The sequence below is a fragment of the Hymenobacter sedentarius genome (genome assembly GCF_001507645.1).
GTDB lineage: Bacteria > Bacteroidota > Bacteroidia > Cytophagales > Hymenobacteraceae > Hymenobacter > Hymenobacter sedentarius.
In genome coordinates this window covers 1,491,795-1,721,035 of the sequence record NZ_CP013909.1, presented here as the reverse complement: position 1 = coordinate 1,721,035, position 229,241 = coordinate 1,491,795, and the positions used below count along the sequence as shown (strand labels likewise).

The 229,241-nt window shown below is 62.0% G+C and carries 200 protein-coding genes, 2 pseudogenes and 2 riboswitches (2 of these 204 cut by a window edge); of the genes and pseudogenes, 118 read left to right on the top strand and 84 right to left on the bottom strand.

The window, feature by feature from the left end; genetic code table 11:
• Window positions 1–277 carry the beginning of a peptide chain release factor N(5)-glutamine methyltransferase gene (gene prmC / locus AUC43_RS07100; RefSeq protein ID WP_068191407.1) on the bottom strand. The gene continues 581 nt to the left of window position 1, outside the view, so only the first 277 of its 858 coding nucleotides appear in the window; it begins with the start codon at window positions 275–277; its stop codon lies beyond the left edge, outside the window.
• 55 nt (window positions 278–332) lie between these two features.
• Here prmC and ribD point away from each other — a divergent pair, with 55 nt between their 5' ends.
• From ribD to AUC43_RS07080, 4 genes are all read left to right on the top strand, one after another.
• Entirely contained in the window at window positions 333–1,370 is a 1,038-nt protein-coding gene (gene ribD / locus AUC43_RS07095) for a bifunctional diaminohydroxyphosphoribosylaminopyrimidine deaminase/5-amino-6-(5-phosphoribosylamino)uracil reductase RibD (RefSeq protein ID WP_068191405.1), read from the top strand.
• A gap of 111 nt (window positions 1,371–1,481) precedes the next feature.
• The gene (locus tag AUC43_RS07090) at window positions 1,482–1,964 is read left to right on the top strand and encodes a GAF domain-containing protein (RefSeq protein ID WP_068191404.1); all 483 of its coding nucleotides are present in this window, start codon (window positions 1,482–1,484) and stop codon (window positions 1,962–1,964) included.
• Window positions 1,965–2,008: 44 nt separating this feature from the next.
• Complete coding sequence (locus AUC43_RS07085) at window positions 2,009–2,689, top strand: Cj0371 family chemotaxis-regulating polar lipoprotein (protein ID WP_068191402.1); 681 nt, start codon at window positions 2,009–2,011, stop codon at window positions 2,687–2,689.
• A gap of 129 nt (window positions 2,690–2,818) precedes the next feature.
• Window positions 2,819–3,997 (top strand): glutathionylspermidine synthase family protein, encoded by a 1,179-nt coding sequence (locus AUC43_RS07080; protein ID WP_068191400.1) that lies wholly within the window; start codon window positions 2,819–2,821, stop codon window positions 3,995–3,997.
• Between the two features lie 116 nt (window positions 3,998–4,113).
• Here the strand turns inward: AUC43_RS07080 and AUC43_RS07075 are convergent, their stop codons facing one another.
• From AUC43_RS07075 to AUC43_RS07060, 4 genes are all read right to left on the bottom strand, one after another.
• Window positions 4,114–4,779, bottom strand: coding sequence for a phosphatidylserine decarboxylase family protein (locus AUC43_RS07075; RefSeq protein ID WP_068191397.1), 666 nt, complete (start codon window positions 4,777–4,779; stop codon window positions 4,114–4,116).
• A gap of 177 nt (window positions 4,780–4,956) precedes the next feature.
• Window positions 4,957–6,243: a Glu/Leu/Phe/Val family dehydrogenase gene (locus tag AUC43_RS07070; protein WP_068191395.1), complete on the bottom strand. Its 1,287-nt coding sequence runs from the start codon at window positions 6,241–6,243 to the stop codon at window positions 4,957–4,959.
• A gap of 372 nt (window positions 6,244–6,615) precedes the next feature.
• Entirely contained in the window at window positions 6,616–7,557 is a 942-nt protein-coding gene (locus AUC43_RS07065) for a phosphatidate cytidylyltransferase (protein WP_068191394.1), read from the bottom strand.
• Between the two features lie 43 nt (window positions 7,558–7,600).
• A complete protein-coding gene (locus AUC43_RS07060) occupies window positions 7,601–8,587 on the bottom strand; it encodes a CPBP family intramembrane glutamic endopeptidase (RefSeq protein WP_082684962.1) in 987 nt (328 codons plus the stop codon).
• 196 nt (window positions 8,588–8,783) lie between these two features.
• Between AUC43_RS07060 and dusB the strand changes: the two genes are divergently transcribed.
• Together dusB and AUC43_RS07050 are read left to right on the top strand one after the other, a co-directional pair.
• Window positions 8,784–9,773 carry a tRNA dihydrouridine synthase DusB gene (gene dusB / locus AUC43_RS07055; RefSeq protein ID WP_068191389.1) on the top strand — a complete coding sequence of 330 codons (990 nt, stop codon included), beginning with the start codon at window positions 8,784–8,786 and terminating at the stop codon, window positions 9,771–9,773.
• 229 nt (window positions 9,774–10,002) lie between these two features.
• Window positions 10,003–11,217 (top strand): ATP-binding protein, encoded by a 1,215-nt coding sequence (locus AUC43_RS07050; protein WP_068191388.1) that lies wholly within the window; start codon window positions 10,003–10,005, stop codon window positions 11,215–11,217.
• Between the two features lie 103 nt (window positions 11,218–11,320).
• Here AUC43_RS07050 and AUC43_RS07045 read toward each other — a convergent pair whose 3' ends face one another.
• From AUC43_RS07045 to AUC43_RS07035, 3 genes are read right to left on the bottom strand one after another with little or no spacing between them, the layout of a single operon-like run.
• A complete protein-coding gene (locus AUC43_RS07045; RefSeq protein WP_068191386.1) occupies window positions 11,321–12,376 on the bottom strand; it encodes a lipocalin family protein in 1,056 nt (351 codons plus the stop codon).
• Window positions 12,377–12,422: 46 nt separating this feature from the next.
• Window positions 12,423–13,190 (bottom strand): hypothetical protein, encoded by a 768-nt coding sequence (locus tag AUC43_RS20860; protein WP_157780972.1) that lies wholly within the window; start codon window positions 13,188–13,190, stop codon window positions 12,423–12,425.
• 48 nt (window positions 13,191–13,238) lie between these two features.
• The gene (locus tag AUC43_RS07035) at window positions 13,239–14,048 is read right to left on the bottom strand and encodes a carboxypeptidase-like regulatory domain-containing protein (protein WP_068191383.1); all 810 of its coding nucleotides are present in this window, start codon (window positions 14,046–14,048) and stop codon (window positions 13,239–13,241) included.
• Between the two features lie 170 nt (window positions 14,049–14,218).
• Here AUC43_RS07035 and AUC43_RS07030 point away from each other — a divergent pair, with 170 nt between their 5' ends.
• The 3 genes from AUC43_RS07030 (at window position 14,219) to AUC43_RS07020 (ending at window position 17,916) form a co-directional block, all read left to right on the top strand.
• Window positions 14,219–14,722: a hypothetical protein gene (locus AUC43_RS07030; RefSeq protein WP_068191381.1), complete on the top strand. Its 504-nt coding sequence runs from the start codon at window positions 14,219–14,221 to the stop codon at window positions 14,720–14,722.
• An 81-nt stretch (window positions 14,723–14,803) separates the two neighbouring features.
• On the top strand, window positions 14,804–16,579 hold the full coding sequence (locus AUC43_RS07025) for an amino acid permease (protein ID WP_068191379.1): 1,776 nt from the start codon (window positions 14,804–14,806) through the stop codon (window positions 16,577–16,579).
• A gap of 251 nt (window positions 16,580–16,830) precedes the next feature.
• Complete coding sequence (locus tag AUC43_RS07020; RefSeq protein ID WP_068191376.1) at window positions 16,831–17,916, top strand: sensor histidine kinase; 1,086 nt, start codon at window positions 16,831–16,833, stop codon at window positions 17,914–17,916.
• Window position 17,917: 1 nt separating this feature from the next.
• Here the strand turns inward: AUC43_RS07020 and AUC43_RS07015 are convergent, their stop codons facing one another.
• The 3 genes from AUC43_RS07015 to AUC43_RS07005 all read right to left on the bottom strand — a co-directional run bounded on the left by AUC43_RS07015 (window position 17,918) and on the right by AUC43_RS07005 (window position 20,727).
• Window positions 17,918–18,352 carry a response regulator gene (locus AUC43_RS07015; protein ID WP_068191375.1) on the bottom strand — a complete coding sequence of 145 codons (435 nt, stop codon included), beginning with the start codon at window positions 18,350–18,352 and terminating at the stop codon, window positions 17,918–17,920.
• Between the two features lie 7 nt (window positions 18,353–18,359).
• A complete protein-coding gene (locus AUC43_RS07010; protein WP_068191373.1) occupies window positions 18,360–19,787 on the bottom strand; it encodes a PAS domain-containing protein in 1,428 nt (475 codons plus the stop codon).
• Between the two features lie 286 nt (window positions 19,788–20,073).
• Window positions 20,074–20,727 carry a VOC family protein gene (locus AUC43_RS07005; RefSeq protein WP_068191371.1) on the bottom strand — a complete coding sequence of 218 codons (654 nt, stop codon included), beginning with the start codon at window positions 20,725–20,727 and terminating at the stop codon, window positions 20,074–20,076.
• A gap of 100 nt (window positions 20,728–20,827) precedes the next feature.
• Here AUC43_RS07005 and AUC43_RS07000 point away from each other — a divergent pair, with 100 nt between their 5' ends.
• The gene (locus tag AUC43_RS07000; RefSeq protein WP_068191369.1) at window positions 20,828–21,394 is read left to right on the top strand and encodes a transposase; all 567 of its coding nucleotides are present in this window, start codon (window positions 20,828–20,830) and stop codon (window positions 21,392–21,394) included.
• Window positions 21,395–21,449: 55 nt separating this feature from the next.
• On the opposite strand, the gene AUC43_RS06995 is transcribed toward AUC43_RS07000, so the two are convergent.
• Window positions 21,450–22,487 carry a DMT family transporter gene (locus AUC43_RS06995; RefSeq protein WP_082684960.1) on the bottom strand — a complete coding sequence of 346 codons (1,038 nt, stop codon included), beginning with the start codon at window positions 22,485–22,487 and terminating at the stop codon, window positions 21,450–21,452.
• A gap of 137 nt (window positions 22,488–22,624) precedes the next feature.
• Between AUC43_RS06995 and hemA the strand changes: the two genes are divergently transcribed.
• Window positions 22,625–23,896, top strand: coding sequence for a glutamyl-tRNA reductase (gene hemA / locus AUC43_RS06990; RefSeq protein ID WP_068191367.1), 1,272 nt, complete (start codon window positions 22,625–22,627; stop codon window positions 23,894–23,896).
• Between the two features lie 156 nt (window positions 23,897–24,052).
• Here hemA and AUC43_RS06985 read toward each other — a convergent pair whose 3' ends face one another.
• The 3 genes from AUC43_RS06985 to fdhD all read right to left on the bottom strand — a co-directional run bounded on the left by AUC43_RS06985 (window position 24,053) and on the right by fdhD (window position 28,312).
• The gene (locus AUC43_RS06985) at window positions 24,053–26,605 is read right to left on the bottom strand and encodes an FdhF/YdeP family oxidoreductase (protein WP_068191366.1); all 2,553 of its coding nucleotides are present in this window, start codon (window positions 26,603–26,605) and stop codon (window positions 24,053–24,055) included.
• Between the two features lie 411 nt (window positions 26,606–27,016).
• A complete protein-coding gene (locus AUC43_RS06980) occupies window positions 27,017–27,340 on the bottom strand; it encodes a DUF7009 family protein (protein ID WP_068191364.1) in 324 nt (107 codons plus the stop codon).
• A gap of 78 nt (window positions 27,341–27,418) precedes the next feature.
• Window positions 27,419–28,312, bottom strand: coding sequence for a formate dehydrogenase accessory sulfurtransferase FdhD (gene fdhD / locus AUC43_RS06975; protein ID WP_068191361.1), 894 nt, complete (start codon window positions 28,310–28,312; stop codon window positions 27,419–27,421).
• Between the two features lie 255 nt (window positions 28,313–28,567).
• Between fdhD and AUC43_RS06970 the strand changes: the two genes are divergently transcribed.
• From AUC43_RS06970 to AUC43_RS06925, 10 genes are all read left to right on the top strand, one after another.
• Entirely contained in the window at window positions 28,568–29,209 is a 642-nt protein-coding gene (locus tag AUC43_RS06970) for an RNA polymerase sigma factor (protein WP_068191359.1), read from the top strand.
• Between the two features lie 278 nt (window positions 29,210–29,487).
• Complete coding sequence (locus tag AUC43_RS06965; protein WP_068191357.1) at window positions 29,488–30,519, top strand: FecR family protein; 1,032 nt, start codon at window positions 29,488–29,490, stop codon at window positions 30,517–30,519.
• 60 nt (window positions 30,520–30,579) lie between these two features.
• Complete coding sequence (locus tag AUC43_RS06960; protein WP_068191355.1) at window positions 30,580–33,639, top strand: TonB-dependent receptor domain-containing protein; 3,060 nt, start codon at window positions 30,580–30,582, stop codon at window positions 33,637–33,639.
• Window positions 33,640–33,697: 58 nt separating this feature from the next.
• On the top strand, window positions 33,698–34,603 hold the full coding sequence (locus tag AUC43_RS06955) for an AEC family transporter (RefSeq protein WP_068191353.1): 906 nt from the start codon (window positions 33,698–33,700) through the stop codon (window positions 34,601–34,603).
• 192 nt (window positions 34,604–34,795) lie between these two features.
• On the top strand, window positions 34,796–36,109 hold the full coding sequence (locus tag AUC43_RS06950; RefSeq protein WP_082684959.1) for a cation:dicarboxylate symporter family transporter: 1,314 nt from the start codon (window positions 34,796–34,798) through the stop codon (window positions 36,107–36,109).
• A gap of 67 nt (window positions 36,110–36,176) precedes the next feature.
• Window positions 36,177–37,355, top strand: a complete 1,179-nt coding sequence (locus AUC43_RS06945; protein ID WP_068191351.1) for a glycerate kinase — start codon at window positions 36,177–36,179, stop codon at window positions 37,353–37,355.
• A gap of 71 nt (window positions 37,356–37,426) precedes the next feature.
• Window positions 37,427–38,524 carry a tartrate dehydrogenase gene (locus tag AUC43_RS06940; RefSeq protein ID WP_068191349.1) on the top strand — a complete coding sequence of 366 codons (1,098 nt, stop codon included), beginning with the start codon at window positions 37,427–37,429 and terminating at the stop codon, window positions 38,522–38,524.
• 216 nt (window positions 38,525–38,740) lie between these two features.
• On the top strand, window positions 38,741–39,727 hold the full coding sequence (locus AUC43_RS06935) for an alpha/beta fold hydrolase (RefSeq protein WP_199243509.1): 987 nt from the start codon (window positions 38,741–38,743) through the stop codon (window positions 39,725–39,727).
• Between the two features lie 82 nt (window positions 39,728–39,809).
• Window positions 39,810–40,994 (top strand): putative sulfate/molybdate transporter, encoded by a 1,185-nt coding sequence (locus AUC43_RS06930; protein ID WP_068191347.1) that lies wholly within the window; start codon window positions 39,810–39,812, stop codon window positions 40,992–40,994.
• 194 nt (window positions 40,995–41,188) lie between these two features.
• Window positions 41,189–42,181, top strand: coding sequence for a MutS-related protein (locus AUC43_RS06925; RefSeq protein WP_157780971.1), 993 nt, complete (start codon window positions 41,189–41,191; stop codon window positions 42,179–42,181).
• Window positions 42,182–42,514: 333 nt separating this feature from the next.
• Here AUC43_RS06925 and AUC43_RS06920 read toward each other — a convergent pair whose 3' ends face one another.
• The 3 genes from AUC43_RS06920 to AUC43_RS06910 form a co-directional block, all read right to left on the bottom strand.
• Window positions 42,515–43,306, bottom strand: coding sequence for an SDR family oxidoreductase (locus AUC43_RS06920; protein WP_068191343.1), 792 nt, complete (start codon window positions 43,304–43,306; stop codon window positions 42,515–42,517).
• A 4-nt stretch (window positions 43,307–43,310) separates the two neighbouring features.
• Complete coding sequence (locus AUC43_RS06915; RefSeq protein WP_068191341.1) at window positions 43,311–43,688, bottom strand: cupin domain-containing protein; 378 nt, start codon at window positions 43,686–43,688, stop codon at window positions 43,311–43,313.
• A 224-nt stretch (window positions 43,689–43,912) separates the two neighbouring features.
• Window positions 43,913–45,073 (bottom strand): MFS transporter, encoded by a 1,161-nt coding sequence (locus AUC43_RS06910; protein ID WP_068191339.1) that lies wholly within the window; start codon window positions 45,071–45,073, stop codon window positions 43,913–43,915.
• A 153-nt stretch (window positions 45,074–45,226) separates the two neighbouring features.
• On the opposite strand from AUC43_RS06910, the gene AUC43_RS06905 reads away from it, so the two are divergent.
• Window positions 45,227–45,610 (top strand): nuclear transport factor 2 family protein, encoded by a 384-nt coding sequence (locus tag AUC43_RS06905; RefSeq protein ID WP_068191337.1) that lies wholly within the window; start codon window positions 45,227–45,229, stop codon window positions 45,608–45,610.
• Between the two features lie 13 nt (window positions 45,611–45,623).
• On the opposite strand, the gene AUC43_RS06900 is transcribed toward AUC43_RS06905, so the two are convergent.
• Both AUC43_RS06900 and moaA read right to left on the bottom strand, forming a co-directional pair.
• On the bottom strand, window positions 45,624–46,415 hold the full coding sequence (locus AUC43_RS06900) for an alpha/beta hydrolase (RefSeq protein ID WP_068191335.1): 792 nt from the start codon (window positions 46,413–46,415) through the stop codon (window positions 45,624–45,626).
• 61 nt (window positions 46,416–46,476) lie between these two features.
• On the bottom strand, window positions 46,477–47,481 hold the full coding sequence (gene moaA, locus AUC43_RS06895; RefSeq protein ID WP_068191333.1) for a GTP 3',8-cyclase MoaA: 1,005 nt from the start codon (window positions 47,479–47,481) through the stop codon (window positions 46,477–46,479).
• Between the two features lie 178 nt (window positions 47,482–47,659).
• Between moaA and AUC43_RS06890 the strand changes: the two genes are divergently transcribed.
• Both AUC43_RS06890 and AUC43_RS06885 read left to right on the top strand, forming a co-directional pair.
• Window positions 47,660–47,902: a MoaD/ThiS family protein gene (locus AUC43_RS06890; protein ID WP_068191330.1), complete on the top strand. Its 243-nt coding sequence runs from the start codon at window positions 47,660–47,662 to the stop codon at window positions 47,900–47,902.
• A gap of 86 nt (window positions 47,903–47,988) precedes the next feature.
• The gene (locus AUC43_RS06885) at window positions 47,989–48,411 is read left to right on the top strand and encodes a molybdenum cofactor biosynthesis protein MoaE (protein ID WP_068191328.1); all 423 of its coding nucleotides are present in this window, start codon (window positions 47,989–47,991) and stop codon (window positions 48,409–48,411) included.
• Window positions 48,412–48,614: 203 nt separating this feature from the next.
• Here the strand turns inward: AUC43_RS06885 and AUC43_RS06880 are convergent, their stop codons facing one another.
• From AUC43_RS06880 to moaC, 3 genes are all read right to left on the bottom strand, one after another.
• Window positions 48,615–49,316: a porin family protein gene (locus tag AUC43_RS06880; protein WP_068191326.1), complete on the bottom strand. Its 702-nt coding sequence runs from the start codon at window positions 49,314–49,316 to the stop codon at window positions 48,615–48,617.
• A gap of 228 nt (window positions 49,317–49,544) precedes the next feature.
• Entirely contained in the window at window positions 49,545–50,741 is a 1,197-nt protein-coding gene (locus AUC43_RS21230; protein ID WP_199243508.1) for an NTP transferase domain-containing protein, read from the bottom strand.
• Between the two features lie 8 nt (window positions 50,742–50,749).
• Window positions 50,750–51,241, bottom strand: coding sequence for a cyclic pyranopterin monophosphate synthase MoaC (moaC, locus tag AUC43_RS06870; RefSeq protein WP_068191324.1), 492 nt, complete (start codon window positions 51,239–51,241; stop codon window positions 50,750–50,752).
• 199 nt (window positions 51,242–51,440) lie between these two features.
• On the opposite strand from moaC, the gene AUC43_RS06865 reads away from it, so the two are divergent.
• Window positions 51,441–52,664: a molybdopterin molybdotransferase MoeA gene (locus AUC43_RS06865; protein WP_068191321.1), complete on the top strand. Its 1,224-nt coding sequence runs from the start codon at window positions 51,441–51,443 to the stop codon at window positions 52,662–52,664.
• 325 nt (window positions 52,665–52,989) lie between these two features.
• Here AUC43_RS06865 and AUC43_RS06860 read toward each other — a convergent pair whose 3' ends face one another.
• Window positions 52,990–53,940: an NADP-dependent oxidoreductase gene (locus tag AUC43_RS06860; RefSeq protein ID WP_068191319.1), complete on the bottom strand. Its 951-nt coding sequence runs from the start codon at window positions 53,938–53,940 to the stop codon at window positions 52,990–52,992.
• Between the two features lie 106 nt (window positions 53,941–54,046).
• Window positions 54,047–54,155: riboswitch (SAM riboswitch) on the top strand.
• Window positions 54,156–54,227: 72 nt separating this feature from the next.
• Here AUC43_RS06860 and metH point away from each other — a divergent pair.
• The 19 genes from metH (at window position 54,228) to AUC43_RS06770 (ending at window position 85,699) form a co-directional block, all read left to right on the top strand.
• Entirely contained in the window at window positions 54,228–57,923 is a 3,696-nt protein-coding gene (metH, locus tag AUC43_RS06855; RefSeq protein ID WP_068191317.1) for a methionine synthase, read from the top strand.
• An 87-nt stretch (window positions 57,924–58,010) separates the two neighbouring features.
• Window positions 58,011–58,967: a methylenetetrahydrofolate reductase [NAD(P)H] gene (gene metF, locus AUC43_RS06850; RefSeq protein ID WP_068191315.1), complete on the top strand. Its 957-nt coding sequence runs from the start codon at window positions 58,011–58,013 to the stop codon at window positions 58,965–58,967.
• A gap of 126 nt (window positions 58,968–59,093) precedes the next feature.
• Window positions 59,094–59,576: a tetratricopeptide repeat protein gene (locus AUC43_RS06845; protein ID WP_068191313.1), complete on the top strand. Its 483-nt coding sequence runs from the start codon at window positions 59,094–59,096 to the stop codon at window positions 59,574–59,576.
• A gap of 137 nt (window positions 59,577–59,713) precedes the next feature.
• Window positions 59,714–60,283 (top strand): hypothetical protein, encoded by a 570-nt coding sequence (locus AUC43_RS06840; RefSeq protein ID WP_199243507.1) that lies wholly within the window; start codon window positions 59,714–59,716, stop codon window positions 60,281–60,283.
• Between the two features lie 32 nt (window positions 60,284–60,315).
• Window positions 60,316–60,756, top strand: coding sequence for a putative signal transducing protein (locus tag AUC43_RS06835; RefSeq protein WP_068191309.1), 441 nt, complete (start codon window positions 60,316–60,318; stop codon window positions 60,754–60,756).
• A gap of 61 nt (window positions 60,757–60,817) precedes the next feature.
• On the top strand, window positions 60,818–61,981 hold the full coding sequence (locus AUC43_RS06830) for a PA14 domain-containing protein (protein WP_082684957.1): 1,164 nt from the start codon (window positions 60,818–60,820) through the stop codon (window positions 61,979–61,981).
• Window positions 61,982–62,322: 341 nt separating this feature from the next.
• The gene (locus AUC43_RS06825) at window positions 62,323–63,732 is read left to right on the top strand and encodes an L-lactate MFS transporter (RefSeq protein WP_068191305.1); all 1,410 of its coding nucleotides are present in this window, start codon (window positions 62,323–62,325) and stop codon (window positions 63,730–63,732) included.
• 34 nt (window positions 63,733–63,766) lie between these two features.
• Window positions 63,767–63,910, top strand: coding sequence for an MFS transporter small subunit (locus AUC43_RS21225; RefSeq protein WP_199243506.1), 144 nt, complete (start codon window positions 63,767–63,769; stop codon window positions 63,908–63,910).
• A 143-nt stretch (window positions 63,911–64,053) separates the two neighbouring features.
• Complete coding sequence (locus AUC43_RS06820) at window positions 64,054–65,577, top strand: M20/M25/M40 family metallo-hydrolase (protein ID WP_068191303.1); 1,524 nt, start codon at window positions 64,054–64,056, stop codon at window positions 65,575–65,577.
• 152 nt (window positions 65,578–65,729) lie between these two features.
• Window positions 65,730–66,080, top strand: coding sequence for a hypothetical protein (locus AUC43_RS06815; RefSeq protein ID WP_068191301.1), 351 nt, complete (start codon window positions 65,730–65,732; stop codon window positions 66,078–66,080).
• Between the two features lie 188 nt (window positions 66,081–66,268).
• Entirely contained in the window at window positions 66,269–68,842 is a 2,574-nt protein-coding gene (locus tag AUC43_RS06810; protein WP_068191299.1) for a DUF5686 and carboxypeptidase-like regulatory domain-containing protein, read from the top strand.
• Window positions 68,843–68,915: 73 nt separating this feature from the next.
• Complete coding sequence (locus tag AUC43_RS06805) at window positions 68,916–70,961, top strand: 7TM diverse intracellular signaling domain-containing protein (protein WP_082684956.1); 2,046 nt, start codon at window positions 68,916–68,918, stop codon at window positions 70,959–70,961.
• Between the two features lie 1,037 nt (window positions 70,962–71,998).
• Window positions 71,999–75,148, top strand: a complete 3,150-nt coding sequence (locus AUC43_RS06800; RefSeq protein WP_068191295.1) for a SusC/RagA family TonB-linked outer membrane protein — start codon at window positions 71,999–72,001, stop codon at window positions 75,146–75,148.
• A 27-nt stretch (window positions 75,149–75,175) separates the two neighbouring features.
• Complete coding sequence (locus tag AUC43_RS06795; RefSeq protein WP_068191293.1) at window positions 75,176–76,669, top strand: RagB/SusD family nutrient uptake outer membrane protein; 1,494 nt, start codon at window positions 75,176–75,178, stop codon at window positions 76,667–76,669.
• 81 nt (window positions 76,670–76,750) lie between these two features.
• Window positions 76,751–77,560, top strand: a complete 810-nt coding sequence (locus AUC43_RS06790) for a PKD domain-containing protein (RefSeq protein WP_068191290.1) — start codon at window positions 76,751–76,753, stop codon at window positions 77,558–77,560.
• A gap of 37 nt (window positions 77,561–77,597) precedes the next feature.
• A complete protein-coding gene (locus AUC43_RS06785) occupies window positions 77,598–78,473 on the top strand; it encodes a glycoside hydrolase family 16 protein (protein ID WP_068191289.1) in 876 nt (291 codons plus the stop codon).
• A 342-nt stretch (window positions 78,474–78,815) separates the two neighbouring features.
• Window positions 78,816–79,400, top strand: coding sequence for a glycoside hydrolase family 16 protein (locus AUC43_RS21490; RefSeq protein ID WP_335340918.1), 585 nt, complete (start codon window positions 78,816–78,818; stop codon window positions 79,398–79,400).
• Window positions 79,401–79,685: 285 nt separating this feature from the next.
• Window positions 79,686–82,136, top strand: a complete 2,451-nt coding sequence (locus tag AUC43_RS06775) for a glycoside hydrolase family 3 C-terminal domain-containing protein (RefSeq protein WP_068191284.1) — start codon at window positions 79,686–79,688, stop codon at window positions 82,134–82,136.
• Between the two features lie 272 nt (window positions 82,137–82,408).
• Window positions 82,409–85,699 (top strand): cyclic nucleotide-binding domain-containing protein, encoded by a 3,291-nt coding sequence (locus AUC43_RS06770; protein ID WP_068191282.1) that lies wholly within the window; start codon window positions 82,409–82,411, stop codon window positions 85,697–85,699.
• 117 nt (window positions 85,700–85,816) lie between these two features.
• Here AUC43_RS06770 and AUC43_RS06765 read toward each other — a convergent pair whose 3' ends face one another.
• From AUC43_RS06765 to AUC43_RS21480, 6 genes are all read right to left on the bottom strand, one after another.
• Entirely contained in the window at window positions 85,817–86,863 is a 1,047-nt protein-coding gene (locus AUC43_RS06765) for an adenylate/guanylate cyclase domain-containing protein (protein ID WP_068191280.1), read from the bottom strand.
• A 108-nt stretch (window positions 86,864–86,971) separates the two neighbouring features.
• Window positions 86,972–87,349, bottom strand: coding sequence for a response regulator (locus AUC43_RS06760; protein WP_068191278.1), 378 nt, complete (start codon window positions 87,347–87,349; stop codon window positions 86,972–86,974).
• A 51-nt stretch (window positions 87,350–87,400) separates the two neighbouring features.
• Window positions 87,401–89,422, bottom strand: coding sequence for a tetratricopeptide repeat-containing sensor histidine kinase (locus tag AUC43_RS21485; RefSeq protein ID WP_157780969.1), 2,022 nt, complete (start codon window positions 89,420–89,422; stop codon window positions 87,401–87,403).
• 281 nt (window positions 89,423–89,703) lie between these two features.
• Entirely contained in the window at window positions 89,704–91,098 is a 1,395-nt protein-coding gene (locus AUC43_RS06750) for an ATP-binding protein (RefSeq protein WP_068191274.1), read from the bottom strand.
• A gap of 193 nt (window positions 91,099–91,291) precedes the next feature.
• The gene (locus tag AUC43_RS06745; protein ID WP_082684955.1) at window positions 91,292–93,439 is read right to left on the bottom strand and encodes an ATP-binding protein; all 2,148 of its coding nucleotides are present in this window, start codon (window positions 93,437–93,439) and stop codon (window positions 91,292–91,294) included.
• 110 nt (window positions 93,440–93,549) lie between these two features.
• Window positions 93,550–95,796 carry a sensor histidine kinase gene (locus AUC43_RS21480; protein ID WP_233254125.1) on the bottom strand — a complete coding sequence of 749 codons (2,247 nt, stop codon included), beginning with the start codon at window positions 95,794–95,796 and terminating at the stop codon, window positions 93,550–93,552.
• Window positions 95,797–96,513: 717 nt separating this feature from the next.
• On the opposite strand from AUC43_RS21480, the gene AUC43_RS06735 reads away from it, so the two are divergent.
• Window positions 96,514–97,122, top strand: a complete 609-nt coding sequence (locus tag AUC43_RS06735) for an HD domain-containing protein (RefSeq protein ID WP_068191268.1) — start codon at window positions 96,514–96,516, stop codon at window positions 97,120–97,122.
• Between the two features lie 8 nt (window positions 97,123–97,130).
• The gene (locus AUC43_RS06730) at window positions 97,131–97,751 is read left to right on the top strand and encodes a thiamine phosphate synthase (protein ID WP_068191267.1); all 621 of its coding nucleotides are present in this window, start codon (window positions 97,131–97,133) and stop codon (window positions 97,749–97,751) included.
• On the opposite strand, the gene moeB is transcribed toward AUC43_RS06730, so the two are convergent.
• The 7 genes from moeB to thiS form a co-directional block, all read right to left on the bottom strand.
• On the bottom strand, window positions 97,725–98,828 hold the full coding sequence (gene moeB / locus AUC43_RS06725; protein WP_199243505.1) for a molybdopterin-synthase adenylyltransferase MoeB: 1,104 nt from the start codon (window positions 98,826–98,828) through the stop codon (window positions 97,725–97,727). The two genes, AUC43_RS06730 and moeB, sit on opposite strands and share 27 nt — an antisense overlap.
• A gap of 118 nt (window positions 98,829–98,946) precedes the next feature.
• Window positions 98,947–100,068, bottom strand: coding sequence for a 2-iminoacetate synthase ThiH (gene thiH, locus AUC43_RS06720; RefSeq protein ID WP_068191263.1), 1,122 nt, complete (start codon window positions 100,066–100,068; stop codon window positions 98,947–98,949).
• A 150-nt stretch (window positions 100,069–100,218) separates the two neighbouring features.
• Window positions 100,219–100,998, bottom strand: coding sequence for a thiazole synthase (locus AUC43_RS06715; RefSeq protein ID WP_068191261.1), 780 nt, complete (start codon window positions 100,996–100,998; stop codon window positions 100,219–100,221).
• Window positions 100,999–101,003: 5 nt separating this feature from the next.
• On the bottom strand, window positions 101,004–101,627 hold the full coding sequence (locus AUC43_RS06710; RefSeq protein WP_068191260.1) for a thiamine phosphate synthase: 624 nt from the start codon (window positions 101,625–101,627) through the stop codon (window positions 101,004–101,006).
• 54 nt (window positions 101,628–101,681) lie between these two features.
• Window positions 101,682–102,446: a bifunctional hydroxymethylpyrimidine kinase/phosphomethylpyrimidine kinase gene (gene thiD, locus AUC43_RS06705; RefSeq protein WP_068191258.1), complete on the bottom strand. Its 765-nt coding sequence runs from the start codon at window positions 102,444–102,446 to the stop codon at window positions 101,682–101,684.
• A 145-nt stretch (window positions 102,447–102,591) separates the two neighbouring features.
• Window positions 102,592–104,469 carry a phosphomethylpyrimidine synthase ThiC gene (thiC, locus tag AUC43_RS06700; protein WP_068191256.1) on the bottom strand — a complete coding sequence of 626 codons (1,878 nt, stop codon included), beginning with the start codon at window positions 104,467–104,469 and terminating at the stop codon, window positions 102,592–102,594.
• A gap of 156 nt (window positions 104,470–104,625) precedes the next feature.
• Window positions 104,626–104,829 (bottom strand): sulfur carrier protein ThiS, encoded by a 204-nt coding sequence (gene thiS / locus AUC43_RS06695; RefSeq protein ID WP_068191254.1) that lies wholly within the window; start codon window positions 104,827–104,829, stop codon window positions 104,626–104,628.
• Window positions 104,830–104,898: 69 nt separating this feature from the next.
• Window positions 104,899–104,995, bottom strand: a riboswitch (TPP riboswitch).
• A gap of 95 nt (window positions 104,996–105,090) precedes the next feature.
• On the opposite strand from thiS, the gene AUC43_RS06690 reads away from it, so the two are divergent.
• The 5 genes from AUC43_RS06690 to AUC43_RS06670 all read left to right on the top strand — a co-directional run bounded on the left by AUC43_RS06690 (window position 105,091) and on the right by AUC43_RS06670 (window position 114,328).
• Window positions 105,091–106,149, top strand: a complete 1,059-nt coding sequence (locus tag AUC43_RS06690; protein WP_199243504.1) for an acetamidase/formamidase family protein — start codon at window positions 105,091–105,093, stop codon at window positions 106,147–106,149.
• 324 nt (window positions 106,150–106,473) lie between these two features.
• Window positions 106,474–107,544, top strand: coding sequence for a tetratricopeptide repeat protein (locus AUC43_RS06685; protein ID WP_082684954.1), 1,071 nt, complete (start codon window positions 106,474–106,476; stop codon window positions 107,542–107,544).
• A gap of 148 nt (window positions 107,545–107,692) precedes the next feature.
• The gene (locus AUC43_RS06680; RefSeq protein ID WP_068191251.1) at window positions 107,693–109,756 is read left to right on the top strand and encodes an OmpA family protein; all 2,064 of its coding nucleotides are present in this window, start codon (window positions 107,693–107,695) and stop codon (window positions 109,754–109,756) included.
• A 135-nt stretch (window positions 109,757–109,891) separates the two neighbouring features.
• A complete protein-coding gene (locus tag AUC43_RS06675; RefSeq protein WP_199243503.1) occupies window positions 109,892–113,509 on the top strand; it encodes a hybrid sensor histidine kinase/response regulator in 3,618 nt (1,205 codons plus the stop codon).
• A gap of 63 nt (window positions 113,510–113,572) precedes the next feature.
• Window positions 113,573–114,328 (top strand): LytR/AlgR family response regulator transcription factor, encoded by a 756-nt coding sequence (locus tag AUC43_RS06670; RefSeq protein ID WP_068191249.1) that lies wholly within the window; start codon window positions 113,573–113,575, stop codon window positions 114,326–114,328.
• A gap of 31 nt (window positions 114,329–114,359) precedes the next feature.
• Here AUC43_RS06670 and AUC43_RS06665 read toward each other — a convergent pair whose 3' ends face one another.
• Window positions 114,360–115,466 carry a hypothetical protein gene (locus tag AUC43_RS06665; RefSeq protein WP_157780968.1) on the bottom strand — a complete coding sequence of 369 codons (1,107 nt, stop codon included), beginning with the start codon at window positions 115,464–115,466 and terminating at the stop codon, window positions 114,360–114,362.
• A 785-nt stretch (window positions 115,467–116,251) separates the two neighbouring features.
• Between AUC43_RS06665 and AUC43_RS20855 the strand changes: the two genes are divergently transcribed.
• The 5 genes from AUC43_RS20855 to AUC43_RS20850 all read left to right on the top strand — a co-directional run bounded on the left by AUC43_RS20855 (window position 116,252) and on the right by AUC43_RS20850 (window position 120,992).
• On the top strand, window positions 116,252–116,554 hold the full coding sequence (locus tag AUC43_RS20855; protein WP_157780967.1) for a hypothetical protein: 303 nt from the start codon (window positions 116,252–116,254) through the stop codon (window positions 116,552–116,554).
• Window positions 116,555–116,757: 203 nt separating this feature from the next.
• On the top strand, window positions 116,758–118,380 hold the full coding sequence (locus AUC43_RS06655; RefSeq protein ID WP_068191245.1) for an ABC transporter substrate-binding protein: 1,623 nt from the start codon (window positions 116,758–116,760) through the stop codon (window positions 118,378–118,380).
• A 3-nt stretch (window positions 118,381–118,383) separates the two neighbouring features.
• Entirely contained in the window at window positions 118,384–119,448 is a 1,065-nt protein-coding gene (locus AUC43_RS06650; RefSeq protein ID WP_068191243.1) for an ABC transporter permease, read from the top strand.
• The gene (locus AUC43_RS06645; RefSeq protein ID WP_157780966.1) at window positions 119,436–120,419 is read left to right on the top strand and encodes an ABC transporter permease; all 984 of its coding nucleotides are present in this window, start codon (window positions 119,436–119,438) and stop codon (window positions 120,417–120,419) included. Before AUC43_RS06650 ends, AUC43_RS06645 begins: the two co-directional genes overlap by 13 nt.
• Before the next feature lie 369 nt (window positions 120,420–120,788).
• Complete coding sequence (locus AUC43_RS20850) at window positions 120,789–120,992, top strand: hypothetical protein (RefSeq protein ID WP_157780965.1); 204 nt, start codon at window positions 120,789–120,791, stop codon at window positions 120,990–120,992.
• A gap of 169 nt (window positions 120,993–121,161) precedes the next feature.
• On the opposite strand, the gene AUC43_RS06640 is transcribed toward AUC43_RS20850, so the two are convergent.
• The 7 genes from AUC43_RS06640 to AUC43_RS06610 all read right to left on the bottom strand — a co-directional run bounded on the left by AUC43_RS06640 (window position 121,162) and on the right by AUC43_RS06610 (window position 126,858).
• Window positions 121,162–122,070, bottom strand: a complete 909-nt coding sequence (locus tag AUC43_RS06640; protein WP_068198318.1) for an SDR family oxidoreductase — start codon at window positions 122,068–122,070, stop codon at window positions 121,162–121,164.
• A 44-nt stretch (window positions 122,071–122,114) separates the two neighbouring features.
• Window positions 122,115–122,771, bottom strand: a complete 657-nt coding sequence (locus AUC43_RS06635; RefSeq protein WP_068191239.1) for a peptidylprolyl isomerase — start codon at window positions 122,769–122,771, stop codon at window positions 122,115–122,117.
• 47 nt (window positions 122,772–122,818) lie between these two features.
• Window positions 122,819–123,751: a hydroxymethylbilane synthase gene (gene hemC / locus AUC43_RS06630; protein WP_068191237.1), complete on the bottom strand. Its 933-nt coding sequence runs from the start codon at window positions 123,749–123,751 to the stop codon at window positions 122,819–122,821.
• A gap of 37 nt (window positions 123,752–123,788) precedes the next feature.
• On the bottom strand, window positions 123,789–124,934 hold the full coding sequence (locus tag AUC43_RS06625) for a DNA polymerase III subunit (protein ID WP_068191235.1): 1,146 nt from the start codon (window positions 124,932–124,934) through the stop codon (window positions 123,789–123,791).
• 18 nt (window positions 124,935–124,952) lie between these two features.
• Window positions 124,953–125,150: a hypothetical protein gene (locus AUC43_RS06620; protein WP_157780964.1), complete on the bottom strand. Its 198-nt coding sequence runs from the start codon at window positions 125,148–125,150 to the stop codon at window positions 124,953–124,955.
• Window positions 125,151–125,194: 44 nt separating this feature from the next.
• Window positions 125,195–126,403, bottom strand: a complete 1,209-nt coding sequence (locus AUC43_RS06615) for a GlmU family protein (protein ID WP_068191232.1) — start codon at window positions 126,401–126,403, stop codon at window positions 125,195–125,197.
• A 185-nt stretch (window positions 126,404–126,588) separates the two neighbouring features.
• Window positions 126,589–126,858, bottom strand: coding sequence for a type B 50S ribosomal protein L31 (locus AUC43_RS06610; RefSeq protein WP_068191230.1), 270 nt, complete (start codon window positions 126,856–126,858; stop codon window positions 126,589–126,591).
• Between the two features lie 165 nt (window positions 126,859–127,023).
• Here AUC43_RS06610 and AUC43_RS06605 point away from each other — a divergent pair, with 165 nt between their 5' ends.
• From AUC43_RS06605 to AUC43_RS06550, 12 genes are all read left to right on the top strand, one after another.
• On the top strand, window positions 127,024–127,506 hold the full coding sequence (locus AUC43_RS06605; RefSeq protein WP_157780963.1) for a hypothetical protein: 483 nt from the start codon (window positions 127,024–127,026) through the stop codon (window positions 127,504–127,506).
• 145 nt (window positions 127,507–127,651) lie between these two features.
• Window positions 127,652–128,245 carry an RdgB/HAM1 family non-canonical purine NTP pyrophosphatase gene (gene rdgB, locus AUC43_RS06600; protein ID WP_068191226.1) on the top strand — a complete coding sequence of 198 codons (594 nt, stop codon included), beginning with the start codon at window positions 127,652–127,654 and terminating at the stop codon, window positions 128,243–128,245.
• 84 nt (window positions 128,246–128,329) lie between these two features.
• A complete protein-coding gene (locus AUC43_RS06595) occupies window positions 128,330–128,956 on the top strand; it encodes a uridine kinase family protein (RefSeq protein WP_068191225.1) in 627 nt (208 codons plus the stop codon).
• 271 nt (window positions 128,957–129,227) lie between these two features.
• Window positions 129,228–129,569, top strand: coding sequence for a hypothetical protein (locus AUC43_RS06590; protein ID WP_068191223.1), 342 nt, complete (start codon window positions 129,228–129,230; stop codon window positions 129,567–129,569).
• Between the two features lie 138 nt (window positions 129,570–129,707).
• Complete coding sequence (locus tag AUC43_RS06585; RefSeq protein WP_068191221.1) at window positions 129,708–130,169, top strand: DUF4268 domain-containing protein; 462 nt, start codon at window positions 129,708–129,710, stop codon at window positions 130,167–130,169.
• Between the two features lie 88 nt (window positions 130,170–130,257).
• Window positions 130,258–130,629 carry a hypothetical protein gene (locus AUC43_RS06580; protein ID WP_068191219.1) on the top strand — a complete coding sequence of 124 codons (372 nt, stop codon included), beginning with the start codon at window positions 130,258–130,260 and terminating at the stop codon, window positions 130,627–130,629.
• A 128-nt stretch (window positions 130,630–130,757) separates the two neighbouring features.
• Window positions 130,758–133,754 carry a protein translocase subunit SecDF gene (gene secDF / locus AUC43_RS06575; protein ID WP_071885831.1) on the top strand — a complete coding sequence of 999 codons (2,997 nt, stop codon included), beginning with the start codon at window positions 130,758–130,760 and terminating at the stop codon, window positions 133,752–133,754.
• 252 nt (window positions 133,755–134,006) lie between these two features.
• The gene (locus tag AUC43_RS06570) at window positions 134,007–134,621 is read left to right on the top strand and encodes an RNA polymerase sigma factor (protein ID WP_068191218.1); all 615 of its coding nucleotides are present in this window, start codon (window positions 134,007–134,009) and stop codon (window positions 134,619–134,621) included.
• Window positions 134,608–136,248 carry a porin family protein gene (locus tag AUC43_RS20845; RefSeq protein WP_157780962.1) on the top strand — a complete coding sequence of 547 codons (1,641 nt, stop codon included), beginning with the start codon at window positions 134,608–134,610 and terminating at the stop codon, window positions 136,246–136,248. Before AUC43_RS06570 ends, AUC43_RS20845 begins: the two co-directional genes overlap by 14 nt.
• Before the next feature lie 90 nt (window positions 136,249–136,338).
• Entirely contained in the window at window positions 136,339–136,716 is a 378-nt protein-coding gene (locus AUC43_RS06560; RefSeq protein ID WP_068191215.1) for a c-type cytochrome, read from the top strand.
• Between the two features lie 11 nt (window positions 136,717–136,727).
• The gene (locus tag AUC43_RS06555) at window positions 136,728–137,303 is read left to right on the top strand and encodes a YceI family protein (protein WP_071885830.1); all 576 of its coding nucleotides are present in this window, start codon (window positions 136,728–136,730) and stop codon (window positions 137,301–137,303) included.
• 29 nt (window positions 137,304–137,332) lie between these two features.
• Window positions 137,333–138,247: a DUF5777 family beta-barrel protein gene (locus AUC43_RS06550; protein ID WP_068191212.1), complete on the top strand. Its 915-nt coding sequence runs from the start codon at window positions 137,333–137,335 to the stop codon at window positions 138,245–138,247.
• 193 nt (window positions 138,248–138,440) lie between these two features.
• On the opposite strand, the gene AUC43_RS06545 is transcribed toward AUC43_RS06550, so the two are convergent.
• From AUC43_RS06545 to AUC43_RS06535, 3 genes are all read right to left on the bottom strand, one after another.
• Window positions 138,441–139,043, bottom strand: coding sequence for a NifU family protein (locus AUC43_RS06545; protein WP_068191210.1), 603 nt, complete (start codon window positions 139,041–139,043; stop codon window positions 138,441–138,443).
• 183 nt (window positions 139,044–139,226) lie between these two features.
• Entirely contained in the window at window positions 139,227–140,306 is a 1,080-nt protein-coding gene (aroC, locus tag AUC43_RS06540; RefSeq protein ID WP_068191208.1) for a chorismate synthase, read from the bottom strand.
• Between the two features lie 95 nt (window positions 140,307–140,401).
• Complete coding sequence (locus AUC43_RS06535) at window positions 140,402–142,126, bottom strand: BatD family protein (RefSeq protein ID WP_099092882.1); 1,725 nt, start codon at window positions 142,124–142,126, stop codon at window positions 140,402–140,404.
• Between the two features lie 274 nt (window positions 142,127–142,400).
• Here AUC43_RS06535 and AUC43_RS06530 point away from each other — a divergent pair, with 274 nt between their 5' ends.
• The 5 genes from AUC43_RS06530 (at window position 142,401) to AUC43_RS06510 (ending at window position 146,225) form a co-directional block, all read left to right on the top strand.
• On the top strand, window positions 142,401–143,123 hold the full coding sequence (locus AUC43_RS06530) for a ferritin-like domain-containing protein (protein WP_068191204.1): 723 nt from the start codon (window positions 142,401–142,403) through the stop codon (window positions 143,121–143,123).
• Window positions 143,124–143,152: 29 nt separating this feature from the next.
• On the top strand, window positions 143,153–143,971 hold the full coding sequence (locus tag AUC43_RS06525; RefSeq protein WP_068191202.1) for a ferritin-like domain-containing protein: 819 nt from the start codon (window positions 143,153–143,155) through the stop codon (window positions 143,969–143,971).
• Between the two features lie 188 nt (window positions 143,972–144,159).
• A complete protein-coding gene (locus AUC43_RS06520; protein ID WP_068191200.1) occupies window positions 144,160–144,876 on the top strand; it encodes a ferritin-like domain-containing protein in 717 nt (238 codons plus the stop codon).
• A 29-nt stretch (window positions 144,877–144,905) separates the two neighbouring features.
• Entirely contained in the window at window positions 144,906–145,799 is an 894-nt protein-coding gene (locus AUC43_RS06515) for a ferritin-like domain-containing protein (protein ID WP_068191198.1), read from the top strand.
• A gap of 210 nt (window positions 145,800–146,009) precedes the next feature.
• The gene (locus AUC43_RS06510) at window positions 146,010–146,225 is read left to right on the top strand and encodes a hypothetical protein (RefSeq protein ID WP_068191194.1); all 216 of its coding nucleotides are present in this window, start codon (window positions 146,010–146,012) and stop codon (window positions 146,223–146,225) included.
• 69 nt (window positions 146,226–146,294) lie between these two features.
• On the opposite strand, the gene queG is transcribed toward AUC43_RS06510, so the two are convergent.
• The 6 genes from queG to AUC43_RS06480 form a co-directional block, all read right to left on the bottom strand.
• Window positions 146,295–147,230, bottom strand: a complete 936-nt coding sequence (gene queG / locus AUC43_RS06505) for a tRNA epoxyqueuosine(34) reductase QueG (RefSeq protein ID WP_068191192.1) — start codon at window positions 147,228–147,230, stop codon at window positions 146,295–146,297.
• 131 nt (window positions 147,231–147,361) lie between these two features.
• Window positions 147,362–148,417 (bottom strand): Holliday junction branch migration DNA helicase RuvB, encoded by a 1,056-nt coding sequence (gene ruvB / locus AUC43_RS06500; protein WP_068191190.1) that lies wholly within the window; start codon window positions 148,415–148,417, stop codon window positions 147,362–147,364.
• 292 nt (window positions 148,418–148,709) lie between these two features.
• Window positions 148,710–149,060 (bottom strand): HIRAN domain-containing protein, encoded by a 351-nt coding sequence (locus AUC43_RS06495; protein WP_068191188.1) that lies wholly within the window; start codon window positions 149,058–149,060, stop codon window positions 148,710–148,712.
• Window positions 149,061–149,107: 47 nt separating this feature from the next.
• Entirely contained in the window at window positions 149,108–150,070 is a 963-nt protein-coding gene (locus AUC43_RS06490; RefSeq protein WP_068191186.1) for a hypothetical protein, read from the bottom strand.
• A gap of 289 nt (window positions 150,071–150,359) precedes the next feature.
• Window positions 150,360–151,004, bottom strand: coding sequence for a hypothetical protein (locus AUC43_RS06485; protein ID WP_068191184.1), 645 nt, complete (start codon window positions 151,002–151,004; stop codon window positions 150,360–150,362).
• Between the two features lie 64 nt (window positions 151,005–151,068).
• The gene (locus tag AUC43_RS06480; protein WP_068198310.1) at window positions 151,069–152,304 is read right to left on the bottom strand and encodes an acyl-CoA dehydrogenase family protein; all 1,236 of its coding nucleotides are present in this window, start codon (window positions 152,302–152,304) and stop codon (window positions 151,069–151,071) included.
• Window positions 152,305–152,506: 202 nt separating this feature from the next.
• On the opposite strand from AUC43_RS06480, the gene AUC43_RS06475 reads away from it, so the two are divergent.
• Both AUC43_RS06475 and AUC43_RS06470 read left to right on the top strand, forming a co-directional pair.
• Entirely contained in the window at window positions 152,507–154,246 is a 1,740-nt protein-coding gene (locus AUC43_RS06475) for an APC family permease (RefSeq protein ID WP_068191182.1), read from the top strand.
• Window positions 154,247–154,501: 255 nt separating this feature from the next.
• Complete coding sequence (locus AUC43_RS06470) at window positions 154,502–154,726, top strand: hypothetical protein (protein WP_099092881.1); 225 nt, start codon at window positions 154,502–154,504, stop codon at window positions 154,724–154,726.
• Window positions 154,727–154,844: 118 nt separating this feature from the next.
• Here the strand turns inward: AUC43_RS06470 and AUC43_RS06465 are convergent, their stop codons facing one another.
• The 3 genes from AUC43_RS06465 to pnuC form a co-directional block, all read right to left on the bottom strand.
• Window positions 154,845–155,735 (bottom strand): aldose 1-epimerase family protein, encoded by an 891-nt coding sequence (locus tag AUC43_RS06465; RefSeq protein ID WP_068191180.1) that lies wholly within the window; start codon window positions 155,733–155,735, stop codon window positions 154,845–154,847.
• Window positions 155,728–156,282 (bottom strand): AAA family ATPase, encoded by a 555-nt coding sequence (locus AUC43_RS06460; RefSeq protein ID WP_068191178.1) that lies wholly within the window; start codon window positions 156,280–156,282, stop codon window positions 155,728–155,730. Before AUC43_RS06460 ends, AUC43_RS06465 begins: the two co-directional genes overlap by 8 nt.
• A gap of 242 nt (window positions 156,283–156,524) precedes the next feature.
• Window positions 156,525–157,196, bottom strand: a complete 672-nt coding sequence (gene pnuC / locus AUC43_RS06455; RefSeq protein ID WP_157780961.1) for a nicotinamide riboside transporter PnuC — start codon at window positions 157,194–157,196, stop codon at window positions 156,525–156,527.
• A gap of 67 nt (window positions 157,197–157,263) precedes the next feature.
• Between pnuC and AUC43_RS06450 the strand changes: the two genes are divergently transcribed.
• The 3 genes from AUC43_RS06450 to hrpB all read left to right on the top strand — a co-directional run bounded on the left by AUC43_RS06450 (window position 157,264) and on the right by hrpB (window position 161,400).
• The gene (locus tag AUC43_RS06450) at window positions 157,264–157,596 is read left to right on the top strand and encodes a rhodanese-like domain-containing protein (protein ID WP_068191175.1); all 333 of its coding nucleotides are present in this window, start codon (window positions 157,264–157,266) and stop codon (window positions 157,594–157,596) included.
• Window positions 157,597–157,893: 297 nt separating this feature from the next.
• Window positions 157,894–158,682 (top strand): YqjF family protein, encoded by a 789-nt coding sequence (locus AUC43_RS06445; protein WP_157780960.1) that lies wholly within the window; start codon window positions 157,894–157,896, stop codon window positions 158,680–158,682.
• Window positions 158,683–158,691: 9 nt separating this feature from the next.
• On the top strand, window positions 158,692–161,400 hold the full coding sequence (hrpB, locus tag AUC43_RS06440; protein ID WP_233254124.1) for an ATP-dependent helicase HrpB: 2,709 nt from the start codon (window positions 158,692–158,694) through the stop codon (window positions 161,398–161,400).
• A gap of 151 nt (window positions 161,401–161,551) precedes the next feature.
• On the opposite strand, the gene AUC43_RS06435 is transcribed toward hrpB, so the two are convergent.
• Window positions 161,552–162,394, bottom strand: a complete 843-nt coding sequence (locus AUC43_RS06435; RefSeq protein ID WP_068191170.1) for an FRG domain-containing protein — start codon at window positions 162,392–162,394, stop codon at window positions 161,552–161,554.
• Window positions 162,395–162,628: 234 nt separating this feature from the next.
• Entirely contained in the window at window positions 162,629–163,480 is an 852-nt protein-coding gene (locus AUC43_RS06430) for an oxidoreductase (RefSeq protein WP_068191168.1), read from the bottom strand.
• A gap of 238 nt (window positions 163,481–163,718) precedes the next feature.
• On the opposite strand from AUC43_RS06430, the gene guaB reads away from it, so the two are divergent.
• The 10 genes and pseudogenes from guaB to AUC43_RS20015 all read left to right on the top strand — a co-directional run.
• Window positions 163,719–165,197 (top strand): IMP dehydrogenase, encoded by a 1,479-nt coding sequence (gene guaB / locus AUC43_RS06425; protein ID WP_068191167.1) that lies wholly within the window; start codon window positions 163,719–163,721, stop codon window positions 165,195–165,197.
• A gap of 179 nt (window positions 165,198–165,376) precedes the next feature.
• Complete coding sequence (locus AUC43_RS06420; protein ID WP_157780959.1) at window positions 165,377–167,476, top strand: PP2C family protein-serine/threonine phosphatase; 2,100 nt, start codon at window positions 165,377–165,379, stop codon at window positions 167,474–167,476.
• A gap of 15 nt (window positions 167,477–167,491) precedes the next feature.
• On the top strand, window positions 167,492–167,821 hold the full coding sequence (locus AUC43_RS06415; RefSeq protein ID WP_082684950.1) for an STAS domain-containing protein: 330 nt from the start codon (window positions 167,492–167,494) through the stop codon (window positions 167,819–167,821).
• A gap of 110 nt (window positions 167,822–167,931) precedes the next feature.
• Window positions 167,932–168,345, top strand: a complete 414-nt coding sequence (locus AUC43_RS06410; protein WP_068191160.1) for an ATP-binding protein — start codon at window positions 167,932–167,934, stop codon at window positions 168,343–168,345.
• Window positions 168,346–168,655: 310 nt separating this feature from the next.
• Window positions 168,656–171,049 (top strand): peptidylprolyl isomerase, encoded by a 2,394-nt coding sequence (locus AUC43_RS06405; protein WP_068191158.1) that lies wholly within the window; start codon window positions 168,656–168,658, stop codon window positions 171,047–171,049.
• A 240-nt stretch (window positions 171,050–171,289) separates the two neighbouring features.
• Window positions 171,290–172,669 carry a peptidylprolyl isomerase gene (locus AUC43_RS06400; RefSeq protein WP_233254123.1) on the top strand — a complete coding sequence of 460 codons (1,380 nt, stop codon included), beginning with the start codon at window positions 171,290–171,292 and terminating at the stop codon, window positions 172,667–172,669.
• A gap of 105 nt (window positions 172,670–172,774) precedes the next feature.
• Window positions 172,775–173,731, top strand: coding sequence for an AAA family ATPase (locus AUC43_RS06395; RefSeq protein WP_068191154.1), 957 nt, complete (start codon window positions 172,775–172,777; stop codon window positions 173,729–173,731).
• A 139-nt stretch (window positions 173,732–173,870) separates the two neighbouring features.
• On the top strand, window positions 173,871–174,296 hold the full coding sequence (locus AUC43_RS06390) for a hypothetical protein (RefSeq protein ID WP_068191152.1): 426 nt from the start codon (window positions 173,871–173,873) through the stop codon (window positions 174,294–174,296).
• A gap of 174 nt (window positions 174,297–174,470) precedes the next feature.
• Entirely contained in the window at window positions 174,471–175,031 is a 561-nt protein-coding gene (locus AUC43_RS06385) for a GNAT family N-acetyltransferase (protein WP_068191149.1), read from the top strand.
• Window positions 175,032–175,112: 81 nt separating this feature from the next.
• A pseudogene (locus AUC43_RS20015) lies at window positions 175,113–175,877 on the top strand (IS5 family transposase); the annotation flags it as partial.
• A gap of 22 nt (window positions 175,878–175,899) precedes the next feature.
• On the opposite strand, the gene AUC43_RS06370 reads toward AUC43_RS20015, so the two are convergent.
• Window positions 175,900–176,964, bottom strand: a complete 1,065-nt coding sequence (locus tag AUC43_RS06370) for a hypothetical protein (RefSeq protein ID WP_068191147.1) — start codon at window positions 176,962–176,964, stop codon at window positions 175,900–175,902.
• 346 nt (window positions 176,965–177,310) lie between these two features.
• Here AUC43_RS06370 and recA point away from each other — a divergent pair, with 346 nt between their 5' ends.
• From recA to AUC43_RS06350, 4 genes are all read left to right on the top strand, one after another.
• Window positions 177,311–178,408: a recombinase RecA gene (gene recA / locus AUC43_RS06365; protein WP_068191145.1), complete on the top strand. Its 1,098-nt coding sequence runs from the start codon at window positions 177,311–177,313 to the stop codon at window positions 178,406–178,408.
• A gap of 186 nt (window positions 178,409–178,594) precedes the next feature.
• On the top strand, window positions 178,595–179,359 hold the full coding sequence (locus AUC43_RS06360) for a DUF3108 domain-containing protein (protein WP_233254122.1): 765 nt from the start codon (window positions 178,595–178,597) through the stop codon (window positions 179,357–179,359).
• A 302-nt stretch (window positions 179,360–179,661) separates the two neighbouring features.
• Window positions 179,662–180,357: a response regulator transcription factor gene (locus tag AUC43_RS06355; protein WP_233254121.1), complete on the top strand. Its 696-nt coding sequence runs from the start codon at window positions 179,662–179,664 to the stop codon at window positions 180,355–180,357.
• 148 nt (window positions 180,358–180,505) lie between these two features.
• Window positions 180,506–181,579 carry a sensor histidine kinase gene (locus AUC43_RS06350; RefSeq protein ID WP_068191140.1) on the top strand — a complete coding sequence of 358 codons (1,074 nt, stop codon included), beginning with the start codon at window positions 180,506–180,508 and terminating at the stop codon, window positions 181,577–181,579.
• 57 nt (window positions 181,580–181,636) lie between these two features.
• Here the strand turns inward: AUC43_RS06350 and AUC43_RS21475 are convergent.
• Window positions 181,637–182,406: pseudogene (locus tag AUC43_RS21475) on the bottom strand (IS5 family transposase).
• Window positions 182,407–182,517: 111 nt separating this feature from the next.
• Between AUC43_RS21475 and AUC43_RS06335 the strand changes: the two are divergent.
• The gene (locus AUC43_RS06335; RefSeq protein ID WP_068191137.1) at window positions 182,518–183,231 is read left to right on the top strand and encodes an RluA family pseudouridine synthase; all 714 of its coding nucleotides are present in this window, start codon (window positions 182,518–182,520) and stop codon (window positions 183,229–183,231) included.
• 7 nt (window positions 183,232–183,238) lie between these two features.
• On the opposite strand, the gene AUC43_RS06330 is transcribed toward AUC43_RS06335, so the two are convergent.
• Window positions 183,239–184,702, bottom strand: a complete 1,464-nt coding sequence (locus AUC43_RS06330) for a hypothetical protein (protein WP_068191135.1) — start codon at window positions 184,700–184,702, stop codon at window positions 183,239–183,241.
• 210 nt (window positions 184,703–184,912) lie between these two features.
• Between AUC43_RS06330 and rplM the strand changes: the two genes are divergently transcribed.
• The 4 genes from rplM to tsf all read left to right on the top strand — a co-directional run bounded on the left by rplM (window position 184,913) and on the right by tsf (window position 187,512).
• Window positions 184,913–185,365, top strand: coding sequence for a 50S ribosomal protein L13 (rplM, locus tag AUC43_RS06325; protein ID WP_068191134.1), 453 nt, complete (start codon window positions 184,913–184,915; stop codon window positions 185,363–185,365).
• 35 nt (window positions 185,366–185,400) lie between these two features.
• Window positions 185,401–185,787, top strand: coding sequence for a 30S ribosomal protein S9 (gene rpsI, locus AUC43_RS06320; RefSeq protein WP_046246877.1), 387 nt, complete (start codon window positions 185,401–185,403; stop codon window positions 185,785–185,787).
• A gap of 18 nt (window positions 185,788–185,805) precedes the next feature.
• Window positions 185,806–186,573: a 30S ribosomal protein S2 gene (gene rpsB, locus AUC43_RS06315; RefSeq protein WP_068191131.1), complete on the top strand. Its 768-nt coding sequence runs from the start codon at window positions 185,806–185,808 to the stop codon at window positions 186,571–186,573.
• 102 nt (window positions 186,574–186,675) lie between these two features.
• On the top strand, window positions 186,676–187,512 hold the full coding sequence (gene tsf, locus AUC43_RS06310) for a translation elongation factor Ts (protein WP_068191130.1): 837 nt from the start codon (window positions 186,676–186,678) through the stop codon (window positions 187,510–187,512).
• 80 nt (window positions 187,513–187,592) lie between these two features.
• Here the strand turns inward: tsf and AUC43_RS06305 are convergent, their stop codons facing one another.
• The 3 genes from AUC43_RS06305 to AUC43_RS06295 all read right to left on the bottom strand — a co-directional run bounded on the left by AUC43_RS06305 (window position 187,593) and on the right by AUC43_RS06295 (window position 190,243).
• Window positions 187,593–188,636 carry a DUF3089 domain-containing protein gene (locus tag AUC43_RS06305; protein ID WP_068191128.1) on the bottom strand — a complete coding sequence of 348 codons (1,044 nt, stop codon included), beginning with the start codon at window positions 188,634–188,636 and terminating at the stop codon, window positions 187,593–187,595.
• 76 nt (window positions 188,637–188,712) lie between these two features.
• The gene (locus tag AUC43_RS06300; RefSeq protein ID WP_068191126.1) at window positions 188,713–189,720 is read right to left on the bottom strand and encodes a hypothetical protein; all 1,008 of its coding nucleotides are present in this window, start codon (window positions 189,718–189,720) and stop codon (window positions 188,713–188,715) included.
• 121 nt (window positions 189,721–189,841) lie between these two features.
• Complete coding sequence (locus tag AUC43_RS06295; RefSeq protein ID WP_068191124.1) at window positions 189,842–190,243, bottom strand: hypothetical protein; 402 nt, start codon at window positions 190,241–190,243, stop codon at window positions 189,842–189,844.
• A gap of 170 nt (window positions 190,244–190,413) precedes the next feature.
• Between AUC43_RS06295 and AUC43_RS06290 the strand changes: the two genes are divergently transcribed.
• Window positions 190,414–190,758: a hypothetical protein gene (locus tag AUC43_RS06290; protein WP_068191122.1), complete on the top strand. Its 345-nt coding sequence runs from the start codon at window positions 190,414–190,416 to the stop codon at window positions 190,756–190,758.
• A gap of 129 nt (window positions 190,759–190,887) precedes the next feature.
• On the opposite strand, the gene AUC43_RS06285 is transcribed toward AUC43_RS06290, so the two are convergent.
• On the bottom strand, window positions 190,888–192,471 hold the full coding sequence (locus AUC43_RS06285; RefSeq protein WP_068191120.1) for a hypothetical protein: 1,584 nt from the start codon (window positions 192,469–192,471) through the stop codon (window positions 190,888–190,890).
• Between the two features lie 230 nt (window positions 192,472–192,701).
• Between AUC43_RS06285 and AUC43_RS06280 the strand changes: the two genes are divergently transcribed.
• The 4 genes from AUC43_RS06280 to AUC43_RS06265 all read left to right on the top strand — a co-directional run bounded on the left by AUC43_RS06280 (window position 192,702) and on the right by AUC43_RS06265 (window position 195,473).
• Window positions 192,702–192,956 (top strand): hypothetical protein, encoded by a 255-nt coding sequence (locus AUC43_RS06280; protein ID WP_068191119.1) that lies wholly within the window; start codon window positions 192,702–192,704, stop codon window positions 192,954–192,956.
• Between the two features lie 273 nt (window positions 192,957–193,229).
• Window positions 193,230–194,027: a hypothetical protein gene (locus tag AUC43_RS06275; RefSeq protein ID WP_068191116.1), complete on the top strand. Its 798-nt coding sequence runs from the start codon at window positions 193,230–193,232 to the stop codon at window positions 194,025–194,027.
• 141 nt (window positions 194,028–194,168) lie between these two features.
• On the top strand, window positions 194,169–194,387 hold the full coding sequence (locus AUC43_RS06270; RefSeq protein WP_068191114.1) for a CsbD family protein: 219 nt from the start codon (window positions 194,169–194,171) through the stop codon (window positions 194,385–194,387).
• 255 nt (window positions 194,388–194,642) lie between these two features.
• On the top strand, window positions 194,643–195,473 hold the full coding sequence (locus AUC43_RS06265; protein ID WP_068191113.1) for a DUF1206 domain-containing protein: 831 nt from the start codon (window positions 194,643–194,645) through the stop codon (window positions 195,471–195,473).
• A gap of 3 nt (window positions 195,474–195,476) precedes the next feature.
• Here AUC43_RS06265 and AUC43_RS06260 read toward each other — a convergent pair whose 3' ends face one another.
• Window positions 195,477–196,700, bottom strand: a complete 1,224-nt coding sequence (locus tag AUC43_RS06260) for an NAD(P)-dependent oxidoreductase (RefSeq protein ID WP_068191110.1) — start codon at window positions 196,698–196,700, stop codon at window positions 195,477–195,479.
• A 215-nt stretch (window positions 196,701–196,915) separates the two neighbouring features.
• Between AUC43_RS06260 and gcvP the strand changes: the two genes are divergently transcribed.
• Entirely contained in the window at window positions 196,916–199,834 is a 2,919-nt protein-coding gene (gene gcvP / locus AUC43_RS06255) for an aminomethyl-transferring glycine dehydrogenase (RefSeq protein ID WP_068191108.1), read from the top strand.
• 198 nt (window positions 199,835–200,032) lie between these two features.
• On the opposite strand, the gene AUC43_RS06250 is transcribed toward gcvP, so the two are convergent.
• Window positions 200,033–200,344, bottom strand: coding sequence for a hypothetical protein (locus tag AUC43_RS06250; protein ID WP_068191106.1), 312 nt, complete (start codon window positions 200,342–200,344; stop codon window positions 200,033–200,035).
• Window positions 200,345–200,573: 229 nt separating this feature from the next.
• On the opposite strand from AUC43_RS06250, the gene AUC43_RS06245 reads away from it, so the two are divergent.
• Entirely contained in the window at window positions 200,574–201,170 is a 597-nt protein-coding gene (locus AUC43_RS06245; RefSeq protein ID WP_068191104.1) for a DUF4136 domain-containing protein, read from the top strand.
• An 84-nt stretch (window positions 201,171–201,254) separates the two neighbouring features.
• Here AUC43_RS06245 and lipA read toward each other — a convergent pair whose 3' ends face one another.
• Window positions 201,255–202,148: a lipoyl synthase gene (gene lipA, locus AUC43_RS06240; RefSeq protein WP_068191102.1), complete on the bottom strand. Its 894-nt coding sequence runs from the start codon at window positions 202,146–202,148 to the stop codon at window positions 201,255–201,257.
• 162 nt (window positions 202,149–202,310) lie between these two features.
• Window positions 202,311–203,126, bottom strand: a complete 816-nt coding sequence (locus tag AUC43_RS06235) for a hypothetical protein (protein WP_157780958.1) — start codon at window positions 203,124–203,126, stop codon at window positions 202,311–202,313.
• A 106-nt stretch (window positions 203,127–203,232) separates the two neighbouring features.
• Between AUC43_RS06235 and AUC43_RS06230 the strand changes: the two genes are divergently transcribed.
• Window positions 203,233–203,643, top strand: a complete 411-nt coding sequence (locus tag AUC43_RS06230; RefSeq protein ID WP_068191098.1) for an OsmC family protein — start codon at window positions 203,233–203,235, stop codon at window positions 203,641–203,643.
• 72 nt (window positions 203,644–203,715) lie between these two features.
• On the opposite strand, the gene ytxJ is transcribed toward AUC43_RS06230, so the two are convergent.
• The 3 genes from ytxJ to AUC43_RS20655 all read right to left on the bottom strand — a co-directional run bounded on the left by ytxJ (window position 203,716) and on the right by AUC43_RS20655 (window position 205,110).
• Entirely contained in the window at window positions 203,716–204,063 is a 348-nt protein-coding gene (gene ytxJ, locus AUC43_RS06225; protein ID WP_068191095.1) for a bacillithiol system redox-active protein YtxJ, read from the bottom strand.
• Window positions 204,064–204,209: 146 nt separating this feature from the next.
• Window positions 204,210–204,503 (bottom strand): hypothetical protein, encoded by a 294-nt coding sequence (locus tag AUC43_RS06220; protein ID WP_068191092.1) that lies wholly within the window; start codon window positions 204,501–204,503, stop codon window positions 204,210–204,212.
• Between the two features lie 13 nt (window positions 204,504–204,516).
• Window positions 204,517–205,110 (bottom strand): hypothetical protein, encoded by a 594-nt coding sequence (locus AUC43_RS20655; RefSeq protein WP_157780957.1) that lies wholly within the window; start codon window positions 205,108–205,110, stop codon window positions 204,517–204,519.
• A gap of 379 nt (window positions 205,111–205,489) precedes the next feature.
• On the opposite strand from AUC43_RS20655, the gene AUC43_RS06210 reads away from it, so the two are divergent.
• Window positions 205,490–206,095 (top strand): hypothetical protein, encoded by a 606-nt coding sequence (locus AUC43_RS06210; RefSeq protein WP_068191089.1) that lies wholly within the window; start codon window positions 205,490–205,492, stop codon window positions 206,093–206,095.
• Between the two features lie 62 nt (window positions 206,096–206,157).
• Here the strand turns inward: AUC43_RS06210 and AUC43_RS06205 are convergent, their stop codons facing one another.
• Window positions 206,158–208,206, bottom strand: coding sequence for an alpha-ketoacid dehydrogenase subunit alpha/beta (locus AUC43_RS06205; protein WP_068191087.1), 2,049 nt, complete (start codon window positions 208,204–208,206; stop codon window positions 206,158–206,160).
• 90 nt (window positions 208,207–208,296) lie between these two features.
• Here AUC43_RS06205 and AUC43_RS06200 point away from each other — a divergent pair, with 90 nt between their 5' ends.
• On the top strand, window positions 208,297–209,007 hold the full coding sequence (locus AUC43_RS06200) for a hypothetical protein (RefSeq protein ID WP_068191084.1): 711 nt from the start codon (window positions 208,297–208,299) through the stop codon (window positions 209,005–209,007).
• An 11-nt stretch (window positions 209,008–209,018) separates the two neighbouring features.
• Here AUC43_RS06200 and AUC43_RS06195 read toward each other — a convergent pair whose 3' ends face one another.
• On the bottom strand, window positions 209,019–209,501 hold the full coding sequence (locus AUC43_RS06195) for a Riean_0653 family protein (protein WP_068191082.1): 483 nt from the start codon (window positions 209,499–209,501) through the stop codon (window positions 209,019–209,021).
• Between the two features lie 429 nt (window positions 209,502–209,930).
• Between AUC43_RS06195 and AUC43_RS06190 the strand changes: the two genes are divergently transcribed.
• The gene (locus AUC43_RS06190) at window positions 209,931–211,166 is read left to right on the top strand and encodes a M16 family metallopeptidase (protein ID WP_068191080.1); all 1,236 of its coding nucleotides are present in this window, start codon (window positions 209,931–209,933) and stop codon (window positions 211,164–211,166) included.
• 15 nt (window positions 211,167–211,181) lie between these two features.
• On the opposite strand, the gene AUC43_RS06185 is transcribed toward AUC43_RS06190, so the two are convergent.
• The 4 genes from AUC43_RS06185 to AUC43_RS20645 all read right to left on the bottom strand — a co-directional run bounded on the left by AUC43_RS06185 (window position 211,182) and on the right by AUC43_RS20645 (window position 213,371).
• Window positions 211,182–211,547, bottom strand: coding sequence for a hypothetical protein (locus AUC43_RS06185; protein ID WP_068191078.1), 366 nt, complete (start codon window positions 211,545–211,547; stop codon window positions 211,182–211,184).
• Between the two features lie 180 nt (window positions 211,548–211,727).
• Complete coding sequence (locus AUC43_RS06180) at window positions 211,728–212,156, bottom strand: hypothetical protein (protein WP_068191076.1); 429 nt, start codon at window positions 212,154–212,156, stop codon at window positions 211,728–211,730.
• 181 nt (window positions 212,157–212,337) lie between these two features.
• A complete protein-coding gene (locus AUC43_RS20650) occupies window positions 212,338–212,541 on the bottom strand; it encodes a hypothetical protein (protein WP_068191074.1) in 204 nt (67 codons plus the stop codon).
• A 137-nt stretch (window positions 212,542–212,678) separates the two neighbouring features.
• Complete coding sequence (locus tag AUC43_RS20645) at window positions 212,679–213,371, bottom strand: hypothetical protein (protein WP_068191072.1); 693 nt, start codon at window positions 213,369–213,371, stop codon at window positions 212,679–212,681.
• A 140-nt stretch (window positions 213,372–213,511) separates the two neighbouring features.
• On the opposite strand from AUC43_RS20645, the gene pheS reads away from it, so the two are divergent.
• The 6 genes from pheS (at window position 213,512) to AUC43_RS06140 (ending at window position 220,657) form a co-directional block, all read left to right on the top strand.
• The gene (gene pheS / locus AUC43_RS06165; RefSeq protein WP_068191070.1) at window positions 213,512–214,585 is read left to right on the top strand and encodes a phenylalanine--tRNA ligase subunit alpha; all 1,074 of its coding nucleotides are present in this window, start codon (window positions 213,512–213,514) and stop codon (window positions 214,583–214,585) included.
• Between the two features lie 68 nt (window positions 214,586–214,653).
• Window positions 214,654–215,817, top strand: coding sequence for an acyltransferase family protein (locus AUC43_RS06160; RefSeq protein WP_157780956.1), 1,164 nt, complete (start codon window positions 214,654–214,656; stop codon window positions 215,815–215,817).
• A 130-nt stretch (window positions 215,818–215,947) separates the two neighbouring features.
• Window positions 215,948–217,261 carry a 30S ribosomal protein S12 methylthiotransferase RimO gene (gene rimO, locus AUC43_RS06155; RefSeq protein ID WP_068191067.1) on the top strand — a complete coding sequence of 438 codons (1,314 nt, stop codon included), beginning with the start codon at window positions 215,948–215,950 and terminating at the stop codon, window positions 217,259–217,261.
• 231 nt (window positions 217,262–217,492) lie between these two features.
• On the top strand, window positions 217,493–219,082 hold the full coding sequence (bshC, locus tag AUC43_RS06150; protein ID WP_068191064.1) for a bacillithiol biosynthesis cysteine-adding enzyme BshC: 1,590 nt from the start codon (window positions 217,493–217,495) through the stop codon (window positions 219,080–219,082).
• Between the two features lie 83 nt (window positions 219,083–219,165).
• Window positions 219,166–220,029 (top strand): carboxypeptidase-like regulatory domain-containing protein, encoded by an 864-nt coding sequence (locus AUC43_RS06145; RefSeq protein WP_068191063.1) that lies wholly within the window; start codon window positions 219,166–219,168, stop codon window positions 220,027–220,029.
• Between the two features lie 34 nt (window positions 220,030–220,063).
• The gene (locus AUC43_RS06140; protein WP_068191061.1) at window positions 220,064–220,657 is read left to right on the top strand and encodes a 5-formyltetrahydrofolate cyclo-ligase; all 594 of its coding nucleotides are present in this window, start codon (window positions 220,064–220,066) and stop codon (window positions 220,655–220,657) included.
• A 236-nt stretch (window positions 220,658–220,893) separates the two neighbouring features.
• On the opposite strand, the gene AUC43_RS06135 is transcribed toward AUC43_RS06140, so the two are convergent.
• The 3 genes from AUC43_RS06135 to mnmC2 all read right to left on the bottom strand — a co-directional run bounded on the left by AUC43_RS06135 (window position 220,894) and on the right by mnmC2 (window position 223,719).
• The gene (locus tag AUC43_RS06135; RefSeq protein WP_068191060.1) at window positions 220,894–221,469 is read right to left on the bottom strand and encodes a GDYXXLXY domain-containing protein; all 576 of its coding nucleotides are present in this window, start codon (window positions 221,467–221,469) and stop codon (window positions 220,894–220,896) included.
• Entirely contained in the window at window positions 221,462–222,760 is a 1,299-nt protein-coding gene (locus AUC43_RS06130; protein WP_068191058.1) for a DUF2157 domain-containing protein, read from the bottom strand. Before AUC43_RS06130 ends, AUC43_RS06135 begins: the two co-directional genes overlap by 8 nt.
• Window positions 222,761–222,993: 233 nt before the next feature.
• Complete coding sequence (mnmC2, locus tag AUC43_RS06125; RefSeq protein WP_068191055.1) at window positions 222,994–223,719, bottom strand: tRNA (5-methylaminomethyl-2-thiouridine)(34)-methyltransferase MnmC2; 726 nt, start codon at window positions 223,717–223,719, stop codon at window positions 222,994–222,996.
• 13 nt (window positions 223,720–223,732) lie between these two features.
• Here mnmC2 and AUC43_RS06120 point away from each other — a divergent pair, with 13 nt between their 5' ends.
• The 3 genes from AUC43_RS06120 to rlmN all read left to right on the top strand — a co-directional run bounded on the left by AUC43_RS06120 (window position 223,733) and on the right by rlmN (window position 225,945).
• Window positions 223,733–224,161, top strand: a complete 429-nt coding sequence (locus AUC43_RS06120; protein WP_068191053.1) for a thioesterase family protein — start codon at window positions 223,733–223,735, stop codon at window positions 224,159–224,161.
• A 91-nt stretch (window positions 224,162–224,252) separates the two neighbouring features.
• Window positions 224,253–224,816, top strand: a complete 564-nt coding sequence (locus AUC43_RS06115) for a hypothetical protein (protein ID WP_157780955.1) — start codon at window positions 224,253–224,255, stop codon at window positions 224,814–224,816.
• A gap of 46 nt (window positions 224,817–224,862) precedes the next feature.
• Entirely contained in the window at window positions 224,863–225,945 is a 1,083-nt protein-coding gene (rlmN, locus tag AUC43_RS06110; protein WP_068191049.1) for a dual-specificity RNA methyltransferase RlmN, read from the top strand.
• Between the two features lie 83 nt (window positions 225,946–226,028).
• Here the strand turns inward: rlmN and AUC43_RS06105 are convergent, their stop codons facing one another.
• Both AUC43_RS06105 and AUC43_RS06100 read right to left on the bottom strand, forming a co-directional pair.
• Window positions 226,029–227,222, bottom strand: coding sequence for a hypothetical protein (locus tag AUC43_RS06105; RefSeq protein ID WP_068191046.1), 1,194 nt, complete (start codon window positions 227,220–227,222; stop codon window positions 226,029–226,031).
• 205 nt (window positions 227,223–227,427) lie between these two features.
• Window positions 227,428–228,396, bottom strand: a complete 969-nt coding sequence (locus tag AUC43_RS06100) for a YihY/virulence factor BrkB family protein (protein WP_068191044.1) — start codon at window positions 228,394–228,396, stop codon at window positions 227,428–227,430.
• Between the two features lie 229 nt (window positions 228,397–228,625).
• On the opposite strand from AUC43_RS06100, the gene AUC43_RS06095 reads away from it, so the two are divergent.
• A protein-coding gene (locus AUC43_RS06095) for a DUF6503 family protein (RefSeq protein WP_068191042.1) crosses the window boundary here: on the top strand, window positions 228,626–229,241 show its 5' portion. It continues 206 nt past the right edge of the window; the window shows 616 of its 822 coding nt (coding positions 1–616); it begins with the start codon at window positions 228,626–228,628; its stop codon lies off the right edge, out of view.

Here is a 229,241-nt window from a genome sequence, read left to right as displayed (position 1 = left end):
TGAGCGTGGCCGGGGTTACTTCCAGGGTCATTTCGCCAAAAAACGCCTGGCCCAGCACGTACTGCACCGGCTCGTGAGCCAGCAGCCGCTCCTGCAGGGCCGGCAGCGCCGCCAGGGCTTCGGGCGGCACGGTTTCCTGGGCGTCCATCATCCGCTGCAGCGAGTCCATATCGAGCAGGTACTCCACCACCAGCGTGGCAATGGCCTGGGCTTCGCGCTCGGGATAAGTGGGTTGCAGCGCGTTGGCTAGGGCAGTGGTGAATTCGCGGACGGTCATCGGCACAAATGTAGGCCTTCGGCGAAGCTACGCCCCTCTCCCTACCTTCGCGGGCATGAAACCAGACGACGCCCTTTTCATGCGCCGCGCCCTCGATTTGGCGCACCTCGGCACCGGTTACGCGCGGCCCAACCCGCTAGTGGGCTGCGTGGCCACGCACCAGGGCCGCATCATTGGCGAGGGCTGGCACCGGCAGTACGGCGGGCCCCACGCCGAAGTAAACGCGCTGGCCGCGGTAGCCGACCAGGCCTTGTTGCGCGAAAGCCGCGTGTACGTGACCCTGGAGCCCTGCGCCCACCACGGCAAAACGCCGCCCTGCGCCGACTTGCTCATTGCCAAGGGCGTGCCCGAGGTGGTTATCTGCAACGAGGACCCGTTCCCGCTGGTAGCCGGCCGCGGCATAGATAAGTTGCGCGCCGCTGGCGTGCGGGTAGAAACCGGGCTGCTGGCCCCGGAAGGCCGGTGGCTCAACCGCCGGTTCTTCAAATTCCACGAGCAGAAGCGCCCTTACCTGGTGCTGAAGTGGGCCGAAACTGCCGATGGCTTTCTGGCCGGGCGGTATTTCCAGCCCGTGCAAATCAGCAGCCCGCAGGCAGGCTTGCTCACCCACCAGTGGCGGGCCGAGGAACAGGCCATTTTGGTGGGCACGCGCACGGCCCTGCACGACAACCCCCGCCTGAACGTGCGCGACTGGCCTGGCCCCCAGCCCACGCGCCTCGTTATCGACAAAAACCTGAGCTTGCCGCCCACGCACAACCTGCTCGACGGCTCGCAGCCCACCCTTATCTACACCTACCGGCAGCCCCGCCACACCACCAACCTCGACCTGGTCACGCTATCCGAAGCCGACGACCTGATTCCCCAGGTGCTGGCCGACTTGTATCAGCGCCAGATTCTATCCGTCTTTGTCGAAGGCGGGCCCACGGTTCTGAATGCACTGATAAACGCCGGGCTCTGGGACGAGATTCGGGTGTTCCGGGCGCCGATGCAGCTCGGCCAGGGCATTGCGGCGCCCCGGGTTGGGCTGGGCCATTTGCGCAGCCGCGAGAACGTTGGGCCCGATGAACTGTTCTGGTACGTGAATGATAAATAATGCGAGCTAGGGCCGCGCAAGCATTAACTGTAATGCGCAGCCCAACTCAGCGAATAACCCTTTGTCAACCTCCTCAACCGCGCGATTTTTCCTATTCGCGCTACCTTCCTCATGGCTGAAAACCTCACCCTCGACACCACGCTCACCAAAGCCGAGCAATACCAGCAGCTGCTGCCACAAATCGAAGCCCTCACCACCGGCGAGCCGGACCTGACCGCCAACCTGGCCAATACCGCGGCGGCGCTGCGGCAGGCCTTCGGGTTTTTCTGGGTAGGCTTCTACCTGGTGAAAGGCGATGAGCTGGTGCTGGGCCCCTTCCAGGGCCCGATTGCGTGCACCCGCATTCGACACGGCAAGGGCGTGTGCGGCGCCAGCTGGGCGCAGGCCCAAACCATGCTGGTGCCCGACGTAGACGCCTTCCCCGGCCACATTGCCTGCAGCTCCGATTCTAAATCGGAAATTGTGGTGCCCATTCTGAAAGACGGCCGCGTGGTAGCCGTGCTCGATGTGGACAGCGACCAGCTCAACGACTTCGACCAAGCCGACCAGGCGGCGCTGGAGCAGCTCATGCAGCTGGCAGCCCAGTGGTTTTAAGCTAACATTGCGGTCTCAGGCACCTTGTTTTTCTGCGTACTTCCATGAAAAAGCATTTCCATCCCCTCGGCGACTGGCGCCGCAACGTTTTGCTGATGGCCGCCGCCAGCAGCCTGGGCCTCACCGTACCGGCTTGCTCCAGCGACAACAACCGCGCGGATGAGAATGGCGCCGAAGCCAGCTGGGGCGGCCAGAGCTACAGCGAAGGCGTTATCACCGAAATGACTGAGGTGCAGCCCGGTGAGTGGAAGATTACCGCCGAGCGCCCCGCCGGCAAGGAAGAGGTAGCCGCCATTCTACACCACTTCGACGGCAAAATTGATACCCTGCAAGGCCAGGCCCTGCAGCGCCAAATGCAGGACTACAGCCGCGCAAACCCCGAAAACCGCGCCCAGGGCAATGGTATGATGGACGTGCTGATGTGGAGCGGCATCGGCTACATGGCTGGCCGCTTCCTCACGCCCAACCCCGGCTACTACGCCAACCCAGGCTTGCTGCAGCGCAACCAGACCTGGCGTGCCAACGTGGCCCGCGAGCGCCAGGACCAGGGCCGCGGCTTCTTCGGCCGGGGCTTTGCGGGCGGCCGCACCTCCCCCAACGCCGGCATTCAGGAAAGCCGCTCCACCCTGCGCAGCTCGCCCCGGCCCAGCTTCCGCAGCAGTGCGCCGTCCGGTCGCAGCAGCCGCTTCGGTAGCCGCGGCGGCTTCCGGGGGTTTGGCGGGTGATATTCATTTAACAGTTATCAATTAACATTTAACAGTTGTTGATTACCGTTTTATGGGCGACAAGCGCCTGGCATTATGCATTTTGATGTGCGAGTCGTTGAGTTTTAAATGTTAATTGATAACTGTTAAATGAAAATTAACCTCCTCCCGCTCACTGGCGATGTCTCGCCGGCCGTGCGCGCCCTCGGCTGGGACTGGGCCATTGAGGAAGCCTGCCAGAACTACGTGGCGCGCGAAGCCGTGCAGCTCTCCGAGAGTGAAGCCGAAACCCTACTGCAGGCCGCCGACACGCTTTACGACATGCTGGTGGAGGCCATTCCCGACCCAATACCGGATGCGTTGCTGCAGAAGCTGGCCATCCCCGCCAACTTGTGGGAGGTGGTGCGCCACTCCTGGCACGACGAGCGCCACTGGCACCTCTACGGCCGGTTCGACCTGGCAATGACGCCGGACGGCCCCAAGCTGCTGGAGTTCAATGCCGACACGGCCACCAGCCTGCCCGAAACGGCCGTGGTGCAGTGGGCCAGCCTGGTAGCGGCCGGCCAGTCCGACGAAGGCCGCCAGGCCAATGGCTTATTTGAGTGCCTCGAAGACCAGTTCCGCCACTGGCGCGCCCTCAGCAACGACCGGCAAGCCACGCTCCTGCTCGTGTACTTGCCGGGCAGCGCCGAAGACGAAGCCAACTGCGCCGTGCTGGCCGAAGCTGCCCGCGCCGCCCGCTTTGCCGACGTGCACATCTGCCCCATCGACGACATGAAGGTTTCGGTGCAGGGCGAAGACCGCGGTATCTGGGCCGAAACTGCCCCGGCGCAGTGGCAGCGGTTCGACTTTCTGTTCAAACTCGTGCCGTGGGAAATCCTGGCCGAAGAAGAACCCGAGCTCACCGCCGACCTCAGGCAGCTACAGCTCACGCGCAACGTGGTGATTGCCAACCCGGCCTACTGCCTGCTTTTCCAGAGCAAAGGCCTGCTGGCACATCTCTGGGACGTATTTCCACACCACCCGCTGCTGCTCGAAGCCAGCCTGGCTGCCCTGCCGGGGCACCACGTGCGCAAGCCTTTTTATGGGCGCGAGGGCCAGAACGTGGCGGAAATCCAGCCCAACGGCACCGCCAGCCTGGAAGTACCGGGCGAGTTTGCCCACCAGCCTTCGCTTTATCAGCGGTGGGCTGAGTTGCCCACCGATGCGCAAGGGCGCTTGTACCAGGCGGGCGTTTTCTGGGCGGGCGAGGCCTGCGCCATTGGCTTTCGGCGCGAGGCGGGCTTGATTACCAACCTCTCCGAGTTTGTGCCGCACCTGCTGGGCTGAATCCTGGGCTTCTCCAGGGCGAATTTTTCACCAGTTTTTATCAGGCCTAACATTACGCAAAAAGCCCGGCTGCAGCGATGCAGCCGGGCTTTTTTAGCTCAACAGGCTCGTAGAGTTTACTGCACTTTGAGCTGGCAAATCACGGTTTCCCCGCCTTTTACTTTCTGGCCCAATTCCACTTTTACTTCGGTATCGAGCGGCACAAAGACGTCGACGCGGGAGCCGAACTTGATAAAGCCAAACTCCTCGCCCTGGCTCACTTCGTCGCCTTCGTTCACGTACCACACGATGCGGCGGGCCATGGCCCCCGCAATCTGGCGGAACAGCACCAGCGGGCCGGCGTCGCTTTCTACCACCACGGTGGTGCGCTCGTTCTGCGAGCTGCTTTTGGGGTGCCAGGCCACTAGGTAGTTGCCGGGGTGGTACTTGAAGTATTTCACGATGCCCGAAATCGGGTTGCGCGTCACGTGCACGTTGATGGGCGACATGAAGATGCTGATTTGCTTGCGCTCATCCTCAAAATACTCGGGCTCGAACACGTTTTCAATCACCACCACCTTGCCATCGGCGGGGGCCAGCAGCAGGTCTTCGTGGGTGAACAGGTGGCGGAACGGACTCCGAAAAAACTGCAGAATCAACAAGAAGACAATGACCGTGGCCCCGGCAAATAGCCGGTTCACCAAGTCGGCACCCTTATTAAACTGAAATACCAATAAGTTGAGCGCCAGCAAAACCAGCAGCGTGACGAATAGGATACGTCTTCCTTCTTTGTGAATCTTCATGCGAATTGCGAAACGGGCCGCCGGGGGTGCAAGTTAAAGCCCTCTTTCTAAACAACGGCCCACCTTACCGCAACGGGTAAAGTGGGCCGTATGTTCGCTAAGGGCGCCCAGCATAGGCTGGACGCTGCCTTCAACCGGATTAACGCAATACCAGCGCCAACGGTTGGGGTTATGTTTTTAGAAGCCGCCGCGGAACTTGTAGGTCTGGGCTACTTTGTCGATGGCCACGACGTAGGCCGCGATGCGCATCGGAATCTTGTATTTCTGGCTGGTCTGGTACACTTTCTCAAACGCATCCGACATGATGCGGTCGGCGCGCTCGGTCACCATGTCCAGGCTCCATTTGAAGCCCTGCTTGTTCTGCACCCACTCGAAGTACGACACCGTAACGCCCCCAGAGTTGGCGAGGATGTCCGGCACCACCATGATGCCCTTCTCGTTAATAATCGGGTCGGCCGAGGCCGAGGTGGGGCCGTTGGCGCCTTCCACAATCAGCTTGGCTTTGATTTTGTGGGCGTTGTGCTCCGTAATCACGTCCTCAACCGCGGCGGGCACAATCATGTCCACGTCGGATATCAGCAGGTCGTTGGGGTCCATCGGCGTGGCGCCTTCGAAGCCTTCGAGGCGGCCGTTGTGAGCGTTTTTGTAAGCTACTGCCTCGTCGATGTTGATGCCGGCCTCGTTCCAGTAAGCGCCCGAGATGTCGGATACGCCCTTGATTTTAACGCCCTGAGCATGTAGCAGAATCGCTGCCCAGGAACCCACGTTGCCAAAGCCTTGGATGGCCGCCGATACGTCGGTCGGCTTCAGGCCCAGCTTTTTGAGGGCGGCCAGGGCCGATACCATTACGCCGCGGCCGGTGGCCTCGGTGCGGCCCAGCGAGCCGCCCATTACCAGGGGCTTGCCCGTTACCACAGCCGGCGAGGTCATGCCGTTGGTCTTGGAGAATTCGTCCATCAGCCAGGCCATTTCGCGGGGACCGGTGCCCATATCGGGAGCCGGAATGTCGCGGTCGGGGCCGAAGATGTCCTTCAGGGCCAGGGTATAGCCGCGGGTCATGCGCTCAATCTCGCCGGCGCTCATTTTGGTGGGGTCACAGATGATGCCGCCTTTTGCTCCGCCGTACGGGATGTCAACCACGGCGCACTTCCAGGTCATCCAGGCCGCGAGGGCCTTCACCTCGTCGAGGTGCACGTTTACGTCGTAACGAATACCGCCTTTGCTCGGCCCCAGAATTGTGTTGTGAATAACGCGGTAGCCCTCAAAAACCCGGATATTGCCGTCGTCCATCGTCACCGGAATATTCACAATCACTTGCTTATCCGGTGCTTTGAGCACGTTGTACGTTGCATCGTCGAGCCCCAGAATGTCCGCCGCAATGTTGAAGCGCGACATCATCGATTCGAGCGGATTTTCGCGGTCCATTATCGGAGCCGGCTCTTTATACACGGTATGGGTTGCCATTCGGGATATGGTTAGTGGGAAAGTGTTGGGTGGGAGTGTGCGTACGGTTTAGGGCCGCAAAGGTATTGGTTTTGCCAGGATGAAAGGTGAATTGGGTGCAAACGTTTGCGGCGTTTTCTGCAAGTTTTTCATTGTGAGACGGCTCAGGCTTTTCTCGCTAAGCCGCAGCCCACAGCAATCAGCCTGTCATTGCGAGCGCAGCGCGGCAATCCTTCCTCTCTACCCGTGACCAACGCCCTTTTGCCACAACGCAATTTATTCAACAGCAAAAAACCTCGGCACTGCGCAGTACCGAGGCTTTTCGAATCCTTTGGGTTGATCACAAAGAGAGGACGGATTGCCGCGCTGCGCTCGCCATGGCAGATGTTCCTCTTACCCCGCCAGCAGCTGCAGCAGCGCCAGCATGGGCAGCACCAGCAGGAAGGCATCGAACCGGTCGAGCAGGCCGCCGTGGCCGGGCATAATGCTGCCCGAATCCTTCACGCCCATGCTGCGCTTGAGCATGGATTCGGCCAGATCACCAATGGGGGCAAAAATGGCCACCACGCCCGCCGCAGCCAGCCGGTGGACCAGCGGCATATCGGGCAATAGGTAGCCCAGCGCCCACCCCACGGCCAGAGTGAGCAGAAAACCGCCCACCCAGCCTTCCCAGGTTTTGCCGGGCGAGATGTTGGGGGCCATTTTGTGCTTGCCCAGGGTTCGGCCGGCGGCATACGCGCCAATGTCAGAAGCCCAGATGAGGAAGAGCAGGGCGAATATGCGGCGGTAGTCGTAGCCGCCTTCGCCCTGGGCCAGCAGCGGCAGCAAGGCCATGGGCAGCCCAATGTAAAACAGGCCTGCCAGGGCCGCGCCCACGTTGCCAAAAGGGCTGGGATAGCGCGGCCAGAGCAGCAGCTCCCGCAGCACCAGTAGCACCGGAACCAGCACCGCCAAGCCCGACCAGAGCAGGCGTAGGTACAAGCCGTTGATGGCGCTAAAGAACGATTCCAACGAATCGACCAAGCCGGATGGGCCGTACCCGGTGTGCGCAAACCAGAACGTGCCCACAAACAGCAGCCACCCAGTGCCGATGCCCAACACCCCGGCGGGGTGCAAGCCGCTGCCCCGCATCATCCGGTAGAACTCCCACAGCATCACCGCCTGCACAAAGGCGAAAAACAGCCCAAACGTCCAGGGGCTAAACCAGACGCTGCCCAGCAGCAGCGCGGCGCCAATTACGCCGTAGATGACCCGCAGGCGCAGGTTGCTGGGGCCAGGCTTGGTATCGGTGGGAGCAGGTGAAACAGGGGTAATCGGAGGCGTAGAATCGGACAACTCGGAAGGATAAGGAGGAAATAAAGACAACTGGGCCGCGGCGCTAGGCCGAGGGCTTGGGGCTGCGCACCTCGATGCCGCGGTGGCTAAGCGTGAGCATGTGGGTGGGAGCGGCCGGTGCGCTCATGCGCTCCTGCAGAAAATAAAGCAGCCCCACGCTGAGCAGCGCCGACGGCACCACCAGCCACCACGGCAGCGCCTCGGTGGCATCGGGGTCGAAGCCCCAGCCGAAATGGCCGTGCTGGGTGAGGTACAGAATCAGAAGCTGAAAGGCATTCTGGGTGAAGTGCGCGGCCATGCTCACCAGAATATTGCCGCTCCAGAGGTACAAATAGCCCAACACCAGCCCCAGCACAAACCGGGGCACAAACCCAAAAAACTGAAAGTGAATGGCGCTGAAAATGGCCGCCCCCAGCCACACACCCACGTGCGGCGAAAACCAGCGCACCAGGTTTTTCTGAATCACGCCGCGAAACACCAGCTCCTCGCTCACGGCCGGCACCAGCGCAATGACCAAAAGCGCCGCCAGGAAACGCCCGTTGGTGCTGAAGCGCGTGAGAAACTGGGTGATGTTCTGGGCGCGGTCTTCGCTGGCCCGGGCCCACACCTCAAACTCGTGCAGTACAGCGGGGAAATGCACAGCCGCATTCCAGGCAATGAGGGTGGACATGAAGGGCAAAATGACCACAATGAGCAAGGCCGCGGCCACCAGCCACCAGCCCGCGCCCAGCCGCCGGGGGTTGAAGTACTCGGCCCAGCTGTAGCCCAAGGCCGAGGCCAGCGCCAGCGCGCCACCCGCGCAAGCCGAAAACAACAGCACCCCCTGTGCCATCATCAGCAGGCCCCAGCCTTGTGGGAAGGCCGCGGGGTAGGTCATCACCTTGCTCACTTCCGGCACCGAGAGCCCAAACCCAACCTTGGCCCAGGCAAATATCACGGCGTAGCCCACGCAGGCGCCGGCCACCAGCAGCACCAGCAGCATCAATATCTGAAGGCCAGGGTGCAGTGCACGGGGCAGGAAACCTTTCATGGACGGGGACTAGTTGGGAAGGGCGTAAATTTACCGCAGTTTTTAACTTTAGGCTTGTTTAAAACAAGCAAACGAGAACGTCATGCTGAGCGCAGCCGAAGCATCTCGCGTGCAATAGTAATTCAATCGTTGAACCAAGCGAGCGAGATGCTTCGGCTGCGCTCAGCATGACGTTCTACAATAAAACGTATACCCAGTGGTTAAAATAGGCAACATCCAGCTCCCCGACTTCCCGCTTTTGCTCGCTCCCATGGAGGACGTGAGCGACCCACCCTTCCGCGCAGTGTGCAAGGCCAACGGGGCTGATTTGATGTACACCGAATTCATTTCGTCGGAAGGCCTGATTCGGGCCGCGGCCAAGAGCCGCAAGAAGCTCGATGTGTTTGACTACGAGCGGCCCATCGGCATTCAGCTCTTCGGCTCCGATGTGGAAACTATGGGCGAGTGCGCGGCCATCAGCACCGAGGCCGGCCCCGACCTGATTGACATCAACTACGGCTGCCCGGTGAAGCAGGTGGCCTGCCGGGGCGCCGGGGCCGCGCTGCTGCGCGACGTGCCCAAGATGGTAGAGATGACGGCCGCCGTCATCCGCAACACCCATCTGCCCGTGACGGTGAAAACCCGCCTGGGCTGGGACGACGGCACCAAAAACGTGGAGGAAGTGGCCGAGCGCCTGCAGGACATCGGCATCGCGGCCCTCACCGTGCATGGCCGCACCCGCGTGCAGCTCTACAAGGGCGAGGCCGACTGGCGCCTCATCGCCAAAATCAAGGACAACCCGCGCATCCACATCCCCATCTTCGGCAACGGCGACATCACCTCGCCCGAAAAAGCCAAGGAATACCAGAACCGCTACGGCGTCGACGGCGTGATGGTGGGCCGCGCCAGCATTGGCTACCCATGGATTTTCCGCGAAATCAAGCACTACGTGGCCACCGGCGAGCTACTAGCCCCGCCCACGCTGGAAGAGCGGGTGGCCGTGTGCCAGATGCACTTCGATAAGAGCATTGAGTGGAAGGGCCCCAAAGTGGGCATCTTCGAAATGCGCCGCCATTACGCCCACTATTTCCGCGGGCTGGAGGGCGCCAAAGCCTGGCGCACCCGCCTGGTAGATGCCGAAACCTCCGACGTGGTGCTGGAGATTCTACAGGAAATTGCCAGCAGCGAAGCCGTGATGGTGGGCTGAGCTGCTAGCCAATCAAGGCCTGGTACTTCCCTAAAGGCCGTCATGCTGAGCGTAGCCGAAGCATCTCTACCTCAATACTAATTCCATCAACGGGGTTAGTTACGCAGTAGAGATGCTCCGACAAGCTCAACATGACGGCCTTCTTTACTACGTTCAACGCTATGCCGGGCCGCTTTGTACTAACGTTGGGCTAACTGGCGTTCCTTTGCCTGCCCCGTACTGCTGATTGATGAACCTGATTCCAATTTACGACCAAAAATCCCGCCTCAAAATCCTGATTGCGGTGCTGGCCCTGATCATTGGGTCGGCTACCGTCATCTACACCAACCGGCTGGTGCAGCGCGTATCGGAACGCGAGCAGCAGCAGATTCAGCTTTACGCCAAGGCCCAGGAGTTCATCATCAACTCCGAACAAGACTCGAATACCCTCTTCGTATTCAATGAGATAATAAACGCGAATGCCACCATTCCGGTCATTCTCAGCAGCGACGGCAAGGATATCATCGCGGCCAAGAACATCAACATGCCGGCGCACCTGTCGCCGGCCGATTCGGTTACGCTGCTCGCGAGCGAGCTCCTGCTCATGAAGCAGCAGCACCAGCCCATTGTGGTGAAATTTGGGGCCGGGCAGGTCAACTACATCTACTACCGCGACTCGCAGCTGCTGCAGCAATTGCGCACCTACCCGCTGGTGCAGCTCGTGGTGATTGGCTGCCTGGGCATCATTGCCTATTTCGCGTTCAGCTCCTCGCGCCGCGCCGAGCAAAACCGCGTGTGGGTGGGCCTGGCCAAGGAAACGGCTCACCAGCTGGGCACGCCGCTCAGCAGCCTGGTGGGCTGGCAGAACTACCTCCGCGACTCCGAGCGCTTCAAGGACGAGCCCATTGTGGAGGAGTTGGGCAAGGACATCCGGCGGCTGGAAATCATCACCGAGCGATTCAGCAACATCGGCTCCGTGCCGGTGCTGAAGGACGAAAACCTCTACCACACCACCCGCAACGCCATCGAATACCTCCAAAGCCGGGTATCAAAAAAAGTGGTGTTCAAGATTGAATCCGACCTGCCCCTCGATACGCCCGCCCGCATCAATGTGCCGCTGTTTGACTGGGTCATCGAAAACATCTGCAAAAACGCCGTAGACGCCATGGACGGCCGCGGCTCCATCACGCTGCACCTGCGCCGCGTGCGCACCCGCCGCACCTGGTACCGCCGCAGCAAGCCCACCCGCCAGGTCGCCATCGACATCACCGATACCGGCAAGGGTATCCCCAAAAACAAGCTCGAGAGCGTGTTCATGCCCGGCTTCACCACCAAAAAACGCGGCTGGGGCCTGGGCCTGGCCCTGGCCAAGCGCATCATCGAGAACTACCACGAAGGCAAGCTCTTTGTGAAATGGAGCGAAGTAGGCCGCGGCACCACCTTCCGGCTGATACTGAACCAGTAGGTTTCATTTAGCAGTTATCAATTAACATTTAACAGCCGTTCTGACGGGTCTCTGTGGTCCTTCAGAACGGCTGTTAAATGTTAATTGATAACTGCTAAATGAATCACCGATTCGTGATTTCCACGTAGGCGTTGCCTTTCACCGGCTGGCCGTTGCGGGTTCCGGTCACGCGGCACATGCCTTCCCAATAGTACAAGTTCAGGACTTTGAAGAGGCGCAGGCCCAGTTCCTGGTTGGGTACCAGCGGTGTCACGGTTAGCTCGTAGCCTTTGCTGGGCACGCTCACGTGCCAGGTGGCGGGGTATTTTTTCTTGGATTTGGGGCTGGTCCAGTACGTGAGGGGTTCGAGTTTGAATTCGGTTTCGGCCAGGTGTAGGTTTTCGCCTTGGGCGCCGAAGTGCGAGCCGCCGCCGATGTGCTGGCCGGTCTTGGTGTCGTGCACGGCGTATAGCATCAGTTCTTCCTTGGGCTCGTCGAGCTGCAGGCTGAGCCAGTCCCAGGCCACGTTTTTCTTGTTTACGCCGCCGCAGTTCCATTGCCGGTCGTACCAGAGGTCGCCGGTTACCTGGTGGATTTTGCCGCCTGCTTCGATGGTGCCGGTGGCGGCTAAGCGCGGGAAGCTGTAGTAGCCGGCCTGGGCCACGGCCCCATATTGCTCGTAGCCGGTGCCGCCGTGCAGCAGGGCGGGCTTGGCCGGCGTGGTGGTCAGGTTGATGGCCTGGCCGGCGTGGTCGGCCATGCGGGCCAGCAGCTGGTAGCGGCCCTCCTGCCCGGTGAGGGTCCAGATTTGGGCGGCCTTCTGCCCGGTGAGGTTGATGGGCAGCGCGGCGGTGAGCGGCGCCGCAAGCTTGTCCAGCTTGTAGTCGTAGCGAAACTGCTGGGTCTGCGGGTCGGTCAGGGCGAAGTTTACCATCTGGTAATCCTGCTTGCCATCGGGATTGAAGTGAAAGAAAACGTATTCCACGCCGAAGGTCTCGCCGCTGGCCACGTCCTTGAGATGGCCCGTGAAATACCACCACTCCAGCGAGTTTTTGACGTGCGGGGCCTCCTCCAGCGGCAGTTGGGCCTGGCCCGGAAAAAGGTCGTGCCGCGTGGTAGGCTTGAGGATAGAGCAGGCCGAAGCCAGAACGAGCAGCAGGGATAAGCGCAAGAATTTCATACCCTGCCACAAGGATTTTGCGGGCCGAAAGGTTTGCTTACCGTCGTTACGGCTTTGTTTTTGGAGCCTGGAATTCTATATCGATAATTTTAGGAAATGGCGGTGGTACAGCACCTTGACGCATCAAATATCCCAAAATCGCCGGAGTGCGGGTCTCGCCGGCCTCGAGCTTTGTTTCTCCAAGAATCATTCTTGGCCGACGCAGTAAGACGGTTACATTGTTGCCCGCGGTGAAATAATGCGGGATATAAGGCATTAACCAATCCTCCTCGTTCTGCTGCACCTGCGGGCGCCCAGGCAGGACCGCAATCAGCTTACTGGCTGATAAATGCTTCGGCACAGCCAAGTGAAAGGAGCCATTGGCGGCAGTTCGGGTTTGGCAAAGGGTGTCCTTTTCACAAATAATCAGCGCGCCGGCCAGCGGCTGCTGGGTGTCGCGGTCAAGTACCCAGCCGCTAACCATCTGCGCATCGGGCAGAATGGTTGCTTGCGCGTCAGCGGGTGAAGGGGGCGAAGCATCGGGGGTACAATGGGTTAATGTTAATACCGCCGCCAGCGAAAGCGCCACCCACGGGGCGGCTGGCCAGCTCAACATCCGCGCCGACGGCTGCTGCGGGCTACTCCGAAAACGTCCGCAAGAATTTTCCTGCCCGGGTTGAGCCAGATAAGCCAGGATTTCTTCCCTTGTTTTCAGGCTGAAATCCACCACCGTTTTCTGGCAGGCCGCGCAATGGCGACCTGCTTCCGTAGGGTTCATGGCTGTCCAACTTTGATTACAGGGCTGCGGAACAGTGATGGTCGGAGAAGTAGCCATGCTTCGAAAGTAGCATAAACATAAAATTTCACCTATCTCGAATGGGTTTTACAGGCTCCGGAAGGGACGCGTCACCCAGTATTTACCCCAATTGTAAAGGCGGCGCGGGTGCCAGGGCGCAGGCGGCAAAACCCGGGGCATCACCATGGCCCCCATTACTATCCCTCCGACGAATTCCCTCCTATCGGCTTGCAGCTGAAAAGCAAGCGGGCTGGCCGCCGCAGCACTTGCGACAGCATGGAACTGTGTTCCATAGCCGATGGAGCTTACCGCAATGGGCAGGCTGGCCTGGGCCGCCATTTCCGCGGGCACCACCAGCTCAAAAGTGCCATCGTAGTTGGTACTCGTTCCAATAGTGGTACCCTTCAGAAGAACCGTTACGCCGGGCAAGCCCTGCTTACTGGCAGAGTCCGTAACGATGCCTCGCAGCACCAGCGGCGTAGCTGCCTTGGCCCCGGCGTGAGCGGCAGTTTGCGGCGCGGACGTCGTAGCCGGTACTGGGCCGCCACCGTATCGGGCGCGCCATTCGGCGGGGGCCTGAGCTTGGGCTACCGTGGGGGCTACTTCGCGCAGGCTCCATAAGGCTACGGCTGCTGCGAGCCAGGCCCGCCAGCGCGTTGGGGCAACCGGGGCGGCGCGCTGCAACGGCCGCTCCAGTTGCCCCGCCGCAAAGCGCCCGCAGGTGCGGGCGCCCGCGGCCCTGGCAAAAAAGGCCAGGATTTCGGCGTCGGACTGCAAGGTGAAATCCACCACGGTTTGCTGGCAGGCGGCGCAGTGGCGGCCGGAAGCTGTGGGCGTCATGCCAGCCCAACTTTCGTGGCAGGGCTGCGGAATGGTGAGAACAAGGGAAGGCTTCATCCGCTAACAAAAGAGGGTTCACTACCCCCGATGCCGAAGTACCGGCAAGTGCACACGACGCCCGGGCGTTGAGCCAGAAACAGTGGCTGGAGCTGCTTGGCCACTGTGTAAAACCTTGTACCTTAGTGGGCGCCGGCCACTGGTGTTTACCACAGACTTTTCCCTTCGCTATGAAAACCTTGTTTTGCATGGCGCCGCTGGCGCTGCTCCCACTGCTGAGCCCGGCCCAAACGAAACCGACCGGCGCAGTGGGCCTGGAAATTCCATCGCCGGCAGCACCCACCCAGGGGCATTTTCTCACGGGGGCCTACGTGGTGGGCAGCTACACGCCACTCTCGGCCGCGGTGCCGGGTTTCGGCTACGCCGTGCAGCCCTACCTGCGCTACCAGCTCAGCAGTGTGAAGGGCCGCGCCGGGGCGTTTGTGCAATACAGCTTTTCGCCCTACCAACTGCAAGCCTACGGCGCCAACCCGCTGTACGGGCCCGGCGGCGAAGCGCTGCCGCCCAACCCCGGCTACGCCCCCCTGCCACTGCGCAATGGCTACTCCAATGGCTATTACAACGGCTATGGCAGGAGCATAGGGGCCCTTTCGGTGGGCATGCCAGTACGTCTCGGCAATGGCTCGGCCACGCTGCATATAGCTGGCACTGTGCTGGGAGGGCTGCTGCGCTGAGGTTGCGGCAAGGGCAAGGCGGACGGTAAGCCGCGCCGGGGCGTTATCTTTTGCCCTTCAAACCCGTCCCTCCCACCTTTCATGCGTTCCGAAAAGTCTCTATTCCGCCGCAAATCCATTGCGGCCATCCTCCAAAACCCGCCTGCCGACGCCGAGGGCCACTCGCCCGGGGGCCTGGCCCGCCACCTCACCGTGCGCGACCTCACGGCCCTGGGCATTGCGGCCATCATCGGGGCCGGCATTTTCAGCACCATCGGCAAGGCCAGCCTCGACGGTGGGCCGGCCGTGTCGCTGCTGTTTGTGTTTACGGCCGTGGCGTGTGCGTTTTCGGCCTTGTGCTACGCGCAGTTTGCGGCCACCATCCCGGTGAGCGGCTCGGCCTACACCTACGCCTATGCCTCATTTGGCGAGCTGGCAGCTTGGATAATCGGCTGGGCCCTGATTATGGAATACGCGGTGGGCAACATCGTGGTGGCCATTTCCTGGTCCGACTACTTCACCGGCCTGCTCGATGGCGTGGGGCTGCACATTCCCACCTACCTCAGTACCGGCACCCAAAGCGCCTACCAGGGCTACCACGCCGTGATGGCCCTGATGCAGGCCCACCAGCCCCTTTCGCAAGCCACAGCAGCCCAGCTGGAGGGCTACAAAATCTGGACCTCGGCCCCCGCACTATTTGGCAACTTCCACCTGGTGGCCGACTTGCCGGCGTTCACCATCACGGTACTCATCACGGCGCTGGTGTACGTGGGCATTAAGGAAAGCAAAACCGCTTCCAACATCCTGGTATTGTTGAAGTTGATAATCGTGGCCGTGGTGATTGCCGTGGGTGCGTTCTACGTGCAGCCGGCCAACTGGCACCCCTTTGCCCCCAACGGCGTGGGCGGTGTGCTCAAGGGCGTGTCGGCGGTGTTCTTCGCCTACATCGGCTTCGATGCCATTTCGACCACCGCCGAGGAGTGCAAAAACCCCCAGCGCGACCTGCCCAAGGCCATGATGTACGCCCTCATCATCTGCACGGTGCTGTACGTCATCATCACGCTCATTCTCACCGGCATGGTGTCGTACAAAGAGCTCGGCGTGGGCGACCCGCTCTCGTTTGTATTTGCGCGCATCGGCATGCCGCGGCTGTCGGGCCTGGTGGCCGTGAGTGCGGTGTTTGCCATGGCCTCGGTACTGCTGGTGTTTCAGCTGGGCCAGCCGCGCATCTGGCTCACCATGGCCCGCGACGGCCTTCTGCCCCAGGTGTTTGCCAGCATTCACCCGCGCTTCCACACGCCGTCGTTTGCCACCATCGTCACGGGCTTTTTTGTGGCCGTGCCGGCACTGATTCTCAACATGGATTTGGTGGTGGACCTCACCAGCATCGGCACGCTGTTCGCGTTTGCGCTGGTGTGCGGCGGCATCCTCATCATCGACCCCTACGGCCAGTCGGAGGCCCGCTTCAAAGTGCCGTACCTCAACGGGCAGTGGCTGGTGCCGCTGGTGCTGGCATTGGGCGCGTTCCTAATTTTGCGCTACAACGGGGCCGGCAACGCCGAATTCTGGCAGGACGTGAGCGGGCAGCGCGGCTGGCTGGCCAAAGATGCCGTGACCGGCACCATTGTGGGCGGCTTTGCCCACCAGATTCCCACCATGGTATTCCTGCTGTTTTGCGTGGCGCTGGCGGTGCTCTCGTTCCGCAAGCGGCTGTCCACGCTGCCCGTACTGGGCCTGCTCATCAACCTGTATTTAATGACCCAACTCGGCATCAGCAACTGGACGCTATTCTTCGTGTGGCTGCTGATTGGGCTGGCCGTGTACTTCGGCTATGGCTACAAAAACTCGAAATTGAGCCGCACCCTGCAGGCGGCTTAGCCGCACCGGCGGCGATGGAAAGCGGCGGCTGCCCCACGGGGTGGCCGCCGCTTTGCGTTAGGGTTAGCTAGCCGAAGCCGTGGGGCCAAGCGCCGTTGCGGGAAGTTCGGCGCGGGTTTAGCCAACAAAAAGCATGAATAGCTGACTCAGCGCATAGAAATTAGCCAGTTCCGCCTACCTTCGGCGGACATTATCCTCCCTTCAGGCAAGAGGAGAAAGCTGTAGGGTACCCCGCTTGCCACGCCTGTGTTATGCTAGAACAAATTGAAGTGTTTCGCCACCTGCTGGAGGGGAACCCACTGCTCTTATTTGCCTATAGCGTGAGCACCAGCCAGGTAGTGTACGTGAACGAGGCCTACGAGCGGCTGTTTGCCCCGCGCCGGCGCGAAACCGCCACCGCCGACCTGCCCTGGCTCCTGAGCTGCCTGCCCGCCGAAGACCAGAAATACGCCCTCGCCTGCTTTGCGGAGCTGGCCAACGGCGAGCTGCACGACGACCTGCTGCTGCGGATGCAGGCCGCGCCCGACGCCCCGCTGCGGTGGCTGTGCGTGCGGGCCTACCGCGCCGTGGCCTCCGACGGCCAGGTGCTGCTGTGCGGCAGCGCGCAGGACGTGACCGTGGAGCAGGAATACACCCGCAACGCCGACAAGTTCATGGCCAAGAAGAACACCACGCTGGAGATTCTGTCGCACGACCTGGCCGGGCCCTTCAACATGCTGCACCAGCTGGCCGTGTACTTCCGGGAGAAGACCGAAGACCTGCACGACCCGCAGCTCGAAAAGCTGGTGCAGGTGATGCAGGACACGTGCCGCGACAGCGTGAACCTCATCCGCGAGTTTGTGGACAGCGAGTTCGTGGAGTCGTCCAATGTGCAGCTCAAGCGCGCCCGCGTGGACCTGTCGGCCAGCCTGCAGCAGGTGATGGACACCTACCAGCAGTCGGAGCGCCTGGTGGCCAAGCACTTCAGCTTCAGCAGCACCCCCGACCACATTTACGTTGAGCTGGACAACAACAAGTTTCTGCAAGTGATAAACAACCTGCTGTCCAACGCCATCAAATTTACCCGCGAAGGCGGCCACATCGACGTGCGGCTGGAACAGCACCCCGACCACGTGCTGGTGACGGTGGCCGACGACGGCATCGGCATTCCCGAAAAGCTGCAGCCCGTGCTGTTCGACCGCTTCACCAAGGCCCGCCGGCCGGGCCTGCGCGGCGAAAAAACCACCGGCCTGGGCATGTCCATCATCCAGGCGCTGGTGCGGCTCCACGACGGCACCATCTGGTTTGAAAGCCAGGAAAACGCGGGCACCACCTTTTACATCAAGCTGCCTAACTAAACTAAGGGCGCCGGTCCGGGCGCGTGGGCACTTCCTGCCCGGCACTCAGCGCGGCGTCTACCTGCGCCCGCACGGCCTGGATCTGGGCCGCATCCAAGGGCTTGTTAATCAGGCCATCTACCAGGGGAAATTGCTTGATGCGGGCCAGGTCGGTATGGGCCAAGGACGAAGTGAGGATGTAGATGTGGCAGCGCCCGAGCAAGCGGTTTTCCAGCGGCCGCAGCGCCTCCAGAAACTCCCAGCCGTCCATGAGGGGCATGTTCAGGTCCAGAAAAATCACGTGGGGCAGCTGGTGGGGCTCGGCATTTTGCAAAAACGCCAGGGCTTCCTCGGCAGAAGGCAAGGAAGCAATGCTATCGGTGAACCCTTCTCGTTTTAGTAAGCGCTCCGTCAGGAATACCCCGATGGTGTCGTCGTCAATCAATAATACGTCCATGCTTGCTTCAGCGTAAGTGCAAAGTAAATCGGGTGCCCACGTTCACGGCGCTGCTCACCTCAATCTGGCCGCCCATGGTTTCGACGTGGGTTTTTACGAGGTAGAGGCCCATGCCGCGGCCCGGCTGGCTGCTGTGAAAGCGCTTGTACAGCCGGAAAACGTCGAGCCCGGCCTTTTCCATATCAAAGCCCGACCCATTATCGGCCACCACCACCTCCGCGCCCTGCCCGGGCTGGGCCCGGGCCGTGATGCTGACGCGCAGCGGCCGCTCGTCGGAGCGGTACTTCAGGGAGTTGGACAGCAGATTGAAGAAAATGCTGTACAGGTACGCCCGGTTCCCGAGCACGTAGAGGTCGGCCGGAATGTCGGTCAGCACCTCGCCGCCGCACTGCGTGGTCAGCTCGGCGAGGTTGAGCCGGGCCTGCTCCACAATGTCGCCGAGGAGCACCTGCTCGGGCTCTTCCACGCCCTGCTTGTCCCGAATGGAAAGGATGGTGTTCATGTCCCGCAGCACCATGTCAACCTGCTGGGTGCTGGCGCGCAGGTTGTCGAGCGCGGGCTTGTAATCGGGTGAATCCTTATCCAGCGTACCCAGCAGGTCCACCAGCCCCAGGGCGTTGGCCACGGGCGCGCGCAGGTTGTGCGACACGATGTAGGTAAACTGCTGCAGGTCTTTGTTTTGCCGGTACAGCTCCTCCTGCGAGCGGACTTTCTCCGTGACATCGGAAAAGTAAATCGACAGGCCTTCTTTGGATGGAAACGCCTTTACTTCCAGCCAGAGCTGCATGCGCCCGAAGTAGGCCTGGAAATGCATGACCTGGTTGGTCCGGAAGGCGTTTTCGAATTGCTCGTGCAGCACGCCCTGGCTTTCTTCGGGAAAGACGTCCTGCAGCGTGCGCCCCAGAATCTGCTCCCGCTTCACGTTGAGCAGGCGCTCCACCTCGCTGTTTACGAACCCGAAACGCCACTCGCGGTCCAGCAGGAAGAAGGCATCGGTGATGCTCTCGAAAATGGTGTTGAGCTTATCGGCCTGCTCCCGAATCACGCGGTTCGAGTTGTACGTTTCGGTCATGTCGCGAAACACGGCGTGCACCCCGGTGATGGCCCCGTCCGCCACCAGCGGCACCTTGGTCACGGCGTAGATGAGCGGCTGCGGGGCGCCCAGGAACTGCACTTCCACATCGAAATGCACTTTGTGGCCCTCAAAGGCTTCGCGCAGCTTCTGGGCAAACAGGGCCCGCAGGTCCTCGGGCAGAAAGCTGTTGAACGTCCGGCCCACCACCTCTTCCCGGGGTTTTTCCACCGCCTGCAGGTACGCCGGGTTGGCATCGAGGATAACGCCGGTGGCGTCCTGAAACAACACCAAATCGGGGTTATTCTCAAACAGGGCGCGGAATCGTTGTTCGCTTTCCTTTAACTGCAAGATGTCGCTCATAAACCGCTTTGCTGGAGCACTGCGCTCCTTTGGAGCTTTGGGTAGGGTGTTGCCAACTTTTTACGGGAATCCCAGGGTTTGGTCGGCTGCTAACATTCAAAAAGTCTCTTTTTGTGTTAATTACTTTCCCGCAGCAGCGCGAAAAACGGCCACGGCCAAGCCCTAGATATTGCCTTCAGGCATTATCTGCTGTAAGTCTGTTGGTTTCTTGCTGTGTGCTTGTGCTTACCCCTTGGCTGCTTTGCAGTGCCCCCGTTCTGGTTTTCGGCCTATTTTCTTTCGCGGCCTAAAGCTCCAATTCGTAGGGCTGGCCGTCCTGCTCAAAGGCCACCTTCAGCCAGTGCCGTTCGGCGGGGCGCAGCGTGGGCAGCCAGCCCCGGCCAACGGCCGAGGCGATGAACAGGCCGTCTTCGTCGCCCAAGGCCGCAAAATCGGCCAGGCGCGGCCCGCGGGCGTAAAACGGCACGTGGTAAGTGGACGCCAGCGCCTCGCAATCGCGCGGTACATCGGGCAGCACCAGCCCAATTTCGTGCACGCCCAGCAGCCCCGTTGCAGCCTCAAACTCCGCGGGCCCCGCCGGCCCACCCACCCGGCCAATGCACTCGAGGATGGTGCCGTTGTTGTCGAGGAAGTAGAAGGCCCGCGCCCGCCAGTTGGGAAAGTCGGCAATGGCCTGGGTAGCCGAGTACGGCAGGCTCTCGGCGCGGGCGGCCACCCAGGCCTGGGCGGCGTTTACCTGGCCGAAAGCAATGGCAAACGCCACGTGGTAAAAGGGCCGGGTTGGGCCAGGAGCTGCGTGAAAAGTCAGCCTGGAGTACCCCACCCGGAAGCCCACGGCCGTAGGCGTGCGCTGCAGCAGGGGCAGTTGCAGTTGGCCGCCGTAAAAGGCTTCCGTGCCCGCCAAATCGGCGGTGAGCAGGTGCAAGTCCGTTATCCGCATGGCCTCGGCTGGCTGGGGGGCAGCAAAATTGAGCTACCGGCAAAGTAGCTTTCCGAAAATACGCGCTGGTGCCCAATTCCTACCACTCCATTCATCTGCCATGCCCCTCTCGCCCGGTGAAACCGCTTTTATCACCTTCCGCCTGCACGGTACCATCCCGGCGGCCGAGGGCCGCCGGCTCAAGGCCGAGCTGCGCGCGGCCCAGGAAGCCGGCACCGACCACCGCCGGGCCCAAAAGCAGTTTTTTGCCCAATTCGACGCCGTGCTGGACCGCGCGCCCATTGGCCCGGCGTACTTCGACCAGGAGAAAATGGCCGAGATGCTGGCCGGCGAAATCATGATGCTCGAGGAAACCGGCTTCGTCGTCCACGGCTTTGCGCTGCTGCCCAACCACCTGCACCTGGTGCTGCACCTGCCCGCCAGCAGCCCGCTTTCCTTTGCCAAAGCCATCGACTTGCTGCACCTGCGCACCGCCACCCACTGCCGCCGCCTAGTGCGCCCCAAACTGCCGCCCGAAGCCGAGTTCTGGCAGGCCGGCTGGTTCGAGTACGCCGTGCACGACGAGGCTGAGCTGACCCGCCTGCTGGCCTACGTGCGCGGCAATGCCCGGCAGGCGGGCCTGCCCGCGCGCTTCCAAGAATGGCCTTATGTTTTTAATGAAGAATGAGGAATGAAGAATTGCCAGCCGATAATTCTTCATTCTTCATTAAGCGAAGCGTTACCTACCGCGCCCGGTGAATAATCAGCACCCCGGCCAGAATTATCAGCATGCCCAGGAAGTGCCAGAGGTTGAAGGCCTCGCCGTCGAGCGCGCCCCAGGCCAGCGCGACGATGGGAATGAGGTAAGTGCTGGACGAGGCAAAGAGCGCCGTCGACTGCTGAATCAGGCGGTTGAAGAGCACCATGGCCACCGCCGTGCTCATGGTAGCCAGCAGCGCGATGTAGCCAAACGCCGCCCAGGCCCCCGGCACGGTGGCCAGCTTGTGCAAAAAGCCGGTGCCTACCAGTAGGTACGCCAGCGCGGGCCCGCCGATGAGCAGCAGCAGCACGGCCGTCACGGCCATGGGCGTCATGCCGCCCAGGCGGTGTTTTATCACGTTCACGCTCAGACCGTAGCCAATGGTGGCCACCAGTATGTAGATGCCGTACCAGGCGTTGCCTTCGCCGGTGGGCGTATCGGTGCCGCCGCTGCCGCCGAGCAGCAGCATCACTACCGTGCCCACCAGCCCCAGCGTGATGCCCAGCACCCGCAGGCCCGTGAGGCGCTGCCCAAACAGCAAAGCACCTACCAGCAGCGTAAACACCACCGTGAGGGCATTGAGCACGCCGGCCAGCCCCGAGGCCAGCTTGGTTTCGGCGTAGGCAAAGAGAAAGGCCGGTATCAGCGTGCCCACCACGCCGCTCAAAGCCAGCCACTTGAAACGGCTGCGCTCTACGGTGCCCACGTGGCGCAGGGCAAACGGCAGCAGCAGCAGCGCCGCCACACTCACGCGGGTAGCGCCCAGCTCCATGGCCGAGAACACGACCAGTCCTTTTTTCATTAAAATAAAAGACGTGCCCCAGATAGTGGCCAGAATCAGCAGCAGCGCCCACGCCAGCGGCGTGGTCACCCCGGGTGCAGCGGGCAAGTTTTTAGGCAATTCCGATGGCTTGGGGCTGGCAGTGGACACTTTACTGGTCGGGGCGGCCGTGCCGGAGGCAACTGCGGCGGCATCGGCAACGAGTGAAGTATCAGCAACGGGTGGGTTTGTAGGCAGCATGGCACAAAGGTACGGGCGGCCCCGGTGGGGCTTCCGGGGAAATACAATTTGCTCCGAACCCTAGTCTTGTGCTGCCTGTTTCATTCTTGCCGATTCCTGCCGTAATTTTGTGGTCCGGTTTCGTGCCGATTCAGTCTATGTCGCATCCGTTCAAGGCCGTTAGTCTCTCCTTCAAGAAAGCCCCCCTCGCCATTCGCGAGCTGCTTTCGCTGGACGAAGCTGCATGCCGCCGTTTCCTGCACACCTTGCACCACGATTTGGGTCTGTCCGACCTGCTGGTGCTGAGTACCTGCAACCGCACCGAAGTGTATTATGCGGCCGAAGACGACCGCAGCCGCGAAATTATCCTCGCCCTGGGCGACCTGAAAGGCCGCTCCGATGTCGGTTCGTTTCTCCCGTATTTCGATTTGCTGCTCGAGGCCGATGCCGCCACCCAGCACCTGTTTGAAGTGGCCATGGGCCTCGACGCGCAGGTAGTAGGCGACCTACAAATCAGCAACCAGGTGAAGCTGGCCTACCAATGGGCCGCCGATGCCGACGCCGCGGGGCCCTTCCTGCACCGCTTGCTGCACACGGTGTTCTTCACCAACAAGCGCGTACAGACCGAAACCAGCTTCCGCGACGGGGCCGCTTCGGTGAGCTACGCTGCCCTGGAGCTGGTAGAAGAGCTGACCGCCGACGTGGCCAACCCGCGCGTGCTGGTAGTGGGGCTGGGCGAAATCGGCGCCGACGTGTGCCGCCACTTGGCTGCGAGCAAGTCCTTCAGCGACATCACCATCTGCAACCGCACGCGCGGCAAAGCCGAGGAGCTGGCTGCCGAATGCGGCATGCGCCTAGTTGATTTCGAAGACCTGGTGCCTGCACTCAAGGAAGCCGACGTCATCATTTCCTCCATCAACCGTGCCGAGCCGTTCTTCACCCGCGAGCTGGTGGATAACCTCGACGTGCTCAGCTTCAAGTTCTTCGTGGACCTGAGCGTGCCCCGCAGCATTGCAGCCGATGTGGAGTTGGTGCCCGGCGTGCTGGTCTACAACATAGACGCCATCCAAAGCAAGGCCTCGGCGGCGTTGCAAACCCGCCTGGCGGCCGTGCCCCAGGTGCGCGCCATCATCGCCGAAAGCATCGCAGGCCTGCAGGATTGGGCTAAAGAAATGATGGTTTCGCCCCTCATCCAAAAGATGAAGGCCAGCCTCGAAGCCCTGCGCCAGGAGGAGCTGGAGCGCTACCAGAAAAAAGCCACTCCCGCCGAAAGCAAGCTCCTCGACGAAGCCACCCGCTCGCTGATGCAGAAGATTCTCAAGCAGCACGTGCTACAGCTCAAAGCCGCCTGCAAGCGCGACGACGATGGGCAAATGGTAGAGCTGCTGGCGGAGCTGTTCGATTTGGAGAAGTCGGGGCTTCCGGCTTAGACCTCACCCCCGGCCCCTCTCCAAAAGAGAGGGGAGCCACGGCACCAGGGTTAGCTCAACTTGAAATAAAAAGGCCCAGCTCAATATTGAGCTGGGCCTTTTTATTGTTTAACGGCAGGCTCCCCTCCCCGCGGGAGAGGGGCCGGGGGTGAGGTTCTACTCGGCCATCATTTTCTCGCGGTCCTTGATGCGCACGTCGTTGTTCACGGCGGTGGGCACCACCGTTACCACCACGTATTTCGAGGTGGGCGTGTTGCTGATTTTGGCCACGCTGGAGATGGGCACCAGCGGGTTAGCTTCGGGGAAGTAGGCCGATACGTTGCCTTTAGGGATGTCGTAAGGCACGGCCACGAACTTCTCGACCCGGCGCTCCTCGCCCTGGAAGTGGCTGGTGATGTCGATGAGGTCCTTGGCTTTGATGCCGCGCTCGTCCATGTCGGCCTGGTTCATGAACAGCACGCGGCGCTCGCCGTGGATGCCGCGGTACCGGTCGTTGTACTCGTAGATGGTGGTGTTGAACTGGTCGTGGCTCCGCACCGTCATCAGAATGAGCTGGTCTGGCTCAATCTGGTACTTCTCCAGCGTGGTGGTTGTGAAGTGGGCCTTGCCATCGGCCGTGGTGAATTTGCGCTCGCGGGGACCGTTGGGCAGGTAGAAGCCGCCGGGCTTGCGCAGCTTTTCATTAAAGTCCTCGAAGCCGGGAATCACGCGCGCGATATGGTCGCGGATGACATCGTAGTTCTCCGTCATGGCCACCCAGTCGGTCTTGGTTTTGTCGCCTAGGGTGGTAATGGCCATGCCGCAGATGATGGCCACTTCGCTGAGCTGGTCGCCGGCGAGTGGCACCAGGATGCCTTTGTTCTGGCTGACGATGCCCATGGAGTTTTCGCAGCTGGTCATCTGATGTCCCGATTTCTGCATGTCGATGTCGACGTGCGCGAAGGTGGGCAGCAGCAGGCTGGTTTCGCCGGTGACGAGGTGGCCGCGGTTGAGCTTGGTGCCCACAAACACGGTGAGCTTCTGGCGGCGCATGGCCTCGGCTATCATCTCGGTATCAGGGCCGGCGGCCAGCAGGTTGCCGCCCAGGCTGAAGTACACCTTGGTGTGGCCCAGGCGCATGGCCTTGATGGCCTCCACCACGTCGAAGCCGTCCTTGGTGGGGGGCGTGAAGTGGAATTCCTTTTCCAGCGCCTCCATAAAGGGTTTTGGCATGCGCTCCCAAATGCCCATGGTGCGGTCGCCCTGCACGTTGGAGTGGCCCCGCACCGGGCAGGTGCCCGCGCCGGGCTTGCCGATGGCGCCCTTCATGAGCTGCAGGTTCACGATTTCCTGGATGGTCTGCACGCCCTGGCGCTGCTGCGTGACGCCCATGGCCCAGCAGGTGATGATTTTCTGCTTGTGGGCAATGAGGTTGGCCGCTTCGAGGAGCTGGGCCCGCGAGATGCCGCTGATTTCCTCGATTTCTTCCCAGCTCGTGTTGCGGATGTTCTGCTCAAACGAATCGAATCCGACCGTGAATTCGTCGATAAATTTGCGGTCTACCACTTGGCCGGGGTTCAGGTCCTCGGCTTCGAACAGGTGCTTCATGATGCCGCGGAGCAGGGCCATGTCGCCGTCCACGCGCACTTGCAGGAACACGTCGGTAATCTGGGTGCCGTCGCCCATCAGCGCGCCCAGGGCCCGCAGCGGGTTCATGAAATCCTGCGGGTTCTTAAAGTGGTTGAGGCCGGCTTCAATCAGCGGGTTCACGCTGATAATTTTGGCGCCGTTGCGCTTGGCCTTTTGCAGGGCCGAGAGCATGCGCGGGTGGTTGGTGCCCGGGTTCTGGCCGATGACGAGGATGACTTCGGCATCGTGAATGTCATTGAGCGTGACGGAGCCTTTGCCCAGGCCCAACGTGGGGCTAAGGGCCGAGCCGCTGCTCTCGTGGCACATGTTGGAGCAATCGGGCAGGTTGTTGGTGCCAAACTCGCGCACAAACAGCTGGAACAGGAAGGCCGGCTCGTTGGGCACCTTGCCCGAGGTGTAGAACACGGCCTCGTCGGGCGAGTCCAGCGCGTTCAGGTTATCGGCAATGATTTGGAAGGCATCGGGCCAGGAAATGCGCGAGTAGTGGTTGTCGCCGGGGCGCTTTACCATTGGGTGCGTGAGGCGGCCGGCATTGTTCTGGTCGCGGTCGGTCATGCGCGAAAGTTCGGCCAGGCTGTGCTTGGCAAAAAACTCGGGGCCAGCAGCTTTGTCGTCGGCATCGGAAGCGGTGGCTTTGGCGCCGTTCTCGCAGAACTCGGCCACCGAGCGGTGCTCGTCGGGGTCGGGCCAGGCGCAGCTGGAGCAGTCAAACCCGTCCTTTTGGTTGAGACCGAGCAGGGCCTTGCTGCCGCGCCCCACGCCGCCCTCCGTCCAGCTGAACTGCATGGACTTGATAACGGCCGTGACTCCGGCGGCGATTTTGGCGCGGCCCTCCAGCTTGAGGCCGGTGAGGGCTTCGGGTGGTTGGGCCAGGATGGGATTAAGGTACTTGGCATTGGCCACGTCGGGGGCCGGAATGTGGGCGTGCACGTGCGTCCGGTTGGGGTCGGAGCGGTAGTGGTCAGGCGCGGGGGCTTTGCCCTGGTCGGGCCGCTCGCCGCTTTTGGGGGCATTGTCTTCCGCTCCTTGCTGTTCGGTTTTGCCAGCTTGGCGGGGGTCTTCGGCGGGGGATTTTTCCATGACAAGCAAAACTAATTAGAAAGAGGAATATAACTCAACCAGACAACGTAATGCCGGCAGCCCAATTTTGTTTTAGCCGCCGCTTCAGCTACTGGGTCTTCAGACTAGATAGCCAAGGGCGAAATAGATGCGGACCATCCGTGGCCGGCGTTGCGGCTGCCCTGCTCGTGCTGGCACAGGGCAGCCGCAATGCGGTGGCAAACAGCCGGCTATTCACTTCGATTTTATTCGAATTTACGCAGGCAGCTCAATTTTTACACCGGGCTCAGCAGGCGGCCGAAGTCTTTTCTGGTTGTCAGACGCGGAAGTACTGGCAGAGGTTACGGCCGCGGCTCGAATCCATGGGGAAGCAGGCATTCTCGGGCCGATGCAGCGCAACGCCCAGGAGCCAACCTTATAGTGGGCCCGGTGCTAGTGGCGGCACTCCAAATCCTTTTCAACCAACACCTTGAGCGGCTGGCGCTGGGCCATCATGAGCGTGGCGCTGAGGCCGTTTTGGTCGGTGCTGGTCCACTTGGTGGCCAGGGCGGCCGGCACTTTGATGGTGATGGCGCCTGCCCCGTGGGTGATGCGGAATTCTTCCGTTTCGGACCGCTCCAGCGCATACGTCAGGCTCTCGCGCTCCGTAGGCCCCAGGGGCACCACCACGGACACCCGCCCGGTTTCGGCAAAGCGGGTTACTTCGGCTTCGGAGAGGCGGAGGCGAATGGAGTTGTCTTCGAAGCGGAGTTTCATTGGGCAAATAAATAAGCGTGAGCTGGAATTAGTACGCAGGCAATCGGCAAAAGATAAAGGCTTTTTCCGTATAAATTATTACTGTTCAGCCTTTTTACTCGTGTCGCCCACCAGGCGCCAGGCCCCGCAATAGATGTTGTAGCGCTGCTGGCGCACGAAGCCAAGTACGGTCATACCAAAGCTTTCGGCGGCCTGTACGGCTAAGCTGCTAGGGGCACCCACGGCCGCCAAGATGCCAATGCCGGCGGCGGCAGCTTTTTGCACCAGCTCGAAGCTCACACGTCCGCTCACCAGCAGCACGTGCTGGTGCAGCGGCAGCCAATCGGCCAGCAGCGCCGCGCCGATGACCTTGTCCAGCGCGTTGTGCCGGCCCACGTCTTCGCGCAGCAACAGCAGCTCGCCAGCCGGGCTAAACAGCGCCGAGGCGTGCTGGCCGCCGGTTTGCTCGAAGCCGGCCTGGGCGGCGCGCAGGCGCTCGGGAAGCTGGTGCACGGCGTCGTAGGTCAGGTAGGGGCCGTTGGTGGGCAGCACGGGGCAGGAGGCGGTACGCACGGCGTCGATGCTGGTTTTGCCGCACACGCCACAGCTGGAGCTGGTGTAGAAATGCCGCTCCATGGCCGAGAAATCGACTTGCACGTGCGCGGCCAGCTCGGCGCGGGTTACGTTGCCGGCTTCTTCGGCCTTTTGCACGTCGGGGCAGGGGATGATGCCCAGCAGGTCGGCTTTCTGATGAATGATGCCCTCGGTGAGCAGAAAGCCGGCGGCCAGCTCTTCGTCGTGCCCGGGCGTGCGCATGGTCACGGACAGGGTGCGGTGCTCGCGTTGGCCCGCTACCTCGAAGCCCACGCGAATTTCCAGCGGCTCCTCGGCCGCGAGTTGGTCGGAGGCGGACACGGGCGGGCCAGCACCGCCCACTTTTTGGATGGTGGCAAATTCGTAGCTGGCAGCGGGTAAGAGAATGGCGGGCTCCATAGCAACGGAAGTCGAAAAGGAAAGCAAAAACCGACAACAGGGCCTTAATTGCCAAGGCCTTGCACCGATGCAGTGGGAAGAAATAATTAGCCTGAGGCACCAATTATATGCTCCGTAAACAGTACATTGCAGCAGGTAGTTTTGTGCCGAATGGCCTAATTACGCTTGTCAAGCATTTTATCACCTCTCGGGTCCCTCTTTCGCGTTTTCCCGGCCCTCGCTTTTTTCCGCAATCGATTCCGCTGCCCGGATTTGATGATGCTTATTAACCTGCTGATTTCGATGAAAGTCCTCCCGTTTTCGCTAGATACCCCGGCCGCCCCCGTGGCGGCCTGCGACGACGCGGCGTTGCTCCGCGCCTTGGCCCAGGACGACGAGCAGGCGTTCGCCGAAATCTACGAGCGGTACTGGGACGACCTGCACGCCCACGCCTGCCGCAAGCTGGGCTGCCCCCACGAGGCCGAAGAGGTAGTGCAGGACCTGTTTGTGGCCCTGTGGGACAAACGCCACCGTGCCGCCGGCATCGAACAGTTGAAGGCCTACTTGTTCACGGCGCTGAAGTATCGGGTCATCGACTGCATCCGGGCCCAGGCCGTGCGCCAGGCCCACGCCGCGGCCCCGCCCGCCCCGTCGGCCCACCGCGGCACCGAAGAAGCCGTGGCCGTGGGCGACCTGGCCGCCGCGCTGGCCGCCAGCCTGCGCCGCCTGCCCGGCCACGCCCGCGAGGTGTTCCGCCTCAGCCGCCTAGAGCACCGCACGGTGCCCGAAATCGCGGCCCATCTACAGGTTTCGCCCAAAACTGTAGAGTATCACCTGGCTCGCTCGCTCCGGATGCTGCGCGGCTGCCTGCGCGAGTTCATGGTCAGCGTCCTATTGCTGGCCGTGCTGAACGGCTGACGGCAACAAGAAAGGCAGCTTCCTGACCGTCTGGAGTTGTGGGCAGCCATTTAAAAGAACGGTCGTGCTGAGCTGGTCGAAGCATCTCTCCTGCGCAAGTAAATAATTACTCCTGCGGGAGAGATGCTTCGACCAGCTCAGCACGACCGTCTTTTTTGACCTAGTGTCTCCAATTCACTTCAAATAACCAGACCGGAAAATAAATTTCACCTTCTCACTAGGGTGCCGTGGGGCTTCGCCCGACTTGTTAGCAGGCCTCCCTTCCCGGCCTGCTGCGCATGAAGCCCTCCTACCTAGTCACCTTACTGAACCGCTACCTGCACGACGACTGCTCGGAGGGCGAAGCATGGACCGTGGACCAGTGGTACGAAGCCCGCGACATGCCGCGGCCATTGTCGGCACCGGTGCCTACTGCGGCCGAGCAGGCCGCCACCAAGGCCCGCGCCTGGCAGCAAATTCAAGCGCGCACGCGGCCCCGGCCGGTCGGCTGGCGCACGCCGGCCCTGCGCTGGGCAGCTGCAGCTATGCTGGTGCTGGGCCTGAGCTTGGGTTGGGTGGGCACCCGCCGTGCGTCGGTCGGGCTGGCTACCGGCCCCGCTCCTTTGGCGCAGAAGTTGACGGTGGCACCCGAACCCGGCGGCTGGCGGGTGGGCACCAACGCCACGGGCCGCCCCCTGCCCCTCTCCCTGGCCGATGGCAGCACCGTAACACTGCAGCCCGGCGGCCGCCTGCGCTACCCGGCCCGCTTTGCGCCCGGCCAGGAGCGGGTAGTGGAGCTGCGCGGTGAGGCGTTCTTCGAGGTATTTCACGACGCCACCCGCCCGTTTCGGGTGCTCACGGATAAACTAGAAACCGTGGTGCTGGGCACCAGCTTCACGGTGCGGGCCGTGCCCGGCCAGGCCGAAGCCACGGTGCAGGTGCGCACCGGCCGCGTGCGCGTGAGCCCGCGCCCCGGACAGCCCGCCGCCCCCGATGCGGCCGTGGTGCTGCGCCCCAACCAGGAAGTGGTGTACTCGCCGGCCGTGCCGGCGCTGCGCCCCGTGCTGGTGGCCCAGCCGGCCCTGCTGCGACCCGAGCCCCTGAGCTTCGACGAGCGGCCGGTGGCCGAGGTGCTAGGCAGCCTGCAGGACGGCTACGGCGTGCCCATTCGCTACGATGGGGCGGCGCTGGCGGGCTGCACCGTAAGCCTGGCCTTTGGCACCGAAAACTTATTCGAGAAACTTGACCTACTCTGCAAAACCCTCGGCGCCAGCTACGAGCGCACCGACGACGCCATCATTTTCCGCAGCCGCGGCTGCCTGAGCGAGTAGCCCCTATGGCCGCCGCTCTCCTGCCTGCATTTTAAAATTCCCACCATATACTCGTTTTCCATGTTGCACGCTTACCCTTTTTGCCGCGCTGCTGCCCGGCTGACTTTTGCGTTTCTGCTATTGGCCCTGCAGCCGGGGCTGGTGGCCGCAGCTCCGGCGGTGTCCGCCGCAACCCGGCCCGCCGCCGATAATGTGCTGGCGCGCCACGTAACGCTACAGCTCGAAGCCCAGCCGGTGAAAACCGTGCTGGCCACCATCGAAAGCCAGGTGCACATCCGCTTTCTCTATAGCCAGCAGCTTATCGGGGCCGAGCGCCGGGTGAGCGTGGCGGCCGTGGACGAGCCCCTGAGCGGCGTGCTCGAAACCCTGCTGGCTCCCCTGCGCATCGGCTACGAGGTAGTAAACAGCGGCATTGTGCTGGCGCCGGCCGTGCGGGCAGCCGTCATCCCCATTTCGGGCCGGGTGCTTGATGCCGAGGGGCAGCCCATGGCGGGCGCCACCGTACTGGAGCAGGGCACCAACAACGGCACCGGCACCGACGGCGAAGGCCGCTTCGCGCTGAAAGTGCAGCCCGGCGCCACACTGGTCATTTCGGCCATCGGCTTCAAGAGCCAGCAGCTGGTGGTGGGCGACCGCACCACGTTTGACGTGCGGCTGGTGGCCAGCGCCACCGACCTCGGCGACGTGACGGTGGTGGGCTCGCGCGGCCTGCCCCGCACCGACGTGGAACGGCCCTCGCCCGTCGACGTGCTCAATGCCAAGGAGCTGCAGCTAACGGGCCAGACCGACCTGGGCCAGCAGGTGCAGTTCAACTCGCCCTCGTTCAACTCGGCCAAAACCGGCGTGAACGGCGTGGCCAACTACGCCGACCCGGCCTCGCTGCGCGGCCTCTCGCCCGACCAAGTGCTGGTGCTCGTGGACGGCAAGCGCCGCCACCAGTTTTCGGCCCTGAACCTGAACGTGACGGTGGGCGCGGGCACGGTAGTGACGGATTTGAACGCCATTCCGTCGCTGGCCATCGAGCGGATCGAGGTGCTGCGCGACGGTGCGGCCGCCCAGTACGGCTCCGACGCCATTGCCGGCGTGATTAACCTGGGGCTGAATAAAAGCACCGGCATTGCCACGGCCAAGGTGCAGTACGGCATCACCCAGCAGGGCGACGGCGCCCAGTACCTGGCCGGCGCCAACTACGGCGTGAAGCTGGGCAAAACCAACCCCGGCTACGCCAACTTCACCCTGCAATACCAGCACCAGGGCCAGACCAACCGCACCGACAACTACGTGGGCGGCATCTACAACACGTTCAACGCGCCGGGCACGCTGCCCGCCGCCCCTACGGCCACCCAGCTCGTCAACGAAAACCAGAAGCGGGCCGAACGCGGCGTGTACGGCCCCGTGGGCACCCCTATCAAAGTGGGCGTGTACGGCAGCAACCAGGCCGACATCTACCAGGGATTTTATAACCTGGGCGTGCCGCTGGGCGACAGCAAATGGTCGGTGTACAGCTTCGGCGGCTACTCGCGCAAGGACATTCTGGCCTACGGCTTTTTCCGCAACGCCGCCCCGAACGGTTCCAACTACAGCCCCCTGCACCCCGACGGCTACCTGCCTGAGCTGCCCGGCCGCTCCGACGACTACTCGGCCGTAGTGGGCCTGAACCGCAAGCTGGCCGGCGGCTGGAACCTCGATTTCAGCACCGGCTACGGCTACAACTACCTCGACCTCTACGCCAACAAAACGGCCAATGCCTCAATGGGCACGGCTTCGCCAACGGACTTTTACGTGGGCCGCAGCGCCTTTGGGCAGAGCACCAGCGAGGTGAACGTGAGCCGCAACTACACGGGCCTGTTCGGCACCAAATCCTTCAACGTAGCCTTTGGCAGCCAGTTCCGGGCCGACCGGTTCCAGCTCAAGCGCGGCAGCGCCGAGTCGTACTTTGCCGGGCCACTGGCCACCAGCGCCGGCAAGTCGCCGGGCTCGAACGGCCGGCCGGGCATTGCCCCCGAGGACGAGACCGACGCCACCCGCACCAACGTGGGCGTGTACGTGGACCTCGAAAGCGACCTCACCGAGCGCCTGCTCCTCACCACGGCCCTGCGCTACGAGAACTATTCCGATTTTGGCAGCAACATCTCGGGCAAATTTGCCGGCCGCTTCAAGCTGACGGAGGGCATTTCGCTGCGCGGCTCCATCAACCGGGGCTTCCGGGCGCCCTCGCTGCAGCAGACGTTTAACAGCGTGACGACCTCAACGGTGCAGAGCGGCGCCATTGTGCAAACCAAGCAGCTGCGCAACGACGACGCCCGCCTCATTCCGCTGGGCGTGGCCGCGCCCAAGGCCGAAACCTCCTGGAACTACAGCGCCGGGGTGGCCGCGCAGGTGAACCAGAACCTGCTTTTCACCCTCGATGCCTACCAGATTGACATTCAGGACCGCATCATCGACAGCGAGCGCCTGATTAAGAGCAACATCAAGGCCCTGCAGACTCCGGACTTCGCGGGCATCAGCGAAATCCGCTTCTTCACCAACGCCATCGACACCCGCACCCGCGGCCTGGATTTGGTATCGACCTACAAAACCGATTTCAGCGAGCGCAGCCGCCTGAGCGCCAGCCTGGCCCTGACCTTCAACCAGACCAACATCGTGCGCACCGGCGCCACGCCCGCCGCCCTGCAGGCCGGCACCGCCAACCGTATTCTGCTGATTGACACCGTCAGCATCGGGCTGATTGAGCGGGCGCAGCCCCGCCAGAAGGTGCTGCTCTCGGCCACCTACACCTGGGGTAAGTTCAGCATCACGCCGCGCGCCTCCTACTTCGGGGCCGTAACGGCCTACGAGAAACCGGCTAACAAAACCGTGAATGGTGCCGTGGTCTATGTGCCCCACATCAGCCAGGAGTTCAAGGGTAAGACCCTGATTGACCTGGCCCTGGTGTACAATCCGGCCAAAGCCGTGTCCATCACCGTGGGCGGAAATAACCTGTTCAACGTGTACCCCGACCGGGTCGATTCGAGGCGCTTTGGCAGCTACTCCAACGGCGAGATTCCTTATACCCGCAACGCGGCGCAGTTCGGCTTCAACGGCGCCTATTACTACACCAACGCCACGTTTACGTTTTAGCAACCTCTCCAGCTCGTCCTGCTGAGCAGGGCGTTTTACCAGAATCCCGCCTCTGCCCATGACCAACCTCGTCCTGCTGCTGGTGTGCCTGGGGGCGGGGGCGGCGCTGCGACGCTGGCAGCTGGTGCCGCCCGGCGCGGCGGGTGTGCTCAACCAGCTCATCATTGTACTGCTGCTGCCGGCGCTCACGTTCCTGCACCTGGCCGAGGCGCGATTCGACCAGCGGTTTGTGCTGCCGGTGCTCATGCCTTGGCTGATTTTTGGGGCGGGCTGGGTGTTTTTCGCGGCCGCGGGGCGCCGGATGGGGCTGGAGCGGGGCACGGTGGGTGCCCTCATTCTCACCGGCGGCATCAGCAGCATCTCGTTTGTGGGGTTCCCTATTTTCGAGATGCTGTATGGCAAGCTGGGGCTGGAACTGGGTTTGGTGATGAGCCTGGCCGGCTCGATTCTGATTAGTGTGACGCTGGGCGTGGTGGTGGCCTCGTGGTACGGGGCGGCCGCGCCGTCGTGGCGGGGCGTGGGGGCGCGAGTGTTGCGGTTCCCGCCGTTTCTGGCTTTTGTGGCGGCGCTGGCGGCCCATGCGGTGGGCTACCGGCACCCCGCGCTGGTGCGTGGCGTGCTGGAAAAGCTCAGCGCGCCGTTTCCGGTGGTTGCGCTGCTCTCGGTGGGCCTGCAGCTGCAGTTTGCCGTGCCGCACGGCCGGGGCCGGCTGCTGGCCCTCGGCCTGGGCTACAAGCTGCTGCTGGCCCCGGTGGTGGTGGCGGCGGTGTACGTGGGCCTGGCCCGGCAGCACGGCCCCACGGTGAGCCTCTGCCTGCTGGGCGCCACCATCGGCCCCATGAACACGGCGGCCGTCATCGCCGACCGCTACGGCCTTGACCCGCCCCTGGCCGCCCAGATGGTGGGCCTGGGCATCCCGCTCTCGCTCCCGCTGCTGGCCCTGCTGGGCTGGTGGCTGCAGTGAGCAGTGAGCAGTGAGCAGTGAAAGAACGTCATGCTTATCTGGCGTCCGCGCAGTCGAAGCATCTCGCGTGTGGTAGTAACTCAATCGTTGCAGCGATGCAAGCGAGATGCTTCGACAAGCTCAGCATGACGTTCTTCTACTGACGTTCTTTCAACTTTTATTCCGACGAATACCCTATCCACCTCCGCTAGTATGAAACTAAAAAAAATCACCCGTAACCTCACGCTTTGGGTATTGCTGTCCATTGTGGCCGGGGCGCTGCTGGGGCATTTCCAGCCCGCCACCGCCGTGAAGATGGAGTTTTTGGGCAAGCGCTTCATCGAGGTGGTGAAGCTATTTATCAACCCCATTATTTTTCTCACCATCACGCTCGGCATCAGCACCATGGGCGACTTGAAGAAGGTGGGACGCATCGGGGGCAAGGCACTGCTCTACTTCGAGATTGTGACCACGCTGGCGCTATTCATCGGGGTGGCCGTGGCGGCGGTGGTGCGCCCCGGCGACGGCGTGGCTGTGGGCAAGCTCAGCACCGACAAGGTGGGCGAGTTCACGAAGCGGGCCGGCGAGTTTTCGTGGGGCCACTTCCTGGCCGACAACCTCACGTTGCAGGTGCTCATTGTGGCCATCATCCTGGGCATCGTGCTCAGCAAGTACGCGGGCCGCCGACCGATTATTCACTTCCTGAAAGAGACCTCGAAGTATGTGTTTCGGGGGCTGCACTGGGTGATGCTGCTGGCGCCCATCGGGGCGTTTGGCGGCATGGCCTTCACCATCGGCAAGTACGGCATCGCCACGCTGCTGCCCCTGGGCAAGCTCATGATTACGGTGTATATGACGATGGCCGTGTTCATCTTCCTCATCCTGGGCGGCATTCTACGCTACTGCCGCGTGGGCATGTGGTCGTTTCTGAAATACATCAAGGCCGAGCTACTGATTGTGCTGGGCACGTCTTCGTCGGAGGCCGGCTTGCCGGGGCTCATGGAAAAGCTCGAGCGCATGGGCTGCGCCCAGCCGGTGGTGGGGCTGGTGGTGCCCACGGGCTACTCCTTCAACCTCGACGGCACCACCATTTACCTCTCGCTGGCCACCCTGTTTCTAGCCCAGGTGTTCCACATCGACCTTTCGGCGGCGCAGATTTTGACCATGATGGGCATCCTGATGGTGACCAGCAAGGGCGCGGCCGGGGTGGCGGGCAGCGGCTTTGTGGTGCTGGCCAGCACGCTCACGGCCATGAAAGTGATTCCGGTGGAGGGCCTGGCCCTGCTGCTGGGCGTCGACCGGTTCATGTCGGAGGCGCGCTCCATCACCAACTTCATCGGCAACGGCGTGGCCACCATTTTCCTGGCCCACAACGAAGGAGCCCTCGACCACGAGCGGGTAGTGGAGGCTCTGGGCAAGCGCATGAAGCCGCTGCGCTTCCGCAAAGACCTCACCAGCGGCGAGTACCTGGGCCAAGTGGCCGAGCAGGCCAGCGAAACAGCCCGCCTGCTGAAGAACAAGAAATAGAGGACGTGCGGCCGTCGGCTTTTTTATCCCTTGCGCTGGCCCCACCCGCAGCCCCATCGCCCCGCCCGTGAACATTCTCATTGCGCCCGACTCGTTCAAGGATGCCCTGGCCGCGCCGCTGGTGTGCGAGCACCTGCGGCGCGGTTTGCAGCGGACTTTTCCGGCGGCCCACTGCCACCTGCTGCCCCTGGCCGATGGCGGCGAGGGCACCCTCGAAACGCTGGCCGCTGTGCTCGGCGGCGAATTCGTGGGAGTTGAAGTGCACGACCCGCTGTTCCGGCCCCTCCGCGCCGAGTACCTCTGGCTGCCCGACACGGCCACGGCAGTGGTGGAGATGGCCCGCGCTTCGGGCCTGGAGCAGCTGGCCGCCACCGAGCGCAACGCCACCCGCACCACCACGCTGGGCACCGGCGAGTTGCTGGCCCACGCCCTCGACCGCGGCGCCCGCCACCTTGTGCTCACGGTGGGCGGCAGCGCCACCAACGACGCCGGCCTGGGCCTGGGCACGGCCCTGGGCTACCGGTTTCTCGACAAAAACGGGCACACCGTGCTGCCCACCGGCGAGCACCTCGCCCGCGTGCACCGCATCGACGCCGCGCGGGTGCACCCGCGGTTGGCCGCCGCTACCTACCGCGTGGTGACAGACGTGACCAATCCGTTCTTTGGGCCTACCGGCGCGGCCCACGTATTTGCCGCGCAAAAAGGAGCCGATGCCGCCGCCATTGCCCACCTCGACGCGGGCCTGCGCGCCTTCGCCGACGTGCTCCAGGCCACTTTCGGGCTGGCGGTGCAGCAGCTGCCGGGCAGCGGGGCCGGCGGGGGCATCGCTGGCGGGGCGGCCGCCTTCCTGCGGGCCCGCATCGACTCAGCCGCCGACTGGGTACTGGAGCTGAGCGGGGCCGACCAGCTGCAGCAAGCCGCCGACCTGCTCATCACCGGCGAGGGCCGCGTCGATGCCCAAACCTGGCAGGGCAAGCTGCTGGGCCGGCTGCTGGCGCGGGCCGCCCACCACGCGGTGCCCGTGATGCTGGTGTGCGGCGCCCTGCTGGACGCCGACGCCGTACTCGCCGCTCCGAACGTGCTCTACGCCACCTCCATCCTTACCGAGCCCATGCCGCTAGCCGAGGCCCTGCGCCGCACCCCGGCCCTGCTCGAAACCCAGGGTGCGCTGCTGGGCCGGCTGCTGGCGCACGGCGGCATTCGCCTCAAACCGCCTTCTTTTGACATAACTGAACGGGCATGCTGAGCGCAGTCGAAGCATGACCGTTCGGTAGTAAAGTCCTCAACCAAAAATCAACCTCGGCTTACTCCATTCTCATGAAAAACTATCACCTCGCGGTTTTCCCCGCCGACGGCATCGGCCCAGAAGTCATTGCGGCCAGCCGGCAGGTGCTCCGGAAGCTGGAGCAGCTGCACGGCGGTGTGCGCTTCGAGACGCGAGAGTATGGCTGGGGCTCGGATCACTACGAAAGAACCGGGGCCATGATGCCGGCCGACGGGCTGCGGCAGCTGGAAAAAGGTGGGTTCGAGGCCATCCTGATGGGGCCAGTGGGCAGCCGCACCATCCCCGACCACGTGACGCTGTGGGGCCTGCTGCTGCCCATTCGCCAGGGCTTCGACCAGTACGTGAACCTGCGGCCCATGCGCCAGCTCGATGGCGTGGCCTCGCCCCTGCGCAACCCCGCGGGGCACCCCATCGACATGGTGTGCATTCGCGAAAACTCGGAAGGCGAGTACGCCGGCGTGGGAGGCCGGGTACACCGGCAGCGGCCCCAGGAGGTGGCCCTGCAGTCCATTGTGTTCACCCGCACGGGCACAGAGCGCGTCATGCGCTTTGCCTTCGACTACGCCCGGCAGCACGGTCGCCGGCTGGTGACCAACGTGACGAAGTCGAACAGCATGCAGCACAACATGGTGTTCTGGGACGATATTTTTCAGGAAGTAGCCACCGGATATCCCGCCCAGGCCTCTGACCAGCAGCTGGTGGACTCGATGACGGCCCGCATGGTGAGCCAGCCGGAAACGGTGGACGTGTTCGTGGCCTCCAACCTGTTCGGCGACATCCTCACCGACCTGGGGGCGGCGCTCACGGGCAGCATGGGGCTGGCCCCCAGCGCCAACCTCAACCCCGAGCGGCGCTACCCCAGCCTGTTTCAGGCCATTCACGGCTCGGCCTTCGATTTGGTGGGCAGGAACGTGGCCAACCCCATTGCCAGCATCTGGTCGGTGCAGCTGCTGCTGGAGTTTCTGGGCGAAACCGAGCTGGCCGCGCGCCTTATGCACGCCATCGAGACGGTGCTGCGCGAGCAGCGCGTGCGCACCCGCGACCTAGGCGGCACCAGTTCCACCACCGACATGACCGAGGCCGTGTGCCGGGCGCTGGAAACGGAGCCAGTTTTCGCAAAAGGCCGATAGACGGGTATGCTGAACTGTAAACTGCCTGTCATGCTGAGCGCAGTCGAAGCATCTCGGCATCTCGCCCGCTTTGTTGGCAAGCTTCTCTAATCGGTCTGTCATGCGGAGCAGTAGAGATGCTTCGGCAAACTCAGCATGACGGGCTTATTATTATCAGTAGAAGGTTTGGTTTTACCAATTATCATCGGCCGCAAACGCCAAACCTCATCACCCGCCATGAACCCCCATTACCCCGACCGCACGCCGGCCGTATCGCCCACCTCGCCGGGGTACGCGCAGCTACCCGAACTGCCGGCCCCGATGCCGCCGGGCGTGGAAGCGCACTTTTTTCCGGGTTTCACGGTGCATGCCGTGGCTACGGCGGGGGCCACCATCCACGTGCTGCGGGGCGGCAGCGGGCCCCCACTGCTGCTGTTGCACGGACACCCTGAAACCCACGTGATGTGGCACAAGATTGCCGGCAAGCTGGCGCGCGACTACACGGTGGTGCTGCCCGACTTGCGCGGCTACGGCGATTCGAGCAAGCCGGCCAGCAGCCCCGACCACGGCCCTTATTCCTTCCGCAGCATGGCCCAGGACCAGGTGGAGGTGATGGCCCACTTCGGCTTCGACACCTTTTTTGTGGCCGGGCACGACCGGGGCGGGCGTGTGGCGCACCGCCTGTGCCTCGACCACCCCGGCGCCGTGCGCAAAGCGTGTGTGCTCGACATCGCCCCCACCCTGACCATGTACGACGACACCAGCCAGGAATTTGCGACGCGCTACGTGTGGTGGTTTTTTCAGATTCAACCCTTCCCCGTGCCCGAGAACCAGATTGGTTTCGACCCGGCCTATTACCTGCAGCATCACCTCGCTGTGCAGAACAAAACGCCCGACGCCATCGCGCCCGACGCCCTGCAGGAGTACCTGCGCTGCTACGGCTGCCGGGCCACCATTCACGCCGTGTGCGAGGACTACCGCGCCGCCGCCAGCATTGACCTCGAATACGACCGGGCCGACGCCGCCGCCGGGCACCGCGTGACGGCCCCGCTGCTGGTCCTGTGGGGCGCCCGGGGCACGGTGGCCCGCCTCTGGAACGTACTTGCCACCTGGCAGGCCAAGGCCATCACCGTGTCGGGCGAAGCCCTGGATTGCGGCCACTTCCTGCCCGAGGAGCACCCCGAAGCGGTGCTGGCCCATTTCCAGGCCTTTTTTCGGGATTGAGCCGGCCGCCAGTGCGGAACGACCGCCGGCGATTTAGGAGCGCGCCTGGCACAGCTGATTTTCCCGCCCGACCTTTGCTGCTGTGGAACCTTCAACCCTGACCCAAGCCGAGCCCTGCCCCGCTCCCGCCCGCCCGTCCCTCCGGTTCGACCGCAACGAACTGGCCGGGGCGTTTGGCGACCTTGGCACGGACCTGCCGCTGCTCATCGGCGTCATTGCCGCCTCGGGCGTGGATAGCGCCGGGGTACTCATCCTGTTTGGGCTGATGCAGGTATTCTCCGGCCTGTGGTACCGCATGCCCATGCCGGTGCAGCCGCTCAAGGCGTTTGCGGCGCTGGTTATTGCCCAGAAGATTCCCGGCCGGGTCATTTTCGGCGGGGGGCTGGCCATTGGGGTCAGCATGTTTTTGCTGTCGATAACCGGGCTGATTGATGCGCTGGCGCGGCTGGTGCCCAAGCCCGTGGTGCGCGGCATTCAGTTTGGGCTGGCGCTGCAGCTGGCCACGCTGGCCCTGAAACAGTACGTGGCGGCCGATGGCCTGGCGGGCTACGCGCTGGCGGCCGTGGCTTTTCTCATCATCGTGGCCTTGCTGGGCAATCGCCGCTGGCCGGCCGCCCTGCTCGTCATTGCCCTGGGCGTGGGCTACGCCCTGGTGTTCAAACTGGACCTGGCCACGGCCCAGCGGGCCATTGGCTTGCACCTGCCCACCTGGCACCTACCCGAGCGGGCTGACATCATCACGGGAGCTTTGCTGCTCGCGCTGCCTCAGATTCCGCTGTCGTTGGGCAACTCGGTGCTGGCCACCCGCCAGATTGCGGCCGACTATTTCCCGGAGCGCGGCCTCACCGTACGGCAAATCAGCTTTACCTACTCGCTCATGAACCTGGTGAATCCGTTTCTGGGCGGCTTTCCGGTGTGCCACGGCTCGGGCGGTATGGTGGGGCACTACGCGTTTGGGGCGCGCACGGGCGGCTCGGTGGTGCTGTACGGGTGCCTATTTCTGGTACTGGGGCTGTTTTTCAGTCAGGGTTTTCAGCAGGTGGTGCAGATATTTCCGCTCCCAATTCTGGGCGTGCTGCTGTTGTTCGAAGCCCTGACGCTGGCTGCCTTGCTACGCGACATCAGCGGCAGCCGCACCGATTTGCTGGTGGCGCTGCTGGTGGGGCTGCTCTGCGCCGGGCTGCCCTACGGCTACCTGGTGGGGCTGGTGGTCGGCACGGCGCTGTACTATGCCATTAAGCGCGGCTGGGTTGAGTTGGGGAAGTAAACTTCTCCAGTTGGATTAAGGGAATGATTGGCGTTTTGTAATCTTCAGTATTATGCAGTGTTGGCGTCCACGCCCCAACGGCTGACCTTTTTCACTTAGCCATGCTGCTCGTCTAGGACCTGAACATTGAGGCCGACGTACTACCCCTTTTCAACTCCACGCACACCGAGCAGGGCGAAGCTGCCCTGCTATGCTTGTTTCGACAGCCGCCCGGCTCAGCAACATCCATTCTGGAGCGTCAGCGCATCCTGCAAGGATTTCGCCGAAACTGGACTGTGGTGGGGGAATTCTCTTATTCGACCCTATACCAGCGCGAAACACAGGCCTTTCTAGGCGATTTGAAAAGTGGCCGGACGCTGCTAAAATCTGACCCTATAAGTGCGCGGCTGGGCTACTTCTGGTCAGAAGAGCACAAGCACCGCACGCAAGCATCACTGATTCAGCTGGTGCTGTTATTTAGCAGCTTGCACGAGCGGTATTTCCGACAAATTAAGCCTACTGATTTCCCAGAATCATTTGCTTTGCAGCTGGCGTCAGCAAGGCTTTTTTTAGAAGGCTTCAACCTGAGACTGTACGCTGAGAGCATCCGGGAAAATACCTTTTCCGTGACGCAAACCGTGCAGCTCACCTGCACCCTCGGGTCCATACCGGCCGCAGAGATTCAGGCCTTTTGGGAATTTCTGTTCCTGTTTGAGGCCTACTGGTCGATTACGAAAGCAACGTTGAAACACTCTTTTTGCACGCCGACTTTCCACAAATCCGCCTTTGCGGTAGACGGGCTCTATCATCCGGCAATAGGCAATCCAGTACGGAACACCTTTCAGCAGCCCGAGAACGAAACCGTGTTCTTGCTCACGGGACCCAACATGGCCGGTAAATCAACGCTGCTAAAGGCGCTGGGCTTGTACGTTTACTTGGCACACCTGGGTTTCGTCGTGCCGGCCACGACGTGCGTACTGCCTTTTTTCGACACCATTGCCGTGTCCATCAACCTCAACGACAATCTGCGCAGCGGCTATAGTCACTTCATGACCGAGCTGCTGCACCTAAAAACGGTGCTCGAGAATGCCTCCGGCTCCCAAAAATGCTTTGCTGTTTTTGACGAGCTGTTTCGCGGCACCAACCCAGATGACGCGCTCGACATTACCCGTGCTACCATCAACGGCCTGGCGCGCTTTCCAAATTGAGTTTTCTTCATCTCAACCCACCTTAGCCAGCTGGAGCACCACGTCGCCGACAATACTCAAACGGCCGTGGACAGTTACCACATCGATTGCGTTCTGACCGATGGCACACCCTTCTTTCCCTACCAACTCAAACGCGGCTGGTCACGGCTGAAAATCGGTCGAATTCTATTTAATGAAGCAGGATTACCCGATTTGCTAGAGCAAGGGTAGTTGGTCAACGCGCTTAGAAGCTCCTGTTTGAGTTAATGAATCGGTGATGCTTCGACTGCGCGGACGCCAGATGAGCATGACGTTCTTTTATTGGTTTGGCTTCTATCCACTACTCTCCTATAGCTACAGCAGCGAGCGAATCCAGCCGCCATCTACGGCAATGGAGCTGCCGGTGATGTAGCTGGCCCGCTCCGAACACAGGAACGCGGCCAGTGCTGCGAATTCGCGGGGCTCGCCCAGGCGCCGCATGGGAATTTCGGCTTCCCAGCGGGCCGTGGCGTCGGCGGCCGAGATGCCATCGCGCGCAGCCACGGCGTCGGCCAGGTTCACCACCCGCTCGGTGCGGGTGTAGCCGGGCAAGATGTTGTTGACCGTGACGCCGAATGGTGCCACTTCGTTGGCCAGGGTGCGGGCCATGCCGGTTACGGCGGCGCGCAGGCTGTTCGAGAGCAGCAGGTTATCCACCGGCTGCTTCGCGGCGATGGACGTCACGTTCAAAATGCGGCCCCAGCCGCGCTCCTTCATGCCGGGCAGCACGGCGCGCGTGAGCTCCACCACGCTCGTGAGCAGCAAGTGCGTGGCCGATTCCCACATTTCGCGGGTCAGCGTGTCGAAGGTGCCGGCGGGCGGTCCGCCGGCGTTCGTTACCAGAATATCGACGCGCCCAAACCGCTCCATGGCGGCTTGCACCACGCGGGCGACATCGGCCGGGTTGGCCACGTCGGCGGCCACGCCCAGCACGGGCACGCCCGTGGCAGCCGTGATGGCGGCGCAGGTTTCCTGAAGGGCTTCTTCGCCGCGGGCGCACAGCACCAGCGAGGCGCCTTCGGCGGCCAGTTCTCCGGCCACGGCGCGGCCCAGGCCCTTGCTGGCGGCTGCCACCAGGGCTACTTTTCCTTGCAATCCGAGGTCCATAGGGCTACTTCTGGCGCAGGTAATCGTCGGATTTATCCAACCAGTCCTGGCGCGGAGGGCTGAAAATATCCACGTCGAGCGTGTCTTCCAGCGCCTCGGCCGTGTGCGGCACGTTAGACGGAATGTGCAGCACCTCGCCCGCCCGCACGATGACTTCCTCGCCGTCTTCGGACCCAATATGAAAGCGCAAGGCGCCTTCCAGAATGTAGGTTATCTGCTCGTTGATATGGTGATGCAGGGGCACAACGCAGCCTTTTTTGAGGTAAACGTGAGCCAGCATCATGTCATTGCCCGTGATGAGGCGGCGGGATAACTGGTCCGACAACTGCTCTTTCGGCATGTCGTCCCAGGTGTATTTGGTGACGGATTGAGTTACTTCCATGGAGTTTTGAGTGGGCTTTGATTGGGGTTGTAGTTGGCTTGTAGAGTGTGTTTACGCTCAAGAACGTCATGCTGAGCGCAGCGAACCGAAGGTCGGCATAGCCAAGCATCTTTACCTCAATAGTAGCTCAATTGTTGGGATTAGTTGCGCGGTCGAGATGCTTCGGCTGCGCCGACCTTCGGTTCGCTGCGCTCAGCATGATATTCTGTTTTCTAGGCAGCAAGCTACACCCGCACCCGCGTTGCTACGGCCGATACGCACAGCCCCATAAAGGCAATTAAAGCAAACGACACGCGCAGGCTCGTGGCCCCGGCCACTAGCCCGATAACCGGCGGCCCTAGCAAAAAGCCCAGGAAGCCAATGGTCGAAACTGAGGCCAGCGCCATGCCGGCCGACATGTGCTTGGAGCGTCCGGCCGCGCTGTACACCAGCGGCACCACCGACGACGTGCCAAAGCCCACCAGCAGAAAGCCCAGCATGGCCGTGACCAGCGTGGGCAGCAGCACCGCAATCAGCAGGCCCGTGGCCGTGAGCAGGCCGCTGAGCTGAATCACGCGCTTGGCTCCGAGGCGCGCGGCCAGCCAGTCGGCCCCGAAGCGGCCCAGGGCCATGGTGCTCATGAAGGCCGTGTAGCCCGCTCCCACCCAGGCCTTATCGGCCTGAATGACCTTTTTGAAATACACCCCGCTCCAGTCGAACATGGCCCCTTCGCAGATGAGGGCGCAAAAGGCAATGGCGCCCAGGCCCAGGAGCTCCTTGTCGGGCTTCACGAAAATGGGCTGGTTGGGGTCGACGCCGGTATCCTCGCGCACGGTGTAGCCGGCGCTCACCGCCAGACCGGCCATGATAAACAAGGCAATGAGCACGAAATGCCAGCCTGGCGTGATGGCGTGGCCAATCATGAACGAACCCACCGCGGCGGCCGCAAACCCCGCCAGGCTCCACAGCCCGTGAAACGAGGCCATAATGGGCTTGTGCTTGTAGAGCCGCTCCACGCCCACGGCCTGGGTGTTCACCGAGATATTGGTCAGGTTGCCGCCCACCCCAAACAGCACCAGGCACGGCAGCAGCTGGTAGAGGCTGCTGGCCCAGCCCAGGCCCAGCAGTGCCGTTGCGTACAGCCCCACGCCCCAGAGCACCACCTTGCGGCTGCCCTCCTTGGCCACCAGCCACCCGGTGAGGGGCAACGACAGCAGCTGCCCAATGGGCAGCGCCAGCAGCAGCAGGCCCAACTGTGCTTCCGAAATGCCCATGCGCTGCTGCACGCTCGGAATGCGCGAGGCCCAGCTGGCAAAGCACAGGCCTAACAGAAAAAACAAAGCGCCCACCGCCAACCGGTGGGCTTTTCGGGAAATGGGCGGGGCCGTTGTAGTCAATGAAATCATAAGTATACCTCCTCGGCCCGAGCGCTGGGCTGGGGCCTTCTCACACTATTTTTTAGCAAATTACAAGCTCCCCCAACGCCGGCCGGCGCGCAGTAGTTGCTTTTTTGGCAAAAGCCGTGGCCCACTTCCAACAAACGTTCCCGCTCCGAAACCATGACCCCACAGGACCGCAACAAGCAGAACGCCATTGCCTTCTACGAGCTGATGTTCAACGACTGCCAGCCGGCCGAGGCGCTGGAGCGCTACGTGGGCGACGAGTACATTCAGCACAACCCGCACGTGAAGGATGGCAAGCTGGGCTTCCTCACGTATTTCCTGCGCATGCAGGCCGAGTACCCCGGCAAGCACATGCGCGTGGTGCGCGCCGTGGCCGAAAACGACTTGGTGGTATTGCACTGCCACCAGACCTGGCCCGGCGGCCACGACTACGCCGGCATGGACATTTTTCGGTTCGATGCCAATGGCAAAATCGTGGAGCACTGGGACGTGCTGCAGGAAGTGCCCGAAATAGCCCAGAACGAAAATGGCATGTTCTGATGCAGCGCGTAGCTCACAGCAGCTTGGCCAGCTCCTGCCGATACACCGGATTGTCGGTGATGCCGTTGTGGCCTTCGCCGCGCAGCACAATGAGTTTGTCCGACGGTTTGAGCAAGGCCTTGAGCTTGAGCGACGACTCGAAGTAAATCACCTCGTCCTGGTCGCCGTGAAACAGCACGATGGGCGACTTCACTTGCCCAATCAGCTCGTTGGTGGGCAGCGGGTAGCGCACCAGGAAGCCCGGCACGAAGGGAAACAGCCGCTTGGCCAAGTCGCGCAAACTGAAGTAGGGCGCCTGCAGAATCAACAGCTTGGGATGATGCCGCGCGGCCAGCCGCGTGGCCGGGCCCGTACCCACGGAGTAGCCCAGAATCACGGTCTGGCTTTCGGGGTAATGCGTCAGCATTTGCTGGTAGGCGACGTCCACATCGGCCAAGAGCTGGGCTTGGCTCGTGATTTTGCCGCCGCTTTTGCCGTAGCCCCGGTAGTCGAGCATGAACACGTCGTAGTGCAGACGGGTGTAGGTTTCGGCGGCGCGGCCCCAGCTATCGAGGGCGCCGCCGTTGCCGTGCAGGTAGAAAATAAGGCCTTTGGAATGGGGTGCCCCAAACAAGAGGCCGTGCAGGCGGGTACCGTCGGCGGTGGTCACCCAGCGCTCCTCAAACTTGCCGGGGAAATGAAACTGGTAGTCGGCTGGCAGGCGCGTGGGGAAGAACAGCAGGCTTTCCTGCCTGAAATAAAGCAAGCAGGCCAGCGCCACATACAGCACCAGCCCAATGCCTACAATCATCAGTACCGCTTTCATTGGCAAGACGCTAACGCCCAAATTGAGCTGAAGCCATTACGAAAGCAGATCAACACAAGTCTTAGCCGCCGATAGTGGCCATGCTTTCGAAGCTGAGCTGGTGCAGCGGCCGCTGGCGCTCGGCTTCGAAGCCATTGGCGGCCCGGAAGCGGAAGGCGGCGGCCAGGGCGGCCACAATCTGCTCGTCGTCTTTGCCGCCGCGCAGCAGGGCGCGCACGTCGAGCACGCCCTGGTCGTAGAGGCAGGTTTTGATGCCGCCTTCGGCCGTGAGGCGCAGGCGGTTGCAGGTGCCGCAGAAGGTGCGCGAATACGCCGCAATGATGCCCACGCGGCCCTGGTGGCCGGCAATAGAATAGTCGGAAGCCGTGGCTCCGGCGGGCATGGGAACCGGCGTAAGCTCCCCAAAATGAGCTTCCAGGTGCTGGCGGATGCGCACGTGGTTCCACGGCAGCGATGCCGGCCCGGCCTCGTGGCTGCCGCCGTTGAAGGGCATTTCCTCGATGAAACGCACGTCGACGGGCAGGGCGCGGCTGAGGTCGGCCAGCGGAACCAGGTCGTCGATGTTCTGCCCGTCCATTACCACGGCGTTGATTTTCACCTGGATGCCGGCGTCGAGCAGGGCGTAGAAGGTTTCCATCACCTTGGGCAGCTCGTCGCGCCGCGTGATGCTGGCGAAGCGGGCGCGGTCCAGGGTATCAAGGCTGAGATTCACGGCTTTCACGCCCAGGCGGGCCAGGGCGGGCACGTGGGGCGCGGTGAGCACGCCGTTGGTGGTCAGGCTGATGTCGTCGATGCCGGGCAGCTGGGCCAGGCGCTCCATGAAGGGCACCAGGTCGCGCCGCACGAAGGGCTCGCCGCCGGTCAGGCGCACTTTGCGCACGCCCAGCGTGGCCAGCAGGCCGGTTAGGCGCAGCATTTCCTCGTAGCTCAGCAGCTCGTGCTTGGGCATGTACTTGATGCCTTCTTCGGGCATGCAGTAGAAGCAGCGCAGGTTGCAGCGGTCCGTCACGGCCAAGCGCAGGTATTCCAGCGGCCGGCCGTGCTGGTCGTAGAGGGGAGAAACCACGGGAGTGGCCGGAAGAGAAAGTGTAGGCTGCACGTTTATGACCAATTTTGTGCGGCTGTACGTAAGACGGCCGTCAAGCGCTAAACCCCCGGCACCCGCAAGGTGTTCAAGGCCTATCATGCGGGTTGGGCCCGCACCCGCTAGTAACCGGGGATTATCGAAAATTTATGTCGAAGATATGTCTTTAAAAGTCACCTTATACGGCATCACCCGCGACATCGTGGGCACGTCCGTCATTGAGCTGCCGGCGCCGGCACCCACCACGGTGGGCGAACTGCTGGAAGAAATGCGCCGGCAATACCCCGCGCTGGGCGAGCTGCGCAGCTGCGCCGTGGCCGTAAACCACGAATACGCCGACAACGACCACCCGCTCCACACCGTCGACGAAATTGCCCTAATTCCGCCCGTTGCCGGGGGGTGATATAGCGCGGATTTTTAGTCCGTGCGGGTAATTCCCTCTGCACGATTTTATAGCATCCACTCGCGGACTAAAAGTCCGCGCTACGTATGACGCCCTACCTCGCCATTACCGACCAGCCCATTGACGTGGCCGCCGCCCTGGCCGCCGTGCAAACCGACACCGCCGGGGCCGTGAACGCCTTCGTGGGCACGGTGCGCAACCAGTCGGGCGGGCGCCCGGTGCGCCGCCTGCACTACGAGTCCTACGACAGCATGGCCCTGACCCAGCTCGGCCACGTGGTAGCCCAGGCTTACGAAAAGTGGCCGATGCTGCAAGAAGTGGCCGTGGTGCACCGCAAAGGCACGTTAGAACTCGGCGACGTGGCCGTGGTGGTGGCCGTGGCCACGCCGCACCGCGCCGAAAGCTTCGCTGCCTGCCAGTTCATCATCGACACGCTTAAGCAAGTGGTGACCATCTGGAAGCGCGAGGAGTACGAAGACGGCACCGAGTGGGTGGCCGCCCACCCGTAGCTTAATTACTTGCACACAAAAAAGCCCGGCCTCTCTGGAGAAGCCGGGCTTTTTTATGGAAACATTAACCGTTTGTCATGCTGAGTGGAGCGAACCGAAGGTCGGCGTAGCCAAGCATTTTATCACCATCGGATGACTTGTTCAGCGGGGATAAGATGCTTCCTTTGTCAGTAGGACAAATGCTGCCTGATGACAAATGGGGTTTACTTGCTCGGAATCAGGTAGCCCAACGAGAGCTGGAAGGCCGAGTGGCGGGCGTTTTTGAGGTCGCCGTTGAAGTAGGTGCTGTTGTCGCTCTTCACAAAGTCGCTCAGGGCGCCGTTGTAGCGCAGGTTCAGGCTCAGGCCGTTCTCGGCCTGGTAGCCCACGCCGGCCACGTAGCCCAGCTCGTTGCGGTTCAGCCCGCTCACGTCGTTCTTGTTTTGCGCGGAGCTGGTTTCCGACTTGCCGTTGGCGGTGACAGTGGTTTGGGTTTCGTTGTTAGAGCTCAGCAGGTACGAGTACTGCGGGCCTGCTTCGGCAACAAAGCCGCCGGCGTTGATTTTCAGCAGCACCGGTACGTCCAGGTAATTGTAGTTGACTTTGCCTTCGCGCTTCTCCGTGCGCGTGCCCAGCAGCGGCAGCGTGCGGGAATACTCCGTAGGCTTGTTTTCGAAGCCCTTCTGCGAGTACAGCACTTCGGGCTGCACCGAGAAGAAGCCGTCGCTGGTCACGGGCACGTTCAGCATCACGCCACCCAAAAAGCCCACTTTATTATTGTAAGTGCTTTCGTTTTGAATATTGCCGGCCAGGTTGGAATAGTTGGCACCCGCGCGGAATCCCAACCGAATACCGTCCTGGGCCTGAGCCGATGAAACCGCCGCCGTAGCAAGCAGGGCAGCGACTAGAAATGCAGATTTTTTCATGTGGATTATAGAGAGTGAAAAATATACTCGGGAAGGCGTGCTTCGAAAACTGTGCCAACCTGCGCCATAAACGACCTTTTGCCCTCAACAGATGTACCTTGAGCTAAAAAAAAGCCCGACCATAACATGGCCGGGCAGGTTTTCAGGGAGTTAGAATCTCACAATAATTTGGGCGAAGCCGACACTTGGCTTGAGTCAGCCCACGCAGTGCTACCGCTTCTTGGAACGTTACCCAATCAGCTCTTTTTCGGCCTGGGCGCGTTCTTCGGGCGTGTTCACGTTGCGCAGCTCGGCGGGCACGGGCGGCTCCAGCAGCTCAATATCGGAGTTAATCAAGGCTTTTCGCGGGCAGGAGTAGCCCAGGCTCAGGAAGCGCAGCAGCTGGCCGTAGCTGCGCGGCTCCCAGATGGTCACGAGCGGCTCGGGGAAGTCATTCCAGGGGCTTTTCAGGGCCGTGGCCGCGCGGGCCGGCTGCCGGTGGGTCACCAGAAATTCCAGGGTGTGGCGGGTGAGGAAGGGCAGGTCGCAGGCCAGCACCAGCCACGCCGCGTTGGGGTCGGCCTGGAACGCCGACAGCAGCCCGCCCAGCGGGCCCAGGTTCAGGAAGGTATCGGGTAGCGGCTTGAGCCCGGCGGGCAAGTCGGCCGCTTGGTCGGGGCGCACGGACACGCGCACATCGGGGCAAAACTCGCCGAGCAGCGCCGCCGTGTGCTGGCGCTGGTCGAGGGCGTGGTAGTGCAGCTTGCCTTTGTCGGTTTGCATGCGCTCGCTGCGGCCGCCGGCCAGCACCAGCCCTCGCAGCACCGGCGCGGCCACGAGGTACCACTGCCGGATAAAGGCAGCGATGCCAGCCATGTCGGCCAGGCGCAGCACGGGCGGCAGCGGGGCGATGGATAGATGCTCGACCAACACCGCGGGCAGGTCGGTCTGGCCGTCAGCCAGCAGAATTAGCCGCACGTCGGTGAGGCGGTCGAGCTTTTTGTCCAGCGGCTTGCGCGGGTCCACGATGACGACTTGCTGGCGGGCCCGGAAGTGGTTGCCGTTCACCAGCACCACGCTTTCGTGGGCCAGCAGCTCGGGCTGTGAAAATCTATCGAGCGCGCGGGTCAGGTTGAGCTGGCGATACGTGATTTTATCAACCAGCTCGGCCGACAGCCCGTTTTCAGCTACGTAGGGAGTGGGACGGGCGGCCGTGCCTGAGGTCGCTTCCGCAGCGGCCGTGTCGCCAGCGGCGTGGTCGGCATCCACGTAGGCTACGCGCAGGGCGGGCGCCAGGTGCGGCAGCAGTTGAGCTACCAGCGTTTGAATATCGCCGCAGGGCGCCCCCAGAATGGCCAGCTCGTGGCGTCCAAATTCGCCCATATCGGGACGGGCCAGGGCGGCGTGTTTGGCACGTTTTGCGGTTGAGCTTGAATGACTATCCATGGTGGAATTTACAAATTTTCGGCGCGATGGAAGTCGCGCTTGCCGCCGGTTTTCTCCACAAGCTGCACGCTATCGATGGTGATGTCGTGCGAAAACGCCTTGCACATGTCGTAGATGGTGAGGGCCGCTACGGTGGCGCCGGTCAGGGCTTCCATCTCCACGCCGGTGCGGCCCGTTACCACGGCTGTGCACTCCACGCGCAGGGCATCGGGGCCATCGGCCTCGATGGTGACCTTGCAATCATCGAGGCCCAGCGGGTGGCACAGCGGGATGAGTTCCGAAGTGCGCTTGGCCCCCATGATGCCCGCCAGGATGGCCGTGTGCAGCACCGGGCCCTTGTGCGAGGGCATTTCGCCGGCCTGCACCCGGCTCAATAATTCGGCGCCCAGCACCACCCGGCAGCGGGCGCGCGCCACGCGGCGAGTGGGCGCTTTGGCCCCCACATCGACCATGGTGGGCTGGTTGGCGGCGTTTACGTGGGTGAAATTCTTGGTTAGCATAGAGCGTAGAGACGCATATTTGCGTCTAATCGTTGAATAAATAGCTGATACAACAGCAACTGTCGCTGGATGAGTGAGTGCTAATAGCTAACTCCTGCCGCTTATTGTTTGGCTAAAAAGAGCAACAGCAGCCGGGCATTTGCCCGTTACATGTTCAGCGAAGACGCAAATATGCGTCTCTACATTTTCCTTGCGCCTTATGCTCTCCGTTGCCGAAGCCTTTGCCCGCGTGCTAGCCACCGCCCACCCGCTCCCCGTCGAAACCGTGCCCCTCCCCCGCGCCGCCGGCCGCATCCTGGCCGAAAACCTGGTGGCCGACCGCGACTTTCCGCCCTTCAACCGGGTGGCGATGGACGGCATAGCGGTAGCGCACGCCGCCTGGGCCGCGGGCCAGACCGAGTTTGAAATTGAGCACACGCAGTACGCCGGCGCTCCGCCCCAGCCGCTGCAGAACCCGCACGCCGCGGTAGAAGTAATGACCGGCGCCGTCCTGCCGCCCGGCACCGACGTGGTGGTGCGCTACGAAGACATTTTGCTGGCCGACAACCGCGCCACCATCCAGATTCCGCCGCCCCCCGCGCCCGGCGTCAACATCCACGGCCAGGCCGCCGACCGCCGCCAGGGTAACGTATTGCTCGCTCCCGGCACGCGCCTGGGCCCCGCCGAACTGGCTGTAGCCGCCACCATAGGTGCCGCCGAAATAGCCGTAACCCGCGCCCCGCGCCTCGCCGTCATCAGCACGGGCGACGAGCTGGTGGGCATCAGCGAAACGCCCCAGCCGCACCAAATCCGACGTTCCAATGCATACGCGCTGCAGGCCCTGTTCACCCAAGTCGGGGCCGACGTTTCGCTGTTTCACCTTCCCGACGACCGGGAGGAGCTAAGCCTGGGCCTGACCAACATCCTCGGCGCAGACTTCGATGCCGTGGTGCTGAGCGGTGCCGTGAGCAAGGGCCGCGCCGACCACCTGCCCGGCCTGCTGCGCGAGCTGGGCGTGAAGGAAATCTTCCACGAGGTAAATCAGCGCCCCGGCAAGCCCATGTGGTTTGGCGCGCGCGCCGAAGGGCCCGTGGTGTTCGGCCTGCCGGGAAATCCGGTTTCAACTTTCCTCACGGCCTGCCGCTACGTGCGGCCCTGGCTGCGCGCCTGCATGCAGCCCGCTGAAGCTTCCGAACAGGCCGCTACTGCCGAAACGCCCGCGCCTGCCGTGCTCACTGTCGACATCAACTTCAAGCCCCAGTTGGCACACTTCGTACCCGTGCGCCTGACGGTGGATGCGGAAGGGCGCCGGCTGGCGACGCCGCTGCGCGTCGGTGGTTCTGGTGACTTAGCAGGCTTGCTGGGGGCAACTGCGTTTCTGGAGCTGCCGCCGGAGCCGGCTGTGTTTCCTGCGGGCAGCGTGTGGCCCGCGTGGGCTTTATAACCCCGGAGCGCCTAAATAATGACGCACTTTAGTTGCCTGCCAGTAGAACCGAGCGAAGCATCTCGCGTGACCGGAACCTCACCCCTGCCGGGCACGGCCCCGGCCCCTCTCCAATAGAGAGGGGAGCCACAGTGGCTCATGCTCAACTTATAAAAAACCAAAAGCCCCAGCTCAATATTAAGCTGGGGCTTTTTCAATGAATTAACGTTTGGCACCCCTCTCTTATGGAGAGGGGCCGGGGCCGTGCCCGGCAGGGGTGAAGTTCCTCTGCTCATACCGCTCGGCACCCAACCGCCTTTCAAAGGAATATTCAAGCAACTCCCACCTAAGGCACAATGACGATTTTTCCGGTAGTATGATGCGAATCAATCTCATTTAAAGCCTCGGCGGTTTCATCTAGTGGAAAGGTCTTGCTCACCTGCACTTTCAGCTTGCCGGCATCGGCTAGTTGCTGCAGCGCCTCCAGTTGCATCGCATTCGGCTCCACGAAAACGTAACGGAAGTTGATGTGGGGGTCCAGCCCTTGGCCGTTGTGCAGGATGGAAACCAGCGTGCCGCCAGCCTTCAGGGCCGATAAACTCTGCGTGAGCGTCTCGCCGCTGATGCAGTCGTAAATCAGCTCCACGCCGGCTGGCACGATGGCTTTCACAGCTTCGCCCACGTTACCCTGCTTGTAATCGACGGTGAAATCGGCGCCCAACTCTTTCATGTAGGCGAAGTTTTTCTCGCTGGCCACGGCTACTACCGTCGCGCCTTTGTCCTTGGCCAGCTGGATGGCGAAGCTGCCCACGCCGCCCGAGGCGCCAAGTATCAGCACGGTCTGGCCCGCTTGCAGGTTGCCGGCATCGAATAAGGACTGATAAGCGGTGAGGCCTGCCAGCGGAATGCCGCCGGCCTGCTCCCAGCTCAGGCTGTGGGGCCGCTGCGCCAGATAGCTTTCGGGCAGCACAATGTATTCGGCAAAGGTGCCGTGCTGCACGGTGGGGCGCCGGGCGTAAGCATACACCTCATCGCCGACTGCAAAGCGCCGAGCGCTGTGGCCGCGCTCTTCCACCACCCCGGCCACGTCCCAGCCCGGAATAATGGGAAACACGTGCGGCAGGGCTTGCTGCAGGTAACCCGCCCGAATGGCCGAGTCGACGGGGTTGACGCCGGCCGCCTTTACCCGGACTAGTACTTCGCCCTCCCCCACTGCGGGGACGTCGAGGGTGCCCACTTGAATTTTGTCGGCCCCACCGAATTCGGTAAAGAAGGCGGCTTTCATCTGTTTTGCCATGGTCAGAAATTGTATTGTTAGTGTACGGCTTAACTGGACCGGGTCACCTTAGGTTATAGGAGTGCTCCTATCCACTTCCCGTTTCCGGCTGTATCTTCGCACTACGCTGCTATCCAGAAAGACCGAGGGACCGGGCCCGATGACGTCTTGGCAACCTACCGCGAATAGGTGCCAACTCCCGTTTCACCGCGTTTTTAGGTGAAAGAAGATGACAGCCGGAACCGTACTCAACCGTACGGGTTTCTTTCTGGATACGCGCTGCCTGCCCGTACTCCAATCCGAAAGAAATGTCCACTGCCACCCTCGCCGCTCCGTCTCCCCTTCCCGAACTGCTCCGCCAGCGCCTGCTGATTCTCGACGGCGCCATGGGCACCATGATTCAGCGCCACCCGCTGACCGAGGAGGACTTTCGCGGCGCCCGCTTTGCCGACCACCCCAAGCCGCTGCGCGGCAACAACGACCTGCTGAGCCTGACCCGGCCGGACATCATCAAGGGCATTCACGCCGAGTACTTCGCGGCCGGGGCCGACATGGTGGAAACCAATACCTTCTCCGGCACCACCATCGCCCAGGCCGACTACGGCCTAGAGCACGTGGTATATGAGCTCAACTACGAATCGGCTCGCCTGGCCCGTGAAGCCGCCGACGAATACTCCACGCCCGACAAGCCGCGCTTCGTAGCCGGCGCCGTGGGCCCCACAAACCGCACCGCCTCGCTCTCACCCGACGTCAACCGCCCCGGCTTCCGCGCCGTGACCTTCGACGAATTGGCCACCGCCTACCTCGAGCAGGTGCGCGGCCTCGTCGACGGCGGCGTCGATACCCTGCTCATCGAAACCATTTTTGACACGCTGAACGCCAAGGCGGCCCTATACGCCGTGCAGAAGTTCTTCGACGAAGGCGGCCGCCAGGTTCCGCTCATGATTTCGGGCACCATCACCGACGCTTCGGGCCGCACGCTCTCGGGCCAGACGGTGGAGGCTTTCTGGAACAGCATCAGCCACTTGCCGCTGCTGAGCGTGGGCCTGAACTGCGCCCTTGGGGCGCACCAGCTCAAGCAGTATGTGGAGGAATTGAGTCGGATTTCCAACGTGCACATCTCGGCTTACCCGAATGCTGGCTTGCCCAACGCGTTTGGCGGTTACGATGAATCAGCCCAGGAATTCGCCGCGCTGGTCGAAGATTATCTGAAGGACGGCATCGTGACCGTGGTGGGTGGCTGTTGTGGCACCACGCCGCAGCACATTGCCGAATTGAGCAAGCTGGCCGAGCAGTACAAGCCGCGCCCGCTGCCCACCGAAATCCCGCCCGCTACCCACCTAAGCGGCCTGGAGCCGTTCGCCATCAAGCCCGAAAGCCTGTTTGTGAACGTGGGCGAGCGCTGCAACGTGACGGGCTCCCGCGCCTTCGCCCGCCTCATCCGCACCGGCGCCTACGAGGAAGCCCTGGCCGTGGCCCGCGTGCAAGTAGAAGAAGGCGCCCAGGTGCTCGACATCAACATGGACGAAGGCATGCTCGACTCGGAGCAGGCCATGACGACCTTTCTGCACCTCATTGCCTCGGAGCCCGACATTGCGCGGGTGCCGGTGATGATAGACTCCTCGAAATGGAGCGTGCTGGAAGCCGGCCTGAAGTGCGTGCAGGGCAAGAGCATTGTCAATTCCATTTCCCTGAAAGAAGGACCGAAGGTGTTTTTGCAGCGGGCCCGCACCGTGCGCCAGTACGGCGCCGCCATGGTCGTAATGGCCTTCGACGAGGACGGCCAAGCCGACACCTTGGAGCGCCGCAAGGAAATCTGCCAGCGCAGCTACGACCTGCTGATGAGCATCGACTTCCCGGCCACGGACATCATTTTCGACCCCAACATCCTCATCGTCGGCACTGGCATGGAGGAGCACCGCAACTACGCCATTGACTTCATCGAGGCCGTGCGCTGGATTAAGCAGAACCTGCCCGGCGCCCTCACCAGCGGCGGCGTGTCGAACATCAGCTTCTCCTTCCGCGGCAACGACGTGGTGCGCGAGGCCATGCACGCGGCTTTCCTCTACCACGCCATCCGGGCCGGGTTGGACATGGGCATTGTGAACCCCAACCAGCTCGCGGTGTACGACGAAGTGCCCAAAGACCTGCTGGAGCTGGTGGAAGATGTACTGCTCAACCGCCGCCCCGACGCCACCGAGCGCCTGTTGGAATTTGCCGAAACCGTGAAGCAAAAAGGCAAAGTGGCCGTAGTAGCCGATGCCTGGCGCAGCCTGCCGGTGCAGGAGCGCCTGGCGCACGCGCTGGTGAAGGGCATCACCGAATTCATCGACGAAGACACCGAAGCTGCTCGCCAGGAGCTAGCCCGCCCGCTCGACGTGATTGAAGGCCCGCTGATGGCCGGCATGAACGTAGTAGGCGACCTGTTCGGCGCCGGCAAAATGTTCCTGCCGCAGGTCGTGAAGTCGGCCCGCGTGATGAAGAAAGCGGTGGCCTACCTCGAACCGTATTTGCTAGCCGACAAGCAGGGCTCGGACCGCCAGACCGCCGGCAAAATTCTGATGGCCACGGTGAAGGGTGATGTGCACGACATCGGCAAAAACATCGTGGGCGTGGTATTGGCCTGCAACAACTTCGACATTGTGGACCTCGGCGTGATGGTGCCGCTGGAGAAGATTCTCGACGAAGCCCAAGCTCAGAACGTGGACGTTATCGGGCTCTCCGGCCTCATCACGCCCTCACTCGATGAGATGGTGTACGTGGCTCAGGCCATGCAAAAGCGCGGCATGAAAGTGCCCCTGCTCATCGGCGGCGCCACCACCTCGCGCCTACACACGGCCGTGAAAATCGCACCGGCCTACAGCGGCCCCGTGGTGCACGTGAACGATGCCTCGCGCAGCGTGGGCGTGGCCGCCGGCCTGCTCGGCTCGGGCGAAGCCGCCTATGCCGAAACGGTAGCTGCCGACTACGCCGCCCTGCGCGCCGACTACGCCAGCCGCCAGCGCGACAAGAATTACCTGACCATCGAGGCCGCCCGTGAAAACGGGTTTAAGTCTGATTGGGCTACCACAAGCATCACCAAACCCAGCTTCCTGGGCACGAAAGTACTGGAAGACTACGACTTGGCCGAACTGGCCGAATACATCGACTGGACGCCCTTCTTCCACACCTGGGAGTTGAAGGGCCGCTACCCGCGCATCCTCACCGATGAGAACCTCGGCGAAGCGGCCACCAAGCTCTTCGAAGACGCGCAGGCCATGCTCAAGCGCATCATCGACGGCAAGCTGCTCACGGCCCGCGCGGTACTGGGCTTCTGGCCGGCCAATACTGTGGATTACGACACCATTGAAGTCTACGCCGACGACAACCGCGACACGGTGGCCACCGAGTTTTTCACCTTGCGCCAGCAGGGCGAGAAAGGACCGGGTATCCGTAACATCGCCTTCTCCGACTTCCTGGCGCCAAAAGCCTCGGGCCGGCAGGACTACATGGGCGGCTTTGCCGTCACGGCTGGCATCGGCATCGAGAAGCTGCTCGACCAGTTTGCGGCCGACCACGACGACTACTCCAGCATCATGGTGAAGGCCCTGGCCGACCGCCTGGCCGAGGCGTTTGCCGAGCGCCTGCACGAGCGGGTACGCCGCGAGTTCTGGGGCTACGCGCCCGACGAGCACCTCACCGGCGACGACCTCATTCAGGAGAAATACCGCGGCGTGCGCCCGGCGCCCGGCTACCCCGGCTGCCCCGACCACACCGAGAAAATTACCCTGTTCCAACTGCTCGACGCGGGCGAGAAAACCGGCATCACCCTCACCGAAAACCTGGCGATGTACCCGGCCTCCTCGGTGAGCGGCATGTACTACGCGCACCCCGATTCGCGCTACTTCGGCCTGGGCAAAATTGGCAAGGACCAGGTAGCCGACATAGCCCAGCGCAAAGGCATGGAACTGGCAGATTTGGAGCGGTGGTTAATGCCGAATTTGAACTACGAGCCGAAGTTGTAGCGCGGACTTTTAGTCCGCGAGTAAACGGTGCTCAATTAATTACCTAACGCTCTCCCATGCGCGGACTAAAAGTCCGCGCTACTATCCATGAAAGTTACCGACCACTTGGCCCAAGCCAACGGCAAGACGCTCTTTTCCTTCGAGGTGTTGCCGCCGAAAAAGGGCGAGAACATCCACACGCTCTTTTCCAATATTGAGCCGCTGATGGAGTTCAAGCCGCCGTTCATCGACGTGACGTACCACCGCGAGGAGTACGTGTACCGCCAGCACCCGAATGGCCTGCTCGAGAAGAAAACCGTGCGCCGCCGGCCGGGCACGGTGGGCATTTGCGCGGCCATCAAAAACCGCTTTGACGTGGACACCGTGCCCCACCTCATCTGCGGCGGCTTCACGAAGGAAGAAACCGAGAACGCGCTGATTGACCTGCACTTTCTGGGCATCGACTCCATCCTGGCCCTGCGCGGCGACCCCATCAAGAGCGAAGGCGTGTTCAAGCCCGAGCCCGACGGCCACGCCTACGCCTGCGACCTCATCGGGCAGGTGGCCAACCTGAACAAGGGCGAGTACCTCGACCAGGAGCAGGACGACGTGTGGGCCACCGATTTCTGCATCGGCACGGCCGGCTACCCCGAAAAGCACTTCGAAGCGCCCAACTACAACGCCGACATCCGCTACCTGCGCCACAAGGTGGACCGCGGGGCCGACTACATCGTGACGCAGATGTTCTTCGACAACGAGGAGTTTTTCCGCTTCGAAAAGCTCTGCCGCGCCGCGGGCATCGACGTGCCCATCATCCCCGGCCTCAAGCCCCTCACCACCAAATCGCAGCTTTCCATGCTGCCCCGCGCCTTCTACCTCAACCTGCCCGAGCCGCTGGTGGAGGCCGTAAGCCAGTGCCGCGACAACGACGCCGTGCGCACCGTGGGCATCGAGTGGTGCCTCAACCAAAGCCGCGAGCTCATGGCCCACGGCGTGCCCTGCCTGCACTACTACTCCATGGGCAAGTCGGAAAGCATCCGGCGCGTGGCCAAAGAGCTGTTTTAAGTCAGGTAACGGTTATCATTTAGCAGTTAACCTTCGTAATGCTTTGGGGTACGGCTGGCCAATTACTCCGCGCCCGGCTCGGAGTAATTGGCCGGCTGCTTGTTAACTGATAAATGAAGCCGTTACATGTTAGATGACCTGTTTGCCTGCTTGCGGCTGGCCAAGGTGCCGGCGGAGATTGAGGCCCTGCAAAATGGAATTTGGCAGCTGTGGCTGACCACCGGCGACGCGGCCCTGGACAAAGAGCTGGAAACCGGCATGCGGGCCCTCAAGGCCGGCGACCACACCGTGGCCATCCGGCATTTCACCCACTTGATTCAGCTCAACCCGGACTTCACCGAAGCGTGGAACAAGCGGGCCACTGCCTATTTCCTACGAGGCGAATACCGGGCTTCGCTGGCCGACATCGCCGAAACGCTGCGCCGCGAGCCGCGCCATTTTGGGGCCCTGTGGGGCAAGGCCAGCATTTTGCAGCAGCTGGGCGAATACCGCCGGGCCCTGAAGGTATTGAGCCGGCTCGCCGTTATTTGTCCGCACCTGCCGGGGCTACAGGAGCAGCGGCTCAGCCTGCGCGAACAAATGGAAGAAGGCGGCCTACTCGGGCAATAGTGCCTCGCTCGCAGCCTGGCGCCCGGCATAGCGGCTCCGCTGGCTGGGCACGCCGCGGATTCTTGGCGCTTACCTTTCGCCGGGCCTAGCCGTAGAAGGCGGAGCGAAGCTTTTACTCCCCGCTATTGCACGGCTCTATGAAACAAAGAATGGAAGGTTTTAGAATGGAAATAAAGGTGTTTACGGGCCTGCTGGTGACGGCCATGTTGCTCACCGGCTGCGACTCGACGCCGCGCGAGCGACAGGACGTGGCGCGCAAAGGCGCCCGCGAACTTGATACGCTGGCGCGCACGGCCGCCCAAAAAGTGGCCAATGTGGGCAAAGCCACCGCCCGCTACGACGCCTCGAACCGTGCCCGCCGCTCGCGTCCCCTGGACCCGCGCCAGGAACTGGCCATGGAAACCAAGCTGATGGGGCCATATTCGGGCCAAATCAACGCCCTGACGCCCGCCGACCTGCCCAACGCCTACGCCCAGTTTATAACCGCCGTGCGCACCCAGCGCGCCACCTGGACCGAACGCGACTGGGACTACGCCCGCGCCGTGTACAAGCGCCTGAACGACCAGCTCAAGCAAGTGCGCATGGACATGCCGGCGCGCTACGAGCTTCCTATCCGCGCCCGGCAAGCCGAATTCGTGACCCTGCAGGCCGGCCACACGGCCAAAGGCATCAGCGAAGAAAGCAAGCAGGCGGCCCAGGCCCGGTAGCCTGCGGCTTTCGCTTTTTTTGCTCCCCGGCCATGCCCACCCCCGATTCCGTCGTCTTTCTCGAGTCGTATTACGAGCCGATGGCGGCCAACCTGGCCCGCACCCGGCTGGAGGCGGCGGGCATTCCGTGTTTCCTCAGCAACGAGCACCTGGTGTCGCTGATGCCGCTCTACAGCCCCATTACGGGCGGCGTGCGGCTCCACGTGCGCCAACGCGATGCCGAGGCCGCCGTGGAAATCCTGCGCACGGTTTCGGTACCGCTGGCCACCACCCCCGACGAAGCCTCCTTCGCCGCCGACGCCCCCGACCCTGTTACGCCCCGCTGCCCGCACTGCGGCTCCTCGGATGTGGCCTATGGCCCGGCCACGCGCAATACCTACGGGTTTTGGTCGGCACTGCTCTCGGTGCTGCTGCGGTTTCCGGTGCGCGACAAGCGCTACCATTGCTTTCACTGCGGCAAAGAGTTTAAGTAGCGCGAGTTACCTTGAAAGAGGAAAGTCAATACTACCATGGCTCAATTCTCGTTGATGGCGCATGGCTTGGGATAATTACCGGTGGCTCCGGGGGCCGCTACTGCTTGGGGCGTTGCTGGTAATGCTCCTGCCGGGCGGCCCGGCGTGGGCGCAGGCCCTACCTACCGGCGACGGCCTCAAAGCCGACTATTATAATGGCTCCAACTTCGAGGAATTTGTACTGAGCCAGCGCGACGCCACGGTAGATTTCGATTGGGCTTTCAAACCGCCGGTTCCCGGAGCCAAATACCAGTACTTTTCCGTCCGCTGGACCGGGTGGCTGGTGCCGCCTGCCAGCGGACGCTACGTTTTCCACATAACCGTGGACGATGGCATGCGCATTTGGCTCAACGACCGACTGATTCTTAACGAGTGGCGCCTGCAGCCGCTAAGCTACTTCACGACCGCCGTTGAGCTGAAAGGCGGCGAACCCTACCGGCTCTGGGTTGAGTACTTTCAGGACATTCTGGACACTCGCGCCTCAATCACCTGGGAGCTGCCCAACGCGTCACCGCCGCCCTCCTCCTGGCACAACCTATGGGGTCTCACGGACTCCAAGCCGAAGCCCGCGCCCATTCCCAAACGCTACCTGTTTAGCCACAACCCCAGGCCCCCGGCACCCCAGCCGGTTCAGCTCACTTTGCCGCCCGAGCCGCCCGCGGTGGCAAGGGCGCAGCCCCAAACGCCGCCAGCCCCCGCGGCCAGGCCCATCAGGGTGAAGCCTCGCCGGCCGGCAGCGCAGCTTGCCCCCGCGCCCCAGCTTCGGGTAGTTGCGCCAATGCCGACCCCCGCCGTTCGGGCAGTACCCGATTCGAGCCGCACCGCGCAGCTGGCCCGGCTGAGTGTGGGCGAAAGCGTAACCTTGCCCGAACTCTATTTCAACCAAGGACAGGCCCGGCTGTTGTCGGCCGCCCGCACGGCCCTGGACGGGCTCGCCTCCGTGCTGAGCAGCCGCCCGGACCTGTACCTCGAAGTGCAGGGCCATACCGACAACGTGGGCAACGCCGAGCTAAACCGCCAGCTCTCGCAGCAACGCGCCGAAGCCGTGTGCCGCTACCTCATGGCCCACGGCGTGGCGGCCGGCCAGCTGCGGCCTGTGGGTTACGGCGGCACCCAACCCGTAGCCGACAACGCCGACCCTGCCCAACGTCCCCGCAACCGCCGGGTGGTGCTGCGGCGGCTGTAAGCCAGCGGCTCTACGCCCGTGGGCCGGCGTACTGCGCTCTCAGGCTCAGGCCGATGGACTCCCCGACGCGTGCTGTGCCTGCAATACGGCCTAGCAGTGCCCTAGCGCCTCGATTCCCTGACCGGTGGCAAACTCAGCCGCACCAAATAACGCCGGCCCGTAAGCGAAGGCCCGGTACGGGTAGTGGTCGAGCCTAAACGCCTATACCTATTTAGCAAGTTTTTTGAAGCCTAAACAATCAATCTGGAAAAAGGAGGTTACCTTTCCGCTCGCTGCAATCCACGGTATTCATTGGATGCGAGGGCAGCCGTTTTTCGTTCACTTCAATTCCCACACCTTACATGGCCGACAATTCCCCTTCTCTGCTCGACCGCAGCCGCACCGTGGCGGGCCCCGGCTACAACCGCTGGCTGATTCCGCCGGCGGCCCTGGCCATTCACCTGGCCATTGGGCAGGCGTATGCGTTTAGTGTATTCAAGAAACCGCTAGGGGCCCTGCTGAGCGGCGACGTGGACCACCCCGCCCCGGGCGACTGGACGCCCGGCCAAATCGGCTGGATTTTCTCCATTGCCATTGTGCTGCTGGGCTTGTCGGCGGCCATTTTTGGGAAGTGGCTGGAGCGGGTGGGCCCGCGCAAGGCCATGATGGCGGCGGCCCTATGCTTTTCGGGCGGCTTCTTTGTGGGCGCCCTGGGCGTGAAGCTGCACAGCCTCGCGCTGCTGTACTTCGGCTACGGCTTTATGGGCGGCATTGGGCTGGGCATCGGCTACATTTCGCCGGTGAGCACGCTCATTAAGTGGTTTCCCGACCGCAAGGGCGTGGCCACGGGCATGGCCATCATGGGCTTTGGCGGCGGCGCCATGATTGCCTCGCCCCTGTCGGTAGCCCTCATGGCGCACTTCAAAGACACGGCGCCCATGGGCGTGGCGCCCACGTTTATCACGCTGGGCATCATTTACTTTATCTTCATGCAGTTCGGCGTCTGGAGCATTCGGGTGCCGGCCGACGACTGGGCTCCCGAGGGCTACGTGCCCAACGCCGAGCACAGCGCCCTGATTACCAGCGGCAACGTATCGGCCGATAATGCCATCAAAACGCCGCAGTTCTGGCTGCTGTGGGTGGTGCTCCTCATGAACGTGACCGCCGGCATCGGCGTGCTCGAAACGGCCTCGCCGCTGATTCAGGACACGTTCTCCGACAAAGCCATGGGCCCGGGCCGGGGCGTTACGGCCGCGGCGGCGGCCGGCTTCGTGGGCCTGCTCAGCTTGTTCAACCTGCTGGGCCGCTTCTTCTGGTCGTCGGCTTCCGATAAGTTGGGCCGCAAGCCTACGTACATGATTTATTTCGGGCTCGGGGTCATTCTGTACGCCCTCATTCCCACGCTGGGTCACAATGCCCAGCTGGCCTTATTTGTGGCGACGGCCTGCGTGATTATCAGCATGTACGGCGGGGGCTTTGCCACAGTGCCGGCGTATTTGTCCGACTTGTTTGGCAAGTACCAGGTGGGCGCCATCCACGGGCGCTTGCTCACGGCCTGGTCCACGGCCGGCGTGCTCGGGCCGGTGATTGTCAACTACCTGCACGAAAGCCGCAAGGCCGAAGGCTTCACCGGCGCGGCGGCCTACCAGTCGGTATTCTACACCATGGCCGGCCTGCTGGTGGTGGGCTTCCTAGCCAACCTGGCCGTGACGGCGGTAAACCAACGGTACTTTGAGAAAGGCCCCGTAGCGGTAGCCGCCGGCGGCCACTAGGCTCCAGTCTTTTACTTCCTTACCTAACGACGACATGAATCCGCAACCCAATTCTTCTGCCCCTACCGACGACGCCAGCTCGGGGCTGTCGCTGGCCATCGCCTGGCTGTTCGTTGGCACTCCCCTGCTCTGGGGCGTGTCACAGACTTTCATCAAGGCCCTCACGCTGTTTAAATAAGCAGCTTCGCATTCGTTTTTTGAAAAGCAGCCGGCTCCGTGCCGGCTGCTTTTTTTATCGGCCCAAACCAGGTTTAATGGCTCAACTTAGCCCAACGCAAATTTGGCTGGTTACTCGGCCCGCCGTCGCATTACTTTGCTGCCATGAAAAAGCTATACGCGCTGGCCTTGCTGGCTCTGTTGGGTACGGGCCAGGCCACCGACCCGCTGCTAAAAGTCCGGCAGTTTCGGCGGGCGCACGAGCAGGAACTGCTCCGTGAGTTTGAGCAGCTGGTGGCCATCCCCAACGTGGCGGCGGATACGGCCAACCTACGCCACACGGCCCTTTTTATCCAGGACATGATGCGCCGCCGCGGCATCAAAACCCAGCTGCTGGCGGCGCCCGCCGCGGGCGTGCCGCCGGTGGTGTTTGGCGAGGTGCGCACGCCCGGCGCTACCCGCACCATCATTTTCTATGCCCACTACGACGGCCAACCCGTGAACCCCGCGCAGTGGCGCGAGGGCCTAGCCCCGTTTCAGCCCACCTACGCCACTGGGCCCCTCGACCGCGACGGAAAGATTACCCCGCGCCCGGCCCCGGGCCAGCCTGTGAGCCCTGACTGGCGCCTTTACGCCCGCAGCGCCTCCGACGACAAAGCCGGCGTGATGACCATCCTGGCCGGCTACCAGGCCCTGGCAGCCAGCAAGCTCAAGCCCAAGGTCAACATCAAGTTCTTCTTTGAGGGCGAGGAAGAGCGCGGCTCGCCGCACCTGGCCGAAATATTGAGCCGGTACAAGGCACTGCTGGCGTCGGATTTGTGGGTGATTTGCGACGGACCGGTGCACCAGTCGGGCCGCAAGCAGGTGGTGTTTGGGGCGCGCGGCGACGTGAACATGAGCCTGAAAGTGTACGGCCCCCGCCGGCCCCTGCACAGCGGGCACTACGGCAACTGGGCGCCCAACCCGGCCCTGGCGCTGGCGCGCCTGCTGGCGTCGATGGAAGACAGCACCGGCCGGGTGCGCGTGGCCGGCTTCTACGACGACGTGACCCCGCTGACTCCGGCCGAAAAAGCTGCCCTCGCGCGGGTGCCCAACCTGGACCAGACCATCCGGCAGGAGCTGGGCTTTGCGCGCCCCTACGGCACGGGGCAGTCGCTGGTGGAGCTGCTCAACCAGCCCTCGCTCAACATCAACGGCATGCAGAGCGCCAACGTGGGCGCGCAGGCGGCCAATGTCATTCCCACCGTGGCCACGGCCGTGCTCGACTTGCGCCTCGTGCCCGGCAACGACGCCCAGCGGCAGGTGCAGAAAGTCATCCGCCACATCGATGCCCGGGGCTACCACGTCACCGCGGCCGAGCCCACCGATGCCGAGCGGGCCCAATACCCCTTGCTGGTGCGCGTGCAGCCCGAAACCGGCTACAACGCCCAGCGCACCCCGCTCGACTTGCCCATGGCCCAGCAAGTGATAAAAGCCGTCCAAACCACCACGCCCAGCCCCGTGGTGGTGCTGCCCACCATGGGCGGCAGCCTTCCGCTGTACGTGTTCGAGCAGCAGCTCAACGCCCACACCATCACGGTGCCCGTGGCCAACTACGACAACAACCAGCACGCCGAAAACGAAAACATCCGCCTCGGCAACCTCTGGGAGGGACTGGAAACCATGGCCGCTATCATGCTGCTCAAGTAGCGCCCTGGGGCAACCCAACGGGCCGCCGCAAAATTGCGGGCAGTAGCGCGGACTTTTAGTGCGTGAGGCCGTTAGGTCTACTCACTCGCGGACTAAAAGTCCGCGCTACTGCCCAGCCGTACACTCACTCCGAAACCTTCTAATCAGGAAGTATGCTGGCTCCCAACTTCCTTCTGCTGCGGGTAGCCGCCACCTGGTCGCTGCCGGGGCTGGGCCTGCTGGCGCTGCCCGACGCCGCCACCCCGCACCTGGCGGCCCACCCGCTGCACACGGCCCTGGCCGTGGAAGCCGTGCTGCCCGCGGGCGCGCGCCTGGCGGGCACCGGCACCGTGGAAGAAATTACGCGGGGAGAAACCACGGAGCGTGGACTCCTCCTTGACCTCGGCCCGGAGGGCCCGGCGCTGCCGCCCGGCACCGAAATCTGGCTCCTCCCGGGGCGGCACCAACCCGATAACAGCCCGGACGGCCAGGCGGCACCGCTTGGGAACAGCCTAATTGTCTAATCCGTCTATTTCCTTATTTCTGAGCTGCAAAACGCCCTTAACCCGGCTGCGACGGCCTTCTGCATGGCGGGTTTGCTACTTCGTCTAAAAAACTGATTTAAGGCTTTGAACTAGTTGGGACCCAAGCGGCCTTTGCGTAAATTGCGGGGCTACTATCGGTTTTCGCATTTGGCTACTTACTGCTTTCTATGAGATTTTTTGCTCCGCTGCTCCTGGTGTGCCTGTGCGTATTGCCAGCCGCGGCCCAGCGTTTAGTAATTAGCGGACAAGTGGTGGAGGCCTCCAACGGTGAGCCAGTGCCGTTCGCTTCCATATTTATTCCAAAAACCAGCACCGGTGCCACCGCCGACGCCGACGGCAAATTCAAGCTGGCGGTGATGGGCACGCCCGATTCCATTGCGGCCTCGGCCATGGGCTTTGCCACCCAGCGGCGCAAGCTCAGCAGCGAGCCGGTGCAAACCGTACTGTTTCGGATGAAAACCGGGGGCGTGGCCCTCGCCGAGGTGGTGGTCACGTCGCGGCAGCCCGAGAACCCGGCCTTCCGCATCCTGCGCGAAGTGCAGAAGCACAAGCACGAAAACGAGCGCAACGCCCTGCAGGCTGCCGAATACGATTCGTACAACCGCATTGAAACCAGCCTGATTGAGCTGCCGGCCAAGATGGCCAAGCGCCGGGTTATCAAAGACATTCGGGCCCTGGCCGTGCGCCAGGGCGCGGCCGCCGCCGCTGACGCCGATGCACCGCTGCCCATTTTTGCCTCCGAGGTAGGCTCCCGCGTGTACCAGAAGTACTCGCCCGTGCGGCGGCGCGAAGACTTGCTGCACAAGCAGATGCGGGGCGTGGGCCCGCGCGAGGGCTCGGTGCTCTCGCAAATGCTGGGCTCCAACTTCCAGAACTTTGACTTCTACCCCAACTGGCAGAACGTGCTGGGCAAGGACTTCATTTCGCCCATTGCCGAAGGCGGCCGCCTGACCTACGAGTACGAGCTGCAGGACTCCGTGTTTGTGGGCAAGGACTGGTGCTACAAAATCGCCGTCACGCCGAAGCGGGCCCACGATTTGGCCTTCAAGGGCACCATCTGGATTACGGCCGAGGGCTACGCCCTGCGCCGCGCCGAGCTGGTGGCCAGCCCCGACGCCAACATCAACTTCGTGAGCGACTTGCGCATTTCGCAGGAGCTCACCTCGCCCGGCGACGGCCCGGGCCTGCCGATTCGAACCAAGCTGGTGCTGAGCGTGCGCCCCTACGAGAAGCAGGCGGCCATGCTGGTGCGCTTCACCACGGTGAGCAGCAACTTCGTGCGCAACCAAGAGCACACCGAGCCCGGCTTCTACGACCAGCCCATCGTGTCGTCGTTGATGGAGCCCGCCGACAAGGACGCCACCAGCAGCCTGCTGGCCGGCCAGCCCGCGGGCAGCGGCTACTTCGACCAGCACCGGCCCGACACGCTGAGCCTGTCGGAGCGCCAGTCGTTTGCCGTGCTCGACTCGGCCAAGGAACTGCCCTCGGTGCGCAACGTGCTCGACTGGATTGACTTGTTTGTGAACGGCTACAAGCGTGTGGGCCGCTGGGACTTGGGGCCCATTCTCACCAGCTACGCCCACAACGACTACGAGGGCAGCCGGCTGCGCTTCGGCTTCCGCACCACGCCCGACATCAGCCGCGACTGGCTCACCCAGGGCTACGTGGCCTACGGCACGATGGATGACCGGCTGAAGTATGGCCTGAAAACCAGCTTTATTGCCGAGCGCCGCCACTGGACCGTGCTTGGGGCCGAGTACCGCCACGACGTGGAGCAGGTGGCCCTGCTCGACAACGACTTTCAGTCCGACAACAACCTGTTTGCGGCGGCCTCGCGCTGGGGGCGCTTCATTCAGGGCCGCCCCATTCTGCGCAACCTGTACGCCGTGACCGCCCAGCGCGACCTCTTCCACGGCTTCACCGAAACCCTGACGGTGCGCCACCAGGACATCACTCCGCTGCACGACTTTGCCTACTACTCCACCGGCGACCACGGCCCCACGGCCCCCATCGCCCGCAACCTCACGCTGTCGGAGCTGGTGCTGGAATCGCGCTTTGCACCCGACGAGAACCTGGTGCAGAGCGAAAACCGCCGCCGCGCCGTGGGGCTCCGGCGCCTGCCCGTGCTCACGTTTCGCTACACGCTGGGTTTCCGCAACCTGCTGGAGGACAGCTCGCCGCGGCGCTACCAGAAGTTTAACCTGCTCGTGACGCAAAGCGTGTCGATGGGCCACCTGGGCCGCCTGAACTACCGCGTGGAAGGCAGCTACATCCCCGATGCGGTGCCCTACCTCATCCTCAAAACGCCGCTGGGCAACCAGACGCCCTTCTACAACGCCAACGCCTTCAACCTGATGAACTACTTCGAGTTCGTGACCGACCGGTCCGTGTCGGTGCGGTTCGACCAGCACTTCGAAGGCTTGTTCCTCAACAGCATCCCCGGCATCCGAGCCCTGAACTGGCGCCTGGTGGGCACGGCCAATCTGCTCTACGGCAGCCTGTCGGCCGCCAACACCGTGCAGCCCCGCAAAGACCGCGCGGGCCACGAGCTGATGCCCATTCCCACTCTGGACAAGCTGCCCTATGTGGAAGTGGGCTATGGCGTCGAGAACATTTTCAAATTCATCCGGGTCGACTTCTTGCACCGCGTCACCTACCGGGAGGAGCCGGCCCGCAACACGCCCAACACCCCCGAGCACCAGAATTTTGGCATCAAGGTAAGTGCCCAGTTCCGGCTGTAGGCCGCGCCTGGTTTTGCTGGCGCCAAAGCCCACCGGTCCAAAGCCGGTGGGCTTTTTGTACTTTGCCTGCCGTATGCAACATTCACGCAATCAGGGCTGGCTCCTGCGTCGGAACGGTGGGATTGGGAGCCAACTACAGCGGCTACTGCTGGGCACGAGCTTGGTGCTTCTCAGCTTGCTGGGTGCGCGTCGCAGCGCCGCCGCCACCCCCGAAGACACACTGGTCATCAACCAGGCCCTGAACGAGTTCTACCTGGACGAGAACTACTACAGCATGCTGGAAGACCCCACCGGCCGGCTCACCATCGCCGACTTACAGGCGCCGGCCTGGAGCCGCCGGTTTCAGGCGTTGCGGGGCTCGGGGCACCCGCCCAACAGCCAGCACCCCAGTAGCACCTACTGGCTGCGCCTCACGGTGCGTCACGCACCCGCCGAAACCGCGGCCTGGTACCTGGAGCTCTACGACTCCCACATTGGCGGGGCCGTTTTTTTCCGCCCCAAGCCCGGCCCAGCCCAACCAGGCCAGGCCCTGGCCTACGACAGCGTGGCCACGGGGGCCAGCCTGCCCTTTGCCACCCGCCCCCATCCCTACAAAAACTTCCTCTTTGACCTGCCCCCGCGGCCTGGGCAAACCGCCACGTACTACCTGCGCCTGCGCTCCGACACGCGCACCAGCTTCCGGGCCATGCTCCACAGCAGCGCGGGGCTCATTCCGGAGCTGTCGGTGCAGTACTGGCTGCTGGGCGGCTTCTACGGCATCCTGTTTATCATGGTGCTGTACAACCTCATTCTCTTCCTATTTCTCAAGGAGAAGACCTACCTCTACTACGTGCTCTACGTGCTGAGCGGCGCGCTGCTCTTCCTGTCGGAAGATGGGCTGGGCTTTCAGTACCTGTGGCCCGGCGAGCCCGGGCTGAACCACTTTATTGGCGCCGCGGCGCCGGTACTGCTACTGCTCACCTTTGCCACCTACGCCAGCGGCTTCCTGGATACTGCCTCGCGCCTGCCGGCGTTGCACCGGCTCGGGCACTGGGTCGTGGGCGGGAGTGCGGCCCTGCTGGTGCTCGATGCCGCCGTGGTGCACTCCGGGCTTAGCTTCTGGCTGTACCTGCTGCCGTACGGCCTACTGTACTACGTTGGCTGGCGGGCTTACCGAAGCGGCCTGCAGCCGGCCCGCTACCTGCTGCTGGGCCAGGGCCTGGTGGCCACCAGCCTCACGTTTCTCATCATGCGCAAGCTGGGCATCGATTTTTACAACAATGCCTACACCGTCTACAGCCTGTACGTGGCGTTTGTGCTGGAAGTCGTGACGTTGAGCTACGCCTTGGGCGAGAAAATCAAGGGCATGATGGATACCACCCTTCTAACCCAGCACCGACTGCTGAAGCAGCTCCGCAAGAAGCACCAGGCCCAGGACCGGCTGGTGGAGCAGATGCGCGAAAACCAGGAGTTGAAGGACCAGCTCAACTCCGAACTGGAGTCGCTGGTGGCGCTACGCACGGCGGAGCTGCGCCACCAAAACGAAACCGTGGCTACCCAAAACCGGGAGCTGCTCGAAGCCAACGGGTTGCTGGCGCTGCAGTCGGCGGCCATCGAAAAGCTCAACGGCGACCTCAGCCGCGACCTCCACGCCGAGAAGGCCGCGCGCATCGAAGCGCGGGAAGTGGACTTTGGCGAATTCAGCCAGATTTACCCCGACAAAGGCGCCTGCCTGCGCTACCTCGCCGACCTGAAGTGGGCCAACGGCGGGTACCGCTGCCGCAAATGCGGCCACGAGAAGAGCTGCGAAGCCCGCGAGCCCCATGCTCGCCGCTGCACCCGGTGCCGCTACGTAGAGTCGGCCACGGCCGGCACGTTATTGCAGAAATGCAAATTCTCCATTGTGAAAGCGCTGTACGCCGTGTTCCTGCTGCACGCCCACAAAGGCAGCTACTCGCCCTCCGAGCTGGCGCGGGTGCTGGAATTGCGCCAAGCCACCAGCTGGGCATTTGCCCAGAAGGTGCTGGCCGCCCTGCAGCGCCGGCGCCTCGCGCCCGATTACGAAGACAACGAGCCCTGGACCCACGTGCTCCTGGATGCGACCGCCGAAGTAGAATTTGCTGAAACCGGGCAGGAATAACCGGCACTTTTTGAGTCCGCAGTTTCCGGAAACGTTTGGGAGACTGTCTTGCTTGGTCAATTGGCCTTGGCGAGCATTCTATTGGTTTTTTAGAGGGTTCGATCATTTGTTGATGATTGTCGCCATGTTTTTTTGTTGAGAGGCATTTTTTTTCATTGTTTTTTAGCCAAAGCCCGAAAATCCCCACAAGGCCACCATTGCCTGAATTAGGCATAAAGACGAGATTTTGCGTGTGCAGCAAGCGTATAACCCGCAAGCGTACAACGCTGAAAAAAGGCCAAATCAGCTATGCCAGGGCATTTTCTTAGTTGCATTTGCCAAACACACTCCTCTACATTTGGGCATTCCCACCTGCCCAATGCGAGTATTTCCCACCGTATTCACAAGCTTCTCTTCGGTTCCTTTCCGCACGGCTGTGGTAGCGGGCGAAGGCTTGACCTGGCAGCATAAGACGCGTTTTGCGCGAGGTCCTATAGCAACAGCCCAATGGACCACTACGCTCGCCACTGCCGCCACCTACCGCGCCGCCGTAGCGCCGGCCGCCCTACTGGCTCTTTCTAGTAGCCCGCGCAAGCAGCTGGGGGTAGTGCAAAACTCACGGAAGAGAAAAAATGGGGAGTCGAATCAGCTCAATTTCCTGGGTACAAATTCTACGGCAAGCCAACAGCTAGCGGCACAAGGTGCAGTTCAAGCTGTGGCGACGGTCCGGAATTTTCATATTTACGGTTCACCTAAACGGGTAGAGTCTATCAGCCATCCGGTGGCAGCCTGTCCGATAAGCTTACATACCCACTCTACTTTAGATGGGCACTGGCAGTGCATTGCCCCCGGCTACTTAGTTAGCCCAATTGGATTCCCCCACAGCATAAGTATGGGTACCATTAGGTAAGCGCTCCGGCACTGCACTTGCGGCTGGGCTACGCCGCCCAGGGCCGCTACTGCTGAAGCTACGCGCCGCCAGCGGCCGGCCGTACCCCAGCCTTTTACTCTGATTTTCAAACTTCCACCATTCGCTTATCACTCTCACAACTCCCACCATGAAGCGAAACTTTTACCTTTTTGCGCCGGTACGCTGCACCGCAGTTCTACTGGCTTGTGCGCTGCCCACGTGGGCAGCCGCTGCGCCGGTCGGCGCGGCACCGGTTGCCCACGTGCGGCCGGCGGCCGATGTGCCCGTGTCGGGCCGCGTAAGCGGTCCCGATGGGGCTGGCCTGCCCGGTGTCACGGTGCTGGTGCGCGGCACCAGCCTCGGCACGAGCACCAATTCCGACGGTGCTTTTAGCCTGACCGCACCCGAGGGCAGCACGCTGGTGTTCAGCTTTGTCGGCTTCACCACCCAAACGGCGCTGGTATCGGCGGCCAACGGCGGGGCCGTCAACATCTCCCTCAAGGAAGACACCCAGAAACTGAACGAAGTAGTGGTGGTCGGCTACGGCACCCAGCAGCGCGGTAGCGTGACGGGCTCGGTGGCATCGGTGGCCGGTGCCGAGATTGCCGCTCTGCCCGTAGCAGATGCCGCCCAAGCCCTGCAAGGCAAAGCCTCGGGCGTCACCATCACCTCCAACGGAGGCGCCCCCGGCGGGGCGGCCGGTACGTCCATCCTCATCCGGGGCATCACGTCGGCGGGCAACAACCACCCGCTGTTTGTGGTGGACGGCTTTCCGCTGCCCGACTCGGGCGAGGACCAGCTCAACGTAATCAGTCCCAACGACATCGAGAGCATCGACATCCTGAAGGACGCCTCGGCCACCGCCATCTACGGCGTGCGCGCCGCCAACGGTGTGATTATCATTACTACCAAGCGCGGCAAGGCCGGCCGGTCTACCATCAACGTGGATGGCTACCGGGGCACGCAGCAGGCCTGGCGCAAAATTGGCTTGCTAAACGCCGAAGAATACGCCGTTATCAACAACGAAAACCGCATAGCGGCGGGCCAGCCCATCGTGGTGGACCGCCTGCGCGACCCCAAAGCGCTGGGCGAAGGCACCAACTGGGAAGACCAGGTCTTCCGCACGGCCGCCATGCAGAACTATTCGCTGGGCGCTACCGGCGGCAGCGACAAGGCCCGCTACGCGGTGTCGGCCAGCTATTTCAAGCAGGACGGCATCATCATTGGCTCCAACTTCGAGCGGTTTACGCTGCGGGCTAACGGAGACGTGCAGGTCAACAAAATCCTGAAAATCGGTAACAGCCTGCAGCTCACCCACCAGGAAGACCGCCAGGTGACCACCAACAACGGCGAGTATGGCACGGTGCAGCAGCTCATTCGCATGATTCCGATTGTGCCCGTGTACCGCCCCGACGGCTACTACTACGAGCCGCGCGGGCAGCAAGACAACTTCGTGGAGGAAAACCCACTGGCCAACATCCTGTACGCCAACCGCAAGTACGTACGCAACCGGGCCCTCACCACACTCTTTGCCGAGCTTGAGCCGGTAAAGGGGCTGCGCTTCCGCACCAACGTGGGCATCGATTTCAACTTTACGAACAACAACAGCTTCGGCCCCAAAATACCCGAGCTGCAGGTAGGCACCGAGACCTACACCACCCGCTACTCCACGGCGGGCGATTTCTCGCAGGCCAATACCAATTACAGCTACCTGATTGAGAACACCGCCGCCTACGACCACCTTTTCGCCGGAAAGCACCAGGTGACGCTGCTGTTGGGCCAGTCGGCTCAATTATTCAACAGCCAGGAGCTGGGCGCCTCGCGCAGCGGCTACCTCAGCAACGACCTACAGAACCTCAACAACGGGCCCATCAACCCACAGCTCGGAAACTTTGGCTACCTCGGGGTGCCTTCGCACCTGGCCAGCTATTTTGCCCGCGCCAACTACGAGTTTGCCGGCAAGTACCTGCTCTCGGCCATTGCCCGCTACGACGGGTCGAGTGCCTTTCAGCCCGGCTCGCAGTTTGGCTTCTTCCCCGGCATTTCGGCGGGCTGGCGCATTTCGGAGGAGAACTTCATGAAGGACAACCGCGTGGTGAGCAACCTGAAGCTGCGCGCGGGCTACGGCAAAGTGGGCAACCCCAACAACGCCGGCCGCTTCGCCTACCTCTACTCCATTAACTCGCAGATTACCTACCCGTTCGGGCCCAACGGCACCATCTTCAACGGGGCGGCGCCCACGCGGCAGTCCAACGGCGAGCTGCGCTGGGAAACCAACAACCAAACCAACCTCGGCCTGGACCTGGGCCTGTTCGACAACCGGGTGGAGGCCACCGTTGACATCTACAACCGCAACTCGCCCAACCTGATTGCCTCCGTGCCGGTGTCGCTGGTGTCGGGCACCTACGAGAGCGTAAACCGCAACGCCGCTTCGGCTTACAACCGCGGTCTCGACCTCTCGGTGACGTCGCACAACTTCCGCAACGCGGCCCGCGGCTTCAACTGGAACACCACCCTCAATTTCTCGACCTACACCACCAAGCTGGAATCCCTCGGCGCGGGCCTGCCCTACAACGGCCATGGCTCGCTGAGCGGCAACATCGTGCGCTACGAGCCGGGCTATGCGTTTGGCTCCTTCTACGGCTACGTGGCCGACGGCTTGTTCCAGACGCTCGAGGACGTGAAAAACCACGCCACGCAAACCGTGAATGCCGACCCCACCAAGGCCACCGGCCCTGGCGACATCCGCTTCAAGGACCTGAACGGCGACGGCAAGATTGACGCCAAGGACCGCACCTTCATCGGCAGCCCCAACCCCAAGTTCACCTACGGCCTGACCAACACCGTGAGCTTTATGGGCTTCGATTTGAGTGTGTTTTTGCAGGGTGTGCAGGGCAACAAGGTGTACAACCTGAACCGCTACCTCGAAGAAGCCCCGCTTTACGGCAATGCCAGCGGCGGCACCCGCGTGCTGGCCCGCTGGACCGGCCCGGGCACCAGCAACGAGGTGCCGCGCGCCATTGCCGGCGACCCCAACAACAACCTGCGCGTGAGCACCTACTACATGGAAGACGGCTCCTATATGCGTATCAAGAACCTGACCCTGGGCTACACCCTGCCCACTGCCCTGATGAGCCGCATGGGCGCCCAGCAGATTCGGGTGTACGTGAGTGCCCAGAACCTGGCCACTTTCACCAAATACACCGGTTTCGACCCGGAGGTAAGCCCCAGCGGCGTCGACCGCGGCGTATATCCGCAGTCGCGCGTGCTGTTGGCTGGCCTCAACATCGGGTTTTAATCCTCCCCCTTTCCTTCATTTCAGACGATGACTATCCTTCATAAATGCGCCTGTGGCGCCCTGCTGGGCCTGAGCCTGCTCAGCGGCTGCGGCAAGAAGTTCCTCGAAGAAACGCCCAACGACCAGATTACCGACGCCAACTTCTACAAGAGCGAGCAAGACGCCATTCAGGCCGTAACGGCGGCCTACAGCGAACTCGCCAAAGGCGGTCAGTACAACTACGCCCTGTGGGGCATCGGCGACATCGGCTCCGACATTTCCTACACCGGCGGCGGCGGCGGCGGCGACGGCATCGAGCAACAGCAGCTCGACAACTTCAACATCCCGAGCACCAACCCCATCATCAACCGCTTGTGGGGCGGCAGCTACATCGGCATCGGGCGGGCCAACATTGTGCTGCAGAAGGTGCCGCTTATCACCAACATCAACCCGGCCATCAAGAACCGGTGCCTGGGCGAGGCCGAGTTTCTGCGGGCCAAGTACTACTTCGACCTGGTGCGGGTGTACGGCGACGTGCCGCTGCTCACGGTACCGCCCCTTACGCCGGCCGAGGTGAACATTGCGCGCACCCCCGCGGCCCAGGTTTACACCCAGATTGTAAACGACCTGACCGACGCCATCACCAAGCTGCCGGCCACCTACAGCGGCGACGACATCGGGCGGGCCACCAAGTGGGCCGCCGCCGGCCTGCTGGCCAAGGTGTACCTCACGCAGGGCAACATGAGCGGCGCCGCCCAACGCGCCAGTGAGGTCATCAACTCGGGCCAGTACAGCCTGTATCCCAACTACGGCGACATCTTTAAGATTGCCAACGATAACGGCAAGGAAAGCCTGTTTGAAGTGCAGTACGTGTCGGGCCGCAACGAATACACCTTCGACGGCCTGGGCTTTGTGGGCAATGAGTTCTTTGGCCCCCGCGGCCAGGGCATCGTGCCCCAGGGCGGCTACGGCTTCAACATTCCCGAAAACGACTTCGTGGCTGGCTACGAGACCGGCGACCAGCGCCGCGACGTGACCATCTGGAAGCCCGGCGACGTGTACCCCGACGGCCGCAAGCAGCCGGCCTCGCTGCCCGGCTCGCCCAGCGGCTACGGCTGCAAGAAGTGGTTTATTGGCAAAACCGATACCCGCGTGTGGGACTCCGGCCTCAACATCAAGGTGTTGCGCCTGGCCGAGATGTACCTGATTCTGGCCGAAGCCAGCGGGCCCACGCCGGCCGGCCTCGACGCCCTCAACATTGTGCGCCGCCGCTCCTTTGGCCTGCCCCTCGCCACGCCTTCGGCCGCGCACGACATTGCGGCCGGAATCAGCGCATCCGCGTTTAAAACGGCCGTGTGGCGGGAGCGCAAGTACGAGCTGGCGTTCGAAAACGACCGGTGGTTCGACATGAAGCGCACGGGTGAGCTACTGACCTCGCCCCAGCTGCTAGCCAAAGGCGTGAAGCCCAACAACGTGGTGCTGCCCCTGCCCCAAACCGAGCTCGACGTTAACCCCAACCTGAAGCAAAACCCGGGCTACTAAGCCTCCGGCTCGCCCGTTGCCCGGCCCGTTAGGGCCTGCGGGCGGGCCGTTTTGCTCCCCACTCATTCCCGACTCAATTCCATGAAAAACATAGTACGTGCCGCAGCCCTCGGCCTTTTGATGGCTCCGCTCATGTTGGCTTCCTGCAAAAAGGACGTCGACAACTATAGCCTGGAGGGCGCCGTGCCCGCCTCCGACTTCACCGTGACCAAGGTCACGACCGGCCTCACCACCACGGCCACGTTCACGGCCACCAACACCGATGGCTTCCTCTACCAGTGGGACTTCGGCGATGGTACCGTGGGCTCCGGCAAAACCGCCACCCACGTGTACAGCAGCGGCGGCACCCTCAAAACCAAGCTCATTACGGCTTACCGTGGCGGCACCAGCGTATCGACCACCAAAGACTTGGTGCTGCCCTCGGTGTCGGCCATCGTGAACCAGCTCCTCACCGGCGGCAGCTCCAAAACCTGGAAGCTTGATAATACCGTGGTTGCCCCTATCACCGTGGGCCCCTCCGATGCCGACCCCACCAGCTACTACGGCGGCAACCCCAGCGCGGGCGCCCTGCCCGCCTGCCAGGCCGATGACGAATACACTTTCAGCGCCACCAATTCCTTCACCTACGACGCCAAGGGCCAGACCTTTGTAGCCGGCGGTGGCTGCGATACCCCGCGCAACGTGACTACTTCCTTCACGTTTGGCAACGCTACGGGCGCAGGCTTAGCCCAACTCACGCTGGCCAGCGCCACCCCGTCGCCATTCATCGGCGTGACGGATGCGCCGGGCTTTACGTACCGCATCCTTTCCATCACGAACACGAACATGGTGCTGCGGGCCGGCAGCACGGCCGCCGGCGTGGTGTTCGACATGAAGCTGGTAGCCAAATAGCCCATCGGCCCCTTCAGCTGACTTCCTACCTCATATTATGCGGCTACTTCCCTTCCGCGCCCTGACTACCCAGCTCCTCGGGGCCGGCCTGCTGCTGGCCCTGAGCCTGCCGGCCTGCACCGACAAAGGCACCACCTTCACGCCCGGGCCCGTGACGCCACCAACGCCCCCAGCGCCGGTGGCCAACGAGGACGCCCGCAGCTACGCCGACTACACCGACCTGGTGTGGAGCGATGAGTTCGACGCGGGCACCCTCGACGCCACCAAATGGAAGTACGACCTGGGCGGTGGCGGCTGGGGCAACAACGAGCTCGAAACCTACACCAACTCGACCGACAACGTGTTTCTGAGCGGTGGCAACCTCACCATCAAGGCCATCCGTTCCGGCACGGGCAGCTTCACCTCGGGCCGCATCCTCACCAAGAGCAAAAAGGATTTTGTGTTCGGCCGCATCGATGTGCGGGCGCAGGTGCCCAAGGGCAAGGGCGTGTGGCCCGCCATCTGGATGCTGGGCTCCGACATTGACCAGAACAACTGGCCCAAGTGCGGCGAAATCGATATCATGGAGCTGCGCGGCAGCAAGCCCCGCGAGCTGCTCACCACCATGCACTTTCAGAACGCCCAGGGCGTACACGGCCAGCAGGGCACCACCGTCACCCAGCCCGCCGAGCTGTCCGACGGCTTCCATGTGTACTCGGCGGTGCGCAGCAAAGATCAAACCCGCTTTTACGTGGATGGGCAGCAGTATTATACCTTCGGAACCGGGGGCGCCAGCCCCAACCCGTTTAACAACCCGTTTTTTGTGGTGCTGAACGTGGCCATTGGCGGCGATTTCGACGGCAACCCCGATACCAGCACCATCTTCCCCCAGCAAATGCAGGTCGACTATGTTCGGTACTATCAGTACAAATAACCCAGTGCGCATGCCAGTCAGAGAAGGTGGGAAACTTAAGATGGCGGGTGTGCGCTGCCGTGGCGGAGCCACGCTGGCCCGGGTGGTGGCAGTATTCAGCAGCGTGCTGCTGGGTGCTGCTGCCCCCGTTGGGCCACCGGCTGGCGCCAAGGCACCTACTAGCCCAACGCCCCGCTACACCTTCAAGAAGCTGGTGTGGAGCGACGAGTTTAACGCCCCCGGCCTGCCCGACTCCACCAAGTGGAGCTACGACGTGGGCGGCACCGGCTGGGGCAATAAGGAGCTGCAGTACTACACCAAAAACGCCGCGAGAATGCCCGCGTCGAGGGCGGCAATCTCGTTATTGAGGCCCGCAAGGAAGCCCTGCAGCCCGGCAATGACTACACCTCGGCCCGGCTGGTATCGCGCGGCAAGGGCCGCGGCGGCAGCCAGACCTACGGCCGCTTCGAGGTGCGGGCCCGCATTCCGGGCGGGCGCGGCACCTGGCCCGCCATCTGGATGCTGCCCGACGAAAACACCTATGGCAACCACAGCTGGCCCGACAACGGCGAAATCGACATCATGGAGCACGTGGGCTACGACCCCAACGTGATTCATGCTTCAACGCACTGCAAGAGCTACTACTTCCGGACCAACAACCAGAAAACCGGCGTCACGCTCGTGCCCGACGCCACCACGGCCTTCCATGTCTACGCCATTGAGTGGACGCCCGAGACCATCACGGCCGAAATTGACGGGCAGCTCTACTTCGCGGCCCGCAACGAAGGCACCGGCTGGCAGGCCTGGCCCTGGGACAAGCCCTTTCACGTGCTGCTCAACGTGGCCGTGGGCGGCGAGTGGGGCGGCCAGAAAGGCATCGATGAAGCCGCCTTTCCCCAGCAGATGCTGGTGGACTACGTGCGCATCTACCAAATGAAAAAGCGCTAGGCCCGCCGGTCCGGCCGCTGGCTTATTCAGCTCAATTTTTCACTTCTATCACGCCGAAGGTTTGGTGAGACTTCCTTGGGGTGGTGCCGGCGTGGCAGCCTGTGGACTGCCACGCCATTGGGAAAGAACAGGCCCGCCCGGGCCGATTTGCAGCGCCGCCAAGGTGGCCCTGCCAGGCACGGAGCTACCCCTCTTTTGTCCCGGGCCGGGCCTGTTCCTTCTTTGGCGCCCCATCGTGTTTGCGCTTTGCTCCGGCGGAGTTTTCTCCCCTCTATTTCCGACTTTATGAAACAATCCCTTCCCTTTCTCCGCCGCCTGGCCTTCGGGGCTTTGCTGGTGGCCGGCGCCCAGCCCGCCGCCCAGGCCCAGCGCCTGGGCCTGGAGCCCCGCATCGATTCGCTGCTGAAAGCCATGAGCACCGAAGAAAAGCTGGCTCAACTGACCAACAACAGCTTCATGACCACGCCCACCAACGACCGGCTCAAAATCCCGGGCTTTGTGATGGACGACGGCCCCCACGGCGTGCGCTTCCAGAAAGCCATTGCCTGGCCCACCGGCATGGGCATGGTTTCGACCTGGCACCGCAGCCTGGCCCAGCAAGTAGGCCAGGCCATGGGCGAGGAGTTCTGGGCCTTTGGCAAGCACCAGCAATTGGGCCCGTGCATCGACCTGGCCCAGGACCCGCGCGGCGGCCGCAGCGCCGAGAGCGGCGGCGAAGACCCGTTCCTGATTGGCCAGATTACGTCGCACGTGGCCAAGGGCATCCAGACCACGCCGGTGATAGCCACCGTAAAGCACTTCATGATTGAAGGCAAACAGTCGACGCGCCACACCCGCAACGAGCTGTTTACCGACCGCGGCGTGATGGAGCACTACGGCTATAACTTCCGCACCGTGATACAGGAAGGCGCCGTGCTCAGCGTGATGTCGGCCTACAACCTCATCAACGGCGAGCACGCGGCCGAGAGCCCCTACCTGCTGAACACGGTGCTGCGCGAGCGCTGGGGCTTCCCGTTCTACGTGGTGTCGGACTGGGACGCGGTGCACGACACGAAGAAGGCCATCCTGGCCGGCAACGATGTGTGCATGGGCAGCGACGACTACACCAAAGACCTGCCCGGCCTGGTGGCCAGCGGCGCCGTGCCCATGACGGCCATCGACGCGGCCGTGCGCAACGTGCTGCGCACCAAAATCATGGCGGGCCTGCTCGACTTTTATCCCAAAGGCAGCAAGGCCGACGCCAACACCCCAGCCCACACCAAGCTCAATCAGCAGGCGGCCCGCGAGTCCATCGTGCTGCTCAAGAACACCGACCAGCTCTTGCCCCTGAACAAGGCCACGGTGAAGCGCATCGCCCTCATCGGTCCCAACGCCGACAAGGGCAACCTGAACTGCTACGGCAGCAGCGAAACCAGCCCGCCCTACTCCGTCAGCCTTAAGCAGGGCCTGGAAACCAAGCTGGGCGTGGCCAAAATCGCCTTTGCCAAAGGCTGCGACATGAACAGCGCCGACACCAGCGGCTTTAAGCTGGCCCGCGAGCTGGCCCGGGAGGCCGATGTGGTCATCTTCGCCGCCGGCCTCGACAGCACCCAGGAGGGCGAGGAGTACAACTCGGGCCACGACCGCGCCAACAAATCAGTAACGCTGCCCGGCCAGCAGCAGGCCCTCATCAACGCCCTGGCCCGCGCCAATCCCAAGATGGTGGTGGTGGTGCAAAGCGGCGGCGTGTGCGCCCTGCACGAGAGCCTGCCCCGCACCAAGGCGCTGCTTTATTCCTTCTACGCGGGCCAGGAAGCCGGCACTGCGCTGGCCGACGTGCTGGTGGGCGACTACAACCCCGCCGGCCGCATGCCCGTGACCATGCCCACTGGCGACGCCCAGCTGCCCACTTGGGGCGACGACCTCACCGACGCCAACGGCGTGGGCTACCGCCTCTACGACAAGAAGAACATGAAGCCCGAGTTCGCCTTCGGCGCCGGCCTGAGCTACACCACTTTCCAATACAGCAACCTGAAGCTGCCGACCGCCCCGGTCCTGGCCGGTGCGCCCGTCACCATCAGCGTAGATGTGCAAAACACCGGCACCACGGTCGGCGACGAAGTGGTACAGCTCTACCTCACCGACAAATCGAGTAAGCTGACCATGCCGGAGAAACAGCTCAAGGGCTTCGAGCGCATCAGCCTGGCGCCTAAACAGAAGAAAACGGTCAGCTTCACGCTTTCGGCCGAGGATTTTTACTTCTGGAACGAGCAGGCCAAAGGCTACCAGGTGCACCCGGGGGCTTACAGCTTCCGCGTGGGCAGCGCGTCGGACAAACTCCCGCTGGGGGGCGCTTTTACCCTCAAAGCAGCTACAGCCAAGCCCGATTTGAAGATAACCCAGGTGTTCACTGTGCCCCGCTTCCCGAAGCCCGGCCAGCCCGTTACGTTCTACGCCATGGTGAAGAATATGGGCACGGCGCCGCTGCCCACCAGCAGCAAGGTCGACGTAGCCTTCACCGTGAACAACGCCAAAGTGGCCAGCCTGCAAGGCATGGGCAAACCCCTATTGCCCGGCCAGGCCCGCCTGCTGCCCGCCACCTCCAATAACTGGAAACCGACCGCGAGCGGCAATTTCTCGCTCGGAGCCGTGGTCGACGCCGGCAAAACCGTGAGCGAATGGATGGAAACCAACAACACCTTCAGCCGCTCCCTCAAGGTGTACCCAGCCGGGCCCGCTGTGCAGCCCGCCCCCTAAGCGGCTGGTTAGCTCAACCTCAAAGCTCTATTTCCTGGGCTAATTCCGAGCTGGGCCATGGGCGGCACTAAGACGATAAAGAGGCCCTTGGCATTGCGCCAAGGGCCTCTTTTATTGAGCTGGCTACTCCAGCACGCAGGAGGCATGCCGACGGGCGAAGGCCGCCGGTAGAGCTTGGAATTTCTCTTCCCAGGCCCGAAATTCCGCATAGGAACGCAGAAGCCGTATATTTGGCTACAGCTGCGCCCGGTGGTGCCAGCCCAATTTTTTCAATGATTTCTGCCACCTCCCTACAGCGCCTGTTCGGCATCAAAACCAGCGAAACCCGTACGGTGGGGCTGTTTTTGCTGCACAATTTTCTTCTTGGCATCGGCTCGGTGCTGGTGTACGTAGCGGCCAACGTGCTGCTGCTCGAGCACAACCCCGAGCACAGCCTGCCGCTGGGCTACATCGCCGGCGCGCTGGGCATGATGGCCGTGGGCAAGGTGTACACGTATTTCGAGCACCACTACCTGCTCAAGAAGCTGGCCGTGCGCGTGCTGCTGGCCGTGGTGGCCCTGACCGGGGCCATGGGCACGCTGGTGGCTGTGGGCCACTCGGTGGTGGCGGCCGTGGCCATTATGGTGGGCTACCGCGTCATCTACCTGCTCACCAACCTGGAGTTCTGGGGCGTGTCGGCGGTGGTATTCGACGTGCGGCAAAGCAAGCGGCTGTTCAGCGTGATTAGCTCGGGCGACATGCCGGCCAAGGCCCTCGGGGCCTTGCTGGCGGCGCTTATCCATGGCGATGCGCAGCTGCCGGTGCTGCTAGGCGTGTCCTTTGCGGCCTACGTGGGGGCGCTATTTGCCTTGCGCTCCACCCTGCGCTCGCACAACGTGGAAGCCGTGGCCCGGCCCATGCGCCGGGTACAGCGGGCCCCGGGCAACATCGTCCGGCAACTGTTTGGCGGCAGCGAGCTCGTGCTGGCCATGTGCCTGAGTTTGGTGGCCATTGCGGCCGTGCTCACCGGCGTGGAGTACATGTTTTTTATCAACGTTAAGCACAAGTTTCACGAGTCGGAAGACATCACCCGCTCGGTGGGCTGGATACTGGGGCTGACCTACCTGGCGGCCATGTTTTTTAAGTTGCTGGTGAGCCGGCAGGCCCTGGAGCGCTACGGCGTGCAGTGGTCGCTGCGGCTGCTGCCGGCGGTGGCGCTGGTGGCGCTGGCCGGGTTTGGAGGTGTGCAGCTGGTGGGTACGTATACCGAATCGGGGCTGTTGATGTACTTCTGCGGGCTGTACCTGTTGCTGGAGGTGCTGCGTCGCACCGTGTTCGACCCCGTTTTTCTGGTGTTGTTCCAGCCCCTGGCGCCGCCGCAGCGGCTGGCCGCCCACACGCTGGCCAAGGGCTTTTATGAGCCCCTGGGCATGGGCCTGACGGGCGTGCTGTTCTTCGGGCTGCGCTACGCGGGCCTGCTCGACGGCTGGGTGCCCTTTGCCTGGATGGGCGCACTGCTGGTCTTGGCCCTGCTGTTTTTGGCGCGCACCTACCGCAGCTACCTCGCCGAGCTGAAGGAAGGCCTGAGCCGTCGCTTTGCCGAAACCGCCGAGCTGGCCCTGCCCGATGCCGCACTGCAAGTGGTGCTGGCGCACCTGCACAGCCCCCGCCCCACCGAGGTACTCAATGCCGTGGCCTGGCTGCGCCAGCGCCAGCCGGCCGCCCTCGCCGGCCACGCGCCCACCCTTCTCGAGCACCCCGACGAACGGGTGCGCCTGGCGGTGCTGGCCATTGCCGAAGTGCGGCCCTTGCCCGCCGAAGCCCTGCACGCCTTGGCGCTGCGCGACCCCGCCCCCGCCGTGCGCGAAGCCGCCGCCCAGCAATTGGCCGCCACCGCCCCCGAAGCGGCGGCCTCCCTGGTGGCGGCACTGCTAACCGGCAGCGACATGGCCGCACGCCAGGGTGCCATCCGGGGCAGCCTCGAAGCCGAGCCCCAGAACCCGCTGGCCCAAACCAGCCTGCACGACTTATTGCACCAGCCATCGGCCGCGACCAGCGACGCCGCCCTGGCGCTGCTGGGCTTCTTCCCCTTCGATACACAAGACCAGCTTGTTGCCAGCAGCCTGGCCAGCAGCGAGCCCCAGGTAGCAGAAACGGCCCTTAGAGCCATTGGCACCGTGGGCCACACCAAGCTCACGCCCTACCTCTTGCGGGCGCTGAGCGACAAGCTACGCTGGCAACCCGCCGCCGACAGCCTGGTGGCGCTGGGCCCCGCCGTGGTGCCCTTGGTGCGGGAGGCATTGCACCGCAAGCCCGGCGCGGCCGCCATGCACCGCCTGGCCACGGTGCTCGAACGCCTGCCCGGGCCCGCAAGCCGCGCCGCGCTGGTTGAGCTGGCCCAGGGCAGTAACCTGTTTTGCCGGGCCGTGGCTTTGCGCGCCTTGCGCCACGCCCCCGCTGTGCCCGCCGAGACACCCGTGTTTGAACACTTGCTGCGCGAGGAATTCACTCTGGCGGCCCAGCTGCTGCGCGGCCTTGTGGCCGACCAACGCCCCGCCCTGCATGCCACCGTCGACTACGAGCTGACGCAGCTGCACCAGCGCGTGTTCGGCATCCTGGCCCAGCTCTACGACGCCGACTTGGTGGCCACGGCCCAGCGCAACGTGGCCCACGCCGCCCGCGAGCGGCAGGCCAACGCTCTGGAAATCCTCGACAACCTGATTCCGCGGCCCATTTACCAGGGCCTGCAGGCCCTGCTCGACGACACCCCCGTAGCGGAAAAAGCCCGGCTTTTCGCCACGCTTACGGCACCTGCTCAGCCAGCCCGTACCCGGCTGATGCCGGCTGGCTATGGTGCGGTATCAGCGCCGGAACCCACTGCTCTTCCTGCCGAGCCCTTACCGGTTTTCCTGCTTCGGCAGGGCCCTACTGCTTTCTCCTCCTGGACGTTGAGCCTGGCCTTGCGCCACTGGCAGCCCATCGAAGCCGATGCGCCGGCGTTGCTGCAGCCCTACCTGCAATCGCGCAATGAGCTGCTGGCCGAAAGTGCGCAGCTGGCCGCGGCAGCCCTTGCGGCCCACACCGGCCAGCCATTATCCGCCCCATCCCATTCCACCGCTATGAGCCACTCTCCTGCCACCGCCGAAGCCCGCATTTCCGCCCTGGAGCGGGTGGTGGTGCTCAAAAGCACCGCCCTGTTTGCCCAAACGCCCGAAAACGTGCTGAGCAGCATCGTGCCCATCATGAAGGAGGTAACCTTCAACGAAGGCGAGGAAATCTTTGCCAAAGGCGACATCGGCACCTCGCTGTTCATCCTGCACGACGGCCAGGTGGGCATCTTCAACGGCAACCAGCAGTTGGCCACCTTCGGGCCCGGCGACTTCTTCGGCGAGCTGGCCCTGCTCGATGCTGAGCCCCGCTCGGCCTCGGCGGCAGCGCTCAGCCAGGTGCTGGCCTTCCGCCTCGACCAGGAAGATTTTTACGACCTCATGGAAGAGCGCGGCGAGGTGCTGCGCAACATCCTGCGCATGCTGTGCCAGCGCATCCGGCTGCAAAACGAGAAAATGCGCGAGCTGGCGCATTAGCGCGGCGGGCAGTACCGGCTGGAATTTCAGCTCAACCTATCCCGTTTCCTGGCTTAAACACAAAAAACGCCTGATGCTTGCGCATCAGGCGTTTTTCAGTTTATGGTGCGGGAGTGGCTACTCCACTACTTCGTAGATTTTCACGGGTTGGGCTTTGTTTTTCAACTTTACCTCGCTCACGTACTGGCACTTGAAGGATTCTTTTACCTTGAGGTAAACGGCTTCGCTGATGATGACCTGGCCGGGCTTGCCGGAGGCCTGCAGGCGCTGGCAGGTGTTCACCACGTCGCCGATAATGGTGTAATCCAGCCGCTTGAGCGAAGCCGAACCAATGTTGCCGGACACCACTTCGCCGGTATTCACGCCAATGCTCACCTCGGGGCGGTACTCGAAGCCGGGGGGCAGCGGGGCGTCGCTTTGGTGCAAGGCGGTGCGCGCCGACAGGGCCGCGTCGATGGCGCGGTCCAGGTGGTGCTCGCCGCGGAATACGGCCATCACGGCGTCGCCCATAAACTTGTCGACGTAGCCGCCCTGCGCAATTACCTCCTTCACCATAAGGTCGAAGTAAGTGTTGAGCAAGGTCACCACGTCGGCCGGCTGGAGCTGCTCGGCCAACGACGTAAAGCCGCAGATGTCAAGGAAAACCACCGTGGCTTCCACGGTTTCGCTGGCCATGAGGCGGTTTTCAAAGTCGGGCCGGGTCATGAACTTGAGCACCGTCTCGTCGACGTACATCTTAAGGATGTTGTTTTCCTGGATGGCGCGGAGCGTGTCGCGCAGCTGGCGCACCTCGTCGGCAGTCTTTTCGATAGTGACTTCCAGGTCGTGGAAATCGACGGGCTTTACCACAAAGTCGAAGGCGCCGCGGTTCATGGCGGTGCGCAGGTTGCCCAGGTCGCCGTAGGCCGACACTATCACCGTTTTCATGGTCGGGTGTTCGGTGTGGGTGCGGGTGAGCAGGGTCAGCCCGTCCATCACGGGCATGTTGATGTCGCTGAGGATGATGTCAGTATCCGGGTTTTGCAGAATGCGCTCGAGGGCCTCTTGTCCGTTGTTGGCGAAAACGAACTCATAGGCATTCTCACGGATTTTGCGCCGGAACTTTTGCTTGATGAGCAGTTCGAGGTCGGCTTCGTCGTCGACCACCAGGATTTTCGTCTTCATATCAGTAGGTAGTACTCGGTATTCAGTTATCAGAAGCCGGCCGGCAGCACAGGCGCTTGGGGTGGGCGCCAGGGGTTCGCTACTGGTCAATCAATATCGACAACCGAATTAGGGTAGCAGTTGCAACAATTTTTCTTTGAGCACGACAAAATCCACTGGCTTGGTTAAGAGGTCGTTAGCGCCGAGCTCCATGGCCTGTTTAAAGATGTCATTATCTCCGTACGCCGTAATCATCATCATGGTAGTGGGGGGCATGTCAAATTCCTCCTTTACGTGGCCCAGCAGCTCCAGCCCGCTCATGCCAGGCATGTTGATGTCGGAAAGAATAATCAGGACTTCGGAATGGTGCTTCCGCATGAACTGCATGGCTTCTTCGCCCGAAAATGCAAAGCTGAAGTTAAACTCGCCGCTGCGGATTTCGCGCCGAAAGCGCTGCAGAAACAAATCACGCACATCGGTTTCATCGTCAACGACCAGGATTTGCATGGGTAGATTTTTCATGGATATTTCTGTACCAAAGGTAGGTCGGGATAACAGTTAAGCTGGCAGGGTAACCACAAATTCGGTGCCCGCGCCTTCCTCGCTCTCCACGGCGAGCGTGCCGCCGTGGCCCGTGGTCACAATATCGTGACTGAGCGACAGGCCCAGGCCCGTGCCTTCGCCCACGGGCTTGGTGGTGAAAAACGGGTGGAAAATCCGGGCCTTCACCTGTTCCGACATGCCGGTGCCGTTGTCGCGGATGCGGATTTCAACTTTGCCGGGCAAGGCGAGGGTGCTCACCGTGACTTCGGGCTGGTAGCTGTCGGGGCCGGGGCCATCGGGGCTGGCAGTTTGCCGCTGGCGGGCCTGCAGGGCATGAAAAGCGTTGGTAAACAGGTTTATCAAAACCCGGCTCAGGACCTGCGACACCACGGCCACGGCGGGCAGCATGGGGTCAAACGAAGTGGTCAGGCGGGCCGAAAAATCCTTTTCCTTGGTGCGCAGGCCCTGGTAGGCCAGGCGCAGGCTTTCGTCGACGAGGGCGTTGAGGTCGGTGGCTTCGCGCTGGCCGGTGCCCGTGCGCGAATGCTCGAGCATGCCCTTGATGATGGACGTGGCGCGCTGGCCGTGCTGGCTGATTTTCTGAAGGTTTTGCTTGAGGCCGGCCAGGATTTCCTGTTCCAGCGCCGAATTGCGGGTGGGGTCGCGGTGATCGCCGGATATTTCATCCACGAGGTCGGTGCTCACTTCGGCGAAGTTCTTCACAAAGTTGAGCGGGTTTTGCAGCTCGTGGGCAATGCCCGCCGTCAGCTCGCCCAGAAACGCCATCTTCTCGCGCTGCACCAGCTGGGCCTGGGCGGTTTTCAGCTCAGCCAGGGACTGCTCCAGCGCTTCTTTGGCGCGCTGCTGCTGGCGGCCGTGGCGGCCCAGCAGCAGCGCCAGCGCCAGCAGCCCCACCAAGCCAGCCACCAGCCCGTAGGTGCGGTAGCGGGCCTTAAGCGAAGCCTGGCTAGCGGCCGCCGCCTGGGCCCGCTGCTGCTCGCGGTAGTTCAGGCTTTGCAGGCGCATTACCTTCTCCTGGCCAAAGAGCGTGTCTTTCATCACCAGCATCAGGCTCTGGTACTTCAGGGCGCTGTCGGTTTGGCCACGGGCTTTGAAGTCGTGGGTGAGCAGGGTGCTGGCATTGAGCACGCCGCGCAGGAAGCCGTTGGTCTGGGCGGCTTGGCAGCCGAGGCGGGCGTAGTAAATGCTCGAATCGGTGCGGCCCATCTGCTGGTAGAGCGTGGCCATGCCCACGTAGGCAAAATTGAGGCTGCGCAGATGCTGCACCACCTTCGACTCGGCGATGCTGCCGCGGTAGAAGGCCCGGGCTTGGTTGAGCTGGCCCTGCTTGCGGGCCACGTTGCCCAGGCCGTACAGAATGTAGTTGGTGGGCGTGCCCAGGCGGCGCGCCAGGGCGTAGGCCCGCTCCTGAAAGATGCGGGCCGAATCGAGTTGATTGAACAGGTCGTAGGCCAGGCCGATGTTGCTCAGCTCAATGACCACGCGGCGCTCGTCGTGGAGCTGCTCGCCCAGCTTGAGGGCGCGGAAGTAGTAGGCCAGGCCCTGCCGCTGGTCGCGCAAATACACGTAAATAATGCCGATGCTGCGCAGGTTCTGGGCCTCCAGGGCGGGGTCGTGGGTGGCCTTGGCAATGCGCAGCGACTGCTGGAACACTTCCAGGGCGCGCGCCAGGTTGCTCTCGCGCAGGGCCGCGCCCAGCCGGTTCAGCGCCTCGCCTTCGCCGCGGTGGTGGCCAATGCGGCGGGCAAGCGTGAGGGCCTTGAGGGCGTACACGGCGGCCGAATCGGTGCGCTGGGTCCAGAGCTGGTCGCTGATCTGGCAGAGCAGCATCACGCGGTTGGTATCGGCCTGATTCGGTTGGGCCAGCAAGCGCCGGAGACTGTCGATTGTCAGGCTTTGGGCCGGCGAGGCAGCCGCCCGCACCGAAAGCGGCCCGAGCAGCAGCAGCACAATCAGCAACCAACTAAGCCGGCCAAACACGCGAAAACCAGGAATCGGAGTAAAGATTATGCTCAATATGCTAAGCCTGAAGAAAGCAAACGATAAACTTGGTGTTTGGGCGCTCGGTTCGCTTCAACGGAGCGGGTCGCCGTGGGTTTGGTCAAGCTGGTTAAGCTCGTCGCTAAGCCCAAACCCATTGGGCGACCGGTATGTTCAGGGTAGAATACAGAGGGAGAAGTGCTGGCAGCAGGCAGGCAAAACGGGCATAATCAGGGGCTGAAAAACATGTCGTCGCCTCAGCTCCCGGCTTTGGGGCCAGTCCCGGACGGCCAGGAGGATCCGAGAAAAGCTGGCAGCTAACCGCCCTGATTAATAGGCAAGCTAATCAGAAATTCAGTGAACTCTCCTTCCTGGCTTTCCACCGTGAGCGTGCCACTGTGGCCCTGGGTTACAATGTCGTAGCTCAACGAAAGGCCCAGGCCCGTGCCTTCGCCCGAAGGCTTGGTGGTGAAGAACGGCTGGAAGATTTTTTGCCGCACCGCCTCGGGAATGCCCAGCCCGTTGTCGCGCACCCGAATTTCGACGTGCTCATCCCGCTGGCTGGTGCACACCGAGACGGTGGGCGCGTAGCCGGCTTCGCCCCGCAGCTGGCGCTGGCGCACGGCATAAAAGGCATTGCTGAACAAGTTGAGCAGCACCCGCCCCAGGTCCGGCCCAATGGCTTCGACCTTGGGCAGCAGGGGCGAAAAATTGGTATCGAGGGTGGCGTTGAAGGTTTTGTCTTTGGCCCGCAGGCCCTGGTAGGCCAGTCGCAGGTACTCATCGGCTAGCTGGTTGATGTCGGTGGGCTGGCGCTCGCCGGTGGTGGCGCGGCTGTGCTCCAGCATGGCCTTCACGATGCTGGCCGCCCGCTGCCCGTGGTGGTGAATCTTTTGCAGGTTCTGGTCGATGTCGTCGAGCAGCTCGCCCTCCAGCGTGGGGTCGCGCTCCGGGCGGCACTGCTCCTCGCGCAGCTCGCCGAGAATTTCCACGGTCACGTCGGCGAAATTGTTGACGAAGTTGAGCGGGTTCTGAATCTCGTGGGCGATGCCCGCGGTGAGCTCGCCCAGGCTGGCCATCTTCTCGGACTGCACCAGCTGGGCCTGCGTGGTGCGCAGCTCCGTGAGGGCCGAGCGCAACTCCTCGGCCTGGTGCGTGAGGGCCAGGGTGCGCTCGGTTACGAGGCGCTCGAGCTCCACGTTTTGGGCCTCGATGAGGCGCTTGGCTTTTTCTTCTTCCTCGCGCTGCAGGCGTTCTTTTTCCAGCGTTTTTTTCTGGTTGCGGGCAATGATGACGAACGTAATGAGCCAGATAATGGCAAAGGCCTGGGTGGTGTCCAGGGCGTCGTCGTAGCGCTTGGGCAGCTGCCCATCGGAACCCGACACGATGAACTCCGCCAGGTGATGCAGCAGAAACGGCGCGAGGGCCAGCAGCAGCGTGCGCGCCGGCCGGTAGTCGCGCACGGCCACCAGCACGGCCCCCGTGACGAGCAGGACAAACAGCCAGTAGGAGTCGGACAGCAGCGGGCTTCTTATGTTAAAAAGCTGGGCGACCACAAACAACACCACCGCCGGCACCCATATGTAGCCGAGCAGCTTGTTCCAGCGGGCCAGCCGGGTGGGCAGGTCCAGAAACCGGCGCAGGCCCCGCACCATCAGCACCGCCAGCGGCGCCAGCATCAGAAGTTCACCGTAACCAGGCGAGTGTTTCATTTCACAAAAGAAGCAGTGGCAGAAGGCTCAGTGCGAGAGGATAAGCACAATATTAATCAACAGAAGGGCGAGCCGAAACTACCACCCAACCACCGCAAGAACCTATTGGTCTATTGCAACTTGAGCTAAGAATAAGCCAGAATTGGGCTAAATATAGCCACGTGCGAATAATAGGCGCCGCCCTCGGCCGTTCTTAGCTGGCCAGGCCGTCGGTCCGGCCGCTTTCCGCCGGCAAAACAATCAGGAACTCGGTGCCGCATCCTTCCTGGCTTTCCACGGTGAGCGTGCCGCCGTGGCCTTTGGTCACGATGTCGTAGCTGAGCGACAAGCCCAACCCCGTGCCCTCGCCCGGCGGCTTGGTGGTGAAGAAGGACTGAAAGACCTTTTCCCGCACCTCCTCCGGCATGCCAATGCCATTGTCCCGCACCCGGATTTCCACGGCTTGGCTGGCCGTGCGGCGGGTGCTGATGGTGACGGCCGGCACGTAGGCGCTGGCACCGGAGCCCGCGGCGGCGTGGCGCTGGCGCACGGCATACAAGCCGTTGGAGCACAGGTTGAGCAGCGCCCGGCCCAGGTCCTGCGGCACCACGGATACCAGGCCCAACTCCGGGTTAAAGTCCTTTTCGAGCTCGGCCCAGAAGGCGGGGTCGTTGGCGCACAGGCCCTGGTACGCCAGCATCAAGGACTCCTCAGCCAGCTGGTTGAGGTCGGTGGGCCGGCGCTGGCCGGTGCCGCTGCGGGCATGCTGCAGCATGTCGTTGATAATGGACGAGGCCCGCTGGCCGTGCTGGCTGATTTTCAGCAGGTTTTGCTTCAGGCCCGCTATTATCTCCTGCTCCAGGTCGGCGTGGCCGGGGCGGCCGTTGTGGCCGGCGGCGGGCTCGTCGGAGAGCATGGCCACGCTCACCTCGGCGAAGTTTTTCATGAAGTTGAGCGGGTTTTGCAGCTCGTGGGCAATGCCCGCCGACAGCTCGCCCACGAAGGCCCACTTTTCGGCCTGCACCAGCTGGCCCTGGGCGGCGCGCAGCTCGTCTTGCTGGCGCTTGAGCAAGGCATAGGCCCGGCGCTTTTGGCGGTTGTTGCGCCAGAGCACCGCGCTCAGCAGGCCCACGGCGCCCAGGCTCATCAAGGCCCCCAGCAGAAACAAGCGCTGCTCGCGGTTTTGCTCCTGAATGAGCTGGCTGTTTTTGGTGAGCAGCCCAATTTGCGCCTGTTTTTTGGCCAAGTCGGCGCGGTACTCCAGCACCGATGCCCGCCGCTGCAAATCGCTGCTGTTCAGCGCATCCTTATAAGAGCTAAATAGCTGCTCGTAGCGGTAAGCATCGGCGAAGCGCCCTTGCCGGGCCGAAGCCTGGGCCAGGATTTCGCTGGCATCGCGGCTCAGGATTTTGGCGCCGCTGCGCTGCGAGGCCTGCAGGCTCTGCCGCCCGTAGGCCACGGCGCTATCCAGCTGCCCAGTGTGCAGGTAAGCCCGGGCCAGGAGCAGCTGGGCGCGCGGAATCTCCCCCAGCGTTTTGATGCGCCGGGCCCGTTTCAGGCCCCGAAAGCCGTAGCTAAAAGCCTGCGGGAAGTAGCCCTGGCGCTCCTGCATGTCGCCGATGTTGATGTCTTCGAATACCATGGTGGCCTCGTCGCCCAAGCGCTGGGCAATGCTGGCTTCCTGCTCGTAGTTGCGTTGGGCCAGCGCCCAATGCCCCTGTAACTTATATAGGTCGCCGAGGCCGGAATAGGCATGGCCAATGCTCAAAAGGTCGCCCGATTCGTTGGCCCGCTGCAGGCCGTGGATAAGGTAGTTCTTCGCGTGGGCATACTCTCCCAGAAAGGTGCTGGTAATGCCGAGCTGGGTGTTGAGAAAGGCCAGCCATTTCTGGTCGTGCTGGGCTTCGGCCAGTTTTAAGCCTTCCAAATTTGCCGTCAGGGACTTGGCGTACATGCCCTGCTCGGAGTAAACGCAGGACAGGTTGTAGAGGCTGCGGGTCTGGCCCACGCGGTTGCCCACCTGCCGGAAGGCCTCGCGGGCTTGCTGGGAATACGTTTGGGCCAAGTCGTACTCGCTGCGGTGGCGGTAGTAGAAGCCCAGGCCCAGCTGCGCTTCGGCCGCGCCGGCCGGGTAGCCCAGCTGCGTGGAGAGGCGCAACGACTCCTGAAACAAGGCCGCCGACTCCTCGGCCGCGTTGTTGCGCAGGGCCAGCGCCAACGCATTGAGGTACTTAACCCGAACGGTATCCGCTTGGGGATGAGCCTGCACCAGCCCCCGCAGGCTATCGGCGCCCAGAGCCTGGGCCAGCAAGCCGGCAGGAGCCAGCAAAGCCAGCAGCCATAAAATAAAAACCCTTCTCATGCGGCGTAAAGAAACGTCCAAACGGGCAGGCGCACACTATGCCCGGGCCATACGCCGGGTATGCTTCTTTTTTTCCCCGCGTCGTCGTCATTCCAGGCCCCAAACACGTGCTATCGGCCCAGCGGCAGTCGGATGAGAAACTCGGTGCCATGGCCTTCCTGGCTGTGCACCGTGAGCGTGCCGCCGTGGCCCTTGGTCACAATGTCGTAGCTGAGCGACAGGCCCAACCCCGTGCCCTCGCCCGCGGGCTTGGTGGTGAAGAAGGGCTGGAACACCTGCTGCTGCACGTCCGGCGGCATGCCCGGGCCGTTGTCTTTCACCCGGATTTCCACCGCCCGCCCGGTCCCGCGCGCGGTGCTCACGACCACGGTGGGCTCGTAGGCAGCTTCAGGAGCGTGCCCCGAGGTTGCCAGGGCTTCCTGCTGCTGGCGCTGGCGCACAGCGTACAGGGCGTTGGTGCACAGGTTCAGCAGCACGCGGCCCAGGTCCTGGGTCACCACGGACACCAAGTCCAGGCCCGGGTCCAGCTCCGTGGCCAGGTGCGCGTGGAACGTCTTGTCGAGGGCGCGCATGCCCTGGTAAGCCAGCGTGAGCTGCTCCGAGGCCAGGGCGTTGAGGTCGGTGGGCTCGCGCCGCCCGGTGCCCGCGCGGCTGTGCTCGAGCATGCCCTTGATGATGGCCGAAGCCCGCTGCCCGTGCTGGCTGATTTGCTGCAGGTTCTGCTTCAGCCCCACCAGTATCTCGCCCTCGAGCCCGGCGCTGCTTGCTGCTCCGTCCGCGCCCGCGTGCATGTCTTCGACTAAGTTGGTGCTCACCTCGGCGAAGTTCTTCATGAAGTTGAGCGGGTTTTGCAGCTCGTGGGCGATGCCCGCCGTGAGCTCGCCCAGAAAGGCCATCTTCTCGGCCTGCACCAGCTGCGACTGCGCCTGGCGGAGCTGGGCCAACGTGCGCCGGTTCACGCGCAGCTGCCGGTAGATGAACACGCCCAGGCCCGATACCAGCACGATGGCCAGCAGCGCCCCGAGCAGCAGCCAGTTGCCCAGTCGCAGGCGCACGGCCTGCACGGCCTGGGCCTGGCGCAGGTCGTTTATCTGCGCATTCTGGGCTTGCTCCACCCGCTCGTTTTCGTACTGCGCGACGTGAAAGTTGTTCTGCGCCGCGTTGAAGGTATCGGCCTGGGCGATGTAGGCGCGGGAATAGCGCTGGGCTTCGGCCGGCCGGCCGCGGGCGTCGTAAAACGCGGCCAGCTGCTGCAAGTACTTGGGGCGCAGCCGGTCAAGCTTAGCAGCCGTGGCTTTCTGGTACGCCAACAGCCAATGGGCTTCGGCCCGGGCAAAATCGTGCCGGGCGGTGTAGTACCGGGCCCAGGTGGCGTCCAGTTCGAATTCTCCCGGCTTGTCGGACATGGCCAGGTGCAGCGAATCGTCGAGTTGCTGGGCCCGTCTGAGGAGTTGGCCGGCGGGCTCCACTTGCTTCATTTGCAGCAATACGGCGGCTTTTTGCACCAGCCCGTGGGCCTGCGTTAAGCCCCGGTCGGCGGCGTCGCTTACCCGGGCAGCCAGGGCCGAATTGGAGGCCTGCAGGGCGGCCGCGTACAGGCGCTCCTGCAGGTAGAGCTTCGACAGCGCCAGGAAGGTAAACACGCGGTTTTGGCCCTGCACCTGGCGGAATTCGGGCAGGGCGCGCGCCATGCTCAGGTACTGCACGGCCTTGTCGGTATTGCCCCAGTCGGCGTAGATGGCCCCGGTCACCAGCAGCTCGTTCACGTACAGCTTCCGGCTGAACTGCTCCGCCATGTCGGCCGCGCGCAAGCTGCTGTTGATGGCCCGGTTGTAGTCCCCCGTGCGCCGGTAGTAGGCACCCTGCGAGAGGTAGCAGGCGGCCGTGTTTTCGGGGGCGTCGCGCAGCCGGTAGAAGGCCAGCTTCTCGTCGTAGTACTGCTTGCGCGCCGCCATGGCATTGGAGCGGTTGTAGAACGTCACCAGGTCGATGAGCAGCCAGGGAATGGGGCGGCCCAGCCGGTCGAAGTCCGCCACGGCGGTTTTCATGGAATCCAGTGCGGCGGCATTGCCCTGCTTCCAGAGCGTGAGGCCCGTGCGCAGGCGCCGGTAAGGGGTGTCATCCAGCACCTGCAGCCGCTGGTTCAAGGCCAGGAGCTGGTCGAGCAAAGGCAGGGCCTGCGGGTTGGTGGGGTGCAGGTCGAGCAGGTGCACCACCGTGCGCAGCCGGGCAGAATCGGCGCGCTGCCCGGCCAGCACCCGGGTCAGCGAATCGTAGTCCGCGTCCCAATAGCGCCGTTGGGCCAGCAAGGGCCCGCTCATCACCCAAACTGCCAGTGCTGTAAGAATCCATTTCATAGGCACAGCAGCGGCATAAAGTAAACGACCGCGACGCGTCGGCAGGCCAAGCGTTGCGGGAGAAGCCCCGGCAACGCAGACAAGACTCGGCCGTTTATAATAATCATCGCGAATAGAAATGTAGTAAATTTATTAAAAGCCCAGGGTGAATATGGCCACGCGCAGGATTCCCGGCCGGGAATATAAAAACCTCATTGTTCAGCGTGTAGCGTCGAAAGCGTTCCTGTGGTGCGGTTCATATGGTCAATACACAGCGCTTCACAGGAACTGCTTAGGCCGAATAATGCGGTAGCTTGAGCAAACGACCTGTTTCAAACCGAACGCCATTATTTTTCAATGCGAAGACACCTTTACTTATAAGGATGCTAAGGTAAGTAGTTTCTCAGATTTCGACATGTATGAAAGTATTAGCATTTGCCCTTTTAAGTCAGGTGGGCTTCGTGGCTAGCCCGATTCCGGAATGCCAGCCCAACGGCGCTTTTCCGGGCGCACTACTGCCGGGATAAAGCCCGGGCCGTCCATGAGGTCGGCACCAGCAGGTAGCTTCTCTGGCACATTGCCTCGGCGCACTTTTAGCAATAAATCTTTCACCGGCCGGCAGCTGTTTTAAAGCTGCATTGGCACGTTTTAGGCTCTGGGGCCCGGGAGCTTCGCCGATTTCAGTTTTTCATCACTTGCTTTACCTTGCGCCGAGCCATCGGCCATAGTCTCACTCGCATGCACGCCCAAGCTGCCGAAGATTTTATTCTGAAAGAATTGAAGCGCGGCCTCGCGCCAACGCTCTATTACCACGGCCTGCACCACACCCTCGACGTGACGGCCGTGGCCATGGAGCTGGCCGCCGCCGAGGGCGTGACCGACGGCGAAGACCTGGCGCTGCTGCGCACGGCCTCCCTCTACCACGATACCGGCTTTCTGCATACTTATAAGGGCCACGAGGCGCAGGGCTGCGAGCTGGCCAGGGCCACCCTGCCAGGCTTCGGCTACACCCCCGGGCAGGTGGAGCAGATTTGCGCCATGATAATGGCCACCGAGTACCCCCAGCAGCCCCACAGCCTGCTGGCCCAGATTCTCTGCGATGCCGACCTCGACTACCTGGGCCGGCCCGATTTCGAGCCCATTTCCACCAGCCTGTTCCACGAGCTGATGGCCCGCCAGCTGCTTGCCGACGAACGCGCGTGGTTTCAGCTCCAGGCCGACTTTCTGGCCCATCACCACTTCTGGACGGCCACGGCGGTGGCCCGGCGGGCGGCGCCCAAGCAAGCCCGGCTCCACCACATTCGGGCCCTGCTGGCCAACTGGCCCACTCCAGTTCAACCCGCGTAAAGCAATTCATGAAGCTTATCCTCATCTCGCCGCCCCACTCGGTGGCCGACGAAGTGCCACTGGTGAGCGAGATGCTGGAGCTGGGCTTGGCCCGATTCCACGTGCGCAAGCCAGGCTGGAGCCACGCCGAAATGGCGGCCTATGTGGCCGGCATCCCAGCCCAATACCACTCCCGACTCGTGTTGCACTCGCACCATGCGCTGGTCCCGGAGTTGGGCCTGGGCGGCGTGCACCTTACGGCCGCCACCCGGGCCGCCCGGGTCACGCGCCTGCCGTTGCGCGCCGGCCAAACGTTATCCACCTCTTTCCACACGCTGGCCGAAATCAGCCGGCACCGGCGCCGCTACGACTACGTGTTTCTCAGCCCAATTTTCGACAGCCTGAGCAAGGAACAGTACGCCGCAGCCTTCGACCTACAGGAGGTAGCCGCCGTGCTCCGGCAGCTGCCGCACCGCGCCACATATGCGCCACAAGTAGTGGCCCTGGGCGGCATCGAAGCGCACCGACTGGCCGCCGTGCAGCAGGCGGGCTTTGCAGGAGCCGCCGTGCTGGGCGCGGTGTGGCAAAGCCCCGACCCGGTGGCCGCGTTTCGCAGCCTGCAATCAATAGTCGGCCAGTCCGTTGCGTAGTGAATACACCTCAGCAAAACCGTGGGCCAGCAGCAGTTGAGCTGCTTTCTGACTGCGAATGCCGCTGGCACAGTGCACCACTACAGGGGCGTCGAGGGTTAATTCCGTGAGCTTATCGGCCAATTGGCCCAAGGGCAGCAGCTGCCCCCCGATACTGCGCTGAGCGTGCTCGTGCGGCTCGCGCACATCAAGCAATTGCAGCGGCCGGCCGCTCTGCTGCCACGCCTTCAGCTCGTCGGCGCTGATTTCCGGGGCGCGCCGGGCCGCTACCTGTATCGGGGCTTCTCCACAAAAAGCGGCGTAGTCGGGGGCCAGCGCGGTAAGCTGCTGGTTGGCCGCCACCGCCCGGAAACGAATGGTTTGAAACTGCATGCCCAAGGCGTCCACCATCAGCAGGCGCCCGCTCAGCACTTCTCCCAGCTCCAGGATAATCTTCAGGGCCTCGGCGGCCTGCAGGGTGCCCACCAGGCCCGGCAGCACGCCCAGCACCCCGATTTCGGCGCAGCTGGGGGCATCGCCGGGCGCGGGCGGCTCGGGGTAAAGGCAGCGGTATGTGGGGCCGTTTTGGTAGTTGAAGACCGATACCTGGCCCTCGAATTTGAAGATGGCCCCAAACACCAGCGGCTTGCCTAGGATGACGCAGGCATCGCTGACTAGGTAGCGGGTGGCGAAATTATCCGAGCAATCCACCACCAGGTCGTAGTCGGCAAACAGCGCCAGGGCATTAGCTGCCGAGAGGTGCAGCTGGTGCGTGCGCAGTGTGATAAACGGGTTTTGCGCAGCCAGCTTCTCGGCGGCCACCACAGCCTTCGACCGGCCCACGTCGGCGGTGGCGTACAGCACCTGGCGCTGCAGGTTGCTGTCGTCCACGGTATCAAAATCCAGCAGGCCCAGCGTGCCCACGCCGGCAGCGGCCAGGTACTGCAGCACCGGGCAGCCCAGGCCGCCGCAGCCCACCACCAGCACCTTGGCTGCTTTCAGCTTGAGCTGGCCGGCCAGCCCAATTTCGGGCAGCAGCAGGTGGCGGCTGTAGCGGTTGTTTTCGGCGGCGGAAAGCGAGAGGTCAGCAGTGGTCATCGATATGGAATTTAAACGTCATGCTGAGCGTAGCCGAAGCATCTCTACTACGAGAGTAAATAATTACTACTGCGGTAGAGATGCTTCGGCTGCGCTCAGCATGACGTTCTGTTGATTTTTAGCGGGCCAGGCCCACCAGCGTGGCGTCCCAGTCTTTCCACACGGGCTCGTAGCCCTGTCGGCGCAGCATGGCCGCTATTTCGGCCGGGCTGCGCTCGTCGGATATCTCGAACTGCTCCAGCGACTCCGGCGCTACCACGTAGCCGCCGGGGTTGGTCTTGGAGCCGGCGCTGATGCTGGTGATGCCCAGCTTTACCACGTGGTCGCGGAAAGTGGGGCTTTCGCGGGTCGAAATCGACAGCTCCACTTCCTCGTTCAGCAGGCGGTAGGCGCAAATGAGCTGCACCAGCTCTCGGTCGCTCATCTCCACCTTGGGCTGCAGCAGCCCTTCGGCCGGCCGCAGCCGCGGAAACGACAAACTGTACTTGGTCTGCCAGTAGGTCTTTTCGAGGTAATCGAGGTGCAGGGCCGTGTAGAAGCAGTCGGTGCGCCAGTCTTCCAGCCCAATGAGCACGCCCAGCCCCATTTTGTGGATGCCGGCGCGGCCCAAGCGGTCGGGCGTGTCGAGGCGGTAGTTGAAGTTCGACTTCTTGCCCTTGGGGTGGTGCTTTTTGTAATCGTCGCGGTGGTAGGTTTCCTGGTACACCAGCACCGTGTTCAGGCCCTCGGGAATCAGGCGCTCGTAGTCTTCCTGGTCCAGGGGCTGCACCTCCAGGGAGAGGTGCGCGAAGTGCGGCCGCAGCGTGCGCAGAGCCTTTTCCAGGTAATCGACGCCCACGGTTTGGTTGGCTTCGCCGGTCACGAGCAGCACGTGGTCGTAGCCCCAGTCCTTGAGCACGGCCGCTTCCTGCAGCATTTCCACGCTGCTGAGCGTGCGGCGCCGGATTTTATTATCCAGGCTGAAGCCGCAGTACGTGCAGATGTTCTGGCACTCGTTGCTAAGGTACAGGGGCACGTAGAGCTGCACCGTGTTGCCGAAGCGCTTGCGCGTGAGCTGGTGGCTGAGTTGAGCCATCTGCTCCAGGTACGGCGCGGCCGCCGGCGAAATCAAGGCCTTGAAGTCGTCCAGCGTGCGGCGCGGCGCCGCCAGGGCGCGCTCCACATCGGCCGCCGTCTTGGCGTAGATGCTCGCCTTGACGTCGTCCCAGGGCTGGGCTTCAAAAATGGGTTGAAAGCTCATGGTACTTATTTTTTAACCTAGAACGGTCATGCTGAGCGCAGCCGAAGCATCTCGCGTGCTTCAACTAACTCAATCGAATGGATTACTATCCCATGCGAGATGCTTCGGCTGCGCTCAGCATGACCGTTCATATTCACTCTTTTCCACCTACTACATATCCAAAAACGCCGTGAGCGGCGAGCTGGCCACGGCCTCGTGCGCTACCGGCGCGGCCAGCCGCGCCTCATAGGCCATACGCCCGGCCTCCACGGCCATTCTAAACGCCTTGGCCATGGCCACTGGCTTGCCTGCCACCGCAATGGCGGTGTTCACCAACACGGCATCGGCGCCCATTTCCATGGCTGCCGCCGCGTGCGAGGGTGCCCCGATGCCCGCGTCCACTACCACCGGCACCTTGCTCTGGCCGATAATGATTTCAAGGAATTCGCGCGTGAGCAGGCCTTTGTTCGAGCCGATGGGTGCGCCCAGGGGCATCACGGCCGCCACGCCCACTTCCTCCAGGCGCTTGCACAGCACCGGGTCGGCGTGGATGTAGGGCAGCACCACGAAGCCCAGCTTCACCAGCTCCTCGGCGGCTTTTAGGGTCTCGATGGGGTCGGGCAGCAGGTACTTGGGGTCGGGGTGAATTTCGAGCTTGAGCCAGTTGGTTTCCAGCGCTTCGCGGGCCAGTTGGGCTGCAAACACGGCCTCCTTGGCCGTGCGCACGCCCGACGTATTCGGCAGCAAGCTGAACTGCGGGTGCGCCAGGTGTCGGAGAATGTCGTCTTCGGCGTCGGCCACGTCCACCCGCTTCAGGGCCACGGTCACTAATTCGGAGCCCGACGCCAAAAGGGCTTCTTCCATCTGCACCGACGAGCTAAATTTGCCCGTTCCGGTAAACAGCCGGGAATTAAAAGTGCGGCCAGCGATGACCAATTCTTTGTTTAACATAATAATTAAATAGGATTTACAGCCGATAACTCCTTGATAAACAAGCCCGCCGTTTCAGTCGGGTTGCTCGCCTTGCCAATGGCGCTCGACACCGCCACTCCGTGCAGGCCCGTGGTGGCCAGCGCTTCCACGTCGGCCAGCGTGATGCCCCCGATGCCGATGATGGGCACCGCCAGCCCGGCGGCCCGGCACTGCCGGATGATTTCCGTGTAGCCGTCCAGGCCTAAAATTGGGCTGAGGTTTTCTTTGGTGGGCGTGAAGCGAAACGGCCCCAGCCCCACGTAGTCCACGCCGGCTTCGGCCAGGCGCTGCACGTCGGCAAAGGTGTTGGCCGTGCCGCCGATGATGAATTTTGAGCCCAGCATTTCGCGGGCTTCGGCGGCCGGCATGTCGGCCTTGCCCACGTGCACGCCATCGGCCCCGATTTCCTGGGCCAGGCGCGGGTTGTCGTTGATGAGCAGCGTGGCCCCGTAGCGGCGGCACACGGCCTGCGTGTCCAGCGCCAGCTGCTTCCAGATGGCGGGCGGCTGGTTTTTCACCCGGAGCTGCACCCAGCGCACGCCGCCCTGGCAGGCCAGTTCGGCCGCCGCCGCGTTGGTTGTGATGTAATGCAGCGTGTTGATTTTCATGGGTTCAGTTGCTAAAGTGCCGGGGACACTGAGTAGCCCGGCGGGTGCGCGGCGCTATTTTTTAGGGCTGCTGTGGTACCCCAGCAGCGTGTCGTTGCTGGCCAAAAACGACGTGGTGTAGTCCTTGCCAAGGCGGCAGGCTTCCACCAGCTTCTCCCCTTTCGCCAGTTGCGCCAGCACCGCGGCCGACAGTACGCAGCCGCTGCCGTGCTTCTCGCCGTGCGGCAGGCGCGGCGCCGAGAAGCTGTGCCACTTGCCGTTGGCAAACAGCACGTCGGTCGAAACGGCCCCGTCCTGGTGCCCGCCCTTGAGCAGCACGGGGCAAAAGGCGCTCACGACCTGGGCCGCAACGTCGGCGGCTTTTTCGTCGGGCCACAGCCGCAGCATTTCGGGCTGGTTGGGGGTGATGAGGGCCATTTCGACGCACAACGCCTGGAGCAGTTCCCGGTCGGTTTTGCGGTGAAACTCATAGCCCGCGGAGGCCTTGAGCACGGGGTCCCATATCAGTTGCAGGCGCGGGTTTTGTACCTTCAGCCAGCCCACCAGTTCCAGAAGCTGGGGCAGGCTTTCGACAAGCCCAATTTTCACGAAATCCACTTTGAACCGGGCCAACAAAATGCGAATCTGCTCGCGGATTTCGACGGCCGGCACCCAATGCACCCGCTCAAACGACACGTCGTTTTGCACCGTGAGGGCGGTGCATACGCCCAAGCCATACACCCCGTTGGTTTCCAGGGTTTTAATATCCGCCAGCAAGCCTGCCCCCGCGCTGGGGTCGAAGCCGGCAATGCTCAGGGCAAGGGGGCGCTTGTTGGGCATGATGTGGGGAATTTTATGCAGAGAACGGTCATGCTGAGCGCAGGCCAAGCATCTCTACTGCTTCGTTGAGCTATCATTGATTACTGATGCGGTAGAGGTGCTTCGACTGCGCTCAGCATGACCGTTCAATCTTTATGTGAAAAGCCTACAGGTAAATCTCGCTTCCTTTGTTCACAAACTCGCGCGACTTTTCGGCCATGCCGCTGGCCAGCACCTCGCTGGCCGTCAGGTCTTGCTTGGCGGCGTAGTCGCGCACTTCCTGCGTGATTTTCATCGAGCAGAAATGCGGCCCGCACATCGAGCAGAAGTGGGCCACTTTGGCGCCTTCGGCCGGCAGGGTTTCGTCGTGGTATTCGCGGGCCGTGTCGGGGTCGAGGCTGAGGTTGAACTGGTCTTCCCAGCGGAACTCGAAGCGGGCTTTGCTCAGGGCGTTGTCGCGGTACTGGGCACCGGGGTGGCCTTTGGCCAAATCTGCGGCGTGGGCCGCGATTTTGTAGGCAATTACGCCGTCCTTCACGTCCTGCTTGTTGGGCAGGCCGAGGTGCTCCTTGGGCGTCACGTAGCAGAGCATGGCCGTGCCAAACCAGCCAATCATGGCGGCCCCAATGGCCGAGGTGATGTGGTCGTAGCCGGGCGCGATGTCCGTGGTAAGCGGCCCCAGCGTGTAGAACGGCGCCTCGTGGCACTCCTTGAGCTGCTTGTCCATGTTTTCCTTGATGAGGTGCATGGGCACGTGGCCGGGGCCCTCAATCATCACCTGCACGTCGTGCTTCCAGGCAATTTTGGTGAGCTCGCCCAGCGTTTCCAGCTCGGCAAACTGGGCTTCGTCGTTGGCATCGGCGATGGAGCCGGGGCGCAGGCCGTCGCCCAGCGAGAAGGCCACGTCGTAGGCCTTCATGATTTCGCAGATTTCCTCGAAGTGCGTGTAAAGGAAGCTCTCCTTGTGGTGCGCTAGGCACCATTTGGCCATAATGGAGCCACCGCGCGACACGATACCGGTCACGCGCTTGGCGGTCATGGGCACGTAGCGCAGCAGCACGCCGGCGTGGATGGTGAAATAGTCCACCCCCTGCTCGGCCTGCTCAATCAGCGTGTCGCGGAACAGCTCCCAGGTCAGGTCCTCGGCCTTGCCGTTTACCTTTTCCAGGGCCTGGTAAATGGGCACGGTGCCCACCGGCACGGGGCAGTTGCGGATAATCCACTCGCGGGTTTCGTGGATGTTCTTGCCCGTGCTCAAATCCATCAGTGTGTCACCACCCCAGCGGCAGCTCCACACGGCTTTATCTACCTCTTCCTCAATACTCGACGTCACGGCCGAGTTGCCGATGTTGGTGTTGATTTTCACCAGGAAGTTGCGGCCGATAATCATCGGCTCGCTCTCGGGGTGGTTGATGTTGGACGGGATAACGGCGCGGCCGGCGGCCACTTCCTGGCGCACAAATTCGGCGGTGATGTGGCCCTCGGGCGTGTTGGCGCCGAAGCTGTGGCCGCGGTGCTGGGTGCGCAGCGGGTCGTCGGCGGGCAGCTCGTCGAAGCGCTGGTTTTCGCGGATGGCGATGTACTCCATCTCGGGCGTGATGATGCCCTTTTTGGCGTAGTGCATCTGCGACACGTTGTAGCCCGGCTTGGCGCGCAGGGGGGCCGCAATGTGCTCGAAGCGCAGGTGGTCGAGGCTGGTGTCGGCGGCGCGCTGCTGGCCGTAGTCGGAAGTGGTGCCCGAGAGGCGCTCCACGTCGCCGCGCTCCACAATCCAGCTTTCGCGCAGGCGGGGCAGGCCTTTTTTCAGGTCAATTTCGACGTTGGGGTCCGTGTAGGGGCCGCTGGTGTCGTACACCGTCACGGGCGCGTTCTGCTCGGTAGGATTCACGAAGTCGAACTTGCGCTCGGTATCGGCCAGCACGATTTCGCGCATGGCCACCCGGATGCCGGGGTGGAGCTTGCCGGGCACGTAGATTTTGCGGGAGCCGGTGAGCGGCTGGCGCTCCACCAGCGTCTGGTGCGGAGCCTGGTCTTTTTTCTTCATTGAGGAAGGGTGTGACGGTGAATGTCAATAATTGGCTGTCATCCTGAGCGCAGCGAAGGACCTTATCACGTCCGCGCCGCTCAATTAGTGTAGTAAGTAATCCTGAAAGTTGCAGCCGTAATAAGGTCCTTCGCTGCGCTCAGGATGACCGACGCATTAGCCGCCCTGCGTGGCCCGGATAATGGTGACCCGGTCCTGCTCGTGCAGGGCGTGGGCCGGCCATTCGGCCCGGGGCACCACAGTGCCGTTCACGGCCACGGCGAGGCCGCGCTGCTCGGCCAGGGCCAGGCTGGCGAGCAGCTGCGTAAGCGTCTGGGTGTTGGCGGTTTCCTGGGGCGAATTGTTTACGTAGCAGACCATGGCAACTGATGAGTTGGCAACGAATCGAACGATAAACAATAGCGGGTGTCGCCGGCCCAATCAGGCCCGCTGCGCACCGATACTTTTCCCTTCGCCGGTATCAGCCGGAGCAGGTTCAAAGGGTATTATCTCAGTCCGGCCAGCCCGGACACCCCTAAAGTTTATACCCAAATCTACGCAATGGCTACCATATAAGCACCACGGCCGCCGCCACAGTATTTTCCTGGCTCAACATTGCCGGGCCAGTGCGTACTTGCCGGTATGAAACAACGCAAACCATTCGTCGGCCGAGCTGCCTGGGGCCTGGCCCTCAGCATGGGGCTGACGCTGAGCGCGCAGGCCCAGAAAGCCACGCACCAGTTGCCCATCACCCCGGCCACGGCGGCCTGGGGCTATTACGATGCCGCCGCGGCGCCCGTGCTGCGTATAAAATCCGGCGAATCGGTGGAGGTGCACACCCTCATTACCTCTACCCCCGCCCGCCTGGAAGGCGCTGGCCTGCCCCCGGCCCAAGTAGAGCCAGCCCTGCGCGACATCACCGAACACGTGACCAACAAAGGGCCGGGCGGCCACATCCTCACCGGCCCCATTTTCGTGGAGGGCGCCGAGCCCGGTGACGTGCTCGAAGTGCGCATTCAGTCCGTTAAGCTGGCCATTCCTTACGCCTACAATGCATTTGGGCCCAAGAGCGGCTTCATCCCGGAGGATTTTGGCTACGCCAAGATGAAAATCATTCCGCTGGATGAGAAGAAGATGGTGGCGCACTTTGCCCCGGGCATCGACGTGCCGTTGCGGCCATTTTTTGGGAGCATGGGCGTGGCGCCACCCGCCGCCTCGGGCCGCATCAACAGCGCGCCGCCCGGCATTCATGGCGGCAACCTCGACAACAAAGAACTGGTGGCAGGCACCACGCTGTACCTGCCGGTGCACGCGGCCGGCGCGCTGTTTTTCGTGGGCGACGGCCACGCCGGCCAGGGCAACGGCGAAGTCGACATCACGGCCCTGGAAACTTCGCTCAGCGGCACGCTGCAGTTTATCGTGCGCAAAGACCTCCACCAAACCTGGCCCCGCGCCGAAACGCCCACGGCCTACATCAGCATGGGCCTGAACGAAGACCTAACCCTGGCCGCCAAAGACGCCGTGCGAGAAATGATAGCCGTTCTGGTTGCTGAGAAGCACCTGACCCGCGACGAGGCTTACATGCTCTGCAGCATAGCCGGCGACCTCGACGTGACGCAGGTAGTGGACGGTACCCGTGGGGCGCACATGCTTATGCCAAAAAGCATTTTTGGGAAGGCATCGAAGGAAAAGAAGAAGTAACAGGCCCGTCCTGCAGCGCGCAGGGGAGCCTTTCGCCTTCAGGGGACCTCACCCCCGGCCCCTCTCCCGCGGAGAGGGGAGCCACGGCACAAGGTTTAGCTCAATTTTAAATAAAAAGGCCCAGCTCAAGTGAGTTGGGCCTTTTTTCTTTCGATCAATTACCGTTCGGCTCCCCTCTCTTTTGGAGAGGAGCCGGGGGTGAGGTTCCACGGGGAGGCTCCGCGCTATAGGACCTCATTTTTTTACTATCACCTTAGCATCGAAACCAAAAAATCCAATACCTTCGCTAAATACGCTGCGCATTCAACTTACCCTCTGGCTTTCATGCAAAAAGCTCTACTATTACTCTTGTTACTGAGCGCCCCAATTTTGGCCCAAGCCCAGGTCGATTCGGTGCGAGCTAGTACCCTCCCCGGCCCGCAGCTGGCCGAAAAGGCGTACAACAGCGGCCTGGCTAGCTTCAATGCCCAGAGCTACCCGGCCGCCCTGCGCAGCTTCGACCAAGCCATTGCCGCCAAGCCCGATTTTGCGGCCGCGTACACCAACCGCGCCGCCACGCGCTACGAGCTCAAGGACTACCCGCAAGCCCTGGCCGACTACGACCAGGCACTTAAACTGGAGCCGGGCAACTACGCCGGCTTCTTCGGTCGGGCGCGGGTGCGGGAAGCCCAAAACCAGCTCAACGAAGCCGACCAGGACTATTCCGAAGCGCTGAAGGCCAAGCCTGACTACGCCCCGGCCTGGTACAACCGCGGTGTGCTGCGCTTCGAGAAAGGCGACTACCAGGCCGCCCGCGACGACTTTGACGGCGCCATCAAGGCCGACCCGCAGCTGGCCTACGCCTACCACGACCGCGGCAGCGCCAACCAGAAACTCAACAACTACGCCGCTGCCACCCAAGACTATACCAAAGCCTTGGCGCTACAGCCTGAGCTGCTGGCGGCCTTGCTTAACCGCGCCACTGCCGAGCGCCGCACCGGCCAGCTGCCCCAGGCCCTGCGCGACTACGACGCCTACCTCGCCAAGAAGGCCGACAATGCCTTGGCTTTCAGTAACCGCGGCAGCGCCCGCTTCGAAAACAAAGACTACGCCGGCGCCATCGCCGATTTCAGCCAGGCCATTAAGCTCGATGCCACCTACGCCTTTGCCTGGAACAACCGGGCGGCTGCTCAGCTCAAGCTGGAGAAACATGCCCAGGCCGCAGCCGATGCCAGTGAGGCCATCAGGCTGAAACCCGATTACGCCGAAGCCTTCCTGAACCGGGGACATGCCCGCGAAATGCTGCGCCAGGCCGACGAAGCCTGCCAGGACTGGCGCAAAGCCGCTGAGCTGGGCCTGCCCGTGGGGGATAATTATGCGGCCGCCGCCGGCTGCGCAGGCCAAGCCGCAGAATAGGCTTGCGTCGGATGGTTCTCATTAGCCCGTCATGCTGAGCTTGTCGAAGCATCTCTCCCTCGGAAGTAATTAAATCTAGCTCAACGAAGCGGTAGAGATGCTTCGACAAGCTCAGCATGACGGGCATCTTACTTAGCAATTCACTATAATGTCTTTCTTCTCCCGCCTGTTTCTGCTGCTAGTGCTGGCTGCTACCGGCTCCCGGGCCGTGGCCCAAAGCGTGGCCTTTACAAAGGACAATTTCTCGGATAACAAAGAAGGGCTGCGCGAAGCCATGCGCGAGCTGAAGGACGGCGAAACCGAATACGGCGCCGACCCCGCCCGCTACGCCCAAGCCCTGCCACACTACCTGGCGGCCCAGCAGTTCAACCCCAACAACGCGGGCCTGAACGTGAAAATCGGCGACTGCTACCTGCACTCGACCAGCAAAACCGCCGCCCTGCCCTACCTGCAAAAAGCCGCCAAGCTCGACGCCACCGCCGATGCCCGCACCCACTACCTGCTGGCCCGCGCCCTGCACCTGAACGCCAAATGGCGCGAAGCCATTGCCGAATACCAGCTGGCTCACCCCGTGGGCGGCAACACCCGCAACGGCAGCGCCGAAGCCCTGACCGCAAACGACTTGCAGCGCTACATCCAGCAGTGCCGCAACGGCCAGCAGCTGATGGCCCGCCCCACCCGCGTGTTCATCGACAACGCCGGGCCCGAGCTCAACTCCTCGGATTCGGACTACGGGCCGGTAGTATCGGCCGACGAATCGACGATTCTCATCACTTCGCGCCGGGCCGGCTCCACCGGCGGCAAAGCCGACCCCGAGGGCAACGGCTACTTCGAAGACATTTACCAGGCCAACTGGCAGGGCAAAAAATGGAGCCGCGCCACCAACCTTGGCGCCCCCGTGAATACCGGCGACCACAACGCCACCGTGGGCCTCGCGCCCGACGGCCAGCGCATGCTCGTGTACGTGGGCACCAACGGCGGCGATTTGCTGGAAGCCAACCTCGGGGGCAGCGCCTGGGGCAAGCCCAAGCAGCTGGGCTCGCGCATCAACTCGCGCAGCCACGAAACGTCGGCCAGCTACTCGCCCGATGGCCGGTTTCTGTACTTCGTGAGCGACCGCGCCGAGGGCGGGCTCGGCGGGTCCGACATCTATAAAGTGGAATTGGAAAGCCGCAACGCGCCGGTGAACCTGGGCTCGGCCATCAACACGGCATACGGCGAAGAGGGCGTATTTATGGCCCCCGATGGCAAGACCATGTACTTCTCGTCGGAAGGCCACAACTCCATGGGCGGCTACGACATTTTCAAATCAGTGTTTGAAAACGGCAAGTGGAGCACGCCTGAAAACCTGGGCTGGCCCATCAACACGCCCGACGACGACGTGTTTTTCGTGACCTCGGCCTCGGGCCGGCACGGCTACTACTCCAGCGACCGGCCCGGTGGGCTCGGGGCCAAAGACATTTACCGCATCACCTTTCTGGGGCCCGAAAAGCAGCCCGTGCTCAGCGAGGAAGACCAGCTGCTGGCCTCCCGCCTCGCCCCCATGAAGCAAACCGTGCTGGCGCCCGCCGTGGCGGTGGCCACGGCCCAGGTCACCATCCTCAAAGGCACCGTGACCGACGACGCGACCAAGCAGCCGCTCGAAGCCAGCATCGACCTCATCGACAACACCAATGGCCAGACAATCGCCAACTTCCGCAGCAACTCCACCTCGGGCCGCTACCTGGTGAGCCTGCCCTCGGGCACCAACTACGGCATCGTGGTGCGGCAAGACGGCTACCTGTTTCACTCCGAAAACTTCGACCTGCCCGCTGGCGCGGCCTACGCCGAAGTGGTGAAAGACATCCCGCTGAAGCGCCTGGAAGTGGGCACCACCATTGTGCTGCGCAACATTTTCTTCGATACCGGCAAGGCCGCCCTGCGCCCCGAAAGCACTGCCGAGCTGGAGCGCCTGCAGAAGCTGCTCACCGACACCCCGGCCCTCAAGCTGGAAATGTCGGGCCACACCGACGACGTGGGTGAAGCCGCCAAAAACCAGGACCTCAGCCAGCGCCGCGCTCAGGCCGTGGTCGCTTACCTAACCCAGCACGGCATTGCCGCCGCGCGCCTCACGGCCGCTGGCTACGGCGAAACCCGACCCGTAGCGCCCAACACCAGCAAGGCCAGCCGCCAGCTCAACCGTCGCACCGAGTTTAAGGTGACGGCCAAGTAGTACCGTGGACGCTCGAAACCCCACAAGCCGCGCCGTAGCCGCGCGGGCAATGGCCCAATTTTACGATGCCGAGGCATGGCGTTCTACCTTGTAGCGTCAAACAACCGGCCCGCCCGACCGGGTGGCTCATACTGCTTGAAACAACTGCTCCATTTTAGGTACGCCCGGCGAGTGGGCTTGCTGGTGCTGGGCCTGCTGCTGGGATTCCTGCGGCCGGCCAGCGCACAGCAGGCCTTTCTGCGCCAGTTTGGGCCGGCCGATGGCTTGCGCGCGCCCTTCGTGTATGCGCTGCTGCAGGACCGGCAGGGCTACCTCTGGCTGGGCACCGCCGACGGCTTGGTGCGCTACGACGGCACCCGGTTTGTCACTTTCGGCAAAAAGGACGGGTTGGCCGAGAACTTTGTGGTGGCGCTGCGTGAAGTCCCGGCCAGCGGCGAGCTTTGGGTAGGCCATTACTTGGGCGGCGTTTCGGTCCGGAACGCGCCGGGAGCGCCGTTTGAAGCTTCCAACCGGGCGGCGGCGCCCGCGGGCCTGCTCCTCCAGAGCCACGGCCCGCCGCCGGTGGATACGGCCGCAATCGGGCACTACCTGCGCCGCTACCGCCTGCACCTGCCCCGCGGTGTGGTGCCCATTTGCCTGCTCGAAGACCGGGAAGGCAATACGTGGCTGGGCACGGCCGGCCAGGGCTTGTGGCGCCACGCCGACCGGTACCTGCGCCGCTACCCTACCCCGGCGGGCAGTTCCCCGCCGCTGGCCTTGTGCTCCGGGCCGCAGGGCGCGCTGCTGCTGGGCACCGCCGCCGGCCTGCAAACCGCCACCCCCACCGGCAAGCTGGGCAAACAGCTCAGCAGCCTGGCCATGCCGGTGCGGGTGCTGTTGCCGCTGCCCGGCTCAAGTCGGAGCTACTGGGCCGGCACCGCCGGCGACGGCCTCTGGCATTACGCCCCGCCCCGCGCCCCGCGCCGGGTAGCCGGCCTGCCCACCACGCTCGACGTTACGGCCCTCACGTATTCGCCCCGTACCGGCCTGTGGGTGGGCACCGCGGCCGACGGCCTGTACCTGCTACCGGCCGACTCGGCCCAGCCGGTGCGCCATTTCACCACTGCCCAAGGGCTGCTCAAAAACAACATTTACGCCCTGCTCGCCGACCGCTCGGGCCGCGTGTGGGTGGGCACGCACGGCACCGACCTGGCAGCGTACAACCCCAACACCCACCGCTTCATCCGCCACCAGCTCAACTCCAGTGGCGTGTCCATCAGCAGCTTTGCCGAGGATGGCCTGGGCCGCGTGTGGGTGGGCACCGAGGGCCAGGGGCTGTACTGCCTCACGGGCAGCACCTGGCGCCGCTTCGCCGCCGACCACAGCCTTTCCACCAATTACGTGTACGGCCTGCTGGCCCTGCCCGCCCTCACCCGCCCCACCGATGCCGGCAACTGGCTGCTGCTCTCGCACCTGCAGGGGCTCACGCTGTTTGATGCGAGCACGGGCCGCTTCACGCCCCTGGCCGCGGCCAGCGACACGCTGGTGCGCGACAGCCGGGGCCCGCTCGCCCTGGCCGCGGCCGGTGGGCCCCCGGCGGCGTGGGCGGCCACCCGCGGCGGCCTCGTGCGGCTCGACCTGCGCGAAGCCCTCGCCCGGGCCCAGGAGCTGCCCCCCAAGCTGCTGCTGACAGCCGCCGAAGTAGACGGCGAACCCCAGCCCATAGCCGAGCTCGGCGAGCTATCTGCCACCAAGCACCGGCTGAGCTTTGGCTTTGAAGGCCTGAGTTTGGCGGCCGGCGCCGAGCCTCTGGAATACCAATACCGCCTGCTGGGCCTGTCCGATGCCTGGAGCCGGCCCAGCACCTCGCCCGAAGCCCAGTTTCCGGGCCTCGATGCCGGGCGCTACACGCTGGAGGTGCGCACACGGCGGGGCCCCACTGGGCAATGGAGTGCCGTATCCACGGCCTCGTTCCGCATTGCCACGCCGTTTTGGCGCACGTGGTGGTTTGCGGCGCTGGTTTTGGTGGGTGCTGTCGGCACGGTGTTTGGCGTGGTGCGGGCCCGCGAACGCGCCTTGCGGCACACCCAGCAGGTGCTGGAACGCACCGTAGAAGAGCGCACCGCCGAGCTGCGGCAGCAGAAAGCCCAGATAGAAACCATCAACGCCGACCTGTTGGTGGCCCGCGATGCCGCCGAAGCCTCCCGGCAGGCCAAAGCCCAGTTTCTGGCCAACATGAGCCACGAAATTCGCACCCCGATGAATGCCGTGGTGGGCCTGACTAACCTGCTGCACGCCACCCAGCCTACGCCCGAGCAGGCGGAATACCTCACGGCCATCGAGTCGTCGTCGCAAAACCTGCTGGTTATTATCAACGACATCCTCGACAGCTCCAAGATGGAAGCCGGCAAGCTCTCGCTGGAGCAGGTGCCGTTCCGGCTGCCCGAGGCGGTGCGGCGGCTGGGCGCCATGTTCAAGTTTGCCACCGAGAGCAAAGGCCTGTTTCTCATTATAGACGTGGCACCGGATGTGCCTGCGGCTGTGCTCGGCGACCCGGTGCGGCTCAACCAGATACTGGTGAACCTGGTGGGCAACGCCATCAAGTTCACCCGCCAGGGCGGCGTCACGGTGACAGTGCAGGCAGTACCCCTGCCCAGCTCCCCGAGCGACTTAGCCGCCCCTGAACCACTCAGTCAGGCCCGGCTCGCGGGCCTTCGCTTTGCGGTGCGCGATACCGGCATTGGCATTCCGGCCGATAAGCTGGGAGCCATTTTCGAAGACTTTTCTCAAGCCAATGCGTCTACCACCCGCGAGTTTGGCGGCACGGGCCTGGGCCTGAGCATCGCGCGCAACCTCGTGCAGCTTCACGGCGGCCAGCTGAGCGTGACCAGCGAAGAGGGCAAGGGCTCGGAGTTTTTCTTTGAGCTAGTTTATGAAACGGCCGATGCCAGCGCCGCCCAGCCCGAGGTGAACCGGGGCGTGCTGGCGCCCTTCGAGCCCGCGTTGCGCGTGCTGGTAGCCGAAGACAATGCCCTCAACCAGCTAGTGGCGCGCAAAACCCTCGAAGCCTGGAACGTACAAGTCGTCATCGCCGAAAACGGCCGCTTGGCCGTGGAAGCTGCTAGTAAGGCCACGCCGCCGTTCGACGCCGTGCTCATGGACGTGCAGATGCCCGAAATGGATGGCTACGAAGCCTCCCGCCAGCTACGCCGGCGCTTTCCCGATGCTACCCGCCTGCCCATCATCGGCCTCACCGCCTCGGTGCTGCCCGAAGACCGGGTGCTGGCCCTGGCCGCGGGCATGAACGACACCCTGGCCAAGCCCTTTGAGCCGGCGGTGCTCTACGCCCGGCTGGCGCATTTCACCGGCCGCACACCCGGCACTTCTGCCCCGACGTCGGCGGGCACCGAAGCGGCCCGTCCCTCCGCCCCCCCGCATTTCAGCTCCATTCGGCCCGACTGGCAGCTGCTGGAAGAGCTGGCCGGCGGCAACGAAGACTTTCTGCGCCAGATAGTGCGCACGTTCCTCACCGAAGCGCCCGCGCTGGAAGCCCTGCTGGCGGACGCCTGCCCCCACGACCCCACCACCCTGGCCAGCACGGCCCACAAGCTGAAAGGCCAAGTGGCCTACTTTGGGGTATCGGGGCTGCACATGCAGCTCGACGAGTTGGAACGCGCTGCCCGGCAACCCGGTTGCCCTTGCGGCGAGCTGCTGCTGGCAACCATCCGCCAGCAGCTCGCCGAGTTATATCCGCAACTGGAGGCCAGGGCGTAGAAGGACCTAGTGGCGAGTTTATAACTTACTTTCGTTGGGATATTCGGTTTTCAATACTTCATTATGTCCGCTGCTGCTGCTTCTGCTCCTCTGCGCTGTTTAGTCGTCGACGACGACCCGCTCTCGGTGCAGGTAGTGCTGAACTGCATTGCCAACACGCCGTTTCTGACCGCCGTCGGGAGCTATACCAACCCCATAGAGGCGGCCGAAGCCCTGCGCACCGCGCCCGTCGACCTGCTGTTTCTGGACGTGGAAATGCCCCTGATGTCCGGCATTGACCTCTTGCGGACGCTGCAGAACCCGCCCATGGTGGTGCTCATCACCAGCAGCAAGGAATACGCCGTGGAGGCCTTCGAGCAAGCCGTGCTTGACTACCTGGTGAAGCCCCTGAGCTACCCGCGCTTTTTGCAGGCCGCCCAAAAGGCCCGCGACAAGGCCCAGCGCCAGCCCAATGCCGCACCTGTGCCCGCGCCCGAGGCCGAAGCCATCGAAACACCAGGGCTCAATGCCAACTTCACCTTTATCAAGGTCGACAACAAGCTGGTGCGCGTCGCTTTCGACGACGTGCACTACGTCGAGGCCCTCGGCGACTACGTGCACATTGTCACGGGCCAGAGCAAGCTCATCGTGTACAGCACCATGAAAGCGGTGGAAGAAAAATTCCCCAGCAACCGGTTTGTGCGCATCCACCGCTCCTTCATCGTCAACATCAACCGCATTCAGGTGCTGGAAGACAACGCCATGATTGTGGAAGGCAAGCACATTCCAGTGGGCCAGACGTACCTGCGCGAAGTCCTGCAACGGCTCAATAAGTTCTAACGCCGCAGGTTCAGGTTCGTACGGCCCCGGGTTATTGAGCCACCGGCTCGTTTGCCACGGGTGCTCCTTCCCGCAGCAGGCCCAGTACCAGCTCCCATAGGTGCTCGTAGGGAATAATCTCGACTTCGGCGAAGGCATTGCCGGGCGGCGGGGTTTCGCGCAGCTGTTGCAGCATGGCCGTGCCCCGCTCCGCGGCTTGCGGCGCGTTGAAGTTCTTTTCCACAATCAGCTGCAGCAGCCGCAAAAACAGCCGGCTACGCAGGGTGGTGGGCTCGTACAAGTGCCGCTGCTGATACTTGCGCAGCCGCTCCAGCCGCAGCAGCACCGCCTCCAGGTTGCGCTCCCGCAAAAAGTGCAGCAGCTGCAGCACCAGAATGGCCACGTTGTGGCCGCGCTTGTCGCGGCTGTATTCCGGCAGCTGGAGCGCCCATTGGGCCATTTGCCGCTGCCGGGCCGTGGTGCGCGGTGGCGGCAGCACAAATTCGATATACGCCTTGTATAAATCCCACCGCTGCAGCGCCGCCTCTCGCTGAATCAGATACGCCGGGTTTTTTATTATCACGCTCAGCAGCAGCTGGGCGCGCTCGTATTGTTGCGCATGCAGGGCGAGCAACACGTGCTGCTCCTGGAAATAAAACCAGTTACTGGACGAAGGATGAAAATCGCGGGCATAATCCTCAGCCAATCGCAACCCCTGGGTGGGCTGCCGGCTACGCAAGTAGGCGTAGATGCTCATAAAATGGTTGAAGCGGATGTCAAAGCGGCGCGCGTTGAGCTTGCCATCCCGCAGGCGCCGCGATGCTGCGGCCGTTACCCGAATGATTTCCTGGTAGTTTCCTTGCAGCTCTTCGTAAGCTACCCGTAGCCGGTACCATACATTATAGGTAGTAAAGCTGCGGGCCCGGCGATGCAAGGCCTCTAGCTGCGCCATGCGGTCGGGCATCAGGGACAGTACCGCGCGGCGAGCCGCTACGGTGCCATTCAGCGCCATTTGTGTTTCGGAATATAGCTGCTCGGCTTCGTCTTCCCATGCCAAGAGTTGCTGCGCCCGCAGCAGCACTTTTGACAGCTGCTTGAACGCAATGCGCTGCTGCTGTTCGGCGTACAGGTTCCGCAGCATCCGGGCACTTTGCACCATATATTGCGTAAACTCACCCTTTTCTGCTTCTTTAAGGCAGCGCTGTAGCAACCGTTCGGAGAGTTTGTACTCCCGTTCGGCGTACAGAATACTTACCTTATGCAGCAAATCCAAGCATTCCAACTCATACCGGCGCGACACCAAAAGTCGGGTGTCCGAATGGTCGAGGAAGTAAAGCTGGTTGAGCAGTTTATTTCTTACCCGGCCTTGTAGCTTTTGAAGGGCGCGTACGTTAGCCGCGGTTGCCTTGCCATACAATGACTTTACGACTTGCAACTGGGTGGTCTCCGGCGTTTTGGCTAAGGCAGCTACAAGTTGATTTTCTTTATTCCCCTGTCGGCTTCGCAGATCTAGTACTGGCAATGTCGCCAAGCTACGCGATGTCACAATTCGCACCAAATTTGCGATTTCATTCATAAAGAAGATGTGCTACAGATGCGCTTTTAGGTTTTTATGAGAAATGCACCTTGAAAAACGATGTCTTAAAACTGGGCATTCTTTCCTTTTTTACGGCACATCGCCTCCCAACCTTTGTATTGTGAAAACCTACGGCAGGTTTTGCGGTTTGATGTCACAAATTGACTCTTTTTTCTTAGACATCAATCCTTACAGGACCATTAATTACACAAAATGGATGTTTAAAATATATTTTATCAATTAAGTTATATCTATTATAAACATAATTTTAGTCATATTCGAGCAAAGAGTTTCCTTTTCCGCCGCAAGTGAGCACCCCAACTTTGTGTCATTCAAACATCTAATACACTCTCTAAGCACCTATCGCCGTGTTGAATCTCCTTGCCATCGCCCTGTTTCAATTCGCTAGCTTCGCTTCCAGTGCTCCTGCTTCACAGCCCCAATCCACGACGGCAACGCCTGCCATTAGCGCACTTGGTGGCGTAGGTGGCTGGGGCGGCGACATCGCCGCACTGGGCGGTGTAGGCGGCTGGGGCGGTGACATTGCCGCACTTGGTGGAGTGGGCGGTTGGGGCGGCGATATTGCCTCCTTGGGTGGTGTTGGTGGCTGGGGTGGCGATATGGCCTCCCTCGGCGGAGTAGGCGGCTGGGGTGGCGACATCGCCGCTTAGAAACACCTGAGGTTTCGTGCCTATCTTGGCACCCATGGTAGCGTGGCTATGATGCATAGGTGTACCGTGTGAAGCACAATTTACCGCTTGGAATCCTCCTTTATTGCGCAACAATACTGCTGTTAAGCAGTTGCGGCGCCCCCCACGGCAAATCAGAGGCAATCCGAATTCAGTGGGCCCAAGACCCCGAGACATTAGACCCAATGCTGCAGCCTAATCAGGCCGCCATTGACGCAAATAATTTGCTGCATGTCTGCCTGCTTCAGGCTGACATTGCCACCCGCAAGTACGGCCCGGCTTTAGCCACGTCCCTGCCCGCGGTAGAGCTGGTGGGCGACTCCCTTTCCAAGCTTGCTTACGACATCCGGCCTACCGCCGCCTGGGACAATGGGCGGCCCGTAACCGCCCGCGATGTGGAGTTCACGCTAAAGCTGATGTTCTGCCCGGGCCTACCCAACGAGGTGGCCAGGAACCGGTATCGTTTTATCCGGGCGGTGCTTACCGACCCCAAGGCTCCGCAGCACTTTACGCTGGTGTGCCGGGGGCAGGCGCTTGAGTACGTGGAAGCGTCGGGCGACTTCTTCATCCTGCCAGAAGCCGCGCTCGACCCCCGCGGCCACCTCCGCTGCTTCTCGCTGGCTGACTTGCAAAAGCGGGCCGCCACCGCTCCCCCCGATTCGGCGCTGCAGGCCCTGGCCCAACGCTACCAGGCGGCAGGAGCAGGCCGGCACCCCGGCCAGGTGCCGGGCTGCGGCCCCTACCAACTGGTAAAGTGGGAAAAAGACCGGTACCTCACCTTTCGCCGTAAGCCGCAGTGGTGGGCCGACCGCCTGCGGCCCGTCCCGGTTGTGCTGCAGGCGCGGCCAAAGGAGTTGGATTACGTCATCATCCCCGATGCGGCCACCGCGACGCTCGCGCTGCGGCGCGGCGACATCGACGTGTATCCGCAGATACCGGCCCGCGAATTTGCCCGGCTGCGCGCATCTCCGACCGCGGCGGCCCTGAATTTTTATTCCACTACCTCTTACGATGTGGTGATAGCCGGCTTTAACACCCGCCGCGCCCACCTGAGCGATGCGCGAACCCGCCGGGCCCTAAGCCGTTTTTTTGATGCCGCCGGCCTGTTGAAAGCCACGCAGCTGGGAGCGGGGCAGCGCACGGCGGGCGTCATCAGCCCCATTGAAAAAGAGAACTACAACGACAGCCTGGCCCTTACCCCTTTCGACCCTGCTGGCGCCACCGCCTTGCTGCGCCAGGCGGGTTGGCAGCGCGGCCCCGCGCCAGGCACCGGCTGGACCCGAAAGTCCGCCAACGGCAAGCCCCAGCAGCTGCGCCTCGCGATGCGATACCGTGCCGAGGGGTCGTTGTTTTCCACCGTCGCGCTGCAGTTTCAGGCGGCGGCGGCGGGGTTCGACATCCCGGTCACGCTGCAGCCCACCGAGTCGGGCGCGTTTAGCTCGTCTCTGAAAGCGGGCGACTTTGACGTGTACGTGGGGGTACGGAAGGGCAACCCCTTCATGTTCAACTTCACGCCGGTGTTCCACTCCCTGGGCATTGACGCGGGCAACACGACGGGCTTTAGCAGCCCCGCCAGCGACCAGCTCATCGAAGCCATTGCCGCGGCCGATAGCAAAGCGCACCGTACCCAGCTCCTGCGCCGCTTCCAGGCCCTGCTGCAGCAGGAAGCGCCCATCGTCCCGCTGTTTTTTCTGCCCAACCGGATTGTGGCCAGTCGGCAGCTGAGCAACTTGCACGTGGGCAGCCTCAAGCCCGGCTTTATGGCCACCACCATCGAGCGCGCTCCACAGCCATCAGCGGTTCCCTAGCCCATGAGCCGGTTGGTAATCTGGCGCTTGGCCCGGGCTGGGCTGGCCATATGGGCCCTGGCATCGGTGGTGTTTCTGTTGAGCCACCGCGATGCTGGCGCGGCCGTGCAAGGCGCATTGCCCGATGCATCGGACATGCAAACCGACCGCACGCCCACGACGCCTACCGAACGGCTGGCAACCCAAGCCGCAGTGCGCGAACGGCTTGGCCTCAAGCTGCCGCTCTTTTATATAAGCCAGAGCTCTAGTCAACAAGAGCCGACGTGGCAGTGGAACGGCTTGCATAACCAGTACCATCGGTGGGCCAGCGGGCTGCTCCACGGCGATTTAGGCACTTCGTACCGTACTGGCCAGCCCGTCGCCAGCCGGTTGCGGGCTGCCTTATCTTTCACGTTGCCGCTCACGGGCACGGCAGCCGTGCTGGCCATCCTGGCAGCGTTGGCGCTAGCCCAACGCTTGGCGGCCGGCCCTTGGTGGCAGCGCCCCGTGCGCACGCTGCTGGTGACGGTGCATGCTCTGCCCCTGTTTGTGGTGGCATTGGTATTGCTGCTGGCCTTTGCCAATCCGGATGCGTTTGCCTGGTTTCCAGCGTATGGCCTCGACCAACCCGCAGACGTCGACTCGGGCACGTGGGGCCAAATCGCCACCTACCTGATGCACATGGCGCTGCCAGTTGCGGCCCTCACCCTCACGGCCGTACCGGAGCTAACGCTGCAGCTCGACGCCGCCCTCACGCAGGAACTGCGCGCCGACTATGCCACCACGGCCCGCGCCAAAGGTCTGGGCGAGCGCGCCGTAATCCGGCGCCACACCCTGCGCAATGCCCTGCTCCCCACCCTTACGCAAATTGCCGAGCTTCTCCCCGCGCTGGTTGCCGGGGCGGTGGTGGTGGAAGTGGTGTTCGCGCTGCCCGGCATGGGCCGCCTGCTGGCCGAAGCCGCTGCTGCCCGCGACTACCCCGTACTCGTGGGCGGAATCCTGCTCACGGGTGCGGCCCGCCTGCTAGCCTTGCTCCTCGCCGACCTTCTCTATTTCTGGGCCGACCCTCGCATCCGTTGGCAATCCTAGCTCCCTCCTCTGCTTCCTGGTCGCAAAAGCTGGCCATGCTGTGGCTAAGCCTGGTAGGGCTCACGGCGCTGCTGGCTGCCACCTTGCCCCTGCCTTACGCTCCCGGGGTACCCGACTTGGCCCATGTGGCCGAGCCTCCATTTGGGGCAGGCGCCCACTGGCTAGGCACCGACACCTTGGGACGCGACGTATTGAGCATGCTCGTATTCGGCGCTCGCACCGCCGTGCTGCTCACCTTGCCGGCTGCCCTATTATCAACGCTGCTAGGAGCCCTGGCAGGCGGCGCGGCAGGTTTTTGGGGGAATAAAGCACGGCTGGCCGTACCCTACTGGTTGCTGGCCGCCGCTGGCGGATGGTGGGTGCTGCGCCTACCCGGCGCTGGGGTTGGGCTAGCAGTAGCGGCTGTTGGCCTGGGCTGGCTACTGGCGGCGTGGCAGCGCAAGCGGGAGCTGGCCTCCTGGCCGGTCCCGGTCAACTCAGTGGTAATGGGGGCGGCCACCACCCTCGACACCATACCGCGGCTGGTGCTGGTGGTGGCCATGGCCGCCGGAACCGGCGTGTCGGTGCCAGGCCTGTTGGTTCTCCTCACCCTTACGTCGTGGCCGCAGGCGGCCCGATTGGTGCGTGCCCAGATGCTGCGCGTGCGCACGCTGCCCTTCGTAGAAGCAGCCCAAGCCGTTGGCGCGCCCCCCTACAAAGTCTGGCTGCACCATGCGTTGCCGCATGCATTACAGCCGCTGCGAACGGCCCTGCCGCTCAGTATAGCGGGCTTATTGGGCCTGGAAAGCACCTTGTCTTTTTTGGGCATTGGCCTGCCGCCGGATGTAGCCAGTTGGGGCCGGCTCATGGCCACCGTACGGAGCGAACCCGGCGCCTGGTGGACCTTTCTTTTTCCTAGTATGTGCTTAATAATTAGCATGATAAGTCTCATCTCAATAAGCCGATATCGGTCGTCATCCGCTTCATCCTAGTATTTGCCTCTATTGCTACAAGTGCCTGTTTTCTACGAATTGGCATTCCGGAACCAAAGCATTCCCAATGTCGCAAATGGATACTTTTTTAGGAAATCCAGCCCCACAGTTGAGTCAAATTTCAAACCCATTAAATATTTGTATTTCAGAATTATAATACCTAAAAAATAAAAATCAAGTAAACTACAGTTAAGATTTTTTCGGATAAATAGTTGTGCTTTTTCACTAGACCCCGGCAAATACCCATGTCTCATTGCTAGCGCTAGTGTCCTTTTTTTGGTTTAAAGGAGCCTGTAACATTGTATTGCCTTATGGACGGTTCACGTTATCGATAAGGTATTACTATCCTCCCTCCTCTACCCAATTTTTATGCATCTACTTATCTACCCCACATTAGGTACTTCCAGGCGCGCCAAAGTGGCAAACCGCACGAGCCGCCCCATTTCTGTTGGCATCGATTTTGTAACTCCGGACGGCACGGTGGTGCCCCGCGCCCAGGGCGAGGCGGCGCTGGCAGGCCGCACCGCCGTGCTGGTCGGCGGGCTCCTGGTAGGAGTGTGGCCCCAGTCTTGATTCCGCGTCTCCTTACTTCTACTTCCTGTTTTCCTCAATTTTCCAGCCCACGCTTACCCTGCCCTATTTGGCATAACAAGCTACTCTATTTCTACCCACACTCTGTTCTTACTGCTCACCGGCTACCCCAGTTGAGCTTAAACCCGCCGTCTACCCCGGCGGGTTTTTTTTATGCTGCCCGTTCGCTTTGGGCGCCAACCACCGCAATTCCTTCGGCAAAGGTGTGCGGCCGGAAGTCAAATTCGCGGCGAATTTTATCGATAATGAACCCGGTACGAGCAGGGCGACGGGCCGGCTGCGAAAACGTACTGGCATCGACCTTTTCCATTAGGCTTTTGTCGAGGCCAAAATACTCGGCTACCCGCAGGGCCATGGCATACGGAGTGAGCAGTTCGTCGCTGCTGATGTGGTAGATGCCCTGGGCCGAATGCCGGGCCAGCAGCCAGCAGCCCTGGGCCAGGTCTTCGGCCAGCGTGGGCGTGCGCCACTGGTCGGCCACTACTTTGATGGCCTTGCCGGCCCGTAGGGAATCCCGCACCCAGGTTACGATGTTGGTGCGGCCGTATTCGTGGGCCACGCCGTACACCAGCACCGTGCGGGCAATGGCCCAGCGGCCGGGGCTGGCCTGCACCAACAGTTCGGCCGCCAGCTTGCTTTCGCCATAGAAGTTGACCGGCGCAGGTTGGGCCTCCTCGGATAACGGCCCCGCTTCGCCGCTGAAAATAAAATCGGTACTCAGGTGGGTGAGGTGAATGTCCCGCTCGGCGCAGGCATCCACCAGGTTTTCGACGGCCGTCACGTTCTGCAGCCAGCAGGCGTCGCGGTTCAGCTCGCACTCGTCCACATTGGTCATGGCCGCGGTGTGAATGAGGTGGGTGGGCCGCTCCTGGGCCAGCACTTGCCGCACTTGCCCGGCCTCGGTTACGTCAAGGGGCACAAAGTGCAAGTCGGGGTAGAGGCTCGCCAGTTTGTTGGCACCACGCGAAGTAGCCACCAGCTCCACCCCGGCCTGCTGGCGCAGCAGGGCCACCAGCTTTTGGCCCAGTAAGCCGTTAGAACCGGTTATGAGGACTTTCATATTCAGCAAATCAGGCCCCTAAGGCGGTGAATGGGCTAAGCTGCTTACAGGTAGGTATAGCCGTAGAGCTTGGCGATTTTCTTCCGCTTCAGTTTCTCCACTTTCATGGTCATCTTGATGTCGGCGGTGGGCCGGTTGCGGCCGTCGCGGGGCATTTTGGCAATTTTGTCGATGACGTCCAATCCCTGGATGGTCTGGCCAAAAACGGTATACTGGCCGTCGAGAAAATGGGTGCCCTCGTGGTTTTCCACCAAATAAAACTGCGATATGCTGCTGGCGCGCTGCGGGTTGGCGAAGTCGCCCTGGCGGGCAGCAGCCAAGGCACCGTAGTTGTGCTGGTGGCCTGCTACAAACTCAGCGGGTACCGTGCCTTCGTTGGCTTGGCCCAGGCCGTCATTGCTTGGGTCGGCGTCCTTGGAGTTGGCATCGCCGCCCTGAATCATAAAGTCGGGGATGACGCGGTGGAAGGTGGTGCCGTTGTAGAAGCCGCTTTTTGCTTTTTGCAGAAAATTGGCCTTGTGCAGCGGGGTATCCTCAAACAGAATAACGCGGATAATGCCCTGCGAAGTGCTGATGGTGACCACCTCGTCCTTACTGCTTTTTTTGGGGTGCTTACCGGGCTTATCGGCGGCGAAAGCAGGGCTGGCCACCCAGAGCAGCGCCAGCAGCGCCCATGCCAGGCAATAGATGTTGTGTTTCATAGAGAACAAAGAAAGGAAACGGGGAGAACTACCGAAAATTATAGCGCCTATCCCCGGTGCTCGCGGATGCTGGCCAGAATTTCGCGGCCGCCCCGGGCCAGCACCGCATCGGCTACCGATACGCCCAGCGCGCGGGCATCGGCTACGTCGGCCCACTGAATTTCCTCCACGTATTCCTCGCCATCGAGGCTGATGAGGCCGCCGTGCAGGCGCACCGCGCCGTTGCCTTCCAGCGTGGCCAGCGCAAAAGAGGGGATGCTGCACCCGCCTTCCATGGTATGCAGGAAGGCACGCTCGGCCGCCAGGCACGTATGGGTGGCCGGGTGGTCGAGGGCGGCTTTGAGTTGGGCTTTCAGGTCTTGAGCTAGCCCGGCCAGGCACTCGATGGCGATGCTGCCCTGGCCCGTAGCGGGCACAAACTGGGAGGTGGGCAGGGTGTGGCGCACCAGATGGTCGTAGCCCATGCGGTGCACGCCGGCGTAGGCCAGCACCAGCCCATCGTACTGGCCTTCTTCCAGCTTGCGGATGCGGGTTTGGAGGTTGCCGCGGGCCTCGGCCGTGGTGGCGCCGGGGTAAAACCGGCGCAGCTGGGCTTTGCGGCGGGTGCTGCTCGTGCCCAGCACGATGCCGGACTTATTGAGCTCAAAATGCTCGTTAAAGCTCAATACCACGTCGTTTACCTGCTCGCGCTCCAGGAAAGCCAGCAGCTCCAGGTCGGGCGGAATGCTGCTTTGCACGTCTTTGGCCGAGTGCACGGCCAAGTGGGTTTCGCCCCGGCGGAGGCTTTCTTCCAACTCTTCGGTAAAGACTCCTTTCGAACCAATTTTGGCCAATGAGCGGTCCTGCACGGCGTCGCCGGTGGTTTGCATGGGCACGATTTCGGTGGCGAACCCGGCATTATGGAGCAGGTTGGCCACGTGTTCGGCCTGCCAGAGGGCGAGGCGGCTGCCGCGGGTAGCGAGGCGAATGGGACTGGTCATTTAACAGTTATCGTTTAACATTTAACCCCCAACGGCCCTAGCCTTGGGCCAAGCGCAGCTGACCGCCCAGCCGAAGCGAGCTGTCGACGAACACCATGCGGGGATTGGCGTTGCGCTCGATGTGGTAGTGGGCGTCGGTGAGCTCCTTGGCCAGCAAATCGGCGTTGCGCGGCGTCACAAACTTGGCGAAGCCGATGACAAACTGCTGCTCGCCCCCGGCTAGATGCGGTACGAACTTGGGGTCGATGCCGAACAGCAAAACCTTGCGCACCAGGCCCAAGGAGTAGGCCAGCAGCTCCTTTTGGTTTTCACGGCCCAGCTTCTGAAACTCTTCGCTTTTCTTCAGAATGTCCCCGGCTTTGCTGCCAAAGTTGAAGCACAGCCGCATCCAGTCGCGGAAAAACTCGAAATAGTCGTGGTCGGCGTTGGTGTCGCGGCTGGCCAAAGCGGCGCCCAGGCTGCCATTGGCCAGTTGGGCTACCTGGCGGGCCTTGGCCTCGGGCACGTGGTGGCGCTCCTGGAGAAAGGTGGTGATGTCGTCTTCCGAAAACGGGCGCACCACCACCGGCTGCACCCGGCTGATGATAGTGGGCAGCAGCTGCTCGGGGGCGTGGCTCACCAGCAGGAAGATGGTGGCGGGCGGTGGCTCTTCCAGCAGCTTGAGCACGGCGTTGGCCGCGGCGGGGTGCATCAGCTCGGGCAGCCACAGAATGACGATTTTGAAACGGGCCTCAAAAGCCTTCAGCCTCACCAGCTTCAGGATTTGCACGGCTTCGTCCTTGGAGATGTTGCCCTGCTTGTTTTCGGCCCCGATGTGCTGCATCCAGTCGTTGAGGCCCTGGTAGGGGTTGTCGAGCACGAAGGAGCGCCACTCGGCCATAAACTTGTTGCTCACCGCGTCCTTGGTCACCGTTTTGGTGGTGGTCACGGGCACAATGAAGTTCAGGTCGGGGTGGGCCAGCTTGGCCGTTTTGGTGCAGGCCGGGCAGTGGCCACAGCTGTCCTCGGCATCAGCAGCGCGCGCTTCGCAGTTCAAATACTGCGCGTAGGCTAGGGCCAGGGCCAGCGCCGCGCCGCCCTCGCTACCCCGAAAAAGCTGGGCATGCGCCACGTGCTGCCGCTGCACCGACTGGCGCAGCAGCTGTTTCACAGCAATTTGGTTGGGGATTTCGGCGAAGGTCATGGAATCGTTATTGGCGAATTAACGCAACAAGACAAAATCAGCTCCAATCGAAAGGATGCAGGCCAAAAATGTGAAGCCTATAGCACCGAAAACTTTTGTTTGCCAGTCCATTTCCTTTCGCAGCAACCGAAGCAACAGCAATACCGCGATACCAGTCACCGCAAGCTTCAATAAGCCCGAAATCCAGGAATTAACAAATCCTACTACTACCATCATAGACAGGAAGAAGCAGCAGAAGCCAATCAAGAGTTTACTCATTGCTATTTAGCCTTTTCCCAAACCCTATCCGCTTCCGTCGCTTCAAAAACCACCTTCATAATATCCTGCTCAACTTTGGTGTAGGGCAGCGCGCGGCGGGCCATCACCCGTTCGGCTACTTCGTCCACCTTGGGCAGTTTGAAGGTCTCGAACCCGGCCGCGCCGCCCCAGCTGAAGCTCGGGATAAACGTGCGCGGGAAGCCCGCCCCAAAAATATTGGCGCCCACGCCCACCACTGTGCCGGTGTTGAACATGGTGTTGATGCCGCACTTGCTGTGGTCGCCCATCATCAGGCCGCAGAAGGTCTGGCCGGTGTCCACGAAGCGGTGGGCCTTGTGGCTCCATATTTTAACGGAAGCGTAGTTGTTCTTGAGGTTGCTGGTGTTGGTATCGGCCCCGAGGTTGCACCATTCGCCGATAACGGAGTTGCCCAGGTAGCCGTCGTGGCCTTTGTTGGCGTAGCCCAACAGAATGCTGTTGCCCACTTCGCCGCCCACTTTGGAGTACGGGCCGACGGTGTTGTCGCCGCGCATTTTGGCGCCGGCGTTGATGTGCGCGCCTTCGCACAAAGCCAGCGGGCCTTTGATGATGGCACCTTCGTGCACCTGTGAGTTTTTGCCTAGGTAAATGGGGCCATCCTCGGCGTTGAGAATCGCAGCGCGGATTTTCACACCTTCCTCGATGAAGATGTTTTCGGCCCCGTACACGATGGTGTGCGGGTCGGAGATGGGTTGCGACGTGCGGCCCTGGGTGAGGAGGGCAAAGTCGCGGCGGATTTCGGCGCCGTTGAAAAGAAACAAATGCCAGGGCCGGGTCACCACCGTCACCGGCTCGGCTACCTGGCGGGATTCGGGCGGACCGTCCTGGATTAGCTCGGCCACGAGCGAGGCGTCGGCCACGTGGGCGGCCACCAGGCGCTCGTCGCAGTACAGGGCCTGGCCGGGGTGCAAAGCCTGCACCTGGCGGACGAGCAGGTCGTCGGGGCACACGGCGCCGTTTATGATGAGGGCTGGCCCGCTTACGTCGCCAGCCGGAAACTTCTCCTGCAAATAAGGCTGCGTGAGGTAGCCCACCGCCGCCACGCCCAGCCGGTACTGCCATTTTTCGGCCAGCGTCAGAATGCCGCAGCGCAGCGCCGCCACGGGGCGCGTGAAGGTGAACGGCAGCAAGTGCGGCCGGATGGCCGGGTCGTCGAAAAGCAGAACGTGCATCTAGTTAATTGTCAGGTGGTAGTTGGCAGTGGTTAGCTTAGGCACCCAAGTTGGTGAAGGCAGCCCCGATTACAAAGTTCGGGTATCGTAAAAAGAAAAGCTCCCGGCAGCTGGGCTACCGGGAGCTTTCGGTTGGCAGGCCATCAGCCTAACAACTGATAACGAGCAACTGACAACTCAAAAAGCTATTCTTTGTTGGCGCTGTTCTGCTCTTTCTTGGCGTAGCGGCTGCGGAATTTCTCCACACGGCCGGCCGTGTCAATGAACATGTTCTTGCCGGTGTAGAAAGGATGCGAGGCGCTGCTCACTTCGATTTTCACCAGCGGATACGTTTTGCCGTCTTCCATCGTGATGGTGTCGGTCGGCTTCATCGTGGAGCGAGTGATGAACTTAAAATCCGAGGAAGTGTCCTGAAACACGACTTCCTGATACTCGGGGTGGGTCTCTTTTTTCATATCGGGGGCCAGTTTTACCAGTTGAACCCTGCCGATTTTGCGGAAGGGACTGCAAAAGTACAGCTTAGCTCCTAAATACCCAACTCTGGCCTCAATATTTTACGGGGGATAAGCGCTGCCAGTGGGTGTTGATGAGCTTGTTGGCGTTCCGATATGCGTGTACATTTGAATCCGTCCCTATTTGGGGCCGGGCTGTCGCGCGTGCTGAAATCCCCCCTCATCCGCCGTCTGTTTCGTCGTTTCGGCCCCGCCGCCTTGCTGCTGGTGCTCTGGAATGCAAGCCTAGTTGTGGCCACTTCCCTCACGCTTTTTACGGCGGGCTACGACGGCCCCAATGTGCGCCTAGACTGGCAAGTAAACTCAGAAACCAACGTCACCGGCTTTGAGATTTCCCGCAAAGCCGCCACCGAAACCAGCTACACGGCCGTGAGCAGCCTCAGGCCCACCGGCCAGCGCCGCTACCAGCTCCTCGACACCAACCCGCTCCGGACCACGGCGGGTAGCACCGGTGCCGCAGCCGGCGGCCCGCTCACGTATCGGCTCACGGTGCGCAGCACCAGCGGCGACCAAAGCTACCTCACCGTGCTGGCGGGCACCCCCAGTGCCATGCAGCGTTCCTGGGGCACCATAAAGTCGATGTTCCGGTAAGTGGGGCCTCAGTAGTTAATTGAACGAACAATGGACGTCATGCTGAGCTTGTCGAAGCATCTCTACCGGGCAGCTAAATAGATTTAGTATTGCAGTTGAGATGCTTCGACAAGCTCCGCATGACGCTCTTACTATACCCTCACCTATGCCAGCTCCCACCCAGCTCTGCTTTGCATCGAACAACGCGCACAAGCTCGACGAAATCCGCCCGCTACTGCCCCCGGGCCTCAAGCTGCTGAGTTTGGCCGACATCGGCTGCCACGAAGAGCTGCCCGAAACCCAGGACACCCTGGAAGGCAATGCCCGCCAAAAAGCAGAATACGTGCGCCAGCACTACGGCGTGGCCTGCTTTGCCGACGATACCGGCCTGGAAGTAACCGCCCTCAACGGGGAGCCGGGCGTGTACTCGGCCCGCTACGCCGGCCCCCAGCGGCGGGCCGAAGACAACGTGGCCAAGCTGCTGCAAGAGCTGGCCGGCGTGCCTGACCGCTCGGCCCGTTTCCGTACGGTAGTGGCCCTGGCCGGCGCCGACGGCTCTATGCACGAGTTTGCGGGCGAAGTGGCGGGCTATATTTCGGAAGACCTGCGGGGCACGGGCGGCTTCGGCTACGACCCCGTGTTTGTGCCGGTGGAGGGCAACGGGCGCACCTTCGCCGAAATGAGCGGCGCCGAGAAGAACCTCATCAGCCACCGGGCGCGGGCCGTGGCCGGGCTGGTCAAGTTTCTAAATGAGGGGTGAGGAAGCCCGGGCACTTGGGCCCGTTTCAATTCTTCAGCCCTCATTCTTCATTCCTCATTGAGCGAAGCGTTACCTTTGCCTGCTATGCACACCCCTTATCTTATTGGCATCACCGGCGGCAGCGCCTCTGGCAAAACCACGTTTCTGCGGCGGCTACTGGCGGCTTTTCCCGAAGACCAGATTTGCCTCATCTCGCAGGATAATTATTATCATCCCCGCGAAAAGCAAATGCGCGACGACCAGGGGGTGGAAAACTTTGACTTGCCCGCCAGCATCGATGCCGCGGCTTATGCCGCCGACGTGCTGCGCATCAGCCAGGGCCACGAAGTACGGCGGACGGAATACACCTTTAATAACGCGGCCGCCACGCCAAAGGAACTGGTGTTCCGGCCCGCCCCCATTGTGGTGGTAGAAGGCATCTTCGTGTTTCACTTCGAAGAAATCGCGAAGCTGCTGGACCTCAAAGTGTACATCGATGCCCAGGAACACGTGAAGCTGCACCGCCGCATTATCCGCGACCGTGACGAGCGGGGCTATGACCTGGCCGATGTGCTTTACCGCTACACCCACCACGTAGCCCCCACCTACGAGCAGTTTATTGCGCCCTACAAGCACTACGCCGATATCGTAATTCCGAACAACCGCCACTTTGAGAAAGGCCTGGAAGTGCTGGTCGGCTTTCTGCAAACCAAGGTGGTTAAAGAAGTCTAAGCAATAAGCAAGCATCCTCTCAGGGCAATTGACTTTACTTATGAACAGCACACACGCTTCACACAGGGGTGAGCGTATAATTTTTTAACCTATCCATACTGTATAAGCAAAACAATATTATCTTGGACCTATAAAAGCTAGCCGGGTAGCGCCGTAGTGCCAAGCGCGGCACCCGGGCTTTGCTGAGATAATCATTTTTGCTTTGGATATGAGCAGTACGCTCTCACAAGTCACTCCCCGAAAAGCGGTTTTGGCCGCGTTGGGTTTAGTTATGCTGATGGGCTGCGACAAAAACAGCCAGGTCGGCATTCTGCAACACCCGGCCCACAACAAGAATCTGAGGGGAGACATCACCCCGGACACTTCCTACGGGCCCATGTTTGAGGCGACCACCACGTCGCTAAGCGACACCACTTACCTTATAATTACGAAGGCCGAGCGGGGCAGCATCTTCAGGGTGCACACGGGGCCGCTGCCGCCCGCCGACCACGCCGTGTGCTTTTCCAGCACCAACAATTCCATGTTCCGGGAATGCGTAGACGAGTACTACCAAAACGCCGGCGCCGTAGCCATTCAAGCCAACGCAACCGGCTGGTGGGCCACGCCGCTTTAGCTCAACTTGGGCCGGCTGTGGCTCAACGGAGCATTTGCTTGTTCTTCCGATAAGCAGTCGACGCCCTTTCTTTGGTACCTCATGTGAAGGAGCCGGGCCATTGTAGTCCCGGCTTATGGCTTATGGGCCCAATCTCCAATGTATAGCAAAGCAGAAGTAACCCAGCTACGCCAGGCTTTCTGGACGGCCTTTGGGCAGTACATGGCTCCGGTGCCGTCGGCCGAAGGCGATTCGACCAACTGGATAAACTACAAGACGGGCATCAAGCACGTGTACTTCCGGATGCAGGCCGACAACCGGCGCGCCACCATCGCCATTGAGCTGACGCATCCGGACGCGGGCATCCGGGAGCTCTTTTATGAGCAGTTTGTTGAGCTAAAGGCTTTGCTTCACGAAGCCTTGGGCGAGGAATGGAGCTGGGAAGCGGAAGCCACTGACGCCGTGGGCCTACCCTACAGCCGCATTTATATTGAATTGCGCCCCGCCAACCTGTTTAATCGGGAAGACTGGCCCGCGCTTATTTCTTTTTTTAAGCCCCGGATTATGGCGCTCGATGCGTTCTGGGCCGACGCGCAATACACCTTCGAAGCCCTGAAATAGCGCCCTGACAGCTATGTGAAGCGGCTTTATAGTGCTGCTTGCCAACATCCCCGCCAAAATATTACCTTTGCAGTCCCCGTTTATACCCATGCTGGCTCTGCTCACACGTTTTTGGTTTTCGCTGCGCTTTGCACTGCTCGCCGCTACGGTGCTGCTGGTGCTGGGCCTGAACCAGCGCGCCGTGAGCGTACTGCGCCTGCCGGTGGGCAAGGGGGAAACCCGTTTCGCCCCGCCCAAAGCAACGGTGGTAAAACAGAAGGTATTGCTGGAAGCCACCGCAACACTGGAGCACTTTGTGGCGCCGCCCGTGGTGGCTTGGCTGCCGGCGGCGGTGCCCTCGCTGTGGCTGCCCGCTCTGCGGCGGGCGCTGGCGGTGCCGCGCCTCCATGCCGGCGTGCGGGCCGGCGAGTTTTTTCGGGCGCGGCTGCTGGCCGTGGCCTTGTCGCCGCAAGCCCCTTAGCAAGTGTTGAATTTTGAGGGTTGAGGGTTGAATGCGTTTTGCCGTTTCGGTTAAACTGCCGTTCACCGCCAGCCCTTTTTCACGCCCCGCACTCAACATTCAAAACTCAACAATCAACACTTTTCATAATGCGTAATAAAGGATTAATCATCGCCCTAACCGTCGTGGTGACGGCGCTGTGCGCGTACTTCCTGTTCTTCACCTACGTCTCGCGTGGTGTGCAGCAGAAAGCCGTGGCCTACGCCACCCGCGACGGCAAGCTCAACGAAACCGCCCGCCAGCACTACCTCGACTCGGTGTGGCGCGCGCCCGTGTTTGGGCCCTTCACGTACCGCGAGGTGCGCCAGAGCGAGCTCGGCCTGGGCCTCGACCTGAAAGGCGGCATGCACGTAACGCTCGAGGTATCGCCGGTAGAAATCGTGCGGGCCATGAGCGGCAACAGCAAAGACGCCGCATTCAACAAATCGCTGGAGCAAGCCCAGCAGGCTCAGAAAACCAACTCGGGCACGCCGTTTACGGCACTGTTTGCCCAAGCCTGGCAGCAGAACTCGGGTGGCAAGCCGCTGGCTACCATCTTTGCCAACACCACCAACAAGAGCCGCAACATCGACATCAACTCGTCGAACGAAAAGGTGATTGGGGCCATCGACAAGGAAGTTGAAGAAGCCATCGACCGCTCGTTCAACATCCTGCGTACCCGCGTCGACAAGTTTGGCGTGAACCAGCCCAGCATCCAGCGCGTGAAAGGCACCGGCCGCCTCCAGATTGAGCTGCCCGGCGTCGACAACCCCGACCGCGTGCGCAAGCTGCTGCAAGGCCAAGCCAAGCTGGAGTTCTGGGAAGTATGGAACCAGAACGAAGTGGCTCCTTACCTCGTGCAGCTCGACCAGCAGCTGGCCACCAAAGCCGCCGCGCAGAAAGCCGGCGCTACCACCGCTGCTGCCGATACCTCCAAAGCCTTGGCTGGCAACAAAGCCGCCGCGGGCGACTCTTCTTCCCTGGCTGCCCAACTGGCCAAGAAATCGGCTAAGAACGCTGCTGACTCGGCCGCTACGTCGACCAAAGGCGGCGTGCTGGCCAGCCTGTTCACCATGCCCGGCCGCCTGGGTGTGAACCTGCGCGACACCGCCCGCATGAACAGCATCCTGCGTTCGCCGGAGGCCAAAGCCGTGCTGCCCCCCACCCTGGCCCTGCTCTGGAGCCTGAAGCCCACCACCATCGACAAGCAGGAGTACCTGGAGCTGATTCCGGTGCGCAAAACCCGCGACGGCGTGCCCATGCTGAGCGGCGAAGTAATCAGCGACGCCCGCGCCGACATTGGTGCTACCGGCCAGCCCGAGGTACTGATGAACATGAGCCCCGCGGGCTCGCGCAAGTGGGCCAAAATGACCGGCGCCAACATTGGCCGCCAAGTGGCCATGGTTCTCGACGACTACGTGTGCTCGGCCCCGGTGGTGCAGAGCGAGATTACGGGCGGCGGCACCAGCATCACGGGCAGCTTCGCCATTGAAGACACCCAGGACCTGGCCAACCAGCTAAAGGCTGGTAAGCTGCCCGCTCCTACCCGCATTGTGGAAGAAGCCGTAGTGGGTCCTTCGCTCGGCAAGGAAGCCATCAACCAAGGCCTATACTCGTCGCTGGCCGGCCTGCTGATTATCATGATTTTCATGGCGCTGTACTACGGCCGCGCTGGTATCGTGGCCGACGTGGCCCTGCTCTTCAACATGTTCCTGATTCTGGGCGTGCTGGCGCAGTTTGGCACGGCGCTCACGCTGCCCGGCATCGCCGGTCTGATTCTGGTAATTGCCTCGTCGGTTGACGCCAACGTACTGATTTTCGAGCGGGTGCGGGAAGAATTGAACCACGGCCTGGGCCTGTCCGATGCCGTGAACAAAGGCTACTCGCGCGCCTTCTCGGCCATCTTCGACTCCAACGTAACCACGATGCTCATTGCCGTTATCCTCGGCTTCTTCGGCACGGGCCCGGTGCAGAACTTCGCTATCACCCTTGGTATTGGCGTGCTCACCTCGTTCCTGTCGGCCGTGTTTGTGTCGCGCCTCATCATTGAGTGGCTGATTAAGGGCAACGAAAACCACCCGATGACCTTCAGCACGATGATTTCGCGCAACCTGTTCAAAAACCTGAACTTCGACATCGTGGGCAAGCGCAAAATCGCCTACATTTTCTCGGCGTCGGTTATCATCCTCGGCTTTGTGCTGATGTACCTGCAGGGCGGCCCCAACCTGGGCGTCGACTTCCAGGGCGGCCGCGCTTACGTGGTTGATTTCAACAAGACCATGGTGGCCTCCGACGTAGCCGACCAGCTCCGGCCGGCCTTCAAAGGCGCGGGCCTGGAAGTGAAGCAGTACGGTGCTCCAAACCGCCTGCGCGTGACCACCGGCTACCTGGCCGACGACGAAAGCGTAACCGCCGACAAGCAGGTGCGCGCCGCCCTGGACCAGGGCCTGCAGAAGTTTGCTTCGGCCAGCCCACAGGTTCCCTCTGCTTCGAAAGTGGGCGCTACCATCGCCGACGACATCAAGCGCACTTCGGTGCTCTCGTTGGGTCTCACGCTGCTGGGCATCTTCGTGTATGTATTGTTCCGCTTCGAGAAGTGGCAGTACTCAATGGCTGCCGTTATCGCCCTGTTTCACGATGCCTTGCTCGTGATTGCCGCCTTCCCCATTGCGCGGGCCTTCGGCGTGAACTATGAGATGGACCAGATTTTCGTGGCGGCCGTGCTGGCCATCATCGGCTTCTCGATGAACGACACGGTGGTTATCTACGACCGTATTCGGGAGTACCTGCGCGAGAACCCCAAGCTGACCTTCGCCCAGGTGGTGAACCCGGCCCTGAACTCCACCTTCTCGCGGACGATGATTACGTTCACGACGGTGTTCCTGGTGGTGCTGGTGCTGTACATTTTCGGCGGCGAAACCCTCCGTTCGTTCTCCTTCACCATGATTGTGGGCATCATCTTCGGCACGTACTCGTCGCTGTTCATCGCCACCCCGATTATCCTCGACACCTACGGCAAGAAAGAGGAGCGCGAGCGCCTCGCCGCTGGCGAAGACGTAACCGGCCTACCCGGCGACGCCCCCAAGCTGAGCACGGCCAACGTGTAACATCACTGATTTTTCGAATTGAAGCGGATTTCACGGATTTCGTGGCCGATTCAGTTCCTGAGACTCAAGGTAAAAAAGCCGCCCGGTGGGCGGCTTTTTTTGTGTGGGCATGGTCGGGGCGCGGCTACGCAGGAGCGCATGTCATTGTCCACAAAATCCGTGAAATCCGCTTCAATCCGAAAAATCAGTGATTAGGCAACCCTTTTTGCTTAACTTCCGAGTCGTTTAAACAAGCCTATCTACCGCTGCATTATGCTGCACGTCGTCCCCTCTGATTCTGGCCCTCCGGCACTGCCGGAGCTGCTGGCTGCCTGCCGGCTGCAGGAGCGGGTGGCCCAACGCCGGCTGTACGGCCAGTTCTACGGCTATGCGATGAGCATTTGCCTGCGCTACGCCCGCAACCGCGACCAAGCCATGGAAGCGGCCAACGACGGGTTTGTGAAAGTATTCCGCGACGTGGCCCGCTTCGATGCAGCCCGCCATCCCGAAGATGTGCTGGGCTCGTTCCGCGGCTGGCTTAAGCGCATCATGATTCACACCGCCATCGACCACTACCGCGCCAACGAACGCCACCAGCACCAGCAGGAGCTCGACGATGTGTCCCTGAACCAGGCCGACAGTGGCCCCACGCCCCTCGACGCGTTGAGCTACGACGAGCTGCTGGCCCTGGTGCAGCGCCTGCCCCCGGCCTACCGGGCGGTGTTCAACCTGGCGGTGATAGACGGCTTCGGCCACGAAGAAATTGCCGAGCAGCTCCACATTTCCGTGGGCACTTCCAAATCAAACTTATTTAAGGCCCGAGCTCACTTGCGGACGATGCTGGCCCAGTGTACTACTTCTGAAAAAGCGCGCTATGTGGTCGGATAACGATATTGATAAGGCGTTCCAACGCCTGGACCCACCGGACCCCGAGCCCGCCTCCTTCCCCCTGGATGCCTGGCTGCGCCTGGAAAAGGAGCTAGACAAGACGGTGATTGAGCAAGCCGTGCGGCGGAAGCTGTGGCAGTATTTTGCGGCCGAAGTGGCCATTGTGGCCCTGGTGGCAGCCGGCTGGCTGCTGTGGCCCACCGATACGGCCACGCCGGCCGGCACGAGCCCCCTCGCCGCCACGCCGGCCAGAATAGAAGCCACCCATGCACTGATTACTCGCGGCGACGCCAAGCAGCCAAGCCACGCGGCCGCGCCTCAACCGGCGCTCCCGACCAAGGCCCCGGCTGCCGTAGCCCCCGCGTCCTCGGCGCCAGCTGCGGCGAGCGGGCCTTCCACTACTGTGGCGGCCACTACGGCCGCGCCATCGGCTCATGTAGTTCAGCCCAACTCATCGCGGTTTATTGCTGCCGTTGCTCCCGACGCCCCCCGCAGGCCAGTTCGCACAGCCCCTTCGCAGGCTGAAAATCTGGCTATCCACAATGGGTTGAGGGTAGGTACTGCCGCCTCATCTACATCACGAAAGACACTGCTGAAAGCCGAAAGAATTCAGCTCAATTCGCCGCGCAAAGCCGCGGTGCCCGTAAGCTCTTCTCAAGCAGCAGTAGCCGCTACTTCTGCGGAGGCAACTTCCGCCAAGACCAGATTAGCAGCTTCAGAATCCAGCTCAATTTATTCCGCGTCATCTCATTCTGCGAACCGGCGCGCCATTGTTCCTTCGGAGCAGCCCCGTAGTACGGCTCCGGCGGCTAACACGACGGAAGCCGCTACGGCTGGCCAAGCAGCCACCAGCACTGGGGCGCTAGAAGGCTCGGGCGTAGCAGCCGGGAGCGCTGGTGAAGAACCTGGCCTGACCGGGCTGGCTTTGCGGCCGGTGGCGTTGGAGGTTGGTGCGGCGCCGGAGTTTCCAGTTGCGCTGGGGACTGGCGCGATGGTGAGCGTGCCCAACGACGCGCCACTGCCCGTACCTGTTCGACAGCCCCGCTTTTACGTGGGCGTGGTGGGGGCACCCGATGTGACGACCGTAAAATTTGCCAGTGTCCAAAGCCCGCTGCTCAACGTCGGGGTGACGCTGGAGTACCGCCTGACCAACCGCTTGCGGCTGACTACGGGCCTGTTGCGCTCCACCAAGCAATACACGGCCCGCCGCGAAGACTACAACTGGGGCGCCTTTTCCCAGCAGGTGGCGCAGTACGACTTCAAGGACGTGGAGGGCACTTGCCAGGTGCTGGACGTGCCCCTGAACCTACGCTATGACTTGCTCACGCAGCCCCAGTACAAAGTATTCGGCAGCCTGGGGCTTTCCTCCTTCTTTATGCAGCGCGAGCGGTATTCTTACCCCTACGTGTACCAGAACATGGCGCGCTACGCCGAATGGGAAGTGGTGAATGCCAACCGCCACCTGTTCAGCATCGCCAACCTGTCGTTCGGCTACGAGCGCAGCCTGAGCACCCGCTGGAGCCTGCAGGCCGAACCCTACCTCAAGCTGCCCTTGGGCGGCGTAGGCGTGGGCAAGGTGCAGCTGGTGAGCGGCGGCATCTTTTTTGGAGCCAAATACGGGTTCTAACCCCGGCCCGGGCGCGCCACGGCAACGACCAGCCTTTTCTACCAGCCTCATATTATGCCCGAGATGTTGAGCCAACATTCTTACCGGACCTTGTCCCGCCAGCTTGTGGCGGGTGCCGCCCTGCTGCTGAGCGTGGCGGCCAGCTGCACCTACTCACACGGCGACCCGGACGCCACGCCCGTCCCCTGCGACGCTTCGCCGCAGTCCGTGACCTACGCAGGAGTCATTTCGCCCATTTTCGACGCCCACTGCCGGGAGTGCCACGGCAGCAACGTGGCGTCCGTGCTCGGCGGCGGCAACGACTTCGGGAGCTACCAAACCATCAAACGCTACCCGGCCGCCAGCATCCTGAACTCCATTCAGCACACGCCCGGCTACGATGAGATGCCCAAGGGCCGGGCCAAAATCCCGGAATGCGACATCCTGCGCATCAAGGCGTGGATAGACGCGGGCCAACTCAACAATTAACCCCTACTGCAATGAAACGCTCCTTGCTTTTGCTCTTTTTGCTGCTCACGGCCCTGGACCATGTCCAGGCGCAGAACAAGTACATGACCAAGAACGGGCGGGTATCCTTTTTTTCGTCCAGCCCGCTTGAGGATATTGAGGCCAAAAACCAGCAGGTGGCGGCGGTGCTGGACTTTAATACCAGCCAGCTGGCTTTTGCGGTCCCTATCAAGGGGTTTGTGTTCAAGCGCAGCCTGATGCAGGAGCACTTCAACGAGAACTACATGGAGTCAGACAAGTACCCCAAAGCCACCTTTTCGGGCCGCTTTCTGGGCTTTGATGCGGCCGCGCTAGCCACGGCCGGGCCGCACAACGTGCAGGTAGAGGGCGACTTGACCGTGCACGGGGTCACGCATCACATTCAGGTACCCGCCAGCGTGGAGCTGAGAGGCAGCCAACTAATAGCCTTTTCCATGTTCCCGGTGGCCCCCGCCGATTATAACATCCAAATACCGGCCCTCGTGCGCGACCACATTGCCAAGGTCGTGAGCGTGCGCGTGGACCTGACCTGCGACCCCGCCCCCGGCGCAGTGGGCGCCGCCCGTTGAGCTATTTTTATTCATCTCCTTCTGCTGCTATGGCCCATTCCGCCCGCTCCACACTTTACTTCACTGGCCTGCTCCTGGCTTCCCTGCTCGCTTGGGCGAGCCCGGCCCAGGCGCAAAATGACCTGCTGCACGACCTTGAAAAGCAGACCGCTGATTCGACCAAAAGCGAGGTGGTGGCGGCCACGTTCAAGGGCACGCACATCATCAACGCCCAATCGGTGGAGACTACGGGCCCAGGCATGCTGGCCTTCCTCATTCAGCACCGCTTTGGCACGCTCAACAGCGGCGCCTACAATTTCTTTGGCCTTGATCAGGCCGTGCTGCGCCTGAGTTTTGAGTACGGCATCACCAGCCGCCTGGCCGCCGGCATTGGCCGCAGCTCGCAAGACAAAACCTTCGACGGCTTCCTCAAGTACCGGGCCCTGCGCCAAACCACGGGCCCGCACGCCGTGCCGGTTTCGGTCACGCTGCTGGCTTCGTCGGCCATCACCACCCTGCGCTTCAACGACCCCACCGTGGAGCGCACGCCGGCTTCACGCCTCGAATACGTGTACCAGGCCCTGATTGCGCGCAAGGTCAGCCCCGACCTCTCGGTGCAACTCATGCCCACGCTGGTTCACCGCAACTTTGTGGCCACCTCGGCCATGCAAAACGACGTGTACGCCATCGGGGCGGGCCTGCGCCAGAAGCTCACCAAGCGCATTGCCTTCACCGCCGACTACTTCTATCTGCTCCCGGGCAATACGGCCAATACGTTTCGTAACGCCCTCGGCGTCGGGGTCGACATCGAAACCGGCGGCCACGTCTTCCAGCTGCACGTCACCAATTCCAAGGGCATGACGGAGAAGTTCTTCGTGCCCCAAACGGATGGCAATTTCTTCAAGGGCGACATTTATTTCGGCTTCACCATTGTCCGGAATTTTACGATTAAGTCGCAGCTGTAAGGACGCGCCTGTGATTGCGAGAGCAGCGCGGCAATCCTTCCTCTCTGTGCGACCAACCCTGAGTTGTGACAAGCCCTTTTAAAGTAACAAGCCCCGACACTGCGTAGTGCCGGGGCTTGTTACTTTATTGGGCTGGTCGCTGAGACCAGGACGGATTGCCACGGCCTGCAGCCTCGCAATGACAGGTCCTAAATTATACCGTAATGCCTTCGGCAACTACGCTTTGCACTTCGGGCACCATGCGCTTGAGCAGGTTTTCGATACCGGACTTAAGCGTGACGGTGGCCGACGGGCAGCCCGAGCACGACCCCTGCAGGTTCACGGTCACAATGCCTTCGTGGTAGCTTTTGAAGGTGATGTTGCCACCATCCTGCTCCACGGCGGGACGCACGTAGTTGTCGAGCAGGTCGATTACTTTTTGGGCAATCTGACCTTCCTGCTGGGTGGGGTCGCCGGCGGTGGCGGCTTGGGCAGCTTTTTGCTCAGCGGCGGGGTCAACCAGGAAAATGGGGCCACCGGCCTCTACGTAGCTCTTCAGGAACTGGCGCAGCTCGGGGATGAGCTGGGTCCAGGCCAGCTCAGGCTGGTTTTTGGTGACGGTAACAAAGTTCTGGGCGATGAACACGCGGCCCACGTAATCGAAGCCGAACAGCTCCTGCGCCAACGGCGAGTTGGCAGCAGCTTCGAGGGTGGGATAATCCACGCTCACGCCATCGGCCAGTAAGTTCGAATTGAGGACAAATTTCATGCTCTCCGGGTTGGGAGAAGCTTCGGCATAAATAGAAACAGCGGACATGGCTTGGGGCTTAGTATCGGAAGGGGAACGTCGCAGTGCCTGCGACACATCTAAGGTACAACCGCGTTGGGGCGGCAGAGGTTGCAAATGTACCTACATCATTTGATGTAGCGTGGAGTCTGCGAGTCCGCGTGTGGAAAGAAGCGTTCGAAAGTCGTCATGCATGGACTCACAGACTCCACGCTACAGCCGGTTGGCGCGGGCGCGCAACAGCAAATCGGCCAGCACCAGCTGGGTCATGGCTTCTACAATGGGTACGGCGCGCGGCAGCACGCAGGGGTCGTGGCGGCCACGGCCTACCAGCGTAATGGCCTCGCCCTGGTCGTTGATGGTCTGCTGGGGCTGCAGCAGTGTGGCCACGGGCTTAAAGGCCACGCGGAAATTGATGTCCTGGCCGTTGCTGATGCCGCCCTGGCTGCCGCCGCTGTGGTTGGTGCGGGTGCGCACGGCGCCGGTTTCGTCGGTATAGAATTCGTCGTTGTGCACCGAGCCCGGCAGGCGGGTGCCCGCGAAGCCGGAGCCAAACTCGAAGCCTTTCACCGCATTGATGCTGAGCAGGGCGTGGCCCAACACGGCGGGCAGCTTGTCGAACACGGGCTCCCCCAGGCCGGCGGGCACGTGGCGCGCTACCCCAGTGATGACGCCGCCCACGGTATCGTGCGCGGCCTGGGCCTCGCGGATGCGCGCTTCCATGCGGGCAGCGGTGGCGGGGTGCGGGCAGCGCACGGGGTTGGTATCGATAAGGCTCAAATCCAGGTCCTGGTACTCGAGTGGCACTTCCACTTCGCCCACGGCCGAGACGTAGGCCAGCACCTCAACCCCGAAATGCGCAAGCAACTGCGCGGCCACGGCCCCAGCGGCTACGCGCGCCGCCGTTTCGCGGGCCGAGCTGCGGCCGCCGCCGCGGTGGTCGCGCCGGCCATACTTGGCGTCGTAGGTGTAGTCGGCGTGGCTGGGGCGGTAGGCGTGGGCAATGTGGGAGTAATCGTCGGAGCGCTGGTCGGCGTTGGGAATGAACAGGCTGATGGGCGTGCCCGTGCTGAAGCCCTCGAACAAACCCGACTGAATTTGCACGGTATCGGCTTCCTTGCGCGGGGTAGTGAGGTCGGACTGGCCAGGCCGGCGCCGGTCCAGCGCCGCCTGAATGTGGGCGGCTTCGACGGGCACCCCCGCCGGGCAGCCGTCAATGATGACGCCGATGCCCGCCCCGTGCGACTCGCCAAAGGTGGTAATGCGAAAGAGGGAGCCGAAGGAATTGGACATGAAACGAATGAAAAAGGAAACGACGCCGGAGCAATCAGGAAGCGCAAAGGTCGGCATGCCGCCGGGCTTATCCCAGCCCTTGGGCTGAGATTGAGCTAAGGACGGCGCCCCGCCCGCCACCAGCCAAACCCGGCCACCCCGGCCAGCCCAAGCAGCACCCAGTCGGAGTAGCGCCGCACGTCGCGGTACACGTCCAAGGACTGCATAGTGGTATCGGCATTGGCCAGCGCCGGGCCGTAGAATGGGTCATCTTCGGGCTTGGGCAGCGGCGCGGGCGTGCCCACATCGCCGCGCACCTTGGGCCGTAGCTCTGGGCGCAGGGTATCGTAGCGGGCCGTGGCGGGGTTGAACACTACCAGCTGCAGGAGGCTATCGAGGGGCAGGGTGCCGGGCTGCCGCGCCACCAGCCGGTAGCGAAACAGCTTGCGCCCGCCGCCCGGCGCGGGCACCTCGCTCACCTCGGGCCCGTACACTTCCAGCCCCGGCCGGGCGGCGAAAGCCGGCGCCAGCAGCGCCGACAAATTGCCGCGCCCCTCCACCCCAAACGTGTACGCAAACGACTGCCCCACCCGAAACGTGGTCCGGCTGATGGCCTCGCGCACCCGGTAGCTGCCCACCGCCACGGCCCCGCGCTGGGCCTGCTGCGGCAGGGGCCGCACCTGCACCGTGGTGCCCAGGGACAAATAGGTTTTGTACCCCGCCAGCCGGTTATCCTGCCCCGGCTCGGGCTTTTTGAGAAACTTGAACTTCACCATCGTCAGGGCCAGGGGCGGGAAGTGCAGGGGCTGAGTGGTGAGCGGGTAATACACGTTCTCGGCCAGCCGGAAGCGCAGGTAGAGCTGGCCTTTGCTGCGCACGGTATCGGGCGTGACGCTGGGCTCCGGGCCGGGCTCCTGCCACGCCGAGGCCTGGTGCAGCTCGCGCAGCAGCGGCGGCAGTTGGTCGGTGAAGTCGTGAAACGCCAGCTGGGCCTGGTCGGCGGGGGTGAGGTAGAAATACAGCCCTACCCGCACGCCTTCGCCCACATACACGCTGGGCCGGTCGGCCACCACGGCTAGAAAGGCCCGGTCGGGCAGTTCCTGGTACAGCGCGGGCTTGGGCTGGCCAAAGAGCTTGTCGAGGTCGCCCACTGCCTGGAGCGGGGCTGCGGAGTTGGCCGGCTTAGTCAGCGCCGCCGAGTTGGCGGGCTGGGCCGGCCCCACCCGCACCGTAGCGCCACTGCTGCGCAGAATCACGCCGTTCACGGTGAGCTGAAATGGCTTGATGGTGTATTCGCCCTCGCCATACGGGATGTAGCGCTGCGTAATGGTGAGGTCGGTGAAGCGGCGGCCCTGCACGATGCGCGTGGTGGTGGTGCTGGTTTTGCCGATTTTCTTAAAGCCTTCGAGTTCGGGAAAGTCCGAATACTTCTCCAGCGCCCCGCCGCGCAGCCGAAACCCCAACGTGAACATCCCCGTGACCGGCAGCATGGCCGGGCCGGGCACCAGCGCCACCTCCGAGGGCGTCGTAGGGCCCGGCTTGGGCGGTGCGGCCGCACTGGGTTTAGCTATTGCCGGGGCGGTTGGGCTGGGCGCTGCCGGAACGGTGGGCCCAGGCTTGGCCTGAGTGGCCGGGGCGGGCGCGCCAGGCTTGGACTGAAGAACCGGAGCCGAAGCCGAGGGCTGATGCTGAGTGACAGGGGCCGCCGGGCTGGGCTTTGGCTGAGCGGCGGGCGCAGCAGGGGTTGGGCTGGTGCTGGGCAGCGTAGTGGGCTGGGCGCGGCCCGCACCTGCGCTCAAGCAGCCCGCCAACAACGCTACCCACCCAAAATACTTTCCCATAGTCTACGGCTCGTTACGCGCCCCTAAAAGTAGCTTTAAACGCCGGAATCTAATTTTTCTCGAAGAATTACAATTACGACGATTAACAACAAAACGGGGTTGCGTTAAAAAAATTTGGGGTTTGCAAATCCTTTAGTACAACTATTCACGTATCTGCCTCCAAATCCCCCAGCTGTTCTGGTTTAAGCCGCTAAAAACTGGGCTTCCGGCACCGGCTGGAATTCTATTGCCTTTCCCCTAAGCTTTCAATTTTTCACCTAACCGTTCCCATCTCATGTCTGACAACCTTCAGCCCCGTGGCTCCGACGATGCTACGTTCGCCCAGCCGCTGTACACGCCCATCAAGCGGCGCTCCTTCTTCATGTATGCCGGTGCCACGGCCGGCGCTACCGCCCTTGTGCTGGCAGGTTGCTCGAAGGATTCCGATAACACCCCAACAAACAACGGCATCAGCCTGGGTTCAGGCGATGTAGGCGTGCTCAACTACGCTTACGCCCTGGAGCAGCTCGAAGCAGCATTTTATGCCCAGGTTGTAAAAACGCCGGCTGCCGACTTTAAAGCCGGTGAGTTGGCCTACTTCACGCAAGTAGCCGCCCACGAAGCCATTCACCGCGACTTCTTCAAGGCCGCGCTGACCAACGTAGCCAAAGTAACGCCGCTGCAGGACCTGACGCCCAATTTCAGCTCCATCGACTTCACCAAGCGCGATAGCGTCCTCGGCACCGGTAAGGCTTTCGAAGACCTTGGGGTAGCTGCTTACAACGGCGCGGGCAAACTGCTCAAAACGCCGGATTTCTTGGTGCTGGCCGGCAAAATCGTGTCGGTGGAAGCCCGCCATGCTGCCTTCCTCCGCGACCTGATTACGCCCGGCTCGTTTGCCGCCGACGACCAGGTAGACGCCAACGGCCTCGACAAGGCCATGACGCCGGCCGAAGTATTGGCCATTGCCGGCAAGTACATCACCCAGACGTTGAACGCCGATAACGTCGGTAAATAACTCCTTCCACTTCGTAAATACCTTTTGTTATGAATTTCTTCAAGATTATCGAACAACTCGCCGAAGTGGACAGCGACGCTCTGGGCCGCTTCGATTCGCGCCGCGCCGTGTTCCAGTCCCTGGGCACATTTGCCAAGCGCTCGGCCCTGGCCACCACGCCCGTATTGCTGGGCAGCATGTTCCAGAAAGCCTACGCCGGCACCAGTGTCGACACCCCCATCGACATCCTGAACTACGCTCTGACGCTGGAGCTGCTGGAAGCCGACTTCTACCGTCAGTTTGTAGCCGCTGGCACTGCCACCGGCGCCGGCGTAGCCGCCATTGCCCAGATTAAAAAGCACGAAGACGCCCACGTCGCCCTGCTCACCAACGTAATTAAAGCGCTGGGCGGCACCCCCAAAACGGGTGTTAAGTTCAAGGCTTCGGCTTTCCCGGCGGCTTACGCCGACCAGCTGGTAGTGGCTCAGGTACTGGAAGACACCGGCGTGCGGGCCTACAAAGGCCGCGCCGCCGAGCTGACCGGCACGGCCGACCAGAACATCACGGGCATTGGCAATGTCAACCTGCTGACCGTGGCCCTGCAAATCCATTCGGTGGAAGCGCGTCACGCGTCGCACATTCGCTACATGCGCGGTAAAAACCCATGGGTTACCACCGGCGAAGACGTTTCGAGCAACGCCGCGTACACCGGCGCCATCCCGGAGAGCAACGTGACCCAGGCTGGTTTCAACCTGACCACGGCACTCGGCACGCCTTACTCGGCCGTCGACGTGGCTGCCTCGTTTGACGAGCCCCTCACTCCTGCCGAAGTGCTCGATATGAGCCGCGCCGGGGGCCTGGTGGGCTAACCCTCATAACCAGACCACCGCTTAAAAGCCGGTCCTGCTCACGCGGGGCCGGCTTTTGCATTTTGTTTCAGCCCGCCGAATTCAGTGATGCCGCAAGCTTTTTTGGCGGGCATGCCACCCCTGCGGCTCGGCGAGTATCTTTGTCGATAGCGGCCGGGTGCGCTTGGGCATCCACCGGTTCTTTTCTTATGTCTGATTCGTATTTTCCCCAGCCCGGGGCCCTGCATCGTCGCACTTTTTTACGGGTAGCGGGCGCCTCGGCGGCCGCGGCCTCGCTAGTACTGGCCGGCTGCTCCACCGACACGCCCACCCCAGTCCCCGTCAACCCCAACCTGCTTACCCTGGGCAGCGCGGACACTGGCCTGCTCAACTACCTCTACTTGCTGGAGCAGCTCAAAACCGCCTTTTACCAGAAAGTGGTGGATGCGCCACCGGCTGATTTGCGCACGGGCGAAAAGGCCATCTTCGACGACCTGCGCGACCACGAGCTGGTGCACCGCGAAACCCTGCGCTACGTCCTGGGCACCGATGCCTTCGACGCCGCGTTTTCCAAGCCGCTGGTTTTTGACTTTTCGTCCCTCACCCTCACCACCCGGGCCGGGGTGCTGGCCGGCGCCCAGCAGCTCGAAGACCTCGGCGTAGCGGCTTATACCGGCGCGCTGCGGCTGCTCAAAACCATTACCACCGTGAGTTTGCTGGCCAAGGTGGTCTCGGTGGAGGCCCGGCACGCCGCCCTGGTCCGCGACCTGCGGACGCCGGGCTCATTTGCCGGCGACGACGTGGTGATAAGCACCGGCGCCCTGCAGAGCGTGAGCCTGGCCAAGTCGCCCGTGCAAGTAGTGGCCGAGGCCAAAGCTTTTTTCCTGCCCATCGTGGTATCCACCGATTCGCTGCCCACGGCTTAGGCCGGCCGCTCTTTTTTGCCCGTTCCCGCATGAACCTTCTCTCTTTTCTCGACCAGCTTAGCGCCGTCGATGCTTCTCCGGCTGCGGCCCCGCGCCGCCACTTGCTGCGCCAGTTGGGCCAGGCCGGTGCCAAGGCTGCCGCGGTGGCTTTGCCCCTAGCCCTGGCGCTGCCGGCCCAAGCCGCGCCCACCGACGCTTCCCTCGACAGCACCCTGCTGCTGCTCAAGCTCGAAGAGCTGCTGGCCGCGTTCTACACCCAGGCCCTGGCCGCGGGCGCCGTGCTTTCCAACGCCGCGCAGGCAGCCGTGCGCCCCGACTTCGAGCGCATCCTGGCCCAGCAGCAGAACCACGCCCGGTTTCTGCGCACCTCCCTAACGTCGGGCGGCCTCACACCGCCCGCCACGCCCGCCTTCGACTTCAGCGGCCGCAAGAACAACGCCGGCAACCCCACGCTGTTTCCGAACGTGATGACCGACTACAACGCCTTCCTGCAACTGGCTCAGCAGCTCGAAGACGCCAGTGCCAGCATTTACCTGGGCCAAATGGTCACCTTCAGGAGCGACCGGCTGCTGCTCGATGTGGTGCTCCGCATGCAATCGGTAGAAGCCCGGCATGCCTCGCATATCCGCACGCTGCGCCGCAACACCCAGAGTGGGGCCGTGGTAAAAAACTGGCCCAGCGCGGCCGATACGCCGCCCACTCCCGCCGTGCTCGTGCCCAGCCCCGCGGGCGGCAGTGCCGCGCCCGTATCCATCTACAGCTTCGAGACCAACGAAAAGCAAGTGGTGACCGGAGCCAACGTAGTGCCGTTTGCCAGCCTCCTCACCGGCAGCATCGCCGTACAAGCCGGAGCTTACGCCTCGGCGTTTGACGAGCCGCTGCCCACGGCCCAGGCCACGGCCCTGCTTAACCTCTTTAGCTAGGCGAACACAAATTTTTGGCTTTAATGTGCAAAGGAGCGGCCCAGGCCGCTCCTTTTGCGTATGCCCCCCGCAGACAGCGTAAAAAAGGCTTTAGACTTTGCGCGGACTCACTTCCTTTTCGTATCTTTATACTAGTTGGCAGCCAAGCTCTTCCGTAGAACTTGGCGCCTTATTTAGTCGTCTTTATTCTTCACTCGTACTCCTGTTCCTATGCTAGATTACGTGAAAATGATTCTGCTGAAAGTAAGCTTCAACAAGGCACTTTTTGAAAAAGAACTCCGCAAGGCCCTCAAGATGCTCGTGCCCACGGAAGTACCCGATTTTCGCAGCTGGTGCTACCAGCAGTTCGCCAGAATCTACCGCAAGGTGCTCAAGCGCGTTTTCGGCAGCCTCGACCAAAACACTTTGCAGGTCGGCCTGGGGTAATCAGCCCGTAGTGGGGTAGCGTGGGTATCGGCAGTCCTTGGAAAGCGACTGCGGAGGGCCTGCTGGTGGCTACTCACCATCGACCACAAACTTAATATTGCGTTTTAGCCCTTCGTAGCCCGTGCGCTTCACGGCCGACTGGCGGAACAGCTCCGTGAATAATTCGTGGGTGATTTCGCGCCAGTCGCCGGGCGTCAGGTCTTTGAGGCCGGGTGCGGGGTTGAACTGCGGCTCTTGGTGCGGCTTCGAAAATCGGTTCCAGGGACACACGTCCTGGCAGATGTCGCAGCCGAACACCCAGTTGCCGAACTGCCCGGCCACTTCCGTCGGTATCTGGTCCTTCAGCTCAATGGTGAAGTAGCTGATGCACTTGCTGCCGTCTACCACGTAGGGCTCGGTAATGGCTTGGGTGGGGCAAGCGTCGAGGCATTTGGTGCAGGTGCCGCAGTAGTCCCGGATGGGGCCGTCGGCAGGCAGCTCCACGTCCACTATCAGCTCGGCAATGAAGTAGAACGAGCCGGTGCCGGGGGTTATTAGGTTGGAGTTTTTGCCCACCCAGCCCAGGCCGCTTTTTTTAGCCCAGGCCTTGTCGAGCACCGGCGCCGAATCGACGAAGCACCGCCCGCCGATGGCGCCGATTTCGGCTTCCATGTCGGCCAGCAGCGTCTTCAGCTTGTCTTTGATGACGAAGTGGTAGTCACGGCCGTAGGCGTACTTACTGATTTTAAGCGTTTCGTCGGGCTGCTGGTCCTCGGGCGCGGGGTAGTAGTTAAGCAGCAGCGAAATCACCGATTTAGCGCCATCCACGAGCAACCGCGGGTCGAGGCGCTTATCGAAGTGGTTTTCCATGTAGCCCATCTTGCCGTTCATCCGCTTGGTGAGCCAGGTTTCCAGGCGCGGGGCTTCTTCCTCCAGAAACTCGGCCTTAGAAATACCGCAGGCCATGAAGCCCAGCTCCGCCGCGCGGCGCTTGATGAAGGGGGCCCATTCGGACTGAGGAAGCATGGGCAAAGGGTGTTGGAAATGCGAAGAAACAAGAAACGCGCCGCTGGGGGCGGCGCGTTCCGGTGTAGCGCGGACTTTTAGTCCGCGCCTGCCTCACCTATGCGCGGACGAAAAGTCCGCGCTACAAAGAATTACTGCGTAACCTCATCAAACAGGCTGGCGCCGTTGTTGCCGCGCAGGTGGTTGGGCAACAGGCGGCCCAGGTGCTGGTAAGCCGCCTCCGTGGCTTCGCGGCCGCGCGAAGTGCGCTTGATGTAGCCTTCCTGAATGAGGAACGGCTCGTACACTTCCTCGATGGTTTCGCCTTCCTCGCCGCAGGCCGTGGCGATGGTGCTGATGCCCACCGGGCCGCCCTTGAACTTGTCGATGATGGTGGTCAGGATGCGCTTGTCCATGTCGTCGAGGCCGCGGGCGTCTACGTCGAGGGCGTTGAGGGCAAATTGAGCTATTTCCACCGTGATGGTGCCGTCGCCTTTAATCTGGGCGAAGTCTCGGGTGCGGCGCAGCAGGTTGTTGGCTATGCGCGGGGTACCGCGCGAGCGGCGGGCAATTTCGAAAGCCGCGTCCTCGTGGATGGGCGTGCCCAGAATCTCGGCCGAGCGCAGCACAATGGTGGTGAGCAGCTTCGAATCGTAGTATTCCAAACGGGCCGAAATGCCGAAACGAGCCCGCAGCGGCGCCGTGAGCATGCCCGAGCGGGTGGTGGCCCCCACCAGCGTGAAGGGCGACAGCGAAATCTGCACCGAGCGGGCATTCGGGCCCGAGTCGAGCATGATGTCGATGCGGTAGTCCTCCATGGCCGAGTACAGGTACTCTTCCACCACGGGGTTGAGCCGGTGAATCTCATCGATAAACAGCACGTCGTGCGGCTCCAGGTTAGTAAGCAGGCCAGCTAGGTCGCTCGGCTTGTCCAGCACCGGGCCCGAGGTCATCTTAATGCCCGAGCCCAACTCGTTGGCAATGATGTGCGAGAGCGTGGTTTTGCCCAGGCCAGGAGGGCCGTGCAGCAGCACGTGGTCGAGGGCATCGCCGCGCTGCTTGGCGGCAGCCACGAATACCTTCAGGTTTTCCAGAATCTTTTCCTGGCCCGTAAAGTCACCGAACGACAGCGGCCGCAGGGCCTTGTCAATATCCTTGTCGGTGGCATCCAAATTATCGGTGCCGCCCGTGAGATAGGCTTCGCGCATAATGATATTTACTAAAATTATTGGTTGCAGCTTGCTAACCAGATGAGAAACCGCACCGCTGGCAAAAAAGCTCCTTTACCATTCAAAAAAATGCTTTTTGCTGCTGTTGTGTAGAGAACAGCAAAGTGGCTCGCAGATACTTCCCTTTATCCTTGTCTTAATCGTTTGTCATGCTGAGCCTGCGACGCATCTTCTCACGTTCGGATGAAACGTGCAGCGGTGATAAGATGCTTCGCTGCGCTCTGCATGACAAGTGGCTTTAGCATGAGAAGAGGTGCCAGCGAGATGCAGGCTACTCGTGCAGCAGCACTTCAATGTCGAGGTGTAGCCAGTCCGATTCCCAGGATTTGTGGTTGAGCCGGGCCGTGAGGTTTTTGCCCGCGTCGAGCAGGCGCGCCACGGTTTCGTTGCGGCCTTCGGGCAGGTAGCCCAGCCACACGTTGGCGGGGTCGGTGGCGGGTGCGGTGTGCACCTGCACGGCCCAGTCGTCGTACTTGTTGGCGGGCTCGCGGCTGAGCAGCAGGGGCTGGCCCACGGTCAGGCCGGGCTCGTATTGCACGAGGTTGTCGCGGTGCGAGGTGCCGGCCACGAGGCATTCGAGCAGCACGAGGGGTTCGGCGGAAGAGGAAGCGGCGTCTGGCATAAGAGAGCAGTGAGCTAGCAAAGTAACGCCATGCCCGGTACTTACGCCTAGTGTTGGGCCACCGCCGCGGCCGGATTCAGCAGCTGGTACGGCGAATCTGCCTGCGCAGGGCGGCGGCCGGTGAGGCGCAGGGCCAGCTGCTCGGTGGCTTCCTGCCACGCCGGGCGCGGGGTGGGCAGGTCGTCGCGCAGGAGCGGGAGCAGCAGAGCATCGTAATCGGGAGCAAGGGCCAGGCAGGGCTCGTTTACCACCAGGCGCTTGGGCGGGAGGCCATCGCCGAGGCTTTTCAGGCCCTCCGCCCCTACCATTACCAGGTTGCCTTGGGCATCCAGCAGCGCGGCGGTGAGCACGAGCATACCCACGGTGCCAGTCAGGTCTTCCAGGCGTTTGAACGGCGCTACGTGGCCCGAGCCCTGGTCCAGATAATAATCGGTGGGCACACCCGAGCCAGTGGCCGAAAGGCTTGAACCCTCTTTCTTCCGGGATAGGTGCAGGCTGGCTTCGCGTACCATGGGCACGAGCAGGTAGTCGAGTTTTTGGGTGGCCATCAGCTCCACCAGGGCTTTGCGGGTAGGTCCCTGGCCAGCCCAACCGGCCAGCTGCACGCAGTTGTAGCTGGCGCTGGAGCACTTCAGGTTTTGAACGTAGCCGGGCAGAGTGCCGGGCAGCTCCTGGGCACGGGTGCCAAAGAATACGTCGGGCAGGTTGTTGGGCTTGGCTTCGGTAGGCAGCGCCACGGCCAGCATGCCCGGCTGCCGGCTCAGGAACCCGCTGATGGAATCGAGCAACACCTGCGCCCGCGTCTTGCCCACGATGTACCGGGCCGCGATGTGCTGCAGCCGCGTGGGCAGCACGCCAATGCGGGCCGTCGTGCCCGGAATGCCCTTGGGCTGGTAGGCATGGTAGTAAGGCGAGTGTAGCACGGCCGTGGGGCCAGCAGGTGCCTGGGCCGACACTAAATAACTGGAAAATATCAGTGGCAGCAGGAAGCTTTGGTAGAGTTTACGCATATAGTCGAGCAGAATAAGGTGAGACTAATAATCACTCGAAAATAATGATAATACCATATGAAATTGAACCAAACACACATAGCAGTAGCAAAAAAGGTCCATTGAGTATATGTAACTGAGCTGCAGGTGGGCTCATAGAATCTGCGAGCCAACGGGTTAACTGGCTCTTGCGATGACAGGAAAAACTTCCCTAAAATCAAAAAGCCGACCCTCATTGAAGGTCGGCTTTTCGTTAGGCTTCAGCTCAAGATGACAAGCGGAGAACTGCTAATGCATGTTGGCTGCGCGGCTAATATTCGACCAGATAAAGGAGTTCACCTTCACGCCAAGCGGTTCCTACCTTGGTGTACACGCAGGTTACCCAACCATCATCGCTAATGTTTACCAGCGCTCGTTTGTGGTCCTTTGAGAATAAAATACCCGAGAGAGAGAAGGCTCTTTCACTTCCGTAGCGTTGCAATAGTGAATCGCGCGCCAGAATGCGTGCCCGCCAGCCTAATCTTTTATTTATGGCTATTACGGTATCCAGCGGAATCACTCTGACCCAAGGTTGCCAAATTTTAGCTTGTTCGAATTTGAATAGCTTACTCGCCGTCAATTGCCGACGCATATAAGCTAAATCCGAGGGGGAGAAATACTTCAGGAGTTGCGTATGCTCATAGCTTCCCTTACCGGCCAACACGAATTTGTAATCATCGTCGGATGAATACGAATGGTCAAGCAAGAGCAGTCGCACAGTTGGTGAATCGGTAGCTACGGCGGCTTGCCGATGGTACTTGCCATCAGGGCCGAGCTTCGCATACACGAAGGGCGGCCGCATCTCCAGCAGGATTGATTCGGCCAGCTGATAGGTCAGCTTTTCGGTAACATGCTGGGCCCGGCACGAGCTCAGCCCGAGAAAAAGCACGAACAGAAACCAGCTACTCCGCTTCATTTAAAATGGCAATGAAAAAGGCTGCTCTGCTTCCAGAACAGCCTTTTTACTGACGATAAATCGGCTATTTAAACGCCTGGATGCCGGTAATATCTGCCCCGGTGATGAGCAGGTGAATGTCGTGGGTGCCTTCGTAGGTAATCACCGATTCCAGGTTCATCATGTGGCGCATGATGGGGTACTCGCCCGTGATGCCCATGCCGCCGTGAATTTGGCGGGCTTCGCGGGCCACGTGCAGGGCCATGTCCACGGAGTTGCGCTTGGCCATGGAGATTTGGGCGCTGGTGGCCTTGCCTTCGTTTTTGAGCACGCCCAGGCGCCAGGCCATGAGCTGGGCCTTGGTGATTTCGGTAATCATCTCGGCCAGTTTCTTCTGCTGAAGCTGGAAGCCGCCGATGGGCTGGCCGAACTGCTCGCGCTGCAGCGAGTACTTCAGGGCCGACTCGTAGCAGTCGATGGCCGCGCCGATGGCGCCCCAGGCAATGCCGAAGCGGGCCGAATCGAGGCAGGAGAGCGGGCCGCGCAGGCCTTCGATGTTGGGCAGGATGTTCTCTTTGGGAATCTTCACGTCTTCAAACACCAGCTCGCCGGTGATGCTGGCACGCAGGCTCCACTTGTTGTGGATTTCGGGCGTGCTGAAGCCTTCCATGCCGCGCTCCACAATCACGCCCTTGATGCGGCCGGCTTCGTTTTTGGCCCACACCACGGCCACTTGGCACTCGGGCGAGTTCGAAATCCAGAGCTTGGCGCCGTTGAGCAGGTAGTGGTCGCCTTTGTCCTCGATTTTGGTGGTCATGCCGCCGGGGTTCGAGCCGTGGTCGGGCTCGGTGAGGCCGAAACAGCCCAACCACTCGCCGCTGGCCAGCTTGGGCAAGAACTTCTTGCGCTGCTCCTCCGAGCCGTACTGGTAGATAGGGAACATCACCAGCGAGCCCTGCACCGAGGCCGTGGAGCGCATGCCGGAGTCGCCGCGCTCAATTTCCTGCATAATCAGGCCGTAGCTGATGTAGTCGAGCCCGCCGCCGCCGTACTCCTGCGGAATGGTGGGGCCGAACGCGCCGACGTCGCCAAACTTTTTTACGATTTCGCTGGGGAAGTGCGCGTCCTGCGCCCACTGCTCGATGTTGGGCGAAATCTCCTTTTTCACGAAGTCGCGGATGCTCTGGCGAATGAGCAGGTGCTCTTCGGTGAGCAGGCCGTCGAGGTCGAAATAATCGGTAAACCCGTTGGCGTTGGTGCTGCCTTTCTGGGCAGAGTGGGCTTTGGACTCCGGGGAGAGGACGTCGGCTTGGGAAGACATGGCGGGGGTGGTGAGGTGGGAGATGCGCGTAAAGATAACAGGCAGCACGGGGGGCTGTTTGGCCCCGGCCCCGGCTACGGCCGCGGTTAGGCACTTAAGTATACCCATGCTTGCGAATAATTACCCTACTTACTGCCCCAAACCCTGCGGCTTGGCCGTAAAGCCCGCATTTCCTTTCCACCCGCCTTTCCCTGGGCTACTCATGAGTCACGAAAAGAAACTAAACGAGCTAGAGGCCACCGCCATTTGCGGCAACGACATTTCCTCCTCCTGCCTGTACGTGTCGGCGCTGGCCATCTCCTATGCCGGGCAGTACGCCTGGCTGGCGCTGCTGCTGGTGGGCGCCATTCTGTTCCTGTTTCGCAAAATCTACGGCGAGGTGGTGGGCGCCCTGCCCCTAAACGGCGGTGCCTACAACGTGCTGCTGAACACCACCAGCAAGCGCAACGCCGCGCTGGCCGCCTGCCTCACCATCCTGTCGTACATGGCCACGGCCGTGCTCTCGGCCAACGAGGCCATGCACTACCTGCACACGCTGTGGCACGGGCTGCCCATCATCTGGGCCACCATGGGGCTGCTGGGGCTGTTTTTGCTGCTCACGCTGCTGGGCATGTCGGAGTCGGCCCTGGTAGCGGTTATCATTTTCATCACCCACCTGGCCTCGCTGACGCTGCTCGTGGGCGTGACCGTCTGGTACCTGGCCATGCACGGCATGCCCAACCTGTCGCTCAACTTCCACGTGCCGGTGAAGGGCGGCAGCATTGTCAATGCGCTGTTTTTTGGGTTTAGCGCGGCCATGCTGGGCATTTCGGGGTTCGAGAGCTCGGCCAATTTTGTGGAGGAGCAGGCCCGGGGCGTGTTCCAGAAAACGCTGCGCAACATGTGGGTGGTGGTCACGGTGTTCAACCCGCTGCTGGCGTTTCTGGCCATTGCGGTGGTGCCGCTGGCCGAAGTGGGCCGGCACGCCGAAACCCTGCTCTCGTACCTGGGCACCGTCGCGGGCGGGCCGTGGCTGGGCATGGCCATCTCGGTAAATGCCGTGGCCGTGCTCAGCGGCGCCGTGCTCACCTCCTTCGTAGGCGTGAGCGGGCTGATGAAGCGCATGACCCTGGACCGCATCCTGCCCCAGTTTTTTCTGAAGGAAAACAAGCGCGGCAGCAACTACTTCATCCTCCTCACCTTTTTTCTGCTGTGCGTGTCGGTGCTGCTCATCACCAACGGGCAGCTGGGGCCGCTGGCGGGCGTGTACACCATCTCGTTTTTGTCGGTGATGGCCTTCTTTGCCCTGGGCAACTTCCTGCTCAAGGGCAAGCGGCCCAGGCTGCCCCGGCCCGTGTACGCCGGCATTCCCACCGTGACGCTGGCCATGGCCGGCGTGCTGCTGGCTTTGTACGGTAACGTCAAGATTCACCCGGAGTACCTGGTTGTGTTCCTGCAGTACTTTCTGCCCACCATGGCCCTGGTGTCCATCATGCTCAACCGCATTGCGATTCTGAATCTGGTGCTCTCGGCCGTGGAGTCGCTGTCGCAGCACTTGCCCCGCACGGCGCGGCTCGTGCGCCTCAAGGTGCGGCAGCAGCTGAGGGAGCTCACGCAGCAGGAGTTTGTGTTTTTCGCCCAGGACGACAACGTCGTCAACCTCAACAAGGTGATGGCCTACGTGGTGGAAAACGAATTCACCAACCGCCTCAAAATCGTGACCTTGCTCAACAAGGGCGAAAAGTACCCCGAAGAACTGCTGAACGACATCCGGGTGCTGGACCGGGCCTACGAAGAGATTGAGGTGGACTTGGTGACCATGGAAGGCCACTTTGGGCCCGACCTGATTGAGGAGCTCTCGAAGAAATGGAGCATCCCCAAAAACTTTATGTTCATCGGCTCACCCGGCGACCGGTTTCCTTACCAGATTTCGGAATTGGGCGGCGTGCGGCTAATCATTTGATTGATTAAAATTAAGCTCGGCTGTCCGCAGCAAGGAGCCTTGCCGGGGGCGCGGGCGTGTAGCTTTTTGGCCTTGCCAAAGCGGCCAGCGGGGTCGGGACCTTATTTCGGCGCGAGCAAGGCCTTTTTTGCAGTTTTTGGGACGAACCGGTGGTGAAGATTTGCTGAAATTGAGTTAATTTAGGGACGTCGGCCGGTGAAACGCCGTGCCGACGACCTGCGTTGTAAGGTTCGCACCGCATCAGCTGTTTTAGCCATGTTCAGTCTTGTCTACGCCGTGGCCTTTTGCGCCTTTTTCCTGTTCGTGCTGGTGATTCCGCGCCGGCGCCGCGCCATGCCCCCGCCCCCGCCGTCCGACGGCGACGACGACGGCGGCGAACCGCACGACCCGGGCCTGCCCGACCTGGACCTGCCCCCCGGCATCTCCCGGCCCATTAACGACTGGGAGCCCGATTACAACAAGCGGCGCATCGGCGTCTGACCTCCCCTGCCGGCCCAAGCAGCAAGGCTTGCGCACTGGGCCGTAAGGTCTCAACCATGAAAATTATATATACAAAGTCTTATTATTAGTCATTACCCACTCATCATTATCCCCGGCCCTAGCCTACTTCCATGGTGTAGGTGGCCGAGAACACCTGGCCCGGCTCCAGCGTCAGAATGCCTTCTTTTTCGCCTAGCTCGCCCGGCTCGCCCGTGGGGCTGGCCACCCCGTGCCACGGCTCCACGCACACGAAGCCCGCGCCGGGCCCTTTGGTCCAGAGGCCGAGGTAGGGAAAGCCCTCAAACTGAAACCGCACAAAATGCGTGGACTTGCGCGAGCGGAGCGTGAGGCGCGTGAAGTCGTAGTGCTTGAAGACCAGCGCGTCGTCCGAGAACAGCTCGTAGGTAAGCGGCAGCTCCCGGGCATTGGTGAGCACGGGGGCCGTTTGGCCGGTTAGCAGGCCGCCTTGCAGCAGGTGGCGCTCCAGCGTCACGGGGTGGTCAAAGGCAAAGAAATAATCTTCGAAGCTTTCGCTTGGCAGCAGTGGGCAGCGCACCGCCGGATGCGCCCCAATGCTGAACAGCAGGGGCTGGTCGGTGGCCGGATTGCGCACGTCCCAGCGCACGGTGAGCAGGGTGTTGCGCAGCGTGTAGGTAATGGTGAGCTCGAAGGCGAAGGGGAAAATGGCGCGCGTGCGCTCGTCGTGCTGCAATTGAAACACCAGCTCGGTGGCCGAATGCCGCAGCACCCTGAACTCCTGGTCGCGGGCAAAGCCGTGCTGGGGCAGTTTGTACTCCTGCCCCTCGTGCCGGTACGTATCGCCGGGCAGGCGCCCCACCAGCGGAAACAGCACCGGCGCGTGGCGGGCCCACACGGCCGGGTCGGCGGGCCACACGTACTCGAGGCCGTCGGCCAAGGTCACAAGGCTGGTGAGCTCGGCGCCGTGGGCCGCAAACGTGGCGCGGCAGCCGGGGGTGGCAAGGGTGTAGTGCGCAGGGGAATCAGGCATCTTTTTTTATGGGTAAGGCGGGCGACGGAGCCGCGCCGCGCAGCAGTTCGTCTACCAAAAAGCAGGCATGGGCAAAGCGGCGGTCCTCATCGCCGGATATCTCGGCAAAGTTGGCCATCCGCTCCCGCAATTCCCGGTGGTAGAGGTCGTAGAACTGCTGGCGCAAATGCGGGTGCTCGCGCAACGGGTCGGGCTGCCAGGGCACATCGATGCCCATAAGCAGCACCAGGTCGTATTGGGCTTCGTGCATTCGGCTCAATATCCAATCAGGGCAGCTGCCAAAGGCGTGCTCGGCCCAGATTTTAATCACCAGCAAGTCGGTGTCGTGGAACACCACGCGCCGGGCCTGCGCCTCGGCCGTCGCCTCGGCGGCCAGTTGGCCCCGGGCTATTTCTTCCAGGTCGGCCGGGGTATAGTGCGGGCCCGAAGCCGCCAGGTATTCGCGGGCAAACTCCGGCGCATACGCCGTGCCGTAGTGCGCGGCCAATCGAGCCGCCAGCGTGGATTTGCCGGTAGATTCCGGGCCAGTAAGAGAAACGCGCAGCAACGTGTGGAAAGGGAAAATTGAGCCGAACTGGCCCGGGAATTATTATCAGATTTCGAACCAGATAACAAACGTGCCTCCCAACAGAATATTCTAGCAGGCCCACAAAGTTGGCATTCTTCGACGATTACACTGCCATTACCGCTTCAATTCTCTCTGTAAAAGAACCCGTAACGGGGCACTACTGCGGCAACGGCCCAGTGGGCATCAGGACGACAAGCTTAATGGCCGGGCGGCAACTCTCGTTACTTGGCATCAGCCAGGACTGGCGCTACCAGGGCTTCCTGCGCCTTGAGCTCGCGCCGCCACTGCCAGTAGCCATAGGCGGCCAACACCAGAAAGACGGCATAAAGCGCGCTGGTCAGGTAAAGCTCGCGGTGCCAGTACATGCCCACGTAGGCCACGTCGACGGCCACCCACAGCAGCCAGTTTTCGATGTTGCGGCGCGAAAGCAGCGTTTGGGCCGCCAGGCTGATGGCTGTGGTGGTGCTGTCCCAATAGGGAAGGGCGGCATTGGTGTGGCGGCTGAATAAAAAGCCCGCCCCCAGCGCGTAGAGCAGACCCGCGGCGGTGAGCCACGCGGCCACGCGGCGGGGCGTGTGCGTGATGGGCAAGGCAGGCGCGGTGGACGCATCGGCCCGGGCCGGCTTTCGCAGCCACTTCACCCAGCCGTACACCAGCAGCGCAACGAAGGCCAATTGCAAGCCCGCATCCGAATACAGCCGGGCCTGCTTGAACACCACCAAATAAATCCCCCCGTTGAGGATGCCAATGGGGAAATTCCAGATGGAGTTGCGGGCCGCCAGCCATACGCAGGCCACACCCGTTACCACCCCGGCCACTTCCAGCGGGTCGGCCGTCTGGACGGCGGCCCGGGCGGCGGTCAGAAAATCAAAACTGAGAAGGATGGCCAGCACAAGCAAAACGGAAGAAGCGGCAAGGTAGGGCCCTAGAACCTACTTTTGCACCCCATACCGCCAAGCCATGGACCACGCCTCGTTAGAAATCAGCCCCGAAGACCTCCACCGCCGCCTCCAGGCCGGCGACGACTTCCAGCTGGTGGACGTGCGCGAGCCCGAGGAATACGAATACTGCCACCTGCCCGGCAGCCTGCTGCTCCCCCTGGGCGAGGTGCCGCGCCGGGCCCCCGAAATCCGCACCGAAGGGCCTGTGGTGCTCATTTGCCACCACGGCGTGCGCTCGGCCCAGGCCCTGGGCTACCTGCAGCACCGCCTGGGCCGCACCAACCTGCTCAACCTGCGCGGCGGCGTGGCCGGCTGGGCCGCCCGGGTCGACCCGGATTTTCCGCGCTACTAGCGCAAGGGTTAGATCCTTGTCCGGCACGATGTAGAGACGCGACACTTCGCGTCTGGGCATTAGGGCCCTTCGGATTTCGTTCAACCATCATCGCTCAACGACGAGACACGAACCGCAGCTCAGCGTAGCCAAGTGTCGGGTCTCTACAGCGTGAGACACGGAAGAGGAAACCGCCCTGGGCTGCGTGCGTTGGCTGACAAGGGTTGAGTTGAGCTATTAAATGGCGACACGTATCCAAACGCGGGCGCAATCGTTTGGGGCTGGAAGTTGTTGTAGTTGACGCCTACCCTCCAAGCCATGTCCGATTTCCCGCTGCCGGCCATCATTCTACCCGACCCTACTGCCCCCACCCTGGCTAGCCGTTTGGCCCTGCGCGAGCGGCCGCCGGAGGTCCCGCTCCTGCGGCAAGAGTGGAGCGACCTGCTTTTTATGCACTGGCCGGTGCCGGTGGCGCTGCTGGCGCCGCACCTGCCCCCGCGGCTCAAGCTCGACACCTACGACGGCATGGCGTGGCTGGCCGTGGTACCGTTTCGGATGTCGAAAGTGCGCACCCGCATCAGCCCACCGGTACCAGGCACGAGCGAATTTTTGGAGCTGAACGTGCGCACCTACGTGCACCTCGACGGCGTGCCGGGCGTGTGGTTCTTTTCGCTGGACGCCACCAATGCCCTGGCCGTGTGGCTGGCGCGCACGTTTTTCAACCTGCCCTACCTGCGCGCCACCATGCGCATGGACAGCCCCAGCGCCCAGCTGCGGCAGTTCAAAGCCGAACGCACGCACACGGGCATGGCCCCCGCGCACTTCCGCGCCACCTGGACCCTCGGCGCCCCGCTGCCGCCCGCCGAGCCCGGCTCGCTGGCCTTTTTCCTCACAGAGCGCTACTGCCTCTACACCAGCAACCAGGCCCGTACCAAGCTCTACCGCGGCCGGGTGGCCCACGGGCCGTGGCCCCTGCGCGCGGCCCAGGTGCTGCACTACGAGTCGACGCTGGTGGAGAGCCTCGGCCTGCCCACCCCCACCGGCAGCCCCCTCGTGCACGCCGGCGGCCCCGTGAGCGTGGAGCTGTGGCCGATGCAGCGGGTGTAATTTTGACGGGTGAACCCTGCCTTTAGCCTGCCGCCACTGCCCGACTTGCCCATCCTTGCGGCGCTGCCTGCCCTGCGCGCCGCCCTGGCCGCGCACAGCCGGGTGGTGCTGGAAGCGCCGCCCGGCGCCGGCAAAACCACCGTGGTGCCGCTGGAGCTGCTGGCCGCGCCCTGGCGCAGGCCGCAGGATAAAATTCTGGTGCTTGAGCCCCGGCAGTTGGCGGTGCGCGGCGCGGCGGCCCGCCTGGCCCAACTGCTGGGCGAGCCCGTGGGCCGCACCATCGGCTACCGCGTGCGGCTCGATAGCAAAGTTTCCAAGGAAACCCGCGTCGAGGTCATCACCGAAGGCATTCTGACGCGCATGATTCAGGACGACCCGGCCCTGGAGGGCGTGGCAGCCGTGGTGTTTGATGAATTCCACGAGCGCAGCCTGAACGCCGATTTGGGGCTGGCGCTGGCGCTGGATGCCCAGGCTGTGCTGCGGCCGGAGCTGCGGATTTTAATCATGAGCGCCACGCTGGAGGCGCAGCGGCTGGGCCAGTGGCTGCCCGCGCCGGTGGTGTCATCGGCCGGTTTTTTGTTTCCGATAGATACCCATTACCTCGACCCGCGCCGGGCCTCGGCGCTGCCCAACAAGCCCAACGAGCGGCTGGCCGAGCTGGTGCCCGCTCAGGTGCGCGCCGCCCTGCACGCCCACCCCGAAGGCGACATCCTGGTGTTTCTGCCGGGCGTGGGCGACTTGCAGCGTAGTGCTCGCAAGCTGGCCGATGCCCTGGCTGATACCGTGGACCTGCACCTGCTGCACGGCGAGCTGCCCCTCGAAACCCAGGACGCCGCGCTGCGCCCGGCCCGCGCGGGGCGCCGCAAGGTCATCCTGGCCACCAGCATTGCCGAAACCAGCCTGACCATTGAAGGCGTGCGGGTGGTGATTGACGGGGGTTTTGCCCGGGTGCCGCGCTTTGTGCCGCGCACCGGCTTCACCACCCTCGAGACTGTGCCCGTGGCCCGCGCCGCCGCCGACCAGCGCCGGGGCCGCGCCGGCCGCCTGGCCCCCGGCACCTGCTACCGCCTCTGGACCGAAGCTGAACACCACAACCTCCCGGCCCACCGCCCGCCCGAAATCCACACCGCCGACCTAAGCAGCCTGGTACTCGAGTTGGCCCTGTGGGGCGCGGCCGAGCCCACCAGCCTGCGCTGGCTGGATGTGCCGCCAGCCGCCGCCTTTGCCCAAGCCAAAGACCTGCTGCTGCGCCTGGGCGCGTTGGAGAATGAAGAATTGGGAATTAGGAATGAAGAATTAAGAATGAATAATGAGGAATTGGGGGCGAACCAGTTCAATTCCTCATTCCTCATTCCTCATTCTTCATTGAAATTAAAAACCAAGCCCACCTCCCACGGCCGGCAGCTGGCAGCACTGGGCCTGCCGCCACGGTTGGGCCATTTGGTAGTGCGCGGGCAGGAATTGGGCCACGGGGCCGCCGCGGGGGCGCTGGCCGCATTACTGGCGGAGCGCGACTTGCTGCGCTGGGCCAGCCCCAGCGATACGCGCCCCGCGCCGCCCGACTTGCGCCTGCGCCTCGAAGCGCTGGAAAGCGGGCGCCCGCCCCTGCCGGGGCTGGCCCTGCACCACGCCACGCTGCAGCGCGTGCGCGACGTGGCCCGCAACCTCGCTGGCCGGATGGGCAGCAAAGAACCTTTACTCAGTCGCTCTGTCGCTCAATCACCCGTGGGCTTGCTCACGGCCCTGGCCTACCCCGACCGCCTGGCCCAACGCGAAACCCACGACCGGCTGCGCCTCGTCACGGGCCAGCGCGTGAGCCTAAACACCACCGACGTGGACCCGCAGGCGGAGTTTTTCGCGGTGGCTCACCTGGCCGGCACGGCCTCGGCGCCCCGGGCTACGCTGGCGGCCCCGCTGGGCCGAGACGAGCTGGAGCTGGCCTTCGCCGACCAGATTACCACCACCGACGAGGTGCGCTACGACCCCGCCACCCAACGCGTGACCGGCCGCCGCGTGCGCCGGCTGAGCGCCCTGCTGCTCGCCGAAACCGTGATTGGCCAGCCCAACCCCACGCTGGTGGGCCACGCCCTGCTGGCCTATTTGCAGGAAGCCGGCCTGAGCAAATTGAGCTGGCCCGCGGAGGCCCGGCAGCTGCAGCAGCGGCTGGAGTTTGTGCGCCAGCATTTCCCCCCTTCCGAGACAACGGCTGACACGGAACGGTGGCCCGCCTGCGACGACGAAACGCTGGCGCAGGAGCTCCCGCTATGGCTGGGCCCGCACCTCACGGGCCTCAAAACCCTGGCCGACGTGCAGCGGCTCGACCTCACGGAGCCGTTGCTGGCACGCCTGCCCGGCGGCTGGAGCCAGCGCCAAACCCTCGACCGTCTGGCCCCGGCCGCGCTGGAAGTACCCAGCGGCTCGCTCATCACCCTCGACTACAGCGACCCCATCGCACCGGTACTAGCCGTGAAGCTACAAGAGCTGTTTGGCCTGACCGAAACGCCCACGGTGGCCGGCGGGCGGGTCCCGCTGCTCCTGCACTTGCTTTCGCCCGGTGGGCGGCCGGCGCAGGTCACGCGCGACCTACGCAGCTTCTGGGAGAAAGGCTACTTTGAGGTGCGCAAGGACCTGAAAGGCCGCTACCCCAAGCACCCCTGGCCCGATAAGCCCATGGAGCACATTCCAACGCGGCTGACGAAGAAGCGGCTGGGTTGGTAGGTTCTTGGTGATAAAAAGAACGTCATGCTGAGCTTGTCGAAGCATCTCTCCCGCACAACTAATTGATTTTAGTATTGCGGGAGAGATGCTTCGACAAGCTCAGCATGACCGTTCTTTTTTCAGCACGACGTTCTCTGTATACCCCTTTCAATCAGCGCATTTCGCTATCGTCTATAAACCCGGAATCCTGCCCGCCGCGGGGCGAATAGTGGCGGTGCAGCCAGCGGCTTAGCCCACCGAGGCCGGGCAGCAGCACCCGCTCCGTGATATTGGCCTGGTCGAGTTTATCGCGCACTTCCCACTTGAGTTTGGCGGGGATGACGATGCGGAAATACAGTTCGGGGCGTTCGGTCAGCCAGTCGTGCAGCACGCTCTGGGCCGTGCTCATGAGCGAAAACAGCGCGTATTGGTGTACAATGCGGGCATCGAGGCTGGGCGGCTCCAGAAACATGACGTAGGGCGTCTCCTGCAGGGCTTCCAGCTCGCTTAAGTTTTTGCTCAGGGGCTGGAGCAGTTCGGAGGTAAACACATTGGAACCCTCCTTGCGCAGGGCCTGGCGCAGGCTGGGGGGCAGGTGCTCAGCAGCTTTCACGTAGTTGAGGGCCCAGATGATGCCGTCTTCGTGGTAGGCCTCAAGGTCGTCGGTGGCGAAGTGCAGGGCCACATAGGGCGAGTAGGTCCAATCAAGCAGGCGGGTGGGCAGGCCGTGGTGTTGGGCCAGAGCCAGCCAGTCCCAGGTGCTGGCCGCCTGAATGGTCTGGGTGGTGTCGTGGGCGTACTTGCGGAAGTTGCGCAGCAAGTGGTTTTCCAGCTCGTAGTACTTGCCGCCCAGGCGCTGCAGGCTGGTATTGAGCTGAAAATGGCGCGAGCGGCTGCCCCGGTACACAAACGGCGAACGGAACCGCCCCAGGCCGCTATCCCAAGTATCCTGGAAGAGCAGCTTTTGCAGGTCTTCCCAGGAAGTGGCGACGTAATCGTTGGCAGGAAGGGGCATGGGACGCAGAAAACACAGAAGTAAGCATGCAAGAACGACAAACTCCCCTCCTTAGCAAGGAGGGGATGTTCGAGCCAAGGGCGAGAACGGGGGTGGTTGTATTCGTTGAACGATTTCGGGGCGATTTAGACGCGAGTTATTCGCCCATCGTTCAACGATTCAACCACCCCAGCTCAACTTGGCAGTTGAGCATCCCCTCCTTGGTAAGGAGGGGAGTTGGTCGTTCTGACGCCGCTATTCGCCGGCCGGGAAATCGGCCGCTTCGCCCACCTGGGCGTACTGCTCGAGCTCCTTGCTGATGCTGGCAAACTTCTCGCGGGCGCCTTTCACGGCGGCTTTGCCTAGGGGCAGGTGCAGCGGCGGGTTTTCGAGTTGCACCACGTCATACATGGCCTTGGCGGCGCGCATGGGGTCGCCGGGCTGGCTGCCGCTGTAGCCCTGAATGCCACGCAGGTTCTCGCCCACCGTCGGTTGGTAATCGTCGATTTTGGTGTCGGCGATGGTGGCCGACTCGCCCGCCCACTTGGTGCGGAAGCCGCTGGGCTCAATATTGGTGACCTTGATGCCCAACGGGCCCACCTGCTGGCTCAGGCTTTCGCCAATGGCTTCAAGGGCGAACTTGCTGGCGTTGTAGATGCCCACGCCGGGGAAAGTTTTCAGGCCGCCGATGCTGGTGATGTTCAGCACGTGGCCCGAGCGCTGCTTGCGCAGCTGCGGCAGCACGGCCCGCAGCACGTGCAGCGCGCCAAACACGTTCACGTCGAACTGCCGCTGCACTTCGGCGGCAGGCACTTCTTCGATGCTGCCCATAGAGCCGTAGCCGGCATTGTTTACGATGACGTCGAGGTGGCCGAACTGGGCCAGGGCCTCGGCCACGGCCGTTTTCACCTGGGCTTCGTTGGTCACGTCGCACACCACGCCGAGGGTGCGGCCCGCCTGCCGGGCCGTAAACTCCTGGGCTTGCTCGGGCTGGCGAAAAGTAGCGACCACGCGGTCGCCTTTCTCGAGGACGTAAGTGGCCAGCGCTTCGCCAAAGCCGGAAGATGCGCCGGTGATAAACCAGGTTTTTGAAGAGGAATCAGACATAATAACGGGCTATGAAATGGTAGCCGCTAAGACGGATGGCAGTGGCAAATTGTTTGGAAGCGGGTTCAGAATGGGCTTGCAAAGCGGCGGTTGTTGTGCTTGCCCTGCTAAATGCCGCAAGCTAATCGCTCCGTGGTGCCAGGAATAAGGAATCCTGCTACCGCAAGCCTTAAGCCCAACCCGATTTCCCGCCGTACCTTTGACTGGCAAAAGGCCCCAACTCCCAACCCCTTTTGCTATGGCGGATTCCGCAACCCCCAAAATTGCCTTCGAGGCGCTGACCTACGACGACGTACTGCTGCTGCCAGCCTACTCCGAGGTACTGCCCCGAGACTGCGACACCGGCACCCGCCTCACCCCCAACATCCGGCTGCACACCCCGCTCATTTCGGCGGCCATGGACACCGTGACCGAGGCCGACATGGCCATTGCCCTGGCCCAGGAAGGCGGGCTGGGCATCATTCACAAGAACATGTCCATCAAGGCCCAGGCCGAGCAGGTGCGCCGCGTCAAACGCAGCGAGTCGGCCCTGATTCAGGACCCCTTTACCCTGGCGCCCAGCGCCACGCTCGGCGACGCCCGCCAGCTGATGCGCAAGCACGGCATCGGCGGCATCCCCATCATCGCCGACGACCGGCGCCTGCAGGGCATCCTCACGAACCGGGACTTGCGCTTCGAAACCGACTTGAGCCAGCCCGTCACCACAGTGATGATTCCGCTGGCCCGCCTCGTGACGGCCCCCGCGGGCATCGACCAGGCCGCGGCCGAGCAGCTGCTCACCGACAGCAAAGTCGACAAGCTGCCGCTGCTGGACAGCGACGGCCGCCTCGCTGGCCTGATGACGTACAAAGACATCCGCAAGCGCCGCCGCGCGCCCCACGCCAGCAAGGACAGCAAAGGCCGCCTGCGCGTCGGCGCCGCCGTGGGCGTTACCCCCGACCTGCTCCAGCGCGTGGCTGCCCTGGTCGAAGCCGGGGTGGACATTGTCAGCCTCGACACTGCCCACGGCCACTCCAAGGGCGTAATGGATGCCGTGCGCGCCATCAAGGCCGCGTACCCGAGCCTGGACGTGATGGCCGGCAACGTGGCCACGGCCGCCGGGGCCCGCGCCCTGGCCGATGCCGGCGCCGACTGCGTGAAGGTGGGCGTGGGGCCGGGCTCCATCTGCACCACCCGCATTATTGCCGGCATTGGCGTGCCGCAGCTGTCGGCCGTGCTCGAAGCGGCCCGCGGGCTGGAAGGCACCGGGGTGACGCTGGTCGCCGACGGCGGCATCAAGTTCTCAGGCGACATCGTGAAGGCCCTGGCCGGGGGCGCCGCCGCCGTGATGGTGGGCTCGCTGCTGGCCGGCACGCAGGAAGCCCCCGGCGAGCTGATTATCTACGAAGGCCGCAAGTACAAGTCGTACCGCGGCATGGGCTCGGTGGAGGCCATGGAAGACGGCAGCAAAGACCGGTACTTCCAGGACGCCGAAGACGACGTGAAGAAGCTGGTGCCCGAGGGCATCGTGGGCCGCGTGCCGTTCAAAGGCAACGTGTCGGAGGTTATCTACCAGCTGGCGGGCGGGCTGCGGGCCGGCATGGGCTACGTGGGCGCGGCCAACATGGAAGCCCTGCAGGCGGCGCAGTTCGTGCGCATCACCGGCGCCGGCCTGCGCGAGTCGCACCCGCACGACGTGCAAATCACCCGCGAAGCGCCGAACTATTCGAGCCGCTAAGCGCCCAAAACCCGCTTTGGCTACTTACGGGCAACGTCGGCTTCGGCTGGCGTTGCCCGTTGAGCTTATGCGGCAACGGGTAAGGTAATTGTGCAGGGCTGATTGTATCTTGCATGCCGATTGAGCGTCAGTAAAGACGCGGCGGGCTGGTGCGCTTGTGTTTTTCCTGGTTTTTGTCTGTGCCTAAACGCTTACTCTCGCTTCTGTTGCCTTTTAGCCTGCTTAGCTGGGTGCTGCTGCTGCTTAGTGCGCTCAGCCACTCGGGAGCGGGCCCGTGGCTGGGCAACTGGCCGGAATGGACCACGCAGCTGACGCAGGCCGCTTTTGTGCTGGGCGTTTTTCTGTATTACCGGTACCAGCCGTCGCCACTCGATGGCCAGGCTTTTGTGCCGCTGCTGCGGCGCTTGCTGCTGGGCCCCGGCTTGCTGGCGCTGGGGTGCGTGGCGCTGCACCTGGTGGAGCGGCTGGCCAAGGACGAGCCCGTCTTCAGCAACAACAGCGTGTTCTTCACCAGCATCTACACGCTGAACCTGGGGCTGTTCGTGATTTTTCTGGCCCGCACCAACTACGCGTGGCGGGCGCTGGTGCTGTTCCGCTCCACGGCGCGGCTGCAGCGCGAATGGACGGCGTTTGAGGTGGCGCTCGGCGCTACCCTGCTGTTTCGCCTGGTGGGCGTGGATCCGCCCAACTACCTTGGCATTCCGCTGGTGGTATTGCTGGGCTTGTACGGCATCTACCTCAGCGGCCACCAGAAGTGGGTGGCCTACCTCAGCCAGCGCGACAAGTGGAACGCCGTGCTGCTGCAGGCGGCCCTGCTGTTTGGGGTGCTGATTTTTGTGCAGTATTTCCGCGTCACGCAGGTCGACCCGCAGCTGATTGCGCCGCAGCCGCAGTATGCGTTTCTGCTGCTCACCGCTTTCTTTTCGGCCTTCTATGCGCTGATGGGGCTGCTGGTCACGTTTTTCAACATGCCCATTGCCGACATCATCGACCAGCGGCGCAACGAAATCCTGCGCCTGCAGCGCCTCACCCAGATTATTCAGCGCGGCCAGACGTCGGCCGAGGTTTACACCATTTTGCTGGAGTCGGCGGTGCAAACGGTGCAGGCCGAAGCCGCGTGGCTGGACCTGGACCCCGGCCACGCCGGCGTCGACGCGTCGGAAGCCACGTTCTACTACAACCTGCAGCCCGAGCAGGCCAATTCCCTGCGGGCGTTGCTCAAGGGCCACGAGTTGCCGGAAGGCGAGTTCATCACCAACGACCTGAACGTGCGGCCCGGCTTTACGGGGCTGCCGCAGGCGTTTCGCTCGCTGCTGCAGCTGCCGCTGCGCGGGCTGCACTACAACTACGGCATGCTCCACCTGCTGAAAGTGGAGCCCCACACCTTCGACCGCGAAGACCTCAACATTCTACAGACCTTCACCAGCCAGGCGGTGCTCAGCATCGAAAACCTGGAGCTGGTGCGCACGTCGCTGGAAAACCAGCGCACCCAGGAAGAGCTGAAAATCGCCTCGCAGGTGCAGGACAGCCTCATTCCAAAAAACCTGCCTACCGACAACTGGTTTGAAATCAGCTCGCACTCGCTGGCGGCCAAAGAGGTAGGCGGTGACTTCTACGACTTCCTGCACCTGCCGGGCCGGCGGCTGGCCGTCATCATCGGCGACGTGAGCGGCAAGGGCGTGACGGCGGCCTTCCACATGGCGCAGATGAAAGGCATTTTCCATGCGCTGATGCAGGAAAATCCGCTGGCCAAGAACGAGCGCGACAAGTTCCCGGTGCCCAGTCGGTTTATGGCGCAGGCCAATACCGCCCTCTCCCACTGCCTGGAACGGTCGTCGTTCATCACCTCGTCGCTCTATATCATCGATTACGAGCAGGGCGGCTTCGTCTTTGCTCGCGCCGGGCACTGCCACACGCTGTACTACCACGCCCTGCGCGAGGAGGTTTTCTACTTCGAATCGACGGGCCTCGGCCTGGGCATCATCCGGAATGAGACCTACGAGAAGCACATCAAAAACCAGTTTTACGACTACAGCCCCGGCGACGTGATGGTGATATACACCGACGGCATCGTGGAGGCGCGCGGTGCCGGGGGAGCCGAGTACGGCGAAGACCGCCTGAAGCTGCGCCTGGAAGAAAGTTATTTTCAGGATGCCGAGAGCATTAAGTCGCTTATCCTGAACGACCTGAACGGCTTCACCCACGGCTACCCCATCCACGATGACCAGACCCTGCTGGTTATTAAATTCAAGTCGGCTCAACCCCCACTGTTAGCCTGACGTATCGCCCTCATTATGAAAGTTACCGCCCAACCCTCCGCCGATACCCTCACCCTCCTGCTGGACGGTGAGCTGGATGCTAGCTCCGCTATTGTTCTTGATACTGAGCTTGCTAAACCAGACATTCTCAACTACCGCAAGGTGCTGGTCGACTGCGCCAAGCTCAGCTACATTTCCTCGGCTGGCCTGGGTGTGTTCATTTCCCACTTGCAGCGCTTTCAGGATGCCAACGTAAAACTGGTATTCTTTAACATGCAAGAGAAGGTATTCAACGTATTTGAAATTCTGGGGCTCGATGCCCTGATGACCATCGTTCCCAGCGCCACCGAAGCCGAAGCCGCTTAAAAAGTGTTGAATGTTGAGGGTTGAAAGTTGAGCTAACCGGGATTTCATCGTCCTTCTCCTGCTCAACACATCCCCTCAACTTTCAACCCTTAACACTCAAAACTTTCGAAGTGAAATCTGCGCTCCGCATTGCTTGTTCCCGCAGCCACCTCCAGCAGGTGCGGGACTTCGTGCGGACTTACCTCAGCAGCCGGCAGCTGCCCGAAATCACCGTTAACCAGGTGGTGCTGGCCGTGGACGAGGTAGTGGCCAATTTCATCATCCACGCCAACGGCGAAGATGAGACCCAGTTTCTGGACCTCAAACTCCAGCTCGACGACCACGAACTGAACGTGGAAATTGCCGACAACGGCGACACCATCTTCCTGCCCGCGCCCCACCAAAGCCCCGACTTGCGCGACTTCATTCGCCAGGGCCGCAAGGGCGGCATGGGCATGACGCTGGTGAACCGGCTCATGGATAAAGTTGAGTTCTTTACCCGCGGCAACCACACCGTGTGCCACCTGAGCAAGCACCTGGCCTAACGTCGGTGAACTGCGCCCACAACTTCCAAATCCGGTCTTGCTCAGCGTCCCAGCCTTCGGTTGGTCAAGCTGAGCAAGACCGTTTTTTAATTTAAAACCCACCGCCGGCTGCGCTTGTTCTTTGGCCTTTTTGATTTTTATTGTGATTAAACTTGGCCTGAAGCCTTCCCGCGCCGGGTACGGTGGTGCGCATGCGGTGGTAACCGGGCCTGCTGCTTTACCTCCGGAAAATAGTTAATTTCGCATCGGTACTTTTATGCCCGCGCGGCGCGCTTCTTCCCGCTTGCCGCACTCGTCTCTTACTTTTTATATGCACAAACGCATTCTGTACGCCGGCGCTGCCGCCGTTACGCTGCTGGCTGGATGCCAGGCTTCTAAACCGGCTGCTTCGGCCTCCACGGCTTCGCCCGCGGCTGGGCCCGCCGTCGAAACCCTGGGCAACTACCCGGTGCCGGCCAATGAGTTTGCCTACGTGTACCGCAAGAACAACAGCTCGGCGCCCGACTTTGGCACCCGCCAAAGCGTGACCGACTACCTGGACCTGTACACCAACTTCCGGCTCAAGGTGCTGGAAGCCGAGCAAAAAGGCTTGGATACCACGCAGGCCTTCAAGCGCGAGCTCGACGGCTACCGGCAGCAGCTTTCGCTGCCCTACCTCACGGAGAAAAGCGTGACCGACCAGTTGGTGCGCGAGGCCTACGACCGCATGAGCCAGGAGGTGAATGCCTCGCACATCCTCATTCGCGTGGCGCCCGATGCCACGCCGCAGGACACGCTGGCCGCGTACAAAAAGATTGAGGGCATCCGCCAGCAGGCACTGGGCGGCGCCGATTTTGCGCAGCTGGCCCGCACCCTGAGCGAGGACCCCTCGGCCAAGGAAAACGCGGGTAAGCTGGGCTACTTCACCGCCATGCAGATGGTGTACCCGTTTGAGTCGGCGGCCTACAAGACGCCCGTGGGCCAAGTGTCAGCGCCCATTCGCACGCGCTTCGGCTACCACATCATCAAGGTCAACGACAAGCGGGCCGCGCAGGGCGAAATCAAGGTGGCCCATCTTATGATTCGGATGAACGCCAACGCGGCCAAGTCCGACTCGCTCACCGCCAAGAAGAAAGTTGACGAATTGTACAGCCGCCTGAAGAAGGGCGAAAACTGGGACAAGCTCGTGGCTCAATTTTCGGAGGATGCCGGCTCGGCTGCCAACGGCGGCGAGCTGCCGCCCTTCGGCACGGGCCGCATGATTCCTTCCTTCGAGGAAGTGGCCTTCAAGCTGCAGAAGCCCGGCGATATTTCGGCGCCGGTGCAAACGCCCTACGGCTGGCACATTATCAAGCTGATTGAGAAGCAGCCGGTGCCCAAGTTTGCCGACATGGAAGCCTCGCTGAAAAGCAAGGTGGCCAAGGACTCGCGCTCGGAGCTCAACAAAGCCGCGTTCCTGAAGCGTGTGCGGCAGGAAGACAAGTTTGTGGAGATGCCGGCCGCCAAAACCTACGTTTTTAGCAAGGCCGATACCGCGCTGGTAGCTGGCCGCTTCAAGTACGCGGCGCCAGCCGCAGGGGCCAAAACGGGCAAAGGCGCCGTGAACGACAACTCACCGCTGTTCACCATCATGGGCAAGCCCTACCCGGTGAAGGACTTCTTAGCTTATGCGCAGCAAAACCAGCGGCCCCGCACCGGCGCGCAGCCCTCGTTTGCCATGCAGCAGCTCTACGACCAGTACGTGGAGCAGTCGCTGACCGACTTTGAGAAGAATAGCCTGGAGAATAAGTACGAAGACTACCGCATGCTGGTAAAGGAGTACCGCGACGGCATCTTGCTTTTCCAACTGATGGACGAGAAGGTGTGGAGCAAAGCCATTGAGGACACGGTGGGCCTGAAGAAGTACTTCGCTGCCAACCAGGCCAAGTACCAGTGGGACCAGCGCGTGCAGGGCACCGTTGTGAGCGCCGCCACGCCAGCGTTGCGCGATGAGGCCCGGGCCTACTTTATACGACCGGCTGCCCTTACTACCCGGCACACGGCCAACGGGATGGAGGCCTCGGGCATGGTCGAAACTGTGATGCCCACCACGAAAGGAATTCCGGCCACCATCGCGTTCAAGCCCCGCACGGCCACGCTCACGGCCGCCAGCACCGAAGCCCTCAACAAGCTCGCCAACCTGATGGCAACGGACACGACACTCCAGGTGATGGCTAGCGGCCAGGTAAAAACGTCGGCGCAGGTTAACTTGGCCGGCCAGCGTACCTCCCGCATTCAGGCTTTCCTAAAGGGAAAAGGAGTGCCAGCCGCACGCATTGGTTTGAACACGACCATCGGTGGCAAGCAGGCGCGCACGGCTTCGGCCGATGTCGTTTCCCTGCGGGCATACACCCACGACCCGGCCATCATCGAGCAGCGCTTCAATGCCAAGAACCCGCTGTCGGTACAAATCACCCAGCGCGTGTTCCAGAAAGGTGACAACAAAGTAGTGGATGAGCTGGCCAGCAAAGGTCCCGGCGTTTACAATGTGCAGAAAGACGGCCGCTACTACGCCGTCATCATCGACAAAATCCTGCCGGCCGGTCCCAAAACCCTGGGCGAAGCCCGCGGCCAGGCCACTTCCGACTACCAGACTTACCTAGAGAAAGAATGGATTAACGAGATGCGCACCGCGCGCCCGGTGAAGGTGAACGAGGGCGAGGTAAACAAGCTCATAACGAAATAAAGCCCGGGCGGACCCGGCAGCGCGAAGCGGCGTTTCGGCTCCCTACGGCCGTGGGGGGCCGAAACGCCGCTTCGCGCTGCCGGGCCGCTGCAACCTTCTAGGCCGGCATGGGCTCCTTGTTTTTGTCTGCCAACGGATTTATCGTGAAATTTGTGGGCTTGTTCGCGCGTTACGCGTGCACGGCTCAAGCTCCCGGCATTTGGCCGGCCGGCTTTACACTACTACCCTATGTTTTTTAAAGTGAATCGCGCTGCGGCGTCGGCCCTGCTTACGCTGCTGTTGCTCCTGGGCTTTGCCCCCACTTCCCAGGCCCAGCTTGGCATTACCCGCACCAAAGGCCAGCAGCTGCTCGATGGCATTGTGGTGAAGGTGGACAACCAGATTGTGCTGCAGTCCGATGTGGAAAACATCTACGCCCAGGAAGTGGCCCGCGCCGAAGGCAAGCCCCTGCCGCCGGACCTGAAATGCAAAATCCTGCAAAGCCTGGTGCTCAACAAGCTCATGCTGGCGCGCGCCGAAGTGGACTCCGTGACGGTGGACGACAAGCAGGTGAACAACGAAGTAGACCGCCGCATGGCCTACTTCGTGCAGCAGATTGGCTCCGAAAAGCGCCTCGAGGAGCAATACAACAAGCCCATCAAGGCGCTCAAGGACGACTTGCGGCCGCAAATCAAAGACCAGCTCACGCAGCAGAAAATGCAGGAAACCATCACCGGCAAGGTGGCGGTGACCCCGCGCGAAGTGGCTCAATATTTCAGCAAAGTGCCCAAGGACAGCCTGCCTTACTTCAGCACCGAGGTAGAAGTGGGCCAGATTGTGGTACCTGCCCAGGTGAACGAGAAGGCCAAGCAGGCCGCCATTGCCAAGCTCAACGACATCCGGGCGCAGGTGCTGGCCGGCGCCGATTTTGCCACCCTGGCCAAGCAGTACTCGCAGGACCCGGGCTCGGCCAAAGAAGGCGGCTACCTGGGCTTCTTCAAACGCGGGGAGCTGGTGCCGGAGTATGAAGCAGCTTCGATGAAGCTGGAGCCGGGGCAGCTTTCGCCCGTGGTGCAGTCGCAGTTCGGCTTCCACCTTATTCAATTCATTGAGCGCAAGGGCAACACGTTTTCGACGCGCCACATCCTGCTCAAGCCCGAAACCGGTGCGGCCGACGCCAGCGAATCGGCCAAGCTTCTGACCAAGCTTCGCCGCCAGATCCTTTCCGACAGCATCACCTTTGCCAAAGCGGCCAAAGACAATTCGGCCGATAAGTCCAGCGCCGGCAACGGCGGCCTGCTCCAGAACCGCCAGGACGGCGGCTCGCGCCTGCCCCTCGACAAGCTCGACCCGGCCATCTTCTTTACCATCGACACGATGAAGGTGGGCCACATCACCCCGCCCCTGCCCTACCGCACCGACGACGGCAAAGACGCCATGCGCATCCTGTGGCTGAAGTCGAACACCCCGCCTCACCAGGCCAACCTGCAGGAAGACTACCAGAAGATTGCCGCCGCGGCCCTGAACGAGAAGCGCAACAAGGCGCTCGACGAGTGGTTCCTGAAGAACCGCGGCACGGTGTACCTGGAAATTGCGCCCGAGTACGCCCAGTGCAAGGTGCTGGACGTGGCCGAACGCTAAGCCGCGGGCCAATGGCAGCGCGCCATTAGTTTTTTGTCTGGCCTCCGCTTTACTTTACTCTACCAATAGCTAATGGTATTCTGCCATTGGCTACTAGCTTAATCTATGAGGAACGACAAAGAAGCCGCCGATGCCCTGGCAGACTCCTTCCAGAAGCTGCGCCAGGAAATCGGCAAAGTCATCGTGGGGCAAGACGAAGTGGTGCGGCTGGTGCTCACCGCCGTGTTTTCGCAAGGGCACAGCCTTCTGGTAGGCGTGCCCGGATTGGCCAAAACCCTGCTGATTCAAACCATTGCCGACTCCCTGGACCTGTCGTTCAACCGCATTCAGTTCACGCCGGATTTGATGCCTTCCGACATTGTGGGCTCGGAAACGATGAACCAGCAGCGGGACTTTCACTTTGTGAAGGGACCCATCTTCGCCAACATCATCCTGGCTGACGAAATCAACCGCACGCCGCCCAAAACCCAGGCCGCGCTGCTGGAGTCGATGCAGGAATACGCCGTGACGGTGGCCGGGCAGCGCTACGCGTTGGCGCGCCCGTTCTTCGTGCTGGCCACCCAAAACCCCATCGAGCAGGAAGGCACCTACCCCCTGCCCGAAGCGCAGCTCGACCGCTTTATGTTCAATATTGAGCTGGGTTACCCGACCTACGCTGAGGAGCTGAACATCGTTAAGAACACCACCTCCGACCGCAAGCACTCGGTAAACAAAATCCTGCACGCGGCCGATATTCAAGCCTTCCAGGAGTTGGTGCGCCGCGTGCCGGTGGCCGACAACGTGGTGGAATACGCCGTGAGCCTGGTGCACAAAACCCGCCCCGGCACCGAGCGCGCCGCCACCCGCTCCACGCAACTGCTGGAGTGGGGCGCCGGGCCCCGCGCCTCGCAACACCTCATTGTGGGCGCCAAGTGCAACGCGCTGCTCAACGGCAAGTACTCGCCCGATATTGAGGACGTGCGCGCCGTGGCCGTGCCCATCCTGCGCCACCGCCTCGTGCGCAACTTCAAAGCCGAAGCCGAAGGCATCGGCGTGGAGCAGATTGTGAAAGAGTTGTTATAAGGAAACCCAGGCCGTCATGCTGAGCGAAGTCGAAGCATCTCTACCGCAGCAGTGAATAGTTTACTTGCGCAGGAGAGATGCTTCGACTTCGCTCAGCATGACGTTCTTTGTAGCCTAATTGATTGCCCCATAAAATAGAATGGAAGCCCAAGCCTACTACCAGCAATTTGAGCGCAACGTGCGCATCATCCTCGATGCCCTTGCCTCCGGCCTCGACCTGCGCACCACCTCCCTCGAAACCAGCCTGCCGATCGAAGTATATGTGCTGTGTGAAGTCCTGAACCAGGGCGCCGGCGAAGATTTCGCGCTCACCGCTACCGGCGTGGCCCGGCTGGCCGAATTTCAGCAGCAGTTCATGAAGCACGAGGGCCAAACCCTGGCCGCTATGGAGCGCGTGCTCGCCGACAAGCGCGGCACCATGCGCACTCCCGAAGGCCGAGTGCTGGCCAAGGAAATGCTCATCCGGCGGCTGGAGTTCTTCAACGAAGCGGCCCGCCAGGTAAACGTGATGCGCACGCAGCAGGCCCTGGGTAGCCCCAGCCAGTACGAGGGCGTAAACAAATAGCTCAACCCAACAACATTTTTACGAAAAGGCCGCTTCTGATAGACAGAGGCGGCCTTTTTATTCGTGTGTATCCAGCACCTGCGGTTGAGTAAATCGGGGGCTAGCTCAATTTATTTCTCTTAGTTCAGGTGGCGGCTGGTCGCCGTGGCCGGGCTTATTGCGTATCAAGCATTCATGCTGCCTCGCACTCCACTGCTCACGTCGCGCCTTTGCCTGCGCCCCTACGAGCTGACCGACGCGCCCGAGTTCTTCGCCCTGCTCGATGGCGACCGTGGCCGTTTTCGCACTTCCTTTCCCGACCGCCTCCAGGCCGTGCGCACCCTCCCCGATGCCACGGTGGCCCTACGCGCCTTTGCCGATGACTGGCGCACGGGCCGCTTCTACGTATTTGGGCTCTGGCACCGTGCCCACGGCGCTTACCTGGGCGATATCTGCATCATGCCCCAGTCCAAGGGCCAAGCCGAAATTGGCTATTACCTCGCCTCCGCCGCCGAGGGCCAGGGCTACGCCCGGGAGGCACTGTCAGCCGTGGTGCAGTTTGGCTTTGGAATGCTGGGAAGCCAGCGCCTGCTCATTCGCTGCTACGCCCAGAATGCGCGGGGCCAGGCCGTGGCCCGCGCCGCTGGCTTCCTGCCCGAGCCGCAGCCCAAGCGCCCGCTCTGGTTCCGCAACGCCGACGCGGTGGGCAACATCCAGCGCTTTGTGCTGACGGCTGCGGGCAGGCAGCCGGCGTAAGGCCGCGTTTCGTTGGGCTGATTCTGGACTAGGGCGTGTTCTCAGTTAATAGGGTAACTTGGGAATGAACGCAGACCGGACATTACTGACGGATTCGATGTGGGCGGAGTTGTCGCCTTTGTTGCCGGGCCAGGCCAATTGCCGCGGCACGACGGCGCGCGACACGCGCGGCTTTGTGGAAGCGGTGCTCTGGCTGGGGCGCACGGGCGTGGGCTGGCGGGACCTGCCGCCGCATTTGGGGCACTGGCACCGGGTGTACGTGCGCTTTGCCCGCTGGCGCGACAGCGGCGTGTGGGAGCGGGTGGCGAACTGGCTTATCGCCCACAACCGCCGCATCCCCCACGCCCGCCAGCGCCAGGTGCAACTCGATTCGACCAGCATCCGCGTGCACCAGCACGCGGCCGGCGCCGCCAAAAAAAAGGCGCGCAGGCCATCGGCCGCAGCCGGGGCGGGCGCACCAGCAAGCTGCACCTGAGCTGCGACGGGGCCGGCAACGTGCTCAATTGGTTGCTCACCCCGGGACAGGCCGGTGATTGCCCGCAGGCGGCGTGGCTGCTGGCCCCGCACCTGGCCCCGGCTTGCGAAGTGGTGGCCGACACGGCTTACGACAGCGACGCCTTGCGCGGGCTGATTGCCGCGGCGGGCGCGCTGGCCGTTATTCCGCCTACGCCGAGGCGGCGCCACGTCCCCCATTTTGACCCCTGCGCCTACGCCAAGCGCCACCATATCGAGCAAACCGTGAACAAGCTAAAACAGCACCGGCGCTTGGCCACCCGATACGACAAATTGGACGCCTCTTTTCAGGCGTTCATCTGTGCCCGCATCATGACCCTCTATCTTAACTGAGAACACCCCCTAAAGCGTAGTATTACTGCGCCACGCGCACGCGTTTGGCCGCGTTGCCCAGCAGCCAGTCCTGCCGGAAATTCAGGTACATGCCGAAGGAATAGTCCAGCAGCTTGGCATTGAGGTCAAATAGCGGCTCCACCCGCGCCGTAAGCGAAGCCGCGTCGGAGATGCGGAAGTCGTGCAACAGCCGCAGCATCACAATCTTGCGCTTCGGGTCCACAAAGTCCGGGTTCGATACCGTGCGCGAGGCGCTCTGGTACAAGTCGCCCCCGAGCGGCGAGATGAAGCGCGAGCCCTGCCAGTAGCTCAGCATCACGTCGGCGTAGCGGGTTTCGAGGGTGGCGTTCAGGTACAGGGCCCGGCCGTAGCGGAAGGGGAACTGGCCCTTCGTGAAAGAATAGTCCTGATAGCCGAGCACGTATCCGTTGAGCCGCACCGCCCGCACATTGGGCCCGGCAAGGCACCGCCGCGCTTCCAGCCCCAGGGCCTCGTTAAATACGGTTTGCAGGGGCTTATCCAGGGTATCAATCTGCCCGCCGTGGTGGATGCCCGTGAACTGGAACGGCAGCGCCACCTCCCACGGGCTGCCATCACAGCTGAGGCGGTAGCTGCTGCTGATGCCTCCCGCTACTTCTTCCTGGTAGTTGCTGTAGCGGTACTGCTGGCGCTGCCAGTCCACCCACTGGTCTACAAACAGCCGGGGGCCCTGGTAGCGCACCTGGATGCCTTCCTCCAGCGGGTTGAGCATGGCCCGCTCAAAATTGAACATCGGCTCAATGTAGTGGTGGGCCAGATGGGGACGGATGTTGCCCAGGATTATCTGCTGCTTGCCGGTGGTCCAGGTGGCGCGGAACGTGGGCCGCACATGCTGCAAGACCGGGTTGCCAAAGTCCTTCCACAGAAACACGCCGCCTTCGAGGCGCAGGTCTTTGATGGGGTAATACACGAGCTGCGGATTGAGCTGCGTGCCGTAGAGCGTGTAGCCGTCGACGATTTTATTGAAGTACTCGTTGTCCTTGAAGAAAACGAAGGCATTGAGCGAAATTCTTATGTCGCCGGCCTTTGCGGGAGCGTAAGAACGCAAGGCATTTACGGTCGCCGAATCAACTTCTTTTCCTTGTTTATGGTACAAGGCATCGGTTTCTGTTTTGGCCTGGGCCCACTGGGCAGGAGGACTAATAAAGGCCCGATTATCCAGTTGCGCCCGCGCTTCTCCCACTGTAATTAGCACACCTACAAGGGCAACTAAAATTTTTAGATAATTCGCCATATATTTCTGCTTTCAACGGCACGAAACCGCTGAGCACTGTGTTAGAAAAAACCGACGTAAAAGGGCTTCTTCGTAGTCCTAACCAAGGAATAGTTTTATTCGATTGCGACGGCACCAAAACCCTTAACTTTACCAAACCTAATTCCTTTTTCCTATCCCCATGGCAGTAGCTACTGACAAAGCTTCAAAAGCGGACAAGGCCGAGACCAACGTCGCGGCCGAAAAAATGAAAGCCCTCCAGCTCACGCTCGATAAGCTGGACAAAGCCTATGGCAAAGGCACCGTGATGAAGCTCAGCGACAACAAGGTTGGCGACATCCCGAGCATCAGCACCGGTTCGCTCTCGCTCGACATTGCCTTGGGCATTGGCGGCGTGCCCCGTGGCCGCGTGGTAGAAATCTACGGCCCGGAATCGTCGGGTAAGACCACCCTGACGATGCACATGATTGCCGAGGCGCAGAAGAAAGGCGGCATGGCCGCGTTCATCGACGCCGAGCACGCCTTCGACAAATCCTACGCCGAGAAACTCGGCATCGACACCACCAACCTGCTCATCGCCCAGCCTGATAACGGCGAGCAAGCCCTCGAAATCGCCGACCAGCTGATTTCGTCAGGTGCGATTGATATCATCGTGATTGACTCCGTGGCCGCCCTCGTGCCCAAAGGCGAATTGGAAGGCGACATGGGCGACTCGAAAGTGGGCTTGCACGCCCGCCTCATGAGCCAGGCCCTGCGCAAGCTCACCGGTACCATCAACAAGACCGGCTGCTGCTGCATTTTCATCAACCAGCTGCGCGAGAAAATCGGCGTGATGTTCGGCTCGCCCGAAACCACCACCGGTGGTAACGCCCTGAAATTCTACGCTTCGGTGCGCCTTGATATCCGTCGTATCGGCCAAATCAAGGAAGACAAGGACAACGTGACCGGCAACCGCACCAAGGTGAAGGTGGTGAAGAACAAAGTAGCGCCGCCCTTCAAGGTGGTCGAGTTCGACATCATCTACGGCCAGGGCATCTCGAAAGTCGGTGAGATTGTGGACCTGGGCGTCGACATGGGCATCATCGGCAAGTCGGGCTCGTGGTTCAACTACGGCGACACCAAAATTGGCCAGGGCCGCGAAGCGGTGAAAACCCTGCTGCTCGACAACCCCGAGCTGGCCAATGAAATTGAGCAAAAAATCCGCACCATGGCCAAAGGCGACGAGGACGTTATTCCCGTGGACATGGCCGGCCCGGAAGACGGCGAAGACACGCTGTAAGCGCGTTGAACCTGAATATTCAAAAGCCCGTTGCAATCCGCAGCGGGCTTTTTTACGTCCGTATCTTTACCTGTCTGCAGGCTGGCACTGCGTTTGTCAGGACCGGGTCTGGCTTCTCTTCTTGTTTTTCTTATGAACCGCCGTTGGCTCCTCTTTACTCCGCTTGTTTTGTTGCTCTTGGTGGCCATGCAGCCCGCTTTAGGCCCCGGCGACGCCGTTCGGTTTATTCCGCAGTCCAGCTTTGGGCGCGGTGAAGTCATCCGGTACACCGTGCACTACGGCCTCATCAACGGCGGCGAAGCCACGGTAGAAACCGCCGGCAGCCTGGAGCGCGTGAACGACCGGCCCTGCTACAAGGCCACCGTGAGCGGCCGCACCACGGGCTCATTCGATTTTTTCCTGCGCATCCGCGACCAGTGGCGCGCTTACATCGACACGACCAGCATCTTGCCCATGCGTTCGCAGCGCGACATCGCGGAGAAGAACTACCGCAAGAAGGAAACCATCAACTACGACCACATCCGCGACGTGGCCGAGGTGCAGGACCACGACAAGGACAACCCCAAGCGCACCACCGTGAAGGTGGCCAACAACACCCTGGAGCTGGTGAGCGGCTTTTACTACCTGCGCACGTTCAACTTTGACCGCATGCGAGTGGGCGACGTCATCAAAGTACCCGGCTACCTCGACGGCGACAATTTCATGCTCGAAGTCGTGTACAAAGGCCGCGAAATTGTGGAAACCAAAGCCGGCGACGTGCACACGTTCAAGCTGGTGCCCAAGCTGCCAAACAACAAGCTCTTCCGGGGCGAAAACGCCATTTCCGTGTACCTCTCCGACGACCGCAACAAGATTCCGGTGCTGTTTCAGGCCGAGATGTTCGTGGGCACCGTGAAGGTGGACATGGTGAAGTACCAGGGCCTAAAGTACCGCCTGAACATGGCAAACTAGCTCAATTCCCTATCGAGAAACAGCACGTAATCAGCTCAACTACAAAAGGCTCCGACTCTTAATTGAACTGGGGCCTTTTGCTTTTGACCAGGAGTGAGCCCAATAGAATGGTAGCCGCTCAACTCAATTTCGATTCGCTGGGCCGGCCTTGGGCTTATGCTGCCGGCGCCTGAGCTGCGCCAGCAGCAGCCTCCGCACCGCAAGCAGAGCAGGAGTTGGTCACATAACCGTAACATAGCCAAGGGCTCCACAATCGGTACTTTTGCAGCACCATTGCTTTGCTTCACTTAAGCCCAAACGCCGTGACTGCTCCCAAATCGCCCGTGTACAAGATTCTCGTGGTCGATGACGACCCGGACATCGTTGAGCTGCTGGAGTTCAACCTGAAGAAAGAAGGCTACCAGACGGCCTCGGCCAGCGACGGCCGCAAAGCCCTGGCCGTAGCCGCCGATTTCCACCCCGACATCATCCTGCTCGATGTGATGATGCCCAACCTCGACGGCATTGCCGCCTGCCGCCTCCTGCGCGAACAGCCCAAGTTCAAGGACACCTACATCCTGTTCCTGACGGCCCGGGCCGAAGAATTCTCCGAAGTAGCCGCCTTTGAGGCCGGCGCCGACGATTTTATTGCCAAGCCCATCAAGCCCCGCGCGCTGCTCAGCCGCCTGGCCGCCGTGAAGCGCCGCGACCACGACCCCCACGCCGCCGTCGACGCCATCGACATCAACGGGCTGCGCATCGACCGCACCGGCTTTGCCGTGTACCAGAATGGGCGCAAAATTACCCTTCCCAAGAAGGAATTTGAACTGCTGGCGTTTCTGGCGGCCTCGCCCCACAAGGTGTTCAACCGCGAAGAACTGCTCAAGAATATCTGGGGCAACGACGTGTTTGTGCTGGCCCGCACCGTGGACGTGCACGTGCGCAAAGTGCGCGAAAAAGTTGGCGACCACCACATTCAGACCATCAAGGGCGTCGGCTATAAGTTCAACGCGGAATGAATAAGGGTTAAGTTTTGAGTGTTGAATGCTGAGTTTTGGAAAATCATTGAGACTGGCTCCCGGCCGAATCAGATTCACAACTCCTTCAAGCTCTGCGAATGCCCCTTGGCCATTCAACCCTCAGCATTCAACACTCAAAACTCCCGCAATGAACCTGTCTTCCCGCACCATTGCCATCCTCATTGCGCTGCTGGTGGCCGGTGTGCTCACTGCCTATGCCCACTTTGGGCCCATGCTGCCGTTTCGGGAAGCCTTTCTGGCGGCGGGCATCACGGTAGCCGCGTGTTTTTTGCTGGTCTATTTGTCGTTTGAAGCGCTGATTTTTCGGGAAATCAACGGCATCTACGCGGGCCTGGAGCACATCAAACGCAAGGAGTTCAAGCGCCTGAGCAATAAATTCCTGTTTCGGCCCGAGCCCGTGAAGCGTGTGCGCGATGAAATCCTGCTCATGGCCGAGCGCCGCCAGCAAGAGCTCGACGAACTAGTGCGCCTGCAGGCGCTGCGCCGGGAGTTCCTGGCCGACGTCTCGCACGAATTGAAAACGCCGCTCTTCGCCGCCCAGGGCTTCGTGCACACCATCTTAGACGACGAAGACGACGAAATTGACCTGGCCACGCGCCGGAAGTTTCTGAGCAAAGCCGCCGCCAGCCTCGACACGCTCGATGCCCTGGTACAGGACCTGGTCACCATTGCCCAACTCGAAAAAGGCGTAGTGCGCATGCGCCGCCAGCGCTTTGACCTGGTGGCGCTGGTGCGCGAGATATTCGAGCTGCTGGAGCAGCAGGCGGCCCGGCGCGGCACGGCCCTCGAGCTGTTTCCGCCCAACCTTCCCGAAACGGGCCTGTTGGTGGTCGCCGACCGCAACCGCATCCGCCAAGTGCTGGTGAACCTGGTTGACAATGCCATCAAGTACGGCCGCGCGCAGGGCCGGGTGGTGGTGGGCTTGGTCGAATCTGGCCGCTCCGTGCGCATTTCCGTGCGCGACGACGGCGCCGGCATCGCGCCGGAGCACCAGTCGCGCATTTTCGAGCGGTTCTACCGCATCGATAAAAGCCGCTCGCGCGAATCGGGCGGCTCAGGCCTGGGCCTCGCCATCAGCAAGCACATTGTGGAAGCCCACAAATCCAGCATTCGAGTAAAAAGCACCATCGGCGAAGGCACAACGCTGGAATTTAAGTTGAGCAAGCCTAAAAGCGGAAACATCAGCCCGCGCAACAAATAGACCGGACTGCGGCGCTGGTCGAAGCATCAATTCAGCTAAACTAGGGAGTGTTTACAGTTAGAGCCAGGTTAAAGCTGCAACTAAGCAGCAAGTAGCAAAGTAGTTGGCGGCGCGTTTGTCGAATCGGGTAGCTACGGCCCGAAAGCGTTTTAAGCCATTAATAGCCCGTTCGATGTGGTTGCGCTCTTTGTAGCTTTCAGCGTCATGCGCCAACGGGACCGTGCGGTTTTTCTTGCCGGGAATCACGGCCGTGGCCCCTGCCTGCTGGATTTGGGCGCGCACGTAGCCCGCGTCGTAGGCCCGGTCGGCCAGCACCGCCTGCCCCGGGCGCAAGTGCTGCACCAGCAACCCGAGCGCTTGCGGGCAATCCCCCGCGTGGCCCCCGGTCAGGGCCAGGGCGCAAATGCGGCCCTGCGCGTCGCAACTCAGGTGGAGTTTGGTCGTGAAGCCGCCGCGGCTGCGGCCGAGCGCCTGCCCGCAAGGGCTGTCTTTTTTTTCGCGCCGGCGGCCACCTGGTGCGCCCGTACGGTGGTGGAATCGACCAGCAGGCGGTGCAAGCCGGCTTCCTGTTGCACTTGGGCCAGCACCCGGGGCCATACCCCGGCTTGCCGCCAGCGGCGAAACCGGGCGTACACCGTGTGCCAGGGCCCAAACCGCTCGGCCGGCAAATCACGCCACGAGACGCCGCAACGGGCCCGCCAGAGCACGGCTTCCACGAACAAGCGCGTGTCTTTGGCCGTCGTGCCCGGCGAACTTTCTTGGCCCGGCAGCAACGGCGAAAGCTTCGCCCACTGCGCATCGGTCAATAAACTCCGGTCTTTATTCATGCTCAAAGGTCGACCTTAACTGTAAACACTCCCTAGTTCATTGGGCTACCCGAAGCGGTAGCGTTCCGGCGCAAGCGCGGCAGCCCGGGGGCCGTACCTTTGGGGCTTCGTATGAAGCTTCCCAATTTTTCCGACCTCGTTATTTTTGAAAACGACGATTACCTCGTCGTTAACAAGCCCCCGTTCCTGGCCACGCTCGACGAGCGGGTGGGCGGCGCGCCCAACATGCTGCGGCTGGCCCGCCAGCACCACGACGACATTCAGGCCGCCCACCGCCTTGACCGCGAAACCAGCGGCGCCCTGGCCTTCGCCAAAACCCCCGAAGCCTACCGCCACCTCGCCATGCAGTTCGAGAACCGCGAGGTGAAAAAGCAGTACCACGCCGTGGTGTGGGGCACCCCGCAGTTCGACAATCAGATTGTGGAGCGCAGTATCGAAAATACCACGCGCGGCAAGGCCCGCCTCGCCTACAAAGGCAAGGCGGCCGAAACGCACTTTACCACGCTCGAGAATTTTACCCGCCATTCGCTTATTCTGTGTGAGCCCGTCACAGGCCGCATGCACCAGATTCGCCTGCACCTCATGTACTTGCAGGCGCCCATTGTGGGCGACACACTATATGGGGGGGAGGATTTTTTCCTCTCGTCCCTGAAGAAGAAATTCAACATGAAGGCCGGCGAGGAAGAGCAGCCCTTCATCAAGCGCTTTGCTTTGCACGCCATGCGCCTGCAGTTCACGGGGCTGCAGGGCGAGGAAATAGTGGTAGAGGCGCCTTATCCCAAAGATTTTCGGGTGCTGGTGGAAGCCTTGCGGCAGAACCAATAGCCCTATCTCAGCGCACCCGCTCGAATACTATTATGCGGGTGGTGTCGCGTTCCGGGTGCAGCGGGTGGCGGGGCAGCGAGTCTTGCCACATCTGCCGGAAGCGGGCATCTGCCCGAACCTTATCTAGGTACACGTGGCCTTCTACGGGCGTGTACCAGTCGTCCCACACCAGGAGCCCGCCCACGGGCAGCGACGCTACCTGGGCGTCTTTATTCAGGACAATGGCGGGGTGGGCTTTGGGGTCGAAGAAGTTGTTGCGCGTCGCCACGGCCACATAAGGGAACTCATACGCCAAAGGCCGTGCCGCCGGGCCATACGTGCGGCGTATCCAGGCCGCCGCATTTTCCACCACTTGCTGGTCGGGCGTCCGCGTGAAGTCGTGCTGCCAGGGAAAGTCGCTGCCTGGTTCCACAGCCGGAAACAGCACAGCCGCCAGCGCCACCGCAATGCGGATGCGCCGCCGAGCAGCCACCGTCTGGCCTACCCGCGCCACGCCGGCCAGGCCGCTGAGGGCCGCCAGGGCAAACAGTGGCGTGGTCACGGTAAGCACCCGCGTCAGGCCAAAGGAATTGAACAGGCCCTTGGCCCAGAAAATAGTGTGGGCCCCCACGAATACGACGATGCTTCCGTAAATCAGGAATAGCTCAGCCCGAAACAGCGGCGCCCGGCGGCGCACGGGCCGGAAGCAGTCGAGCAGCATGCGCCCGGCGCCAATGAGCGCAAGCGCCCAAAGCACCCGGCCCAGCAGGTAGGGCAGATGAATCCAGAAATGGTCCCAATCGCCGTGCCCGTATACTGACACCGTGGCGTAAGGATTGTGGCCAAAAACCCAACCCCAGTCGCCGAGCACCACCGCGCCTACGGCGCTAAATACCGCATAGCCCAGCAGCAACAAGGGCAAAAACCACCACTGCCGTTCCCACGCCAGGTATACCGTCCAGATGCCAATGAGCATGAAACCTTCGGAGCGCACAAAGGGCAGCAGGGAAATAAGCGCCGCCGACCACCCCGGCCGGCCCGTAACGGCCAGCGCCACCGCGCCCACCAGCAACAGCCCAAACAGCGGCTCGGTGAGGCCGGAAAACTGAATGAAGAAATAATCAGGGGCGGCGTAAGCGAACAGAATGGCCAGTTCTGGCGCCGGCAGGCGCAAGGCCCGCGCCACCACAAACGCGCACCACGCCGACAATGCCACCACCCCGCACTGGAAGAGCTTCATACCCAGGAACCCCGCCTGCGCCGGGACCGAAGCCAGCAGCGTAAACAACGGCTTGGCCCACGAATCAAGGTAATTCATGGGGTACTGAAAGGCGTCGCGCGCAAACAGGTAGTGCTTGATGCTGTCGCCCGAATCGTAGGTGCTCTTCGTCAGAAACGCCACCACCACCGATATCCCCAGGAATACGGCCAGCAGCAGCCGGGCACGCCGGGTGGAAGCCGAAGAATCTGAAACAGGAGTGGCTGGGTTCATAAGGAACGAAAGGCCCAAAAGTACGCTTGTGCTCACTTGGCTGCCCTAGGGCCCGGCTGTGGCGGGGTTGAACTTCGGACGACAACAGAAAAACTACTCGTCCATGTTTGCCTATTTCCCCATAAATCAGTACCTTTGTGTCCGTTTTTCCCGAAGCCGTAGGGGCTTCGAACTCTTATTCAATAGTTTAGCATACCTTTTTTTCGACTCATGGACCACCTGAGCTTCAAGACGACCCACGTCAATAAGGCCAACGCCCAGAAGAGCTGGGTTATCGTAGACGCCAGCGTAGCCCCGCTGGGCCGCGTTTGCTCGCAGATTGCCAACATTCTGCGCGGCAAGCACAAGCCTTCGTTTACGCCCAACTCGGACTGCGGTGACAACGTCATCGTTCTCAATGCCGACAACCTGCGCGTTACGGGCAAAAAAATGACCGAGAAGGTCTACATCACGCACTCGGGTTACCCCGGCGGCCAGAAGCGTCGCACCGTACGCGAGCAAATGAACCGCGACTCGCGCCGTGTAATTGAGCACGCCGTGAAAGGCATGCTGCAAGGCAACAAGTTGGGTTCGGCTCAGTACCGCAACCTGTACGTGTACGCCGGCATGGAGCATCCGCACGAAGCCCAGCAGCCCGTTGCTATCGAACTCAAAAACCTGTAAGCCAACGACGGCTTACGCTTTTATTTTTCCACTAAATGGCAATTACCAACACCTCTGGTAGAAGAAAAACCTCGGTGGCCCGCATTTACATGCAGGCCGGGCAAGGGAATATCACTATCAATGACCGGGACATGAAGTCGTATTTCAGCAACGAGTTGCTGGAAAACGTCGTGAACCAACCCCTGGCAATCCTGGAGCAAGTCGGCCAGTACGACATCAAGGTGAACGTGCGCGGCGGCGGCATTTCGGCTCAGGCTGAAGCCATCCGTTTGGCCATCACCAAGGCTCTGGTTAGCGACAACGAAGAAACCCGTCCTGCTTTGAAGAAGGAAGGCTTTCTGACCCGCGACCCGCGCATGGTGGAACGCAAGAAATTCGGCAAGCGCAAAGCTCGTCGCTCGTTCCAGTTCTCGAAACGCTAATCCAGGAGGAAACATATCATGGCCCAGACTACCTATAAGGACCTGCTCGACGCAGGTGCCCATTTTGGTCACCTCACCCGCAAGTGGGACCCCAAAATGGCGCCGTACATCTTCATGGAGAAGAACGGCATCCACATTATTGACCTCAACAAAACGCTGGTTTCGCTTGACTACGCAGCCCAAGCTATTCGCAACATTGCGAAGAGCGGCCGCAAAATCATGTTCGTAGCCACGAAAAAGCAGGCGCAGGAAATCGTTACGACGGAAGCTGAGCGTTTGAAGATGCCTTTCGTTACCGACCGGTGGTTGGGCGGCATGCTCACCAACTTCGCCACGGTTCGCAAGAGCCTGAAGAAGATGGCCACCATCGACAAGATGGTGAAAGAGAACACGGCCTACGCCGCTCTCGCCAAGCGCGAGAAGCTGATGATGTCGCGTGAGCGCGCCAAGCTGGACCGCGTACTCGGTGGCATCGCCGACCTCGGCCGCCTGCCCGCTGCCCTCTTTGTAGTAGACGTGAAGCGCGAGCACATCGCCGTGAAAGAAGCTCAGAAATTGGGCATCCCGGTGTTTGCTATCTGCGACACGAACTCCAACCCCGAGCTGGTGCAGTTCCCAATTCCTGCCAACGACGACGCCTCGAAGTCCATTCAGCTCATCGTGGGCGTCATTGGCAAGGCCATCGAAGACGGCCTGTCGGAGCGCAAAGTTGACAAAGAAGACGCCGAGCGCAAGGAAGCCGACGAGGCTGCCATCGCCGAAAAAACGGCTGCTGACGAAGAATAGTCCCTTCTTAGCTCTTTGAAAAAAGGGAACCTTCGAGTAGCTAGGCTCCGGAGGTTCCCTTTTTCTTTTCCCTGAATTCCAACCCAACAAACACAACATCTAATGGCCGCTATTACCGCCGCAGACGTAAACAAGCTCCGCACCATGACCGGTGCCGGCATGATGGATTGCAAAAAAGCCCTGACCGAAGCCGATGGCGACTTCGAAGCTGCCCGCGACATTTTGCGCAAGGCTGGTCAGAAAATCGCTGACAAGCGTGCCGAAAACGAAACGTCGGAAGGCTTTGTAGCCGTGAGCGTGAGCGAAGATGGCACCAACGGCAAACTGGTGGCCTTGGCCTGCGAAACCGAGTCGGTAGCCAAAGTGGCTAACTTCCGTGAACTGGTTCAGCGCATCCTCGATGCTGCTGTGCGTACCAACGCTACTACCAAAGAAGACCTGCTCGCTACCAAAGAAGAGGATGGCCTGAGCATTCAGGAGCACATCACCGACCTGATGGGCAAAATCGGCGAGAAGCTGGACCTGACCTACGCTACCCTGACCGCTGAGAAAGTAGCTTCCTACATCCACTCCGACAGCAAGAAAGGCGTACTCGTGGGCCTGAAGAACGTGGGCTCGGCCGACGCTGCTGCCGTAGGCCGCGACGTAGCCATGCAAATTGTAGCCATGAAGCCCGTTGCCGTTGACAAAGACGGTGTGGACTCGGCTACGGTGGAGCGCGAAATTGAAATCGGCAAAGAGCAGGCGCGTGCCGAAGGCAAGCCCGAGGCCATGCTGGAGAAAATTGCCCAAGGCAAGCTCAACAAGTTCTACAAAGAGAACACCCTGCTCAACCAGGAGTTCGTGAAAGACAACTCGCTGACCATCGCCGCCCTGCTCGACAGCAAGTCGAAAGGCATGACGGTTTCGGACTTCAAGCGTGTGGCTATCGGCGCTTAATTGCGTTAAGCCCTTTATAAAAAGACCCGCTGGCATTGCGCCAGCGGGTCTTTTTTGTGAATGCACAATTAAAATTGGCGCTACTTACTGCTCAGCTGCCACGACTGTACCCGTGCCTTGGCGTTCTCGCGAATGTTCAGGTAGAACAAGGCGTAGTCGGCGATGTGGAAGGAATGGCGCAGTTCGGGGCGGCCGGGGAGCAGGAAGCGGGGGTATCCCCCGGGTTTGGGCGGAGTTATCCAGAGCAGGCCTTTGTGGATTTGGGCGTCGGTTACCTGTGGGTCGATGCGCTTGAAATTCTGGCTGACGCCACCGCGGTTGAGCGTGGCGGGGGCTAGCAGGGTGTCGAGTTTCCAGGTGAGGGGATTGGTGACAGCAAATGGCTGGAAAGGCAAATAATCGAAGCTGGTGGCTACGGAATTGTAGGTAATGAAGCAGCCCGTTTCGAGCGAATCGGCGCAGGGGCGAATGGTTTGATACTCATCAGTCTTCACCTTGAAGCCGACGAGGTAGGCGGCCACAAGCTGGCGGCGGAGCTTGAGGTCGGGGTCGAAGAATTCGTGCAGCAGGCGGGTAGCGTGGGCCGTGCCTTGGCTATGCCCGGCAATGATGATGGGGCGGCCCTGGTTGTAATGGGCGAGGTAATACTGGAAGGCGGCTTTCACGTCGGCGTAAGCCAGGTCCAGGGCGGCCTGGCCATTGGGGGTCTGCTCGTCGAAAAAGGAATAGAGCGTGGCCTGGCGGTAGCGCGGGGCATAGATGCGCCCGGCCGCATTGAAGGCGCTGGCCTGATGGCGGATGGTGCTGCGGTCAGTGAAGCGGTTGAGCTTATTGGCGCTGAGGTCAGCATTCCAGCCTTTGGGCCGGTAAAAGGTAGTGGGATGGATAAAGAAAACGTCGGCCGGCGCGGCGGCTTGCTCGTCGCGCAGGCCCGAGTTTAGGGGCACGGCATCGGCCGAGTCGCGGCGGGTGGGTAGGGCAGCCCAACAGCTATCCAAGGCATAGTTGGGGCCGGTAGCGGGGGTGTACTCCACAAAATCGTGGCGCGGCTTAAGGAGGTTAAGGCAGGAAGCGAGGGGCAGTAGCGGCAGTAAAAACAGAAGCGGGTAGAAGCGGCGGAACATGAATATTAGCACAGGTATAAATCTTATGTAGAAGCTCATGCCTTGCGGTGCGCGGCATGAGCTTCTATTCTATCAATCAAATAGTAGCGGGCCAGTGCTTGAGCTGGCGGGGCTGGCCGGCCTCGTCGTACAACAAGCTCATGGGCTCGAGGGGTTTCTGGACGATGTCAGCCAGGCTGATATTCCAGCGATACCACATATCGGCCAGCGTCTGGGTATAAGATGCGTTTTCCCACGGATTGAACACGGCGCCGGTCACGTCGTCGAGCAGGGCGTCAAACACCAGCTGGGTATCGCCGGGGCGCGGGGCGCGGGGGTAGATGTCGGGCACCACGTGCAGGAGGTGGGCAGCGTAGTATACGCGGGCCTTAAACTCGGCAATCTGCACGGGGTGCAGCGGGCGCTGCGCATCCTGGTATACCTTGCCCATGGCCTGGCCAATCAGCCCAATATCCACCAGGCAGGCCACCAGCACGGTTTTATCGAGCTTGATGCTGAAGACGAGGGTGTTCAGGTCGTCGTCGTACTCGAAGGGGGTCACGTCCTCAGCGGGGTCGGCTTCGAGCACGAAAACGGAGCCGGGCACAAAGTCGGCGTACTCGGTGGGCACGCGCAGGCCCTGTAGCAGCTGGAAAAACGCCTGAAAACGCCGAACCAACGCGGCGTTTTCTGCCAGGGGGTACTTGGGTTTTATCAGGGGCTCAAATTCATTCAGCAGCTCGGTGATGAACACCCCGTAGAACATTTTGCCCATCCACAAAAACAACGTTTCGTCGCCCAATGCCCGAAGGGCTTCCGGGCCTTGGGCGGAGGCGGCTTCTACCTGCTGTTCGAGGGCTTCGATGCGGGCGCGCACGGCTGGGCTGGCCGGGAGGCGCAGGTCGCGCATGAGCACCGTGCGCTGGTCGAGAAGCTGGATGGGGCGGTCGGCCAGGTGGTAGCGGGCTTGTAGCCAGTCGGCAAACACAGGGATGGTATCCTCGGGGCCCACGGGCTGGCCGCTGAGAAAACACGTCTGGGGGCCAAAGCGCATTCCATCGAAGGGGTCGTAGGGAATGAGGTCGGCGGGGGTGAGCTGGGGCATATAAATGAGTAACGCGAACTTAGGAGCTCACGCCGCCGCTCCGACGGACAAACCCGGCGGACGCGGCGACGCGAACTGCAAAGTTCGCGCTACGGCGGTTAGCAGATGGCGCGGGCCGCGGCTAGCGCGACAGCGACGAGCTGGCTTTGATCAGCAGCTTGCTCAGATTGTTCAGCGGGGTGCTGTAGTCGCCCCCGGCTTCTTCGGCTACTTTGGCCGTTTCGGCGCCGAGGGTAGCGAGCACCTCGGCAATGTCGTGGGTTGGGCTCTTGGCATCCGACAGCAGGAGGTTGAGCTGGTGGAGGCCTTGCTTAATCTTGGCCAGGCCCGGGCGCTCGGTGGAAGCCAGGACAGCTTCCCAGCGCTCAATCTCGACGAGACCCTGCGGTCCGGCGTTGGTGGGCGTGCTCGCCGTCAGGAAGGTCAGGGTATCGTCGAGGAGGGCGGTATTTTGCTGGTCGCTCACGGCCATGGGCACTTCGGGAGTGGCAGGCGATTGCGGAGTGGTGGCGGTGGAATCCATAAAAATTTACGAGCTAAGGAGGATACAAGGGGCTATACTAGCGCGGAGACTAAAAAGTTAGCCCCCTCTTAATTACCAAGAAGCTCCGTAGGCGGCACGGAAGAGCCGCGGGTTACCTTTCCTGCCTGGCTTTGATTAATGCTATCCTTTCATCGCAACTCGTTACTTCTATGAAAACATTGCTCAAAACCTTGTTTGTTGCGGCGGCCGTGGCCCTGGGCACCGCTGCCTGCACCAAAACCGACAAGAGGAACGCCGAGGCCACCGCCGATAGCGCCGCTACCACAGCCAAAACCGCGACCGATTCGGCAGCCGACCGCACCCAGGCCAAGCTCGACCGGGCCAGCAAAAAACTAGATGCGGCTACCGAAAAGCTGGAGGCCAAAATTGTAGCCGCCAGCGACAAGCTGGACGCTAAAATGGCGAAAGCCGGCGCCAAGATGGACGCCGCCGGGGAGAAACTGGATGCCAAAATGAAGGCCATGGGCGATGCCGCCGAACGCACGGCGGCCTAAGCCAAAGAAAACGCGAAAGAGGCGGCCAAGAGATAAGCATCGGCTCGCGCCTCGGTGACAGTCAGCATCAGTTCATATCAGAAAAGCCTGTACGCATAGCGTGCGGGCTTTTTGAAAATTGGGCTAAAGTCAGAGTCCGGCTACCTCAAGCAGCACCTCGTAGTACGGCCGCCCCAGCATGCGCGCCCGCAGCCAGGCATAGAAGCTCAGGGCCTGCAGGTCTTCGCGCTGCAGCGGCAGGAAGGTGGGTAAATCGGCCACGCGGGCGGCAAAGGCGGGCCGGCGGGCCGCCGCGGGGTCGTTGATGACGTCGTGCACCAGCTCAAGAAAGCTGAGAATGTAGCGGTAGGGCCCGCCCACCAGCCCAACTCCGGCCGTGGGCGTCAGGGTTGCGTCCTCGGTGGTGGAGGCAGCAGCTGCCTCGGCGGGGAACTGCTCGCGCAGGCTGCGCTCGATGGCTTTGAGGCGGCACAGGGCAATGTCTTCGTGGCCCAATTCGAGTTGAATGAACATTTCGGCCATGTTCTTATTCAGCAGCCACTCCAGCCCCAGCTGCTCCTCGAGCCAGTGGTCGGTGCGGCCGATGCGCAGCAGGGCCTGGTTGGCTTTGCTGAAATTGCCCTCGGCAAAGTAGTGGAACACCAGCTGCAGACGGGCGGTGAGCTCTTCCACAAGGGGCAGCGCGGGCGTGGCTTTCAGCGCCTGCTCCAGCAGGTCGATGCCCTCCGGGTTGCGGTGGATAAAGCCCAGGTTGGCGGCCAGCAGAAAGGTGAAGCGGGGCACGAATTCGGCGTATTTGCGGCCGGAGGATGCCTGGAGCAGCGCGCGGCCCTGCTCCAGGTAGGCGATGGATTGGGCAAAGTGCCGGGAGCGGTACAGCGCGTGCGCCAGCATGTAGAGCAGCCGCAACTGGTAGCTGCGCTGGGCCGGGGCAAACCCGTGGCGGCGCTCCATGAGGCGGTAGCAGCGCTCGATGTACACGGCAAACGTGGCAAAATCCCGGCGCACAAGCATGGCACTGCGCGCGATGGACATGAGCCGGCACAGCAACGACGGCGAGCGCGCAAAGGCCTCCTGCAGGTCGTACTCGGCCAGGATGTCGTGCATCATGGCGTCGAGCGGGGCGGCGGCCCGGCCTTTTTTGCGGGCTTCGCGCAGGCGCTGGCGCAGCAGGCTATCGGCAATGTTGGCCCGCTCCTCTTCGTCGGCGGCTTTTTTGTTGACGTGGCGGCGGGCAATTATCTCCGGCAGCGGCTCGGCGTGTGGGGAGTTGGCGTACTGAATCTGCAGGTTGTACACCGCGTTCAGGGGCTCGTACTGCTCGTTGTCGCGGGCCAGCTTCTCGGCCTTGCGCAGCGTGCTCCACGCCAGGCGCGGAATTCCGGCCTCGAACAGGTATTGGGCCAGGGTGAGCTGACCCCGCACGGAGGCCGCCGCCGTGGTATCGAGCTGGCGCTGGCGCAGCAGCAGGAAGTCGGTGAGGTGGCGCAGCAGGCGTTTGCGCAGCGCGTAGTACGCCACGGGATTGGGCGCGCCGGGGTACAGCGTGGCGATGAGCTGCGGGCCGGCGAGTTCCCTGGGCTGCACCAGCAGCTCGTACAGGCGGGAGTCTTGCCGGCCGGCGGCCTTGCGGCGCTGCCGCTGAATGAACACGCCAAAATCACGCCGCTCGTCGGGCCCCAGCGTTAAAAGCGTCGTGCGCAAATCGTCCATGTGGGCAAATTACGCTACGGATGCCGGCTGTGTACGCCGGCGCTTCTGCGAACACGGACAAGCACTTACCAGCCGTGGGAATGGGCACAAGCGGGCGGCTGCCGCGGCGCTGCTTCGGGGGCGGCCGCGGTCCCCCTTCGAAACCCTACCGGGCTGAACCGGGTACAAGCGGGTTACCTTTTCACATTCCCGTGATTAAAGTACAATCTTCACCCTTTCTTTCCAATATTATGAAATTCTCGTTCAAAACCCTGCTTGTCCTGTCTGCCTTCGGTGCCTTCGCCACCACTTCCTGCTCGGAGAAGAAGGCCGATAACGCCGCTACCACCACCGAAAACGCCGCTTCCGATGCTGGCAACGCCATGGATAACGCCGTGGACAGCGCCAAAGCCGACATCGCCCGCGAGCCCGGCGATACCGCCGTGGTACGGAACAAGCCCGCTAATAAGGTTATCGAAGAAGTGCCTGCTACCAAGCAGAAGTAAGCCTTCTTAAGGTTCTTGCAAAAAGCCCCGCTACGACCGTAGCGGGGCTTTTTGTTGGCCTTTAGCCTGGGTAACTTTACTGTTTAGCCAAGCCGCAACTTCGGAATTATGAGGCAGAAGCAATGTCCCACAATCACAAAATTTGATGCTATAAGTCAATTACTTATGCACAATAATACCTCATTATCAAAGTCTAATAGTTGCTAAAATGCGCTGGCATCCGGCAACGGGCTCGCTCACCTTTACGCATCGTCTCACTTAACCCCGTTCCCGATGCGTACCTCTTTACTCTTTGCATTGCTGGGCCTGCTGGCCGGCACCGCGCACGCGCAAGACCTGCTCACCAAGCGCACCGGCGAGGCCGTGTCGGTGAAAGTGGTTGAGATAACCCCTTCCGAAGTGAAGTACCGCCGCACCGACAACCCCGATGGCCCGCTCATTAGCATCTGGCGTTCCGATGTGTACACGATTCGCTACGCCAACGGCACGCAGGAATTGCTCAACAGCAACCCCACTCCGGCCGCTGCGCCCGCGACTACTGTTCCCGTGGCACCCGCTAGCCCAGCCCCCGCAGCGCAGGCCGCCCTGCCAGCCGGCGTACCCATGGTGGGCAACCAGGACCCCAACGACGCGGTGCTGGCCGAGCCCATCAGCCTCGACGGCCCGCGCGTGGGCTTTACCATCCTCCCGCGGGGCGTGCTGGACAAGGCCCACGACAGCGGCACCGACCTCAACCCGTTTCTTACGCAGTTTGGCTGGCAGTTTGAGAAGCGGCTGTTTCGGCTGCCCAGCGGCGTGAGCGGACTGGTAGAATTTGTGCCGCTGGTGGGCGGGCTTGAGCAAGGCCAGTTCCTGCCGAGCCTCAGCGGGCTGGTGGGCCTGCGGGGCGCCAAAGGCTTTGAGTTTGGCGTGGGGCCAAACCTTACGCCCTTGGGCTCCAGTATTGTACTGGCCATGGGCACTTCCATCAAATCCAATGGCATCAACTTCCCCATCAACCTGGCCATGGTGCCCGGCGCCGGCGGCGTGCGCGTGAGCCTGCTGGTGGGCTTTAATGCCCGGCACCGCTAGGGGCGGCTGCTGAAAAGCAGGGTGCCTGGCCGGAGCTGCCAATAAGATTTCGGCATTGCCCAGGCCAGCTCAACCCAACCGGCCGCCGGGGCGTACACTTCCCAGATTTCAAATCCTTCCCATCCACATTTCCTTTCAGTCATGGACCTCAACCAGAATAACCTCAATGACCAGACCGAATTGAAAGCCCGCGGCAACTGGAACCAACTCAAAGGCGAAGCCAAGCAGAAGTGGGGCAACCTCACCGATGACGACCTCGACTACGAAGAAGGCAAACAGGACGAGTGGTTCGGTCGCTTGCAAGAGAAAACCGGCCACGCCGTGGAAGACCTCAAAAAGTGGTTCAACCGGACTTTCTAACCCATACATTACCAATGAAGTAAGACGCCTTCCAATCCACACGTCGCCGCTTCATTTCAAAAGCCCTTTCTGGCAACAGAAAGGGCTTTTTATGTTATGCCGCAGCGCAGGATGCTAGTCTGTAGCGAGGTCACCCGGCAGCGGTGCGCTGGGCTTCGGCTACCTGTGCAGCCAAAAAACACCAATAAGCCCCCCTATCTCAACCTTATCACGCGGCCTATTCGTAAGGAAAGCTGTTCCATTGTCCCCGCGTGTATGTCTACTGCCGATACCTTACTTGCTGCTGTTCCCCGCTCGCCTTCGGCTGGTATTAAGGCGCTGGCCCGGCTGGGCTTTGCGGCCATTGGCGTGGTGTACGTGCTCATGGGCGTGCTGGCCCTGCTGGCGGCCCTGAGCCGAGACCACGGCGTGCAGGCAGATAAAGAAGCAGCTGTGAAGCACCTGCAGGATTTGCCGGCGGGCAACCTGCTGCTGGGCCTGATTGCCGTGGGGCTGCTGGGCTACATCATCTGGCGTTTTACCCAAGCCATTCGCGACACCGAGAGCCAGGGCTCCGGCGCCAAAGGCTGGAGCTTCCGGCTGTGGTACATCTGCAGCGGGCTGTTCTACAGCGGCCTGGCGCTCTACGCAGGCCGCCTGGCCCTGAGTGGCCACGCCGACGAAGGCACCGACGCCTCAAAATCGCTGGCGGCCACCATCCTGGGCTGGCCGTCCGGCGACTGGCTCTTAATCTTCCTGGGCCTCGTGACCATCGGCATTGGCCTTTTCCAGGGGTACCGCGCCTACTCGCACAAGCTGCAGTCGGACGTGGACGGCCAGGACCTGACCGGCACCCAGCAGCGCCTCGTGTACCGGGCGGCCCAGGTAGGCGTCACGGCCCGGGGCGTGGTGGTGAGCCTCATCGGCTACTTTTTTGTGGAAGCCGGCTGGCAATCGCGGGCAGCCGAGGCTGGCAGCACCAACGAAGCCCTGGGCCTGCTAGCCGGGATGGGGCCCCTGGTGCTGGGCGTGGTGGCCGCGGGCCTGGTACTGTACGGGCTCTACTCGCTGGTGCAGGCCCGCTACCCCATCCTGCACGGCTTATAGGCCCTACGCCACCGTCTCCTCGGCCACGTAATCGGCCAGGTACTGGTAGCGTTCGGTGAGCTGGCCCCCTTTGGCAATGGTGGCCCGCGCAATCACCCCTTCGGCGTCGTTGCCCAGCAAGTGGGGAAATACTTTATCCAGCAGCTGGCGGCCAAAGTCGCGGCTGGCGTTGCGGGGCAGCTCGCACGGCAGGTTATCCACGGCCATCACCGTGATGTTTGCGGGCCGTGAATAGGGCGGCTCCAGCTCTCCGGTTTGCGGGTTGTAGTCGAAAGCCGGGTCGGCGATGGTGGTGCTGCGCTTGGTGGTGGGCACCGAGCCGTTGACGTCGCAGGTGACGTCGGCAATGGTATTGATGCGGAAATCCGGGCGCTGGGTGTCGGCTTCTTCAAACAGCCGGGGCGCGGCCGGGTGCCAGTACGCGCAGGCAATGAGCAAGTCGGTGACGGGCAAAAACAGTCCAAACGTGGACTCGTACTCCTCCGGGTGGCCGTGAAAGTCGGCGGTGTCCCACACGCGGCCGTCGCGGCGGCGGTTGTAGTCGGAGCTGCGCAGCTGGGTGTACACCGGCTCCTTGAAATCGTGGTACAGGTAGTCGTACACACTCACGCGACGGATGCCCATGCGATCGAGCACTTCGAGCGCACCCTGCGCCACGCGCCCCGAGCCAGTCACGGCTATCTTGATGGGCGGCAGCTTTTTGACTTTGAAAAACTCCTCCTGCATGTCGTCCATATCCAGGCATTCGTGCGCGGGCTTGAGTTCGTACAGGCCGTGCTTGCGGCCGTACGTGAGCAGGCCGTTGTAGGCGCCCACAATGCCGGCGTAGCGCCCAAACGCCACAATACGCTCGCCGCGGGCGTTGGTCAGTAGCTCGTAGTCGACCAGCGTAATGTCCTTCTTGAGCACCTCACGCAGTAGGTTGCGGTTGGCGGGCTGCTTTTTCACGGTGTGTGAGAAAAACAGGTACGTTTTGTGGGGAATGAGCTGGCTAACGGGCACTTCCTTCACGCCCATGAGGATATCGCAGCCCGAAATGTCGTCGCGCACTTCAATGCCCAGGGCGCGGTACTCCTCGTCGCGGTAGCTGCGAAAGGGGCTGCTTTGCACCACGACGCGCAGGTTGGGGAAGGTGGCTTGGGCTTCCACGCACTTCTTGGGCGTGAGGGGCACGCGCTTGTCGTGCGGGGTTTTACCCTCGCAGATGAGGCCAATGGTTAAGGACATGGGATACGATGGGAAGTGACGCATGAGGAATGCCGAATGACGGAGGGGAACTCTTCATTCTTCATTCGGCCTTCCTCATTGCTAATGGGGTGGCCGGTCAAAATTACGGTTTTGATGGCAGTCCGCCGGGCCATTTCAGGCTTACCTTTGTTAAGGAATCTGAAACTGAACCTTACTACGTCAAAACCGCTTCCTTCTCACTATTTCCCGCCTTTATGACGCTGAAACCTCAGCCCGCCGACGTTTTTGAAGACCGCCACAACGCGCCCGGCGCCGACGAGCAGGCGGCCATGCTCCGCACCATTGGCGTGGAAAGCATTGAGCAGCTCATTAACGAAACCGTGCCGCCCGCCATTCGCCTGAAGCGGCCGCTGGACTTGCCCGAAGCCCTCAGCGAACGCGCCTTCCTGGCCAAGTTCAAGCAGATTGCCGGCCAGAACCAGGTGTTTAAAAGCTACATCGGCCTGGGCTACCACGACACCACCCTGCCCCCGGTTATTCAGCGCAACATTCTGGAAAACCCGGGCTGGTACACCGCCTACACGCCTTATCAGGCCGAAATTGCCCAGGGCCGCCTCGAAGCCCTCATCAATTACCAGACCATGGTAATTGACCTAACCGGTCTCGAAATCGCCAACGCCAGCCTGCTGGATGAAGGCACCGCCGCTGCCGAGGCCATGCACATGCTGCACAGCCAGACCAAAAAGAAAGGCGCCAACCAGTACTTCGTTTCCGAGCAGGTATTGCCCCAGACCATCGACCTGCTCCGCACCCGCGCCACGCCGGTGGGCATTGAGCTGGTGGTGGGCGACCACCGCCAGGTGGACCTGAGCGGCGCAGGCTTCTTTGGCGCCATGGTGCAGTACCCCGCGGCCGACGGCGAAATTTTCGACTACAAAGAATTCATCGGCCAGGCCCGCGCCAACAACGTGTTTGTGGTGATGGCCGCCGACCTGTTGGCCCTCACGCTGCTCACCTCGCCCGGCGAGCTGGGCGCCGATGTGTGTGTGGGCAATTCGCAGCGCTTTGGCGTGCCCATGGGCTACGGTGGCCCGCACGCCGGCTTCTTCTCCTGCAAAGACCAGTTCAAGCGCGTGATTCCCGGCCGCCTTATTGGCCAGAGCATCGACGCCGCTGGCAACAAGGCCTACCGCATGGCCCTGCAAACCCGCGAGCAGCACATTCGCCGCGAAAAAGCCACCTCCAACATCTGCACCGCGCAGGTGCTGCTGAGCGTGCTGGCCGGCATGTACGCCGTGTACCACGGCCCGCAGCGCATCCAGCAGTTTGCCGTGAACACCCACAGCCTGGCCCAGACCCTGGAGGCCGGCCTGAAGAAGCTCGGCGTAGAGCAGACCAACGAGTACTACTTCGACACCCTGAACCTGCGCCTGGAAAGCGCCGAGCTGCAGCAGTCGCTCCGCAAGGAAGCCGAAGCCGCCCGGCTCAACTTCCGCTACTTCGACGAGGTACGCGTGGGCATCTCGCTCAACCAGAACACCGAGCTGCACGACGTAGCCGACATTCTGGACGTGTTTGCCAAAGTATTGGGCAAAGAAGCCGACCAGCTGGTTGGGCTGCCCGACTCCCTAGAGCTGACCTGGCCCAATAACCTCGTGCGCACCAGCGAGTACCTCACCCACCCCGTCTTCAACACGCACCACGCCGAGCACGAGCTGCTGCGCTACATGAAGCAGCTTGAGAACAAGGACCTGAGCCTTGCGCACAGCATGATTCCGCTGGGCTCGTGCACCATGAAGCTGAACGCCACCGCCGAGATGATTCCGGTGACCTGGCCCGAAATCGGCCAGCTTCACCCCTTCGCGCCGCTCGACCAGACCAAAGGCTACCAGCAGATTTTCGCCGATCTGCAAACCTGGCTCTGTGAAATCACCGGCTTTGCCGCCGTCAGCCTGCAGCCCAACTCGGGCGCTCAGGGCGAATACGCCGGCCTGCTGGCCATCCGCGGCTACCACGAAGCCCGCGGCGACCACCACCGCACCGTGGCCCTGATTCCGGCCTCGGCCCACGGCACCAACCCCGCCTCGGCCGTGATGGCCGGCATGGAAGTGGTGGTGGTGAAAAGCACCGAAGACGGCAACATCGACGTGGCTGACCTCAAGGAAAAAGCCGCGAAGTACGCCGACCGCCTCTCCTGCCTGATGGTGACCTACCCGAGCACGCACGGCGTGTACGAGGAAACCATCATCGACATCTGCGAGACCATTCACAGCCACGGTGGCCGCGTGTACATGGACGGCGCCAACATGAATGCCCAGGTGGGCCTGACCTCGCCCGCCAACATCGGCGCCGACGTCTGCCACCTCAACCTGCACAAGACCTTCTGCATCCCGCACGGCGGCGGCGGCCCCGGCGTGGGCCCCATTGGCGTAGTGGCCGACCTAGTGCCCTACCTGCCGGGCCACGCCGTGGTAGCGGTAGAAGGTCGTACCAGCGGTTCGGTTTCGGCCGCGCCGTGGGGTTCGGCCAGCATTCTGCCAATCAGCTACGCCTACATCTCGATGATGGGCGGCGAGGGCCTGACTCGCGCCACGCAGATTGCCATCCTCAATGCCAACTACATCAAGGCCCGCCTCGAAGAGCACTACCCGGTGCTGTACTCGGGCAGCCACGGCCGTTGTGCCCACGAGATGATTCTGGAGTGCCGCCACTTCAAAAAGGCCGGCATCGAAGTAGAAGACATTGCCAAGCGCCTGATGGACTACGGTTTCCACGCGCCTACCGTGAGCTTCCCCGTGGCCGGCACGCTCATGATTGAGCCCACCGAAAGCGAGAGCAAAGACGAACTGGACCGTTTCTGCGACGCCATGATTTCCATCCGCAAGGAAATCGCGGCCGTGGAGTCGGGCAAAGCCGATGCCAAGGACAACGTGCTCAAGCACGCGCCCCACACGGCCGCTTCGGTGCTCGTGCACGAGTGGACGCGCCCCTACACCCGCGAGCAGGCCGTGTACCCCATGGAGTACGTGCGCGCCGCCAAGTTCTGGCCCAGCGTCAGCCGCATCGATTCGGCGTACGGCGACCGCAACCTGATTTGCAGCTGCACGCCCATCGAGCAGTATGTGGACAAGGAAGAGGATTTGGTACAGGCTGATAAAGGCCCGTCGTACTAGCGCTTGTCATTAACATCACTGCGGCAAGCTGTGCTTGCCGCAGTGATGTTAATGACGTAAAAAGCCCCGGCTCAATTTTGAGCCGGGGCTTTTTTCTGTTGCTAAACGCAGAGACTTTGTAAGGAAGCTCGCAGCATCAAAGGAAGGGTTGCCGCGTTCCACTGCGCTGCATTCGCGATGACAGTAAGTGGCCTTACGCTACTTGCTTCCCCGCTCGCCGAAGCAGCGGCGGTCCATGTACCCCATCCGGGTCTGGCCGTCCTTATCGAGCCGAACGCGCACGAAGTAGGCGTTGATGGTATCGGTTACCTGCACTTCGTTGCCGGCGGTGGTTTGGGCGAGTACGGTTGAGGTTTTGTTCATACCATCGTACACGGGGCAGTCCACAATGGTATTGTGCGCGATGGGGGTATGGTTGGCAGCGGCGGTCTGCATCCGTTCGTCACGGGTGGAAGAGCAAGCGGCCAGCAGGCCCGTAGCAGCCAAAAACAACAGGGCGGTACTTTTCATTAACGAAGCAAGAGCGTTGGGTGGAAATTCGAGGGTAAGGTAGGATAAAATCTGGTTATCTCAACATAAAGCAATGATACCATCCACAACCATGCGGGGAACTATATAGTGGTAAAAGTGGAACGCCATGGCCCCGTCCGCCGTTATACAGATGGCCTGAAAATTGCTTAATTCTTCCCGGGATTCAGCACTTTGGGTCCTTCAATCAATCTGTCTTTTGTTTGTGATTATGAACCGCATCACCCGTTTTCTGGCTCGTCCGGCTGCTTTGGCCGCGATGAGCTTTGTGCTGCTTTTGGGCAGCGGTTGCTCCACGGCTTCCCGCGTGGGTGTGACCAACGATTTTGACCATTCCGTCAACTTCCGGGCTTTCAAAACCTGGGCTTGGTACCCGCAGCAACCCACTGATACCGAGGGCGGCCCGGCCAAAGGCTACGAGTCCTTCCTCGACAAGCGCATGCGCGCCGCCGTGAAGGCCGAGATGACCCGCAAAGGCCTCACCGAAGTGGACAAAGCCCCCGATATCTACGTGGCCTACAGCGCCCGTGTGGAAGACAAGCAGCAAGTATCGCCTTACTACAATGGCTTGGGCTATCCGTATGGCTACGGCTACGGGTACTACGGCCGGGGCATCCCGCCCGTGACCCAGTACAAAGCCGGCACCGTGGTTATCGACATCATCGACGCACGCCGCAAGGAGCTGGCCTGGCGCGGCACCGGCCAGGCCCAGGTCGACCAAAACACCATCAACGAAGTGGAAACCACCCGCATTGTCAACGGTATCCTGAGCACCTACCCGCCCCAGGACAACCAGGCCCGCCGCTAATTAGCCTTAGCCCAGGACGCAGAAAAGCCCCCTCCAGTATTGGAGAGGGCTTTTTTATTGCTTCAGGCTGACGGGTAACTTGAGCTAAACCGGCACGTTCACGTGGCGCTCGGCGTGGTAGGAGCTGCGCACCAGCGGGCCGCTTTCCACGTACTTCAGGCCACGCTTCAGGCCTTCTTCCTTGTAGTGGGCAAACTGGTCGGGGGTGATGAACTCGGCCACGTCGAGGTGGCGCTTGGTGGGCTGCAGGTACTGGCCCAGGGTGAGGATGTCGAGGCCGTTGGCCACGAGGTCGTCCATGGCCTGGTACAGCTCGTCGGCCTTCTCGCCCAGGCCCAGCATGATGCCCGACTTGGTGCGGTGGCCGGCCAGCTTCGTGCGGCGGATTTGCTCGAGGCTGCGGTCGTAGCGGGCCTGCGGGCGCACGAGGCGGTAAAGGCTGCCCACGGTTTCGATGTTGTGTGAAATAACTTCCTGCCCGCCCGAAATCATCACGTCGAGCGCGTCCCAGTTGGCTTTCACGTCCGGAATCAGTGTTTCGATGGTGGTGCCGGGACTGAGCTGCTTGGTGAGCACCACGGTCTCGCGCCACACGCTGGCACCGCGGTCCTTGAGCTCGTCGCGGTTCACGCTCGTTATCACGGCGTGCTTCACCTTCATGAGCTGGATAGCCTCGGCCACCCGGCGAGGCTCGTCGAGGTCGTACTCAGTGGGGCGGCCCGTGGCCACGGCGCAAAACGAACACGAGCGGGTGCAGATGTTGCCCAGAATCATAAACGTAGCCGTGCCGGCGCCCCAGCATTCGCCCATATTGGGGCAGTTGCCGCTCTCGCAGATGGTGTGCAGCTTGTGCTCGTCTACTAGGCGGCGCACGGCGGCATATTCTTCGCCCACGGGCAGCTTCACGCGCAGCCAGTCGGGCTTGCGGGGGCGGGCAGGCGCAGCCGTTTCGGGCTGGATAACGGGCAAATCAATCATTTTATTAATGAAGAATGAGGAATGAAGAAGGAGGTATTATCCTCGGCCCATTCGATACTAAGCACTAACAAATTTACGGTGCAATTGATGCGCCTTGTATATCCCGGGATGGCCCAGCTCAATTCTTCATTCCTAATTCTCCATTCTTCCTTAAGCGCAGCGTTACGAGCGGTGCCCGAAATACAGCGTCAGGTACACCGAGGGGAAGATTTGGCGGTTGAGCCCGTCCGTATCGGACAGGTTGCCGGGGCTGAGAATCAGCAGGCGCTTGGTGTAGCCTTCCACCAAAAAACCCACCTCCATGCCGGTCACGGCGTCGCGGTAGCGGCCGTACTCGAAGCTCAGGCCGGTGCGCAAGTGAAACCCGGGCACCACTTTGGTTTCGCCAATGCCGCTGAAAAGGGGGCCCCGGTCCAGAATGGCGCCCGTGTCGGCGTGCTTCACGGGGTCGTACTGCTCGTTCACGATATTGTCAGTCGACACGTTGATGACCCGGGTTTGGGTGGCCGTGCGGTCGAAACTGATGTAATAGGGCATGAGCAGGCCGAAGGACGGGCCCGCGCTCACCAGGCCATTCACCTGCACGCCGGCATCGGCGGCTTTGCGGAACAGGATGCGCTGCAGGCCCAGCGAGGGCCGCAGCACAAACGCGTAGTTGGTTTTGCGGTCGATGTAGCTGCCACCCACGATGGTGTTGATGCGGTCTTCCTTGGCATTCTTGAGCATGACGCCCTCAATGCTCCAGAAGCGCAGCAACCGGTCGTCGAGCACGCGCGACGAGCGCAGCGACACGCCGCCCAGCAGGCCGCCCTGGGTATTGAAATTGACCCCGTACACGAATTCCTTCCGGTACGACTGCTCGTCGGACGGCGCGGCGGGCACCGGGCCGGAGCGTACGGGCGCCTGGGCCTGCGCGGTGGCCGCTACCAGCAACCCGGTTGCCAGCAGGCCAAAATATCGAAAGGAAAAGGGAAGCATAATCAACCGAAAGTAGGCCCTGTCAGGCACCGCAGGCGCGGCGCATTAAGTAATACGTAAATTAGCCAACGAAGAAACAACTTTTTCAAGGTAACTCCCTGACTTAATGAACACCGCTACTGCCCGCTACGCCGGCCAACTCCGTACCGAAGCCACCCACGTCGCTTCCGGCAACGTTATTCAAACCGATGCACCCACCGACAACCACGGCCGCGGCGAAGCCTTTTCGCCCACCGATTTGGTGAGCACCGCCCTTGGCTCGTGCATGATGACAATAATGGGCATCGTGGCCGACCGCCACCAGCTCAACTTAGTCGACAGCACCTTTGCCGTGGTGAAGCACATGAGCACCGAAGCCCCCCGCCGCATCGTGCAAATCGACGTGACGTTTACCCTGCCCGCGGCATTGCTGCCAACTGACCGGGCCCTGCTGGAGCGCGCCGCCTACACCTGCCCCGTAACGCTGAGCCTGCATCCGGACATCCGGCAAAACGTGGTGTTTAATTACGAAGCGTAGAAGCTGAATGCGTGCGCGGTGGAGCGCTTGGGTGCCAGCAAGAGCACCCCGGCGTTCCACCGCTTCATGCCGTTACTGCCCTACGGCCGACTTCACGTCGCTGAGGCGAATGCCCATGTGCGAGGCATCGTAGCGGCATTCGCCGTCCTGAATAAGCAGCAACTGGGGCGACTCGTGGCGAATGCCGAACTGCTCGGCAATCTGGGCCGACAGCGGCCGGAAGCGCAGCAAGTCGAGGTAGTAGATGGGCACGTTGGCAAGGCCGCTGTCGGCCCACTGGCGCTCAATTTTGCTTTTGGCCGCCGCGCTGATGGAGCAAGTGGTGCTGTGCTTAAAAATAAGCACCGGCTGCTCGTGCGAGGCCTGCGCCAGGTCGGTTATCTGTTCGGGTTGGGTAAGGGGAAGCCAGGGCGTGGACATAAGAGCAACTAGTGGATGGAAAATGAGGAGGTACGCTTTGCAGGGCAATACGCAAGTTGGTACCGCGACGGTAGTACAACAATGCTATAACACATGATACCCCGGAAGTCATTCAAAAAATATAGCTCAACTTCCGCCGCGACGCATTATTCCTTCTTTTTGCGGCGCAATGGCTGAAAACCGGGCGCCTTTGCTCTCGCAGGGGCCACTCTTCGGTACTCCAGCTCGTCGCTGCCTTCGGGCATGGGCTGGGTGCTTTGGCCCCGCTTGAGCCGGGCGGCGGTCACGCCTAAGTGGCTGTCTTTGTAGGGAGAGGCGGTGTGCTTGGCATCGCGCAGGGCGCGGCGGTTGGCCGCTTTTACTTGCGACGGCTTCTCATGCACTATCTGGGCCTGGGCTACCTGGCTACTCCACATCAGCCCAACGACGGCCAGCAGCATTACCACCCTTGCCTTACGGCTTGACCACGGGCGCAGCACCTGGAGCAGTTGCGGGAGCAACTGCAGGGGCAGGCGCAGGAGCCGCTGCGGGCGCAGGCGCGACGTTCGGAGCGGGGTCTTCGGCAGGGGCCGGGACTGCAGGCCGGTGGTCGGGGCTGTAGTTGGGTTTGTCATGGAGCTTGAATTTGAAGAAGTTGCGAATCGACTGCAAAGGCCGGAAGGGCTTGCGGGCGGGCTTGTGAATGCGCCGCCGCATCAGCTTGGGCTTTTTCATCAGCCCGTTTTTGTCGTACCGCACGGTGGAGTGCTCCGGAAGCGTGCGGGTTTCGGTGCTGGCACTGGCCGTGGGGCCCGGCACGGTGCCCCCAGTGGGGGTAGAAACGTCGGTAGCGGCTTCTTCCACGTCGGTGCCGTCCTCGTTTTTGGCGTTGGTTTTCTTGCCGTGGGTGAACGACAAAAACGACCGTTTACTCTTTTTGGCTTTTTGCTGGGCCTTGAATTCCGGCGACGGCTTCGGCGTAGGGAGGCGGTAGGGATGGAAAACTTTGTGGTACACGCTGCAGCTGCTCAGCAACAGCACTAAGAGACAGTAGAAGTATTGCTTCACCAGAGTATAGGCTAAAATCGGGCAGGAAGATACGCAACGCGCCCGGTAAGCAGGGCCCTGGGACGGCCGTGCTCGGCATCCCCCAAATAGTCCTGCCCAACCCGCGCGGCCACAAGCCGGCCTTCATCCAGGAATTGGGTTTAACGTACATTTTTTTGGCATTGTCGCCCAGCGCCATCCATGTGCTAAAGGCCAGCCATTAACTGAAAGTAACTCTATCAAACAAGTAGTTAGCAAGCCAATAATATTATAGTCATCTAATATTTGAAGTTAACGAAATCTGAATCGTGCTATAGTGGAAGGCAACCATGAAAATAAGCTCGGCGTATCGGCTCAACATTCTTTCTTCCTTTCATCCACATTTCCTACCGTTAATTCCATGAAAAAACTAGCGATTCTCCCCGCATTTTTAGTGTTGCTGGCCGGTGCTTCCAGCTGCGAAAAAAACCAAGTTGAGCCAGCTCAGGCCACCGTTTCGGCCGCCGACGCCACGCTTGATGCCCTGACCCAAGGCAAAACGGTTACGTCCACGAATACCGGCACCTACCCCTACACTTATCAGGTAGTTGAGAACGGGATTACCGTGACTAAAAATGCTACCGGTACCTTTAGCTCGGCGCTGCGCATCAACAGCTTTGAGGTAAGAAACGGGGTGATAACCGCCTTGGGCACGCTGAGCGCCACGCCGACGTCGGGCCCGGCTTCGGCTTATGGGCCGGTGGCCGTGGCCATTCCTCTGTCGCTGGCGCAGATTAGCAGCTCCTGCTCGGCTGCTACGGTCAACTACGGCACGCAAACGGTGAGCCTGAACGGCACGACCCAAAGCGTGAACCCGGTGCTGAGCGTGTCGCCGTCGCAGTCGGACAAAAACCTGCTCGGCAACCTGGTATGTTCGCTCGGCAAGATTCTGGGCAACCCCTCGCCTTCGGATACCGGCGGCGTAGTGAGCCACCTGAACAAAATCATCAGCATCATCGGCTCGTAATCCGGTCCCTGATAACTGCTATAAAAAAAGAGGCGCCGCTACCGGCGCCTCTCTTTTTATGTTTAGTAGTTGCGCAGGGCTTCTACTTGCTCGCGCAGCCGCTGCAGTGGCAGAAACGCCGCCTCGAGCGGGGGCGCAAACGGAATGGCGGTATCGAGCGAAGCCACGCGGCGCACGGGCGCGTCGAGGTGCTCGAAGCAGTTTTCGCCAATCCACGCCGCGATTTCGCCGCCGATGCCCCCGGTCAGGGTGTCTTCGTGCAGCACCAGCACGCGGCCGTTTTTCTCCACGGTTTGGCGCACGGCGTCCTGGTCCCAGGGCAGCAGGGTGCGCAGGTCCAGGATATCGGCCGATACATTGAGCTCTTCGCACACCTGCAGGGCCCAGCGCACGCCCATGCCGTAGGTAATGATGCTCAATTCGTTGCCTTCAGCAGCCAGCGCGGCCTTGCCGATGGGCGTGGTGTAGTAGGCCTCGGGCACGGGGCCCGACAGGCTGCGGTAGAGCATCTTGTGCTCGAAGTACATCACCGGATTGGGGTCTTCGAAGGCGGCGCAGAGCAGGCCCTTGGCGTCGTGCGGGTTGCTGGGGTACACCACCTTCAGGCCGGGCACGTGCGTGAACCACGCTTCGTTGCTCTGGCTGTGGAAGGGGCCGGCGGCGCTGCCGGCACCGGTGGGCATGCGCACCACCACGTCGGCGTTCTGGCCCCAGCGGTAATGGCTTTTGGCCAGGTTGTTCACAATCTGGTTGAAGCCGCAGGTTACGAAGTCGGCAAACTGCATTTCGACCATGCTTTTCTTGCCCTTGATGCTCAGGCCCAGCCCCGCGCCCACAATGGCCGACTCGCACAAGGGCGTGTTGCGCACCCGCGCCTTGCCAAATTCGGCCACGAAGCTTTCCGTGATTTTGAAGACGCCGCCGTAGTCGGCAATGTCCTGGCCCATGAGCACGAGGTCGGGGTAGCGCTGCATGCTCTGGCGCAGCCCCTCCTGGATGGCATCGACAAAGCGCAGCTCCCTTGCGGGGAGGGAGGAATTGAGTTGGCTCGCCCCCAATTCCTCATTCTTCATTCTTAATTCTTCATTAAGCGAAGCGTCCGGCGTGAAGGGCTGGTACATGTCGGCGATTTCCTCCTGCACGTCGGCGGTGGGCATGGGCACGGCATCGGCTTCCTGCAAGCCGGCTTCGATGGCTGCCTTGATGGTTTCGCGGATGCTGTGCTTGGCCGTTTCCGTGAGGATGCCTTCCTGGATGAGCCACTTCTCGTAGTTTTCCACCGGGTCTTTGACGGCCCACTCTTCCATCAGGGACTGGGGCACGTACTTGGTGCCGCTGGCTTCTTCGTGGCCGCGCATCCGGAACGTGAGGGCTTCGATGAGCACGGGGCGCGGGTTTTGGCGCAGGTCCTCGGCCAAGCGCTTCACGGTGCTGTACACTTCCAGCACGTTGTTGCCGTCTACCTGCACGGCGTCCATGCCGTAGGCCGGGCCTTTGTCGACGAAGGACTTAAAGCGGAACTGCTCGTTGCTGGGTGTGCTCAGGCCGTAGCCGTTGTTTTCAATCATGAAGATGACCGGCAGCTGCCACACGGCGGCCACGTTCAGGGCCTCGTGGAAGTCGCCTTCGCTGGCGCCGCCGTCGCCGCTGTAGGTCAGGGTCACCTTGGGCTTTTGGTCGAGCACATCGGCCAGGGCAATGCCATCGGCCACGGCCAGCTGCGGGCCCAGGTGCGAAATCATGCCCACGATGTGGTGCTCGTTGCTGCCGAAGTGGAAGCTGCGGTCGCGGCCCTTGGTGAAGCCCGTGCGCTTGCCCTGCCACTGCGCAAACAGGCGCCCGAGCGGCACGTTGCGCCCCGTGAACACGCCCAGGTTGCGGTGCAGCGGCAGGATGTACTCGTCGGGCTCCAGGGCCAGGGTGCTGCCCACCGAAATGGCTTCCTGCCCAATGCCCGAGAACCACTTACTCACCTTGCCCTGGCGCAGCAGAATCAGCATCTTTTCTTCTATCAGCCGCGGGCGCAGCAGGTGCTGGTAGAGGTGCAGCAGGGTTTCGTTGGAATGGTCGAGGCGGTCGAATCGGAGCGCCGTGGCAGTGAGGGTCATCATGGGCGGGAAGAGAACAACGGGAGTCCGGCAAAGGTAGCAGGAGAGGCGGCGCCTATATTTGGTTCTGGCTCAATTACCACTACCAACCTCATGCGCCTACTGCTACTCAGTGCTTTCAGCATGCTGGCCTGCCACGGGGCCACGGCCCAGACCCGAGCCACGGGCGCCGACTCCGTTTCGCAATGGGGCTGGAGCCTCCGCGTGGGCCTGGGCGCGGCCACTAGCCAGCACGGCGACTACCGGCGCGAGTACCATGAAGTAGCGGCCGGGCCCCTGGTAGGCGTTGGGGCCACGCGCTACTTTGCCGGGCCGTTGGTCAGCCTCGGGGCCGAAGCGCTGCTGACCCGTTGCACGGTGGTGGTTGATTTTCAACAACAGGATATTACCGTTCCCACTTACGCGTACCACCCAGCCCAGACGCTGCACCAATGGCGGCTCTTTACGCCCGTTTATGTGCGCACTTCCTCGCCAGCCAAGGGGTTGCACCTGCTGGCCGGCGCTGGGCCCACCTTCGCGCTGGGCCACTCCGGCCACGACGCGGCCTACTACCCGCGCCCGGTAGAGCTCACGGGGATGGTGGGCCTTGAGGTGCGCCTGCTGCCATGGCACCGCTACGAAACCACGCTGGGCCTGCGCGTGCACGCGCCGCTCACCCCCAGCTATGCCTACGGCTACCCGGACAGCTATCACAGCCCAAGCGGGGGAGTAAGCACGCGCGAAGCCCGCCACGACGTGTACAGCCGCTGGCTGGGCGTCACGCTGGCCACCACACTCTACCCGGCTGCTACCCGCAAGCCCTGAGTAGCCGGCGCCTAGGGGTTGAGCTGAATATCGAACCGGCCTTCGGTTATCCGCACTTCGGCCAGCAAGTCGGCAGACCGCGGGGCCGCCGGGCCAGGCACAGCCCGCAGCTCGAAGCGGCCGGCTACAAAGGGATGCGCGCCCGTGGTATCGAGGCGCGTGATGGTGAGGGTACCGGCTTGCGGCTCAGTGGCCACGTATTCCACGAGGCCGCTGGCGGTTTTCAGCTGCACCTGGCGGCCGGGTTGCGACTGGCTCAACTCGTACACGCCCGGCCCGGTCACGTGGCCCACCACAAAATGGAAGTTGCTAATGGGGCCGTCTACCTGTAGGCGCCGGAACGCATCGAGCTGCAGCTCGCCCCCGTGGTAGCGGACAGTGGGCGTAATCACCTTGCCGGCCAGCGTGCGGGTGTTGTTCGCCTCCCACACCTGCCCATTCACGAGGCAGCCGAAGGTATTGGCCCCGACCTGGGTAGCGGCGGGCAGCTGCACCGGCTGCGGCTCCGGATAGAGCTTCTCCAGCTAATCTTCGCAGCTGATTAGCAGCGGTGCTACCGACAGGAAAGTCACCCATTTTATCATCGGGCCGGAAGGTAATTTTGGGAGCATAGCGGGTTTGCTAACAAGCCAAATGCGGCCATTGGCGAATTTACATATAAGACTTTGTGTTTCTTTAGCCCAACCGTTTCAGCAGCAATTGGCAGGCTAGGCTCCGGCGGCCTTCGCACCTGCAAAGACCTGGCCGAAGGCGCGGAACGCGCCGGCCCCACAATACCTTTACGAACGCAGCCGCTCGTCCTTATCCACAAGGCGGGGCCTTGGCCGCGACCGAACTTTCCTCCGGGTGGGTAGTATTGGTAGTAGCCAGGGCTTGAGCCGCTGGCTTACTCCTATCTTGCCCGCCCTGCAATCTTTGCTTTCATGATTCACTTCACCGAATTCACCCTCGATAACGGCCTGCGCTGCATCGTTCACGAAGATTTTTCAACCCCCATGGCCGTGCTCAACGTGATGTACGACGTGGGCTCGCGCGACGAAGACCCCGGCCACACCGGCTTTGCCCACTTATTTGAGCATCTTATGTTTTCGGGGTCGGTGAACATCCCGAGCTACGATGAGCCGCTGCAGCGCGTGGGCGGCGAAAACAACGCCTTCACCAGCTCCGACGTCACCAACTATTACCTCTCCTTGCCGGCTGCCAACCTCGAAACCGGCTTCTGGCTCGAAAGCGACCGGATGCTGAACCTGGCCTTCTCCGAAAACGGCCTGGAAGTACAGCGCAAAGTGGTGGTGGAAGAATTCAAACAGAGCTACCTCAACCAGCCTTACGGCGACGTCTGGCTCAAGCTCAAGCCCCTGGCCTACCACACCCACCCCTACCAGTGGAACACCATCGGCAAGGAGATTTCGCACATCGAAAACGCGGTAATGGACGACGTGCGCGGCTTTTTTCAGAAGCACTACGCACCCCAAAATGCCATTTTGGTGGTGGCCGGCGCCGTAAGCGAAGCCGAAGTGCGCCGCCTGGCCGAAAAGTGGTTCGGCCCCATTCCCGGCGGCCCGGCCTACCGGCGCCAGCTGCCCGCCGAGCCCGCGCAGCACGAAGCGCGGCACCTGCGCGCCTCGGCCCCCGTGCCGCTGAGCGCCCTGTACAAAGCCTACCACATGCCCGCCCGCTCCGATGAGCGCTACCACGCCGTGGACCTGCTCAGCGACGTGCTGGGCCGGGGCAAGTCGGCCCGCCTGCACCAGCGGCTGGTGAAGGAGCAGGCGCTGTTCAACAACATTTCGGCCTCGCTTACTGGCTCGCTCGACCCGGGCCTGCTCGTTATCAGCGGCAAGCTGAATGCGGGCGTGGACCTGCAGGCCGCCGATGCCGCAGTAGAAGCCGTAGTGGCCGAATTCCTGGCCGCCGACGTGGATGCCCAGGAGCTCGAAAAAGTAAAAAACCAGGCCGAGAGCAGCCTGGTTTTCGGAGAAATTGATCTATTAAACCGCGCCCTGAACCTGGCGTACAGCAAGCTCCAGGGCGATGCCAACCTGGTAAACGACGAGAGCCGCCGCATTCAGGCCGTGACCGTGGCCGACGTGCGCACCGCCGCCCAAACCGTGCTGCGGCCTGAGAACTGCAGTACGCTGTACTACGAGGCGGTATAGCGGCGGCGCGCCGGTTTATTTACGTTTGGCCGGGGCCACGGGCACGTTGCTGTCGCGGCTCAGGGAGCTGTTGGCAGGCTTGGGCGTAGCGGCGCGCCGGGCGCGGTTGTCGTTGTAGCCGCCGTTGGCCCGGTAGCCTTCCTGCTTGCGCATGGCCATGCTGGGCGCCAGGTAGTACGTGCCGTCCTTCAGGTCCTGCGGCACGCCGGCGCCGTAGGGCTTGCCGGTATGGGGGTTGATTTTGACGGTAGAAGCCGTGCGGGGCTTGCGGCTGGAGTAGGGCGCAATCTTCTTGCGGGCGGCGCGGGGCTTGGTTTGCGCGCTGGCATCGGCCACGGCAAAGCTGAGAATGACGAGAGAGGCGAAAACGTAGCGGAGCATACAGCGGCAAAATATGTGGGTGGGTGAAAAGCAGACCCGGCTTACCCAAGCCGGGCCGAAAGCTCATCGGCTCCCGTCATACGCACAATCGCCGGGGGAGGTGACAGGGCACATAACGGAAGCCGATGAAATGCTATTCGCGCTCGTTGAGCTCGGTTCCAGACCGGACCGGCACCGCGACTAGTTGCCGAGCGTGGTTTGGGTGCTGACGGGCTTGCGGGGAGGACGTACGCTGTAGGGCACGGGCACCTTGCTGGTGCGGATGTGCACGGGCATGCCGGGAGCGGCATAAACATTGGCGTTGTCGAGCTCGCCGCGGGAAGCAGCCGCGCCATACGACATATCGGCGCCGGAGGCATCAACCGAAGTGTTGGAGGCAACTACCGTTTGGGAATCTTCCAGGGGAGGCCAGCCGTCGTTTACGCTCGGCACGGTAGGCGTCGTTTTCAGGGCCACGCGGCGGGCCTTTTTGTCGGCTCGGCGGGCGGTGCGGGCCGTGGCTTTCGCCAATTTGGCCGTGGTTTTTGTGGTGGTTGCGGGAGCGGTCTGGGCCGAGGCCTCGGCTACCAAAAACAACGACAGGGCGAGCGTAATCAGGGAACGGAACATAGCTGGAAAAAGAATAAGTGAGCGGATGCCTGGGGTAAAATCGATAACCGTGCCATGTTTTCCCAAACCCGCTCCTTTTCGTTTCCGGCCATAAAAAAAGCCCGGTCGGGCCGCTTTTTAGCAGTCCAACCGGAGCCCGGGAGCCGGCAGAAATTATTGGCTTACCCCTACGGCCAAGACGCTACTTGGGCAGCAAGGTGGTGCTGGCGCGGGTTGGCCTGGATTTAGCAGCTTTGCCATCGTAGGAGCCAACTTTTCCTTGTTGCAAAATTACGGGCTCGCCGGGCGCGGCGTACACGTTCTCGGTCTTGAGCTTGGCTTTACCATTCAGGCTATCGGCCGTGCGCGCTCCTCTCGCACAGCCCCGGCTGCAACGCAGCTGCATTCAGCGCAGAAAAAAACCCGCCCAACCTTGCAAAGATTGGGCGGGCAGAAAATTGCTGCAGATGGCTGGCGAGTGCCACGGGGTGAGAGTACCGCAAACAAACTTGCTCAGCACTCAGCCCGCCGGGCTTCATCCGCCTACCAGCCAGCCGGCGCAGGGGCTGCTTTTTTCTTGGTTTTGGTCTTCGCGGGAGCGGCTTTCTCAGTTCTTCCCGAAGCTGGAGCAGCGGCCGGGGCCATTGCATTAGCGGGGGCAGCGGCGTCCAGGCCGCCGGCTTTGTTGCCGGCACCGGCGTTGGCATTGCCGGCAGCGCCCATGTTCGTACCGGTGGCGGCGCCAGCGGGCTGGTCAGCATTGATGGCGCTGCCATCTACCTGGGTGGGCACGGCGGCCGGACGGCCGTTGAGCTTATTCATGTGGTTGAGACGGCGCTCGCGGGCAGCGGCGGCATCGTTGGCCATCACGTTGCGGCCGCTTTGCAGCATCACCGGCGTGCCGGGAGCCGCCGACATGCCCTGGCGGTCGTTGCCGCCCTGGGTGGAGTTGCTGGTAGTGCCGGGGATAAAGCTATTGTCGGGCGGCGTCGAGGCGGTATTGCCGGGGTTGGCGTCGGGTTTGGCGGGGCCGCTGGGGTACGGCGAGACGGTGCGCCCGTCGTTCTGCGGGGTCTTTTCGTTGCCAGTGGCCCGGTTCTGGCCGCCCGTGGTGGCTTTCTTAGCCGAGCTTTTCTTGGGGGCGCCCCAGGAGTCAGAAGAGCCCCAGCCGGCTTGGGCAGAGGCGGTAGTAGCAACGGCTACGACGAACAGGAGCGAGAACAGGGGGCGTTTCATATACAGAAGAGCTTAAAAGCAAAGTAGAAATGACAGTAACCGGAAGGTAGCGACAGGAAGGGTAAGTTGAAAGGATAAGTTCCTGCCTGCATACGCAAAAGGTTCCGCTAAGGCCCGCCTCGTGCCCTAACTTTGCGGGTATGATGCAGGAATCCATTGCCAGCCTCGCGGCCGAAATTACGGCGGCCGACTTGAGCAGCACCGCCCACCTCGATGCGTTTCGCATCAGCTACCTCGGCCGCAAAGGCCGCTTGGCCGACCTGTTCGACCAGCTCAAGACCGTACCCAGTGAGGAGAAACGCGCTGTCGGCCAGCAGCTCAATGCTCTCAAGCAGCAGGCCCAGGCCCGATTCGACGAAGCCCAGGAAGCCGCCGAGTCGGCTGCTGATAACGCGCCGGCCAACCCTGATTTTGACTACACCCTGCCCCCGGTGCCCAACGCCCTGGGCACCCGCCACCCGCTGATGCTGGTGCGCGAAGAGATGCTGCGCGTGTTTGCCCGCATCGGCTTTGCCGTGGCCGAAGGCCCCGAGATTGAGGACGACTGGCACAACTTCACGGCCCTCAACTTCCCCGAAAACCACCCCGCGCGCGACATGCAGGACACGTTCTTCGTGGCCCCGGTGTCGCGCACGGCCGACCCCGACGCTGCTCCCACCGGCGCCCCCGCCCTGCCCCACCTGCTGCGCACCCACACCAGCACCGTGCAGGTGCGCGTGATGGAAACCGAGCCGCTGCCCATCCGCCGCGTGATGCCGGGCCGTGTGTTCCGCAACGAGGCCATCTCGGCCCGGGCGCACATGATGTTCCACCAGGTGGAGGGCATTTTCATTGACGAAGGCGTGAGCTTCGCCGACCTCAAGCAGACGGTGTACTACTTCGTGCAGGAGCTGTTTGGGCAGGACATCAACATCCGCTTCCGGCCCAGCTTCTTCCCGTTTACGGAGCCCAGTGCCGAAATTGACATCACCTGCCTCATTTGCAAGGGCGCGGGCTGCAACATCTGCAAGTACTCGGGCTGGGTCGAAATCGGCGGCTGCGGCATGGTGGACCCCGCCGTGCTCGAAAACGCCAAGATTGATTCCGACAAATACTCGGGCTATGCCTGGGGCATGGGCATCGAGCGCATTGCCATGCTCAAGTACCAGATAAAGGACCTACGGCTGTTCACGGAGAACGACATGCGGTTTTTGCGGCAGTTCGAAGCGCTGTAGCAAATTGCTTTTTCTTTTAGGGAAGCGGGGAATGGTTGGCCAACAACCGTTTTCCGCTTTTTTGCATCATGAGCAGCATGCCCCTTGCCCAGCCCGTTCCCGCCCCCACCCGCCTTGACCCTTTTCTTAGCCAGAAGCTAAAATTTTGGTCCTTGGTAGCCATGCTGCTATTGGTGTACGTGCATGCCTACAACCTGCACCCGCGCTACCTGCAGCCCTTTACGCCGGTGCAGGAGCCGCTCACGGTCGGCACGTGGCTGCAATATTTCCTGGCCAATGGGCTGCTGCGTTTTCGCATTCCCATCCTGTTTGCCATTTCGGGCTATCTCTTTGCCCGGCGCGAAGGCCACGAGCCGCACGGGGCGCGGGTGCGGCGGCGCCTGCGCACGCTGGGCCTCCCCTATTTGCTCTGGAGCCTGCTGTGGCTGGGCGCCTTGTGGGCGCTGGAGCAATTCCCAATCACGCGCCAAGCCGTTATCGACGCCGAAATCAGCCCGTTCTGGCCCCGGCAGCTGCTCAGCCAGTACTCCGTGGGCGAGCTGGTGCAGCGCTGGCTGGTGATGCCGGCGCCGTTCCAGCTGTGGTTTTTGCGCAGCTTGCTGGTGTATAATTTGGCTTATCCCTGGCTCAGGATTGCGGTGCTGAGGCCAGGCATTTACTTCGGCTTGGCGGGCTTGTTGTGGTTTTTCATGGTGCCGCTTCCCTTGGTTGAGGGCGAAGGGTTGTTGTTTTTTGGGCTAGGCGTATGGTTGGCGCTGCGGGATAAAAACGTGCTGGCGCCGCCGGCTTGGTTCCGGCCGGGGCTGGTGGCCGCGCTGTGGGTGGGCGCCACGGTGGTAAAAACCTGGCTGGCTTTTCATGCCGGCCCACCTTTTTCGGTGCCGTTGGCCGTGCTGATGCTGGCCCTGCACAAAGTAGGCGAAATCAGCGGCATGCTCACGGCCTGGTTTGGGCTGAATGGGCTGGTGCGCTGGTGCATGGCCCGGGGATGGTTTCGCTGGCTGACGGGGTTTTCGTTCATGATTTACGTGCTGCACGTGCCGTTTGTGAACTATGCTACCGAACTGGCGTTGCGCTATGCACCCGCGGTGCCGCACGTCCATTTGCTGACATACCTCGTCCTGCCGCTGCTGGTAATCTTGGTGAGCGTGGGAGTGGGTGCGCTGCTACGGTGGGCGGTGCCAGGCATTTATACTACGCTCACCGGTGGGCGGGGACTGGCTACGTCGTAAATTTGTAGCCCCAAAAGGACTGCCCACCCCGGGCGTATTTTATCCAGACTTTTATTCCAGCCCCAACCGGCGGCCCGCTACCCCTACGAAATCTGCCTCCTAGGCTCGCATTTCGACAAAATCGTGATTCATGAAGGTTAGAAATCAAACCACCAACAAAGTAAACGTCATTACCCTGGGCTGCTCCAAGAACATCGTGGACAGCGAAGTGCTGATGGGCCAGCTCCAGGCCAACGACTTCGACGTGACCCACGAAGCCGAGCAGTCGGACGCCAACATTGTGATTATCAACACCTGCGGCTTTATCGACAACGCCAAGCAGGAGAGCATCGACACCATCCTGCGCTACGCGGATGAGAAGGAAGCCGGCCGCCTCGACAAACTCTACGTGACGGGCTGCCTCTCGCAGCGCTACAAGGACGAGCTGGAGGTAGAAATCCCCCAGGTTGATGCCTATTTCGGCACCCTGGAGTTGCCCCAGATGCTGAAGGTGCTCAACGCCGACTACAAGCACGAACTGATTGGCGAGCGCCTCATCACCACGCCGCGCCACTACGCCTACTTCAAAATCGCCGAGGGCTGCAACCGCCCCTGCTCGTTCTGCGCCATCCCGCTGATGCGCGGCAAGCACGTGGACCGCCCCATCGAGGACCTGGTGAAAGAAGCCAAGCGCCTGGCCGGCATGGGCACCAAGGAGCTGATTCTCATTGCCCAGGACCTGACTTACTACGGCCTTCAAGCCTACGGCGAGCGCAAGCTGGCCGACTTGCTGCGCAACCTATCCGACGTGAACGGCATCGACTGGATTCGCCTGCAGTACGCCTACCCTTCGCAGTTCCCGCTGGATGCGCTGGACGTGATGGCCGAGCGCGACAACATCTGCAAGTACCTCGACATGCCCCTGCAGCACGGCTCCGACAACATGCTCAAAACCATGCGCCGCGGCATCACCAAGCGCCGCACCATGGAGCTGGTGGACACCATTCGGCAGCGGGTGCCGGGCATTGCCCTGCGCACCACGCTCATTGCCGGCCACCCCGGCGAAACCGAGTTGGACTTCCGCGAGATGTATGATTTTGTGGAGCAGACGCGCTTCGAGCGCCTGGGCATCTTCACTTACTCGCACGAGGAAAACACGCACTCGCACACCTTGGTAGACGACGTGCCCGCCGAGCTGAAGCAGGAGCGCGCCGATGCCATCATGGAGCTGCAGCAGGGCATTTCAATGGAGCTGAACGAAGCCCGCGTGGGCCAGACCTACAAGGTGCTGTTCGACCGCAAGGAAAGCGGCCACTTCGTAGGCCGCACCGAGTTTGACTCGCCCGAAGTGGACAACGAAGTGCTGGTGCCGGTGGAAAAAGACACGTTTGTGCGCCTCGGCGACTTTGCCAACGTGAAAATCACCTCGGCTACGGACTTTGACTTGTACGGCCACTTGGATTAGTCCAGCGGCTGAAAAGTCAGCCTGGGCTTGGTCTTTTTGCCAGCTTTCAGCTCAATTATTCCCTAACGCTTCTCTTTGGTTAGCGATGACCAGCGTGGCTTGCTCAATATTTAAATGCTCAAAAGGCAGCCAAGAGGCTGCCTTTTTTGTTTAACCCCGACCTTCGCTTTCCGGACCCGAATTCTTGAAAATCCGTGAAATCCGTGAAATCCGCCAAATCCGCTTAAATCCGTGATTCAGACACTATCCTACGCCGAAACCGGCGCGTTTTCCGGCCTGCTGACCGACTACATTGCCGAGAAGCCCGCGCTGGCGCCCTTCTACAACCGCTGGCCGTCGCTGGAAAACTTTGCGGCTCAGATTGAGGAGAAGAAGGCCACTTACACGCCCGAGGCCCGCAAGCGCCTGGTGGCGGCCCTGCGCGACCAGTACGGCTTTGCGCCCGACCCCGAGCCGGCTATTGAAACCAGCCTGCTGCTGCTGGCCGAGCCCACCACGTTCACCGTGACGACCGGGCACCAGCTCAACGTGCTTACGGGGCCGCTGTATTTTATCTACAAAATCGTGACGGCCATTAAGTTGAGCCGGCAACTGAAGGAAGCCTACCCGCAGTACGACTTTGTGCCGGTGTACTGGATGGCCACCGAGGACCACGATTTCGCTGAAATCAACCACTTCTCGCTTTTCGGCAAAACCTATTCCTGGGACTCGCCGAACACCGGCGGCCCGGTGGGTCGTTTGTCGCTCGACGGCTTTGCCGAGCAATTGCTCGACCAGCTACCACCCGAGGTGCCGGCTGCTTTTCACAAAGCCTATGCCGAGTCCAAGACCTTGGCCGAGGCCACGCGCCGGCTGGCCGATGCGCTGTTTGGCGAGTTTGGCCTGGTGACGCTGGATGCCGACCGACCCAGCCTGAAACAGACCCTGGTGCCGCTGTTGGAAAAAGAAATCAAGGAGCAGGTATCCAACGCCGCGGTGCAGGCCACCAACGCCCGCCTGACCGCCGCGGGCTACAAGCCCCAAGTGTATTCGCGCCCCATCAACCTGTTTTACATCACCGACGAAGGCAAGCGCGAGCGGCTGGAGCCCGATGCCAGCGGCGCCGACTGCGTGGAAGTAACCATCCGGAACACGGCCCGCTGCCACAGCCAGGAAGAGTTGTTGGCCCTAGCGCGGAAGCACCCAGAGCGGTTCAGCCCCAACGTGGTGCTGCGGCCGGTGTACCAGGAGATTTTGTTGCCCAATCTGGTGTACATCGGCGGGGCGGCCGAGGTAGCGTATTGGTTTCAGCTCAAGGACGTGTTTGCGGCCTTTGATGTGCCCATGCCCATTGTGTTGCCGCGCAATTCGGCCGAGTACATCAGCCGGCCCAATGCGGGCAAGCTCAAAAAGCTGGGGCTCACCTGGCGCGAAATCTTCCGCCCGCTGCCCGAGCTGAAAAAGCAGGTAGGCGCCGCGCTGGGCCAGGAAGAAATCAGCCTAAAGGAGCAGCAGCAGGCCCTGGCCGCCGCGTTCCAGCAAGTGCAGGAAGTAGCCCAACGCCTCGACCCTACCCTGGTGCGCACCGTGGCCGCCGAAGCCCAGAAAGCCGCCGTCGGCCTCGCCGGCCTCGAAAAGCGCTTGAGCAAAGCCGCTGAAATGAAGCACGAAACGGCCTTCACGCAGCTCGCCCACCTCAAAGACAAGCTTTTTCCCGGCGGCGCCTTGCAAGAGCGCACCGACAACGTGCTGAGCATCTTGATTAACAACCCCGAATTTATTCAGGACCTGATGGTTGCGTTTGAGCCGCTGAAGCTGGAGTTCACAGTGCTAGAGGAATAGTAACGTCTGGGCAGCCTCCGGACACTTTTGCACATCTGTCAGGTAGGCGGCATCTTTGTCGACGACTCTACCTGCCTTTCTGCTTGAAATCCTTTTGCCTAACCTCGCTGCTCCTGTTGCTGCTTATTGCTTCGGCCGTAGCCCAACCCATTACCGGCCGCATCACCGATAGCCGCACCCACGCGGCACTACCTTACGTGAACATTGGCGTGGTGGGTAAGGGCCTGGGCACCGTGGCCGACGAGCAGGGCCGCTACACGCTGGCTTTTCAGAAGTCTCTGGTGGCTGAGACGGTGCGCATTTCCAGTCTTGGCTACGCGGCCCGCAACCTCACGCTGGCCGAGCTGGCCACCCAGCCAAATGCCGAGCTCACGCCGGAGGCCGTGCCACTGGCCGAGGTGCAGGTGCGCGGCAAGGCCATATTTCGCCGCACCCACACGCTGGGCAACACAGGCAACGCCGAAATGGCTACCAACACGCTCGCCAGCAACAGCTTGGGCGGACAGGTGGGCACGGTTATCAAGCTCAGCCGGCAGCCGACGCGCATTGTGAATGCCGTGTTCAACATCGCTCGCAGCTCGCCGGGCCAGGTTACGTTTCGGGTGAACATGTACCGGCTGGGACCCAATGGCACGCCGACCGAAGTCAAGCTTTTGCCCCGCGATGTTATCGTGACCAGCCCCATCGTGCGCGGCCCTATAACCGTCGATTTAAGCGCCGACCAGCTAGTGCTGAACGAGGATTTTTTCCTGGCAATCGAGCTGCTGAAATGGGACAACCCTGCACCAAACGGGGCCGAATTTGCATTTTCCGCTGCCTTGGGTTATTTCCACAACGAAATATATTACTGCTTCACTAGCCAGGCCCCATGGAAGAAGACTTCGATTGGAGCGCTGATGGCTGGCATGCAGCCCCGCCTCAGCTTCTACGTGACGGTGAACGACTAATGGGAAGCCTTATTCCGCTGAAAGTATTCGTTTGATGGAAGATTTCACGAAGGCCAAAATTCGCCGCGCTACCCTCGCTCGCCGCCAGGCCATGTCGGCCGCCGAAATTGCGCAGCGCAGTCAGCAATTGTGCAAGCAGCTTTTCCAGCATTTTCCTGTGGCTGAGTGGCGCTGGCTGCACGTGTTTCTGCCGCTGGCCCGCCATAATGAGCCCGACACCTGGCTTATTATTCAGCGCCTGTGGGCCGAGAAGCTGGACGTCCGACTTGCAGCACCGGTAGTACAGCCCGATGGCATTTCGCTGAAACACTACGAGCTGACGCCCAACACGCCGCTTCAAGACAATCGCTGGGGCATTCCTGAGCCGGTGGTTGTAGCTGCCCCCGAAGTCTCAGCAGCGGCGTTTGATGCCGTGCTGGTGCCCCTGCTGGCCGTAGACGAAGCCGGCCACCGCGTGGGCTACGGCGGCGGTTTTTATGACCGGTTTTTAGCCCAATGTGGCTCCAATACCAGCTTCATCGGCGTAAGCGTGCTGGATGATGCACCCGTCGCTCACATTGCCGATGTGCTGCCTACCGATATCCCCCTGCATGCCTACCTGACGCCTAGTGGCGTGTGGCGGTTTTAGGCTTGGTTGAAGGCTCAGTTCGTCATGCATAGTGCAGCGAAGCATCTCGCGTGGGATAGTAATTCAATCGGCTGTCAATAATCGCCTGTCATGCAGAGCGCAGCAAAGCATCTTATCAGGCTAGCACAAATCGTTCAGCAGGGATAAGATGCTTCCTTCGTCAGCATGACAGATGGCGCAGCAAAGCATTTTGCTGCGCACTGCAGGACCGCTGCTACAATCAGCAAGACGCAATTTTACCGAACTACCGGAGTACCCGGCGCCTTCACTTCCTCAACTTTGGCAATGCGGGCCTGGCCCCAGGGGGCAATGCTGACGCGCACGCGCAGGGGATGCAGGCGGCCCAGCTTTTCCAGGCGCAGGCCGCTGCCTTCGGGCACGTAGTAGCGCTCCAGGTTGAAGCGCAGGCCGAAGGACGTGCGGTACACGTTGGTAACCCAGCCGCGCAGCACCACCTGGCCGGAGCCGGGCTGAGGTGCCTTGGGATAAACTCCTACCGTGGTGCTGAGGCTATCGGGACCGGGAGCCAGCAGCACGAATACGCCCTGCCGGCGGCGCGGGGGCTGGGCCACATCGTGCCACAGACGCAGCGGCGCCTCGCTGATGGCGTAGTGCAGGCGCACGAAATCGCCATACAGCAAATCGCGCGGGTCGATGGGCGTGGTGGCCAGGATGATGTGCTGGCCGAAAGCAGCCGTGGCATAGCCCGCCCCGGCCACTCCCAGCACGTAGAGCACCTGCGCCGCTACCAGCAAGCGCAGCAGCGGCCGACGGCGCGTGGGTTTCGAAAACCAGGTCAGCAAGTCAGGCATTGCGGGGTGGGGTTTCCGGGTTGGGCGCCGAAGGCGCGGCGGAAGTGTTGGCCGAGGCCGAATTTGGGGCGGGTGAAGACGGAGGCGTAGCTGCTGCCAGCACCTGGGCATTGCGGCGGCGCAGGTACCAGCTCAAGCTCAGCAGCAGCACGCCGCCTAGCAGGAAGAACAGCGACTTATCCAAAAACGCCCAGGTCAGCTTGAAGTAGGCCACCATGGTCGACGCCACAAACAGTACCGCCCCGATGGTGAGCTGCTCGGGGTCTTCGTTGCGGTGGGCGCGGGCGAGCACCGAGCCCGCGTGCGCATACAGCACCACCAGCGTCGCCACTGCCAGCGGCAGCCCGCCCGGCAGGTAGAAACCCGGCAAAAGCAGCAGCCAGTCGAGCAAGGTATCGAGCCGGCCGCGTGCCCGCTTGCCCGCTACCGACAGGGCCAGCACCGCCGCCAGCGCCCCCAGGTACGGCAGCAGCGGCGGCCGCAGCACGTTGGCATAGGTATCGGTTTCGCCAAAAGTGGCCAGCCCAAACATGAACAGGTACGCAGCGACCAGCGGCGGGCCCTGCAGGGCCCAGCCCCCGGGACGGTTGGGTTGCCAGTCGCCAGCGGCGTAAACCAGCATGGCCGGCACAAAAAACCAAGTGATTTTGGCGTGCAGCACAATGATGAGCAGCCCAATTTGCCAGAGCAGGCCCGCCGCCAGCACCGTGCTGCTCACCACCTCGGGCCGGCGCCACCAGTAGTAGCCCAGGCCGCCCGCCACCATCACCGCTGTGGCATAGCTAAAGCTGCCCAGCGACTCCACGCAATACGTTTGCACGGCGGCGCCTATCACCACCGTGAGCAATACCAGCAGGCGCGAGCCGTACACGTAGCTCAGGGCCACGCCGGCCACCACCCAGGCTACCAGGCCACTCACGTCGTAGCCCACCAGCTGGTAGAGCTGGCTGGTGAGAATGATGCTGGCCCCGAACAGAATCAGCCCTAGCCCAATGAGGCCGTGGCCCAAATCGGGGTTGCCGCGCCGCAGAAAGTACGCCCCGGCGGCGTATGAGCCCGTGAGGCTGCCCAGCAGGATGGCCAGGCGAAGCGCATCGGGCAGGGCCTGCCAGTTGGCAGCCACCACACTCAGCGCGCTCAGGCCCACCAGCACACTGCCCAGCAACGGGAGCAAGCCCAGGGCCTGCGCTTCGGGCGGGTAGCGGGCCAGCAATTTCTGCCGCTGCTCTTCGCTGATGAGGCCTTCGGCAACCCAAGCGGGGCCTTCGGTTTCGAGGAATTTGCGGGACAACGGGGAGTGGTAAAGTCGTGAAAAGGCGAAAGGACGCGTAAAGAACGAAAAACTCCCCTCCTTATCAAGGAGGGGACGTTGGCGCGCCGCGCCAACTGGGGTGGTTGAATCGTTGAACGATACCCGAACGACTCGCAAAGGAATCGTTCGGGTGTCGTTCACCGGCTCAACCACCCCCGTTTCAGCTGGCGCTGAAACATCCCCTCCTTACTAAGGAGGGGAGCATTCGTTCTTTAATCTGCTGGCTGCTTTCTGGCCCTCGTCATTTCCCGCTTGCCGGGCGGGCCGGGCAGCTTTTCGGTGAGCCAGCCGGCCGCTCGCAGGTTGCGCCGAAACTGGCCTTGCGCGCAGTAGCTCACCAGCGCCGCACCCGGCGCGGCGGCATTGTAGAGCTGCCGAAAAATGGCCTCCTCCCACAGCTCCGGCTGTTTTTCGGGAGCGAAGGCATCGAAATAAATCAAGTCGTAGTGGGCGGTGGGCAAAGCAGCTTCCTGCAAGGGCTGGTGCAGCTTGGTAAGGCAGAACTCCGGCGCCAGCGGGTGCGCCTCGCCCCACGGGGCGGCGTGCAGCGCCCGAAACCAGCGCCCGGCCTCGCCCGGCTGCGCCTCCCACTCGGGAGCCAGCGCGGCCACCACGGCAGCCGGCAGTGGCAGGGTTTCGAGGGCGTCATAGGCCACGGCGGCGCCGGCTTGCTGGGCATGGTGCAAGGTCAGCAGCGCGTTGAGCCCGGTGCCCAGCCCAACTTCGAGCAGGCGCACCGGCGGGCGGCCGCGCTGCCCGGCACCGACAGCGAGCAGCGGCGCCAGCCCGGCCTGTAGGTAGACGAACTCAGATTCCTGGCGCGCGCCGTGCCGCGAGTGGTACTGCTCGTTCAGGGCGGGCACGTATAGCGTAGCCGAGCCGTCTCTCGTGAGGCGCACTTCTACCTTTGGCCCCGCAAAGAACTCTTCATTCTTCATTCATCATTAAACGATGGCCCGCATAAAAGTAGCCCTGCCCGATACCTTCTCCTTCGCCACCGAAATCCCCGTTCGTATCACCGACCTCAACTACGGCGGCCACCTCGGCAACGACGCGCTGCTGGGCCTGCTGCACGAAGCGCGGGTGCATTTCCTGCGTTCGCTGGGGATGCAGAACGATTATGACCCCGTTTCCAAGCTCGGCCTCATTATGGTCGATGTGGCCGTGGAGTACAAAGGCGAGGCGTTTCACGGCGACGTGCTGCGCTTCGAAATGGCTGCCGCCGACCCCAGCAAGTACGGCTTCGACGTGGTGTACCACGTGCACAACCAAGCCGGCAAGGAAATAGCCCGTGCTAAAACCGGCATGCTGTGCTTCGATTACAACGTGCGCAAGTTGCGCCTGCTGCCCGAGGAATTGGCGGCGCAAGTAGCCGGCTAGCGTACCGGGGCGTGGTTTGGAATAAAGTAGTGTATAAATAAATGCATTAATAAAAATTAGGTATACCTTGGCATATCTTAATACTTATACCATGCGCTCCTTCTGCTTCAGCTTGTTATTACTCGCCCTTGCCGCCTGTTCGTCTACCGACTCTGCAGGTCCTACGGAAGCCACCTCCAAGGTTGCCATCAGCCCTGCGCCCGCGGGCAAAGTGTTGCGAGAAGCAGCCGTGACGCATAATTTCTCGAGTACCGAAAAGCCCGACAGCTTCCGCTTACAGCTGCTTGGTGATGATGCGCTGACGGCAGACGCACATTTTTTTATTACCTCGGCCGCTGGCGACACCCTTTGGTCAGAGCACTTTCCTGCCAAAGCCTTGCTCAAAGATGAGCCGCCCATTGCCGCCAGCGCCGACCGCCAAGCCTACATTCTGAAGCGGGTTGATACGTTCTTTCAGGCACCGCACTTTTCGGCCCACGCCATTGACGCCAAACGCGTATTCGATGCCGATTACAACGGCAGCCGGGAAACGTGGACGGAAATCCAGCAGCTTCAGTCCCCAGGTTTTGAGTACCTGCTGGGCGATGAAAATACGCGCACCCTGGCTTATTCGCCCAAACAAGCAAAAGCAGTAGCAGTGCACAGCTGCTGTTGAGGCCGGGCGGGGAACCCAACGCCCTGCCTGCTTGTATCTTTGTGCTATGCTTCTGGAACTGCCCCTCGCCCCCACCTTTAAGAAACGTGACATCCGCAAAACCTCGCCCGATGAGCTGAAAGCCTTTATGGTGGAGCACGGCGAGAAGCCCTTCCGCGCCAAGCAGGTGACGGAGTGGCTGTGGAAGAACACCGCCGCCACGTTTGAGGAGATGAACAACATCTCGGTGGCCACGCGTGAGCTGCTGGACCAGCACTTTGTGATAAATGGCGTGACGGTGCAGAACAAGCAGCTCTCGAACGACGGCACCATCAAATCGGCGTTTAAGCTCTACGACGGCAACATTGTGGAGGGCGTGCTCATTCCGCACGACACCCGCATGACGGCCTGCATCTCGAGTCAGGTGGGCTGCTCGCTCACCTGTAAGTTTTGCGCCACGGGCTACATGGACCGCAAGCGCAACCTCGACGCGGCCGAGATTTACGACCAAGTGGTGCGCATCCGGGAGCAGTGCGAAAGCCAGTACGGCACGCCGCTCACCAACATCGTGTACATGGGCATGGGCGAGCCCCTGCTCAACTACGCCAACGTGGTGGAAAGCGTGCGCCGCATCACCGCGCCCGACGGCCTGAACATGGCCCCGCGCCGCATCACCATCAGCACGGCCGGCATCGCCAAGATGATTAAGAAGCTGGCCGACGACGACGTGAAGGCCAACCTGGCCCTGTCGCTGCACGCGCCCACCGATGCCAAGCGCAACGAAATCATGCCCATCAACGAGGCTAACTCCCTGGCCGCGCTGAAGGAAGCCCTGCAGTACTACCACCAGAAAACCGGCCGCAAGGTCACCTACGAATACATCGTGTTCGACAACTTCAACGACACGCTGGAGGACGCCGAAAACCTGCTCAAAATCAGCAAGTGGCTGCCCTGCAAGGTGAATCTGATTGAGTACAACCCCATCGAAAACGCCGACTACAAAAACACTGGCGACGACAAGCTCACCGCATTCCACAAGTACCTGGCCGACCGTGGCGTGCAAACCAACGTGCGCCGGAGCCGCGGCAAGGACATCGACGCCGCTTGCGGGCAGCTAGCCGTGAAGGAGAAAAGCGACGTAGCCGCTTAAGCCGCAAGGTTCAGCTCAATTTTATAAAGAAGCCCGCTTTCCTATCCGGAAAGCGGGCTTCTTTATGACATGACGAAGTTGAGCTACTTGTTTTTACCAAACCGGTAAGCAGCTTCCAGGTAGGCGGGGTAAATGCCACCCACGTTGGTGCCGTACGCAGCGCCCAGGCTGCCGCTGAAGCGCTTAGCATGGAAGCGCCCACCCACGAGGCCGAGGGCTCCGCCATCGTAGATGTACGTTTCGTTGATGAGCGAAACGTAGTTGGAGATGCGTTTGGCACCGCCCAGCACCACCACCGGGCTACTGCTGGTTTCGCCGCGGTCGGTGAAGCCATAGCCGACGCCCAGCGTCACGTTGTCGTCGGCCGTGCCGTAGGTGCCTACGCCGTAGCCAATGCCGCCGCCGGCGCTTACGCCAAACGCTGAGACTGAGACGCGGGCGTAGAGCGCGCCCACGCCCACGTGAAATTTTTCGCTAACCGGCACACTCACCTTGGGCGTGATGGCAAAGGCTTTGCCTGCAATAAAGGGGATTACCGGCACCAGCACGCCAAGCGAAATATTATCGGTGATGCCGTAGTTGGCGCCGATGAAGTAGACTTCGATGTCCTGTACGTAGCCCTCGCCGCGGCGCAGGTTGCGGGCCGTGGGCGCAAAGAGCAGGCGCGTGCCGTTGCCCACGTCCTGAAAGCCTTTTTTGGCTTGCTGCTCCGTGAGCAGCTCCAGTCGCTTCAGGTTGGCCCGCTGCACTTTCACCAGGCCCAGGTCTTTGGTTTCAAATTCCAGTTCCTCAGCATTACTGGCCCGCAGGATGCCATTGAACGAGCTACCCGACAGCAGCTCGACGCTGTAGGTGCGGCCTATGATTTCGGGAACTGCTTTGGTGCTGACGGGCGGGTTGGGCGCTTGCTGCGCCGCAATGGCCGCTGGAGCGGTGGCTTGGGCGCCCAGCTCCTGCACGCGGCGCGCTATGGCCTCGCGCACGGCGAGAAACTCCGCTTCGGAATACGGGCGGGCATCCAAGCGGCCGTCGCGCAGGCGGGCGCGCAGCGTGATGGCGCTGTCGGGCGTGAGGGAACGCATAAACCGGGCTTCCACGAAGTTGTCGGCCGCGTAGGCGGGGAACAGCCCAAAACGGGCCTTCTCGCCGCCGTCGATAACCTCGCCCACGGTAGGGCTCACCACCAGGACCCGCTCGGCGGGGGCTTGGGCCAGGGCCGGCAGGCCGAATAAGCCCAGCGCGGAACCCAGGCAAAGCGAACGTAGAGATGTATTCATTGAGGAGTTTGGTTTCCCCAAAGATGGCTTTATATCCCCATATCGCCGCAATGCCAAATTTTGAATTAAAGGACTTCTGGCGCGCTGGAAAAGCAGCCCATTGTTGCGCGGCAAATTGCCTCAACGTCCCGCAGCCGGCTATTTTCTTTCGATAAGCCAACCCAACTCCCCCGAAAAAAGGGACATTCCGGAAAACCCCGGGGCCTTAGGAACGCCAGCTGCCGGTGGAACGCGGGCGCCCCGTAGCAACTTCTTCGTGCGACTCGCCGGGCGCAAACTCCTGCAGGCGCACCCGCACGGCGTGGGACTTGGGCTGCACTTTCTGGCCAAACATGTCGGCAAACTCCTGGGTAAACTCGGCCCCGAAAAAGATGATGAGCGAGGAATAGTTGACCCACAGCAGCAGCACAATGGCCGAGCCTGCCGCCCCAAAGGCCGAGCCCGGGTCAGACTTGGCGATGTAGAAGGCGATGAGGAACTTGCCGATAACGAAGAGCAGCGCTGTGATAAAGGCGCCGATGAGCACGTCGTTCCAGCGAATAATGGCATCGGGCAGAAAACGGTAAATCAATGCAAAGAGCAGCGTGGTGACGCCCAACGACAACGTAAAATCGACGAGCCGGATGGCGACCACGCCCACCATGGGCAGCACCTGCTGCAGCCAGCCGGTGAAGGCGCTCAGCACCGCGCTTATCACAAAGGAGATAAGCAGCAGCAAGGCCACGCTCAGAATGAGGCCAAAGGACAGAAACCGCTGCTTGATGAAAGCGCCAATGCCGATGCCCTCGGTTTTCACCTTCAGGTTCCAGATGTCGTTGATGCTCTCCTGCAGGGTGACGAAAAACGTGGTGGCCGCAAAAATCAGCGTGGCCACGCCTATGGTGGTGGCGATGGGGCCGCGCTGCTGCAGCGTGAACTTGGCGATGCTGTCTTGCAGAAACTTGGCCGAATCGGGGCCTACCAGCCCTTTTAGCTGGCCGTAAATCTGCCCGGTGAGGGCCTCGCCGCCATACGCAGCGCTGGCCACCGTGATGACGATGAGCAGCAGCGGCGGCAACGAAAAAATGGTGTAGTAGGAAAGCGCCGCCGCGTGGCGAAAGGAGTTGTTGTTGCTGAATTCCGAGGCCGACGATTTGAGGACAGCCACCACGTCGGAAAACTTATAATGTGCCATGCAGCGGAAATTTTAAGCAGCGAAAACCAGGATTATTGCCACTAGTACGGCCGGCGGGCAGCCGCGTTGGCCCGGCCGCCGGGCACCTGTACCGTGGCAGGCCGCTAAGCAGGGCCGCTCGGACCCTGCCGCAAGCCAAGTTGAGTTGGAACCGACGCGCCACTTCCGTGCGCCTTGCTCGTATCTTGCTGCCCAATCGCGCTTCTTTTACTCATACTCAATCCCGCTTATGTTCTCCCTTTCCCGCCTGGTGCACGTGTTTCTGTTTGCCGCATTTGGCCTGCTGCTGGCGGGCCCGGCCCAGGCCCAGAAGCAAAAAATGAAGACCAAAGGCGGCTTGGCAGTGTCTTACCCGGCCGCCGAAGGCTTTGACGTGGCCGGCTCCGATCCCAAAGCCGTGGCCATTGCCGACCGCGTGATGCGCGAAATGGGCGGCTACGACGCCTGGCGCAACACCCGCTTTCTGGCCTGGAGCTTCTTTGGGGGCCAGTACCAGATTTGGGACAAGTATACCGGTGACTTCCACTGGGAAAAAGATTCGCTCGTGGCCAACTTCAACCTGAGCACCAAGCAGGGCCACGTCTACAGCCGGGGCCAGGACATCTCGGCCTCGCCCGCCGGCCAAAAGACCCTTGAGCGGCTACCCGCCATTTGGATAAACAACTCCTACTGGCTGCTCATGCCGTTTAAGCTCAAGGATTCGGGCGTGACGCTCACCTACAAGGGCGAAGCCAAAACCATGGACGGCGCCGTGGCCGACGTGCTGCAGATGACCTTCAAAAACGTAGGCGTGACGCCCCAAAACCGCTACGAAGTGCTGGTAAACCGCGCCACCGGCCTCGTGG

Bases quoted from the DNA above. Each gene is read 5' to 3' on its own strand.
- AUC43_RS06655 (WP_068191245.1), top strand. From the start codon at position 116,758: ATGCTGCAGCCTAATCAGGCCGCCATTGACGCAAATAATTTGCTGCAT.
- AUC43_RS06330 (WP_068191135.1), bottom strand. From the start codon at position 184,702: ATGAACCCAGCCACTCCTGTTTCAGATTCTTCGGCTTCCACCCGGCGT.
- AUC43_RS06670 (WP_068191249.1), top strand. From the start codon at position 113,573: ATGTCCGCTGCTGCTGCTTCTGCTCCTCTGCGCTGTTTAGTCGTCGAC.
- AUC43_RS06205 (WP_068191087.1), bottom strand. From the start codon at position 208,206: ATGATGACCCTCACTGCCACGGCGCTCCGATTCGACCGCCTCGACCAT.
- rlmN (WP_068191049.1), top strand. From the start codon at position 224,863: ATGCTTCTGGAACTGCCCCTCGCCCCCACCTTTAAGAAACGTGACATC.
- AUC43_RS07060 (WP_082684962.1), bottom strand. From the start codon at position 8,587: ATGAAAGGTTTCCTGCCCCGTGCACTGCACCCTGGCCTTCAGATATTG.
- AUC43_RS20650 (WP_068191074.1), bottom strand. From the start codon at position 212,541: ATGCAGCTGCGTTGCAGCCGGGGCTGTGCGAGAGGAGCGCGCACGGCC.
- AUC43_RS06745 (WP_082684955.1), bottom strand. From the start codon at position 93,439: ATGAGAAGGGTTTTTATTTTATGGCTGCTGGCTTTGCTGGCTCCTGCC.
- AUC43_RS06950 (WP_082684959.1), top strand. From the start codon at position 34,796: ATGAAACTAAAAAAAATCACCCGTAACCTCACGCTTTGGGTATTGCTG.
- AUC43_RS06250 (WP_068191106.1), bottom strand. From the start codon at position 200,344: ATGAAAAGTACCGCCCTGTTGTTTTTGGCTGCTACGGGCCTGCTGGCC.
- AUC43_RS06820 (WP_068191303.1), top strand. From the start codon at position 64,054: ATGAAAAAGCTATACGCGCTGGCCTTGCTGGCTCTGTTGGGTACGGGC.
- AUC43_RS06785 (WP_068191289.1), top strand. From the start codon at position 77,598: ATGCGGCTACTTCCCTTCCGCGCCCTGACTACCCAGCTCCTCGGGGCC.
- AUC43_RS06450 (WP_068191175.1), top strand. From the start codon at position 157,264: ATGGACCACGCCTCGTTAGAAATCAGCCCCGAAGACCTCCACCGCCGC.
- AUC43_RS07030 (WP_068191381.1), top strand. From the start codon at position 14,219: ATGAAAACCTTGTTTTGCATGGCGCCGCTGGCGCTGCTCCCACTGCTG.
- AUC43_RS06230 (WP_068191098.1), top strand. From the start codon at position 203,233: ATGAACACCGCTACTGCCCGCTACGCCGGCCAACTCCGTACCGAAGCC.
- AUC43_RS06105 (WP_068191046.1), bottom strand. From the start codon at position 227,222: ATGAATACATCTCTACGTTCGCTTTGCCTGGGTTCCGCGCTGGGCTTA.
- AUC43_RS07090 (WP_068191404.1), top strand. From the start codon at position 1,482: ATGGCTGAAAACCTCACCCTCGACACCACGCTCACCAAAGCCGAGCAA.
- AUC43_RS06590 (WP_068191223.1), top strand. From the start codon at position 129,228: ATGCTGATGGGCTGCGACAAAAACAGCCAGGTCGGCATTCTGCAACAC.
- AUC43_RS07085 (WP_068191402.1), top strand. From the start codon at position 2,009: ATGAAAAAGCATTTCCATCCCCTCGGCGACTGGCGCCGCAACGTTTTG.
- AUC43_RS06470 (WP_099092881.1), top strand. From the start codon at position 154,502: ATGTTCAGTCTTGTCTACGCCGTGGCCTTTTGCGCCTTTTTCCTGTTC.
- moaC (WP_068191324.1), bottom strand. From the start codon at position 51,241: ATGCTAACCAAGAATTTCACCCACGTAAACGCCGCCAACCAGCCCACC.
- AUC43_RS06515 (WP_068191198.1), top strand. From the start codon at position 144,906: ATGAACCTTCTCTCTTTTCTCGACCAGCTTAGCGCCGTCGATGCTTCT.
- AUC43_RS06245 (WP_068191104.1), top strand. From the start codon at position 200,574: ATGAACCGCATCACCCGTTTTCTGGCTCGTCCGGCTGCTTTGGCCGCG.
- AUC43_RS06610 (WP_068191230.1), bottom strand. From the start codon at position 126,858: ATGAAAAAAGAGACCCACCCCGAGTATCAGGAAGTCGTGTTTCAGGAC.
- AUC43_RS06270 (WP_068191114.1), top strand. From the start codon at position 194,169: ATGGACCTCAACCAGAATAACCTCAATGACCAGACCGAATTGAAAGCC.
- AUC43_RS06750 (WP_068191274.1), bottom strand. From the start codon at position 91,098: ATGAAACACTCGCCTGGTTACGGTGAACTTCTGATGCTGGCGCCGCTG.
- AUC43_RS07010 (WP_068191373.1), bottom strand. From the start codon at position 19,787: ATGAGCGACATCTTGCAGTTAAAGGAAAGCGAACAACGATTCCGCGCC.
- AUC43_RS06775 (WP_068191284.1), top strand. From the start codon at position 79,686: ATGAAACAATCCCTTCCCTTTCTCCGCCGCCTGGCCTTCGGGGCTTTG.
- AUC43_RS20645 (WP_068191072.1), bottom strand. From the start codon at position 213,371: ATGAAACGCCCCCTGTTCTCGCTCCTGTTCGTCGTAGCCGTTGCTACT.
- rdgB (WP_068191226.1), top strand. From the start codon at position 127,652: ATGCCAGCTCCCACCCAGCTCTGCTTTGCATCGAACAACGCGCACAAG.
- AUC43_RS07070 (WP_068191395.1), bottom strand. From the start codon at position 6,243: ATGGCAACCCATACCGTGTATAAAGAGCCGGCTCCGATAATGGACCGC.
- AUC43_RS07015 (WP_068191375.1), bottom strand. From the start codon at position 18,352: ATGGACGTATTATTGATTGACGACGACACCATCGGGGTATTCCTGACG.
- AUC43_RS06295 (WP_068191124.1), bottom strand. From the start codon at position 190,243: ATGGATTCCACCGCCACCACTCCGCAATCGCCTGCCACTCCCGAAGTG.
- AUC43_RS06335 (WP_068191137.1), top strand. From the start codon at position 182,518: ATGAAGCTTCCCAATTTTTCCGACCTCGTTATTTTTGAAAACGACGAT.
- AUC43_RS06100 (WP_068191044.1), bottom strand. From the start codon at position 228,396: ATGGCACATTATAAGTTTTCCGACGTGGTGGCTGTCCTCAAATCGTCG.
- AUC43_RS06640 (WP_068198318.1), bottom strand. From the start codon at position 122,070: ATGAAAGTCCTCATAACCGGTTCTAACGGCTTACTGGGCCAAAAGCTG.
- AUC43_RS06135 (WP_068191060.1), bottom strand. From the start codon at position 221,469: ATGCCTGACTTGCTGACCTGGTTTTCGAAACCCACGCGCCGTCGGCCG.
- AUC43_RS07000 (WP_068191369.1), top strand. From the start codon at position 20,828: ATGCCCCTCTCGCCCGGTGAAACCGCTTTTATCACCTTCCGCCTGCAC.
- AUC43_RS06920 (WP_068191343.1), bottom strand. From the start codon at position 43,306: ATGGACCTCGGATTGCAAGGAAAAGTAGCCCTGGTGGCAGCCGCCAGC.
- AUC43_RS06685 (WP_082684954.1), top strand. From the start codon at position 106,474: ATGCAAAAAGCTCTACTATTACTCTTGTTACTGAGCGCCCCAATTTTG.
- AUC43_RS06915 (WP_068191341.1), bottom strand. From the start codon at position 43,688: ATGGAAGTAACTCAATCCGTCACCAAATACACCTGGGACGACATGCCG.
- AUC43_RS06585 (WP_068191221.1), top strand. From the start codon at position 129,708: ATGTATAGCAAAGCAGAAGTAACCCAGCTACGCCAGGCTTTCTGGACG.
- AUC43_RS07050 (WP_068191388.1), top strand. From the start codon at position 10,003: ATGAACCTGATTCCAATTTACGACCAAAAATCCCGCCTCAAAATCCTG.
- AUC43_RS06200 (WP_068191084.1), top strand. From the start codon at position 208,297: ATGCGCCTACTGCTACTCAGTGCTTTCAGCATGCTGGCCTGCCACGGG.
- AUC43_RS06415 (WP_082684950.1), top strand. From the start codon at position 167,492: ATGAAAGTTACCGCCCAACCCTCCGCCGATACCCTCACCCTCCTGCTG.
- AUC43_RS06840 (WP_199243507.1), top strand. From the start codon at position 59,714: ATGAAACAAAGAATGGAAGGTTTTAGAATGGAAATAAAGGTGTTTACG.
- AUC43_RS21480 (WP_233254125.1), bottom strand. From the start codon at position 95,796: ATGAAATGGATTCTTACAGCACTGGCAGTTTGGGTGATGAGCGGGCCC.
- AUC43_RS06115 (WP_157780955.1), top strand. From the start codon at position 224,253: ATGCGCTCCTTCTGCTTCAGCTTGTTATTACTCGCCCTTGCCGCCTGT.
- AUC43_RS06385 (WP_068191149.1), top strand. From the start codon at position 174,471: ATGCTGCCTCGCACTCCACTGCTCACGTCGCGCCTTTGCCTGCGCCCC.
- AUC43_RS06880 (WP_068191326.1), bottom strand. From the start codon at position 49,316: ATGAAAAAATCTGCATTTCTAGTCGCTGCCCTGCTTGCTACGGCGGCG.
- AUC43_RS06995 (WP_082684960.1), bottom strand. From the start codon at position 22,487: ATGCTGCCTACAAACCCACCCGTTGCTGATACTTCACTCGTTGCCGAT.
- AUC43_RS20845 (WP_157780962.1), top strand. From the start codon at position 134,608: ATGTGGTCGGATAACGATATTGATAAGGCGTTCCAACGCCTGGACCCA.
- hemC (WP_068191237.1), bottom strand. From the start codon at position 123,751: ATGACCAGTCCCATTCGCCTCGCTACCCGCGGCAGCCGCCTCGCCCTC.
- AUC43_RS06980 (WP_068191364.1), bottom strand. From the start codon at position 27,340: ATGAAACTCCGCTTCGAAGACAACTCCATTCGCCTCCGCCTCTCCGAA.
- AUC43_RS06680 (WP_068191251.1), top strand. From the start codon at position 107,693: ATGTCTTTCTTCTCCCGCCTGTTTCTGCTGCTAGTGCTGGCTGCTACC.
- AUC43_RS06620 (WP_157780964.1), bottom strand. From the start codon at position 125,150: ATGATGGTAGTAGTAGGATTTGTTAATTCCTGGATTTCGGGCTTATTG.
- AUC43_RS06835 (WP_068191309.1), top strand. From the start codon at position 60,316: ATGCCCACCCCCGATTCCGTCGTCTTTCTCGAGTCGTATTACGAGCCG.
- AUC43_RS06900 (WP_068191335.1), bottom strand. From the start codon at position 46,415: ATGAAAGCGGTACTGATGATTGTAGGCATTGGGCTGGTGCTGTATGTG.
- AUC43_RS06665 (WP_157780968.1), bottom strand. From the start codon at position 115,466: ATGGTGCAAAGTGCCCGGATGCTGCGGAACCTGTACGCCGAACAGCAG.
- AUC43_RS06580 (WP_068191219.1), top strand. From the start codon at position 130,258: ATGCTGGCTCTGCTCACACGTTTTTGGTTTTCGCTGCGCTTTGCACTG.
- queG (WP_068191192.1), bottom strand. From the start codon at position 147,230: ATGCTTCCTCAGTCCGAATGGGCCCCCTTCATCAAGCGCCGCGCGGCG.
- AUC43_RS06810 (WP_068191299.1), top strand. From the start codon at position 66,269: ATGAGATTTTTTGCTCCGCTGCTCCTGGTGTGCCTGTGCGTATTGCCA.
- AUC43_RS06160 (WP_157780956.1), top strand. From the start codon at position 214,654: ATGAGCAGCATGCCCCTTGCCCAGCCCGTTCCCGCCCCCACCCGCCTT.
- AUC43_RS06770 (WP_068191282.1), top strand. From the start codon at position 82,409: ATGATTTCTGCCACCTCCCTACAGCGCCTGTTCGGCATCAAAACCAGC.
- AUC43_RS06285 (WP_068191120.1), bottom strand. From the start codon at position 192,471: ATGGACGATTTGCGCACGACGCTTTTAACGCTGGGGCCCGACGAGCGG.
- ytxJ (WP_068191095.1), bottom strand. From the start codon at position 204,063: ATGTCCACGCCCTGGCTTCCCCTTACCCAACCCGAACAGATAACCGAC.
- AUC43_RS06275 (WP_068191116.1), top strand. From the start codon at position 193,230: ATGCGTACCTCTTTACTCTTTGCATTGCTGGGCCTGCTGGCCGGCACC.
- AUC43_RS07035 (WP_068191383.1), bottom strand. From the start codon at position 14,048: ATGAAGCCTTCCCTTGTTCTCACCATTCCGCAGCCCTGCCACGAAAGT.
- AUC43_RS06800 (WP_068191295.1), top strand. From the start codon at position 71,999: ATGAAGCGAAACTTTTACCTTTTTGCGCCGGTACGCTGCACCGCAGTT.
- secDF (WP_071885831.1), top strand. From the start codon at position 130,758: ATGCGTAATAAAGGATTAATCATCGCCCTAACCGTCGTGGTGACGGCG.
- recA (WP_068191145.1), top strand. From the start codon at position 177,311: ATGGCAGTAGCTACTGACAAAGCTTCAAAAGCGGACAAGGCCGAGACC.
- AUC43_RS06510 (WP_068191194.1), top strand. From the start codon at position 146,010: ATGCTAGATTACGTGAAAATGATTCTGCTGAAAGTAAGCTTCAACAAG.
- ruvB (WP_068191190.1), bottom strand. From the start codon at position 148,417: ATGCGCGAAGCCTATCTCACGGGCGGCACCGATAATTTGGATGCCACC.
- AUC43_RS06475 (WP_068191182.1), top strand. From the start codon at position 152,507: ATGAGTCACGAAAAGAAACTAAACGAGCTAGAGGCCACCGCCATTTGC.
- AUC43_RS06390 (WP_068191152.1), top strand. From the start codon at position 173,871: ATGGAAGCCCAAGCCTACTACCAGCAATTTGAGCGCAACGTGCGCATC.
- AUC43_RS06865 (WP_068191321.1), top strand. From the start codon at position 51,441: ATGCTCTCCGTTGCCGAAGCCTTTGCCCGCGTGCTAGCCACCGCCCAC.
- AUC43_RS06535 (WP_099092882.1), bottom strand. From the start codon at position 142,126: ATGGGAAAGTATTTTGGGTGGGTAGCGTTGTTGGCGGGCTGCTTGAGC.
- AUC43_RS20850 (WP_157780965.1), top strand. From the start codon at position 120,789: ATGCATCTACTTATCTACCCCACATTAGGTACTTCCAGGCGCGCCAAA.
- AUC43_RS06885 (WP_068191328.1), top strand. From the start codon at position 47,989: ATGACGCCCTACCTCGCCATTACCGACCAGCCCATTGACGTGGCCGCC.
- AUC43_RS06405 (WP_068191158.1), top strand. From the start codon at position 168,656: ATGCACAAACGCATTCTGTACGCCGGCGCTGCCGCCGTTACGCTGCTG.
- AUC43_RS06890 (WP_068191330.1), top strand. From the start codon at position 47,660: ATGTCTTTAAAAGTCACCTTATACGGCATCACCCGCGACATCGTGGGC.
- AUC43_RS06715 (WP_068191261.1), bottom strand. From the start codon at position 100,998: ATGTTAAACAAAGAATTGGTCATCGCTGGCCGCACTTTTAATTCCCGG.
- AUC43_RS06235 (WP_157780958.1), bottom strand. From the start codon at position 203,126: ATGCTTCCCTTTTCCTTTCGATATTTTGGCCTGCTGGCAACCGGGTTG.
- AUC43_RS06445 (WP_157780960.1), top strand. From the start codon at position 157,894: ATGTCCGATTTCCCGCTGCCGGCCATCATTCTACCCGACCCTACTGCC.
- AUC43_RS06490 (WP_068191186.1), bottom strand. From the start codon at position 150,070: ATGCGTAAACTCTACCAAAGCTTCCTGCTGCCACTGATATTTTCCAGT.
- AUC43_RS06815 (WP_068191301.1), top strand. From the start codon at position 65,730: ATGCTGGCTCCCAACTTCCTTCTGCTGCGGGTAGCCGCCACCTGGTCG.
- AUC43_RS06480 (WP_068198310.1), bottom strand. From the start codon at position 152,304: ATGTCTTCCCAAGCCGACGTCCTCTCCCCGGAGTCCAAAGCCCACTCT.
- AUC43_RS06190 (WP_068191080.1), top strand. From the start codon at position 209,931: ATGATTCACTTCACCGAATTCACCCTCGATAACGGCCTGCGCTGCATC.
- moeB (WP_199243505.1), bottom strand. From the start codon at position 98,828: ATGACCACTGCTGACCTCTCGCTTTCCGCCGCCGAAAACAACCGCTAC.
- AUC43_RS21225 (WP_199243506.1), top strand. From the start codon at position 63,767: ATGAATCCGCAACCCAATTCTTCTGCCCCTACCGACGACGCCAGCTCG.
- rpsI (WP_046246877.1), top strand. From the start codon at position 185,401: ATGGCAATTACCAACACCTCTGGTAGAAGAAAAACCTCGGTGGCCCGC.
- AUC43_RS06140 (WP_068191061.1), top strand. From the start codon at position 220,064: ATGGAAGATTTCACGAAGGCCAAAATTCGCCGCGCTACCCTCGCTCGC.
- AUC43_RS06765 (WP_068191280.1), bottom strand. From the start codon at position 86,863: ATGAAGACGAAAATCCTGGTGGTCGACGACGAAGCCGACCTCGAACTG.
- metH (WP_068191317.1), top strand. From the start codon at position 54,228: ATGTCCACTGCCACCCTCGCCGCTCCGTCTCCCCTTCCCGAACTGCTC.
- AUC43_RS06280 (WP_068191119.1), top strand. From the start codon at position 192,702: ATGAAATTCTCGTTCAAAACCCTGCTTGTCCTGTCTGCCTTCGGTGCC.
- AUC43_RS06960 (WP_068191355.1), top strand. From the start codon at position 30,580: ATGTTGCACGCTTACCCTTTTTGCCGCGCTGCTGCCCGGCTGACTTTT.
- AUC43_RS07025 (WP_068191379.1), top strand. From the start codon at position 14,804: ATGCGTTCCGAAAAGTCTCTATTCCGCCGCAAATCCATTGCGGCCATC.
- AUC43_RS06485 (WP_068191184.1), bottom strand. From the start codon at position 151,004: ATGAAGCGGAGTAGCTGGTTTCTGTTCGTGCTTTTTCTCGGGCTGAGC.
- AUC43_RS06635 (WP_068191239.1), bottom strand. From the start codon at position 122,771: ATGAAACACAACATCTATTGCCTGGCATGGGCGCTGCTGGCGCTGCTC.
- AUC43_RS06185 (WP_068191078.1), bottom strand. From the start codon at position 211,547: ATGCTCCGCTACGTTTTCGCCTCTCTCGTCATTCTCAGCTTTGCCGTG.
- AUC43_RS06935 (WP_199243509.1), top strand. From the start codon at position 38,741: ATGAACCCCCATTACCCCGACCGCACGCCGGCCGTATCGCCCACCTCG.
- mnmC2 (WP_068191055.1), bottom strand. From the start codon at position 223,719: ATGAAGAATGAAGAGTTCTTTGCGGGGCCAAAGGTAGAAGTGCGCCTC.
- metF (WP_068191315.1), top strand. From the start codon at position 58,011: ATGAAAGTTACCGACCACTTGGCCCAAGCCAACGGCAAGACGCTCTTT.
- AUC43_RS07075 (WP_068191397.1), bottom strand. From the start codon at position 4,779: ATGAAGATTCACAAAGAAGGAAGACGTATCCTATTCGTCACGCTGCTG.
- AUC43_RS06805 (WP_082684956.1), top strand. From the start codon at position 68,916: ATGCAACATTCACGCAATCAGGGCTGGCTCCTGCGTCGGAACGGTGGG.
- AUC43_RS06830 (WP_082684957.1), top strand. From the start codon at position 60,818: ATGGCTTGGGATAATTACCGGTGGCTCCGGGGGCCGCTACTGCTTGGG.
- aroC (WP_068191208.1), bottom strand. From the start codon at position 140,306: ATGTCCAATTCCTTCGGCTCCCTCTTTCGCATTACCACCTTTGGCGAG.
- AUC43_RS06550 (WP_068191212.1), top strand. From the start codon at position 137,333: ATGGCCCATTCCGCCCGCTCCACACTTTACTTCACTGGCCTGCTCCTG.
- AUC43_RS06955 (WP_068191353.1), top strand. From the start codon at position 33,698: ATGACCAACCTCGTCCTGCTGCTGGTGTGCCTGGGGGCGGGGGCGGCG.
- AUC43_RS07080 (WP_068191400.1), top strand. From the start codon at position 2,819: ATGAAAATTAACCTCCTCCCGCTCACTGGCGATGTCTCGCCGGCCGTG.
- AUC43_RS06760 (WP_068191278.1), bottom strand. From the start codon at position 87,349: ATGCAAATCCTGGTCGTTGACGATGAAACCGATGTGCGTGATTTGTTT.
- AUC43_RS06825 (WP_068191305.1), top strand. From the start codon at position 62,323: ATGGCCGACAATTCCCCTTCTCTGCTCGACCGCAGCCGCACCGTGGCG.
- lipA (WP_068191102.1), bottom strand. From the start codon at position 202,148: ATGATTGATTTGCCCGTTATCCAGCCCGAAACGGCTGCGCCTGCCCGC.
- thiC (WP_068191256.1), bottom strand. From the start codon at position 104,469: ATGAAGAAAAAAGACCAGGCTCCGCACCAGACGCTGGTGGAGCGCCAG.
- rplM (WP_068191134.1), top strand. From the start codon at position 184,913: ATGGACCACCTGAGCTTCAAGACGACCCACGTCAATAAGGCCAACGCC.
- thiH (WP_068191263.1), bottom strand. From the start codon at position 100,068: ATGAGCTTTCAACCCATTTTTGAAGCCCAGCCCTGGGACGACGTCAAG.
- AUC43_RS06395 (WP_068191154.1), top strand. From the start codon at position 172,775: ATGAGGAACGACAAAGAAGCCGCCGATGCCCTGGCAGACTCCTTCCAG.
- AUC43_RS07020 (WP_068191376.1), top strand. From the start codon at position 16,831: ATGCTAGAACAAATTGAAGTGTTTCGCCACCTGCTGGAGGGGAACCCA.
- AUC43_RS06350 (WP_068191140.1), top strand. From the start codon at position 180,506: ATGAACCTGTCTTCCCGCACCATTGCCATCCTCATTGCGCTGCTGGTG.
- AUC43_RS06985 (WP_068191366.1), bottom strand. From the start codon at position 26,605: ATGGAAAAATCCCCCGCCGAAGACCCCCGCCAAGCTGGCAAAACCGAA.
- AUC43_RS06625 (WP_068191235.1), bottom strand. From the start codon at position 124,934: ATGACCTTCGCCGAAATCCCCAACCAAATTGCTGTGAAACAGCTGCTG.
- AUC43_RS06465 (WP_068191180.1), bottom strand. From the start codon at position 155,735: ATGCCTGATTCCCCTGCGCACTACACCCTTGCCACCCCCGGCTGCCGC.
- pheS (WP_068191070.1), top strand. From the start codon at position 213,512: ATGATGCAGGAATCCATTGCCAGCCTCGCGGCCGAAATTACGGCGGCC.
- AUC43_RS06845 (WP_068191313.1), top strand. From the start codon at position 59,094: ATGTTAGATGACCTGTTTGCCTGCTTGCGGCTGGCCAAGGTGCCGGCG.
- AUC43_RS06305 (WP_068191128.1), bottom strand. From the start codon at position 188,636: ATGTTCCGCCGCTTCTACCCGCTTCTGTTTTTACTGCCGCTACTGCCC.
- AUC43_RS06555 (WP_071885830.1), top strand. From the start codon at position 136,728: ATGAAACGCTCCTTGCTTTTGCTCTTTTTGCTGCTCACGGCCCTGGAC.
- AUC43_RS06120 (WP_068191053.1), top strand. From the start codon at position 223,733: ATGGCCCGCATAAAAGTAGCCCTGCCCGATACCTTCTCCTTCGCCACC.
- tsf (WP_068191130.1), top strand. From the start codon at position 186,676: ATGGCCGCTATTACCGCCGCAGACGTAAACAAGCTCCGCACCATGACC.
- AUC43_RS06710 (WP_068191260.1), bottom strand. From the start codon at position 101,627: ATGAAAATCAACACGCTGCATTACATCACAACCAACGCGGCGGCGGCC.
- AUC43_RS06360 (WP_233254122.1), top strand. From the start codon at position 178,595: ATGCAGCCCGCTTTAGGCCCCGGCGACGCCGTTCGGTTTATTCCGCAG.
- AUC43_RS06435 (WP_068191170.1), bottom strand. From the start codon at position 162,394: ATGCCCCTTCCTGCCAACGATTACGTCGCCACTTCCTGGGAAGACCTG.
- guaB (WP_068191167.1), top strand. From the start codon at position 163,719: ATGGCGGATTCCGCAACCCCCAAAATTGCCTTCGAGGCGCTGACCTAC.
- gcvP (WP_068191108.1), top strand. From the start codon at position 196,916: ATGACGCTGAAACCTCAGCCCGCCGACGTTTTTGAAGACCGCCACAAC.
- AUC43_RS06910 (WP_068191339.1), bottom strand. From the start codon at position 45,073: ATGATTTCATTGACTACAACGGCCCCGCCCATTTCCCGAAAAGCCCAC.
- AUC43_RS06730 (WP_068191267.1), top strand. From the start codon at position 97,131: ATGAAGCTTATCCTCATCTCGCCGCCCCACTCGGTGGCCGACGAAGTG.
- AUC43_RS06790 (WP_068191290.1), top strand. From the start codon at position 76,751: ATGAAAAACATAGTACGTGCCGCAGCCCTCGGCCTTTTGATGGCTCCG.
- AUC43_RS06495 (WP_068191188.1), bottom strand. From the start codon at position 149,060: ATGCCAGACGCCGCTTCCTCTTCCGCCGAACCCCTCGTGCTGCTCGAA.
- AUC43_RS06595 (WP_068191225.1), top strand. From the start codon at position 128,330: ATGCACACCCCTTATCTTATTGGCATCACCGGCGGCAGCGCCTCTGGC.
- AUC43_RS06650 (WP_068191243.1), top strand. From the start codon at position 118,384: ATGAGCCGGTTGGTAATCTGGCGCTTGGCCCGGGCTGGGCTGGCCATA.
- AUC43_RS06570 (WP_068191218.1), top strand. From the start codon at position 134,007: ATGCTGCACGTCGTCCCCTCTGATTCTGGCCCTCCGGCACTGCCGGAG.
- AUC43_RS06860 (WP_068191319.1), bottom strand. From the start codon at position 53,940: ATGGCAAAACAGATGAAAGCCGCCTTCTTTACCGAATTCGGTGGGGCC.
- AUC43_RS06735 (WP_068191268.1), top strand. From the start codon at position 96,514: ATGCACGCCCAAGCTGCCGAAGATTTTATTCTGAAAGAATTGAAGCGC.
- AUC43_RS06430 (WP_068191168.1), bottom strand. From the start codon at position 163,480: ATGTCTGATTCCTCTTCAAAAACCTGGTTTATCACCGGCGCATCTTCC.
- AUC43_RS06545 (WP_068191210.1), bottom strand. From the start codon at position 139,043: ATGTCCGCTGTTTCTATTTATGCCGAAGCTTCTCCCAACCCGGAGAGC.
- AUC43_RS06905 (WP_068191337.1), top strand. From the start codon at position 45,227: ATGACCCCACAGGACCGCAACAAGCAGAACGCCATTGCCTTCTACGAG.
- AUC43_RS20860 (WP_157780972.1), bottom strand. From the start codon at position 13,190: ATGGCTACTTCTCCGACCATCACTGTTCCGCAGCCCTGTAATCAAAGT.
- AUC43_RS06530 (WP_068191204.1), top strand. From the start codon at position 142,401: ATGTCTGACAACCTTCAGCCCCGTGGCTCCGACGATGCTACGTTCGCC.
- rpsB (WP_068191131.1), top strand. From the start codon at position 185,806: ATGGCCCAGACTACCTATAAGGACCTGCTCGACGCAGGTGCCCATTTT.
- ribD (WP_068191405.1), top strand. From the start codon at position 333: ATGAAACCAGACGACGCCCTTTTCATGCGCCGCGCCCTCGATTTGGCG.
- AUC43_RS06210 (WP_068191089.1), top strand. From the start codon at position 205,490: ATGAAAAAACTAGCGATTCTCCCCGCATTTTTAGTGTTGCTGGCCGGT.
- thiD (WP_068191258.1), bottom strand. From the start codon at position 102,446: ATGCCCAACAAGCGCCCCCTTGCCCTGAGCATTGCCGGCTTCGACCCC.
- AUC43_RS07005 (WP_068191371.1), bottom strand. From the start codon at position 20,727: ATGCGGATAACGGACTTGCACCTGCTCACCGCCGATTTGGCGGGCACG.
- AUC43_RS06300 (WP_068191126.1), bottom strand. From the start codon at position 189,720: ATGCCCCAGCTCACCCCCGCCGACCTCATTCCCTACGACCCCTTCGAT.
- AUC43_RS06520 (WP_068191200.1), top strand. From the start codon at position 144,160: ATGTCTGATTCGTATTTTCCCCAGCCCGGGGCCCTGCATCGTCGCACT.
- AUC43_RS07045 (WP_068191386.1), bottom strand. From the start codon at position 12,376: ATGAAATTCTTGCGCTTATCCCTGCTGCTCGTTCTGGCTTCGGCCTGC.
- AUC43_RS06290 (WP_068191122.1), top strand. From the start codon at position 190,414: ATGAAAACATTGCTCAAAACCTTGTTTGTTGCGGCGGCCGTGGCCCTG.
- AUC43_RS06615 (WP_068191232.1), bottom strand. From the start codon at position 126,403: ATGCACGTTCTGCTTTTCGACGACCCGGCCATCCGGCCGCACTTGCTG.
- AUC43_RS06180 (WP_068191076.1), bottom strand. From the start codon at position 212,156: ATGTTCCGTTCCCTGATTACGCTCGCCCTGTCGTTGTTTTTGGTAGCC.
- AUC43_RS06260 (WP_068191110.1), bottom strand. From the start codon at position 196,700: ATGTCCTTAACCATTGGCCTCATCTGCGAGGGTAAAACCCCGCACGAC.
- thiS (WP_068191254.1), bottom strand. From the start codon at position 104,829: ATGGTCTGCTACGTAAACAATTCGCCCCAGGAAACCGCCAACACCCAG.
- AUC43_RS06965 (WP_068191357.1), top strand. From the start codon at position 29,488: ATGAAGCCCTCCTACCTAGTCACCTTACTGAACCGCTACCTGCACGAC.
- AUC43_RS06940 (WP_068191349.1), top strand. From the start codon at position 37,427: ATGAAAAACTATCACCTCGCGGTTTTCCCCGCCGACGGCATCGGCCCA.
- AUC43_RS06970 (WP_068191359.1), top strand. From the start codon at position 28,568: ATGATGCTTATTAACCTGCTGATTTCGATGAAAGTCCTCCCGTTTTCG.
- AUC43_RS06525 (WP_068191202.1), top strand. From the start codon at position 143,153: ATGAATTTCTTCAAGATTATCGAACAACTCGCCGAAGTGGACAGCGAC.
- fdhD (WP_068191361.1), bottom strand. From the start codon at position 28,312: ATGGAGCCCGCCATTCTCTTACCCGCTGCCAGCTACGAATTTGCCACC.
- hemA (WP_068191367.1), top strand. From the start codon at position 22,625: ATGTCGCATCCGTTCAAGGCCGTTAGTCTCTCCTTCAAGAAAGCCCCC.
- AUC43_RS06265 (WP_068191113.1), top strand. From the start codon at position 194,643: ATGTCTACTGCCGATACCTTACTTGCTGCTGTTCCCCGCTCGCCTTCG.
- rimO (WP_068191067.1), top strand. From the start codon at position 215,948: ATGAAGGTTAGAAATCAAACCACCAACAAAGTAAACGTCATTACCCTG.
- AUC43_RS06690 (WP_199243504.1), top strand. From the start codon at position 105,091: ATGAAACAACGCAAACCATTCGTCGGCCGAGCTGCCTGGGGCCTGGCC.
- AUC43_RS06220 (WP_068191092.1), bottom strand. From the start codon at position 204,503: ATGCTGCTGGCCGTCGTTGGGCTGATGTGGAGTAGCCAGGTAGCCCAG.
- AUC43_RS21230 (WP_199243508.1), bottom strand. From the start codon at position 50,741: ATGGATAGTCATTCAAGCTCAACCGCAAAACGTGCCAAACACGCCGCC.
- AUC43_RS06795 (WP_068191293.1), top strand. From the start codon at position 75,176: ATGACTATCCTTCATAAATGCGCCTGTGGCGCCCTGCTGGGCCTGAGC.